Source organism: Chryseobacterium sp. MDT2-18 (assembly GCF_030815285.1).
Classification (GTDB): domain Bacteria; phylum Bacteroidota; class Bacteroidia; order Flavobacteriales; family Weeksellaceae; genus Kaistella; species Kaistella salivictor.
Genome location: NZ_JAUSWQ010000001.1, coordinates 115343 through 346028, shown reverse-complemented (window position 1 = coordinate 346028; position 230686 = coordinate 115343). Strand labels below are relative to the sequence as shown.

Below are 230686 nucleotides of genomic sequence, written 5' to 3'. Positions count from 1 at the left end.
ATATCTTTTGCAGAAATCAGTCCACAAATAAAAGCTGCTGCTGCAAATGCAGTCACTTCAAAGAACATCTGTAAGGCAGTTGGCAATCCCAGTTTGACTAACTTGCGGAACATTTTCTTTTGAAAAAGTTTTGTTTTTAAGGTGAAATCCTTCATATACCTTTTGGTCATAGGATTCTTTTTCATTACGAAAAACAGGAAAACCACCATGAAAACTCTGGCGATAAAAGAGGCGTATGCAGAACCATCTACCCCCAGAGAATCCATACCGACTCCTTTAATAAAAATGTAATTCAGAACAATGTTGATGACATTAGCAATAATGGTTGCTTTGGTAACGCCTATGGTAAAACTCAATCCTTCGGAAACTTCACGCATCGTTTGAAAGGCCATAAACGGCAGAATACTGATAATGGTTATCCGTAAATAACTTTCCGTATCCGGAATGATATTCGCAGGCTGATCAAGATGGTACAACAAAGGCAAAGCAAAGAGCATCAGAATAACTAAAACCAACCCAATAAACATATTCACCACAAAACCATGACGAAAAATACGGTTGATCATGTGGTGATCATTTTGAGACTGCGCTTCTGCAACCAATGGCGGAATGGCCAGTGAAAAACCTAGTGCTAATACAAAAACCGAGAAAAACACACCATTGGCCAGCGATACTGAAGCCAGAGCATCTGCACCAAGAAGTTTTCCAACCATTATATTATCAAAAAGTTGCACAGAAACCTGTCCTACTTGCGTAATCATTACGGGAAGTGCTAACTGAAATAATCTTTTGGTGTGTACGGGATTTAAAATTTGCATAATATATAAAAAAATCTGCGGCAAATTTACTGCAAACTTTCTAGATATATTTTTATTTAAAGGATTTTGTTTGTAATATGAATGAGAGTTAAACTGGATCAGACAAAAATTTTATTCAAATAAACCGCATTTTTTATTCCGGCGGTTCCGTAAGTATTATTAAAAAAGATAAATGAAGTTCCATTAAATTTTCGAACCTCCGCCGCCAAATTACTCAGTTCTGATTCTGAATATTCAGATTTAAACATTTCAGGAATCCCGTGAAGACGGTAATACGCAAAATCGTCATTATTAATCATAAAATCATCCGGAATATCTTTGGGGATAGAAACGCCGGAAAAAACGATCTTATTTTTATTTAAAGTTTCAAAAACTTCGGTATTCCACCAGGATGCGTGTCGGAATTCTACAACATTCAGGTACTTTTTATCAACCGTATCGATTACCTTTTCCAGATGCTCTTTGCTGTATTTAAAAGATGGCGGCAGCTGAAAAAGAAAACCCGCTAATTTCTCCTGTAAACCTGATGAAATATGATTGCAGAATTCTTGGGTGTCAGTTTTCGTTTCGGTCAGTTTTTTAAGGTGCGAAATAAATCTTGGGATTTTGATGAAAAATTTAAAATCATCTCCAGTCTCAGCAAACCATTTTTCCAAGGTTTTCAAAGTAGGTTTTCTGTAAAAAGTAGAATTAATTTCGACTGCTTTCAAATGCTTTGAATAAAAACTTAAATATTCTTTTGAAGGCAATTCTTCCGGATAGAAAAATCCTTTCCAAAGTCTTTCACTAAACCCTGAACACCCGATATATACTTTATTATTCATTTTCAATTAAACCTTTAGTTAATCCTTCCCATTGAATTTTGCTGCCAATTAACATTCCACCAACTGAAACTATTTTATTGCGGATCTTTTCTGAGATCGACTTATCTTTTGAATTAGGAACTTCATTTCTCGCATAGATTTCGGCCGAGATTTCTTTTCCGCTTCTTTTAATAATGAAATTGGAGGTTGCCGATGAATCTAAAAAATGAGTGATTTTATTGCTGCTGCTTGTGGGGTCTGAACTGGGACGAACTCTCAGATAAACAGCTTCATAATCCTCAAAAACTTCCTCTTCATATACTTCAATTTTTACCCAGTCGAGTCCGCCATCATTTCTGTTGGGAAGCAGCGGCACTTTGATGCTGATATAATTACCGACCTGTGGATGACCTAAAATTAGATTACCGTTTTCGTCACGAAGAGAAAATTCTGCCTTTTCCTGTCCTGCAAAAAGTTCCCAGGAATTGATATCCAGAAATCTTTTTTTAACTTTTTTAAAATGGATTCGGGTCGATTCCTTATTATCAAAACTAATCTTTGAAACTGCTTCACTTTCTACGCCGATAATTTGTTCAGGGATTTTATTTTTCATCACAGAAAATTTAGAATTGCTTTTACTCCTTTTTTATTTATCCTAAAAAAAGCATCTAATGTGCCAAAAACTATTAAAAAAAATAAAAAAACCAAAATACAATCGGTATTTTGGTTTTTTTATTAAGAATATCCTTATTTTAATAATAAGAAAGTCAGATTTTATTTTCTCACAAAACTAGCAACATCTTCTGCATTAATCGGGTTTGATCCTAAAATGATCAAACGCTCAACTACATTTCTCAGTTCCCGGATATTTCCTGTCCAACTGAAATTCTCCAAAGCTTTAATTGCTTTATCATCAAAGGTTTTCAAAGCGGTACCATGTTCATCAGAAATAATTTTGGCAAAATGTTTCACCAAAAGTTTGATATCGTCTTTTCTTTCATCCAGAGAGGGAACATAAATTTCGATCACTGAAAGTCGGTGATAAAGATCTTCCCGGAATTTTCCGGCTTTAATTTCCTCCTGCATATTTTTATTGGTGGCCGCCAGAACTCTTACATCTACTTTAATTTCTTTATCGCTGCCGACAGGTGAGACCTTACTTTCCTGTAAGGCACGAAGAACTTTTGCCTGGGCAATGAGTGACATATCGCCAATCTCATCCAGAAAAATAGTACCATTATTGGCTAATTCAAATTTTCCCTGTTTGTCTTTTATTGCTCCTGTAAAACTGCCTTTAACATGCCCAAAAAGCTCTGACTCAATAAGTTCTGATGGGATTGCCGCACAGTTTACTTCAATCATAGGCCCTTTGCTTCGGTCACTTTGTGCATGAATTGCGTGAGCTACCAATTCTTTTCCCGCACCATTGGGTCCTGTAATTAAAACTCTGGCATCTGAGGCCGCTACTTTTTCAATCATATCCTGAATTTTCTTCAACGCAGGAGATTCGCCAATCATCTGATACTTTTTATTAACTTTTTTCTTTAAAGTTGTATTTTCTATTTTTAAATGCTGATTTGTTTTCTGCAGAATTCTTTTGTCCAAAGCGTTTCTAACACTTGTAATCAGCCGGTTGATATCGATAGGTTTTGAAATAAAATCATACGCACCGTCTTTAAGACAATCTACCGCAGTATCGATATCGGCATGCCCTGAGATCATGACGAAAGTCGTATCCGGTTTTATTTGAAGTGCCTGTTTCAAAAGTTCGGTACCTGAAACTTTAGGCATTTTAATGTCAGAAACCACCAAAGCGAAATCTTCCTTCTCTATTTGTTTTAAGCCTTCTAAGCCATCTTCAGCGATAATGAATTCGTAGTCAGGTAATTCATCTGACAGAATGCTGTGTAGAACGCCGGAAATGGATTTTTCATCTTCAACAATTAAGATTTTTTGCATTATAAAAATTTATGGATTGAGTAAAAAGTATTATATGAATTTTGATTTTATCTTAGCAATAATCGTACCTAAGAGAAATTTAAAGATATTCTCTGGATCCGAAAATTGCGGAGCCAATACGGACAGAATTAGCACCGCATTTAATAGCGAGAGGGTAGTCGTCACTCATTCCCATCGATAACGTATCGAGTTTCTGCTGCGACGAAAGTTGGTCGAAAAGATGTTTTAAGAAGGTAAACTCTTTCCTGACCTGGTTTTTATTTTCTGTAAATGTCGCCATTCCCATTAACCCGGAAATAATAATATTCGGAAATTTCCCATTGAGATAATCCAAATACAATTCTTTGGTTTCGTGGACTTCTAAACCGTATTTGGTGTCTTCCTCGGCAATTTTTACCTGGAGGAGCACTTTGATTTTCCGGTGGTTTTTTTCTGCCTGTTTATCAATTTCCACCAAAAGCTTCTCAGAATCAACACTTTGAATCATATCGATAAAGGGTGCAATATATTTGACTTTATTGGTTTGCAAATGGCCGATCAAATGCCACTGTATATCCTGCGGAAGTTGCGGATGTTTTTCGATCAGTTCCTGTACTTTGTTTTCGCCAAAAACCCTTTGTCCTAAATCGTAAACTTCCCGGATCATTTCTTTCGGATGAGTCTTAGACACTGCGACGAGCTGAACGTTATCCGGTAAACCGGTTTTTATTTTTTGGTAACTCTCGGCAATGGGAGAAAATTTTTGCATTCGTTTATTAATTTAAGGTTCAATTCTTCAAAGAAATGAGTTCCGAAATTTAAGGAAATTATCCTTTATTAACAAAAGAGGGGAAGTTTCGGAAAAATAATTTAAAAAAACTACCGGATTGGGTGTTTTCACCCACCAGTTTCAACTAATATACTTTAAATTTGTTACTATTAAAACATATTTAGCAATGAGTGAATTAGAAAAACATTTGATTCCAAAGGAAGAAAGTGATCTGTTGGCAACAGAATACGACAAAACCAATTATGCAGCCATTAATGCAAAACGATCACCTGAAAAACCGGATTCTAAGTATTATACTTATGATTTAGAAATTTTACAGGAGTATATTAATATGATCCGTGAAGGCATGGAAAAAAGGGGCATTAAAAACAAAGGAATCAGAATCACTTTAGGAAAATATCCCGAAGATCAATTTGACCCACGGTTAAATCCACTTTACAAAGGCTATCAAACCATATTCTTTTCCGCAGAAGATATGGATGCCGCTAAAGAAAATTCGGAAAAAGTTTCTAATCCGGAGGATTTACCGGGTTTAAATTTCGGACAACTCTATCCTCCTTATTAAAATGATTGAATGGAACAGAGATGTAGCAAGTGTAATCCAAATTTCACTGGTAGTGATTTTTTTTATACTGTTACTAACGAAAAAAAATAAACTTGGTAAAGGCATTATTTATTTTATGATCGCCGGTGGAATAGTAGCATGCCTGGATACTTTTAATTTTACGATGCATATTTTTACGAACCAATTTAATAGTATCCCTATTTATACCGTAGGAGTTAATTTCGGTGTATTTTTACTGTTCTTTTTATATTTCCGCCGTATCTTAGAGTTAGAAAAATCCAAAAAAATAAACTTGATTATTATAATAATCTTTATCGCAAGTTATATATCATTTGCAGTTTTTTCTGAAAACTTCTTTAATAAATTCCCTTTTAAATTTTATTTTATTGAAGTCATTCTCCTGACGGTTAATATTTTTTTGGTTTTGCGTGAAACCTTTAATTCAGATAAAATTCTTAATATCAAATCTTATTACCCGTTTTGGGCTTGTATCGGGCTGATGTCCATTTACTTAGGAGTAGCTCCTTTACTAATAATAAGCAATACTGCGATACAACTGATGAATATCAATATTTTTTTCATAATTTTATTCATTGTGAATGTTATCGGGTATTCTATTTTGATAATGGGAATCTTTTTTGCAAAAAATATTAATATTAAAAAGTGAATCTTACAGAAACTGATTTTCTGCTTACTATTACCACTTTTATCATTTTAATTGTAATTTTAATGATGGTTTTAGTGTATGGGATTTTCATCAAAAAAAAATCTGAACTTCTTTTATCTCAACAAAGAAAAGAAGCTCTTTTTGAACAGGAATTGGCAATTTCCCAGGTAGAAATTAAAGAACAAACCTTAAATTATATAGGACAGGAACTTCATGATGATTTGGGACAAAAGCTATCCGTGGCAAGACTGATGACCAACAAACTCGCCCGTGCCGACGAAGAAGAAAAAACAAACATTGCTCATGAAATTAATCTTTTGATTGGCGAATGTATTCAGGACATCAGAAACTTGTCTAAAGTATTTATCAGTAAACAAGTAAGGCATTTTGGATTTGTTGAATCATTAGAAAGAGAAATTTCCAGAATCGAACGGCTTGATTTGCTGGAAGTAGAGTACGTGATCAATAATCACGAATTGGAAATTAATTCTGATCATGCTTTAATTCTGTTCCGAATTATACAGGAGTCGATCAACAATGTGATAAAGCATGCCCGGTCAAATAAAGTTTTGATAAAAGTTGACGATCATCCCAATTTCACTGAAATTAATATTAATGATTACGGGGTAGGATTTAATGCAGAACATAGAAATGATGGAAGTGGATTAGAAAATATAAAGAATCGTGCAAAACTAATCGATGCCACTTTTAAGATTAATTCTACAGAAAATCTGGGAACCGAAATTACCATCACCTACAAGAAACCCACACCATGGAAAGAATAAAAATAGCAATCGTAGATGACCACAAATTAGTTTCCAAGGCCATTGAAAACATGATTTCATTTAATCCAAAATTTGAAGTGGTAATGAATTGCTTTAATGGCGAAGATTTTCTGAAACAGCTCGACCACCGGAAAACACTTCCTGAAGTAGTCTTAATGGACATCAATATGCCCCGGAAAAACGGTATCGAAACAACCCTGGAACTTACTAAAAATTATCCCGACCTAAAGGTGATTGCTTTAACGATGGAAGATAATGAAAGCACTATTATAAGCATGTTGAAAGCAGGAGCAAAAGGGTATTTGCTCAAAGATATGTCGCCTGATATTCTTTTTGATGCTATAAACATCGTTCATGAAAAAGGAATTTTCTATACCGATATCGTAACCCAAAGTCTTCTGAAAATAAAAACCGAAGAAAAGATAAATCAAGAAATAAACAGTTCGTTAAAGGACCGCGAGGTAGAATTTATTAAATTGGCCTGCTCTGAACTCACCTATAAGGAAATTGCAGAGCAAATGTGTGTGAGCCCACGAACTGTAGACGGATACAGAGACTCAATCTTCGCAAAACTGAACGTAAAAACCAGAGTAGGAATTGTGCTTTTTGCCATCAAACATCATATGTGTTAAAATAGGGTGATTTCACCCTTTTATTTACTATAACTAAAGTTTACTTTTGTACGACCAAAACACAAATGGTAAAAAAAACATTAAGCCGATTATTATTTAATCGGTTTTTTGTTGTTTTGAATTGAAGTCTTCAACATTCAAATCGTTTTCCAATGAATTATATTATATTATGATTTATGGTTTCTGTTTTTTTAACCATTCAATGAAATAAATTTTACACACTACTTTCCGATAAATTCCAAATTTCCTGAACACAGCTGATTTCTTTTTTGATTTGATTTATTTTTTTAAATTTTTAAAATAATGAATCAGCAAAATGCTGCTATTTTTAATGAGAATAAAATCTTCTTTAAATTTGTAAAAGAAAAATCAAAGTCAATGTCAAAATTAGAAGAACAGTTCCATTTTAGGAAAGCAGTTTCAGATGATAAAGAAACAATCTGGAAAATCCTGCAACAAGCCATTGAAAGGCGGAAAAATGACGGAAGCACCCAATGGCAAGACGGCTATCCTAATCCGGAAACAATAGAAAATGATATTCAAAAGAATTACGGATTTGTCTTAACCTCGGATCATGACATTCTGGGATATGCAGCAGTGATTTCCGACACCGAACCTGCTTACGAAAGTATCGAAGGAAAATGGCTGTCTGATGGAAAATACATCGTAGTTCACCGTGTCGCAGTTTCCACGGAATCTGCAGGAAGAGGAATTGCCACCCACATTTTTAAAGAAATTGAAAAATTTGCCCTTTCACAGAATATTTTGAGTATTAAAGTAGATACTAACTTCGATAATTATCCGATGCTGAAAATTTTAGAGAAACTGGGTTACCAATATTGTGGTGAAGTTTATTTTCGGAACGCTGCCCGAAAAGCATTTGAAAAATTGCTGGATTTGCAGCCATAAATTATCTAAGATTCTTTAAAATCAGTCGCCGAATAAGTGTTAAATCACTAAATTTGTATTCAATCAAAAATTTAATAAAAATGTCAAAAAAAGCCATTTTAGCGATACTCGACGGTTGGGGAATAGGACTGGATCCCAAAGTTTCTGCCATTGCTCAGGCCCATACTCCCTTTATCGATTCCTGTTATGAAAAATTCCCGCATACTACGCTGGAAGCGAGTGGGATTGCTGTAGGATTGCCTTTCGGACAAATGGGAAACTCTGAAGTTGGGCACATGAACTTAGGAGCCGGAAGAGTTGTTTACCAAAATTTGGTAAAACTCAATATGGCGGTTGAAAATGCTACTTTAGGAAAGGAAAATACGATCACCAGAGCGTTTGAATATGCTTTAGAAAATAATAAAAATGTTCATTTCATAGGTTTGGTTTCAGATGGTGGGGTACATTCCCATATTAATCATTTGAAAGGTTTGCTCACCGCTGCTCACGAATTTGGTTTAGACAAAAACGTTTACGTTCATGCCTTTACTGATGGCCGGGATTGCGACCCACATTCAGGAAAAGGTTTTATACAGGAACTCCTGGATCATATGAAAGCCAGCACCGGACAGTTGGCAACGGTTGTTGGAAGATATTACGCCATGGACCGTGATAAAAGATGGGAACGTGTAAAATTGGCTTACGACGCAATGGTCAATGGAATAGGCGAACCGACCAGAGATGTTCTGGAAGCGATCGAAAACTCTTATAACCAGGAGATTACCGATGAGTTTTTGAAACCAATTATTTGTCTGAAAGACAACAGTTTACCAGTTGCCAAGATTGAAAATGATGATGTCGTATTTTGCTTTAATTTCAGAACAGACCGTGGTCGGGAAATTACAGAAGTTCTTTCACAAAAGGAGTTTCCTGAATATGGAATGCATCCGTTGAATCTGTATTATGTCACGATGACTAACTATGATAAAAAGTATACAAATGTTCATGTAGTTTTCGACGAAGAAGTTTTACACGAAACGATGGGTGAAGTCTTAGAAAAAAATGGCAGAACCCAAATCCGTGTTGCAGAAACAGAAAAATATCCTCATGTAACCTTTTTCTTTTCCGGTGGAAGAGAAGCAGAATTCGTCGGAGAAAGCCGGTTGTTGTGTCCAAGCCCTAAAGATGTTCCTACTTATGACTTTAAACCGGAAATGTCTGCGTACGATATTACCGAAAAAATACTTCCAAAAATTGAACAGGAATCGGCAGATTTTATCTGTTTAAATTTCGCCAACACCGATATGGTTGGCCATACCGGCATTTTTTCCGCCGCAGTTAAAGCCGCGGAAGTTGTAGATGAGTGCATTTCGAAAGTTGCAACTACCGCTTATGAACATGGTTATGCCGTTTTTATCCTCGCAGACCACGGGAATTCAGATGTAATGCTGAACGCTGATGGAAGTCCTAATACGCAGCATTCAACAAACTTAGTCCCTTTAATCGTTATGGATAAAGACAGAAACTGGAATTTAAAACCCGGGAAATTAGGTGATGTCGCACCATCAATTCTGAAAGTGATGGGAATTGAAATTCCTCCTATAATGACCGGAGAAGTATTAGTAAGTTAAAAAAGCTTCAAATTGACTATTGAAATGACAGATATTTCATTTGTTTTTTCTGTTAATTATGCAGTAGATAATATTTTTAAATTATATTTGCCTAATATATAAAAGAGTGAAGATGTATAATAAAATGATGAGATTAGAAGTAATGAGAACTTTAGGCAAAAATGTCGACGAGTTTATTGACTCCTATCTAACTCCAGTAGAAAAAATATGGCAACCCACTGATTTTTTGCCGGATCCGTCTGCAGATAGTTTTAAATATGATGTTGAAGAACTGCAAACTTATGCACAGGAAATGGGTTACGATCTTTTTGTAACTTTAATAGGTGATTGTATTACCGAAGAGGCATTGCCTAGTTATGAGTCGTGGATTATGGGGATTGACGGCGTAAACCAGGAAGAAAGAACCGGATGGTCACAATGGGTAAGAAGCTGGACCGCAGAAGAAAACCGCCACGGCGATCTGCTCAATAAATATTTATACTTATGCGGCCGTGTAAATATGCGCGAAGTTGAAATCACGACGCAATATTTGATTCAGGACGGTTTTGATATCGGAACGACGATGGATCCATACCGCAATTTTGTTTATACCAGTTTTCAAGAAACGGCGACTAATATTTCCCACAGAAGAGTAGGATCCTTGGCAAAACAAAGCGGAAACACAAAACTTTCCAGAATGTGTGGGGTGATTGCTGCTGATGAAGCGCGACATGCAAAAGCGTACAAACATTTTGTGACCAAAATTCTCGAACTCGATCCTTCAGAAATGATGTTGGCTTTCGAAGATATGATGCGAAAAAAAATAGTAATGCCTGCCCATTTAATGCGCGAATCCGGTCAGAAAGCTGGCGAACTTTGGGGACATTTCTCAGATGCAGCACAGCGCGCCATGGTTTATACAGGACAGGATTACATCAATATTTTATCAGAACTTCTGGAAGACTGGAAAATCGAACATATTACCGGATTGACGGAATCTGCGGAAAAAGCACAGGAATATTTAATGAAACTGCCGGGAAGATTACAAAGAATCACCGACAGAATTTCAACGCCTGATCAGGAATATCAATTCAAATGGATTAAATCGTAGATTTCATTCATGTCAATTATATTGCCAATTAAGTGAATCACTTCTTTGGCTTTTTTATTTTTATAAAGAATCCACTAATCGATGCGAACATCTTTTCAACGTGCTAAATTTATTATCTTTGCACCATTGAAATTTAGAAAAAAATGAAAAACAGTAAAAAACTTGCTATCGATTTTGACGGTACAATCGTAGATGATGGATATCCCGGAATTGGAAAAACAAAAACTTTTGCTTTTGAAACCCTAAAAAAACTACAGTCAGAAGGTTACAGACTGATTCTCTGGACTTATCGGCATGGCAAAACTTTGGAGGAAGCAGTTGAGTTTTGCAAAAAAAATGGCGTTGAGTTTTATGCGGTTAATTCAAGTTTTGAAGGCGAAATTTTCGATCATGAAAATGCGTCCCGAAAAATTGATGCCGACCTTTTCATCGACGACCGGAACCTTGGTGGATTCCCAGGTTGGGGCGAAATCTACAATATCATTAACGAAAGAATCGAATTCCGTGTAGATGGCAAAGAAGTCCTGGCTTATTCGAAAATAAAAAAAGATAAAAAGAAAGGATTGTTCTGGTAAATTATAATTAAAGTTTACATTTTTCTTTCTCTAACTTTTAAGATATTACAATACATTGATACAGTTAAAAACAATAGAAGAACTTCGCTTAATGCGGGAAAGTGCCCAACTGGTTTCCAAAACTCTGGGCATGCTGGCTAAAGAAATTAAACCAGGCGTAACTACTTTGCATCTTGATAATTTAGGGGGCCAATTTATTCGCGATCACGGCGGAGAGCCTGCTTTTTTAGGAATGTACGGTTTCCCGAAAAATTTATGTATTTCCCCAAATGCTGAAGTAGTACACGGGATACCAAATGAAAAACCTTTACTTGAAGGAGATATTTTATCAGTAGATTGTGGCGTTTTTATGAACGGCTTTTATGGTGATCACGCTTACTCATTTGAAGTAGGAGAGGTTGCACCTGAAATTAAACAACTTCTCAAAATCACCAAAGAATCCCTTTACAAAGGGATTGAACAATGCGTTCGCGGAAAAAGAGTAGGAGATATTTCCAACGCAATTCAAACCTATTGCGAAGCTCATGGTTACGGAGTTGTCCGTGAATTAGTCGGGCACGGTCTAGGCCGTAAAATGCACGAGGATCCGCAAGTTCCCAATTATGGTAAAAAAGGAAGCGGTAAAGTTTTAAAAGACGGAATCGCTCTTGCCATCGAACCTATGGTTAATTTAGGTACTGAAAAAGTAAAATTCCATGATGACGGCTGGACGGTAACTTCACTCGATATGTCGCCATCAGCTCATTTCGAACACGATGTTTGTATTATCGGCGGAAAACCGGTTTTATTGTCGACCTACAAATATATTTATGAAGCTTTAGGAATTATAAGTGATGAAGAAAAACCATTTACAATGGATTTTTAATGAAAAAAATCACTAAATTTCTTTTAAATAAGATACCAAGACCAATGCTTATTAATTTAAGCATTTTTCTTCGGCCTGTCATTTATTTATTTTTTAAAGGAACAAAATTCACCGATCCGATCGACGGGAAATCGTACCGGAAATTCCTTCCGTATGGTTACGGTAAGCAAAGAGAAAATGCTTTGTCACCGGGAACATTAAGTTTGGAGCGTCACCGGCAAATGTGGCTGTATCTTCAAAATGAAACCGATTTTTTTACTGAAAATTACAAAGTTCTTCACATTGCACCGGAGCAGGAATTTCTGAGAAAATTCAAAAAAATGAAGAATCTGAATTATACTTCTGCCGACTTATATTCGCCGATTGTCGATGTAAAAGCAGATATTCTGGATTTACCTTTTGAAGATGAAAGTTACGATATCGTCTTTTGCAATCATGTTTTAGAACATATCGGGGACGATCAAAAAGCAATGAGCGAATTATATCGGGTCATGAAAAAAGGCGGTTGGGGAATTTTTCAGGTTCCGATGAAGAATTCTTTAGAAAAAACGTACGAAGATTTTTCAATCACAGATCCGAAAGAAAGACAAAAACATTTTGGCCAGTACGACCATGTTCGCTGGTACGGAATGGATTATTTCGACCGACTGAAAAAAGCGGGTTTTGACGTTGATATCAACTTTTACTCGAAGAAATTTTCCAATGAAGACCGCAGAAGATATGGTTTGACAGAAAATGAGATTTTGCCGGTCGTTTTTAAAAAATAACTGAAAAGTAATTGGAATGGGAAAACAGTATTTAATCCATTTATTAAAGTCGATTCCTCTGTTACCGGTAATTTATTTTCAGGGAAAAAAAATAAGGAAGCAAATACCGCTTCTCCCCGAAGCAAAAGATCCCGAAGGTTTTGTCAATATCAACGCCGACAAAAATTTAAAGATTTTATTTATTGGTGAAAGTTCGATTGCCGGTGTAGGATCAGATTTTCACAAAAACAGCTTTGCCGGGCATTTCTCCAGAGCATTCAGTGCTTTAGTTCAATGTAATATAGAATGGAAAGTGTATGCTAAAACTGGCTATAACGTAGAAAAAATTCACCAAAAAATTGTTCCGCAGATCAGGGAAATTACTTGCGATTTAATCGTTATCGGAATTGGCGGCAATGATACTTTTGAATTGACTCAACCCAAAAAATGGACTAAAAACATTCAGTTTCTCATCGAAAATTTACAGAATAAATTTCCTGAAACTCCGATTTTATTTCCGCATTTACCAACTATTGAAACATTTCCCGCATTTACAAAACAAATGAAATCGGTGTTGGGAAATCACAAAGATTTATTGGCGGATTACCTTAATATGCAAGTTTTAAAAAACCAAAACGTTTATTTTCCGACCAGGAAAATAAACGTGCAGGAATGGTTGGGAAAAATGAAAGAAGATCAAACGATTGCAGATTTTTTCAGTGACGGAATTCATCCGTCTGAACTGACTTATGAATTATGGGCGAATGACTGTGTACAATTCTTATCAGATTCAAAAATAGATTTTCATTAAATTTCAGAGAGACTTTTCAAAGCTTTCAACATATCAATTCCTTTTCCTAAAACCGGTTTAAACAAATCGCCATTCTTTTTAATACGCTCCAAAGCATTATGAATATTGAAATCGGTGGGTTTTAAACCAAACTTCAGTTCTTCCCAAAGTAAAGGTATTGAGACCGGTGCGAAAGGTTTTGGACGAACGCTGTAAACACTCGCTAACGTCTGACCGGTGCGGTTTTGCAGATAATCCAGATAAATTTTATTCTTATCCCGTTTTTTCAAATTCCTCTCTAAAGTAGTTAAATCGGGTAGTTTTTGCTGCACTTTCTGCATTAAAAGATGGGCGAAATTTTTCACCAGTTCGACCTCATACTGAGCAGCCATGGGAATGAAAATATGAATTCCCGAACTTCCGGAAGTTTTACAAAAGCCTTTAATTTTTGCTAAATCCAAAATCTCCTTTACATACAAAGCAGTTTCAATAACCTGGTCAAAAGTGTTTTTCTCTGACGGATCCAAATCCAGAGCCAGCCAGGTTGGTTTATCCAAATCTGTTACCGTAGAATTCCAGGGATTCAAATCGATACAACCTAAATTATTTAAATAAGCCAAATCATCTGCTGCATTGCAGATTAAATATTCAATGTTTTTTTCATTCGATTCCGAAAAGATTGAAACTTTCTCAATCCAGTCAGGCGCGTCGTTTCCGGCATCTTTGTGATAAAAACTTAAACCGCCGATTCCGTTCGGAAAACGGTTCAGTGATTGCGGACGGTTTTTTAAATGGGGTAAAATATATTTCGCTATAGATTGGTAATACGCAATAACTTCTCCTTTCGTAATGCCACTTTCCGGGAAATAGATTTTGTTTTGATTGGTCAGAGTAACGGCTTTCGTCATCTTCGTTTTCACTTTTGTTGAATCTCTTTGAACTTTGGTTTCATTAATTTCAATTTTTAATGAAGATGAATTCTCAATCTCTTCTTCTTTTTCATTCATTAAATCCTCCTTGTCTTTATCACTGCGAAGTCCCAGATAAACGGGATGTCGGAAAATTCCATCTTGTGTTTTTTCGGTATATTTTATTTCACAAACCAATTCCGGTTTCAGCCAGGTCGCTGGAGCGTTGGTTTTTGGAACTTCTTCAAACGGACAGTTTTCGATCATTAACGGTTTAAACAATTCATGCAAAGAATCTAAAATTTTATCAGAAAAACCTGTCCCGGCATGACCGCAATATTTTAATTGACCATCGGTAAAAGTTCCCAGAATCAGCGCACCGAAATTCTTCCGGGCACCGTTCGGTTCTGTAAATCCACAAATTAGAACATCTTCTGTATTCTGTAATTTTATTTTCAGCCAGTCTGACGAACGAACACCTTCCGAATAAATACTGTCTGCTTTTTTTGCAATCATTCCTTCTAATTCCATCTTTTTGATTTGCTCAAAAAAATCAATTCCATTTTCGGGAATATGCTCACAATATTTAACGACATCATTTTCTGTTAAAGCATCTTTCAGCAATTCTTTGCGTTGAACTAAAGTTAAATTTTCAGTGGAATGCCCATTGAGCCAAAGCAAATCGAAAATCTGATATGTCATCGCCAAATCCGGATTTTCTCCTATTTTTTGTAAGATTTGAAAATCAGGTTTTCCTTCTTTATTAAAAGCAACGATTTCACCGTCTAAAACCATCTGATGATTTTGATGATCTAAAGCGTTAACTATTTTCGAAAATTTATCAGAATAGGAGAGTCCGTTCCGGGAATAAAATTGAATTACAGATTCCCTTAAATCAGCTACAGCACGGTAACCATCCCATTTAATTTCGAAAACCCAATCTTTATTGTCAAAGGCTTTTTCTCCCGTTTGCGCCAACATGGGTTTAATAAAATCTTTCAATTTTTTTTCACCAATCAGTGAAGGCGTATAATTTTTGAATGTTTTCGGGTCTTTATTTGGGATCTTTATTTTTTTTTTCCTGGACGGTTTTCTTCGCGTAACGTAACTTTTGATTTTTCAGGAACGTGCTCTTCAGCGTCATATTCCTCCAATCCGAATTGATCTTTGTGTTTAATTAACAGCCAGGCATTTGGATCTTTGGAATTTTTCATCTTTACTAAAGCAAATTCTCCTTTTAATTTTTTACCGTGAAGAATAAATTTTAAGGAATTTTGATGCAGTTCGTGGCGCATGATCAAGTCATCAGATTTTCCTTCTACTTTTTCTAAAGGCTCGTAAGTGCCCGAATCCCATATTTCAACTTCGCCTGCACCATAATTTCCTTCGGGAATAGTTCCTTCAAAATCGTGGTAAGAAAAAGGATGGTCTTCGGTCATCATCGCCAGTCTTTTATCCTCGGGATTCAGCGAAGGTCCTTTCGGAACAGCCCAACTTTTCAAAACACCGTCCATTTCCAAACGGAAATCATAATGCAATCTGGACGCAGAATGCCGTTGGATCACGAAAATCAGTTTGTTGTCTGATTTCTTTTCTTTTCCTTCCGGTTCGGGAGTTTCGTTGAATTTCCGCTTTTTATTGTATTCTTCGAGTGGCATCATCAGGAGACTTTTTTATTCTTTTTTGAATTTTCTAAACTGGCTTTTAACTGCGCCATTAAATCGACAACTTTTCCGCTGTCTTCAGCTTGTTCCTCAATTTTCTTAACTTTTCCGCCTTTTGCTTTTTGTTTAATAATTTTCATTAAATCTTCAGCATAAGTGTCTTTAAAAGCAGTGGGTTCAAACTTTTCAGAGTTTTGTTCGATCAGCGAAACTGCCATTTTTAATTCTCCTTCTTTTGGGCTTTTCTGATCCGGAATTTTTAAATCTTTATAATCTCGAATTTCCTGGGCAAATCTCAATCTGTTAATAATAAGAACTTTGTCGTCATAAGGGCGAATCATTCCGAAAATTTCTTTGTCCCGCATTACAAAGGTACCGATTCCTGCCATTTTCGTTTTTTGAAGTGCTTTTAATAAAAGGTTATAAGCATTCTCCGCATTTTTCTGCGGTTCCAGAAAATAGGGAACTTCGAAAAAAACAGAATCGATTTCTGCTTCTTTTACAAATTGTTCAATAGAGAAAATTCTAGTTTTCTCGGGACTTGCCGCAGTATAATCCCCGGCATCCAGGACAATGTATTTGTCTTCTAACAGATATCCTTTGACGATATTTTCCCATTTTACCTCTTTACCGGTTTTCTCGTTGACGCGTTTAAACTTGATATTTGAGAAATCACTTTTATCCAGCATATCCAAATCCAGATTGCTGTCTTCTACTGCAGAATACATTTTCACTGGAATATTTACCAGTCCAAATCCAATTGCTCCGTTCCAGATTGATCTCATAATAAATAATTTAAGATTTTGGATAATGAAATAATTATGCCTTTTGAAAAACGAAAAATATAGTTTGGTCATTCTCGTGATTTTAAATCAAAGAATAAAATAAACACCCACCAAAATTCATTAACTTTGCCCTTACTTTAAAATTTTTATACTTTGAGCACGCATAAAGCAGGATTCGTAAATATCGTAGGAAAACCCAACGCCGGAAAATCGACACTTCTTAATCAATTGATGGGAGAGAAGTTAGCGATTGTAACGCAGAAAGCACAAACCACGAGACACCGTATTTTCGGAATATATAATGAAGAGGATTTACAGATTGTTTTTTCTGATACACCCGGAGTTTTGGATCCAAAATACGGCCTTCAGGAAAAAATGATGGATTTTGTAAAGGATTCCTTACAGGATGCAGATGTTTTTCTATTCATTATTGATATTACTGATAAAACAGAGCACAGCGAATTTTTGGTTGAAAAACTGAATAAAATTCCGGTTCCTGTTTTGATCTTGGTGAATAAAATCGATGCTTCCAATCAAACCGATCTCGAAAAAATAATGGAATTTTGGCACGAACAGATTCCAAAAGCAGAGATTTTACCGATTTCCGCTCTAACTGGGTTTAATACTGAAGTGATTTTGCCTAAATTAAAATCGATGCTTCCCGAAAATCCGCCGTATTATGGCAAAGATCTATATACCGATAAACCGGAAAGGTTCTTTGTGAACGAAGCCATTCGGGAAAAAATTCTTTTGAATTATGAAAAAGAAATTCCTTATTCCGTAGAAGTGGTAACCGAGCAGTTCAAAGAGACCGATGGAATGATCTTCATAGATTCAGTGATTTACGTAGAACGCGACACGCAGAAAGGAATCATCATCGGGCATAAAGGCGACGCCATTAAAAAAGTGGGAACGGAAGCGAGAATCGATTTGGAGAAATTCTTTTCTAAAAAAATTCACCTTACTTTATTTGTTAAAGTAAAAAAAGACTGGAGAAAAAATGACAGAGATTTGAAAAATTTTGGTTACCGATAGCGAATTGGATTAAAATTTTGTATTTTAGATGTTTTTATTAATTTTATTATCTAATTATATTAAATGAATTATTTTTCTTCGACCAGAGACATTCCAGCAATCAATAATATCATCATGTTGTTGGTAAGGATATTTGTAGCAATCGCCATGATTATTCTGCATGGACTACCCAAATTGGAAAAATTTCTGGCAGGGGGTGAAATTCAGTTTTATAACTTTTTGGGTATCGGATCAAGTGCTACATTAATTCTGGCCATCCTGCTGGAACTGATTTGTTCTTTTTTAATAATGATTGGGCTTTTCACGCGCGCAGCAAGTTTATTACTGATGTTGGTGATGGCTATTGCAGCTTTCGGAGTTCATTTTTCTGATCCTTTTACGGTAAAAGAAAGCAGTCTTTTATTCCTTTCTATCTTTGCACTCATTTTTACTTTCGGACCACGGAAATTTTCGATCGACAATATGATTTCTCAGCGGAGAGAATCGAGATGGTAAATAGTCAATAAAAAATACAAAACCACCATTTAACATTTATGTTTTGGTGGTTTTGTGTTTTATATAGGTGCATATTTGGTTAAAAGATTAATAATCGATACTTTTGAAAAAAAGAGTATTTATGAAAAAACGACTTACGGCAATTGCTTTACTTTTTGTAGTTTTTGCAAGTGCCCAGGAAAACATTACGTATCAAAAACCTTCTGCGGAAATTATGCAGTTAGCAGATTTCGAGCGTGCACCTTCTGTTTTTATGGACAGTAAAAGAGAACAGATGATTTTCTCTTATCGGGACACTTACAAATCCCTGGACGATTTGAGTCAGGATGAAATGAAACTGGCAGGATTAAGAGTGAATCCCATCACCAACATTTCGAGTACGATGACTTATGTGAACAATCTGAAAACACGTAAGCTAAAAGATAAAACGGAAGCACAGGTAAAAGGTTTGCCAGCGAACGCAAGAATCGCATATCTTTCTTTTTCACCAGACGAGAAGAAACTGGCTTTTACCAATACCACAAAAAATGCGGTTGAATTGTGGATTTTAGATCTTGCGACAAATACCGCAAAAAAGATTTCAAACCAACCCCTGAATGCAAACTTAGGAAATCCTTATGTATGGATGTCGGATTCACAAAACCTTTTGGTTAAACAAATTCCAAGCAATAGAAATGCATTAATCGATGAGAAACAGAATCTGCCAACCGGGCCTACGGTTTCTAATTCAGACGGGAAAGTTTCGCAAAACAGAACCTACCAGGATTTATTAAAAAATCCACAGGATGAAGCCAACTTCGAAACGCTGGCCAAATCTGATTTGGTAAAGATTTCTGTTAATGGAGATCAGCAGAAATTTAAAGATGCAGATATTTACACCTCTGTTAATTTCTCACCGGATGGGAACTATTTAATGCTGACAACGATTCAAAAACCGTATTCTTATATTGTTCCATTGAGCCGATTCCCAATGACTTCTACCGTTTATGACAAAAACGGAAATGTAGTAAAAGTAGTCAATGAAACTCCTTTGAATGAAATTATGCCGAAAGGTTTTTCATCGGTAAGAACTGGTAAAAGAAATATCAGCTGGAGAGCTGACCAACCATCAACATTGGTTTTTGCAGAAGCTTTAGACGGCGGTGATCAGGCAAAAAAAGTGGATTACCGGGATGAGCTTTTTGTTTGGGAAGCGCCATTTAACACCACCCCCCCAAAATCGTTCTTCAAAACCCAGCAGAGATTCAGTGGTATCGATTGGTCAAATGGTAATATCGCTGTGGTTTCTGACAACTGGTATGATACCCGAAACTCTAAAACTTATCTTATTAATCTAAAAGATAATTCATCTAAAATAATTGATGACAGAAATTATCAGGATGTTTACAGTGATCCCGGAAGTTTCGCTGAAACCAAAAATCAATTCGGCAGAAATGTAATTGATGTAAAAAATAATAAGGCCAATCTTATCGGATCAGGTTTTACCAAAGCTGGTCAGTTTCCTTTCATTGATGAACTGGATCTGGGAAAAATGTCTAAAAAGAGGGTTTATACTTCAAAATTAACCAAGTCGAAAGAAAGCATCGTTGATATTTTAGATGCCAAAAACGGTCAGGTTTTAGTAGTAGAACAGTCGCCAAGTCAATATCCAAACTATTTTGTAAGAAACATTAAAAACGGTAAAGCAACTGCCGTTACTCATTTTGCCAATCCTTTTGAAAGCATTAAAAATGTATATAAAGAGGTAATTACCTACAAAAGAAATGATGGAGTAGAGTTGACCGGGACGCTTTATTTACCGGCAAACTATGACCGGAAAAACCATACAGAAAAATTGCCGCTTTTAATCTGGGCTTATCCCAGAGAATATGTGAGCAAAGATACTGCGGGACAAAATACCCAGAATCCAAATGATTTTACATTCCCAAGTTATGGCTCATTTATTTATTGGGTGACCAAAGGTTATGCGGTTTTAGATGACGCTTCTTTCCCGATTATTGGTGAAGGAAAAGCGGAACCTAACGATACATTTATTACGCAACTGGTTGCAGATGGTAGAGCAGCGATTGATGCCGTTGACAAATTAGGATATATCGACAGAACGAAAGTTGCTGTTGGCGGGCATTCTTACGGAGCGTTTATGACGGCCAATCTTTTGACCCATTCCAAAGATTATGCTTGTGGAATTGCAAGAAGTGGCGCTTATAACAGAACTTTGACACCATTTGGTTTCCAGAGCGAACAGAGAAATTACTGGGATGTACCCGAAATTTATAATACCATGTCGCCATTCATGCAAGCCGATAAGATGAAAACGCCTTTATTGCTTATTCATGGTGAAGCCGACAATAATCCGGGAACATTTACTTTGCAGACGGAAAGATATTTCCAGGCTTTGAAAAACTTAGGAGCGCCAGTAAGAATGGTTCTTTTACCGAAAGAATCTCATGGATACGCTGCCAAGGAAAATGTTTTGCATACGTTGTGGGAACAGGATCAGTTCTTAGAAAAATGTTTGAAAAACAAATAATATCGAAAAGAGTCTTCCAATTTGGGAGGCTCTTTTTTTATTCTATTTGAAAATTTACGGAAATGTTTCGTAGGGATTAAAAACATTTTATATAAGAATATCTTTTTTTTCGAGCTTAGAACTAGAGATTGATCAATTCCTTAAAATAAACGAAAATAGTGATTCCGGTGTTTTTACTTTATTACATGTTTGATTTTTACAAATGTTATTTAAATAAAGATTCCGAGATATCATAATCTAGCTCAATAAACAAATACAATTTAACATAATATAAATTATAGGACATTTTATAAATCTTCATAATATCTTTTGTGCGGCCATTAAGGCGATTTTCCAACATATTTTTAGAATTCGTATTTTTAATAAATCCGAGCTCATCCCAAATGAAATTATACAGCCGATTCTCAGCGGTTAGAGAATTTCGAAGTAATTTTCATTTTTAATAACGAAACACTTCGGAGAATATTTAAATTTTTACAACTTTAATAAAAAAAAAAAATAGTTAATAAAAATTTAGAAAAATAAAGTTAAAATTTTGATAAGTTGGTTTTTCTTTTAATTGTAAAATTAATATTTAGTATAATCATCTCGATTCCGGTGAATGACCAAGGTGACATCTGAATAAAAGAGAAATCCAGTTAAATTAGTAAATAATGGGTATAAATAGTAATTATAAACTTCTTCTTCCTGATGATCTGTTATTATGTTCAGATTGAACTTGAATTTAACATAATATATTCACTTTAAATTAAAATTACTAAATTTATACCTAACAATTAATTAGAAAAATATCCTATGAAAAATCTATTTCTTTCTGCGCTTATGATGTTCACTATGTTAAGTTGCGAAAAAAAAACTGCTGATGTCGTAACTACTCACGAAACTCAAGATTCTTTGACTGTTATTCCCGAAACCAATGAACCTATCGAGTCCTCTACCCTACAAACCTGCTATATGACGGCAACTGGGAAGGATTCGCTCTTTGTTTCTCTGGAAGATAATCTGGGTACTATTACGGGAAAAATGCACTATAAAAATTTCGAAAAGGACAGTTCCATCGGTGACATTGTTGGTAATCAAAATGGGGATACTTTAAAACTGGTTTACACTTTTGAAGCGGAAGGAAAAACTTCTGACCGCGAAATCTATTTTCTTAAAAAAGAAGGAAATATCATCGAAGGAATCGGCGAGCAGAAAACAGACGGAAACAAATCGAATTATGTAAATCCTGCAAAACTTAGATATGAAGGATCTATTTTGAAGCCCGTAGACTGCACCGGTTTTGATAAAAAATTTAAAACGAAATAACGTTCGACTGAGTAATTTTTCGTTTTCCTGAAAATAGTTTAAAAGTCCTCCTTCTGAAATACCATGATTTAGACCTTTGGTCACTTCGTGACAAAGAGCCTGCATATATCGTTTCGTGACTAAAGAATAAGGGAATAAATTTATAATACAGTTAAAACGATAAATTTTCGGTAAATATTTCCTTAAAATTTTAAAATATCCTAAATTAGGACAAACTTAAATAATATGTCATACTATCCACTGAATTCCATTCCAGATTATTACGGAATTGACAGTTTACTTACTGAGGAACACTTACTTATCCGCCAATCTGTTCGCGATTGGGTGGAGAGTTTTGTAATGCCCAAAATTGATGAGGCAGCACAAAATCATACCGATATTCCAAACCTTATGAAAGAATTAGGGAAAATCGGAGCACTCGGTCCTTATATTCCGGAAGAATATGGCGGTTCCGGTTTAGATCAAATTTCCTACGGAATCATAATGCAGGAGCTTGAAAGAGGAGATTCTGCGGTTCGTTCAGCCGCTTCTGTTCAAAGTTCTTTGGTCATGTTTCCAATTAATGAATATGGTTCTGAGGAACAAAAAAAGAAATTTCTTCCGCAATTGGCCAATGGGGAAATGATTGGCGCTTTCGGGCTAACAGAACCCAATCACGGTTCCGATCCCAGTTCAATGGAAACTTATTTCGTAGACAAAGGTGATCATTATTTATTAAACGGCGCAAAAATGTGGATTACCAACGCGCCACTCTGTGATATCGCTGTAGTATGGGCAAAAAATGAAGAAGGAAAAGTTCAGGGTTTAATTGTAGAAAGAGGTTTTGAAGGATTTACCACTCCGGAAACCCATAATAAATGGTCGCTCCGGGCATCGAAAACCGGAGAACTGGTTTTTGATAATGTGAAGGTTCCCAAAGAAAATATATTTCCGAAAGTCACTGGTTTGAAAGGACCTTTATCCTGTTTAAATTCTGCACGGTACGGAATTTCCTGGGGGGTAATCGGCGCAGCCATCGACTGTTACTGCACGGCAGTTCAGTATTCAAAAGAAAGAACACAATTTGGAAAACCAATTGCAGGATTTCAATTACAACAGAAAAAGTTAGCCGAATTCTTAACCGAAATTACCAAAGCACAATTGCTTTGTCTTCAGTTAGGAAATTTAAAAAATGCTCATAAAGCAACGCCGGCACAGATTTCAATGGCGAAAAGAAACAACGTGAAAATGGCAATCGACATTGCCAGAGAATCCCGACAGATTCTTGGCGGAATGGGAATTATGGGAGAATTCCCGATGATGCGTCATGCAGCGAATTTAGAATCCGTCATCACTTACGAAGGAACCCACGATATTCATTTGCTGATCACCGGCATGGATATTACCGGAATTAACGCTTTCGGATAAAATAAAAAACCTTCAAGATTTTAAAAATTGAAGGTTTTTTTTTACCAACTGGTTTTCACTTCTTCTACAAAATCATTTTCGGGATTCAGAATTTCTGCAATCACGTTTTTAATCCAATTCATAGGACTTACCAATGATTGATTCGAAATCTCTTCCTCTCCATAAATCTGTAAATTCTGAATGCCCTTATTCGCTTCTGCGAAACTCCAGATTCCGCATTCTACAAAATTATCGGGATATTTTTTCTCATTTAAAACCGCATAAGCATAAATACATAACTGCATTGCCTGTTTGAAATCATCTCTAAAAAACAACTGTTCGAGTTTTTCTGCTTCCTCTTCTTTTTTGGCTTCCTTAATGAGAAGATTTTTGGTTTTAGCGGTTTTGTAATCGATAATTCTTAACTTTCCGTTCAGTCGGTCGATTCGGTCGATAAATCCGTAAAAAGAAACTTTATCCGTTTTTTCTTCGTTTAAATAATAATCGATATTTTCAAAATTTCCTTCGACACTTAAAATTTCTAACGTATTTCCGTCCGCAATTAATTTTTTATCGACCTCCAAAATCGTCCGCACTACCCTTTCAGCAATTGATTTATGAATATAATTCATTCCTTTTTCATAGAAATCGGTCTGATGATTTAATTTAATAATCGCCTGATTCATTACTTCAAGTAATTGTTGATTTGAAAATTCTAAATCATTAGCAGCTAAAATTTTACCTAAATTTCTCTCATAAATAATTTGTAATGCATAATGCACGAGATTACCGTAACTTCTTTGGGAAAGTTCTTCTTCCATTTCGCTGGTTTCGCGGGTTCCCAAAATTTTGGTCAGATAAAAATCAACTGGATTATAAATAAATGAGGTAAGATGCGACGGTGAAACTCTCTTTTTCCATTCCTCTAATTTTTGAAGGACCGAAGAAGATTTTTCAATCTGAATCAACTGTTTGTTAATCGGCTCAGACGAATTTTCAATGATTATATTTTCAATTTGATGATGTTGATCTTCAATTTCTATCTGGGTAATAAAACGGCTTTTTTCACCCGTATTTACGCCGGAACTTAACGCATTAAAAAGCAGATGAACATTCTGAGAATCCTGTAACAACCGGTAAAAATGATACGCATAAATACTGTCATTTTCTAAAAAAGTATGCATATGAAAATGTTGGCGAACATCGAAAGGGAGATAGGTGTTTTGAGAATTTCCAAGAGGGAGTTTTCCTTCGTTGGTAGAAAGCAGAATAATATTTTCAAAATTCAATAACCGGGTTTCCAAAAGTCCCATTACCTGCAGTCCTTGAAGTGGTTCTCCCTGAAAATCAATCGTTTCCGAACTCACCAGTTGATTAATTAAAACTTCCAGTGTTTCCATTTTTATTTCAAATGAATAAGGCGAAAGTTGATTTTTAATAATTTTAAAACTTTTCTCGAAATGGGAAATATTTTCATACAAAATATCATCTAAATCCCTGAACTTTAATTGATAACAATACGCAATTAATTCATCGATGAACTGATTGACCGAACTTGGTTTTTCAAATAAATTAAAATAGGAAAGTTCTGATAAAAATTCTTTAAACTGCTTTTTGGAAATATAAACGATATTTCTTTCTTCAATTTTTGCTTTAAAATCCAAAATGATCTGCTGATCAATTTCTTCATTCGGAAGTTCTTCCAAAACCGATAAAACATCATTGTAATAATAAGAAGAATCTTTTTTCTCCAGCTGTTTTTGCAGGTAAAAAAGCTGTTTCATGGCATTGCTGAAACCAAGATTTTTCAGCGGGAATCCCATCGTAATATTCAGATGTTGTACGCTGCTCATGGCATCTAAACAAGTTGGAAGCAGATTTTCATCCAATAAAACAACGGCGGTTTTTGATAAATTTTCATCGTTGATTTCCGCGAAAATTTCCGGCAAAACTTTCGCCTGCGTTATATTTCCCGAAACTTCGTACACTTTGATATTTTTCGGCTGTGCAAAATCATTTTCAATCCAGTTGAAATTTCTGCTTTCATTAAATTCCTTCCAGGTTTTGATGATTCTTAAAAACTTTCCGGCTTCCTGTCTTTCATCATTGATATAATATTCATCTGCCTGAAAAAAACATTGCGCTTTATCCCACTGCATCAGGTTTCTTACTAATTTTTCTTCTACCGGTGTAAATGCATTAAAGCCACAAAAGACAAATTTACCTTCTGTTTTTTGCGCATATTCTTTAATTTTATTTTTGGCCGTTTCGTGAATCATTCCTGAAGTTGCCCAATTTTTTTCGTTAAGCTTTTGCTTTAATAATGGTAAAAACAAATTCATTTTTTGCCAGAAATTAAGGAACTTCCGTAAAGACCCGTCTTCGCGAACTTCTAAATTTTCAGACCAATTTTTTATCTGTTCATCATCAAACATATATTCTAAAACCGCTTTGTCGGAATCCGAAAATTTCAGAATATCATCCCAATCTTTTACAATGGTCGGAAACCATTTCAAGAAATTCGCAAAATCTTCAGACGGCTGAACCTGCCGATACACTCCAAAAGAAAAAAGCCACAAAGCGATTCCCTGAACCGGTTGTTTGTCTGCAATTTCTTTAATCAAATCTTCGATTGTAAAAAAGTTCGGCAACATTCCCGAATAGTGTTTTTCTTTCAGTATTTTTTTGATGAAAACCACAGGTCTTTTACCGGGAAGAATAATATTAAATGCCGACAAATCAACATTTTGTGTTAAAAGTTCGGTAATGATTTTATTTAAAAATTTCATGAATGGTGTTCTTAATGGTATCTTTACTCTAATTGGAGTTAAGAAAATGAAAAATAAGGAAAATCCGACAAAAAAGCATCAAGAAATTAAATTCTTAATGCTTTTTATTAAAACGGTCGAGAATCGATGAGCCGAATTTATTTAACTTTAATGGTTTTTTCAATCCAGATATTTTCTCCGGCGGCATTCTTACCGTTCCAAAATTTGAAAACGTAATTTACGGGTTGTTGCGGTTGCAAATTAATTTGTTCAATACGAATACTTCTTCATTACAAGTGGCTTTAGTTTGATATTTTTAAAGTTTAAACTCCAGCTTTACATTAAAAAATCTTCCTGTCAAACGTACGGGAACCGGATAATTGTAACCGGAGTTCACATCATTTACCCATTGGTTTGCAACGGTATTGCTGATGTTGAAGGCATTGAAAATCTGAACACCCAACGTCAATTCTTTGAAATTGCCCCAGAAACCGCCATTTACTTTATTATCTTTTTGGTCGATGAAAACTTTAGATAAACCAATATCCACTCTTTTGTAAGAAGGCAAAGTTCTTTGATATTTGTAAGGTGCTTCGAAATCCGGTTTTCCGTTTTGATCCAGAGAAATAGGTGTTCCGGATGGAAGTCCGTTGGCGTAAACCAAAGTTAAGTTGACTCTCATCGACGGGAACTTCGGCATATAATCCTGGTAAAACATCGAGAATCTGAAACGGGGATCCGTTGGCCTTGGAATATAACCTCTGCCATCAATATTTTCGTAAACTCTGGAATAACTCGCAGAAACCCAGGAATCAATACCCGGAACAAATTCACCGAATAATCTGGTATCAATACCGTAAGCATAACCTTCTGAATTATTTAAGCCGGAATATCTGATTCTGACATTGTCTAAATAATAAGGAATCAGATGATCCATTTTCTTATAATACAATTCAGTCGTTAATTTAAACGGGCGTTCAGACATGTTAAATTCGTAATCGTTTTTTAAAATCACCTGCATCGAACGTTGTGACTTTATATTTGGATTAAAGTTACCATCAACATCTTTAATCTCTTTATAGAAAGGCGCCTGGTAATAAACTCCTCCGGAAACGGTGAACAGCATATCCATATCCCAGTTTGGTTTAATGGCAATTTGTCCACGTGGAGAAATAATCGTTTCATCATTAAAATCCCAGTGAGAAGCACGAATTCCGGCGTTCACGAAAATGCGGTTTTCACCCCAGTAGAATTTTCTGGAATATTGCGCATAACCGGAAAGTCGCGTTGGTTCAATATGATTCGCACCGGAAATGCTGTACCGCAAACGAAGTTGAGACGGATCCAAAGTTTCGGGATCTACATGAGTCCTCGGCGTGCTGTAACCCAATGAATCAACCAATTGCCATTCGTTCGTAAAGTCTCTTAAATTTTCTTTTTCGAATTTCAAACCGACTTCAAAATCAGTATTAACGTCCGGTGAAAATTTCGCTTTCAATTGTGTGCCGTATGTTTTCACCAATAAATCATTTCGGGCATGATCGATTTGACCACCGACATCGTAAGAAGCAACCGGCGCACCAGAAACAGGATCAAAAGTCTGCAACATATAAGCAGAAGCAATCGAATAATATTCTCTCTCCCGGTTTTGGTAGGCGAAATTATCTAAGGTAAAAGCCCATTTTTTATTGGGTTTAAAATTAATGGAAGCCGTTCCCATAATGTTCTTGTACTTATCGTCTTCTTTACCATTGTAGAAAACGCTCAGCTTCAAAGGCATCTGCAAAGTTCCGAAATCAACTTCCTTTACTTTGGGAATCATTTCGTAATCATTTTTACTCCAGTAACCGATGAAGGAAAATCCCCATTTATCATTTAATTTATAATTGATATACGTCTGGAAATCCATGTACTGTGGATTGAAATCGGTGTCTTCATTCAAAGTATTCAAAACCAAATTGGTATTTCTATACCTTCCTGAAATCATGGCAGACAATTTTTTATCCTTTGATGCAAAACCGGTCGTAAGTCTTCCTCCAATTAAACTCGCTTCACCGGAAAGTTCAAATTTCGTGGGTTGACGGTAATAAATATTTAAAGCAGAAGACATTTTATCTCCGTATTTTGCCTCGAATCCACCGGCAGAAAAGTTAATGGCCTGAACCATATCCGGATTAATAATACTGAGTCCCTCCTGCAAAGAATTTCGGATTAAAAACGGGCGGTAAATTTCAATATCATTAATGTAAATCAGGTTTTCATCGTAATTTCCACCTCTTACCATATATTGTGACGAAAGTTCGGTGTTTGAATTTACGGAAGGTAAAGTTTTCAAAAGTCCTTCTACACCGCCGGAAAGTGAAGCCACTTGCTGTGCTTCCTTTGAAGAAATTTCTATCGAAGTTAAATCCGTGATTTTTGGTTTCCCTTTTTTCTGAAATACCACTTCCTGAATTTCGGTTTCCCGCTCGGCTTTTACAAACAAAACATTGACGTTTTGAACTTTTGGATTGATTTCAATATTTTTATTAAAACCTCTGAAACTTGCTTTTTGAACGGATAAAGACTGCTCAGAATCTGCAATGGGAATTTTTACAAAACCATTATTATCGGTCGTAAAATTCTGATTGTTATAAGAAATATAGGCTTCAGAAACTGGTTTGCCATTTTCGTCCAGAACTTTAATGTTTATTTGCGAATAAGCGCAAACCGGCATTACCAGTAATAGGAATAGAATTTTTTTCAAGGTAAAACATTTAGATTTTAAAGATAACAAAAAATTACAGAATGGCTTCCCGGACGCGTGTTAATTTCTGTAGTAATTCCTCGAGTTTATCGAGACGTAGCATATTTGCGCCGTCAGAAAGTGCAACACTTGGATCGGGATGTGTTTCAATGAAAAGTCCGTCTGCGCCAACTGCGATTCCTGCTTTTGCAATGGTTTCAATTAACTCGGGTCTTCCGCCGGTGACGCCGGAACTTTGATTCGGTTGTTGTAATGAATGGGTGACATCTAAAATCACGGGAGCGTAATTTCTCATCGTTGGAATTCCTCTGAAATCAACGACTAAATCGGTATAGCCAAAAGAATTTCCTCTTTCAATAATTGCTGTTTTTGGATTCCCCGAATCGTTTACTTTCTGTACCGCAAACTGCATGGATTCTGGAGAAAGGAACTGTCCTTTTTTCAGACTTACACATTTTCCTGTTTTTGCGGCGGCGATTAATAAGTCGGTCTGACGAACTAAAAAGGCTGGGATTTGCAAAACATCAACATATTGTGCTGCCAAAGCTGCATGGTCATTTTCATGAATATCGGTCGTGGTTGGAATATTGAAAGTTTCTCCTACTTTTCTGAGGATTTCCAAAGATTTTTCTTCACCGATTGTGGTGAAAGAATCTACTCTGCTTCGGTTTGCTTTTTTGAAACTTCCTTTGAAAATATATGGAATCTCATATTTATTGGTCATTTCCACAATTTTCTCAGCGATATTCAAAGCCATTTCTTCACCTTCAATAATGCAGGGACCTGCAATCAGGAAAAAGTTTTTAGAATTTTTGTGATGGATGTTATCTAAGTATTGAATCATTGATTTCTGGTTAAAATTAAAGTTGAATTAAAGATAACAAAAATACGGATTTTTTTGAGCAAATGATTTTTATGTTTGGAAAGTTAAAACACTTTAAACACAAATGACACTGATGCAAAAAATAAATTTTAATTATACTGGAACTTCTTTACTATTTTTTCAATCGTATTCAAATTCCTGGAAGTCATTTTTTCTTTCATGGATTTTTTGCCTAAAATTTTTCCGAAGTTGGAATCTAAAGTATATCCTTTCGAAATTTGCCAGTAAAAAGTTTGATCGACAATTGCTCCTTTTTCGTTCTCGGATTTTATAGAATCATTGAACTCTTGTAAAAGCAAATCTTCAACACCTTCTATTCCGATAAAAATATAAATGTGGGAATCGTCGGATTTTGCAAATGGATTCTGAACAAAAATTTCATCGACTTCTTTTTCGGTTTTAAGGAAAAGAAAAGCTTCATAATGGAAATAGTCTGACAGCGCTTTTTCTAAAATTATTTTTAATTCAGACCGGTTGATGGCGGATGAAAACAAAATATTTCCCGTGGCTAAAACGGAAGATACTTCTTTCATTCCGACCTCAGAAAATATTTTGCAGACTTCTGCCATTTTCATGGAAGTTCCGTTAACATTCACTCCTCGGAGAAAAGCGCAATATCTCAATTGATTAATTTTAAAGTTGCGCGAGGAATTTTTCTTTCATTTCCTCCGGCAAAAAGGAATATTGAAAGGAATTGCGGACCAACTGTTTTACCTGTTCCAATGATAAATCGAGCGCCTCGATACAGCTGATGTAATTTTGCGTAAGATATCCGCCGAAATATGCGGGATCGTCAGAATTTACGGTTACCTGTAAACCTAAATCCAACATCTTTTTTAACGGATGATTTTTGATGTCATCTACATTTCTAAGTGCGGTATTCGACAGCGGACAAACCGTTAAAGCCATTTTCTCTTCAACGAGCCTTTCCACCAATTTTGGGTCTGTCAGACAATTGTTTCCGTGATCGATTCTGGCGACTTTTAATAAATCCAATGCTTCGTAAATGTATTCTGCCGGACCTTCTTCACCTGCATGCGCAACAGGAATATAACCTTCTTTCACTGAAGCTTCAAAAACTTTCCGGAATTTGGAAGGTGGATTTCCTTTTTCTGAAGAATCCAGACCGACGGATTTTATGAGGTGTCTGAACGGAAGCGATTGCTGCAGTGTTTCGAAGGCATCTTCTTCGGATAAATGGCGCAGATAACTCATTATCAATAAAGAAGAAATCCCGTATTGTCTTTCTGCATCTTCTCTGGCGCGCTGGATTCCATTAATAACGGTGGAAAATGCCACGCCTCTTTTGGTATGGGTTTGCGGATCGAACATGATTTCGGTATGCACGATATTTTCTTCGGCGCAATGTTTAAAATAAGCCATCGTCAAATCATAAAAATCCTGTTCGTGGATGAGAACATTTGCTCCGGCATAATAAATATCCAGGAAATCCTGTAAGTTCCCAAATTGGTAAGCTTTCTTTAATTCTTCAATACTTTCGTAAGGAATTTCTATCTTATTTCTCTGCGCGATTTCAAACATTAATTCCGGTTCGAAACTGCCTTCAATGTGAAGATGTAATTCTGCTTTCGGAACTTTTTTGATATATTCTAATGCGTTCATTTTCAAAATAATTTTAGGGATAAGATTCCGTTTATTGGGTCGCTTTCATAACGGCAGCGGTAATTTGCGCTTCTTTTTCTTTGGCATAAGTGGAATCGTACGGTTTCATCAGATCAAACAAATACGTATAAAATGGAGTGATTTTCTGTACTTTTTCCGATTCATTATAGGCTTTTTCTTTACCCATAATCTGCAGATCTTTAACAAAATTATTGAATTTTTTATCGATAGGTTCAATTGATTTTACCAAATAATCATATCCTTTTTCTTTTTGACCGATTTTAGTATAAGCGTCTGAAACTGCTCCGACGACCAGGGAATATTCCATCGGCTTGGTTCTCATCTGCCGGCTGACAAAACGCTGTTCTTTATCTGACAAATTGGTGTAATAATCATATTCTGTAAAGATTCCTTTTTTCAGCTCTTCAGCTAAAGCCAATCCTTTTTGTTCCTGTCCGGCAACGATATATCCGTAAACCATCGAACTTAATGAACGCGGATCATTGTATTTCGCCACCGGAATTTCTCTGGACGCCAAATCCAATATCTCTACTGCTTTTGCTTTTTGTCCGGAAAGTGCCAACGCTTCTGCTGCACGGCTGGCGGAACTTCTATAACTCACAATATTCTGGGTACAGGTTTCATCAAAATGAACTTTCAAATTCTTGAAATTACCCCATTTGTAATTTTTAACAATGTTGTAAAGAGAGTTGGCATCTACTCTGCCCATTTCGCCGTCTTCCCGTTCCATTGTTTTAATTGGCACCAACCGGTAACTGAATCCGTCGTACTGTAAGTAATCCCCTAAAAAGAAAAGATTTTCCGGATCGTAAATTCCGCCTGAAGAGAAATTAATCGGACGTTTCCAGTCGAAGTTTGCTAAGATATCCATCAACAGCAAATTGTTTTTGAACATGCTGGTTTTCTTGTAATCGATGGTAATCTGATCAACCGCCTGCCCTAAATCTTTCTGCTCTATCGTTCCGGCTTTTAAAGCATTTGCTTTGTTTACGGGTAAAATGAATTTTGAAACCGGCAGGAAATTAAATTTCTCAAATTTAGCTTCACCGAAAATCATTTTTAAAATTTCATCTTTATCGTCAGATTTCATTTTAATAAAGTTGACGGCTTCTTTTAAAGACATCGAATCTTGGGTCAGATATTTTCTGAACTCAGGGAAAACGTCATCCGGTGCACCTTGCTCTTTCATATTGGCAAAGATATTTTCCCAGTCTTTTTTGTTCATCAAAAAGATCTGATCATTCGTGCCGTCCCGGTAATCTTCATGCGTAAATACTGAAGGAACCGGCATTGAATTGTAGGTTCTTCTCTTCACCTGATCGATATTCCAGGGCGTTGAAAGCAAAGTGAAATTCACTACTTTCACATCATCCCGAAGTCCGGAAGTTTCCTGCATTCCCCAAATCGGATAAGTGTCATTGTCTCCATAAACAAAGAGAATATCATTTTTCGGTAACGATTTTAAAGTCGAATAGGCGTAGTCATAAGCGGAATACCGCTGACTTCTGTCGTGTACATTGTAATTCTGGAAGCCCATCATCAGAGGAATTCCCATTAAAATAACGCCGGCACCGATATTTAAAGCATTAGATTTTACTTTTTCCTGCAAATACCAAAGTAGGGCTCCAGCTCCCAGTCCGATCCAAATTGCAAAAGCATAGAAAGAACCCACCATCGCATAATCTCTTTCGCGAACTTCAAAAGGTTTCACACCGGTATAGAAAATAATTCCGACGCTGGTAATAATAAATAAGGACAGGATCGCATAGAATCTGCCGAAATCACGGTTCAGTTGGAAAAAGAAACCAATTAATCCCAAAATAAGCGGTAAGAAGAAGAATCCAACAGTACTTTCATTTTTGAATTTTGCAGGCATCTGGCTTTGGTCACCATACATGGCATTATCGATGAATGGAATCCCGGAAATCCAGTTTCCACGGTTATTTTCCATATTTCCTTCGAGGTCATTTTGTCTTCCGACGAAGTTCCACATGAGATATCTTACAAAATAATATCCGTTTTGGAAGGTGAAGAAATAATTTAAATTTTGTCCTAAAGAAGGCCTTTGCACATTGATTAAATTATAAGGTTTTACCTGTAAATAATCTGCAGCTTTGATACTTCCATCTTCGTACTTTTTTCTTAAATCATCAAAAATTTTGTGCGCTTCCGGATTGTCTGCCACATCTTCATTTCCATAATTAAAGGTGAAATCGGGCGCCCCGTACATGGAGATATAGTTTTCCATCACTGTTTTATCTTCATTGAACATCCGTGGTAAAAAACTCACCTGATCCGGACTGAATACATAATTAAAACGCTCTCCTACCTTTCGGTACGTTCCGGTTTTTTCATCCTTTTCGTAAGCATCTCCCGTTTTTTTTGTTTTAAAGCTTCCGTCTTCATTTTTCTGAATTCCGTTCGCATCCAAATAAGCCGTATAATTTTGACCGTAAGAAGTTGGCCAGTCACCATATTGCTCCCGGTTATAATAATCAAGCATGCCGATTGCGGTGTCAGGATCATTCAGATTCATTGGTGGATTTGCATTGGCTCTGATTGGAATAACCATCCAACATGAAAAACCGATCATCATATAAATTACAGAAAGAACGATGGTCTGATAAAGGCTTTTCTTTGCTTTTCGGGCGTATTTAAGAGCGAAAACGAAAATTGATATTAAAATAATAAAGGCAACAATGGTTCCTGAGTGGAAGGGAAGACCGATTCCATTTACTGCGAAAATCTCTAACTTACCGAACAAAGTCATGATTAAAGGGAAGATTCCTTTAAATACCGTTGCCAGAATAAACAGCGTTATTACATTAGCCCAAAGGAAACTTTTCCAGCTAAATTCATAATTCCGGGCATAGTAAATAAAGCAAACCGCTGGAATCACAAGCATACACATCATGTGAACTCCTACTGATAAACCGGTTACAAAGAATATTAAAATAATCCAACGTTCATTATCAGTTTCTAAATACTCATTTTCCCATTTCGTTATTAACCATAACAAAAGTGCGATAAACATTGATGCCATCGAATAAACTTCTCCTTCTACAGCAGAAAACCAGAACGTATCTGAAAAGGTAAAACACAGGGCGCCGATCACTCCGGCAAACAGAATGGATATTTCCTGATGTTTTGTAATATCATTAAAATCTTTGTGTAGCAATCTTCGAACAAGATGCGTAATGGTCCAAAAGAGGAACAGTATTGTAAATGCGCTGAATAAAGCAGACATTGCATTGATAACAACCGAATAATGTTCACCGTTACCAAAAGCAAATACTGCAAAAACGGCCCCAACCAATTGGAAAAGTGCTGCTCCGGGAGCGTGGGTTACTTCCAGCTTTACCGCTGAAGAAATATACTCGCCACAGTCCCAGAAACTGAAATTCGGTTCGATGGTTGATAAATAAGTAAAAAATGCAATGCCGAATACTACCCATCCTAATAGCGTATTCCACTGTTTAAAAGACCAATTTTTCATATTAAATTTTCAATATTGCGAAAATAAGGTTTTTAACTTATTATCCATTGATTTTAACAAAATTTAAGCAATTGGCTTGATTTTTGAAAAATTGCAGATCGCAGAATTATAGATTATTAAAGTGATATTTCTCATACATTGAAATACAAACATGGGTTTTAATTGTTGACTTATTAATTTTTTAGTATTTTTGCACACGGTTTTAATAGACTAAAATGACTAAATAATGACTAATGTTCACGATAACATTCTGGGCTTAATTGGGAATACTCCTTTGGTGAAACTAAATGAAGTTACAAAAGAGATTCCCGCCACAGTATATGCTAAATTAGAATCTTTTAATCCCGGCCATTCTACAAAGGACAGAATTGCAATTCATATCATTGAAGCTGCTGAGAGAAAAGGCTTGTTAAAACCCGGTTCAACCGTGGTAGAAACAACTTCCGGAAATACCGGTTTCTCAATTGCCATGGTTTGTATTATCAAAGGCTATCATTGTATTCTTGCCGTAAGTGATAAAACAAAGAAAGAAAAAATCGCCTATCTGAAAGCTTTGGGTGCGACGGTTTATATTTGCCCCGCAAATGTAGCGGCAGATGATCCCAGATCTTATTACGAAGTTGCGAAAAGAGTAGCTTCTGAAACGCCCAATTCTATATATATCAATCAGTACTTTAACGAGTTAAATATTGACGCACATTACCGGACAACTGGTCCCGAAATTTGGGAACAGACAGAAGGTAAAATTACTCACCTGATTGCCTGTACAGGAACTGGAGGAACTTTATCAGGTTCTGCAAAATTTTTAAAGGAAAAAAATCCTGCCATTAAAGTGATTGGCGTTGATGCATCGGGATCTATTCTGAAAAGTTATCATGAAACCGGCGAAATTCATAAAGAAGATATTCATCCTTACCAGATAGAGGGAATGGGGAAAAACCTGATCCCATCTGCTTTATTATTTGACAAGATCGATGAATTCGTTCGCGTAAATGATGAAATGGCGGCTTACAGAACCCGCGAGATTGCTTTGAAGGAAGCGATTATGGGCGGTTATACTACAGGCGCAGTGACACAGGGACTTTTGCAGTATGCAAATTCTCATGAATTCACAAAAGATGATTTAGTGGTGGTCATATTCCCCGATCACGGTTCCAGATATATCACTAAAGTCTACAGCGACGAATGGATGGCAGAACAGGGATTCGTTAATAATGGAGTCCATAATTATGACGAAGTTTACAAAACAGAACTGATAAAATAATAAAAAACCAAAAATAGCGAATAAACCTTTTTGTAGTAAGCAAAAGGTTTTTTTAGTTTAATTTAATTAACTTTGAGTATTTAAAAACAATAAAATAATAATGAAAGATATTTTTGATCGCCTTAGAGAAAACCCAGGTCCCTTAGGACAATTTGCAGATTACGCCGAGGGTTATTTTGTTTTCCCAAAACTAGAAGGTCCGATCGGCCCAAGAATGAAATTTCAAGGAAGAGAAGTCATTTTTTGGAGCGCTAATGATTACTTAGGTCTTTGTAACCATCCAGAAGTTTTAGAAGCTGATGCTAAAGCTGCCGCTGAATACGGAATGTTTTATCCGATGGGAGCGAGAGCAATGTCTGGTGAAACAGATCAACATCAACAATTAGAAAGAGAATTAGCAGAATTCGTAGAAAAGGAATCTGCCTATTTATTAAATTTCGGTTATCAGGGAATGGTTTCTACCATTGATGCTTTAGTCGGTAGACATGATGTGATCGTATATGATGCAGATTCACATGCTTGTATCGTTGATGGAGTACGTCTTCACATGGGTAAAAGCTTTACTTATAAGCATAATGATATCGCGAGTTTAGAAAAAAATCTTGTCAGAGCAACTAAAGTGGCACAGGAGCAAGGCGGTGGAATTTTAGTGATTACTGAAGGTGTTTTCGGAATGCGCGGAATGCAGGGAAAAATCAAAGAAATCTGTGATTTAAAATCAAAATTCGATTTCCGGTTATTGGTTGATGATGCGCACGGATTTGGAACTTTAGGAAAAACAGGTGCCGGTGCCGGTGAAGAACAGGGTTGCCAAGATCAGATCGATGTGTACTTCTCTACTTTTGCTAAATCAATGGCAGGTTTCGGAGCATTTATCGCAGCAGATAAAGATATCATCAGAATTCTAAAATATAATTTACGGTCACAGGTTTTTGCAAAATCTTTAACAATGCCAATGGTTATCGGAGGTTTGAAAAGATTGGACTTATTACGCTCAAGACCGGAAATCAAAGCAAAGCTTTGGGAAAACGTTCGTAAATTACAAAATGGTTTACTGGAAAGAGGATTCAATCTGGGAGGATCTAATACCTGTGTAACTCCAGTGATGATGGAAGGTTCAACGGTAGAAGCTACCCTACTTTCCAGAGATTTACGCGAGAATTTCGGGATTTTCACTTCTGTCGTAATTTATCCGGTGATTCCAAAAGGAATGATTTTATTAAGATTAATTCCAACCGCTTCCCATACCGATTCAGAAATTAATGAAACACTGGCGGCATTTGAAGCGATTCATGAGAAATTAGTTTCGGGCTTTTACAAAGAGCAGGAGCAAAAACTGTTGGAGGAAAAACAACTTCAATTTAAAGAATCATAAAATTTTTCAAAATATATTTTTATATAGACCGTTTGAAAAATTCAGGCGGTTTTTTATGATATACCCATTACAAACATGAGTCAAGTTATAATTACCAAGCAGGATTTTAATAAAATCCACAGATCGATTACTGACGCTAAAGCGAAGAACAGCATCAAAAAAGAAGAAGCCGAGAAACTACTCGCAGAACTGAAATCTGCAAAAATTGTAGAACAGGACAAAATTGAACCCGATGTTGTAACGATGAATTCTATTGTGAAAATTCACTTTCAGAATAATAAAACGACCATGGAATTTCAACTGGTTTATCCCGCTGATGCCAATATTAAGGAACGTAAAATCTCCATCTTTTCGTCGGTTGCTTCGGCATTGATCGGCTACCGTGTTGGTGACGAAATCGACTGGCTGATTCCGTCCGGAATGACCAAAATTGTTATTGATGAAGTAATTTATCAGCCAGAATCTGCCGGAGATTTTGATTTGTAATTGATATTAAAAATTAATGAACTAAAAAACCGTTAGAATGATCTGGCGGTTTTTTCAAAATAAAATCAATGGCCGTAATTCCAAAGATTTAAAATAAATTTGCAAAAAGAAAACGCTTGAAAGATCTGCTCCTCATCACTCCACCTTTTACCCAACTCAATACTCCTTATCCGGCGACCGCTTATATTAAAGGGTTTTTGAATACTAAAAATATTTCAAGTTATCAGATTGATCTGGGAATCGAAGTGATCTTAGAACTGTTTTCAAAAAGAGGAATTCAAAAAATATTCGGGGAAAATATCGATCTGGTCAACACCTCTGAAAATTCAAAACGGATTTTTGCTTTACGCGAAGAATATATGAAGACCATCGATCAGGTCGTTCTTTTTCTGCAGAATCATAATCCTACTTTAGCGAGACAAATCTGCAGCATGAATTTTCTGCCCGAAGCGTCCCGTTTCAATCAGTTGGACGACATGGAATTTGCTTTCGGAAATATGGGTTTGCAGGATAAAGCAAAACATCTGGCGACTTTATATCTGGAAGATATTTCAGATTATATCGTTGAAAATATCGATGCAGATTTCGGTTTCAGCAGATATGCCGAACGTATTGGGCAAAGCGCCAATTCCTTTGATGAACTTTATTTAAAGTTAAATGCTCCTCCAACTTTTACCGATGAATTTACCTTAAAATTATTAAAGGAGAAAATAGATTTCGTTCAGCCAAAACTGGTCTGTTTTTCCGTTCCGTTTCCCGGGAATTTATACGCCGCGTTCAGGTCTGCAAAATTCATTAAAGAAAATTATCCCGGACTGAAAACGGTCATGGGCGGCGGTTTTCCGAACACCGAATTAAGAGAATTAAAAGATCCGCGCGTCTTTGAATTTTTGGATTATATCACTTTAGATGATGGCGAATTACCGATTGAACTGGTTTTCGAAAATGTAATTTCAAACAAAGAAATTTCTGAGGGGGAATTCAAAAGAACTTTCATCTTAAAAAATCAGGAAGTAAAATATAAAAGCAATACGGCGAGATCAGATTATAAACAGGCTCTTATAGGAACGCCGGATTATACCGATTTACTTTTAGACCAGTATATTTCCGTTATAGAAATCGCCAATCCGATGCACAGTTTATGGAGCGACGGCCGGTGGAATAAACTCACCATGGCGCACGGTTGCTATTGGGGGAAATGTACTTTTTGCGATATTTCTTTAGATTATATTAAAATTTACGAACCCATTTCCGCTAAAATTTTGGTAGATAGAATGGAAGAATTGATTGCCCAAACAGGTGAATCAGGTTTTCATTTTGTGGACGAAGCCGCACCACCAGCTTTGATGAGAGAAGTTGCTCTAGAAATTTTACGCCGGAATTTAGTCGTGACTTGGTGGACGAATATCCGGTTTGAAAAAAGCTTTAGTAAAGATTTATGTTTTTTATTAAAAACTTCAGGTTTGGTAGCAGTTTCCGGCGGATTAGAAGTGGCAAGTGATCGATTATTAAAATTAATTGACAAAGGCGTCTCTGTAGATCAGGTCGCAAAAGTTACGCGGAATTTCACTGAAGCCGGAATTATGGTTCACTCCTATTTAATGTACGGATTTCCGACGCAAACGGTTCAGGAAACGGTGGATTCTTTAGAAATGGTGCGCCAGCTTTTTGAAATGGGAATTGTGCAAAGCGGCTTCTGGCACCAGTTTGCAATGACTGCACACTCGCCTATCGGAAATAATCCCGAAGAGTTTGGCGTAAAACCTTTAAATAAGGAAATACTTTTTGCCCACAACGATATCGATTTCACCGATGAAACCGGAATTGATCACAGTAAATTTAGTTTTGGTTTAAAGAAATCCTTACTCAATTATATGCACGGAATTAATTTTGACCTTCCGCTTAAAGATTGGTTTGATTTTAAAATTCCCAAAACAACCATTCATCCCGATTATATTCACGACTGTCTTTTGGAAGAAGAAAATTTTATTTTTAAAGGAAATTCAAAATTAATTTTTCTGGATAAAAATGCGAATGTCGAGAACTTCGTGAAAAAAACAAGAGCAGGTTCTTTTGAATATACTCGACTGACTTTTCATTTGAAAACCAATATTGTAAAAATAGAACTGGAAAAGGAAATAGCAGACTGGCTGATGAAAAATTTTGATGAAAATTCTACAGAGAATCCTAAAAAAATAACGCTTCAACAACTCAAGAGTCAGTTTGAAGAATCCTTTGAAGATTTCGAATTATTCTGGTTTTCAAAACCAATTCAACAATTAAAGGAAAACGGAGTTATTCTGAGTTTATAATTTTTTACACTGTTCAAAATATTTATTTAAAATTTAAACCGACTCAACATTAAAAAAGTTTATTTTTACTAAAGAAATACTTGATCAAAGTTCAAGTATTCAAATTTAAATGAACGAATATGAATTTCGCTGAAGATCTTTTCTTTAATAAAATAGCAAAAATCACCTTGCTTTTTTGGTTGATGAAAATTGTGGCCACAACACTAGGCGAAACTTTAGGAGATTTTATTGCTCAGACGCTCGATTTAGGATATCTTTTCGGAATTGCAATCACACTCGTTTTCTTTTTATTTACCCTCTACTTACAACTTTCATCGAAAAAATTTATTCCTGCTTTTTTCTGGCTGGTGATTATTGGCACAACGACTTTAGGTACAGAAATTTCAGATTTTATCGACCGCAGTTTGCATTTAGGTTATGCTGTCGGAAGTTTGGTTCTGGTCACTTTTTTAATGCTCACTCTTTATTTTTGGTATAAAAAATACCGGAATCTTGAAGTCTATCCTATATTCGAAAAACAAAAGGAAATCTTTTTTTGGGTTGCAGTACTATTTTCTAACAGTTTAGGAACCGCTTTCGGTGACTATTTAAATGATGGGTTAGGATTCAGTTATCTTCTGGGCGCGTTGATTACTCTTGCCGTTATTCTCGTGGTGGTTGTTCTGCATTCTTACACCAAAATTAACCACATCCTTTTATTTTGGATCGCCTTTGTTTTTACCCGGCCGTTTGGTGCCACCTTTGGTGATTTTTTAACCAAACCTCTCGCTAAGGGCGGGTTAGATTTAGGAACTTTAAATGCTTCTTTCGTTTCAATCATCATTATGGTTGCTTTAATAATTGTAGCTCACCGACAAGAAAAAATAGGAAATTAACTGATCTGGAAAAATTTGTCAAAAATTCACAAATTAAAATTTAACCGGAAATACATTGTCATTCTTGTTACAAAATCTGAAATATTAATTAGTTGAAATGATAATAAAAATCCCGTCTTTTTTTCAAAGACGGGATTTTATTTATTTAAAAAGGATTTTTATTCAGCCAGAATAATTCCTTTATTATTGCTGAATTCTACCACTCCACTTTTCATCGTAAAAGAAAATACACTTTCTTTTTCATTTTCTCTGATGAAATGATGACTGTATTCCTCCTTGATTTCATTCGTGAACACTTTGATTTTCCCTGAATTTAAGGAAGTAACAATAGCGGCGTGATCTTTCATGATATGGAATTCTCCACTTTTTCCGGGAAGCAAAACCGATTTCACTTCACCTTCAAAAATCACGAATTCCGGAGTTAAAATTTTTATATTCATATCTTTTAGACTTAAAGAGTAAAGAGAAAAGAAAAAAGAGAAATCTTTACTCTTTTTTCTTTATTCTATTTTCTAATTATGCGTTTTCCGCTAACATTTTTTCACCTGCTTCGATTGCTTCTTCAATCGTCCCTTTAAGGTTAAAAGCAGCTTCAGGTAAATGATCTAACTCACCGTCGATGATCATGTTAAATCCTTTGATGGTATCTTTGATGTCTACCAATACTCCTTTCAGACCGGTAAACTGTTCTGCCACGTGGAAAGGCTGAGATAAGAATCTCTGTACTTTTCTGGCACGGTATACTGATAATTTATCTTCTTCTGAAAGTTCTTCCATTCCAAGAATCGCGATGATATCCTGTAATGCTTTGTATTTTTGAAGAATTTCTTTTACTCTTTGAGCACAGTCGTAATGTTCGTTTCCTAAGATTTCAGAAGTTAAAATTCTGGAAGTAGAAGCCAATGGATCTACAGCCGGATAAATACCTAATGAAGCAATCTTTCTATCCAATACGGTAGTTGCATCCAAGTGGGCAAATGTTGTTGCCGGCGCCGGGTCAGTTAAATCATCCGCAGGAACGTAGATTGCCTGTACAGAAGTAATTGAACCGTTTTTAGTAGAAGTAATACGCTCCTGCATCGCCCCCATTTCAGAAGCCAAAGTTGGTTGGTAACCTACTGCAGACGGCATTCTTCCCAAAAGCGCTGATACCTCAGAACCTGCCTGTGTAAAACGGAAAATATTATCAACGAAGAATAAGATATCTCTACCTTGTCCTGTTCCGTCTCCATCTCTAAAACTTTCAGCGATGGTCAGCCCGGATAAAGCAACTCTCGCTCTTGCTCCAGGTGGCTCATTCATCTGACCGAAAACAAAAGTAGCTTTCGAATCTTTCATCGCTTCCAGATCGATTTTTGATAAATCCCATCCTCCATTTTCCATAGAGTGCATGAATTCATCCCCGTATTTGATAATGCCGGATTCCAGCATCTCTCTCAAAAGGTCGTTTCCTTCTCTGGTTCTTTCACCTACACCGGCAAAAACCGAAAGTCCACCGTGACCTTTCGCAATATTGTTAATTAATTCCTGGATCAATACTGTTTTACCAACACCTGCTCCACCGAACAAACCGATTTTTCCCCCTTTAGAATAAGGCTCTACCAAATCGATTACTTTAATTCCTGTAAAAAGCACTTCTGCTGAAGTGGTAAGCTGGTCAAATTTTGGTGCATCTCTGTGAATCGGCAGTCCGTTTTCTTTAGAAACCTGTGCGATACCGTCGATTGCATCTCCAACTACATTAAATAATCTGCCATATACCGCTTCACCCGTTGGCATGGTGATTTGTTTTCCTTGTGAAATTACTTCCTGACCTCTTTGAAGTCCGTCTGTTGCATCCATTGCGATACATCTTACAGAATCTTCACCAATATGTTGTTCTACTTCAAGTATCACTTTGTTACCGTCTGTTTTTGTAATTTCCAATGCATCATAGATGCTTGGAAGTTCTGCCGCATCTGTAAAAATTACGTCGATTACTGGACCGATAATTTGAGAAATTTTTCCTTTAAGTTGGTTTGCCATTGCTTATTTTTTTCTTGAGTGCAAATATAATGAATATTCGCACATTTGCAATTGGTTTAAAAGAAGATTTTTGTCATATTTGCACAAACTTATTATAAGCCCATTTTTAGGGCAATTATTTCACTATATTCAAGAATTTCAGTTGATAATTACAGAAAATTTCACCGGTTCGGTTTCCCAAAATCCTTTGGCACTTTCTATTGGGATGTTTGATGGTGTTCACTTGGGACATCAGAGTATTATAAAGAAACTTAATGCCATTTCTGAAAAGAAAAACCTGGAATCTGCCATTCTTACTTTTTGGCCGCATCCAAGAACTGTTTTTAGCCCAAATGATGATTTGAAATTGTTGAACACCATTGATGAAAAAAAATATCTGCTGGAGAAAAACGGATTACAACATTTGTTTTTAAAAGAATTTGATGACGAGTTCAGAAATTTAACCGGCGAAGAATTCGTGAAACAGATTCTCGTTGATAAACTTCGGGTGAAACATTTGATTATCGGCTACGATCATACTTTTGGAAAGAACAGAAGTGGCGATTTTTCTTTGTTAAAAAAATTGGGACCGGAATTCGGTTTTGAAGTGGAACAGGTAGAAGCCGTAAATTATAAAGATTTCAATATAAGTTCCACCCAAATTAGAAATGCTTTATCAAAAGGCAATATTATTGCTGCCAATGAAATGCTCGGTTATCATTATTCGCTGTCGGGAACCGTTGTTCACGGTAAAAAAATCGGTAGAACAATTGGTTATCCAACCGCAAATATTGAAGTTGACGTGCTTAAACTTTTACCAAAAAAAGGAGCGTATATTGTCGAAGTGTTTGTAAAAAATCGTCATTATAAAGGAATGTTGAGTATCGGAACCAATCCTACCGTTAATGGAAATTCACTTTCTGTGGAAGTATATATTTTAGATTTTAATGAAGATATTTACGGCCAGAGCATCTCTGTCAACTTTCGGGAATTTCTGCATGACGAAATCAAATTTAAAAATTTGGAGAAACTGGTTGAAAGATTAGATGAAGATAAGCGATTGACAGCAGATTTTCAGTTTTAATTTTGCCACGAATTCTCAAATTTGATTTATAATATATATGAGAAGCTAATATTTTTTTATCAATCCTAATGTGTGAAATATAATTTTCTAACCAGAATCGATATTTTTTCGGTTCCGTCTGGATTAAAAGATACAATTGCCCGATGCTCTAATTCAAACATGAGGGAATTTTCATCTAATACGTTTATTTTTTGTGAAGCAAAAAAAATGAATCTAAATTTAGTCAAATTAGTTTTCACAATAGTTTCATTATTATCAAAATTCCAATTACCATTAACTTTATCTATTAAAGCAGGATTCAAATAATTTACAGTTAAATCAACATTAAATTTAATTGATTCAACACCCTTATTTGTTTCGTCTTTTATCTGATTTTCTAAAATATTATTATAATAATACGAATCTTCATAATAATCTTTCTTCCATTCAGAAGACGTTAAAAGATCAGTTTTTGTAACTTCTTGAATACTTTTTTCTCTATCGCAACCGAATAATAATGATAATATCAATAAAAAACTCACTAATTTCATAAATTATTTTAAAACAACAAATGTATTGTTTTTTTCACAAAAATCAATTCGATTGTTTATTAATAAACGCTTCCCTCATTTTCTTTGTTAAAGAATTTAAAATTAGATCATATGAATGATCGATTAATTCAAAAATCAAATCCTTTTTTAAACCGTCACAAACCACCGAATTCCAATGGGTTTTATTCATGTGATAAGCCCCGGTAATTTGCGGATGTTTTTCGCGAAGTTCTGCGCTCCATTCCGGATCGGCTTTTAAAGAAATACTGAGCGGTTGTTTTTCCAGAGGAATTAAAGCAAACATTTTCCCAGCCACTTTCAGCACCAAAGTTTCAGAATTAAAAGGAAATGTTTCTTCTACTCCTTTTTTGAGCTGGCAATAAGTTAAAATTTCGGTGATATCCATATTATAATATAAGTAATGGGTAATAAGTAATTATCAATAGGTAATAATGATTAATAATAATCGTTTTAACATTATAAAATTAATAAATTTGTGTGAGAAATTAATAATTGCTCATTACTTATTATTCATTACTCATCAAAAATTATGAAAGCATTAATCATCGGCGCTACCGGCGCGACAGGAAAAGATTTAGTTCATCAGTTGCTGCAGGATTCTGATTTTAAAGAAATTGATGTATTTGTAAGAAAACCATTGACCATCAATGATTCAAAATTAAAAACGCACGTCGTTGATTTTGAAAAACCTGAGGAATGGAAAGATCTGGTAAAAGGCGATGTTGCATTTTCCTGTCTAGGTACGACTTTGAAGGCTGCCGGGAGTAAGGAAGCTCAGAAAAAAGTAGATGTGGATTACCAATATAACTTCGCTAAAAGTGCAAAGGAAAATGAAGTGGAAGATTTCATTTTGGTTTCTGCCTACGGTGCAAGTGCGACCTCAAAAATGTTCTATTCTCAGCTAAAAGGGGAGTTGGAAGAAAAGATAAAAAAGTTGCATTTCAACAAAGTCACCATTTTTCAGCCGGGAATGCTGGAGCGGAAAAGTTCTGACCGGTTTGGTGAAGTTGCGGGCGCGAAAGTAATTAAATTCATCAACAAATTCGGTCTGTTAAAAAGCCAAAAACCTTTGCCAACCGATGTTCTTGCTCACGCAATGATTAATGCATCAAAAATAAAATCGAACGGTTATTCCAAAATTAAATTAGGAAGTATTTTCAGTTTTGCGAACAAACATAATTGATTTTTCAGTAACAGTCATTATTTTTTTAATGCAAAGACGCAAAGTTTAATTAATAATGCCCCATAAAATTACGGTCGCAAAGGCGTTTCACTTCGCAAATGGTGTCTTAAATGTTTGAGACTGAAATCTTAAGGATCTTAATTTCTTATTAATTGAAAAATTTGTGAATCACCTATTCATCAGTGTTTTAAAAAAAAACAAAAGCCGTTTCATAAATCTTGAAACGGCTTTTAATATTATATTTAAAAAAGATTAGATTTTCATAATCTCGCCTTCTTTCACTTTGAAGTGATCGTCGCACATTTTGATATATTTGTCGGTAAGAATCTGGATTTTTGCTTCTTCGTCTTTAATTAAATCTTCAGAAACTCCGTCTAATTTCCGAAGTTCTTTCATTCCATCCTGGCGTGCATTTCTTACGGTGATTTTGGTAGCTTCCGCTTCGGATTTCGCCTGTTTTGACAATTCGCGTCTTCTTTCTTCCGTCAATGGCGGAACATTCAATATGATATTATCTCCGTTATTCGATGGTGCAAATCCCAGATTTGAATTGATAATCGCTTTTTCGATGGCTCCAATAGCCGTTCTGTCCCAAGGCTGAATTGAAATCGTCATCGCATCAGGAATCATCACATTGGCAACTTGGCTCAGGGGAGTTGGCGCGCCGTAATATTCTACCATAACGTCTTGCACCATGGTTGTAGAAGCACGGCCGGCTCTAATCTTCTGAAAAGCATGTTCCAAATGTTTAATGGCCGCATCCATTTCCTGCTTGACCATGCCTGCAATAAGTTCTAATTCTTCCATTATATCTTAAATTTCTGTTTTACTAATTAAAATGAAGCACTCAAAAATAGTATTATTTTTTTATAAATTCACTAAAGTCCCGATAGTTTCTCCCTGAACTACTTTTAATAGATTTCCTTCTTTATTCATATCAAAAACAATAATGGGCAAATTATTTTCTCTACTCAATGTGAAAGCGGTCATATCCATTACTTTTAAATCTTTCTCGTATACTTCACTGTAAGTTAATGAATGAAATTTTACCGCATCAGAATTTTTTTCAGGATCAGAATCATAAATCCCATCGACTCTTGTTCCTTTTAAGATCACATCTGCATCAATTTCGATCGCACGCAAAGTTGCTGCGGTATCGGTCGTGAAATAAGGATTGCCCGTACCGGCTCCGAAAATGACCACTCTTCCTTTTTCTAAATGACGAACTGCTTTTCTTTTGATAAACGGTTCTGCAACTTTATCCATTTCAATGGCACTTTGCAAACGGGTAAAAATTCCTGCATCTTCCAACGCGCCCTGTAGAGCCATACCGTTGATCACAGTGGCCAGCATTCCCATATAATCACCCTGAACCCTATCCATTCCTGTAGCGGCACCGGCAAGACCTCTAAATATATTTCCGCCACCGATGACGATTGCCACCTGACAACCGATATCGACTACTTTTTTTATTTCAGCGGCATATTCTTTCAGTCGGTCATTATCGATTCCGTACTGGCGGTTTCCCATCAGGGCCTCGCCACTTAATTTTAGAAGAATTCGTTCGTATTTCATTTTTTACTTTTTTATTACTTTTTTACGGTGCAAATATAAGGAAACGCAAATAATTTCGTTAATAGAATTATATTTACACCGAAATTATTTTTGAAAAGCACTTAATTAAATTATTTTTGCATCTTTATAACACATTTTGAGAAAAATTACCGCTGTTTCAGCTTTATTAATTACTAGCTTATTATCTGCTCAGGAAGGCACGAATGTGTATCCTTTTCTGAATATACCCGGATCTGCCAGACAGGCAGCTTTGGGCGGTGACGCCGTTTCGGTCCGTGATTTTGATGTGAGTTTCGCCGCAATCAATCCCGGATTGATGAATTTGAACCAAGACCAAATGGTTTCCATTAACTATGCTTCTTATCTCGCCGGCTCACAATATGGAACCATCAGTTTTGTAAAAGATTTAGAAGAAGGTCATCTCATTGGGTTTAATGCCCGATATATGGATTACGGCAAAATGCCTAGAACGGATGAAAGTGCAGAAATCAATGGCCAGTTTGGCGCGATGGATGCTTCACTGGGACTTTCCTACGCGTACCAGTTTGATGAAGACTTTACTATTGCCGGCGGTGCTAATTTTGTCACTTCAAAAATCGACAGTTATACCTCGATGGCTGTTGTCGGGACGGCGGGAATTACTTATCATAACACCCAGAGCCGGGAAACCTTGGCTTTGGTATTCCGGAATTTTGGCTATCAGTTCAAATCATTTAGTGGTCTTCGTGAGGATGTGGCTTTTCGGGTGGATTTAGGATATACCAGAATTTTAGATGAATTTCCCTTGGCGTTTACCATCACGGCTCATGATTTGCAAAAACTCAACATTTCACAGGATTTCAATAATAATGGTCAGGAAATTAACTGGAGCCGCAAAGTCGCCGATCATTTTTCTTTAGGCGCTGAACTTTTTCCCGAACAGGCTTTTAATATCCGGTTCGGTTATAACGTAAGACGCGGAAATGAACTGGCCGTGTTGGATCAAAGAAGTTTTGCCGGCTTGTCCGCAGGTTTTGGCATAAAGATTTCGAGTTTCAGGTTCGATTATGCTCATATTAGATATCATAATGCTTCTAATGTGAATATGTTTGGAGTAACGCTCGATTTAATCGAAGTTTCGGGGAACAGGAGATAAAGATTTTCTTTCATTAGAGCGTGTTTAAAGATTAAATTAAGAAAAAGTTTATTGGGATATTCATATGGAAAAATAGCATAAAAAAACTGACTATCAGTTCTTAATATTTATTATTTCTCGTAACTTCTTGGTTGTTCACAGTAACCTTTGGAAAAATCACCGCGGTGAAAATAATAAATCACCGCGGTGAAATTTAGAAAAGACCGCGGTGTTTCTTAATTTTAGGTTTTAAAAAATAACTTGATATACCTGCAAAATTTATTACCACTACACATTAAATGAACTCATCAGGGAAAACTCTGAAAATAGGGTCAAATTATCCGCCATAAAGTTTTTATTGAATAAATTTAAACAGGTTCTAAAAACACCATTAATTGTTGCCCAGCAAACAGAACAGTACTGATTTATTTTTTTTCTCGGAAAATTTTCAGGAAATTTGCCTTATGAGAAAACCTGTAATTGCTATCGACGGCTACTCTTCTACCGGCAAAAGTTCGATTTCTAAAATCATTGCTCAAAAACTCGGTTTGGTGCATTTGGATACCGGAGCGCTCTACCGTGGAATTACTTATTTTGCTTTAAAAAACTGTTTAAACGCCAATGGTGAAATAAACTTGCCGGAACTCTTTAACAGGTTAAATGAAATAGAACTCGAATTTAAACCAATCGATCGTGAACTGGTGATATTCCTTAATGGCAATGATATTTCGACAGATATCCGGACCAATGAAATCTCTCAAAATGTAAGCTTAATTGCCAGTCAAAAAGAAGTACGTGATTTTCTGCTCGATGCTCAAAGAGAAATGGCAGAAAAAGGTGGCGTCATTATGGACGGCCGCGATATCGGAACTGTTATTTTACCCACAGCTGATTTTAAATTCTTTCTCACAGCCAGTGTCGACGAACGGACCAAAAGACGTTTTTTGGAGCTGCAAAGTTTAGGCATCGAAACGGATGAAAATACCGTGCGTGAAAATTTAATCTCCAGAGATAAAACAGACAGCGAAAGAGAAGTTGCCCCATTAAGAAAAGCAGATGATGCGATCACCATCGATAATTCAGATTTTACAAAAAATGAGACCGTAGATTTAATTTTATCCTATCTAAAGGACTTTTAACAAAATTTTAAGATAACATTTTATTTCTTTGGTATATTAATTGTAACTTTAGAAGAGATGGAGAAATCCAACGTAAGATTTATTAACTATTAAAAAAATTAACTAAGATGTCAAAAAAAGGAAATAATGCAGCAAGTGTATTAGCAGGTTTATTAGCTGGAGCAGCAGCAGGTGTTGTTCTGGGAATGCTTTATGCTCCGGAAGAAGGTGCAGAAACAAGAAAAAAAATCAAGAGCAAAGCAAATGATTTAAAAGATCAGGCAGTTGATCAGTACAGTAAGGTTTCTGAGAAAGCAAAAGAACAGTATGAAGACGTATCGGGAAAAGTGAAAGATCAGTATGATACGATCTCATCTCAACTGAAAGAAACTGCTGACAAAGTAGTATCTTCCGTAAAAGAAGGCTACGATAAGTACAAAGATGAAGCAGTTGCTAAAACCAAAGAGGTTGTAGGTGATGTAGAAAACGAATTAGACGGAATGAAATCGTAATAAGATATCAGATTATTCCTAAAAATAAAAAGGAACTTTAGATAAGTTCCTTTTTTTGTAACTTTAAAAAAAATATTATGGTTGACATTGTAAAAGAATTCGCCTCAAAAAAAATAGATCTGCTTAAAATGGAGATGACGGAAAAATCTTCGCTCACGGTAGGTACTTTAACTTATCTTGTTTTAGCATCGGTTGCGGCTCTGTTCTTCATCATTCTCTTTAATATTGGTTTGGGTTTACTGATTGGTTTCTGGTTAGGTAATTACGCCTACGGAATTCTGATAATGGCCGGGTTTTATTTACTGATTTTAATCATCACTTTTGCAGTCCGAAATACCATTAGAAATAAGGTGGCCGATAAAATTATTAAATTTATAAATTCCTAAAGATGAGCACGAAATACAACAGCTTAGAAGAACTCCGAAGAAAGAAAGCACTTCTGAAAAAAGAGGTTTCTGAGTTAGAAGATCTTCTAACCTTCGACAATGCCAAAGAAAGTCTCAGCGCTTTAACTAATGGTTTTACAGATAAATATCTGCAGGAAAACAAATCGACGGACGGCGAAACCAAGATTTCTTTGAATACCAATGAAATTGTAAGGGAGATTTCCGGGAGTATAAAAGATTCAATTCTAAACAAAAATGCGGTGTACGGCTTTGCAAAAAGCGATGCGGGAATGAGTATTGTTGAAAATGCAATGAAATTAGGAGCGGTAAGTTTTGTAGGAAATTATGCGCGGAAAAATCTTTATAATAAAAGCTGGAAGAAAAAGATGATCGGTTTAGCGCTTATTTATCTGGCGCCAATCGCACTTCGCTTTATCCGTAAAAAATTAGAAGATTATCAAAAAAGTAAAACAACTTCCAGTTTCGAACAGTTGATATAAAAAATACAGAGTCGGTTTTCCGGCTTTTATTTTTTTGCGAAAATCTGACCCAGGATAATCCCGGCAGACATTGCTACATTCAAACTTTCGGTAGACTGCGATTTTCCAAAGCGCGGAATTGTTATTTTGTCTGTCAACAGAGTCTCAATTTCCGGTCTGATTCCGTTTCCTTCATTGCCGAGAACTAAATTAAATTGGGCCGGGAACTGATAGTCATAAAAATCAGTGCCATCCATATCCGTTCCGATGATGGGTTGTTTATTTTCAGAAAGATAATTTTCTAAATCCCGGTAAACGATATTTACCCGAAGAAAAGATCCCATACTTGCCTGAATAACCTTGGGATTATAAAAATCCGCAGTATCCTCACTACAGATGATTTGTGAAATCCCAAACCAGTCCGCCAGCCGGATAATCGTTCCCAAGTTGCCGGGATCCTGAATTCCGTCTAAAATTAATTGAATGCCTGTTTGCTCCAACAACATTTCTTCCTTAAGTTCGCAGACCGCCACTGAATCTTTAGGATGTTGCAGGAAACTTATTTTCTGCAATTCATTTGGTGAAATTTCTGTAGCAGCGAGATTGACAGCTGATAATTCAGCAGGGTTTACCGAAAAAATTTCATTGATTCTGAACTTTGAAGTTGGTATTTCTTTAAGCGTTTTATTACCCTCAACCAAAAACAAATTGTATTTTTGTCTGAACTTCTTTTTATCAAGAGACTGTAAAATCTTTTTTTTATGAGCCGTAAGCATTTTTCAAAATATTTTCAAAAGTATTACTTATTTTTTTCATCTGCAATCACAATTGTTTTTTTGTATGCCTGCAGTACAACAAAAAAAGTTCCTGATGGTGAGTATCTTTTGACCAAAAATAATTTCAGATATGAAGATGGGAAAGTGCACGATGATGAAATTGAAAGTCATGTGAGTCAAAAACCCAATAAAAAGCAACTTTTTATCTTGCCAATTGGATTGTGGATGTACAATGCAACCAATCCTAAATACGATTCTATTCTTGCGGAATACATGACTTACCCCAATGAAATGAGGGATCAGAAACTTCGGGATTCCCTTTTTGTGAAATACAAACATCCGGAATTTGTTGGAAAACGGCTTTTTTATGAGAGATTTTTACAGAATATTGGACAGCCTCCCGTCATTTTAGATCAGGGAAAAACGGAACAGAGCGCGACCTCAGTCCGTAAATTCTTAGTGTATAAAGGATATTGGGATACCGATGTAAAGTTCACCCTAGATTTAGATTCAGCAGCAAAAAAAGCACAGGTTAATTATTTAATTACCCATAAAGATCCAACCTATATCAGCGATTATTACTATAATATTCCGGATCCCGCCATTAAAAATATTTATGAGCAACATCTTGCTAAAAGTTTGGTTCGGGGAAAAAAGATATTGGATCAGTCGGTTTTAGAGAAAGAAGTCAAAAGGATTAACGATTTGATGAAGGACTACGGTTATTACAAATTCAATAATACTAATGAAGAAATCTACTTTACAGCAGATACGTTACAAAGCAGAAAGAATGTTCCGCTGACCATGGATATTCATAAAGATTCTATAGATTCGCGTTATAAGCTTACAACCATCGGAAATGTGAAGGTTCATCTTCTGGAAAAACTATCGGATTCGGCAGATACGGTCAAAGATTCATTATTAAGAATTAATTTTTATAAGCTTGATGATCAGTATAAAACAATGTCCTTGTGGAGACCGATTATTTTGCGGCCCGGAGAAGTATATGATCAGAGAAATTTGGATTTAACGAAGAGGAATATCGCGGCGATGAATAATTTCAGTATTATTAAATATGATGAGATTCTGCGCAAGTCCAGCGACAGTATTTTAGATGTAAACTATTTTCTGGCACCATTGCCAAAGTATGATTTAAAAGTGGCGACCGATATCAATTATTCTCAAATTTTAAACTTTGGAGTTTCCCCTTCAATTGATCTTACAAGCCGTAATGTTTTCGGAGGTGCTGAAAACCTGACAACAAGTCTTTCCGGGATTTTCGGTTCTGTGACCAATTCTAAAAATACAAGCCAACGAACCCTCGCGTATGAAATTCTGGCACAAACTTCGTTGAGTTTCCCGAGGTTACTGCTTCCTTTTAAAACCTGGAAATTAGTTCCCAAAAAGTACTCTCCTACTTCATCGATTGTTTTAGGAGCTTCGGTTCAGGATAATATAGGATTAGGAAGAATTGGCTTTAACGCAGGTCTGAACTACTTTGCCAATGCCAATGATATTGTTTCTCACCGGCTTTCTATTTTTAATACCCAACTAAGTTTAACCCGAAATAAAGACCGGTATTATGATTTCTTTCCACAGGATGCAGAAGTCCGCAACCAAATGTTTAAAATTTATTCTCCTGCTTTATACCAGGATTTCGTTGCAGGAAGTATAAGTTCTGATGATTTTTCAACCATGATCGTAGATGATAAAAGCTTTCAGGAATCCTTAACCGGTGATAACCTTTCCTCATTAAATAATTTCCTGCAGTCTTTGATCAATAAAGACCGTCAAACGCAGGATATTCTTATTTCTTCGGTAATTTATAATTTTATTTATAATGAAATCGGAAAGAAAGACCGCCCTAATCCGTTCTATTTTAATGGTAAATTTGAAATCGCCGGAAATATTTTCAGTGCATTCAACAGCGGCCGAAAAGACGATGGAATAGTCTCTGGCCCCTCCAGAACCATTTTCAAAATCCCCTATTCCCAGTTTGTGAAATTTGATTTTGATGTCAGAAAATATTTCACCTTTAATAATGAAAAACAAACACTCGCATTAAGACAGTTTATCGGCATCGGAATTCCCTACGGTAATTCTTCGACAATGCCATTTGTAAGATCTTATTTTAATGGTGGTTCCAATGATATTCGCGCCTGGCGCGTGTACGGAGGTTTGGGTCCTGCTGATTCTCAACTGGATGAAAGGGTCCGTTCTTACGTAATGGACAATATAAAACTGACCACCAATATTGAGTACAGGATGCCATTTACAGACATGTTTGAAGGCGCCGCCTTCGTAGATGCAGGAAATATCTGGAGTTTAAAAGACAGCGGATTTGGTGACCAGTTTAAGTTTAACAAATTCATTTCTCAGATGGGAGTCGGAACCGGAGTTGGTCTGAGGATTAATATCGCCTATATTACTTTGCGGTTAGATGCGGCATACAAAGTCTACGATCCCAATCAGCCTGTGGGCGACCGATGGGTTTTTGGAAGTACGTGGAAACCGGTGGTTAATTTTGCTTTCGGTTATCCTTTTTAAGAACCTGTTTAAGTTTATTTTAAAAACAATAAAGGCCAAAAGCGATATTTTTTTAAGTCTTTCAAAAGATCAAAAAGAAAGCGTACTAAAAAGTTGCCGTTTTTTACCTTTTGTAGATTTTCCGTTTAGATTTAAACCTATAAAATAAGGAGCAAAAACCTTCTGGTTTTCACTCCTTATTTCTATTTTCTGACCATTTCTGAGACGGTCTTTTTCTAAGAACTTTAAATTTTTTTTAAAACCCGAAAAGGCAATCTTTTTATCACTTTTAAACAGGCTTGAAGTACACATTAACTATTCAAGATCGAAAAGATCACCGATCGTTCCTTCTTCTGGAATTTCCTCATCCGTAAGATTTTCGCTATTATCAGTTTCTTCTTCTTCCTCTTTAATAACTTCTTCTTCCGGTTCGGGAATGATGATATTAATGGATTTCACTTTGTCTTTAATAAACTGATTTCCGATCGCTTTAATACCTTTTACCGAGATGAATTCATCAATATTAACGGTTTCAGGCTCTTTATCTTTGCCTTTCTCTTTGGCAAAAATAATTTCGGCCGTCGCATTATTGGCAATCAGGACATTTTCTACAAATGATTTCGGATGATCAGACGGCATGAAATTCTGAACGTTCGCCGTATTCTCGAGCAGGAATCTTTTAATAAAATAAATCTGTTTTTCACCATCAAAATAAATACAGGTAATTGGTTGCTCTGGTCTCCATTTTTCGAGGACCAAATATTCATCATCGAAACGGTTACCTAATTCGAAACTCACCAACTTGGCTTCCCCATGAGAATTGATAATTACTATTTTGTCATCGCCTTTGAAAGTTCCCAGTAAAGTTCCGCGCGCATCGGCATTTAATCGACGGACCGTATCATCAAACCAGATTTTTCTCGGTGCCAAAGTTGAGTGACCCTCTTCTTTTAAATCAACCTTTTTGACAATATATTTGGTGACCACATTGCCTTTGGAATCACGGCCTTTTATCGCCAGATCTGAGAAATCAATATCGATTTTGTTTTTTCTTACCCGCGCATTTGGTTTTAATAAAACGGTTACTTTCTCGGCTTCACCATTAGGATTTGCTGAGAAGTACAGCATTTCGGATCCTTTTTTATCCGAAGCCAATTTGTAATCGGTATTTCTGGTAACGCCGGTCACAGAAAAACGTTTCATATAATAGGGGCCGTCTTTTCCTTCCCGGTAAATCATATTGTAAACCGTTCTTTTATCGTTCTTTTTCCAGATGGCAACGTGTTGAATATTCTTACCGATAAATGTTTTGGCTTCCACTTTCACCACCCGCATCGTGCCATCTTTCTGGAAGGTAATAATATCGTCGATATCCGAACAGTCGAATAAATACTGATCTTTTTTCAGTGAAGTTCCGATAAATCCTTCTTCAAAATTGGCATAGAATTTCTCGTTGGCCACCGCAACTTTCGTCGCATCAATCGTATCAAAAATTCTGAGTTCAGTTTTCCGCACTCTTCCTTTTCCGTATTTTTTCTGAATATTTGAATAATAGTCAATCGCGTACGGGATCAGATGTTCAAGATTATATTTTACCTGCTCGATTTTCCCTTCAAGGGCTTTAATATTTTCTTTGAATTTATCTAAATCGAAACGCGAAATTCTTTTAATTCTAATTTCGGTTAATCTTAAAATATCTTCTTCGGTTACCGCTCTTAATAAATGAGTGGTATGAGGTTTCAGCCCTTTGTCGATGGTCGCAATGACTTCGTCCCAGGATTTAACCTCCTCGATATCGTGGTAAATTCTGTTCTCAATAAAAATTCTTTCCAACGAAGAAAAATGCCAGTTTTCCTGCAGTTCATGCAATTCGATCTGCAGTTCTTTTTTAAGCAGAGAAACCGTGTGATCTGTATTCTGTCTGAGGATTTCAGACACATTCAGGAACATCGGTTTGTCGCCGACAATTACGCAGGCATTCGGTGAAATCGGAATTTCGCAATCGGTAAAAGCGTATAAGGCATCGATCGTTTTATCAGGCGAAACATCATTGGTCAGAAAAATATTGATTTCAACTTCGTCGGAAGTATTGTCTTCAATTTTCTTGATTTTTATCTTGCCTTTTTCATTGGCTTTAATGATGGAATCAATTAAATCGCTGGTGTTTTTACCAAAAGGAAGTTCATTAATGCAAAGCGTATTTTTATCTTTCTGAATAATCCGGGCTCTGGCACGGATTCTTCCGCCACGTTCGCCGTCATTATAATTTGAAACATCGAGCATTCCACCCGTTATAAAATCCGGAAAAATCTGAAATTTCTTCCCTTTTAAGTGAGCGATAGAAGCATCAATTAATTCGTTGAAATTATGAGGCATAATCTTGGTAGAAAGTCCTACACCAATTCCCTCGACTCCCTGTGCGAGAAGCAGTGGAAACTTTACCGGCAGGTCAATGGGTTCGTTATTTCTGCCGTCGTAGGATTTAGCCCATTCTGTGGTTTTCGGGTTGAAGACCACTTCCAAAGCGAAAGGCGTAAGTCTTGCTTCAATATATCTGGCTGCTGCCGCAGAATCTCCGGTGAAGATATTTCCCCAGTTTCCCTGCGTATCAATCAACAATTCTTTCTGCCCAATTTGAACCATTGCATCGGTAATCGACGCATCGCCGTGTGGGTGGTACTTCATCGTATTTCCTACGACATTGGCAACTTTGTTATATCTGCCGTCTTCCAACTCACGCATGGAGTGCATGATTCTTCTTTGAACCGGTTTGAAACCATCAAAAATAGAAGGAATCGCACGATCCAAAATAACGTATGATGCATAATCGAGAAACCAGTCCTTGTACAGACCGGAAACTTTTCTCAGGGATTCTTCCCGGTGATTTTCTTGCTCTTCCATCAACTAATATCTTCTCTCTTTTGTTCTTTATTATTTCTAATGACTTTGCTGAGAGAAATTTTTAAGTCATTTAATTCTTTCCTGGTCAGATACGAAATATCATATTTAAGAACAATATTTCCTTTCTTACTATTGATTGTAATGTACAATCTTTTCAAAATAAAAATATTAATAATATCGTACGCTAAAAGTTTATATTTTGGAAACTCGTCGCTGAGACTTTTATTTAAAAATAAAACAACATTGCTGTTTTTAAAATTTAAAGCTTCCCCATCACTGTCATATTCAAAAATTTGCCTTCCTCTCCAATAAAATATCAATACTGTCACTACCGGAACGATAATGAGCAAATATTGCATTGATCCTAAGTAATCGTAAATAAAATATTCTAATAAAAAAGCCGTTGCTCCAAAAACAGAAATGATGAATACCAATGTACTCAGGAACCTAAAATAGCCCGCTTTGTTTTTATTATTTAATCTCATTCTCCTTAATTAATTTCCGGTTCAGCTTCTGCCAACATTTCTTTTTTATCAATATCGGGATCTTCTACGACGAGATTTTCCAGAATAAATAACTGGCGGTCCGGCGTGTTTTTACCCATATAAAACTCCAGTAAATGATCTATGGTCTGGTCTTTCCCAATAACGACCGGTTCCAACCGGATATCTTTCCCGATAAAATGCTTAAACTCATCCGGAGAGATTTCCCCAAGTCCTTTGAATCGGGTGATTTCTGGGCTTTTACCCAATTCCTGCAGGGCTTTTACCCTTTCAGGTTCTGAATAACAATATCTGGTTTCTTTTTTATTTCGCACCCTGAACAGTGGCGTTTGCAGAATATAAAGATGTCCGTTTTTAATTAAATCCGGGAAAAACTGAAGGAAGAAAGTAATCATCAGCAAACGGATGTGCATCCCGTCGACATCGGCATCGGTGGCGATGATCACGTGATTGTACCGGAGATCTTCCAAAGAGTCTTCAATATTTAAAGCGGCCTGCAGATAGTTGAATTCTTCATTTTCATACACGACCCGTTTCGTCAAACCATAACAGTTCAGCGGTTTACCTTTCAACGAAAAAACGGCCTGCGTTTCTACATCGCGCGATTTGGTAATCGAGCCGGAAGCAGAATCTCCCTCGGTGATGAAGATCATGGTTTCTGCCTTTCTCAATGCTTTTTGGTCGTTGTAATGCTGTCTGCAATCCCGGAGTTTTTTGTTGTGCAAAGAAACTTTTTTCGCTCTTTCTCTCGCTAATTTCTGAATGCCCGAAAGTTCTTTCCTTTCTCTTTCAGAAATGATGATTTTGCGGTGAATCGCTTCCGCAATTTCCTGGTTTTGATGAAGGAAATTATCGAGTTTATTTTTTAAGAAATTGGTAATAAAAGATCTTACCGTTTCTTTTCCCGGCTCAATTTCGTTGGATCCTAATTTTGTTTTCGTCTGGGATTCGAAAACAGGTTCAATGACTTTAATGGCAACGGCAGCAATAATCGATTTCCGAATATCGGCAGCCTCAAAGTTTTTATTAAAATATTCTCGGATTGTTTTCACATAGGCTTCCCGGAAGGCATTTAAGTGCGTTCCACCTTGCGTCGTATTTTGTCCGTTGACAAAAGAAAAATAAGTTTCAGATTGTGATTTATCCGAATGCGTAATGGCAACTTCAATATCTTCATCTTTCAAATGAACGATCGGGTAGATAATTTCGCCCTCAATTTCTTCATTCAATAAATCTTTCAGCCCGTTTTCTGAGAAATACGTTTCGCCATTAAAAACTATTTTTAAACCCGGATTCAGGTAGCAATAGTTTTTGAGCATTTTCTCGATATATTCCTTGCGAAATTTGAAATGAGTGAATATCGTAGTATCCGGCACAAAAGTGATTTCAGTTCCGTTTCTGTCTGTAGAATCTGCCTCCGGAAAATCGTCCGTAATAAGTCCTTTTGAAAACTGGGCAATTTTCATTTTTCCGTCGCGGACGGATTTTACTTTGAAAAACTCTGAAAGCGCATTGACGGCCTTGGTTCCTACTCCATTTAAACCGACTGATTTTTTAAAAGCTTTCGAATCGTACTTTCCACCAGTATTCATTTTAGAAACGGCGTCAACTACCTTTCCTAAAGGAATCCCACGGCCATAATCACGGATCACGGCTTTGCCGTCATCGATTTTTATTTCGATTCTTTTTCCGGATTTCATCACGAATTCATCGATCGAGTTATCGATGATTTCTTTGAGCAAAATATAGATTCCGTCGTCAGCCGAAGAACCATCGCCCAATTTACCGATATACATTCCCGGTCGCAGTCGGATATGCTCTTGCCAATCTAGGGTTCTGATATTGTCTTCGGAATAATTGACCGTATTGTTTTCGCTCATATTTTTTAGAAAGTACTTTAAAATTCAGTAACTCACAAAAATAGCGAAAGGAAATTGATTTCTAAAATTTTGTGGAAAAGTTTTCGGTAACTGTCCAGTATTAATGATCATAAAAGTTAAATTCCCGGTTAAGAATTCCCGTTTTCACTTTAAAAAAGGTTCACCCATTTCTCAAAAGCCAGCATATAATCTCTCAGAAAAGTCTCTGTTTTTTCGATGACTGTTTTTCCATCTTCCCGTAATAATTCATGAACTTTTCCGATATAAGCTTCCGGTTGCTGCATCATCGGAATATCCAGGAAAACAACGGCTTGACGAATATTATGATTCGAGCCAAGACCACCTGTAGCACCCGGAGAAACAGTTACTACCGCACCTGATTTTCCTTTCCAGGCACTTTTTCCGGGCGGCCGCGAACCGACATCAATGGCGTTTTTCAAACCTCCGGGAATCGTCCGGTTGTATTCCGGAGAAACGAAAAGTACAGCATCTGAATTTTGAATGATTTCACGGAAATCAGTCCATTCTTTAGGTGGATTTGTATCTAAATCTTCATTATAAAGTGGCAAATTACCGATTTCCACCATTTCCATTTTTAAAGTTTTGGGAGCAAGGCGAATCAGTTCATTGGCGATTTTTCTGTTGAATGATTCTTTTCTCAAGCTGCCCACTAAAACTGCGATTTTCTTTTCCATCATTTTAATTTTAATTAAAGTTACACATTCGAAACAGGTTGAAGTTTTACAAATTAATCTTACAAAAATTTAATCATTCCGACAAAACTGGAACAAAAAAAAGCGAACCAAAGTTCGCTTCATAATATATTTTTAAAGAATAATCTTATTCAAAAAATGCTTTACACATTGAATCTAAAATTCATCATATCGCCATCCTGAACGATGTATTCTTTTCCTTCTACAGATAGTTTTCCGGCTTCTTTTACTTTGGCTTCGGATCCGAAATTAATGAAGTCTTCATACTTGATTACTTCTGCACGGATGAATCCTTTTTCGAAATCGGTGTGAATTACTCCAGCTGCCTGTGGTGCGGTCCAGCCTTTTCCTATAGTCCAGGCACGAACTTCTTTTACACCGGCGGTGAAATAAGTCTGCAACTGTAATAAATCGTAGGCTTTTCTGATCAACCTGTTGACACCAGGTTCCGTTAAACCCAATTCATCCAGAAACATTTCTCTTTCTTCGAAGGTATCCAGTTCATTGATGTCTGCTTCGATCTGAGCGGCCAAAACGACAACTTCTGCATTTTCTTTTTTGGCCATTTCTTCGATTTTTGCAATCCATTCGTTTCCGTTTTTAATGGAATTTTCATCGACATTACAAACATAAAGAACCGGTTTATTGGTCAACAGCTGAACTTCGGAAATGATTGAAGTAGAAAAATCATCCATTGCAAATTCACGCGCATTGTTGCCTTCCTCCACAAATTTCTGAAGATTAAGGAGCGTTTCGTAGGTCATCACATCATCCTTTTTACCGGACTTGATGAATTTTTTCGCTTTCTCAACTGCTTTTGCCAGGGTTTCAATATCTTTCAACTGAAGTTCGATATCGATAATTTCTTTATCACGGATTGGATCTACGGTTCCTTCAACATGAATAATATTTCCGTCTTCGAAACATCTTAAAACGTGAATAATCGCTTCACATTCTCTGATATTTGCCAGGAATTTATTTCCCAAACCTTCGCCTTTGCTTGCTCCTTTTACCAAACCTGCGATATCTACGATTTCTACTACGGCCGGTAAAACTCTTTCAGGTTTTACTAATTTTTCCAGTTCAAACAAACGCTCATCTGGCACAGAAACCGTACCAATATTGGGTTCGATGGTACAGAAAGGGTAATTGGCAGACTGCGCTTTGGCATTGCTCAAACAGTTAAAAAGGGTTGATTTACCTACATTGGGCAAACCTACGATTCCACATTTCATATCTTTAGTTCAAAGTTTAAAATTCAGGGTTTAAAGTCGTCCTTAAACCTATTAAATTGCGAGTTGGCAAAGATAAAGATTTTGAGTGAGTTATAGAATAAAAAAATCTGCTATTAACACAGCAGATTTTAATACTATCTTAAAAATTTTAAGTGACCATAATTTTTTTAAACCACCAAAGTCACAAAAGTGTTTAATTAAAGAAAAATCATTTTAAAGTTGGTGAAAAATCATTTTAAATTTCACATAAGTTCTGAAAGTAAATATTTTGAATTTTGTGTTCTGCCTATTATTCATAGTGAAAACTAATTTTTTTGTGACTATTGAATGGAAATTTAACCTTTCAAATTGTCGTAAGATTATGGGTTTTCAGAAGTGGCATTTCTGGCCAGTTCTGCTTCGTCCGGAACTTTTCCCAAATCTTTATCCAGGTTGAAAAGTGATTCATCGGTAGCGCGGTCGCCACCGGCAATTTTTAATTTGTCGATCAGATCCATCGCCAACGTTTCTTCTTCAATCTGTTCCTGTACAAACCACTGCAGGAAATTCCAGGTTGCCCAGTCTTTTTCTTCAAAAGCCATATTCACAAGATGATAGATTTTTTCGGTGTTATCCACTTCATGTTTAAAAACCTGATTGAAACATTCACTCAGTGTTGAAGGATCTTTATCTGGCGCTTTTATACCAGTTACAGTAGGTTTTCCACCTCTGTTTAAAATGTACTGCATGAATTTAACCGCATGATTTCTTTCCTCTAAAGAATGGCGAAACAGAAAATTCCCGATTCCGCCATATCCTTTATCGGTTGCCCAGATCCCATACGATAAATAGGTGTGAGACTGCAACAGTTCTACATTCATTTGGGTGCTCAGCGCTTCTTCCAGTGTTGAAGAAAGTCTTTTAGTGTCCATAATTTAAATTTTAATGATTGCGTATAGTTTAGCAATAATAATTCCTTTGTATAAATGTTCGATCATTTTAAGCTTTTTTTAACAGATCAGGCTTCAGATTTTTGAATCATTATTAAAGAAAGGTTGTTTTTAATATGAATTCAAAAATAATAACATTGACAATCAATCAAATACGTAAATATTGAATTTATCACTATAAAAATAGTTGTATAGTTAAAATTAAATTCTACATTTGTATCACTAAACAAATAGTGATATGCAGATTTCTCAATTAACAAAAGCCGAAGAGCAGGTGATGCACTACCTTTGGGATTTGGAAAAAGCTTTTCTTAAAGACATGCTCGAGCAGTTTCCGGAACCCAAACCGCACACCAATACCGTCTCTACCATTTTGAAGGTTTTAAAAGAAAAAGACTTCGTCGATTACAAAGTTTTCGGGAGACAACATGAATATTTCCCGTTGATTTCCAAAGAAAAATACAGCGGAAAATCGATGAAAAGCCTGGTGAAAAATTATTTTGAAGGTTCTTATAAAAACGCCGTTTCTTTTCTGGTGGAGAAAAACCAAATGAGCGTTGAAGACCTCGAAATGTTACTCGATGAACTTAAAAACAAAGAATGATGGAAGCGCTTTTTTTCTATTTCGGGAAAGTCATTTTATGTTCCGGTGTAACATTTCTGTACTATCGGTTGTTTCTTAAAGACAGGACTTTTCATCATTACAACCGGTTTTATTTGCTCGCCGCGGTGCTGATCAGTATGTTACTGCCTTTACTGAAAGTGAGTTATTTTACACTTGAAGTAAACAGCAATATGTATTTGTTAATTAATAGTTTACAAAATTTAAGTTCACCTAATAATTCAAACGATGATTTCAATTATTCTCAAATTTGCGCTTTTCTTATTGGACTGGTTACTTTCTTTTTTCTAACGAAATTAACGGTTGGACTGGTTAAAATTCACCTTTTAAAAAAGAAATACAACAAAGAAAATTTTGAAGGTATCAGCTTTTATCAGACCGATTTGGTGGAAGCTCCATTCTCCTATTTCAAAAATTTATTCTGGAAAAACTCGATTGCCATTCAGTCGGATTTAGGAAGACAAATTCTAAAGCACGAAATGGTTCACATCGAGCAAAGACATTCCTGGGACAAAATTTTTATAGAAATCACTACTGCCCTCTTCTGGTTTAATCCTTTCATTTATTTGATTAAAAAAGAAATCAATTTAATACACGAATATCTGGCTGATAAAAAGGCCGTAAAAAATTCGGACACAAAAGCATTTGCGCAGATGCTTTTAGCAAGTCACTTTTCCGGAAAAGAGTTTCCTGCCACGAGTCCTTTCTTAAGTTCTAACCTCAAAAAAAGATTAACAATGCTAAAAAAATCAAAAACAAAATACAGTTATGCGCGGCGGATTCTGGCGTTGCCTTTATTGTTTACGCTCGCATTTATGTATTTGGTGAATGCGAAAAATAAAGAGATTAGGACGACAAATCAGGAAATAACTGATTATGTCTCCACTCTTAAAAAAGATACCATTCCGCCGCCTCCACCTCCGCCGGCGCCCGTTAATGAAGAGCCACCCGGCCTTCGGGAATTAGAAAAACAGCTTCAGATTAAAGAGAAAGAACTGAAGCCGATGAACGAGGCAATCACTAAAAAAAGCGAAGAAGCGCAAAAACTCAGTGCAGAAATGCAGTTTAAAAGTAAGGAGTTAGAAAAACTGGCAAAGAACAACGATTTTAACAGCCCCAAATTCAAAAAGCTCGAAAAAGAAATGAATGCACTGGGGAACAAAATGAATCTGATATTCGAAAGCGAAGACTTCAAAAATTCCATGAAAAACCTGGATTTCAATCACGCAGAAATGGATAAACTCCATTCCAAGATTGATCAATACTACAATTCTGATGAGTTTAAACTCAAAATAAAAGACGCTGAAGCGCGCGCAAAAGAAGCAGAAAAACTGGTGAATTCTCCTGCATTTAAAAAGAAAATTGCAGCAGCAGAAAAACAGGCTTTACAGGCTGAGAAAAAAATAAATTCTCCGGAGTTTAAAAAAAGAATTGAAGAAGCCGAAAAACGTGCGAACGAAGCAGCAGATAAAGCAGTGAATTCAGTAGAATTCAAAAAGAGAATTCAGGAGGCTGAAGAAACCGCAAAGCTGGCTGCCGAAAACGGAAATTCAAAAATTATCATTTTGAACAGCAATGGAAAAAACGCGAATTCAGATGCTGATAACATTAAAATTTTCATTGACGGAAAACCTGTAACCAAATTAGAAATGGAGAATTTATCTCCAGACCGCATCGAGAAAATGGAAGTGAATAAAAAAGGTTACAACGGCACTAAATCCGGAGAAATCCATATCACCACAAAGAAATAACTCATCACAAATTGCCAAAGCTCTTTTAAACTTTGGCAATTTTTTTAACTATAAAAAATCATCAATGAAAAAATATCTCCCCCTCTTTCTATTAGCCTGCAACTTCTTTTTTGCTCAAAACCAACGGTTCAGTTATGAATATCAGTTCGTAAAAGACTCCTTAAATAAACAGGACATCACCAAAGAACTGATGAATCTGGATATCTCCAAAGACGGCTCCAGTTTTTACAGCCGGGACGTGCATATTTCAGATTCTACCATGAATGCTTATTTTGAAAGACAAATCAAAAATACAGGTTCCATGAATGTTGATACGAAGATGATGTCGCAGCGGAAAGGAAGCGTGAGATACAAAATCTTTAAAAAATATCCTGATTTTAAAATAGCTGCATCCATCAACATCGGAATGGATTCTTATCAAGTTTCTGATGACCGGAAAATGGTCTGGACTATTTTGCCTGATCAACAAAAAATCGGTGAATTCAATGCGCAAAAAGCGACTACAGACTTTGCCGGAAGAAAATGGGTGGCGTGGTTTTCTGCGGAATTGCCTTTTCAGGACGGCCCTTACAAATTTCACGGTTTACCGGGATTAATTGTAAAACTTGAAGATCTCACCAAAACACATCAGTTTGAGTTAATCGGCATTTCGAAGTTTACGCCTGTCACTGAAAAAGTTTCCGAATTTACAGTGAAAAAGAAGGAAATTGAAATCAATCAGAAGCAGTACAGAAAAATCTATTTAGAAGACCGGAATGATCCTGCCAAAGCAATTAAGCAGGCATTAGCCAATGGAGCAGTTTTTCAGTTGACCGATCAGAACGGAAACAGTATCGCTCCGGCAGAAATGATTAAAAACAAAGAGCAAGGTGCAAAAGCAAAAAACGCAAAAGACAATAACCTGCTCGAACTCGATCTGCTGAAATAAACTATTAAAATTCCTGACAATTTTCATCTTTAGAAAAAGGAAAATTTCCTTAACTTTAATGTATTAAAAAATTAAATATTTAAAGTCATGGAAAATCACAACCTTACCCACGAATTCCCTGAACTGGAAGATAAAATCAATGTGCTTAAGCTGAATGATGAAACCTTCAAAAAAATGTACGTGAATTATGAAGAAGTAAATGCCCTCATTCAGCATTACGAAGAAGGCGAGCAGAATCATACGACCGACGAACATTTAACAGAATTACGCAAAAAAAGAGTTCATTTAAAAGATGATGTGTACTCTTATTTAAAACAGAATTAAAATTTGGCGACCTACTCATTTATTTCAAAGCGGCTTGAAAAGGCCGCTTTTATTGTTGTATTTTCCGAATAATTAGCTTGATATAAAGGTGTTTTCAAGCTTATTATTAAACTTTCTATAAATTTTAACATAATTTTTTATTAAATTAAACAACTTATAAAAGAAATTGACGAAAAAAGATTACTTTTGCACCGTCAAAAAACGAATATGCAAAACATTAGAAATATCGCAATTATTGCGCACGTTGACCACGGTAAAACGACTTTGGTTGACAAAATCATCCACGCAACCAGTGTTTTCCGCGAAAATCAGGCAGATTCAGGTGATCTGATCATGGACAACAATGACTTGGAACGTGAAAGAGGAATTACGATTTTATCGAAAAACATTTCGGTAATGTACAAAGGCACCAAAATTAATGTAATTGATACGCCTGGTCACGCCGATTTCGGTGGTGAAGTTGAAAGAGTTCTGAAAATGGCCGATGGAGTTTTACTTTTAGTAGATGCTTTTGAAGGGCCGATGCCTCAGACCCGTTTCGTATTGCACAAAGCATTGGAATTAGGTTTGAAGCCGATTGTAGTAATCAACAAAGTTGACAAACCAAACTGTCGTCCTGATGAAGTTCACGATAAAGTTTTTGATTTGTTCTTCAACTTAGAAGCGACAGAAGAGCAGCTGGATTTCCCAACTTTCTATGGTTCGTCCAAACAGGGTTGGTTCAACACGAGCTTAGAGCCTGCAGAAGACATTACTCCCCTATTAGACGGAATTATCCAATATGTACCAGAACCGGAAACTTTCGAAGGAAGCCTGCAAATGCAGATTACTTCACTGGATTTCTCTTCTTTCTTAGGGAGAATCGCTATCGGAAAGATCAGAAGAAATTCTATTAAAGAAGGTCAAACAATTGGTTTGGCGCAGGAAGACGGTAAAGTGATCAGAGGTAAAGTAAAAGAATTATACGTTTTCGAAGGTTTAGGTAAAAAGAAAGTTCAGGAAGTTCAGGCCGGAGACATCTGTGCGATTGTTGGATTTGATAAATTCCAGATCGGAGATTCATTCGTGGATCTTGAAAATCCGGAACCATTGCCAAGAACTGCGATTGACGAGCCGACTTTGAACATGACCTTCTCTATCAACAACTCTCCTTTCTTCGGAAAAGATGGTAAATATGTAACTTCAAATCACCTGAAAGAAAGGTTGTATAAGGAGTTAGAGAAAAACTTAGCTCTAAAAGTTGAACCTACTGACGATGCTAATACATTCCTGGTATTCGGTCGTGGTATTCTTCACCTTTCTGTTCTGATCGAAACGATGAGAAGAGAAGGTTATGAAATGACCATTGGTCAGCCACAGGTAATCATCAGAGAAATCGACGGTGTTAAATGTGAACCTTATGAATCAATGGTCGTTGATGTACCGGACGAATATTCATCAAAAGTAATCGATCTTGCGACTCAAAGAAAAGGTGATCTGCACATCATGGAAACCAAAGGGGAAATGCAGCACATGGAATTCGAAATTCCTTCAAGAGGATTGATCGGACTGCGTTCTCAAATGTTGACTGCAACTGCCGGTGAAGCAATTATGGCACACCGTTTTACAGACTATAAACCATTCAAAGGATCCATTCCCGGAAGATCCGTTGGAGTATTGATCAGTAAAGGTCAGGGACCTGCAACTGAATATTCTATCGCGAAACTTCAGGACAGAGGTAAGTTCTTTGTTGATCCGGGTGAAGAAATTTACGAAGGAATGATCATCGGTGAGCAAAACAAACCGGGAGATTTAGTAGTAAACATCGTTGAAGCAAAACAGTTGAACAACATGCGTGCTTCAGGAAAAGATAAAGACGGTAACATCGCTCCAAAACAATTATTCTCTCTGGAAGAATGTATGGAATACATCCAGGGTGACGAAGCGATTGAGGTAACTCCAAACTTCATCAGAATGCGTAAAAAAATCCTTTCTGAAAACGAAAGAAAACGTATTGAAAGAGGCGCAAAAGGATAATCACTTCAAAATATAGAAAAGCCCCAGTTTTATTGGGGCTTTTTTTTGTTTTATAATCTAACATGAGTAAATGAAATAATGATGCAACGCAGCAATATCAGGTATTTCATCATAATAGAATCTCCAAAATGGCTTCAAATATCTCTCAGGATCTCCTTCCTGCCTAAAATGCTGATCTCTTTTAGTGAAATGAAGAATGAACAGCGTTCATCATTCCCTGAGTTGACCAGGTTCCCGAAACGATCATACGTCTGATGGTGTATAATGGATCTGCAGGATCTCTTTTGGTAGATAATATATAAGCCATTTTATAATCACTCTTTTTTATTTCATCGATGGCCGCGGTATTCCATAATCCATACGGATAAGCAAAATCGGTTACCGGTTTACCGGTGATTTCCTCCAGTTGAGCCTTTGGTTTGACCAATTGTATATTCCAGTCGTCTCCAGCGTATTTAGTGACCCTATGATGATCCCAGGTATGTGCTCCGATAACATGCCCGTCGTCCGATAAACTTTTGATTTGTTCTTTAGTCATATATCCGGGACGGTTAACAGAAACGGTCATGATAAAAAACACGCCTTTGAAACCGTATTTTTTCATTTCGGCTGCGCCAATACTGAACTGTGCTCCCCTCGTATCATCAAAGGTAATCATGATGGGTTTTTCTGGTAACGGACCGTCAAAAACTAAATAGTTATATAGCTGTTCAGGTAAAACGGTTTGGTATCCGGCATCGGCCAAAGCTTTCATCTGTTCCGCAAAGGCAGCAGGTTTTACGGTATACACTTTTGTGTTTTCACCCGCACTGGCGCTGAAATCCTTAATATTATGATAGCATAAAACCGGCACTTCTTTCCTCGAAAGAACAGTCGCCACAGCGGCCCTGACTTTTTTTGGCGCTGTGATTTTTGCGGGAGTGGCAATGAGTGGTGTCCCGGCAGTTATTTTAGCAGGTTCCGGCTGACAGCCGATCCATAAAAACAACGCGACAAAAACGGAATTAAGAACATTTTTCATCAGTCAAAAATTAAATTATTGGTACTGGATGTAAATCGGTATCGGCGTGAATTTCATTAATTCTTCGGGAGTATACAATTTCAGATCATTTTTATAAAATAACTTGAAACCGGTAAACTGCACAGGTTCTCTGTAAATATAACTCACATAAGAGTCTTTTTTTAAACTTTTACTTCCAAAACCATCCATATTCATGATAATCTGGACTTCGGGAACGGTTTTGATTTCTTTATAATTTTTCACCATTCCCTGCGTAAACCGGTGAACCACCAGTATTTTTGGAGGCAACTTGTTTTTGCGTACGATGTCTGCTAAGATATCAATGGCATCATTAATATCTGCGGCATTAAAATACCCAATTTTGGAACCTGGCCGTTCACCGTTTTTCATCGAAAATTCAGGATCTATTCCAAGATGTACATTGGGCATAGAAAGGTATGGTTCCAGTTCTGTAACTTCCGCTTTCACGGAGCTGTGTCCCACCTGAATATCCAAAAACACCAATGCATTGATGGGTTTTGCCCAATTGATCACCGTGTCAATCTGGTGAAAGGGCATCCGCAGGCGGTGCATATTATTTTTTCCCGGTTCACCCTGAGCTGTCACCGCAATGTAGTGCAAAGCAGGAATTGTTATCACCGTAGAATCTACAGCTTGCCATTGAGCTACTTCGCCCTCCAGTTTCGCCAGCATTTCTTTTCGGGGCAGTTCCCCTAAGATTCCCATTCTTGTTGAATATAAATTTCCGTAAAAAGCAACAATTCTATGGTAAGGCAATAACGCTCCGGACAAAGGATAAGGCGCTTTTACAGGCCATTTTCCGGAAGGGTCACTGTTGCTTAATGCGCGTATTCTTTTATTGAAATCCACCGTATCAATGGTGCTCACTGTTTTTTTCTCTACGGAATCCATTTTTACGGTTTCCGGTTTCTTTATTCCCTTTACCGTTTCGACCGATTGGCCACCATTGCAGGCTACAGTATTTAAAAACAATAAAGTGAGTGTGAAAAATGCAAGGGTGTCGCGATAGGTTTTCCTTGTAAAAATATCAAACCAGTCAACAACAGTAGCTGTTACAAAATGTGGTTTTTCCTGATCCCTGATGACATAGCCAGTTTTCATGAGTTGTGTTTTATCAAAGGTAGTGATTTTTAGAAGGCTGAGAGTCAGGATATTTTGTGCAGCGGGCAGGAGATTTTGCCAGCGAGTGAATAACTCCCTAAGGTTACCAACATGCTGACAAAAAGCTACCGAAGGTTCCGTTCAACGGGCTTTCATTTCTTGCAGACAAAACGAAAGCTTATTTATTGTACACAGTATTTTTTAATATTCTTTTAATCGAACTTTACGAGTGTTTTTTTAGTTTCTATAGTAAACTTAACTTTTCTATCAATCGAACCGCCGTTAGTATAATAGCCGACAACCGTATGTTCTTTTTCGCCATTAGCACCGATAAAGTCTAAAACATAACCACCATCAGATTTATTATTTTTCATTGATAGAAAACCCGACATGGTTTCCTCAGGTTTAATTTTATCAAAATCTAAAGTTATTAGTTTTTCAGTTGTGTAAAATTGCACACCTATAACTGAAAGTTTTGAGTTGTTTTCTATTTCAACAATAATTCCGTTTTCTATTAATGGAGAACAAGAATTTGATAAGATCAATAAAAGTATAAATTTAATTTTATTCAAAGCATTTTCGTATTATGTCCTTGTTAATATTGTGTACAACTCGTTATATAACAAAATCATATAAAGTCATAAAAAACCGGTGCATTTTTATGACTAAAGTGATACTTTATTATTAAACCAAATATAGCAAAGTATTTGCATTTTCGCGCTGCCCCCTGCTGCCGCACGAACAATGTCATTAAGTTAGTGTGTTAAATAATTGAATAACAGGTATTTATATTTGTTTTTTTAGAGAATATTTTTGCATATTTATCTGATAATCAAATAGTTATTTAGTTTTATGAAAAAAAACACCTCTGTTTATTTTTGATATTTTAAAGAGCGAAATTTGTAATCCAGAGCTTATTGAAAAGTACAAAGTGTCAAAAAAACACTTTAGAACTGAAAGAAATATATAGTTTGTTTTCAGGTTTTAGGTGTTTAATTTTACTAATCTATCAATTATTTTTGTTTAAATTTTCATAGGAATATATGATTTCCGCGATCTTTTTTGGCTTCAAATTATATTTAAGTGAAAGCGAATCTATAATATCAGTTTCGTCATTTAGGAAATTGTCTATGACTAATTTTTTATAATCATATAAAATTAGTCGGGTTGAATCAATAGGCAGATCATTCAAATGCGACGTTACAGCTATTTCGTTCTGTCTTAATTTCAAAATAAACGCATGTACATCTTCTTCGATTTTAACTGAATCTTTTGTTATATTTACTTCTTCAGATTTAGCTTTTTCACAGCAACAAAGGAATAATATTGTTGGCATAATAAATATTTCATAATTCAATAGATTGATTTGGTATTTTAGTTTTAAATGCCACCTTCCGGCTCTGAAAGCAGGACGGGAAATTGTGCTTCCCCAAGATGCACGGAGTGCTGAGTTAAGACTGGATGCTTTTACGGTAAATCCGCTCAGCAGAACCATCAATCTTAACCTGATCAGTTCCCACACCGCGGATCTTTCTATTTTCCAGGCCAATCTCCCTACCGTTTGGAAATTCGGGATCCCTGATGATTCTGCGTGGCTGGTGGTGACGGGCACCCTTATTTTTAAATCGGCAACGCCTCTAAATACCGCCGCTGTTCACGGCAGTTCCACCTACCTTTTCGCAAAATCTGTATAGACGCAGGCATTGCGTTTCTACAGATTTGAAAACGCAATGTATTGCGCCTCTAAACATAATTTAAAACTATGGATTTGAGAACGCAACGCATTACGTCTCTACCAACTAAACACAATTTAAACCTATGGATCATTTTAATAATAAATACCGCATTTCATCTGCCCGTTTACAAAGCTGGGATTACGGCCAGGCAGGTTTCTATTTCATTACCATCTGTACCCACGACAGAGCCGATTTCTTTGGCAAAATAACCGAAGGCAAAATGCAGTTGTCGGATCTTGGCAAGATTACAGAACGGGAATGGTTGAAAACATTTGAATTGCGCCCCGATATGAATCTATTCATGGGTGAATTTGTCGTGATGCCCAATCATTTTCACGCCATCATCGGTATTGGGGAAAATGAATATAATATGAAACGGGAATCGGGGGATGGCGATGGGAATGGGAATGGTAACGGTAACGGTAACGGTAACGGTAACGGGGATTGTAGAGACGCAATGCATTGCGTCTCTACGGTGGTAGTGAATCCCATTGGCGTGGTGAATCCCATTGCCACGGTGGATCCCACAAATATCCCCATTACCGCCAAAAACCAATTCGGCCCACAATCCAAAAATCTGGCATCTATTATTCGCGGGTTTAAATCATCTGTCACCGTTGCAGCGTGTCAGATAAATCCTGATTTTTAATGGCAACCGCGATTTCATGATCACATTATCCGCAATGAGGGAGAATTTGAAAGGATTTCCCAATACATTATCAATAATCCCGAAAAATGGGATAATTATCAATTTAAAAATAGAGACGTAATGCATTGCGTCTCTGCGGGAATAACTGCTGCGTCTCTGCGGGAATAACTGCGTCTCTGCGGGAATGAATGAAACCGTTTTACGTCTTTATGGGCGTTGTAATTATAGACGCAATGTTTTGCGTCTTAAAAGACGCAAAACATTCTGTTTTAAAAGGAGACGCAAAACATTGCGTCTCTGCGTACTATTTTAATTTATGAAAACCCTGCATACAATAACGCCGATTTTTCAGTTCTTATAATAATAGTATTTTTGTCCCATGAATATCCGAAACTTACAATATACCGTACTGGTTGCAACAGCAATTTTCATCAATTCCTGTTCTACCCAAAAACCTGCGAAACAGGTGGCTAAAAAACCGGTGACCACCACCAAACCTTTGCCTCCGAAACCCGTCACACCGCTGCCGGATCCCGAGAAAAAAATCAGCCTCGACCTTCCGGAAGTGAACCGCGAATTCCGTGCTGCCTGGATTGCGACCGTCGCGAATATCAACTGGCCTTCAAAAAATAATCTGACAACGCAACAGCAAAAAGACGAAGCCATCAAAATTCTGGATTTACTGAAAAATGCTAATTTCAATGCCGTTATTTTTCAGGCAAGGCCTTCCGCAGATGCGATGTATAAAAGCGATCTGGAGCCCTGGTCTTATTTCCTGACCGGTTCCATTGGTAAAGCTCCGATGCCTTTTTATGATCCGTTAGAATTCTGGATCACAGAAGCTCATAAAAGAGGAATGGAATTGCATGTCTGGTTGAATCCCTACCGCGCTCACCACACCACAGGCGGGCCGATTACCGAAGAATCACTGATTAAGAAAATGCCTGACCAAATCGTCAAACTCCGCAACGGGATGTACTGGATGGATCCGTCTGACGGGAAAACCCAGGATCATGCTTCAAAAGTGATTAAGGATCTCGTAAAACGCTATGATATCGATGCAGTCCACATCGACGATTATTTTTATCCGTATAGAGAATACAATGGCGGGAAAGATTTTCCGGACAACAAAAGCTGGAACCATTACCTGAAGCAAGGCGGAAACCTTTCGCGGGCAGACTGGCGAAGAGCAAACGTGAATAAATTCATCAAAAGAATTCATGATGAAATCAAAGCCGAAAAAAGTTATGTGCAGTTTGGAATCAGTCCTTTTGGAATCTGGAAACCCGGTTTTCCGGAAGGAATCAAAGGTTCTTCCCAATACGACGAATTATACGCCGATGCCAAATTATGGCTGAACCAAGGGTGGCTGGATTATTTCTCGCCCCAACTCTACTGGAAAAATGACGGCCCCCAAAGTTTCCCTGCGCTGCTGAAATGGTGGGAAAGTGAGAACACCCAGAAACGTCATCTTTATCCGGGTTTGAACACGATTGGGCTCAATGGCGTAAGTGACCGTCCGGCAGAGATCGTTTCGCAAATTAACCTGACACGCCAGATTTTAAAAAACAGTTCGGGAACGGTACATTACAGCGTCGATGGATTATCAAAAAATGTGGACATGTTCAACGCTGTAAAAAACGCCTATCAAACGCAGGCCTTGATTCCGAGAACACCCTGGATCAAAGCAAAACCTTTGGATAAACCCAATTTGTCTGTTGAAAACAACGGCAATTCTGTAAGTATTAAATGGAATGCTTTGGATGCTGCGAATGTTTTCCAATGGATTCTGTATGTGAAAAACGGAGACACCTGGGAAACTGAAATCTTAGAAAAAGATATCGTTTCCAGGAATTTACCTTTAAATAAAAATGGCAAAAAACTGAATACGGTTGCACTGAAATCGGTGGACCGGCTAGGAAATGAAAGTGACTATGACTCGAAAAAACTGTAGCAGAAAAAGCAGAGGATTTTAGCTAAGAAAAACGATAATGAATTTGAATATCAAAATCTAAAAACTACAAAGGAGTCACAAAGGCTTAATTCAGAAATCACTAAGAAAAGCACAAAAGTAAAATCTATAGATTTTACTTTTGTGCTTTTCTGAAAGTTGGACTTTAAAATTTTCCAGCTATTTATCTTTTGTGACTTTTATGGTTAAAAAATCAAACTTCCTCTTTCTTCATCTTTGATGATATTCAGCGAAACCGGCATTTTTTCTTTCAGTTCTTCAACGTGGGAAATAATGCCGACAATTCTGTTTTCTTTTTGCAAATTGGTCAGGGTTTCAAAAACAACATTCACCGATTCCAGATCCTGAGTTCCGAAACCTTCATCGATAAAGAAGAAATTCTTTTTCGCCTGCGCATTCGCCTGAACACTTTCTGCCAAAGCCAAAGCCAGACTTAGAGAAACCTGAAAAGATTGTCCGCCAGACAAGGTTTTTACACTTCGGCTTCTGCCTTCATTCAGAAAATCCACGATTTCAAAATCATTATTTTCATTCAGTTGAAGACTCAGTTGATTTCGGGTCATCCGGTGAAAACGAATATTCGCATGATCGCACAATTGTCTTAAATAAATGGAAGAAACATATTGCACAAAACCCGCTCCTTTAAAGAGATTCGTCATTATTTTCAGATGATCTGCACGCTTTTGAAGTTTCGCTAATTCTTTTAAAAGATCTTCTTTTTTCTTAAATTCTTTTTCAAGTCTGTCGATTTCCGAACTTAGTTTTACCACATTATCATTTGCGGTTTTCAATTCATTTTCACCCGTTTTAAAATGAGTTTCCAAAGCAGCAAACTGCGATTCGTCAAAAGAAAAACCTTTTAATTTTAGTGATAATTCTTCCACTCCATTTTTCAGAGTTTCAAAATCAATTCTAAATTTCTGGATCTGATTTCTATTATTTTGAACATTGATTTCCTGCGCTAAAATGGTTTCAACTTCTTCTAAATTATTAAATTGATAATCTGTTAAGTATTGAATTAAAACAGTCCTGTTTTCTGAAATTTCTTTTTCCAATTCCGCAATTCGTTTTCCCAATTGTTCGGAAACCGCTTTCTGCTCAGCAAACTTTGGCGAAAGTTCTTTTTCCTGTTGAATTAAATTTTGGTATTCGTGTTCGGTTTTCAGATTTGATTTTGAGAGATTCTGAAAACGCTCTTCCACCTCCTCCACAGATTTCTTGCTGAATTCTTCCCAAAATAAATTCTTCAAATTTGACTGATTGGTTTTGAATTTCGTTTCAACTTCGTTTTCTTTTAATTTGAAATCTTCTAACGCTTTATTGAGTTTATCCAGGCTTTCACGCTCTTTTTCCAGTTTATTCTGCTCTTGAGAAATCTCCTGGCTTAGTGTTTCAATTTGTTTTTCGAGGTCAAAAGACTGTTGTCGTTTCAGTTCAAAATCAGGTTCATTTTCAGCATTAAATTCCTTCCAGATAAAAATATTTTGAAGGGTATCAACTTCCGTTTTTATGTGATCAAAAGCTTCTTTTTCTGTTTTTAACTGGCTTTCAAAGAATTTCTTTTTCGCCAGAATTTTTTCAATTTCCGAACTTGTCTGTTGCAGTTCTTTCTGCTGGTTTTCAATCGCAATAATTTGCTCAGCAACTGCAGAAAGTTCACTTTTCACATCTTCAAATTCAACAATATCCGGATGCTCCAAAGCGCCACAAAGCGGACAGGATTCTCCGTCGTGCAGTTCATTGGCAAAATGCGCCAGTTGCTGCTGAACTTCCAGTTGATTTCTTTTTTCTGAAAGACTTTTTTTCTGAGTTTCTAAAGTATCATTCTTTAGTTTAAAATCATTTTTAAAAGTTTCAACATCAATAGTAAATGGTTTCAATTCCTCAAAAATTTTCTGAATTTCTAAATTTAAATCATCTGCTTTCTTGAGTTGGGCTTGAAGAATTTCCGTTAAATTTCTCTTTTTTGAAAACCAGTTTCCGACATTTAATAATAGTTGAGCATCCAATCTTTGCGATTTCAAAAGCTCTGAATTTTTCACCAAAACATCAATTTTCTCTTTAATGTTTTTTTGATTTTCAGCAACCTCTTTTACTTTTTCAGAACCTTTTTCAGTTCGGTTTTTCAGGATTTTAATTTCGTCTGAAAACTGCAGCATTTGCAGGATTAAACGCAGATCATTTTCCTTAATTTTAGACTGTTCCAGACCTTCATATTGAGGCAAAATCGCTTCAATATCTTTTTTTAATAAATTAAATTTAGCTTCTGTTTTTGCTAAAACTTCACTTTGAATTCCTTTCTCTTTTTGTTTGAAATCAATTTCTTTCTGAAGTTTATTTTTCTCATTAAGTAAAGGATTGAACAATTTGAAAATCTGATCAAACCGTTCCGTTTGTTTCTCCAATAAATCAATATCTGTTTTTCCAAGCGAAAGTTTTTTAAAGCTTTCCTGCTTCTCATTTAAAAGTTCAAAATCTGTTTTCAGATTCTTTTGAAGCTGGTATTTTTTATCAATTTCACTGAATTCTTTTTTTACGTCATCAAACTTTTTCTGAAGCAAGGTTAAATCTTCTTTCTGAGCAGCAATCTGTTCTTCATTTATTTCTTCAAAACCTTTCAGCTGGCCTTCTAACTGATCCAGTTCAGATTTGTTTTTCGCATTCAGACCGGAAACATTATTCTGCAGATCGAACCGATACAGATTGAAAATCTCTTTCATCATATTGGTTCTGTCGGTCGCGCCCAGTTCCAGAAACTCTTTGAACTGGCCTTGCGGAATAATAATCGTGCGTTTGAAATTCGCATACGTAAGATTGATTATTTTTTCCGGATTTACATGTTCCAAAGGTTCCCACCGGTTTTCTTTCCATTCATAAAAAACAACATTCGACGGTTTCACATCGTCAAAGTTTTTAGAATTCCGTTTAAATTCTCTGGTCGCACGAAATTTCTTATTTTCAAAATTAAAGAAATCAAATTCAATAAAAGACCGGTTTGATTTCAGATTCATCATATTGTAGGCCCGCTTATCTCTTGCATTCAGCCGTTCTGTTTCGCCGTATAAAGCAAACGAAATCGCTTCCAAAATGGATGATTTTCCGGAACCGACCGCTCCGAAAATTCCGAAAAGACCGGATTCTGTAAGGTTTTTAAAATCAATGGTTTGTCTTTCCTGATAAGAATATAAACCTTCGAGTGTGAGTTGAACAGGAATCATGAATTAAGGATTTAAAATTTCATTAAACAAATTAAGAAGGTCTTCATTAGCCTGTTGGCCATTGTTTTTAGATTTAAAATAATCCTGAAACAAAGACTGAATATCCTGATCGAGATTGATTTCATGTAAATTATTTACAGCAAATTCCTGATTTTTAACTTTCGGAATCAGATGAACAATTCCACCATGCGACTGATAAATCTGTTTGCGCTCTTCGGCTTTCAGAAAAGTTTCGCTTTCCAGTGTCAATTCTACCAGAGTATTTGGATTCTCGGTCAGCCAGTCGATTGTCTTTTCAACGGAATCAAAGGTTTTCCGAAACAAAGGTTTTCCGTTTTTCAAAGCAATTTTCTCAAATGAAACCGCCTGATTCGGTTGGGCTTCTATAATCGAAATATATTTGGTCTGCCCTGCTTCACTGAAACTGTAGCACAGAGGCGACGACGAATAAACGACCGGTTTTTCCGGCGTTCCGATATTTTGAAAACCGTGGAGATGTCCCAAAGCGGTATATTGAATCTGCGGAGGAATGGTTTCTGAAAAAATCAAATCTGCGTTTCCGATTTTAATCGGTTTTTCACCGTCGGGTTCTTCCAGAATCGCGGCTCCTTTTTTATTCATATACAAATGAGCCATCAAAAGATTGACTCCTTTTTCATCGCAGAATTCATCGGTAATCCTTGCCCAGTTTTCCGCTAAAACCTGATTAAGCGCCTGTTCTTTATTTTCACCAAAATATTCTTTTAACCGGACTTCATTGGCGTAAGGCGTATGCAAAATCCGGATTGGAAAATCAAAACCGTTTAATTTTAATTCTAAGAAACCTTGGGCAGAATTGGTTATTTTAAAATTTTCGAGTTCAAAAGGATGAACTTCAGCATTGGGATGCCCAATGAGAATAATACCACATTCGCGTGCTAGAGGATTGGGAGCATCGATCAAATTGGGAGCATCGTGATTTCCCGATATGGCGATAACAGGACGTTTCCCATTTAATGATAACCGTTTCAAAGTTTTATAGAAGAGTTCGATGGCTTCAACTCCTGGATTAAAATTATCAAACAAATCGCCGGCAACCAGAACCAGATCTACTTTCTGCTCATCGGCGATTTCTATGATTTCATTCAAAACTAAAACCTGTTCTTCCAGACGCGAAAAGCGGTCTAACCGTTTACCCAAATGCCAATCGGCGGTATGCAGAATTTTCATGATCCAAATGTAAGGAAGAATTTTAAAACAGGATTAATTCCATAAGTTCACCAGACTTGAAAAATGGATCATCGGAAAGGATCCCACGTCATTTAGAGTATTTAAATTCCTATTTTTTTAAAGGTACTCAGAAAACTTTTAAAATCCCCGAAAAGAGCACCTGTCGGTGACAATTGCCCACAAAAAAAAGAGAACCAATTTCTTGATTCTCTTTACTTAGTAGCGGAGACACGACTCGAACGTGCGACCTCCGGGTTATGAGCCCGACGAGCTACCTACTGCTCTACCCCGCGTTATTGTGGTGCAAATATACAACTATTATCTAAACTTCCAAATTTTATCTGAAAAAACTTTTATTCATCTATTTTTAGTAAATTTGTATATGGCAAAAATTCTAAAAATATATCCCGATAATCCTCAGGAAAACCTTCTTGATCAGGTCGTCCGTACGTTGAAAAATGGTGGATTGATTATTTATCCTTCCGACACTGTTTACGCGTTGGGTTGCAATATTTTTGATATCCGTGCAATGGAAAAGTTGGCTCAGATCAAAAAAATCAAGTTGGAAAAAGCCCATTTTTCAATCATCTGTAACGATTTAAGTCACCTGTCCGAATTTTCGCGACCGATTGATACCAGTACTTTCCGGTATTTAAAGAATAATGTTCCCGGACCGTTTACTTTTATTTTAGAAGCCAACAAAAATTTACCCCTTGCTTACAAAGGCAATAAGACAGTCGGAATCCGCGTGCCTGACCATATCATCCCGCAGCTGATTGTTCAGAAATTAGGCCACCCGATTGCCTCTACTTCGATTAAAGATGATGATGAAGTGATCGAGTATTCTACGGATCCCGAACTGATTGCAGAAAAATATGATCATTTGGTAGATATCGTTATCGATTCAGGTTATGGTGATAATGTGGCCTCTACCATTGTAGATCTCACCACTGGCGAACCTGAAATTCTCCGTCAGGGAAAAGGAGTTTTTTAGTTTTATTCTACTTTTCTCCAAGGTTTCCTTCTGGATTTTTCGATAAAAATTCTAGACAGGAAACTGGAATCCGCTGTATTTCCAACTGCAACATTATTATATTATTTCAGAACATGAAAATCATTACATCGCCGGCAAAACTCATGAACATAGAAAATTCAAGTGAATTTCTAAAACCAACGCAACCGCATTTCATTGAAGAGGCCGACTTTATACAACAAACTTTAAAACAGAAATCTCCCCAATATTTATCAGAGCTCATGGAGATTTCTTCAAAACTGGCTGATGAAAACTGGGAGAGAAATCAAAACTGGAAAGCCCAACCGTCTTCAAAAGAATCTGCACCAGCTTTAATGGCTTTCAGCGGCGAAGTTTACCGCGGTTTGGATGCCAAATCGCTGGACGAAAAATCAGTTAAATATCTTCAGAAAAATTACAGAATACTTTCCGGTTTATATGGTTTGCTGAAACCTTCGGATAAAGTAATGCTTTACCGTCTGGAAATGGGTCGGAAATTTGAGTTCGACCAATACAAAAACCTCTATGAATTCTGGAAAGACAAAGTTACAGAGCAACTTAACAATGGATTAAAATCAAAAGATTTTGTTCTGAATTTAGCGAGTAAAGAATATTTCAAAGTCATTGATAAAACAAAATTAAAAGCACCGATTATCGATTTTGATTTCTATGAATATAAAGAGGGAAAACTAAAAACCATCGTGGTTTACACCAAACATGCAAGAGGTTTAGTCACTAGATATTGTGCTCAGAATGAGGTGAAAACATTGGATGAAGTAAAAGGTTTCAACCTCGAAAACTACCGGATTGATGAAAAGTTATCCACCGAAACCAAACTTGTTTTTACAAGATAAGATGAAATAAAAGAGTGCTTGTAATAACACTGTCATTTTTAAACATTAAGAAATGAAGAGTAATTAAGATTTCCTTTTGGAAATTGAACTGGAGTTTAAATTTTCTTTGCTAAAATAAGAGTCTTTATACCATAATCACTTAAATAATAATACTTTATAATATCTTTGTACTGAAAATAATAAGTATTAATTAGAAATAAAAAAAATGAATTACCATACCAGAAAATGGATCAAACCAGAAGATTTAAATCCTAATCATACTTTATTCGGTGGCCGGCTCCTGCAGTGGATCGACGAAGAAGCAGCATTATATGCGATTGTACAGCTCGAAACGCCGCGGTGCGTCACCAAATATATTTCTGAAATTAATTTTGTGAGCTCAGCAAAACAAGGCGATATTATTGAAATCGGGATTGAAGCCATTGATTTTGGGAATACCAGTATCACTTTAAGGTGCGAAGTCCGCAATGTGATGACACGCCAAACTATTATTACCATTGATAAAATCATATTTGTTGGAGTGAATATGGAAGGAAAACCGACAAAGCACGGGAAAACAAAAATTGAATTTATTGCCGACCGGTTAAAAAATAAAGATGAAGATCAATATTAAAAATATGGTTTGTGACCGCTGTATCTCGGCGGTTAATACCCTATTTGTGGAGTTGAAAATCCCGGTTTCCAATCTGGAACTGGGCGAAATCGAAACGGTAAATTTACTTTCGCAGGCAGAATTGAAAATCCTGAATGAACATCTCAAAAAACAGGGTTTCGAGATTCTGGAAAATGCGGTAAAAACTCAGACCGAACACATAAAGAAAATCATTATTCTTAAAATCGCTGACTTAGACATTGATGAGGATTTTACTTTGTCAAAATTCATCAGTGCACATTTTGCAAAGGATTACAGTTTGCTTTCAAAGACTTTTTCAACGCATGAAAATGTCACTTTGGAACAATATTTTATTCTGCAAAAAATTGAAAAAGCCAAAGAACTTCTCTTATACAACGAATTTACACTGACTGAAATTTCCCAAAAATTAGGATACAAAAGTGTTCAGTATCTTTCTGCTCAGTTTAAAAACTGCACAGGATTCAATCCTACTTCCTTTAAAAAACTGAAATCTAAAAACCGGATCGCTCTCGATCAGGTTTAATTTTCATTCCTCAAACGAGAGATTAAACAAAAGGGACTAAAAACCGGATTAAATTAAAGAAAAAGAAGGCAGTACTTTTAATAAATACAATTCTTTGAATATTAGTTTGCTCAAAATTATTTTCTAATTTTTATATTTATGAATCAGAACTAAGATTTATTGAGGGAACAGTGCGGTTTTAATGCATTTTGCCCTGAGCAGAATGAACTTATTCTAAATTTCATAACAAACTTCCTTATCTTTATAACAGCTTTAGAAAAAAAAGCCGGAAAATTGTAAATAAAATTTAAAATGTCTCCATCAAACATACCTCCGTCCGAAAGGATTTCACCAAGTTCCGTTTATTATTGCCCCATGGAATGCGAAGGCGAAAAAGTGTATTTTACACCGGGAAAACGTTGCCCAGTGTGCAATATGTATCTGGTTCCCATCGAAGAAAGAGCTGATTATCAAAACAAACCACAGACTTTTTCAAAAACAAATCTGCCTGAAAATTTCGAAAATAAAATCGGGGAATATTTTTGTCCGATGTTCTGCGAAAGCGATAAAACTTATGCCTCTGATACAGGCTGCTCGGTTTGCCACATGCATCTCGAAGAAATCACGCAGGATTTGGTAAATGCGTCATCCCATCATCATCCTCATAGCGGTGAAAAAAAAGCAGCACCAGTGATCGATCAGGTAAATAACGCAGGAAAATATTACTGTCCAATGTTTTGCGAAGGCGACAAAGTTTATGACTCCAATGTCGGTTGCCCGGTTTGTGGAATGGATCTGGTGAAAATTCCGGAAAAAGGAGAAAAAACTTCCGGTGATGGCACTTACAAACTTCTAAAAAACAAATTTCTGATTTCCTTAATTTTTACCATTCCGGTATTTATTTTATCGATGGGAGGAATGTGGTTTGAATTTCCTTTTTCTAATAAGGTACAGGGAATTTTAGAACTTTTACTATCAATTCCTGTGATTTTTTACGCGGGTTGGTTCTTATTAAAAAGAGGCTGGATTTCCTTTAAAACCTGGAATCTCAATATGTTCTCGCTGATCGCGTTAGGCGCAGCAGCCGCATTTTTATTCAGTCTGGTCGCTTTAGTATTCCCGGAAATTTTACCGCACGAAATTACCCATGGCGGAAAAATACCGCTTTACTTCGAGTCCGTTTCTGTTATATTGACTCTGGTGATTATGGGACAAATGCTCGAAGCCAGAGCGCATCAGAAAACCGGAAAAGCGATCGAGGAATTAATGAACCTTTCTCCTGATGAAGCGAATTTAATCATTAATAATGTTGAGAAGAAAGTTCCGCTTTCTGAAGTTCAAATTGGAAATATATTACGGGTAAAACCGGGAGAAAAAATTCCGGTTGACGGAAAAATAACTGAAGGGAATTCGAATGTGGACGAAAGCATGATTACGGGCGAACCGATTCCGGTAGAGAAAACTTCGGGGATGATGGTGACTTCCGGGACGATCAACGGAAACGGCAGCTTTTTGATGAAAGCCGAAAAAGTGGGCGAACAGACTTTGCTTTCGCAAATCATCAAGATGGTGAATGACGCCACCAAAAGCAAGGCTCCGATACAGAAATTAGCCGATAAAATATCGAAAATTTTTGTTCCTACCGTTATCGGAATATCCATCTTGACTTTTATTTTCTGGCGGATTTTTGGCGGAGAAAATGCCCTGATTTATGCTTTGGTCAACGCTGTTGCTGTTTTAATTGTGGCTTGTCCATGCGCGTTAGGATTGGCAACGCCGATGTCTTTAACGGTTGGAATTGCAAAAGGAGCGAAAAACGGAATCCTTATTAAGAACGCTGAAGCCCTTGAACAAATGCATAAAGTAAACGTTTTAATTACCGACAAGACAGGTACTTTAACAGAAGGAAAGCCAAAACTGGATGAAGTAATTGCTGCAGAAAATAATGATCAGAATTTGGTTTTAAAATTAGCGGCTTCCTTGAATCAGAATTCTGAACATCCACTTTCGAATGCAGTTTTAAATGAATTTAAAAAAGAGAATCAGGATTTTGAAAAGGTAGAAAACTTTAAAAACATTTCCGGGAAAGGTGTAAAAGGAATGATTAAAGGTGAAACTGTTTTACTTGGGAATTCTGCTCTTTTAAAACAGTTTAATATTGAAATTCCAGAATCTTTACAGCAAAAAATTCAGGAAAATGAAGATCAGGCGAAAACCATTTCTTTCTTAGCAAAAGGAAATCAGGTGTTGGGAATCCTCAGCTTTTCAGATAATATTAAAGAAAGTTCGAAACGCGCTATTCAGTATCTGCAAAAGAATAATGTAGAAGTGATAATGATGACCGGCGATAACGAACATACTGCAAAAGCCGTTGCTCATGAATTGGGGATTGCAAAATATTTCGCAAACTGTCTTCCGCATGATAAATTAGCAGAAATTAAACGGCTCCAGAACGAAGGGAAAATTGTAGCAATGACCGGTGATGGAATTAATGATGCACCAGCTTTAGCACAATCAAACGTAGGGATTGCAATGGGAACCGGAACCGATGTTGCCATTGAAAGTGCTCAGGTTACTTTATTGAAAGGTGATATTCTGGGCGTTGCAAAAGCAAAAATCTTAAGTGAAAAATTATTGAAAAACATCAGAGAGAATTTGTTCTTTGCCTTTGTGTACAATACGCTGGGAATTCCTGTGGCAGCGGGACTGCTCTACCCTATTTTCGGAATTCTGATGAGTCCGATGATTGCGGCGGCCGCAATGAGTTTCAGTTCGGTTTCGGTGATTTTAAATTCGTTGCGGTTGAATAATACCAACTTGAAAATCGACTAATATCATTCACCAAAAAGCCTTATTCCTATAAATGTTTTCTACTAATTTCTGAAAGAAATCTTAATAATTTCAACTTTTTAATTGAAACTCAACGCTTAAGTTGTCCATTAATATTCCTTAAAATTTTTGGGATTTTTAAGATTTGTGGCTGAATAAAAAGTGATTTATTTCAGAAAGATTTAGAACTTTCTTTCAATAACGTAATCGAGCATTAAGTGTAATGATTTCTTGGCTTCCGACTCGGGGAAACCGGCCAAAATATCTTTTGCTTTTTGCTGATATTCTTTCATTTTGCCTACCGCATAATCCAGACCGCCGGATTTTTTTACAAATTCAATGAGTTCTTTAACTCTTTTCTGGTCGTTATTGTAGCGTTTTATCGTGGTGAAAAAATACTTACGGTCTTTTTCGCTGGCAATTTTTAAAGCATGAATTAAGGGCAAAGTCATCTTCTGCTCTTTGATGTCGATTCCGACAGGTTTTCCGATAATCGTAGTCGTCAGATAATCGAACAGATCATCTTTGATCTGAAAAGCCATTCCGGTATGGGTGCCGAATTCCATCATTTTTTTGGCTAAAGTTTCATCACTGCTTGCAGAAAGTACACCGATTTCGCAACAAGCCGCAATGAGGGTCGCCGTTTTTTGGCGGATAATTTCGTAATACACCTCTTCGGTAATATCAAGTTTCCGGGCTTTCTCGAGTTGTAATAATTCACCTTCCGCCATTTCGCGAATCGTTCTGGAAATTACTGCAAGTAAATCGAAATCTTTATGATCTGTAGAAAGTAAAACCGCTTTGGATAATAAATAATCCCCGACTAAAACCGCAATCTTATTTTTCCACAACGCATTGATTGAAAAGAAATTACGGCGTTTGAAACTTTCATCAACCACATCATCATGCACCAAAGTTGCGGTATGAATCAACTCGATCATAGACGCGCCACGGAAAGATTTTTCATTCACTTCACCTACTAATTTCGCACAGAGAAATACAAACATCGGGCGCATCTGTTTCCCTTTGGTCGTCACGATAAATCGGGTAACTTTATCCAAAAGTGCCACATTGCTCTGCATCGATTCATAAAACTTCTGTTCAAAAAGTTTCATCTCTGCATTAATCGGTTTTTTTATTTCTTCTACGATGTTCGCCACAAATGATTGATAAAGGATTAGAATTTATGAATAGGCACAAAGATAATTATAAATAAAGAATATGTCAGAATTTATTGGGGCATTCAGATTGATTTATTTCAGCTTTTCAAAAGGAATAAAGTATAAGTACGGTTTTACTTTAAAAACAGGTAAATTAAATTCCTCACCGGAAATATAAATTCCTTTTTCATCAACTGCAATTCCTTCGATCTGTCCGATGCTTAAAGAACTTCCCAGGTAATATTTCTTTGGTTTTTCTTTAAAGAAAATTCCGGGTTCGGCTTCATTGAAAACAGAAAGAAACACTTCGGCTTTTTTGGTATACCCTACCAGATATAATTTGTTCTCAAAATAAGCTGCATCTGTAACAACGTAACCTGTTGAAAACGTTTCTGTTTTTTGTGCAGGCTGACTCTCTGCAATAGCGGGATCAATGGTGTAATGTGTCGTAGATTTTGAAACCCATTCTTTAGTGAAAATGTGAATTTTTCCGTTTAAAAAAATCATGGCTTCTGCATCGAAATCATTGTTTGTATTTTTCGGGGTGAAATCTTTCTGTTCGGGATAATAGAAGGAAATCTCCTGAGCGTTGATAGTGCTTGAAGCGCTAACAGCGCTGTCAAAAGGAATTTTATAAATCACTAAATCTTTCCTGGAACCGACATTGTTACCGAAATCACCAATGTACAAGTTGGCAGAATCTGAGGCAATTGCTTCCCAGTCTTTATTAATTAAATTGGTTTTAAAAACATTCTTGATTTTCCCTGAATTTCTGTCAATTTCGAAAATTTCTGAACTGTTTCCGCTATCGCTGATGGTGAAAAGACGGTTGTTGAAAAAATCCAAGCCAGAGTTTTCTTTCAGGGAATCGCCGAAAACTGCTGTTTTGTAGCGGTTAATTTTGAACCAATTATAATCCTGCTGAGCAGAAAAACTCAGTGAACACAATATCGAAAGTACAACAAAAAACTTATTCATTTACTATTTTTACTTATTCAGAGGCTGTTTACATTGTTTAAAAAACCACAGCATTCACATTGCTTTGATGTGTTCATCCACTTTTTCTTTTTAATAAAAGGAATCTGATTTTAATGAAATCATAAAGCAATCCGCCAATTAAAATTACGGACCCGAGAATTAAAGATTGGATGCCAAAATGCTCGAATAAAACGCCGCCCGAAACGCCTCCTACAAAGAACATGAAGATGATAGTAACCCTTAATTTTATAGATTTCAGTAATCTGCGTTTGTGGAATTGATCTTTATAAAAAAACAACTGAGAAAATTCGATGCCCATATCGGTAAAAAGTCCGGTTAAGTGAGTCGTGCGGACAATCGATTTCGATATGCTGGTCACCAACGAGTTCTGCATTCCCATGGCAAAAAGCAAGCTGTAAGCGATGACATCGGGATTTGTCTTTATCAGATAATTTCCCGTGAATGCAATGATTGTAAGTATGAACGCTTCGGTAATAATGGGGAAAACATAGGTTTCATTTTCCCTGATTCTGGAATAGATTTCGACCGTAAAATTGGCAAAAAAAGCACCGGAGAAAAAGGAGAAAACAAACAGCGCGACATGAAAGGCATTTTCGAAATTGAGTTTGAAAACTTCATCGACAAAAAAGGCGAAATGCCCTGTCACATTGGTGGTTAATTTCTGAACGGAGAAAAAGCCTACCACATTCACCAGGCCCGCCACAAAAGAAAGGAGCGAAGCGATTCCAAGGTTATGTCTGGGAGTTCTGGTTTTGCCGATGTGCGAAAACATTACTCACTGCTTTTATTGGCGAGTTGTCCGCAAGCTGCATCGATATCGCCGCCGCGGCTTCTGCGGATCATCACGGTAATCCCTGCTTTTTCTAACTGCCGAACGTAATTGTCTTCCGCTGCTTTATTGCACTGGTCATATTTTCCGTCTCCGATTGGGTTATATTGAATTAAGTTGACTTTGCTTGGAATTTGTTTGCAATATCTAATTAATGCTTTGATATCTTCGTCCTGATCATTGATTCCTTTCCAGACGCAGTATTCGAAAGTAATAACGTTTCCTGTTTTTTCGTACCAATATTTTAGGGAATCCATAATATCGGTTAAAGGGAATTTATCAGAAAAAGGCATGATTTCGTTCCTTTTTTTCTCAATAGCGGAATGTAAAGAAAGCGCCAATTTAACGCGAATATCTTCATCAGCCAACATTTTGATCATCTTCGGTATTCCGGAGGTTGAAACGGTAATCCGTCGTGGTGACATTCCCATTCCTTCAGGTTCCGTGATTTTTCGGATGGATTCTACAACGTTTTTGTAATTCATCATCGGCTCGCCCATTCCCATAAACACGATATTTGAAAGTGGCCGGCCAAAATATAATTTACTTTGTCTGTCGATCAACGCCACCTGATCAACGATTTCTGCAACTTCCAGATTCCGCATTCTTTTGAGTTTTGCGGTGGCGCAAAACTCGCAGTTCAGCGAACAGCCAACTTGTGAAGAAACGCAGGCTGTAGTTCTTGTTTCAGTCGGGATCAGAACAGATTCTACCAAAAGGCCGTCGTGTAATTTCACGCCGTTTTTAATGGTTCCGTCTTTCGACCTTTGAAGTTGATCTACCGAAATCGGATTGATGATGTATTCCTGTGAAATACGGTCTCTCAGATCTTTCGAAAGATTCGTCATCTCATCGACCGAATGCATGTTTTTGCTCCAAAGCCAGTCATAGACCTGCTTTGCACGAAAAGGTTTCTCGCCTAAAGAGACGAAATATTCCTGTAACTGATCGAGCGATAAAGTTCGGATGTCTTTCATAATTTGATATAAGAGCCAAGTAAAAAGTAAAAAGAGCCAAGTTTTACAATTGAATGTTCACTATGGCTCTGATATTACTTGGATTTGTTTTTCTAAGCCCTATAAGTAGCCGATTTATAACTTTGTGTTATTTACTATTGCTCCAAAGATGTTTTTTAGTTCAGTACTTTCTACTAATAATTTATTTAATTCTTCATTTTCCACTTCGTCGAGTGCTTTAATCACTCTGAGCCAATAATAAGATTCTCTTGTCTCTCGTAAAGAAATTTTAACTTTATTTTTAAAATCTGCTTTTGAAGATCCAGCCTGAGATTCTTCATAATTAGCACCAAGTGAAGTTGAAGATTTTCCCAATTGAAATCGTATTAATCGATATTCTGGATCATTTGGAAGTTTCCTTAAAAATTTCAGACAATGAATTCCAAACCAAAAGGTTCTCTCTAGTAAATCATTCTTTTTCATGATAAAAAATTTTGATTTACTAAAGATAACCTTTCTAAATTATATTAAAACTCAAGCATTTTACCTGGTTCTTTTTACTTTTTACTTGGCTCTTTTAATTTCTTAGATGATCAGCATCGCGTCACCGTAAGAATAAAATTTATATTTGTGCTTGATGGCTTCTTCGTAAGCATGCATCAGGAAATCTTTTCCTGCGAATGCTGCAACCATCATCATTAATGTAGATTTTGGCGTGTGGAAATTGGTAATCATGCAGTTGGCTACACCGAAATCGTGCGGCGGGAAAATAAATTTATTCGTCCAGCCGTGGTAAGGTCCGATTTTTTTGTTGGAAGAAACTGAAGTTTCAATCGTTCTCATCGTCGTGGTTCCAACGGCGCAAACTCTTCTGCCTTCTGCCACTGCTTTGTTGATGATGTCTGCGTTTTCCTGAGTGATAATCGCTTCCTCTGACTCCATTTTGTGTTTCGATAAATCTTCAACTTCAATAGGATTGAAGGTACCTAAACCAACGTGGAGCGTAATTTCTGCAAAATCAATTCCCTTGATTTCCAGTCTTTTCATCAAATGTTTAGAAAAGTGTAAACCTGCGGTTGGCGCTGCTACTGCACCTTCGTGTTTTGCATAAATCGTTTGGTAACGTTCAGCATCTTCAGGTTCTACTTCTCTTTTGAAGTATTTAGGAAGAGGAGTTTCGCCCAGTTCTTTTAATTTTGCACGGAATTCTTCGTAAGAACCATCGTATAAAAATCGCAAAGTTCTTCCTCTGGAAGTGGTGTTGTCTATAACTTCAGCAACCAAGCCTTCATCTTCGGTAAAGAATAATTTATTACCGATTCTGATTTTACGGGCCGGATCTACCAATACGTCCCAAACGCGGGTTTCTTTATCCAGTTCTCTTAATAAGAAAACTTCGATTTTAGCTCCGGTTTTTTCTTTATTTCCGTATAATCTTGCTGGGAAAACTTTGGTATTATTAAAGATAAAAAGGTCGTGTTCGTCGAAATAATCTACGACATCTTTAAATAATTTATGTTCAATGGTTTGAGTAGCACGGTTAAGAACCATGAGTTTTGCCTCGTCTCTGTGTTCTGATGGATGTTCTGCCAAAAGCTCTTCTGGCAAGTCAAAGTTAAAATGGGATGTTTTCATCTTTTTAAATTACGGTTTAAAAATTAGATCCGAAAAACAAAAATTTTCGGAATGCAAATATACGACATTGAAAAGGCAAAGTCAAGTATATGACGGTTTTAAAAACATTCTTGCTCTATTATGGCTATTAATGTTCTATTAATATCAATAATTAAAATTTTAAAGTGGATATAATAGTCAAGGAATTAAAGGGCTAGAATTTTAATTTTTTAGGAATCGTAATTTTTAGGTCCACATTTTTGTATTCCTTTAAATTAGTTTGACAAATATTATTGTTAAATTTTTCTTTACTTTCTGCTACGATGTAATTTCCGATTTTAGAAAGGTCATAAGTGCTGTCAGACCAATGAAGCCAGTCTGAACGGTATAATTGAATCAAATTTTTATTGGCCTTTTTTAGAGTAAGTTCCTTCTCAACCCTTGGTTTTTTTGCTCGTTTTGAAGCGTAAATTTTCAAAGAAATGATTTTTGGAGAATCAGCTGAGATTTCAGAAAATTCGTACCGGTAATTTTCATGTTTAATGATATTTTGCAACTTAGAAGTATTGACATATAAAAATTGGAATTGAATTTCGTTCCCAACTTTAGATTCTACTACTGAAAAGTGATGGGCTAAATTCCTTTCATGGTCATAAAGTGTTGCCGTAAAATCTGAATCACTCTTTCTTAACTTTAAATAATAAGAGAAATCATCTGAATTGTTATAACTAACAAACTCATTAGACCGTTTATTTTGAAGATTCGTACTCATATATTTGGTAAGAAAATCGAATTGGTAAGTTTGAGCAAAACCGAAACTGCCCATCATCAGTAACAGTAAAATAGAAATTTTTCTCATAACATGATTTTATTAGGTACCAGTACTCCATTTTATCTTTAAATGAAAATTATCAGTCAGAACAAATATAGAAATTTTGCATTGAAAAATGATGAATGGAATGATAAATGCAACGCTCCAGAAAAATCAAAATTTATTATTATGAAAAAATTATCATTGCTCACCGGAATACTGGTGCTGTTTTTCACAACAAGTTGTCGGGATATTGTGAATTCGGTTTTAGATGTCTTACCACCATTTGATGTTCCTTTTGGGGCAACAGTAGACGTTCCGTTTGCAGCTGTGAATACAGCAACATATACAAGAACTCCGGAAATCCCGATGAATATTGATTTAAATGCGAAAATTAAAGAGAATAACCCCAATTTTTCCATCAATAATCTGAAATCGGTAAAGCTCAATACATTGAGTCTGGATTACGTAAGTTCCCAAGGAGGCAACAAACTGGATGTCATCAAAAATGCCAGAATCTACGTAAAATCTCATAATCAAGCGGAACGGTTAATTGCCACCGCGTATAATAATACCAATCCAAACACGATTTCCTTTACTTTGGAAGATGCAGAGATTTTAGAATATTTCCGAACCAGCCAAAATTATTTAATCATCGAGATTCAGGCAAGCAGGATTACGGCAGATCAAATCAAAATGAAAATGAATGCAGGCTTTAAAATAAAAGTTCAGCTTTAGTGAATTTTTAAATTTGTGCTGAGTCTTTAAGCGACACATAACCTTCAAATATTTTCATTTGAAACAGTTTTCGGTAGAAGAAAAATATTGAATTTTCGTTCTACCGTAAATTGTTTTTTATTTAAACAAATGATAAATTTAAAGCACAAGCTTTATTTCATGCTTTCACTCATTTTTATGGCCGCTTATAAAAAGGTCGTCAAATAAAAATAGACAAATGAAAACATTTGTCTATTAAATTTTTGAAACAATTTGTGGATTAACCACCAAATTTATTTGCGTAATCTTTCTGCGAAGCCTGAATCACCTTTTTCGCATGTTCTGCACCGTAAACTTCGTGGATGGTACATTTTGGAGGCTCATCCGGAAGGTTTTTGTAGGTAAGGAAATAATGCATTAAACGCTTTACTTCTGCCTGAGGCAATTCGGTAATGTCTCTGAAATGACCAAAAGCGTGATCCCCTTTCATTACGGCAACAATTTTGTCATCGGCCTCGCCTTTATCAATCATTTTAAAACCACCGATCGGCAACGCTTCCATAAGCATTCCCCCGGAGTGGATATTGTGAGAGCTCAGTACACAAATATCCAAAGGATCTAAATCACCTGTGGAAACGTTTTCTGCACCGCTTTCAAGGGCAAGTTTCAGTACTTCATCATGACAGTAAGTTCTTGGAATGAATCCATATAAAGCAGGAATAATATTGGAGAATTGCTGCGGACGGTCAACTTTTAAATAACCACTCTGTTTGTCGATTTCATATTTAATGGTATCACTTGGTACAATTTCCACAAAGACATTGACAACATTTGGCGCTTCATCTCCAACAGGAATCCCGTGCCATGGATGTGCTTTAAAATTCGGTATCATTATTTTATTTTAATTTATAATTAAATTTTCTTTTCTCAGGTCTTCAATACAGGTTGAAATATAATCCTCTCCGTTCATATAATTCATCAAAAAAACTGTTTTGTAATCCTGAAGTGTACTTTCATTGCTCAGATTTTCATAGGTTTTATGGAGCAAATGCAGTATATTATTTTTACAGTTTACGACTTTATTCCAGGAGTTTTTAGTTAAATAAAGCTGTTGAGAGGCATTATAATCGAATTCTTCGTTAATGGTTTTTTCAATCAAAAACAGGTATTCGTGCGCTGCTAAATTCTCATCAAATTTGGTTACTAAATTAGCCGGCTTTATTCTTTCCAGAAAAAGGGTAATTCTTTCATACGCATGAATTCTCTGCTCCGATTGTCCTTTCACGGTTAAAAAATTAAGTTCCTGTTTTTTGAATTTGATATAGCTGTACACAAACTGTCTGGTATATATCAAAAAAGGAACTGCAATCAATAACGCAAATGCATAGGGAAAATAAGGCGATTCTATCATTGGTTTTTTCTACGGTGCAAAATTAGTGATAATTCTGTATTTCTTCCATAAATTTTTCAATAAAGTAATCCTGGTATTGGTCAAAAGTGGATATTGGTAAGAAACAGCGCCAAATCTTTCGTTAAACTTTGCCACATTCTCAACATCACTGCCCATAAAATCGAAATCTTTGCCTTCAATGAACTCCTGCAGACACTGGTCAATCATAATCGAGGGAAAATTAGGATTAATCAGGGGGTATCCATTAATAAACAGACTCAGATACCGCCGATTTTTCCCTTCATATAAATAAACAAAAGATTGAATGTCTTTTTTTAACTCGAGAATTCTAAGATGACCAATGTTTTTTCGCAATAGTTCACCGAATATTTTGAAATAAGCATGCTTGTCTTTCTCCTTATTTGTCCCTTTTATATTTTTCAAAAAGAACTCTTTATCCTCCTTCCCGTCCCCATCTTTTTTAAAATGAATATTCCCAGCCAAATCACCGATGATCCGTACATTTCTTCTCCGGTGACTGCTGTAATTTTTCTTAGCAGTTTGATAGCTTTCTTTCTTTAAAAGATATGAAGTTTTCTTTTGTACAGATCTGTTAAACTGATTATCCCCATTAAAAGCATAAATCAAAACCAGAAAATTATCCGCTAAAAAATCATAAAACTGCTCATTGATTTCAGGATGATCTGCTTTAGAAAAAACGCCTAACTGCTGACAGGTTTTTGGCATCAGAATAAAAGTAAATCCAAATTTGCGAACGTAAGAAACCGGCATTACCGCTTCATAATCTCCATAAACCAAAAGAAACCATTGGCGCTTCGATACCGTATCTAAAAATTGCCTGTCCGCAAAATCTGCATTTTGAGAGGCATTTTCCAAACAGTTTTGGTATTTTTGAAAATCAATTTCGTTATACTTCAGTTTTTTAATCATAATAAATTTTCGTCTGCAAAACTTAAATAAGAGTTTTGCGCAATAATCAAATGATCCAGCAACTGGATATTTAATATTTTGCCTGCTTCTGCGATTTGTTTGGTAATTCGTAAATCTTCTGAACTGGGTTTCAGATTCCCCGATGGATGGTTATGAGCGATAACAATTCCGGTGGCAAGATGTTCAAAAGCTGTTTTAAAAAGAATTCTGATATCGACTACCGACTGATTAATTCCTCCGGAAGACAATCTACCTTTGCCTACAATTCTGTTATTCTGATTGAGATAAATTGCCCAAAATTCTTCTGTATGCAGATCTGACAAATACGGAAGTAAGACTTTATAACTTTCGCTGCTACTGCTGATTTGCATTTTTTCAGGAACCTCCTGCGCGGCTCTTCTTCTGCCAATTTCCAGCGCAGTGGCGATTGAAATGGCTTTGGCTTCTCCTATTCCTTTAAATTTCATTAAATCAGAAATTTGTAAAAGTGACAAATTATGCCAGTTATTCCCCACCGAACTTAAAATTTTTCTTCCCAATTCTACGGCCGAATCTTCTCTGTTTCCGCTTCCCATAATGATGGCCAACAACTCTGCATCCGAAAGTGCATTTTTACCTTTTAGTAAAAACTTCTCTCTCGGCCGGTCGTCTTCTGCAAGAAATTTAATAGACATTTCAAAAGGATTTTCAGAATTAACTTTTAAATTTAAGCAAAATAAACCGATTGCGATTTTCTTACAAAAAGATCTTAATAAATAATCTGTCCGTCTTTCATTACCAATTTGCGGTCGGTTGTATCTGCAAGATGTATGTTATGGGTTACAATGACAAAGGTTTGATTATACTTGTCCCGTAAATCGAAGAATAGCTGATGTAAATCGTCAGCATTTTTAGAGTCTAAATTTCCGGTTGGTTCATCAGCGAAAATAATCTTAGGAGAATTTATCAACGCTCTTGCTACCGCCGTTCTCTGCGCTTCGCCACCCGACATTTGATTCGGTTTATGGTGAATTCTGTGGGCAATATTCAAATCTTCAAAAAGGGAATAGGCCTTATCTATCGATTCCTTCTCGTTTTTACCGGCTATTTTCGTTGGTAACAAAACATTTTCCAAGGCTGAAAACTCAGGTAAAAGCTGATGAAACTGAAAGACGAACCCAATATTTTCATTTCTGAATTTCGACAGTTGCCGGTCACTCATATTAATGAAAGACTGTCCTGCCAGTTCGATTTGGGTGTCAAAATGTTTAATATTAGTGGGTTTATCAAGGGTTCCCAAAATCTGTAGTAACGTTGATTTTCCGGCACCGGATTCGCCGACAATGGAAACAACTTCGCCTTCTAAAATGTGAACATCAACTCCTTTCAACACTTCTAAATCACCGTAGGACTTATGAATATTACGCGCTTTAATCATGGTTTCAAAAATAGTGAATTTGCTTTAATTTATTGCAAATTTCCCGCAGTTTTAGAATTAAAAAACCTTTCAACATAAATGATGAAAGGTTTATATTAAAATAGAGTCAATTTTGCCTTAGAGAAGTAAGGATAAAGGTTGTTCCAAATACGTTCTTAATGTCTGTAAAAACTGTGCTCCTGTCGCACCGTCAACTACTCTATGGTCACATGCCAAAGAAAGTTTCATGGTATTTCCTACCACGATTTGACCGTTTTTCACAACTGGTTTTTCAACAATCGCTCCTACAGAAAGAATTGCGGAATTCGGTTGGTTGATAATCGAGGTAAAAGTTTCGATACCAAACATTCCCAAATTAGAAACGGAGAAAGTAGAACCTTCCATTTCATTGGCTTTCAAACCTTTAGATTTTGCTCTTCCTGCCATATCTTTTACGCCGGCAGAAATTTGATTGTAATTCATCTGATCTGCATTTTTCAGCACAGGAACCACTAATCCATCAGGAATTGCCACAGCAACACCTACGTTGATATTTCCGTGATGAATGATTTTATCTTCTTTCCAGGTAGAATTCACCTGAGGATGTTTTCTTAAAGCCATCGCTGTCGCTTTGATTACCATATCATTAAATGAAATCTTGGTATCCGGTAAAGAATTGATTTCTTTTCTGGCTTCAATCGCTTTATCCATATTGATTTCAACAATCAGATAATAATGAGGCGCCGTAAATTTACTCTCAGAAAGACGTTTTGCAATAATGTTTCTAACCTGCGAATTTGGAGTTTCAGAATCTTCACCCTGAACGAAATTCATAGCAACCTGCGCCGGAGCAGCCACTGCTGCCGAAGCTGAAACTTCCTGTTTAGCTGATGTTGCACTAGGCTGATAATTCTCAATATCTTTTTTTACAATTCTACCGTTTTCACCTGTTCCTTTCAAAGAATGAACATCAATTCCTTTGTCTTCAGCCATTTTTTTAGCTAAAGGAGAAATGGCCAGTCTTTCGGTAGAAGAATTTGCAACGGTTTGTGCGGATGTATTTTCTGAAACGGAAGCATTTTCTGAAGTTTTTTCAGCGGCAGGTTTTGAGTCTGCTTTTTTTGCGCCACCGGAAGTTAAACCGGAAACATCTGTTCCTGCAGGTCCGATAATCGCTAAAACAGTATCAACCGGACTTGCTTCACCTTCGCCAACGCTGGTGTAAAGTAAAGTTCCATTCACTTCTGATTCGAAATCCTGAACGGCTTTATCGGTTTCAATTTCTGCTAAAACATCACCTTCTTTTACAGTATCGCCCACTTTGAAATGCCATTTTGCCACTTTTCCTTCCGTCATTGTATCAGAAAGCCTTGGCATTGTGATTACTTCAACACCGGCAGGAATTTCTTTGGTGCCTGTAGACTGCGTTTCTGTGGATGGTTGTTCGTCTGTTTTCTTTGCTTCCGTTTTTTCTGGAACTGCGGTCTCTGTTTTTTCGCCAGTTAACGCAGAAATATCTTCACCTGGATTTCCTATAATAGCCAATACGGAATCAACAGGTGATGAGCCACCTTCTTCTGTACCGATAAATAATAATGTCCCGTTAAATTCTGATTCGAAATCCTGTACGGCTTTGTCAGTTTCGATTTCGGCCAAGATATCACCTTCTTTTACTGCATCTCCTACTTTCTTGTGCCATTTCGCCACTTTACCGTCCGTCATCGTATCTGAAAGACGGGGCATTGTAATCACTTCTGCCATAATATTCTGTTATTTTAGATTCAATAGATGAAATCTGACTTTAATAAAAATCAGATTTCAAATGAATTATTTTTAGTTATTTTCTAATTTATTGATGAAAGGATAATCTTCCTGCGCATAAACGTAATCGTAAACTTTATCCAAATCCGGATAAGGAGAATTTTCCATAAAGTCGACACATTCTTCAACGAAATCTTTGGATTTATCATCCATCGCCATCAGTTCGTCTTCAGTAGCCCAGTTATTATCTAAGATTCTTTTCTTAACGATTTCGATAGGGTCTTCTTTTTTATACTCCGCAACTTCTTCTTTGCTTCTGTAAGGTTCTGCGTCAGACATAGAGTGTCCTCTGAAACGATAAGTTCTCGCTTCGATGAATGTAGGCCCGTCTCCTCTTCTTGCTCTTTCGATTGCCTCAAAAGCTGCCTCAGCCACTTTCTCAGGATCCATTGCATCTACCGCAAGGCAAGGCATTTCGTAACCTAATCCTAATTTATAGATATCTTCGTGATTGGCAGTTCTTTTTACAGAAGTTCCCATTGCATATCCATTATTCTCAACGACAAAAACCACTGGAAGTTTCCAGTTCATCGCCATGTTGAAGGTTTCATGAAGAGATCCCTGTCTTGCAGCTCCATCTCCGAAGAAACAGATATTTACCGCTTTTCTGTCAAAGTATTTATCGCCAAAAGCAATTCCTGCTCCTAATGGAATCTGTCCGCCTACAATTCCGTGGCCACCATAAAAACGGTGTTCTTTGCTGAAAATGTGCATAGATCCACCCATTCCGCCAGAAGTTCCTGTAGCTTTCCCACAAAGTTCTGCCAAAATTCTTTTCGGATCTACCCCCATCGCCATTGGATGAATGTGACAACGATACGCTGTAATCATGCTGTCTTTGGATAGATCCATCGCATGCGTAAAACCAGCTGGTATTGCTTCCTGACCGTTATATAAATGTAAAAATCCTCTGATTTTTTGTTTTAGATAAAGAGAACGGCATTTGTCTTCAAACCTTCTCCACATTGTCATTTCTTCGTACCACTTAAGGTACACCTCTTTCGAAAATTCTTTCATGTGATAACTATTGCTTTTTTATAACAGCATGCAACCGCTCGGTTTCATGTTTGTTGGAAATATTCAGCAAAAATAATAAAAAACTTTGTCTTTATTGGTAGCATAAGAAAACATTGTTCTGATTTTAGTCATTAAAAAATATTACTTTTGAAAGAATAATACAATTTATGTTAAAAACTCCTTCATCTGTCCTGGTAAAAATCTCAAAATATCTCTCGGATTTTTTCAATCCTATGAATTCTCTAATCATCTATTTCATTTTATACAGTGTTCAGAATTTTTCCATGAAAGAAACACTATCTCATTTTTTACCGATTTTATTAATAATGGTTATTCCTGTTTCATTCTGGATTTTCTATCATGTAAAAACAAAAAAATATACAGACAGGGATGTCTCGGACCGCAAACAAAGAACAGGACTTTACTTTTTTCTTGCAGGAAGCATAATTGCTTATCTAACCTTTGTCTATTGGCAATTCTCACGAGTTGATTTTGTTCTGTTATTTCTTTTGATATTATTAATCGTAATGCAGGTAAGCAATTATTTCATCAAAAGTTCGATGCACACTGCTATTAATATATTTGTGGCTGCTTTGATGTTTACCTTGAATCCTTTTTATGGATTTGTCTGGCTTGCAATTTCTACCGCCGTTGCATACAGCAGAATCATTTTAAAAAGACATAGCCGCGCAGAAGTCCTCAGTGGCGCGGTTATCGCGAGTATCGTTTCTTTTATTTACCTTTATACACAAATTCAACTTCAATAATATATTATGAAAATAAGTCATTTGACTCCCGGAGAAGAAATTTTAATGAATGTTTTGTGGCGGCTTGATTCGGCTTATATGCGCGAGATTATTGAGCAATATCCTGAACCAAAACCGCACCCCAATACCATTTCAACTTTTCTAAAAATATTGGTTGAAAAAGAATTTCTGACTACGCACAAACACGGGCGTGTTTTTCAATATACGGTGGCGATTCCTTTTGATGACTATAAAAAGTATTTACTGAAGATTTTCCTTGAAGATTATTTTAATAATTCCCCTTCCGAACTTGTAAAATTATTACGTGAAGAGCATCTTTTAAAGGATTCCGATTTAAAGCGGTTTTTCGAAATAAAAGAGACCGAAATCTCTAAACAGGAGAAAGATGAGAGTTCAGAACTCAGTGAATTTCTCAATGAGATTACCGCTCCGAAAAAGAAGAAAAAGAAAAAAGAAAAAGACGATAAAAAGAAAAAGAAGAATAAATAGCGATATCAAACAGCTTTAATTACAGTCTTCATTCTTAAACTTTAAATTAAAAATCTAAGATGGTTGAAAAATTAAAAGAAGTTTTCGGGAAAACCGGCGCAGTAATTCGGGAATATCCAATGGTTTTGGTCATGGCTCTGATCGCCGCAGCTTCAGCGATCTTTTATAATAGCAATGATTATAGCCGGCAGGATTCATTTGTCTACTTAAAATCTGGATTGGTTGCGTCATTAGGAATTTCGCTAATGTTTGCTTTGAAAATGCTTTCACAACGAATCGGGAAAGAACTTCTGCTGCAGGTATCAGGAATTCTCTTTCTGATCATTTTTTATTTTCTTCTGCCACCAGGTGAAAAGCAATTTACAGAAGTGTATGCTTTCTTACTCCTGCCCACCTTTTTATTATCACATCTTTTAGTTTCCTTCATTGCGTTTATCGGAAAAAACCGCGAACTTAATTTTTGGCAGTACAATAAAAATCTCTTTATCAACTTATTCCTTACCGTCGTATTTACAGGGATTTTAACAGCTGGAATTATGCTTGCAATTTTAGCAGTAGACCATCTCTTTGATTTTAATTTTAACAGCCGTTACTATTCCTATACTTTCAGTTTTTTAACTATTTTCGGGAGTTGTTTTATTTTTCTCTTATTTAATGAAAAAGGACTGTTTTATTTAGAGAAAAATGGTGATTATCCTGTGATTCTGAAGTTTTTCACGCAGTATGTTTTAGTTCCACTGCTTCTTATTTATGTGGTCATTCTTTATTTTTATTCCGCAAAAATCCTTATTAACTGGGAATTACCGAGAGGTTGGGTTTCCTATTTGATCCTCGCCTATTCCGTAGTCGGAATTTTAGCAATCCTTTTGGTGCATCCATTGAAGGAAGATTCCACCAAATCGTGGGTCAGAATTTTTTCTAAAATTTTCTATTACGCATTGGCACCATTGATTGTCCTTTTGTTTATTGCGATATTTACGAGGATTTTAGAATACGGCTACACCGAACCGAGATATTTCGTTTTGTTGCTCGCTATTTGGCTCACAGCGGTTGTTTTTTATTTTATTTTCATTCGTAAACAAACCATCAAATTTGTACCTGTCAGTTTATTTGCATTCGGATTATTTTCTTTGACATTCCCCTATCTGAATACTTTTTCTGTAGCCAAAAGAAGTCAGAAAAGCGAATTGATGAAAACCTTAACTGAAAATAATTTACTGGAAAATGGAAAGATCAATTTCAATAAAAAAGTTTCTGACAGTTTGGTAATAGAGCTTTCCGACAAATTTGAATTTCTGGCCAGAAGAAATGAAGAAGAATTCTTGTTGCCGCTCCTTCAGAAAAAAGATCAGGCGCAACTTGTAAAAACAACTGATGACGGTAATTTCAATGAAGTTAGAAATATTACGCGCGATCAGTTCAAAAATGTGACTTATAACCTTTCGGATAAAAAAATAAATCCTGTTTCACAAAATATCACTTTAATTGCAAAAGACTTTAATGCCGATCTCACCGGTTACCATTATCTCTTCAAAGCGTATAATTACAAAGACAATTTCTTTGAATTCGATCATAATATTGTTGAATTAAAGATGCCGGTAAGCCAGTTCAAATCCGAATTATTTCTAGTTTTCAATAATCAGAAAGTTAATCTGGTTCCAGATTTGCAAAAACTGTTTGCGAATTTCCCGAACGATGGAGAAATAAAAGTTAATCAACTTTTTATCACCAAGAAAATCGGGAATTATGAATTTAAAATAATGTTTGACACATTGATTTTAATAAAATCTGCGGGCAAAGAACCCCAATTTCTTATCAATTCGGAATCTGTTTTAATTTTAATTAAAGGCAATTAGGTTTTTTATATTTAAAAAAGACCTGTGATTTGTAATGAGCCCTGTTTGCGAAAGGTTCCCCAAAGGGCAAGAAGCTGCAAATTTCATTAATTATAATATAGAACAAATATTTAAAAGGGATTGTTTTCAGGTAAGAAATCCAACTTTCAAACACAAAAAAAAGCGACTTTTTTAAAAAAAGTCGCTTAAATTATTCAGGTAAAATCTTACCAGTTAGAACCGCCACTACGACCTCCGCCGCTGTATCCGCTTCCACCACCACGATTTCCACCTCCGTAACCACCACCGCCTGAACGGTTGTTGTCAAAGCTTCTTCTTGGTTTGTCTTCTCTTGGCTTAGCTTCAGAAATGTTAAGTTCTTTACCATCCAATTCTTTTCCGTTTAGAGCTTCGATAGCATTCTTGCCATCTTCATCGCTCATTTCTACGAAACCGAAACCTCTTGATCTACCGGTTTCTCTGTCAGTGATAATTTTGGCAGACGATACGTCACCAAATTCTGAAAATAAATCTTGCAACGACTGTTCTTGGGTTGCATAGTTAATGTTTGAAACAAAAATGTTCATCTTAAAAAAAAATTAATTATTAATACTGTTGAAATTATAAATGAAACTCAATGAATGCGATGAACAATGATTGACTTCGGATATAAAAACGAGTGCAAGTTACAATTATAATTTAAACCTGCAAGTTTTTTGTAAAATATTTCACATTATTTCTTTTCCGTTTTTGGCCTGTAAGAGTTTAAACCAATCTTCGTGTTCCAATTTGATACGTAAACTTTCGTGAAGTTTTTTAATATTTTCCCAACGTGAAGTACCGATAACAGGAATAATATTGGCAGGATGTTTTAAAATGAACGCGAGAAGAATCTGATTTTCTTCAGCAGCATATTTTTGGCAAAGTTGCCCGAGTACTTTTTTAATTCTTTCGTTCGCCTCAGATTTTTCTGTGAAATAATTCCCCAAAACTGACCAGCCCATTGGCTGAAGCTTCTTAAGCATCATTTGATCCAAAGTTCCATCGAAAAAGGAATGGGTGTGATTGAGCGAAATTTCCACCTGGTTCGTAATCAAAGGAAAAACATCATTGATCAAATCAAATTGAGACGGTGAAAAATTAGATACTCCGAAATGCCGGACTTTTTTCTGTTCACGCAAAATCGCAAAACTCTCACCGATTTCAGCTGGATTCATCAATGGTGACGGCCTGTGAAGAAGCAATAAATCCAGATAATCGGTTTTTAAATTTTTTAAACTCTGATCGACGGATTTTAAAATATGTTCCTGCGAATAATTATAGGATTTCACTGTATAATTTCGGTTAGAACAAGGCATTTCGATCCCGCATTTTGAAATAAACTGCACCTCTTCCCTCTTCACATTCATTTCTGCAAAAGCATCACCGAAGAGTTTTTCAGTTGTGTAGTCTCCATAAATATCTGCATGATCGAAAGTATAAAGCTTTTCATCAAGAGAAATTTCAATGAGTTTCTGCACTTCTTTTTGGGAATGATTGGCTCCCCAAATTCCCCAGCGCATCGTTCCTATAATAATTGGTGAAAAATTCATTGTATATATATAATTTTCTCAAAAATAAAAATTTATATTTCAATTTTACTATTTAAAATTCTCAACTGTGTGTATTTGTAAAAATCATTTATGTTTGCCTCTACTTTCGATAATTGTATTTTTTTTATTTTTCTCCGAATAAATTTCAATGCTCACAAATCTGTCTTTATGGTCAAAATCTGTGAATGGTTTTTATTTTTGATCAGAAATCTTGATTTTCATCCTGCCCGCGACCCAGCTTGAGCGGAGCTCTTTTTGTGGAACATCGTGGAACAAAAAAGCGGGAGCGGAAGATGGAAATGGTCGCCCTAAAAAAGAATATAAGATTTATTTAGAAATTTTTGTAACCTTTTGCTCTCTGAGATCGTATAATATAATGCAGTCCTAAAGTGGACCTTATTTTATATGAGACAATTAAAAATTACCAAACAGGTTACCAACAGAGAAACCGCCTCTCTCGACAAGTATTTGCAGGAGATTGGAAAAGTTGATTTGATTACAGCCGACGAAGAAGTTGAATTGGCACAAAAAATACGCGCCGGAGACAGAGTGGCACTTGAAAAACTGATTAAAGCCAACCTTAGATTCGTGGTATCTGTTTCTAAACAATACCAAAACCAGGGACTTTCTCTACCCGATTTAATTAACGAAGGGAATCTAGGTCTGATGAAAGCTGCGAAAAGGTATGATGAAACAAGAGGTTTTAAATTTATCTCTTATGCAGTTTGGTGGATCCGTCAGTCGATTTTACAGGCTTTGGCAGAACAGTCTAGAATTGTAAGATTGCCATTGAATAAAATCGGATCGATTAACAAGATCAACAAAGCCTACGCGCATTTGGAGCAGGAAAACGAAAGACCACCATCTCCAGAGGAATTAGCGGAAGTTTTGGACATGAGCGAAGACGACATCAAAGAATCGATGAAAAACTCCGGAAGACACCTGTCGATGGATGCACCGTTGGTTGAAGGTGAAGATTCTAACTTATACGACGTTTTGCGTTCCGGGGAATCCCCAAGTCCGGATAAAGACTTGATGTTGGAATCTCTTCAGATTGAAATCGAAAGAGCGTTGCAAACCTTGACGCCAAGAGAAGCTGATTTGGTTCGTTTGTATTTCGGACTGAACGGAAAACATCCGATGACTTTGGAAGAAATCGGTGAAACTTTTGACCTTACGAGAGAAAGAGTTCGTCAGATTAAAGAAAAAGCGATTAAAAGATTGAAACACAATACGAGAAGTAAGATTTTAAAATCGTATTTAGGGAAATAATTATTCTATTAAAATTTTCAATAAATTAGAGCAGGTTTTTAAAAAGCCTGCTTTTTTTTTTTATATCTTATGAAAGTTATTAGAAAATTTACGTTCGTCTCTAATTTAGAATATGTTCATTCAATTTTAAATGAGCAAAATATTCTGCATTCTATCGATTTGGAAAATTTAAGTATTTCCTCAGATGAAATTGAAAGAAACAAAATATTGCAGATTATTGAAGACTTGAAATTAGATGAAAATGAAGTTGAGATCGATCCATATATTTTGCAGGGTTATGAAGAGTGGGATAAAAATATGTATAACTTAGGACATTACACCGGGGGAAAGGTGCCATCTTTTACAAATGATACTAATAACTATTTAATGTATGGACTTATAACTTTAGTTTCAGGGCTTGCTTGTTTAATTGAAATTTTAAATAGTGAAAATTTCTCCAGAACTTTTTTTTGGGTTGTTGTTATTATAATTTTAGGAATTTCTGGCTCAATATTTTATCAATACTACAAATTCAAAAAATTGAAATAAAATTAAAAAGGAACTCCAGGCGTAGTCATGGTTGGAATTTCTTCCGACCATGACTGCTCCAGGCGAGTTCCTTTTTTTATGAAGTTTTGAAATTTTTACGGGCCAGTTCTTTTCGGACTCTGCTCAAACTTTCCGGTGTAATGCCGAGATATGATGCAACCATCCATTGTGGGACGCGCAGTAAAATATTGGGATACATCTTGATAAAACTCATGTACCGTTCTTCGGCGGTATCTGCCAAAAGTGAATTTACCCGATTCTGTAAATTCCGGATGTGTTTCTGCAGAAGCATATCATTATTTTCGGCAGTTTGTGGATATTTCTCAATCATATTGGTGAAGAAATCATTAGTCAAAACAAAAACCTCTGAATCTTCAACTGCTTCAATATAATATTTTGATTTCTCATTAAAATTAAGCGAGCTGCGGTCAGAAATCAGCCAGTTTTCCGGCGCAAACTGTATGATATGTTCTTTTCCGTTCCGGTCGAGCGAGTACATTCTAAGCAATCCCTTTTCTACAAAAAAAGTATCCGAACACACTTCTCCTTCATGGAGCAGAAATTCGTTTTTGGCCACTTTTTTCAGCGTGTAAAAACTGCTGCATCCCGAAATTGCTTCTACAGGAACTTCAAGGATTTCAGATAAATAATTATTGATATTTTGAATAGCATCCATAACTAGCCTTTAAATAAGATTAACGGAAATACTTTGATGAGAAGCGTTTTTCACTGCCTTTCCATTTTCTAAAACAATCATTTGCGGACTTTGATGTGTGACGCCTAAATCTTCAGCCATTTTGTTAGAAATCGGCCGGTATGAAATTAAATCCAAGAAATAATATACTGCATCATTTTCTGCACCAGCTACTTCATTTTCAAAATTTTTCAGAACCATTTTACTGATATGACACCTCGTGGAATGTTTAAACACAACCACTTTCTTTTCAAAGGACTGATCGATAGCTTTTTGCAGATCTTCTTCGGATTCAATTGCATTCCAAAAGGATGGCGATGATTTTTGTGGCTCATCACTGCCAAATATTTTATTAAAAAAACTCATATTTTATCGTGTTTTAAAAACCAATATACTCAGTTTTGTTTTACCAGTTGTTTTCTAATTTCAAATTATTAATATGCGCAAAATGATGGTCACAATGCCAGGCACAAAACGCCAGATTTTCTTTTAAAGTGATATCGCGGTTTTGATCCGGATGATGAAATGTACTCTCATATTCTTTGTTGGTCAGTGATTTCAGTTCATACACCCATCTTTTATGAATTCCCTTCAGCATTTGAAAAGCGGGTTTTACATCGATGCTGAAACTGTCCTGCAACTCTGCCCACTGTTGTTCATTATACGTTTTTATCGTAGGATTATCTTCAGTTAAAGCGAGTTTAAAGCGCGTATAACTGTTCATGCTGCTGTCCGATAAGTGATTAATCAGCTGGCGAATCGTCCAACCTCCGGTGCGGTATTGGGTATCCAGTTGATCTGTGTCCCAGTTTTGAACCAGGTTTTTCAGTCTTGCTGGAAAATCTTTTAGTGTTTTAATATGCAGGTCAATATCTTGATCTGTAATTTTTTGAGATTCCTCAAATTTCCCGATCGGATATTTTTTAAATTCTGAATTGTCCATATTATCTGCGTTTTTTGCCGATTTGGCCTGTCATTCAATTTGGCTGAACTTTTGCGTTTTACTTTGTAAATTTACTACAAAATAAGTTGAATGCAATACAACTTAAAAAAATAAGAATATGAAAAAAGCCCTGATTATCGTTGATGTACAGAATGATTTTTGCGAAGGTGGCGCACTTGCGGTTCCGAAAGCCAATGAAATTATACCCTATATTAATCTGCTGATGCAGGATAATGATTATGACCAGATCGTGCTCACTCAAGATTGGCACCCCGCTGATCATAAAAGTTTTGCTTCCAACAACGGAAAAAAAATTGGCGACACGATTATTCTTAACGGGATTCCACAGTTTATGTGGCCGGATCACTGTGTTCAAGGAACTTTTGGTGCAGAATTTCATCCAGATTTAAACCGTGACAAAGTGACGCACATCATTCAGAAAGGAACCAATGCAGAGTTTGACAGTTACAGCGGATTTCAGGATAACAACCATTTTAGCAAAACTGGTTTAGATGATTTTTTGAAATACCACGATATTCAGCTTCTTGAAATCGTAGGTTTAGCCTTGGATTATTGTGTGAAATATACGTGTTTAGATGCCGCAAAATTAGGGTATGTCACCTGTTTGCATTTCAATGGAACACGTGCAGTCAATGTAAAACCGGAAAGCGGCAGAGACGCCATTTTTGAAATGCTGCAAAATACAGTAACGATTTTAGGGTAAAATAATACACTTTAAAAAACGGCAACTTCTCATTTTTAATGGGAAGTTTTTTTGTTCGTTTATTTCATTATAAAATTTTATTTTTAGCAAAAATTATACTTTGAAAAAAATCATCCTGTTTTCGCTGTTTTTCGTCATCTCCTCTTGTGTTTCCGTAAAAAAGTACAATGCGAAATCAGCGATTCCTGTTTCTGCTGAAAACTTAAGAAAAGATGTTGATTTCACTCAACATAAACTTGAAGAACTTCACCCAAAACTGTATTGGTATATTTCTAAGAAAGATCTTGATTATCAATTTGACAGTTTGAAAATGACGATTCAGAAACCATTGAAGCCGAATGAGTTTTATGAAAAACTCGCGCCCGTTATCGCCAAAATTAAAGAAGGACACCTGAGATTATATCCATATGACAAACGACTGACCAAAAAAGAAATCAAAAACCTTAAAAATCAAAAAGGTTTATTAAGCCGCTATAATTTCGTGATTGATCGTGACAGAATCTTTGTTAAAGATAATCCTGCAAAAATCCCAAATATGAATGTGGGAACGGAAATTTTAAAAATTAAAGATATTCCGGTAAAAGATTTACTCAAAAAATACAAACCAATCGTGAACAGTGACGGCGATAATACAACGTTTCAAAAATATTCGATGGCGCGAAGATGGCCTTCTTTTTTCACCGCCGAATATGGGATTTTAGACAGTGTGAAAATTGAAACGACCTATCAGAATGAATTAAAAACCTTTTATATCCATCGGGAAAAAATCTCCAGAGAAGAAAAGAAAAAGACGGAGCAGGAAAATAAAAAACTGACAAAAAGCGAAACCGGAAAAACAAAAGATTATAATATTGTCACCAAAAGTTTCAACCGTGATTTACAGTTTCCAACCAAAGATTCTACCATTGCATACATGAAAATCAAAACCTTTTCAGGAACTTTTTCACGTAAATTTTATAAACAGAGTTTTGCAGCATTAAAGAAATCACCGGCGAAATATTTAATTTTAGATGTCCGGGATAATCTCGGCGGTTCTTTATCTGAAATTAATAATTTATATTCCTACCTCGTTTCTGAAGAGTTTAAATTCATTGATGATATGGAAGTAACCTCTCGTACATCAATGTTTCATGCGAATTATTTCACCGAAATCCCGACACTAGCCCAACCGTTAGCTGCAGTAACGTATCCGGTTTATTTGCTGGGCACCGCTTTGTCTGTTAAAAAGAAAGACGATAAATTTTATCTGAAAAACAACGGCATTTTCGCTCTTAAAAAACCGAAAAAAAACCACTTCAACGGAAAGATTTATGTTCTGATTAATGGAAGCAGTTTCTCGGCCTCATCAATAATTTCCTCAAAATTAAAAGATGCAAAAAGAGCTTTCCTGGTAGGTGAAGAAACCGGCGGCGCCAATGACGGGACAGTTGCCGGGAGATATTCTACCGAAAAATTACCGCACTCCAAATTAAAATTGCCCGTTGGACTGATGCTTGTTCAGCCCAATATTCAATTTACAGAAACAAAAAAAGGCGTTCTTCCTGACTACGAAATCATCCCTACTTTACAGCAGGTTTTACAGAAAAAAGACGTCCAGTTAGAATGGATTATGGATCAGATAAAAAAGAATGAAGGCAATCACTAAGATTCTGCAAGTTCTTTAACTGCATTCAATGCGCGGGGAAAACTGTTGGAAAAATAGGTAACATATTCTTCTTCGGTATGGATGTTCACCGTTAATTTGGTGCCCTGCTCCGTTTCATATAAATCATAGTATTCAATAGAGTTTTCAGAGAAGGTTTTGCCCTGCGAAATCCCGTCGAGCACCAGTCCAAAATGCAGAAAATGCATGGATTGAAAAGGAATTAACTTTTCCACTACTGCAAAAAGGCCGTGTTGTCCCGGCGACAAAAAACGAATATCATTACCCTCCAGAAGTTCACCTTCATAGTAGGAACCCGGTATAAAGACGGCAGTCCATTTACGGTAATTCTGATCACTCCAGAGCGCATCCCAAACCTTTTCGCGGGAAGCACTGATCTCGATGGTAAACTCTAATTTTTTCATGATGCATTCAATTTATAAATTCAGAGATAAGTTTTTAGATTTTGCAGATAAGCTCTCTAAAATCCCAACAAATAAAAATAATTATTTCCCCGATAAGGTTGCGAAGAAAATTCCGAAAAATTTCATCAAAAATAAAACCAAAAAAAACAGATAGTAAATTTCGTGATTACCATCAGAGTCTTTTTAAGTTTGTTTTAAAATAATAATCCTCATAAAAGCGATATTTTTTTAAGTTTTTCAAAAGATAAAAAAAGAAACTCTGACATTGACGCCTGATTTAATACAATTAAACCACTTGAAATTTTCGCTAAATAAAAGAGACTCACAAAAATTGTGAGTCTCTTTTAAAAACAATAGGAATTTATTAATTGTAATGTTCCACTCCTAAAATTTCTATTTTTTTATCACCATCCTCGAATGGCCAGGTGATAATATCACCAACTTTATTTCCGACGATTGCCAGTCCTATCGGCGATAAAATGGAATATTTTCCTTTTTTTATTTTTGCTCTGTCCGTCTGGACAAATAGATATTTCTGTTCTTCGTTGGTCGAAACATCTTTTACTTTCACTTCACAATTCACCGTTACGACATCGTCTGGCAAATCTTTTCGCAGAACCTGTTTGGCAACTTTTAACTGATCTAAAAGAATCTGTTCTTCCTGTTGAGTTGTTCTTTTTCTTCTTAAATGATCTTTGATCAAATCGTAAACTCCAGTGGTTAAAACTATATTTTCGGACATAATGCTTTATTTTAAAAGTGAGTTGAAGAATACCTGGGGTCAGATTCAGTAAAAAATGCAAGCACAAAAATTGTGTTTGTATTTTTATAAAAAAGTATTCAAAATTATTGAGTATTTAATAAAAGTAAACGACCCTGTCCTGAATCTTGACAGGGTGGATTAAATGAACTCTTTAGAATTTTTCAGAAATTTGTCATCATGCAGATACGACAAAAACAACCACTTTGAATCATCGAAAGTATTCGTTAAAGGAAAGTACGAAGGTTTTCTTTTTGCCAGCATAGTTTCAAATATAGCAAATTTATATGACAATTCCAAAAATAAGTGATATATAGACGCTTTTGAGAGTATTGATTTTAATGAAAAAAAGATTTTTAACTTTATTGCAAATACATCAGTCTCTCCTATTTTTCATTAGAAGAAATGACCTGTTGGACGAAAATCAAAAATTTTCTACATTCCATGAATTAATGCTCTGGATTTGTGTGAATCTTAACACAAAATCGGATGTCGAAAATCGGCGTAAAATTTAATCCGGACACTTCTTGATTTTTTTTCTTTACTCACAAAATAAATTTAGTAGGTTGGTGTCATTTGTAGATTTAAATGTTAATTTTAACTTAAATTTGCCAAATGCCTATTGAAATATTATTTAAAAATGAACATTGTGAATGGATTGATGTAGAAAGTCCAACAAAAGAGGATTTGACTTTTCTGCATGAGCGTTACGATATTAATTCACTTCTTTTAGAAGATACGATCGATGCGAATCACCTGCCGAAATTTGAACAGGACGGAAATGTTAATTTTTTCCTTATGCGGGAAAATACCCAACTGGAAAGATCGAATTTGAATACCATCAGTGATATTTCTACCAAACTGGGAATTTTTTTATTTGATCATGTCATCATTACGATTCACCGGCTGAAGAACAGAAGCGTATACGAATTAAAAAAAGAAATCGTACTGCCGCAGAACGAACATATCGCCCGGGATGAAATCGCACTGAATTTAGCTTTAAAAGTGATGAAGTCGTACGATGACGAATCGACAAATCTGCTGGAAATCATGGATCAGATCGAAAGCGAAGTTTTCCTTAAAACGACCAATCAATCTAATCATATCCGCCGGCTGTACCGGTTGAAAAGAAAGTCGGGTTTGAATACCAGAATTCTTAATATTTCTACCGTTTGGGTTGAAAAATTTAAAGTGCTTCAGCTCGATGATACTGTCGTAACCGATTTAAAAGACAAGCACAAAGACGTCATCGCAGACTTCGAACATCTGAATGCGCAGGTTACCAGTTTAATTTCCATGTTTCTGGCGATGAGCGATCAAAAGGCGAATCAGGTAATGAAAGTGCTTGCCATTTATTCGATGTACTTTTTTCCAATTACTTTTATTGCGGGAATTTATGGAATGAACTTCGTTTTCATGCCGGAACTTAACGTGAAATACGGTTATTATTTCACTCTTGGACTGATGGGAATTATTTCCCTTATTACTTTTGTATATGTTCGGAAAAAGGGTTGGTAAATTTCAGACAAAAAGGCAAGAGATCGCTTCGCTGATGGATAATAGATAAACGAATAGGTAAGAAAAGGAATTCTGCGTAAGTGCATTTCAATAAATAAAATAAATCCCAACTTTTCAGCTGGGATTTATTATTAAATAAAACTTATCCGGTTTAAAAATTTAAAATACGGACATCAATTCTTCTGTTTTGTGCTTTGCATTCATCGGTATCATTTTCGGCACAAACCGGATGTTGAGAGCCATAACCTTCTGCCTGTACTCTGTCTGCTGCAATTCCCATTTCTAATAATTTGAGTTTTGCGGCCTGGGCACGTAAGTTCGATAACTTAAGATTGGCTTCTTCGGTGCCGGTATTATCGGTATAACCTCCTAATTTCACTTTCGCGGTAGGGAACGCATTTAGAATTTCAGCTAAATTATTGAGCTGCTGCTCTGAACCTGGTTTTAAATCGCTGCTTCCTGTCCGGAAGTGTAGATTTTCGATCGTAAACCACTTTGTATTGTCTAAAGCTTTTTGGTCTTTAGACTGAAGCGCATTATACAAAGAAAGCAACTGGCTGTTTTGCCCCACACCGATTGATTTGTCAGTTAATTTAATTTCCTGAAGATTTCCGGTATCGTAAACGTAATCACCTTCTTCATTAAGTGTTCCTGTAGCTATTCCCGGAGCAATCTCCGTAACGCCATGTACCGCAGCTGCTGATGCCGTGATTCCTGACATTTTCTGTAAAGATTCTAATTTAGCCCTTCTGTTTTCGATAATTTTATCTTTGTGTAGAACCGCTAAAGTTGGAGCAATAACCAAAGAAATAATCGACATTAATTTAATTAAAATATTCATTGACGGACCGGAAGTATCTTTAAAAGGATCTCCTACTGTATCACCGGTAACCGATGCTTTGTGCGCATCAGAACCTTTGTAATGCATATCGCCATTAATTTCAACTCCTTTCTCAAAAGATTTTTTGGCATTATCCCAAGCTCCGCCGGCATTATTTTGAAACATTCCCATCAATACTCCCGAAACCGTAGCTCCCGCTAAGAATCCTCCCAAAACTTCCGGACCAAAAATAAAGCCCATCACTAAAGGAGCTACAAGAGCAATCCCTCCCGGAAGCATCATTTTTTTAAGGGAAGCATCCGTAGAAATGGCGACACATTTTTCGTATTCAGGAACCGCTTTTCCTTCTAAAATTCCGGGGATCTCGCGGAACTGTCTTCGGACTTCTTCTACCATTGCCATCGCTGCAGTACCTACCGCTCTGATCGCTAAAGAGGAGAAGATAAACGGAATCATGGCTCCCACAAATAACCCTGCTAATACGTCGGCTCTGTAAATATCAATTCCGTCAATCCCTGCGATACCCACGAAGGCCGCAAATAGGGCTAATGCCGTTAAAGCAGCAGAAGCGATTGCAAAACCTTTTCCGGTCGCTGCAGTTGTATTACCAACGGCATCTAATATATCTGTTCTTTCACGAACTTCTTTGGGCAGTTCGCTCATTTCTGCAATTCCACCTGCGTTATCTGCAATAGGACCGAAAGCATCAATTGCCAACTGCATCGCGGTAGTCGCCATCATTCCTGCTGCTGCAATTGCAACACCGTATAATCCTGCACAAAGATAAGATCCGTAAATACCTCCTGCCAATACGAGAATCGGTAATAATGTAGATTCCATACCAACTGCAAGACCTCCAATGATATTGGTCGCATGTCCGGTAGATGACTGTTTGATAATACTTTTAACGGGTTTTTTACCCATCGCGGTGTAATATTCAGTGATAATACTCATTAAAGTTCCCACGACTAATCCAACGATAATAGCACCAAAAACGCCCATTTTGGTAAACTCATGACCTCTTAAAGTCATGGTTTCGGGCATTAAATAATTCACCAAAAAGTAAGATGAAACAGCAGTTAACACTATACTTCCCCAGTTCCCCAGGTTCAAAGCGTTCTGTACCGGAGTAATATCTAAACTCGTTGTTTCGCCGATTTTAACAAATAAAGTACCGATCATAGAATAAATAATTCCGGTTCCTGCGATTAACATGGGTAAAAGAATGGGAGCAAAACCTCCAAAAGCGTCTACCGATAAAGTTTCTCTACCCAAAACCATAGTGGCCAATACTGTTGCAACATAAGATCCGAATAAATCGGCGCCCATTCCTGCAACGTCTCCTACATTATCTCCTACATTATCAGCAATCGTGGCCGGATTTCTTGGATCATCTTCCGGAATACCTGCTTCTACTTTGCCCACTAAGTCAGCACCAACATCAGCTGCTTTGGTATAAATACCACCACCAACTCTTGCGAAAAGGGCAATAGATTCTGCACCGAGAGAAAAACCGGTCAGAATTTCGATTGTTCTTTCCATCTCATGGGAATCTACCCCAGCACCGGGTGCAAATATTTGTTTGATAATAATGTACAATCCTCCTAAACCTAAAACGGCTAAACCAGCAACGCCCATTCCCATTACAGAACCTCCGGTAAAGGACACTTTTAATGCTTTAGACAAAGAAGTTTTTGCCGCTTCTGCAGTTCTTACGTTGGCTTTGGTCGCAATTTTCATTCCGATAAAGCCAGCCAGCGCAGAAAGAATCGCCCCTAAAACGAATGAGATACCGATGCTCCAGTGAGAATTGGTACTTGAGGCACCCATTACGGCCAATAAAATTGCAACAACTACGACGAAATAGGCCATCACCTTGTATTCCGCTTTCAGGAAGGCCATGGCTCCATCAGAAATATAACCGCTGATTTCTTTCATACGGTCGTTTCCTGCATTTTGCTTACTTACCCAGGCGCTCTGAATAAAAGTGTAGATTAAGGCAATAATACCAAATATTGGTACGAGATAAAATAATAAATCCATAAAGTACTTTTTGATGTTAATTTGATTAATGTTAAATATTTGTTAATTAAAACATTACTCGAAAATACACTTTTTTTTTGAACTTTGAGTTGTTTTTCATAAAATAGAGATCTAGTCTTTTGATCGGTGTTAGTCTCATTTTGAAAAAAATCAGCATGTTGAAATTTTATTCACTTAAATAGTTTTCTGGACGCCTTTATTATCTGGCCATTGCTATCTTGTCATTCTCCTGAGAAAGCACTAATTGGAGATTAAATCCCTTAATGATCTTGTATGCAACATTATTAAGGCGAAATAGCTTAGCGGAATTTGGTATTGGCATGGCTGGCTGGAAAAGAAAAAAGGACTAACCGTAGAAGTTAGCCCTTATCGTAAAATATATCGTCGCTCAGCAGTTCTTTTGGGATTATAAAACTTTACACTAAACTATTTTTTTAATAGATAAAACATCGTTATCAAAAATTTATAAAATTTTTGTCATCCTTCTATCAGAACGGAATTTTACAACGTTTCTTTCAACCATTCAAAAAATTCTCTCTGCCACACCAAACCGTTTTGCGGATGCAGAACCCAGTGGTTTTCATTGGGGAAATAAAGGAATTTCGCTTTCAAACCTTGCAGTTTAGCAGCCTGGAAAGCTTCCTGACCTTGCTCATAAGGAACTCTGTAATCAATTCCTCCCTGAATAATCATCATTGGTTTATTCCATTTATTCACAAAGTTCGAAGGATTGAATTCAGTGTATGATTTCGGAACCGGATTGTCATAAGGAGAACCTCCTAAATCCCATTTCGCGAAAAACAATTCTTCGGTGGTTAAGTACCAGGATTTCATATCGAAAAGACCGTCATGAGCAATGAAAGTTTTAAAACGGTTTTCGTGGATTCCTGCCAGCATCATGGCGCTGTATCCGCCGTAACTCGCTCCCACTACTCCCATTCTGTCACCATCAACGTAAGGTAATGTTTTGGCAAAATCAGCAGCTGCCAAATAATCCTGCATTACCTGTCCGCCCCAATCTTTAGAGATGTCTTCATTCCATTTTGTACCCCAGCCCGGCATTCCTCTTCGGTTTGGTGCAACCACGATATAATCGTTGGCGGCCATCAAAGCAAAATTCCACCGTACGCTGAAAGTCTGTGTCAAAGCAGATTGCGGTCCACCCTGGCAATATAATAAAGTTGGATATTTCTTATTCGCATCGAAGTTTGGCGGATAAATAAACCATACGCCCATTTCTTTTCCGTCGGTGGTTTTCACCATTTTCAGTTCAGTTCTGGAAGGTGTAATGCTTTCATAATTCTTCTTATTCACTTCCGTTACCTGTTTCATCGATCCGTTTTTCACATCTACGGAAAATAAATCGGGATTGTGATTCATGTCGTTTCTGGAAATCAGTAACGAATTTTTCTGTTGCGCAAAAATATCATTCAAATCAAAATCACCTTTGGTAATCTGCTGAATTTTAGAGTTTTTCGGATTTAATGAAAACAACTGCTTGGTTCCTTTCCAGGCTGTTGTAAAATAAATTTCTTTAGAATTGGTTGCCCAGAAAACAGAACCGGTGATGCTTTCATCCCAATCTTTGGTAAGATTAGTGGTTTCCCCCGATTTCCAGTTCATGATTTTTAAATCATTTTTGTCGGCTTCATAGCCATCTCTTGCCATAGACATCCAGTATAAATACTTTCCGTCTGGTGAAAACTTCGGCGAAACGTCATATCCTTTATTAGTTTCGGTAAGGTTTTTTAAAGTTCCTGTAGCCAAATCGTAAGCGAAAATATCGGTATTTGTGGAAAATGCATACTCAGCGCCGCTCAATGGTTTGGTCACATACAACAGTTGTGCAGAATCTGGTGTCCAAATAAAATCCTCCGTTCCACCAGAAGGTCTTTGCGGAGAATCCCAAGGTTTCCCTTCCAATAAATCTTTGGCTTTATCAGCGGTTTCTGTAACATTAACTACAAAAACATGATTGTATTTTCCTTCATTAAAATAATCCCAGTGACGGTGATTCAAGTCGGTGTAAATATGAGCGGTAGATTTTGGAGTATCAGCATATTTATCTTTTCCCAATAATTTTTCTACCAAAACTTCTTTACTGAAAGCCACTTTTTTGCCATCGGGAGAAATCACGATATTATCTGCTTTTCCGACAGTGTAAAATTCTGTCCAGGTTTTTCCTGCATCTTTAGAAAGATAAATTTTCTCTTCTTCCTGAGCGTAAATTCCGTTGGCATCCCATTGAATTAAAGATTTTTTCCCTAAATCCAGTGCGGTTGCTTCACCATTTTTGATTGTAAAGAAAAAGTTTTTCTTATTGTTTTTCTCGGTTTTCAAATCGGTTTTTCCGATACTGTAAATCAGTGAATTCTGATCCGGCGAAACGGCAGAGACTCCGATTTTATTCAGGGTCCACAATATTTCGGGCGTCATCACATTTTGCGCGTTCATGAGGAACGGTGCCGCCAGAGCAACAAGGGTGTGTTTTATTTTCATTTTTAAAATTAAATTTTTTAGATATATAAAAGGTTTAAAAATCGGTAATTTTCTTTAAACTAATCATCGAAAATTAGGCGCTTACAAATATAGAAAATTCAGGAAGAAAGCAACTGCTAAACCATTTCGCTCATTCTCCGGTGAACTTCCTGAAGAAAATTATCAGGATTTTCGGGACTGATCATATAAATTTTTCCGGATTTTAAAATCATCTTTACTTTTTTATGAATATTGGTAACATACCACACATCGCGACCATTAAAATATCCAAAATAACCGAACAAACCGCCGACTCCGAAAGTTCTCAGATTTAATCCGGTTTTTTCAATTTTATCTGCTGTCTTGATTTCGTTGATATTAATAATCACCGCTCCGAATAAATTTCTAATTAAAATTTGATCATCCGATATTGCAATTCTTTTCGGTACCAAGCCGTAAGAAATCACAATAACCGAAATCAGTAAAATTGTCAAAACCACAGAAACGACAGGTTTTGGCGGTTGCATAAAAAATGAACTTAATGCCAATAAAGGGAGAAGCACGAGAAGAATCAATGTAAATATTTTCGTTCGGTCATCCATTTTTGCAGTAACGAATTCTTTCATAACTGTACTTTTTAAAAGTTAAGTAAATTATTAGCCGGCGTATAATCCATGAAAATTCCACCGTCGATTTTTACCGATTTCAGTTTTTGATTTACTTCGATTTGCGTGGTAAAAGATCCGTTGTTTTTCCATACTTCCGGCGTAAAATGTTTTACAGAAACTTTTCCATCCTGACCAGTAATTTCTACATCGAACGGAATGGCAAATCCGCCTGCATTTTCAACCGTCAAATTCAGATTTTTACCGGAAATAACTGCTGAATTAATTTTTAAATCGATATAATTATTGCTGAAAAACCAGTTGTTCCAAAACCAATTCAGATTTTGTCCGCTGCCTTCATTCATGCTGTAAAAGAAATCCCACGGCGTCGGATGTTTTCCTTTCCAGATGTTCATGTAATAATGCAGCGTTTTTTTGAACAGCTCGTCGCCCAGTAGATTTTTCAAAGACAGATAGGCAAAAGCCGGTTTGATATAAGCGTTGCTTCCGTAGCCCATCCCAGACAGTTGGCTGCTCATCGAAATAATCGGCTGATCCTGCTCCGTTGACGGATCATTAATGTATTTTTTCACCCGGAAATCGGTGAACATTTTATCATTAAAAGCTTTTCCGTTTTCAGCTTCACCAATCAGATATTCGAAAGCCGTCACCCAACCTTCATCCATAAAAGCGTATCGTGTTTCGTTGGTTCCCATCATAAAAGGGAAATACGTATGGGCAATCTCATGATCCACCGTTTGGCGGGAGTCAGCAAAATCATCAGGAATCGCAGTATCATTCACCATCATAGGATATTCCATATCGGCAAATCCCTGAAAACCGGTCATGGTAGGGAAAGGATATTCTATTCCCGGCCAGTTTTCAGAAAACCATTTGATGCTGTATCTTTCCCATTCCACATATTTTTCAAAATCAGCCGTTCCCGCATTATAAGTTGCCTGCGTGCTCACTCTTTTCGATTTCAGCTGAACACTTGAAGCATCCCAGACGTAAGTGGAACTTAAGCCAAACGTAAAATCGGTAATGTTTTCAGCCTTAAATTTCCAGGTATTAAATGGATTCTGTTTGGTTACTTTTTGTTTTTGGATTTCGTCTTTCGTGGCAACATGAATAACCTGATTGGATTTTAATGAATATTTAAATTTCTTTAAAATTCCCGACTGCAGAACTTCTTCCGGATTCTGCAAAACTCCCGTCGCATAAACCACGAAATTTTTTGGAACCGTAACGGCAACTTCATAATTATTAAAGTCATTATAAAATTCATTTCGGCCGTTATGGGCCAATTTATCCCAACCATTATAATCATCGTAGACCGAAATTCTCGGATAGGCATACGCACAGAAAAACGTGGTTTCATCGATTTGCCCTTCTCTTCCACTCTCTTTTGATAACGGAAACTCCCATTCTATTTTAATGGTATTTTTGGAGTTTGGCAACAAAGATTTATTTAATTTTAAATCATAGAATGTTTCCCAGTCTTGAGAATTTACTTTGTAATTTTCACCATTGACAGAAAGCGATTTTATTTTTAAACCTTCACTTAAAAAATCAGGTGAAGCTTTAGCCGCTCTGGGCGAAGTCGGTTTATGGACATTATTCACAAATCTGATCACCACCGATTTCAATTCATCAGGAGAATTATTTGAATAAATAATCGTCTCATTTCCGGAAACGATTTTAGTTGTTGGATTTACATTGAAATCAATCGTATAATTTCCCGAATTTTGCCAATAATTTTCGCCGGGTTTCCCATCCGACGCCCGGGTTTTATTTTCATAAGCTTTGGCAATGTTCCGCGGAATATATAATTGCTGAGCGAAAATCTGCACAGAGAAAAACAGCAGCAATAAAGAAGTAAGAGTGGTACGCATTAATTTTTATTTTAAAATTACTAAATCTGATGAACATTTTTCAATCATCGGTTTCCCGTTGTTAATGAAAGTGCATCATCCGCTATGAATTAAAAAGCGGTTCAAACATAATTGAAACCGCTATGACATTTTCTTTTTTTTAATAAATTATTTATCGGACGTAATAATTCCATTTAATAATGAAGTAATTAAGGACAAAGCGATACTGAAAATAAAGGCCCACCAAAATCCGTCAATGGCCATTCCGTCTACAAATTTCGCAGCCAGTAAAACCACCAGAGCATTAATGACCAAAGAGAAAAAACCTAACGTAAGAATGGTTAAAGGCAATCCTAAAATCTTCAAAACAGGTGTAACAATCAAGTTAAGGACTCCTAAGATCAAAGCGAAAATTACGGCAGATCCAAAGCTATCAATATGAACTCCACCTAAAATTTTCGTTAATAAAAAAGCGACAATCGCAGTCACTAATAATCGGATAATTAAATTCATAATCTATTTTTTTATAAAATTAAAAAATTAAAGCGAGTAAGCAAGAACTTCGCCGGTATTTTATTTTATCCCATGAACAGACAGTTCCTTAGAATAAATTTTATTATCTTCATCGCAAAAATTATATTCAATGAAGAACTATGCTAAATTATTGATGGTTTCTACGGTTTTTGCTGTGGGTTTAAACGCTCAAACCAAAGACCAAATGGTAAAATCTATTATGGATGAAACCTATCAAAACTCTCAACTCGAAACCCTTGCGTATGAATTGATGGACGACATTGGGCCAAGACTGGTGGGAAGTCCAAAAATGCAGCAGGCACATGACTGGGCCGTAAAACGTTTTCAGAACTGGGGAATCGATGCCCAAAACGAAAAATGGGGCGAATGGAAATCCTGGGAAAGAGGACCATCATCCATAGAAATGGTTGCTCCTTATGCGAAATCAATCGAAGGAATGCAGTTGGCTTTCAGTCCTGCAACTTCTGCTAAAGGCTTAACCGCCGATGTGGTGATGTTGCCCATGTTTAAGAACAAAGAAGAATTTGCCGCCTGGCTGCCAAAAGTAAAAGGAAAACTGGTGATGGTTTCCCAATACCAGCCAACGGGAAGACCTGAAAATAACTGGAAAGAATTTGCAACGCCGGAATCTTTTGAGAAAATGAAAAAAGAATCCGCTGAAGCTTCTGAAGAGTGGAGAAAATCAATTGCTGCGACAGGAGAAACCTCCAGAACGTTAAATGAAAAATTAGAAAAAGCCGGTGCAGCCGGAATCGTCTCTTCGTATTGGTCCAGAGGATTTGGAGTGAATAAAATTTTCGCTGCCGGGACGAAAACCATTCCTGTGGTTGATATTTCTTTAGAAGATTATGGACAGTTATACCGCATGATTCAGCACGGAAAAACGCCTAAACTGAAAATTAACGCTCACTCGAAAGACAGAGGAACTGCTCCAACTTTCAATACAGTTGCTGTTATCAAAGGTTCTGAGAAACCAGAGGAATATGTGATTCTTTCGGCGCACTTTGATTCCTGGGATGGCGGAACCGGCGCTACCGATAATGGCACCGGAACCATCACCATGATGGAAGTTGCCAGAATTCTAAAAAAATATTATCCAAATCCAAAGAGAACCATTGTGGTTGGACTTTGGGGAAGTGAGGAACAGGGCTTAAATGGTTCACGCGGTTATGTCTGGGCACATAAAGACCAAATGCCAAATGTTCAGGCGGTTTTCAACCAGGATAACGGAACGGGAAGAATCGCCAATATCAGCGGGCAGGGATTTTTGAATTCGTATGATTATATCGGAAGATGGTTAAGCGCCGTTCCGAAAGAATTAACCAAAGGAATCGAAACTTCTTTCCCAGGATTCCCGGGTGGTGGAGGTTCTGACCACGCTTCATTTATTGCAGCCGGCGTACCCGCATTTATGTTGAGTTCATTAAACTGGAGTTATGGAAATTACACCTGGCATACCAACAGAGACACCTACGATAAAATCGTTTTCGATGATCTTAAAAGTAATGTTGCGACGATCGCGATTTTAACTTATATGGCGAGTGAAGATCCGGAAAAGGCTTCATCGGAAAGAATAAAAATGCCAATCAATCCAAGAACCGGTGAACCTATGAAATGGCCGGAAGTAAAAGAACCAACCCGTAAAGGAGGTTTCGATTAAATGTAAATCTTACCAAAAATAACCTGTAATAAGCCGGTAATTTCTAACGTTCAGCGTGAAGATTTTGCCGGCTTTTTTGGATTATTGAACCGGAATTTAATGATGCTTTAGCCTTTAAAATGGAGGAACAGACAGTGAATTTTAATCTAGTTTTAAGAATGGTTAAATTTTTGATGGGAAATATTTATGAAAAATCAAAATTATCAAAATCACAAAAAATTCTATCCGCCACATCATTTCATCTATCTTCCTCTTGTTTTTATTCTACAAATTATTGGAATCTGGAAAATTTTTAACGATGAGCAAAACCAATTAATCTGGATTTTATTTTCAGCCGTTATTTTTCTAATTCTTTATTTAGCATTAATGATCCGGCAGCATTACGCATTGGGAAATCAGGACCGTATTATACGGTTAGAGTTTAAGCTAAGGTATTTTGAACTTTTCGGTAAAAGCGCGGATGAAGCAGAATCTAAACTTTCTTTTGATCAGATTGCCGCTTTGCGCTTTGCCTACGATGACGAATTTAAAATTTTGCTAGATAAAGCGCTTCAACAAAATATTTCTGGTGACGAAATCAAAAAATCAATCCACAACTGGAAACCTGATCACCATAGAGTTTAAATAAAAAAATAATAATTAAATTATCATTAATAAACCTTAAAAAATAAAATTATGAAAAAGTTTACATTTCTTACTCTGGCTGTTTTTGCTTTATTGAGTTTAACCGGTTGCGACGCGATCGGCACCATTTTCAAAGCCGGAATGTGGTGGGCATTTTTCCTGGTTGCATTGGTAATCGGTTTAATCGTTTGGTTATTTAGCAGAGGGAAAAATTAAACAGGATGAAAACCGAAAATCCTTCTTTAGAACTTATCACTAAAATAAGTCCTTCAAAAATGGTGAAAATCATGAAGGATCCGGAGAAATCTGCAACTGCAGTAAATTTAGTTTACACCAGCGACAGTGAAAATCAAGGAATCGCACGCCGAAAAAGAGGAGATAAATTCATTTATTTTATTGGCGGTGAAAAGATTAAAGACAAAGAAGAGATTCAGCGGATTAATCAATTGGCGATTCCTCCCGCCTGGGAAAACGTATGGATCTGCGCGTTGCAAAACGGCCATTTACAGGCCACAGGTCTGGATGCTAAAAAACGCAAACAGTACCGCTACCATCCCATTTGGAATGCCTTACGGAATCATACGAAGTTTTACAGAATGCTGCACTTTGGCGAAGTTTTGCCCGATATCCGACTGCAGTTAGAAAAAGATTTGAATCACCGCACCTTAGACAGGCGCAAAGTTTTGGCGTTGGTGGTAAGTCTCATGGAACGGACCAATATTAGAATCGGCAATGCGATTTATGAAAAACTGTATGGATCTTTTGGCTTAACGACTTTGAAAGATAAACATGTAGCGATTAACGGTCAAAAAATAAAATTCTCTTTTAAAGGTAAAAAAGGCATTTACCACGATATCGATTTAAAGAATGCCAAATTAGCAAAAGCCGTAAAAACCTGCCGTGATATTCCCGGAAAAGAACTCTTTCAGTTTTATGACGAGGATGGAAAACGGCACGCCATAGAAAGTGGAATGGTCAATGATTATATTAAAGAAATCAGTGGCGAAGATTTCACCGCAAAAGATTTCCGGACGTGGTCTGGCACGGTGAATGCGTTAATTGCCTTTAAAGAAATTGAAGCTCAGGAAATTGATGGTAATCAAAAATCCAAAATAAAACGGGCCATCGATCTGGTAGCCGCCGAACTGGGAAATACCGGCACTGTTTGCCGAAAATACTATATTCATCCACTGATCATTAATCTTTACGAAAACGATTCTATTGAAAAATATTTAAGAGAACTGGATGAAATAGAAATTGATGACGGAAAATCCGGTTTGACGAAAGAAGAACAGATTGTGATGAAAATTCTAAAAAACGAAAAACCGTAATCATGCCAGAAGGTCCCTCCATTGTTGTTTTTAAGAAACGACTTCAAAGATTTGAAGGTGAAACCGTGACCGAAAGCGGTGGCTACAACAATCCTTTCGCCGACTCAATTTCCGGCAGAAAAGTGGTTTCGGTTGAAACCTATGGAAAATACCTTTTACTCGATTTCAAAGACTTTTTAATCACTGTTCATTTTGGATTATTTGGAAGCTTTTTGATTAATGAATCCAAGAAAGTCAATACAAGTTTTTCGCTTTTTTTCGGGGAAGACCACATCAATTTTTATGTGGTGAAAATTAAGAAACTCCAAAAAGATCACGCGTTTGATCAGGAACTAAATGTATTTTCAAAAAAATACAAATTAGAAAAAACGAAAAAATTTTTGCTCGAAAAATATGGCGACAAGAGAATTGGAGATGTACTTTTAAATCAGGACGTGTTTCCAGGTTTAGGAAATATTATCCGCAATGAAGTTTTATTCCTAAGTAAGATTCATCCTGAAAGTACGGTGGAAAAAATTCCTTCGAAAAAAATGAAAGAATTACTTCAAACAATTAAAGAATTTTCCAAAGCTTCCGTAGAATTAATTGAGCAAAAAATATGGAAATCCTCAAGTTCAGTTTACAAGAAAAAAGGATGGGAAGACCAAGAAGTTTTAGAATATGTCGCTCCGAAAATTAAACGAAAAACCTACGTGGTTGAAAAAGTGCAGAAAATCTATTGATTTTTTAGTTTAGAAATAGTATGAATTCCCTTTAATTGAAGGGATTTTTTTATTTATTAGAACATCAGTTTTATAGGCTGTTGAAAAATTAAATAAAGAAAAAGTTTATGGGATATTCATATTGAAAAACATAAAAAATTGATTGTCAGTTTAGTAACTTATTGGTTACTGGGCTAATAAAATTATGATGAAAAATTTACTCTACAAACAAAAAGCTCTTATTATACTCCTTATTTTTTACAGTAACCTATGGAAAAATCACCGCGGTGAAAATAATAAATCACCGCGGTGAAATTTAAAAAAGACCGCGGTGTTTGTGATTTTAGGTTTTAAAAAACAATTTAAACAGGCTCTTAATATTGAAAATTTTATCTGTGACTAAACCAATTTTTGAAAAAGAAATATCTTTTTGAGTTATATTTGTTAAATTTTCATAACCATTCCTAAAATGTGTTAAGAATATTAAAATATACTTCAACAAAAACTTTATATGAAGAAACTTTATCTTTTTTTATTTCTTGGATTATTCTCGGCTTTGTACGCTCAAACAAAAATTTCGGACACCACCAATTATCTGCGGAATGGAATGTTTGAAAATGCAAAAGGGAAAATAATTACGGATCATTCAGAAAAAATTCAGTTTCTCAAAGAAAGGAATCGGAAAATTCAGTTGGAGCAATCTCATCTGCAAAAAGGAAGTTCGACCGCTGTAGAAATGTGTACCAATGGTGGTTTTGAACAAGTTGAAACTATTAATGGTAAAAATTTTATCAAAAATTTTCTTTTTAATATTGGTGACCCCCCCGGACCGACCCAATGTAAATCTCTTTCTAACAGTGCTGTAAACAGTATACCACAGTATAATCCGGGCAATAGTAATTTGATGGCGAGTTCGGTTCCGGCAAATCTGTTTGATCGATATATGGGAGATCTTAAAGCATTCGACCAATATGCGCTCAAAATAAATTACGAAAATTCCGGAACATACGGTTCAATTGTTCAGGGACAAAGGTTTAAAACAAATAATGAAAATTTTTTAAAATTTAATTACAAAGCCGTTCTACAATCCGTTTATGACGATAGCCACCGGGATAATCAACCATTTTTTAAGGCAAGAATTATTAATAAAAACAAAGTGGTGGTTAGTGAGTTTTGTTTAGTCGGTGACGAGAAGAACTGCATTTTCACTAAAGTTTCTGATGGCGGATCATGGTATGTTACTTTGTACACTGAGAAATGGCAATCCGGTATTTTGGATATTTCTTCGATTCCCAATAATGAAGAATTCACTGTAGAATTTATGGCTTCCCGTTGTGGTTTAGGCGGGCATTTCGGATATGCTTATGTAGATGATATTTGTCTTTTACAATCCAACGAAAGCTTTGTTGGTTCGGTCACTTTGGATCCTTTGTACGCAGTTTGTCCGACACTTCCGGTGACGGTTTGCGGGAATTATACTTTACCAAATTCAGGAGGAGTTACCTCAACTTTAAAAAAATTAACCTTAAAGGTTTATGATGAAAATGGGTCGGTTGTTCATACGACCACTACAACTTCTTCGCTGGATCCGATCACAAAAAAATTCTGCTTCACGCTTTTACCTCAGAACTTTCCCAATATTTCTACGGGCAATTACAATGTTGGCGTTACAGCAGATTTTGATGTGGGAACTTCCAGTGGTGGTAATGGTTGCGGAAGTAGTGGAAATACACAGGTATTTGCCTCGGCAAGTGATCCAGATGCGAATGATGGCTGGGACATCAGTTTTTTGAACTGTTCTTCGGGTTGCAATATTCAGGTAAATACTGCAAAAATTTCAAAATGTGATGCGAATCACGATGGAAAAGAAGATTTTAATTTAACCGATTTTAATGCACAGGTTGTTAATTCTACAACTGGCTTTACTTTCAATTATTTTAAGGATTATAATTCCGCCTTTAATAATACGGGCGCCATTACCAATTTCACGGCGTACAATTCCTCTTCTGCGGTAATTTATGTGCGGGTTTCGCAGAGTGCAGGATGCCATAAAATTATTCCGGCAAATTTAGAAGTTAGAAATCCCACTGCTACTATTTCCGGGATTTTAAATGTTTGTTCCGGAAGTACAGAATTAAAAGCCTCAGCAGGTTCCACTTATTTATGGAGTACTGGAGAAACTAGCCAAAATATCATCGTAACATCAATTGGCGTTTATTCAGTTACCGTTACCGACAGTTTTGAATGTTTCAGCATGGCAACCGTAAGTATTGAACCAAGTCAGACTGCGGTGACCCCGACCTTAGAAATAACCCAGCCTTCTTGTTTTGTTTCATCGGGAACGATAAAAGTCACCTCGGCGGCGTCGGAATATAGTTTTGATAATGGAGTAACCTGGGGAACAAATCCCATTAAATCTAATCTTTATCCGGGTGATTATTCTATTATGATTAAAACGGTGAAAGGTTGTACTTCGTACGCACAGAAGGTTACTATTAAAGCTTCACTTTTACCTTATCCATATTATGATGCTACGCAGCCTAAATTCTGCGGTGACACGGGAAGCATTACGATCACTTCTCCTGCGGCGAATTATAGTTATGACAACGGGGTGACCTGGGTCAATAATTCTACGATGGATAATTTAGCTCCTGGGCTTTATACGATTCGGACAAAAGATGCATCCGGATGTATTTCTAATCCGCAAGGAGTTGTTATTTCCAGCGACACTTTAGGAGATCCCGATTTTACGGTTATAAATCCAGCGTGTACTGTTTCCGGAAAAATAACCATCAATACTTCCGCAGATTTCTATACTTTCGATGGTGGCCAAACCTGGGGTACGACCAATGTTTTAGATAATATTTTTACTGGAAATTTCTCCATTGGAATTAAAAACAGTCTGGGATGTACTTCTTATTTGGAGAGTGTTTATCTGCAGAGTTTTCAGACCATGTATCCCATCTATGAAACCATTCAACCCACCTGTGGTGAAAATGGAACAATCTATATTGTAACAGAAGCAGATTTTTACAGTTTTGATAATGGCGTCACCTGGACGACGAGTAATATGAAGGATTTACCTGCCGGAACCTACATTATCAAGTTAAAAACTGCCGCAGGTTGTATTTCCAGAGAAACTTCCGTTTATTTATATGAACCTCGAATAGACCAACCTTATGTTTCGGTTGTTCAGCCAACTTGTGGCGCTGATGGATCGATCAGTATTAATACCGTTTCAGATTTTTATAGTTTTGATAATGGCGCAACCTGGGTAACGACTCCTACTAAAACATTACCCGCCGGGAGTTACCAAATCAAAGTTAAAAACAGTATTGGCTGTATGTCTAATCCGCAATACATTTCTCTGTATCCGCCTAAAATTGAAACTCCTGAGGTGACTATCATACAACCAACCTGTACTACAAAAGGAACGATTACGATAACAACACCATCCAGTTTTTATAGTATTGATGGTGGAAAAACCTGGGTGACCTCTAATGTTTTCAGTAATCTTACCGGCAACAGCTATAATGTGATGATTAAAAATAGCCAAAATTGTGTATCTGAAACTAAGTATGTTTATTTTAATCAAATTTATCTTCCTGAGCCTACCTATACAGCGGTAAGCCCAAGTTGTGGGAATATCGGAAATATCACTTTTACTTCTACCGCAGATCAGTACAGTATTGATGGTTATAACTGGAGTACCAACCCTGTTTTCAATAATCTGAGTGCTGGTTATTATTATTTAATGGTGAAAAACAGTGCGGATTGTAGGTCAAACAGTATTTCAGTTTATTTGAACACTACCAATCTCGCAAGTCCAACCGTGAATGTAGTACAGCCAACTTGTGGTACAAGTGGCAGTATCACGGTAACTTCGCCGGGCACTTCATTCAGTTTTAATGGCGGCAGTACTTGGAGCACGTCGCCGGTTTTAAATAATTTATCATCGGGGTATTACTATGTAATGGTAAAAGATGGGAATTGTTCTTCTACAACAACCTATGTAAATATCCAACAGTTCTATTTACCTAATCCAACTTATACTTTTACAAACCCAACCTGTGGCGTTGGAGGCACGATTTCTATAACGACTCCCGCGTCACAATACAGCATCAATGGTGGGCAAACGTGGAGCACTTCACCGAATTTCACCAATCTTGCTGATGGAAATTACAACATTATGGTTCAAAATGCAGCGGGTTGTAAATCATCAAACTACGTTTCTTCTTTAAATTTACAGAAATTCTATCTTCCAAAACCAAATGTTTCGGTGGTTCAACCCACATGTACGGTGAAAGGAAGTATTAAGATTACCACCGTAGCCTCAGAATACAGTTTTGATGGTGGCCAAACCTGGAGCACTGTTAATGAAAAAACAAACCTGAACTCAGGCTATTACAATATTGTGATTAAAAACGCACAGGGTTGTACTTCAAATCCTTATGAAATGAATGTTTCGATTACTACTTTCTATTTACCGCGACCTTTACTAAAAGTTGTGCAACCAAGCTGCGGAAACAATGGAAGTATAACGGTAGTCTCTCAAGCTGCACAATATTCCTTTGACAATGGAACAACTTGGGTAACAAATCCTTCCTTACTTAATCCTACCCCTGGGTATTATTATATTTTAATAAAAAATTCTGCAGGATGCATTTCACAAGCAGCTACCGCTTCAGTCAATCAATTTTACCTTGCACAACCAATTGTTACTATAATTCAGCCAACCTGTTCAGTACCGAAAGGTTCGATTTATATAAATACTATTGCAGATTTATACAGTTTTGATAATGGAGCAACCTGGACAACAAATCCCGTAAAAACGAATCTCAATTCAGGAAATTACAATCTGTTAATTAAAAATGCAGCCGGGTGCATTTCGCAACGAGCTTATGTGAATATTTACAACGCCCCGGCACTTCCGCCAACACCTGTTTTTACTGTTACACAGCCAACAGCATGTGATGCAACGGACGGAAGCATTACCATTACAACGCCCGGCAAAAGTTTTAGTTTTAATGATGGCGCATCCTGGAGTACTGATCCGGTAAAGAAAAATATTGGATCAGGAACTTATATTTTGAAAATTAAAACCAATTCTTCCTCTTGCGAATCGGTTTCTGTACCGGTAACGTTAGATTCGGGAATAAATATTGCTGCGCCAGCGGTCTCCGTAGTTCAACCGACTTGCAGTGTTTCTACTGGTTCCATTACCGTAACTACCACTGCTGCAACCTATAGTTTTGATGATGGTTTGACTTTCATTTATGCCAACACCAAAAGTGATTTACTTCCTGGAACTTATAAGATAAAAATTAAAAATGCTGCTGGCTGTATTTCTTATGCGGCATCAGCAACGGTTACTACTCCTGCTCCATTGCCAAGTCCTAATTCAGCCATAACTCAACCGGATTGCTTTGTATCACTAGGTTCTATAAAAATAACCACAGCGGCTGCAGAGTATAGTTTTGATAATGGTCTTACTTATGGTTCTTCAGACACCAAATCTAATTTAAGCCCCGGAACTTATAATTTGATGATTAAAGATCGTTTCGGGTGTATTTCTTTTGCTGGAATTGCCACCATCAATCAGCAGCCTGTAACTCCATCTGCACCTCAAGTTTCGGTAACACAGTCTTCTGGCTGTACCAATGCTTTTGGAACGGTTGCCATCATTTCTGCGGCTGCTTATTATAGTTTTGATGATGGAGCGACTTGGGTCATCAATTCATCGTCTAATTTAAGTCCCGGAACTTATAAAATTAAAATCAAACTAACTGCAAGCGGTTGCAGTTCTCCATCGACGACAGCTACGATTGATCCGCCAGGGAATGCACCCACTCTCCCATTATTTACCGTTACTCAACCAACTTCATGTATAAATCCTTATGGAACAATTGCGATTACTTCCACGGAAAATCAGTATAGTTTTGATGGTGGAATTTCTTATTCTTCTGCCTCAACTTCCAGTTTACTGTCACCGGGAACTTATGTACTTAAAGTGAAAAATAGTGCTGGATGTGAATCTGGAGGAGTCCCCGTAACAATCAATATTCCGGCAGATACTCCAAAAAAACCAACGGCAAATATTATTCAAATTGATTGTGCCAATCGTTTTGCACAGATTACAATTAATGAAAATGCTGCACAATACAGCATTGATGATGGTTTAACTTGGCAAAACTCAAATGTTTTTCCTGCATTATTGCCTCATTCATATTCTCTTAAAATTAAAAACAGTTTAGGTTGTGTTTCTGTTTCTACCCCGGTTGTAGTGAATACATTTATCAATCCTACACCGAAACCTTTGGTTAATAGTATTCAGGATTTTTGTCTACAGCAAAATGCTACCGTCGGAAATATTTCTGCAACTGGAAGTGGTTTACTGTGGTACAATTCGGCGACGGCGACTACTTCATTAGCCTTAAATCAACCTTTAATTAATGGAAATACTTACTTTGTAACGCAAACTATAAATTCCTGTGAAAGCGAGCGTGCTTTGGTCAAAATTAATATAATTACGACACCGCCTCCGACTGCAAATCATTTACAGGAATTCTGTATCAGTCAGGCTGCAACGGTATCAAATCTTATGGTTACCGGTTCCCAAATCAAATGGTACAGCAGTAATTCTGGAAATACAGTTTTACCAAACAATACAAAATTACAAGATGGTGTTGCTTATTTCGCCTCTCAGACGGAAAAAGGTTGTGAAAGCATGCAAAGAGTTTCCGTCACGGTCTCTTTGGTTACGACTAATATTCCAGCGACTGATTTTGCGGCTGCCGCTTTTTGCTCTGATGAAGATGGAACGAAGAAAACCGATTTGACGAGCTACCAATCAAATGTAGTTTCAAATTCGCAAAGTTATACCTATGAATTTTTTGATCAGAATGATAATTTGATATCCGATTTTAAAAATTATACCTTAAAAACTGGCCAAAATATCGTTTTTGTAAAAGTAAATTCTGCTGCTGGTTGTTCCGCTAAAGTAACTTTAACAATTAAATTAAATGCTGCTCCAGTGGTAAATGTTCCGTCAAGTGCGGAATATTGCCCAGAAAACACCGTGAAATTAGATGCCGGAAATCAGCCAGCATCAAGTTCTTTTACGTGGACTTTTAATGGAAATCCATACAGCAATCAGCAAATTATCAATGTGAAAGAAAGTGGGATTTATAAAATTACAGTAACCAATAATTTAGGATGCAGCACTTCAAAATCGGTGGTGGTTAAGAAAGTTGGTTTACCAATGATTACCGATATAAAAATCGAAAACAATACGGTACAGATTTTCGCAACAGGTATAGGGATTTTGGAATATTCGATTGATGGTATTTTCTGGCAAACCTCAAATCTATTTTACAATCTACCAAATGGAAATCATATTGCTTTTGTAAGAAGTGGTTTACAAACTTGCGCAATCACAGAACGTTTCTTTACTATTTTTAAAATTGTGAATGTTTTTTCACCTGATTATGATGGAATTAATGATGAGTGGAAAATTGAAGGCATCGAAAACTATCCAGGATCCAAAATAAAGGTAATCGACCGTTTTGGAACTGTGGTTCTGGAAAAAACCGTAAATGGTATTTTCTCCTGGAATGGCGAATATTTAAGTAGAAAATTACCAACCGGAAATTATTGGTATCAAATTATTCTAACCGACAATCGAATTCTGTCGGGATATGTAATGATTAAAAATCGAAATTAAGAACGGTTAAAAATCCTTCAATACCACATTGAAGGATTTTTTTTGTCTTATTTTAAAAACGAACTGTAGTTTCTAAAAAAAAAGGTACTAAAAGTGATCCAACTCGATCCAGACAGGAACATGATCACTGGTTTTTTCCCAACCGCGAACTGCCTTATGTACGCCACCACTTTTCAGATGAGGTGCGATGGCCGGAGAAAGCAGAAAATGATCAATCCGCATTCCGGCGTTTCTTTCGTAGGCTTTTCTAAAATAATCGTAAAAAGTATAAATGGTTTCTTCCGGATAGATTTGTCGCAAAGCATCGGTCCAGCCCTGGGCAATCAAACTCTGGAAAGCTGCCCGGACTTCGGGTAAAAAAAGAGCATCTTTAATATATTTTTCCGGTTTATATACGTCGCTCTCGGTAGGAATGATATTAAAATCTCCCAGGATGATCACCGGTTTCCCGGAACTGATTAAAAGCTCGGCTTGCGCATCGAGTCTTTCCAGCCACTTTAATTTATAATCAAATTTTTCACCGGGCACGGGATTTCCATTAGGGACGTAAACGCATACAACCGTTAAACCGTTCAGCTTTACTTCTAAATATCGGCTTTGTTCATCAGTTTCATCGCCCGGCAATGTCGTTCTGATAACCGTAGGTTTCTCGGATTTGGTTAAGATTGCCACGCCGTTCCAGCTTTTTTGTCCGACCCAAACCGCGTGGTAACCTGCTTCTAAGATTGCTTCTTCGGGAAATTTTTCCTGAGGTGCTTTCAGTTCCTGCAAACAGACGATATCAGGGTTTTCTTCGCTCAGCCATTGCAGAAGTACCGGCAACCTGCCATTAATTCCATTGACGTTATAAGTTGCAATTTTCATACTGAATATTTTATTCAAAAATATTAATAATATCTGGTCAGAACTATAATCTTATAAATACAGGAAACTCAATTTAAATATTTTTTAAAAATAATTTCAGATTCTTTTTTCATTAAGATTAAAACTTCTCTTTACCAGTTTGTAGATTTCGAACCACATTACAGAAATAACCGCTGCTGCTGTCGCCGTTAAAAGTTGCTCTACATTCAGTGAAGTCAGTTTAAAGAACAGGGAAACCGGATCGAAATAAAGCATGACCATTAAAACAATTAAGGTTGCTAAAGTAATATAAATCAAAAGATTATTTTTATTTCTGAAACTTTCAAATACCGTATAGTAGAAAGACCGGTTGGCGAAACTCAACAGAATATTGGCGAAAATTAACGTCGTAAAAACCATCGTTCTGGTCGTATCTTCATCACCTCCATTTCTGTAGGTTAATTGATAGATGAACAGGACTCCGGCGGTAATCATTAATCCCTGAACAATACTGATCATTAATTCACGCCAGGTGAGAAAGGTCTCTGAGATCGGCCGGGGCTTTTGCGTCATCGCATTTTTTTCCATCGGTTCATTTTCATAAACGATCGAGCAGGTTGGCCCCATCACCAGTTCCAGGAATATCACGTGAACCGGCGAAAAAATCTGCGGAAAAGCCCACCCCAAAAATAAGGGCAACGAAACGGTAAGAATAATCGGAATATGAATCGAAATAATATACTGAACTGCTTTTTTGATATTGCTGTAAATTCTTCTTCCTGCAGCGACTGCGGTCACCAATTTTCCCAGATCATCATTGGTCAAAATCACTGCGGCAGCGGCTTTTGCGATCTCTGTTCCCTTTTCCCCCATCGCGACTCCGATGTGCGCGGCTTTCAGGGCAGGACCATCATTGACGCCATCGCCGAGCATTACCACCACTTCATTATTCCTTTTCAAAGCATTGATTACCCTGAGTTTTGCTTCAGGAAACATTCGGGTAAACAACACTTTTTCATCCACCACTTTCATCAACTCTTCTTCGCTGAGATGACTTATTTCGTCACCGTTTACCGGATTTGAAATTCCCGTAATTTCTGCCTGTAAAGCAATGCTTTTGGTCGTTTGGGCATTATCTCCCGTAATCACTTTTATTTTAATTCCGGCCGCATCAAATTTTTTGAAAACTTCGTTGATTCCTTTTTTGGGAGGATCATAGAAAACGACCATTCCCAGAAATTCAAACGGAATATCCTGTTGTCTCTGCGGAAAATCATTTCCCTGAAAGTTGGATTTGGCAACGCCAAGAATTCGGTAACCTTGTTTTCCAAAAGTTTCAATTTCAGTTTTGATTTTTATCTGCTCTTCACCGGTAAGTTGACAGACCTTGATGATGGCTTCAGGAGCGCCTTTCGCGGCAATAATCCGTTCCCCTTTTTCATTTTCAAAAAGATGGGTCATCATCGGCGGTTTCCCACCCAACGGATATTCATGAAACATTTTAAACACTGAACGAAGATCATCTTTTATGGTTTCGCCATACACTTGATGAAGCGATTTTTCCATCGGATCAAAAGGTACCGGTTCGCTGCTCCACATCGCGTATTGAATGAGTTCTGCAATCGATTTTTCACTGAAATGATGTTCATCAAAAACCTGATCAGTTTTAAAATCATATATGGCTTTCAAATGCATTGAGTTCTCGGTAATTGTTCCCGTTTTATCGGTGCAGATTACGGTGGCACTGCCCAAAGTTTCTACAATACTACTTTTCTTAATAATGATGCCTTCCCGCATTAATTTCCAGGCTCCGAGCGCCATAAAAGTGGTAAAAGCAACCGGTATTTCTTCAGGTAAAATTGACATTGCCAACGTCAAACCGTTTAATAAAGAATCTACAATATTTCGAGTATGGTAATAATTAACGGCGCAAACTAAAATGAAAACGGCGAACCCAATAATCGCCATATATTTGAGAAACTGTTCTATTTGATTTTGCAGCGGTGATTTTTCCTCTTTGATAGATAAAATAGATTCTCCAATCTTACCGAGCTTTGTTTCCTTTCCTATATGTTCTACCTGGAAAACGGCCAATCCGGAAACGGTTAAGGTTCCGTTATAAACCTGTCGGTCTTCGGAACTGTTATCTTTAAAAACAGAAAAACTTTCTCCAGTGAGCGAGGATTCATTGACGGAAAAATCATTGCTGTGCACGATTTTTCCATCCGCATTAATCATCCTGCCTTCATCGGTAATGCACAAATCCCCGACTGCAATTTCATGCGTAGGGATTTCTACAATCTTACAATTTCTGATGACGCGGCTTAAAGGTTCATTGAGTTTTTCTAATTCCTCTAACGCTTTTTTACTTCTGTTATCCTGATAAAAAGAAATTCCGGAAACCAATATAATTGCAGCCAACATAAAAAGCGCTTCTCCGTAATTCCCGACGGCCAGATAAATTACTGCGATGATAATCAACAGAATCAACATCGGTTCGCGCAGAATATTGAGAAGCAATTTCAACCAACTGCTTTTCTCAATTTGTTTCAGTTGATTAAAACCAAATTTCTGATGAGAATACTGAACTTCTTCATCAGTTAGACCTTTTAAATGTTCGGGAATATGAAATGACATCCGGTGAATATTTCTTAACTAAAGATAAGAAAAGTATTCCTCAATTTCCAGAAGTTTCCCGAAAATAAAAAAGGAAAGAAAAACTCAATTTTCTTTCCTTTTAACTTTTATTAAAAACGATGTGCGTTATGGATAAGGTGCGATTGCAACTTCTAAACCGTCGATTTCTGAAGTGATATGAATCTGGCAACCCAAGCGGCTGTTATCCTGAACATGAAATGCTTCACTCAACATCGCATCTTCTTCAGCCCCCATTTCGGTTAATTTATCTGAACCATCTACGATGTAAACCTGGCAGGAAGCACACATTGCCATACCGCCGCAAACTCCGATGGTTCCTTCATCCGCCAATTCGTAGGACCGAATGACTTCCATCAAATTCATCGACATATCAGTGGGTGCGACCACTTCATGTAAATCTCCGTTTCGGTCAGTAATTTTTATGGTAATATCTTGCATTGTATTCTACTTGGTTCTTTGTTAATCGATTTTCATCACTACCGCTTTCTCTGCTTCTTTACGGCTACCGTCGAAACCATCGATTCCACTTACGGTCGTGTATTTCAAAACGAATTTTTTCCCCGGATTCAGCATGTTGTAAATACTTTGACACATCAAAGTCGCTTCATGAAAACCACATAAAATCAACTTCAGTTTTCCGGGATACGTATTGATATCACCAATCGCGTAAACCCCCGGAATATTGGTTTGATAATCCAATGCATTATTTACTTTGATTGCATTTTTTTCAATTTCCAATCCCCAGTTTCCTAAGTCTCCTAATTTTGGTGTTAATCCGAACAGTGGAATAAAGTAATCCGTTTCGATATCAAAGGTCTCCCCTTCTTTTATCACGGTAATCGCGTTCAATTTGCCCTCTCCTTTTAAGCCGATCACTTCTGCGGGAGTCATCATGTGGATTTTCCCCTGATTTTTTAAAGCCTGAACTTTTTCTACAGAATCCAAAGCTCCCCGGAATTCATTTCTACGGTGAATCAAGGTAACTTCACTTGCGATATCTGCAAGGAAAATACTCCAGTCTAAGGCAGAATCGCCACCTCCTGCGATGACTACTTTTTTATTTCTAAAATGTTCAGGTTCTTTAATGAAATATTCAACGCCATTTTCTTCGTAATCAGCCAGATTTTCCAGCGCAGGTTTTCTAGGTTCAAAAGTTCCTAAACCTCCCGCAATAGCCACTGCTTTAGCATGATGAACGGTGCCTTTATTGGTGATTACTTCAAATGTTCCGTCTTCTAATTTGGTTAAAGTCTGTGCGGTTTCTCCCAAAGTAAATCCCGGTTGAAACTGCTTGGTCTGCTCCATTAAATTATCAACTAAATCACCAGCGTTTATAGAAGGAAATCCCGGAATATCGAAAATAGGTTTTTTCGGATACAATTCTGTCAGTTGACCACCAGGCTGCGGAAGAGCGTCGATGAGATGACATTTCAACTTTAATAAACCTGCCTCAAAAACAGTAAAAAGTCCGGTTGGGCCAGCTCCAATTATCAATATATCTGTAGTAATCATTAATTAAAAATTAGGTAATAAGAGCACAAATTTACAAAAATTAAAAGAATGTTGAAGACGCGTTTTATGATTTATGTCATAACCAAATCCAGTCCGGTCAAAGTTTTATCTTTGTGGCAAATTATTTGCAAAAGGAAACCCATGAAAAAGATTTTAGTATTATTTGGACTTTTATTCCTCACGCTCGGCAATGCACAGAAACTTCAGAACATCATGTCTGGCGAGGTTTTACGTTACAGGATTCACTATGGAATTTTGAATGCGGGAACCGCGAGTTTAACGACTTTAAAAACGACATACAAAGGACAACCTCATTATTACGTTAAAGGTTATGGCAAAACAACCGGTGCGGTACGGGCCTTTTTTAAAGTAGAAGATAATTACGAAAGTTTTATCAACTATAACACGGGCTTACCAAGTTTTTATGTGAGAGACGTACAAGAAGGCAATTATACCCAACATTATGAAACCGTTTTTAACCATAATAATCAAACCCTGCTTTTGACAGATAAAGAAAAAAACACCACGCAATCTTTAAAATCAGTTTCTGGAATTCAAGATATGCTGTCGGCTTTTTATTACTTGCGAAGCCTGGACGATAGCGAGCTGAAAGTCGGAAGTGTAAAAAAACTCAATGTTTGGATTGATGATGAAATGTTTCCTTTTCAGTTAAAAGTAGTGGGAGCAGAAAATATCAAAACAAAATTCGGCTGGATCCGCAGTCTGAAAATCGTTCCACAGGTCATCAGCGGAAGGGTTTTTAAGGATAAAGAAGGGGTGACGCTTTGGGTAAGCAACGACAGAAACCATATTCCGCTTGCCATCAAAGCAGAATTAGCGGTTGGCTCTCTGAAAGCTGATATCGATTCTTTCTCGAATGTAAAATATCCGCTCAATTTTTCGAATTAAATACAGGAGATTTTCTCTGTGAATTAAATAAACGAATTGTGGTTCGTTTATTTTTTTTGACTTTTTTTTAAAACGCATGTAACATTATCCCACTTTCCGTTGTCTTATTTCTAAACTATTAAATGAAACTTATATTCGCCGCATTCCTGCTTTTATTTTCTGTCACCAATATCTATTCCCAAAAGGCAGAAAAAGACAGCATCTCCAGAAAGAAAATTACGCTCATCAAAATAAACGATGCCCCAAAAATCGATGGAATTCTGGATGATGAAGTCTGGAAAAATGCTCCTGTTGCAGAACATTTTATCGAGAGAAATCCTGCGAACGGAAAACCCGAATCGCCGGATTTCAAAACAACCGTAAAAGTTCTTTATGATGACACCGGAATTTATTTTGGTGCAACGATGATCGATCCTCATCCGGAGAATATTCAAAAACAACTGGCAGAACGCGACGATATTGGAAATGATGATGTTTTCGGAATTACCATTAATGGCTATGATGACCATCAGCAAGCGGTTTTATTCTTCGTGCAGGCTTCAGGCGTGCAGGCTGACGCAAAAATAATGTCCACCGCCAACGATGATTTTTCCTGGAATGCCGTGTGGTTTTCGGCCGTTAAGATTACTGAAAACGGATGGACTGTTGAAATCAAAATTCCTTATTCAGAACTGCGTTTTCCGAAGAAGGAGATCCAAACCTGGGGAATAAATTTTATCCGGATGATCCAAAAAACAAGACAAAATTTAACCTGGAATTTCGTGGATAACAAAAAGGCAACTTATTTAATGTACGACGGGATTTTAGAAGGAATCCAGAATATTCAGCCTCCTTTAAGATTGTCACTGACTCCTTATTTTTCTACTTATTTTAATCATTTTAACGGAAAGTCCACGGCCAACTTTAATGGCGGAATGGATATTAAATACGGAATTAATGATGCATTTACCTTTGACATGACTTTGATTCCAGATTTCGGACAAACCAGTTTTGACAATTCTATTTTAAATTTAGGTCCATTTGAGCAGCAGTTTGAAGAGCAACGTTCATTTTTCACTGAAGGAACAGAACTTTTCAACAAAGGAAATCTTTTTTATTCCCGTAGAATCGGTGGCCAGCCTTCTGTTTATCCCGAAACTTCAGTTGACGAAAAAGTCACAGAATATCCTTCTAAAGTGAAATTATTTAATGCTTTCAAGATTTCAGGACGAACAAATAAAGGATTGGGAATCGGATTTTTCAACGGAATCACTGAAAAAATGGAAGCCCAGATCCTGAATGAAAAAACCGGTGAAACCCGAAACGAAGTCGTGGAACCATGGACAAATTATAATGTTTTGGTGCTGGATCAAAGATTTCATGAGAATTCTTCCGTAACCTTAGTCAACACCAATGTTGTTCGGGACGGCAATTTCCGCGATGCCAATTCTACGGCTTTCCTGTGGAATATCAATGATAAAAAGAATATCTACAATTATTTTGGAGCCCTCAAAGGAAGTTGGGTGATGGATGACGGGACGAAATTCGGTTCGAGAGGGCAGGTTGGTTTTGCCAAAAATTCCGGAAAAAACAGATTTAGTTTTGATGGTAATTATGTAACTAAAAATTGGGACATCAATGATTTAGGGTTTTCCACTTCCACCAACTTCGCGAATTACAATTCTTATTACGGTTATCGAATTCTGGAACCGACCAAGAAATTCAATAATATTTATCTTAATTTTAATGTTAATTATTACCACCGGTTAGCGCCGTATTTATTTACCAATTTGGTCATCAACCACAATAATCAGTTTACGAATAAGAATTTCAGAAGCTACGGCGGCGGTTTTGAATTGACGCCCTTTGGCGAAAATGACATCTACGAACCTCGGACAGCAGGACGTTTTTCTAAAAAACCATCCTATTTGAATACCTGGATTTGGACCGAAAGTGACAGCCGAAAAAAGTTTCAGTATAATGTAAATTTTGATTATTACGCTTATAATGAAACAGGGAGAAATCTTGTAAATCTTTCGTTTTATTTAAGATATCGTTTCTCTGATCAATTTAACACAATCTGGAGGTTCAATCCTTCTTTCAGCAATAATGAAACGGGTTTTGCCGGAAAAGAAGGTACCGAAATTTACATGGGAAAAAGACAGCGCAATACGTATGAAAACAGTTTGACTTCCCAATATACGTTCAACGAAAAAATGTCGCTTTCATTAGCGTTTCGCCACTATTACTCAGATGTTACCTATAAAAGTTTCTTTACGTTGAATGAGGACGGGACTTTAACACCAACCAGTCAATTTAATAAAAATCTGAATGGAACTTATAATTCCTGGAATGTAGATTTGCGCTATTCATGGTGGTTTGCACCGGGAAGTCAACTTACTTTGATGTACAGGAATGCCGTTGACGATTATTTGGAAATTTCGAGAATGAAGTTTAAAGACAATTTCAACACTTTATTTAATGAGCCGATGGTCAATAATATTTCTTTGAAATTAACCTATTACCTCGATTACAATCAGGCAAAACACTGGTTTAAAAAGAAAGATTAATACACTTACCTGCCCTTTTAAAAACGAAAAACTTCCAAATTATTCCGGAAGTTTTTCTATTTTATTTAAAGCCGATTCAGAGAGGAATCAACTTCGTTTTTTTATCATTAAAGGCTTTTAAACTGCTCCAACATTCTTTTATCATTTTCAAAGAACATTCTGATGTCGCTCATTTGATACATCAACATCGCGATTCTTTCGATTCCCATTCCGAAAGCGTAACCGGAATATTTATCGGCATCGATATTCACATTTGCCAGAACGGCAGGATCTACCATTCCGCAACCCATGATTTCTAACCAACCTGTTCCTTTGGTGATTCTATAATCGGTTTCAGAATTTAAGCCCCAATAAACATCTACTTCTGCACTTGGCTCTGTAAATGGAAAATAAGAAGGTCTCAGTCTGATTTTCGATTTCCCGAAAAGTTCTGTGGTGAAGTACTGAATGGTTTGCTTTAAATCAGCAAAACTTACGTTCTGGTCAATATATAAACCTTCGATCTGATGAAAAATACAGTGTGAACGGGAAGAAATCGCTTCATTTCTGAAAACCCGGCCCGGAGATAAAATTCTCATCGGCGGTTGATTTTCTTCCATATAACGGATTTGCACCGAAGAAGTATGTGTTCTCAACAGTAAATCCGGATTGGTTTCGATGAAAAAAGTGTCCTGCATATCTCTCGCCGGGTGGTATTCCGGAAGATTCAATGCGGTAAAATTATGCCAGTCGTCTTCAATTTCCGGTCCGTCTGCAACAGCAAAACCAATCGATCTGAAGATTTCGATAATTCTGTTTTTTACCAGATTAATGGGATGACGGGTTCCTAATTCCGACGGGAAACCCGGTTTGGTTAAATCATCTTTTTCAAAAAGAATGGTAGAAGTCGTGGCATTCTTTAAACCTTCCAGCTTTGCTTCTACAGCTTGTTTCAGCGTATTGATCTTTTGTCCGAATTCTTTTTTCTGTTCATTTGGAACTTCTTTGAACTGCGCCAAAATATCATTGATAATTCCTTTCTTACCACTGAATTTGATTCGGAACTGCTCAATTTCATCTTTATTCGCTGAACTGAAATTTCCTACTTCAACCAATAAGTCCTCAATCTTTTCTAACATTTGATTTTAATATAAGTGAGTGCAAAAATACGATTTTTCGTTTAAAATCAGGTAGCGGTTTTAGACTAAAATTTTAAATTGCAGAATCTACAAGCCACGAATTCACCAATATGTTGAAATTTGTGGGAAATTTTTGAAAAATTCATCAAGGTTTGGAGTGTTATAATTTCCGAAGAAAATCTTAATTTACTTCATTGCTTAACTAGAAATTAATGGTGAAAGTTCTTTTTTAACCACAAAGTCACAAAGTTTTTTTTTCCTAATTTTTTTCAAAGATCATCAAGGTTTGGAGTATTGCAATTTCCAAAGGAAATCTTCATGATCTCAGTTCCTTAATGAATTGCTTATGTTTCATTATAAAGAATATTTTAATTTTAAAATATTCCAAAGCTTTTGTGACTTTGTGGTTTAAGAATCTACTTCTCCATAAATTCTAAAAACTGCTCGATCGCTTTTTTACGGTGGCTGATTTTATTTTTATCTTCCGCTTTCATTTCAGCAAAAGTAATTTCGTAATTATCCGGAATAAAAATCGGGTCATAACCAAACCCTTTTTCACCACGAACTTCTTTGGTTAAATTGCCATAAACCCTGCCTTCAAAATAGTTTGTGCCGGTTTCATCAACCAAACACATTACCGTTACGAAATAGGCTTTTCGGTTTTTCTGGTCTTTCATTTCCTCTAAAACTTTCGCCATATTTTTAGCAAAGTCGTGATTTCCGGCATAACGTGCAGAGTAAATTCCGGGTCTTCCATCCAAGGATTCAACGACTAAACCAGAATCATCTCCCAAACTTGGTTTCCCAGTTTTGTTAAAACAATATTGAGCTTTAATTAAAGCATTCGCGTGAAAAGTATCTCCGTCTTCCACAATTTCGTCATGAATATCATAATCGGTAAGCGAAGTCACGGTAAAATTTTCACCTAATATCTGTTGAATTTCTTCTTTTTTGTGTGCATTGTGCGTTGCGATAAGGATTTCCTTTTTCATAAATAATGGATAATGAGCGGTGAGTAATATAAAGACCTGAATTTAAATTTTTAAAGCCGGTTAATTCTCTTTGTAATGAATACGGTATTTTTTAGTAAACAGAAAATAAAAGGTCGAAAAAAGTACGATTCCGACAGCCAAAATCAGCCATTCTGAAACTTTAAAAGTATCGGCGAAACTTTCTGTTTTATTATAAAAAATTAAAATAGAAGAAATTAAGTTATTGAAAGCGTGCAAAAGAATCGGTAAAAGCAACGATTTTGTTTTATCATAAACCAAACCTAAAACACATCCCAACAAAACCGCCCCTACAAATTGCCAGGGATTCATATGAACCAATCCGAAAACTACGGCAGAAATAATAATTGCCGTTTTGGGTTTCAATCCTTTATTAATGAGCCCTTTCTGTATTATTCCGCGGAAAATTATTTCTTCGAATATCGGTGCCATAATGACCGCAAGGATAATCAAGGTGGCTTTGTCATTGCTCATCTGATCCATTAATCTCGAAAAATATTCATAATACCCGCCAAAGAAAGGTCCCGTAGTAGGAATTTGCGAGGTTATAAATTCAGCAATAAACATCATTCCGAGCATCATGGGAAAAATCAAAAGATAGGTCACCAAATTAGTCCGTGAAAAATTGAAATCCAGTTTTTTTCCCGTGCTTGGCCGACATACAAAATAATCAAAGGCGAAAATCGCCGATAAAAATCCCGCTGCGTTGGTCAGTAATAAGTAATAATCTTGGTACTGCATATTGACATTAAAAACGAACATCGATATGACATTTAACATTGACATAAAGAAACTTCCTGCCAAAAATCCACCCACCAAAGCAAGAACTCCTCTACCATCAAAAATGAATTTTTTCCAAACCGGTTTTTCTTCCATGAATTTTTTATTTGGGCAAAGATAAATCTTTAAATAAAAACCTTTGAGGTTCGTCTGTTTATTTCTGTTCAAAAAATTCCAACTGCGTAAAAAGAATTCCGCATTTTCATTTTCGGTAAAAAAAAGCGATTTTTGCAGTCTCAAATTTAATTATGTCAGATTTACTCAAAGAAATAGGGAAAAGAAAAACCTTCGGAATTATCGCTCACCCCGATGCCGGAAAAACGACACTTACAGAAAAGCTCTTGCTTTTTGGAGGTGCAATTCAGGAAGCCGGTGCGGTAAAATCGAATAAAATTAAGAAAGGAGCGACGTCCGATTTCATGGAGATCGAAAGACAGAGAGGGATTTCCGTGGCAACTTCCGTCTTGGCATTTGAATACAAAGGTCACAAAATCAATATTTTAGACACGCCAGGTCACAAGGATTTTGCGGAAGACACGTACCGAACTTTAACCGCGGTGGATTCTGTAATCGTCGTTATCGACGTTGCAAAAGGAGTTGAGGAACAAACTGAAAAATTGGTTCAGGTATGTAGAATGCGGAATATTCCGATAATTGTTTTCATTAATAAATTAGACCGCGAAGGAAAAGACGCTTTCGATCTGTTGGATGAAGTGGAGCAAAAATTAGGTTTAACTGTAGTTCCACTTTCTTTACCGATTGGTATGGGAGGGGATTTTAAGGGGATTTATAATATCTGGGAACATAATATTCAATTGTTTTTAGAAGAGAAAAAACAAAGAGTTGGTGAAGCAATCAAGTTTGATGACATCAATGATACAAAAATCGATGAAGCGATTGGCGAAAAAGCCGCGGCGACTTTAAGGGAAGAATTAGAACTGATTCAGGAAGTTTATCCTGAGTTTAACCGTGAAGATTATATGAACGGCGATCTGCAGCCGGTTTTCTTCGGTTCTGCTTTGAATAATTTTGGAGTCCGTGAATTGTTGGATGCTTTTATCGAGATTGCACCAAATCCTCAACCAAAAGAAAGCGATACAAGAATCGTGAGACCTGAGGAAAAAGATTTCACCGGATTTATCTTTAAGATTCACGCCAATATGGATCCGAAACACCGTGACAGATTGGCTTTCGTGAAAATCGTTTCCGGTACTTTTAAAAGAAATGAAAATTATCTTTTGGTAAGAGAAAATAAAAAAATGAAATTCTCTTCTCCGAATGCGTTTTTCGCAGATAAAAAAGAAGTGGTTGACGAAAGTTTCCCGGGAGATATCGTGGGACTTCACGATACCGGAAATTTCAGGATTGGTGATACTTTGACCGGTGGTGAAAAAATGAGTTTCAAAGGAATTCCGAACTTTTCACCGGAACATTTCAGATACATTAATAATGATGATCCGTTAAAAGCGAAACAATTGGCCAAAGGAATCGACCAGCTGATGGACGAAGGTGTGGCGCAGCTGTTCACGCTGGACATGAATAACCGGAAAATTATCGGAACGGTTGGTGCGCTTCAGTATGAAGTTATTCAGTACCGTCTGGAACATGAATATGGTGCGAAATGTACGTATGAACCTCTTTCCATTCACAAAGCTTGTTGGATTGAGGCCGATGAAAAATCGGAAGAATTCAAGGAATTTGCGCGTTTGAAACAGCGGTTTATGTGCAGGGATAAATACGGACAACGCGTATTTTTAGCCGATTCTTCTTTTACGATTCACATGACGCAGGAGAAATTCCCGAACGTGAAACTGCATTTCATCAGTGAATTTAAGCAGGATTAATTTGTAAACTTCTTGTAAATTAATTTGCAAAATACAGATACACAGTCACTTCATTCATTGGAGTGACTTTTTCTATTTTTAAAGGAATGCTATTTGATTACCTTGCACCGATTAAAATTTAAAAATCAAAATGAAAAAAATAGTTGCCAGCTTCATTCTTTTGTGTGCTTTAAGTTCTTGCAGTAAGCAGGAATTTCAACAGACCACAGATTCATTTAAAAGAGCCGACAGTCTTTTTACAAAGGCCAACAAAGGTTTAAAAACCCTGGACTCCATTTCGAAAAGAGTTAATGATTCTGATGGAATTGCTAAGAAAGTCCTGATTCCACAAATCGAAAAACAGACCAAAAGAATAGACAGCACGCTGAAATCCGGCAGGTGGAAAATGGATTCTATCAATAAAAGTATCTCAGAAATTACAAAAAATGTAAAAGTTGGAACAGACGTTGCGAAAACTTTAGATTCTGCAAATAAAGCGCTTCAAAATGGTGAAAACGCAATTTCAGTTTTAAGCAAAACGGCTGATAAAATTCTGAAAAGAACCCAAACCCAAAAAGCTGCTCCGCCATCAAAAACTGAAAATCAAAATTCAGAAAACAACCAAAAAAACACGGTTGTAATTCCGCCAAGAGGAGATAAATATCCTTTGGTAAAAACGGCGATATTGGAAATTCAGGTGGATAATATTTCTGAGGCAAAATCAGTTTTAAAACAGAAAATCCGGGAAAGCAATGCCGATCTGATTTCTGAAAAATTAAGTCAAAAAGAAGGATTTGAACGGGAATATATTACGGCGAAAGTTCCGCTGTATAATTTCGATAATTTGGTTGCTAATCTATCCAATGGACTTGGAGAATTAAGATCGAAATCTATGGAAAGTGAAGGAACCGATTATGTTTCCAGCCAAATGTGCGACATCGAAATCACTTTAGTTAAGAAAGAATTAACTGCATCAAATCAATTAGTTGAGAATAAATCCAATGAAAATTCTGATTCATTTGGCTCAAAATCTTCTTCAGCATTTATGAGCGGTTTTAAAGTTTTGGGAGAGATTATGATTGCCATTCTACCCTTTTGGCCGGTCTTTATTATTGCCGGTTTAATTTTCTATTTTGTGAGACGAAATAAAAAAAATAAGGAAATAAAATTTTTAGAAAATCAAGGTAGTAATTCTGTTCAGAAAACAGAAACAACTACTCCATCGGAAACTGTGAAAAACGAGAATAAAGAAGATTCTGGTGAACCGGATTACTCGAAATATTTGCCGAAGAATTAAGATCTCACAAATAAGTTTCGGATGAAGCCGATTGGAATTTAAAAATAAAGAACGGGCTAATGCCCGTTCCAATTGATATTTAAATTTAGTGCAAAATTAATTTATTCTTCACTCAAAGCGTACACCGCAAAACTTGCCAGCCAGTGATCGCCGCCATAATTCCCCTGAAAAAGCATTGGCAAAGCGTTGGATAAGAACTTATCTGATGTTGTAGCAAACTGTTTTTTAAGCGGATGATTTTCGGGTAAAGATTTCGAAATTCCTTTCATCGTCCAGGCTCTGGAGAATGAGAGTCCGACCAAATGAACGGTTTGGAAATCATTAATATCACTGATGATGGGGATTTCAGAAATATTGGCAATACTTTTTTTATCATAGAAACCATTGAACCATTTTACAAATTCTTTTTGTGGAAGAATTCTCCGCATCAGATCTGCAATTTCAAGACTTGGTGAAAAGAAATCACTTCCGTCCGGTTCAAGATACGCCGGCGTTTTATGGTCTTTTAAATAAAAGTATTTTGCTTTTTCCATCAATTGATTTTCGAAAATTCTGTCGCTGGATGTTCTTGCCCAATCAAGTGCAAACGCCATAGCAAAGGCAGAATTGGGATGAACTCCGGTTCGGTTCGGGTACGTTTGTTTGGGCAGATAATTTTTCCAAAGTCTAAGAATTTCATCGGTCAACGGTTTTAAATTCTGATGCCAGATCTTTGCCTGCGGATGATCCCAGGTCATGAGTTCTTCGTCTAATTTCAATAACCAAGCCCAGCCATAAGTCCTTTCAAAGTTGGCAGAAATCTCGTATTTTGTGAAATAGGCGGCTTCTTCTTTAATTTTTTCCGGTTGAAAAGACGCTTCTACAATTTCAATAATTTCTTTTTTATTGGCCAAATCCGGTTTAGATTTTAGCAAGCGAACCAACATCCAATGTCCATGAACAGACGAATGCCAATCAAAACAACCATAAAAACTCGGGTGTAAGGCGGCTGGAGTTAATATTGCTTCCTTTTCATTATTAATGATATGCGCCGTTTTATTGGGATATTCCTGATTGATGCATTTCAATGGCTTTTCGGCCAGTTTCATCGCAATATCATCTGTGAATTTTGGCAGGTGTTGAGCGTTCACACTGAAACTGAACAATACTGCAATTGGAAAAAGTATTTTCATTTTTCTTTAATTAAAATTGCTCTTTTAGAAATTCAGCTTTCCGTTGGTCATTAAATAATAGAAAATTCCGGCTGCGACAAATAAAACCAAATAAACAATCACCAATATTTTCTGTTTTTTAAGGGCTGACAAAGCCAACAAGCCCAGAATTCCAGTCAGCAGAACGATTAATTTCTGTACAGGCTCCTGGATGAACATCGACCCGGCGATTAATGCCAGAGACAAAAAATGAAAAATCCTTTCCTTCTTTAATATAAATTCTTTCATTTTCTAAAAATAAGAAATCCTTTCAGATTGCCGAAAGGATTTTCTCTTTATTTCATGTTGACCACTTTATCAACAATATATTTCGTGTTTCCACGCCATGGGATTACACCATTGTATTCTTTGTAATGCAAGTCGAACTGCTTTCCGCTGTTTTCTTCAAGTTGTTTAAAGATGGCTTCATTTTCCACAGAAAACTCGAATTCATAACTGGTTAAAGCACCGGTTTTGCCGCGGCCGAAACCTTCCTGAATCAGTTTTCCTTCGTAGGTTTTAAAAATATAGCCTTTCTTATTCGCATAGTTAAGATAACCGGATTTTACTCCTTCAGCGAAAACGAAAAAATATTTATACCATACAAAACTTCCTAACACAAGCAGAACGGCAATGACAATGATCCAGATTTTCTTCATAGCGTGTATTTTTACGATTAACTGTTTTTAGCGATGCTTCTGGAAATTACAATTCTTTGAATCTCAGAAGTTCCCTCATAAATTTGGGTAATTTTCGCATCTCGCATCATTCTTTCTACGTGATATTCTTTCACATAACCATAACCACCATGGATTTGAACTGCTTCGATAGTAGTATCCATCGCAACCTGTGACGAATATAATTTTGCCATTGCACCGATTTCAGAAATATCTTTTCCTTCATCTTTTTCTACAGCAGCTTTGAAACACAACATTCTGGCTGCCGTAATCGACGTTGCCATGTCGGCTAATTTAAAGGCAATCGCCTGGTGATTGATAATTTCAGTTTTAAATGCTTTTCTGGTTTTGGCATATTTCAAAGCCAGTTCATAAGCGCCAGAAGCGATTCCTAAAGCTTGAGAAGCGATCCCGATTCTACCACCATTTAATACTGCCATTGCGAAATTGAATCCGAAACCGTCTTCACCGATTCTGTTTTCTTTCGGTACTTTCACATCTGTAAATAATAAAGAATGGGTATCACTTCCGCGGATTCCCAACTTATCTTCTTTCGGTCCGATTTCAAAACCTGGCCATCCTTTTTCTACGATAAAAGCATTGATTCCTTTGTGTTTTTTTTCAGGATCGGTTTGTGCAATAACGATATAATACGTTGCTGTACCACCGTTGGTAATCCAGTTTTTAGTACCGTTCAGGATATAATGATCACCTTTGTCGACCGCAGTTGTTTGCTGAGAAGTTGCATCTGAACCCGCTTCTGGCTCAGACAGGGCAAAAGCTCCGATCACTTCACCACTTGCAAGCGGTTTCAGGTATTTCATTTTCTGCTCTTCGTTGCAATATTTTTCTAATCCTGCGCACACCAATGAATTGTTAACGGACATTACTACCGCTGCAGATGCATCTACTTTTGCGATTTCTTCCATAGCCAGAACATAGGAAACGCTGTCCATTCCTGCACCGCCGTATTTAGGATCCACCATCATTCCAAGTAATCCCAATTCTCCCATTTTCTTTACCTGTTCGTGCGGAAACTTCTGTGCGTTGTCTCTTTCTATAACTCCTGGTAAAAGCTCAGTTTGTGCAAAATCTCTTGCCGCCTGCTGAATCATCAACTGTTCTTCAGATAAATTAAAATTCATAAAGTTTAAAAATTGTTTGGTGGTAAAAATACAATATTTCTAAAACTTAAAAAATTAAATTAATACTTAGTTTCAATTAGGCATTGTGGGGTTAAATAAAAATGATATTTTTACATTAATTCAATATTATATTTAAATTAAATAATAGTATTCATCAAATAAAACTATCATATGTTAATAAAAAGAACTTTTGATTTCGCGCACAATGCATTGGAAAAGTATTCAAGAGAAGATATGTTCGTTACCAAGTATAATGGTAAATGGGAAAAAACATCGACCAGGGAATTTATTGCTTTAGGGAATAAAGTTTCACGGGGCTTACTGAAACTGGGAATTAAACCCGGCGATAAAATAGCCCTTATTACCACGGCGACCAGAACGGAATGGGCGGTAATGGATTTAGGAATCTCTCAAATTGGAGCCGTATCTGTGCCTGTTTATCCCAGTATTTCTCCGGATGATTATAATTTCATCTTTAATAATGCGGATGTAAAATACTGTTTTGTATCGGATATCGACTTGTATGAGAAAGTGATGAAAATTAGAGACAATGTACCTACTTTGCAGGGAGTTTTTAGTTTTGATGAAATCAATGGTGCCCCAAACTGGCGGGAAATTATCGATCTGGGAAGCGATGAAGCCACACAAAGTGAAGTGGAAGACATTTCTAAATCGATTAATACCGAAGATTTGGCAACGATTATTTACACTTCTGGAACCACCGGAAAACCCAAAGGCGTAATGCTTTCTCACCTTAATATTGTATCGAATGTACTGGGCTCTAATCCGAGAATCCCAAGAGTGAAAGGACTGGAATTCAGTGATATAAAAATTCTGAGTTTCCTTCCTATCTGTCACATTTTCGAACGGATGCTTTTTTATCTGTATCAATATAATGGCTATGCAATTTATTTCGCAGAAAGCATTGAGAAAATGGGCGATAACATCAAGGAAGTTCAACCGCACATTATGTCGGTAGTCCCAAGATTGATTGAAAAAGTGTATGATAAAATTTATGATAAAGGAACCAGTGCCGGCGGCCTAAAATCTCAAATATTCCTTTGGGCATTAGGCGTAAACAAAGCGAAAGAAAAAATAGGAAAACCCTCCGGATTAAAGGAAATCATCGCTGACAAACTGGTCTTTTCTAAATGGAGAGAAGGTTTGGGTGGCAACATCATCACGCTTGTTTCCGGATCTGCAGCTTTATCGGCAAGACTGAATAAGATGTTTCAAAATGCCGGAATTCCCATTTTGGAAGGTTATGGTTTAACGGAAACTTCGCCGGTGATTTCGGTGAACAGTTTCGGGAAAATTAAAGTGGGAACCGTGGGTCATCCGCTCGACAATGTGCAGGTAAAAATTCAGGAAGATGGGGAGATTACCGTAAAAGGCCCGTCTGTTTTTAAAGGTTATTTTAAAAATGAGGAAATGACCAAAGAAGCATTTACCGATGAAGGTTTCTTTAAAACAGGAGATATCGGTCATATTGATGAAGAAGGTTATCTGCATATAACCGACCGTAAAAAAGAAATGTTTAAAACTTCGGGCGGGAAATACATTGCCCCGCAGGTGATTGAAAATTTAGCGAAAGCATCGAAATTCATTGAGCAAATAATGGTCGTTGGTGACGGAGAAAAAATGCCGTGTGCTTTTGTTCAGCCAGACTTTAACTTCATTAAAAACTGGGCAGAAAGAAAAGGACTCAATATTGGAACGACTCCTGCAGAAATGGTAAAAAGTCCTGAGTTAATTGCCAGAATAGGAAAAGAAATCACTTATCTGAACACCAAATTAGGAAATTGGGAACAGATTAAAAAATTCGAGCTCACCCCGGAAGTATGGTCTATCGAATTAGGACTGCTCACTCCTACTCTCAAACTGAAAAGAAAAGCAATCAAAGAAAGATATCTCAAACTGTATAACAAAATGTACGGACATCAGGAATAATTATGATGAGAAAAAGGAAAGCACGGTTTTTAACTGTGCTTTTTTTAATATAAATTTAGACACTTTTTGTACCATTAAAAACACATGCCATGAAAAAATTCCCCGCTTTACTTTTATTGATGGTTTTTACAGCCAATTCTTTTGCACAAGATCATGAGATTAAACTCTACAAAAGCATTTTAACGAAGGGAGATTCTTTGAGCAAAGTAAAATTTGATAAAACAACGATTTTTAAAGCCACCAAAAATCTCGATAAAAAACATCCTTCCCAATATTTCGACCAGATGGCAATTTATCTGAGCAAAGAGAAATTCAATGAAGCCTCTTTTCTGTTTTATCTCGGCCAAATGCGGTACAGATATTATAATGCAGCCAATCCCAAATACCAGCTGGGAAATGATGGGGCATTATTCGCTTCTTTGAAGGCGGTTTTAGGAGAGCCGATAGATCTGTATATAAAAAATGATGTCAATAATTATATCGAAATTCTAAAACTGGCCAAAAATTATTTTGCTGAAAATGATTACCGTTTTTTTTCCAAAAAGAAATCCGAGCAAAAATACAGGGACCAAATTAAAAACATGGACGATCTTATTCTTTCTTTAGAAACCGACCGTTCAACTTTTGTTGAAAAATGGATCAAAGACCGCGCTGATTACAAAGCACTATTTAAGGAAGAATAAAATTATTTCAGAACAGGAAAATCACAATAGCTGCTTGGCGATTAACTTAAACTGGAAGCCTGTCACCACATTTAAAATCTTATTTTTTCAAATTATCTGAATACAAGCGCATATCTCTGAAAGAGATAATGTTACAACTTCTCGTTTCGCTCTCTTTTATTTCATAACTTTGAGAAAAGCAAAATACTTCTGAATGATCATTCAAAAATTTTGCATGCTTGACAATTGAAAATTTGATCAAAAAAACATTATTTGAAATTGAAAAGCTTTTTTAAAGGCCTCAAAAGAATACTTTTACAGATCTTCGCTGTTATTCGGCAAAATAATTTTCATTAAAAGATTGCTATACATTCCAGGCTTCAAACTTTTATCGGTATCATTAAAAACATCAATATTATGGAAAAAGATATTTTTAAAGTAAAAAAAACCCTGCACACCAAAGAAGGGAATTACACTTACTACAGTCTCACCGAGTTGCAAAATAAAGGATATGATATCGAAAAATTACCTTTTTCAATTCGGATTCTTTTAGAAAATGCGATCCGCAATTACGATGGCTTTTCGGTCACCGAAGAAAATATTAAAACTTTATTAAACTGGACGCCTAAAGGAACAGACAAAGATATTCCGTTTAAACCGGCGCGCGTTTTAATGCAGGATTTTACCGGAGTTCCTGCCGTGGTAGATATTGCAGCGCTTCGGGCTGAAGTGGCACGGAAAGGTAAAAATCCGGAAGCCATCAATCCACTTGTTCCTGTCGATTTGGTCATCGATCACTCGGTACAGGTCGATTATTTCGGAACCGAAGAATCCTATTCGCGTAATATGGAGGAAGAATACAAGCGCAATAAAGAACGCTATCAGTTTCTAAAATGGGCCCAGAATTCTTTTGACAACTTTAGTGTTGTTCCGCCGGGAATGGGAATTTGCCACCAAATTAATCTGGAGTATTTCTCGAAAGGAGTCATCGAAAGAAACGGAGAAATTTTCCCCGATACTTTGGTCGGAACCGACAGTCACACGCCCATGGTGAACGGTATTGGTGTCGTCGCCTGGGGCGTTGGCGGAATCGAAGCTGAAGCAGCCATTCTTGGGCAGCCACTTTATTTTATTATGCCCGAAGTCATTGGTTTGAAATTAACAGGAAAACTTCCTTTAGGTTCCACAGCAACAGATTTGGTCTTAACGATTGCCAATCTGCTTCGGAAATTTGGAGTTGTTGGCAAGTTTGTAGAAGTTTTCGGTTCCGGTCTGGCTAATCTTTCTGTTCCGGACAGAGCCACGATCGGAAATATGTCTCCCGAATTTGGATGTACTATTACCTATTTTCCGATTGATGATAAAACACTGGAGTATATGCGCAAAAGCAACCGCTCCGAAACACAGATTTCATTGGTAGAAAATTATTGCAAAACCAATATGCTGTGGCGGGAAAATGAAGATAAAATAAACTATACCGATGTCTTAGAACTTGATCTTTCTACTGTTGAACCTACCGTCGCAGGACCAAAAAGACCACAGGATAAAATTCTTTTAAAAGACTTTAAAAATAAGTTTATTGATCTGCTCCACAGTTCTTTTAACCGAACATATATTTCCCAGGAAAACCGTGAGATCGAAAAATCCATTACACGGTTTGACAACGAAGGTGGTGACCTGCCAGTTCCCAAAGCGGAAACAAAACCATTAAATGATGAAATAGAAGCAAAAGAAACGGATGGACTTCAAACCGTCTGGATCACGCGCGGTCAGGAAAAATTCATGCTTTCTGACGGTGCTGTTACGATAGCCGCCATTACTTCATGTACCAATACTTCCAATCCTTTTGTAATGATAGGTGCCGGATTAGTCGCCCGAAAAGCAAGAGAACACGGCATTAACGTAAAACCCTGGGTAAAAACTTCGCTGGCTCCAGGCTCAAAAGTAGTGACCGATTATCTTGAAAAAGCAGATTTAATGAAAGATTTGGAAGCGCTTGATTTTCATTTGGTTGGATATGGCTGCACTTCATGCATTGGTAATTCAGGACCGCTGGCTCCCAAGATTGCAAAAGCGGTCGACGATTACAACTTGATAGTGACTTCTGTACTTTCAGGCAACAGAAATTTTGAAGCGAGGATTCATCCGCAGGTAAAAATGAATTTCCTGATGTCGCCGATGTTGGTGGTCGCTTATGCGATTGCCGGCCGTGTAGACATTGATTTAACTACCGAACCTATCAGTTATGATTCTAATCAGGAACCTGTTTATCTTAAAGACATTTGGCCTACTGATGATGAAATCAATGAGATCTTAAACCGTGTATTATCGCCGTCTGATTTTGCAAAAAACTATGATGAGATTTTCGATGGCAATGAAATCTGGCGAAACCTGCAAGTTCCCACCGGGAAACTTTATGATTGGGATAAAGATTCCACTTACATTAAAGAAATTCCGTTTTTTCACGATATTTCAGCACAGACAGAACCTTTGCAAGATATTCAAAATGCCAGAGTCCTTTTGGTATTGGGCGACAGTGTAACTACGGATCATATTTCACCGGCCGGTGCCTTCAGTGAGACTTCTGCGGCGGGCAAATACCTATTGAGCAAAGGGGTGCAGAAAGAAAACTTCAATTCGTACGGATCCCGCCGTGGAAATGATGAAGTGATGGTACGCGGTACTTTTGCCAATGTCAGGATCAAAAATAAATTAGCACAGAAGGAAGGTGGTTTCACCTCGTACTTACCCACTGGCGAAGAAATGTCGGTTTATGAAGCTTCCGTTAAATACAAAGAAGAGCAAACTCCTTTATTGGTTTTGGCAGGAAAAGAATACGGCAGCGGATCCTCTCGGGACTGGGCAGCGAAAGGCACTTTTCTGTTAGGCATAAAAGCAGTATTGGCAGAAAGTTATGAGCGCATTCACAGAAGTAATTTAGTAGGATTGGGCGTATTACCATTACAATATAAAGAAGGTGATACCGCTGAAAACCTAGGACTTACAGGAACGGAAATCTTTTCTATCATAGGAATTGCAAATGACATTAAACCTTTAAAAGAAATTGAAATAACAGCTAAAACAGAAAATGGCAGCGAAATTAAATTCATGGTCATCGCCCGTTTGGATTCCCTTATCGAGATTGAATATTACCGGAATGGCGGAATTTTACAATATGTTTTGCGACAGTTTTTGGAGAAATAAAAAGTTTTAACCACAAAAGTCACAAAAGTTTTCAGCATTATTAAAGTAAAAATCATGCTTTATAAAAGTTAACAAAACGGGTGACAAAAAATAAAATCTGTAATTTTTCAACCACAAAACAGTCAAAAGAAAAATGTAAAAACAATTATTCAAAAGGATAAAAATAATAAAACTTAGATTCTATCAAAGCTTCTAAATAACTTATTAATTCTGTCACGGGCTTGCAAAAAATTAATCACAACCACTTCAATATTATATCCGTTTACAAACGGATATTTTCATATATTTGATTATCAAATGATTCACATGGAAAACTGTCTGGAATGTGGCGACACCGTTATCGGAAGAAGCGATAAAAAATTCTGCAACGACGGCTGCAGGAATGCCTACAATAATAAGCACAACAAAGATTCGTCAAATCTGATGCGCAACATCAATAATAAACTGCGCAAAAACCACCGTGTTCTTTCTGAACAGAAATTCATTGAAGGAAAAGCAAAAACGACGCGTAACAAATTAATTTCCGAAGGTTTTGATTTCGAATATTTCACGAGTCTGAAAATCTATAAAAACGGTGCAGAATACAGATTCGTTTATGATATCGGATATAAGTTGTTAGAAGAAGAATGGATATTGCTCGTAAGGAAAGAATAATTTATATTTGAGCATAATTTATTTGATGAAAAAGAAAACTGAGTGCGATACTTACAAATTCCTGAAAGACGAAAGTCAATAAGATACCGAAAAGCTATACATTGAAAAATGCAGAAAATAATTACATGTTTCGAATCCTATCGTCGCGATAATAAAAAGAGCAGAAATTTCTGCTCTTTTTTTATCTTTAAAAGTGACTGTATAATTTAGTCCTCTGTAATCAATCGAATTTTATCTTCCAAAATTTCAATTTTTTTATCGCGGTACAAACCGCCGATGGCTTTTTTGAAATTCTTCTTGCTCATTTGCAATTCGTCCTTAATTTCCTCCGGTGTAGATTTATCTGACAGATAAATTAAACCATAATTCAGTTCCAGTTTATCAAGGATAATTTTCTGGAATTCGTCAATATTTTCATAACCTTCCGGCTGCAGAGAAACATCTATTTTCCCATCTTCGCGAATCGTTTTTATATAACCAATTTCTTCAGATAAAGGGAACAATTTTTTATAAACATCTGACGTATAAATCAAGCCGACATATTCTTTATTAATAATCACATTCCAGCCCAGTTCACTTTCTCCGGCAATAATCAGATTCACTTTTTCACCTCTTTGAAAAGGCAGATTTTCATAATGTGGATTCTTTTTATATCTGGTCGTTCCGGTAATTAAACCTAAAACATCATCGACATAAACCTGAACCAAATAACGTTTACCTTCCAGAATTTTTGCGCGCTGCTGTTTATACGGAACAAATAAATCTTTGATAATTCCCCAATCCATAAAAGCGCCGGCTGGTAAACTTTGTACACAGGTCATCACGGCAAACTCTCCTACTTCGGCATTGGCTTTTTCAGTGGTTGCTTTTAATTTGTCATCATCCTGATACACGAAAACTTCCATTTCATCACCAACTTCAGCATCTTCAGAGGCGAAAATTTTTGGCAGAAAAGCTCTTTCTCCGTTTTCATCTTCCAGAAATAATCCGGAATAGTTTTTTTCTGCGATTTTTAAAAGTTGAGTTTTGCCGATGTTCATAATGAAAGGTAACTAAAAGTAAATATTTATAAGGTGCAAAGATAAGGTATTTTGAAGGTTTACAAATTAAATGATACTCAAATTCTAAAGCGATCAAATTTATTTCTCAGAATAAACTGCGGAAACATTTTTTGCCAACGTTTTGAAACGGATACCGTTTTCCTGCAAAACGGTGATCGTTCGATGTCCTGTTTTACTGAGATGTAAATCCTGAACTGTTCCGGATTTTCCTTTGTGTGTTCCGCCTATAACTTGGCAAAAAACCCCATTTTTTAATTGGCTTTTCTCGTCGTCCACTTTTTTTTATTTTCATTAAAAATACAAAAAAAAAGAGAAGCCAAAACTTATCTAAGCGGCTTAAATACTCTAAATTATTTTGCTGCGAATGCACGAATTTGTTTAAAAATATTTCTATGCTGCCTTTATACTTGTACAAAATTTCATATAAATTTTTTCGTTTTTTTAAATGCGATAATCTTAAGATATTAAAAAATACTTCGTGAATTAGTGGTTTTAAAAACTTTCAAACAAAAAAAGAGAAGCCGAAACTTCTCTTTAATATTATAAGTTAATCCAAACCGCCGGAAATATTTTTACTTTATTAATCCTTGGGCTCTTTTTACTACTTGGCTCTTAAAAATGAATCGCTCTTTTCCCTGTAGCATCCAGCGCTGCTTCTTTCATCGCTTCCGCATACGTCGGGTGTGCGTGAGACATTCTCGAAATATCTTCTGCACTTGCCCGGTATTCCATTGCTACCACTGCTTCTGCGATCAAATCTGCAGCTCTCGCTCCGATCATGTGAACGCCAAGAATTTCATCTGTTTTTTCGTCAGCGATCACTTTGATGAAACCATCAATATCGCCGGAAGCCCGGCTTCTTCCCAAAGCTCTCATCGGGAAATTACCAATTTTAACGGCAATACCTTCCGCTTTCAACTGCTCTTCTGTTTTGCCAACAGCAGCAACTTCCGGCCAGGTATAAACAACACCCGGAATCAAATTATAATTGATATGTGGTTTTTGTCCGGCGATCAATTCAGCAACCAAAGTTCCTTCTTCAGAAGCTTTGTGCGCCAACATTGCACCTTGTACAACATCACCGATGGCGTAAATATTCGATACATTGGTTTGTAAATGTCCGTTCACTTTTACTCTTCCTCTTTCGTCCAAATCAACACCAGCTTTTTCAACAGCAAGTCCGTCTGTATATGGTTTTCTACCCACCGCAACCAAAACGTAATCGCCCTCGAAAACTACTTCATCGCCTTTTTTATCTTTCGCCGTTACTTTTACCGTATCTCCGTTTCTTTCAACAGACTGAACTCCGGTAGAAAGGTTGAATTTCATTCCTTGCTTTCTCAACACTTTGTTCAGTTCTTTTGATAAAGCACCATCCATGGTCGGAATAATTTTATCCATATATTCCACCACCGTCACATCAGAACCGAGTCTTTTATAAACAGAACCCAATTCCAAACCGATTACTCCACCACCGATTACGATAAGATGTTTCGGAATTTCTTTCAAATTTAAAGCTTCCGTAGAAGTAATAATTCTTTCTTTATCTAAAGTGATAAAAGGAAGCGAACTTGGTTTAGAACCCGTCGCAATAATGGTATATTTTGAATCAATGGTTTCTGAAGAACCATCACTTTTAGTCACTTTAATCTGAGTCGCCGATTCGAAACTTCCAACGCCTTCGAAAACAGTGATCTTGTTTTTATCCATCAAAAACTGAATTCCTTTGGTCGTTTGTTCCACCACTTCATTCTTACGAGCCACCATTCTAGTGAGGTCTGCCACAGGATCATTAATGATAATTCCGTGATTGGCGAAATTGTGTTTTGCGTTTTCGAAATGTTCAGAACTGTCCAAGAGTGCTTTACTCGGAATACAACCCACGTTCAGGCAAGTACCGCCCATAGTTGGATATTTCTCGATAATTGCTGTTTTGAAACCTAACTGCGCGCAACGGATTGCAGCAACATAACCACCAGGACCGGAACCGATTACGGTAACATCGAATTGACTCATATTTATCTTTTTATGATTTAATTAAAAGTAGAGGCAAATTTACGATTTCTAATACAAAGACACAAAGATTTTCCATGAAGTTCAGAAAACTGATTTCGTGTTCTTTGTGATTTCCTTTTCGTATTTGTGGTTAAAAATTTTACAGAGAAGTTAAACCAATTTTCCGGTTCAATCCCACTTCAAAAAGTCGGAATAAGGTTGAGAGCTGCATATTTTCCTTGCCGTTTTCAATTTTCAAAATATAACTTTTATTCCTGCCTGTTTTTCGCTGCAAGCTGTCCTGAGTCATGTTAGGCTCTTTCCGAACTTGTTTTAACATTTAATGATAATAAACATTTACATTTTCTTCATCTTCTACAATCCCGCTACCCTACAAGACTGGGGAATTTTTCCGCCAACAATTGCACAAAACCTCACTCCATTTTTTGAGTTTTTCATTTTAAATTCTTAAATTTGAAATGCGTAACAAATTGATTTACAATTACAATCATTAAATTTAATCCGATTTTTTAAGATAAAAAAAATGAGCAGCCAAACCGGATATGCTGCACTATTACAGTTTAACTGTTCTTAACTAAAAAATAATTGATAAGAAATGAAATAAATGTGGAGACCAGAAACCACTTAAAAAAAACGGGGCAAATTCCGAAAAGCCAAATGATTTGGAAACAACAACGCAAAAACAAAATGACATGAAAAAAAACAATTTTAAAGTTTGGGCATTAATTGTAGCAGGCTTTTCACTTTTTTATAATGCATCATGCTCAAAAGCTAAACAAGATTCAAGTGATGAGAATGCTAAGGTGACTCTTAAACCTGAAGATGTTGTGAAACGAGGCAAATATCTGGTGACAACTATGGGCTGCAATGATTGTCATTCTCCCAAAAAAATGGGTGCGAACGGTCCCGAAATTATCCCGGAATTAATGTTATCGGGTTTTCCTGCTGACCGGCCAATTGTGAAATTTGTTGACCCTATGATTAAACAGGGATTTGGAATGTTCTATCCTGACCTTACGGCTGCTGCAGGACCATGGGGAGTTTCTTTTGCCGGCAACCTAACTCCTGACGAAACGGGTATCGGAAACTGGACAGAAGAACAATTCAAAAAGGCAATCACTGAAGGTAAGTTTAAAGGAGTGGACGGCGAGCGGATGCTTTTACCACCGATGCCGTGGACAAATTATACCATTTTGACAAATGAGGATATTCATGCGATTTTTATGTACTTAAAAAACATTAAACCCGTTAGAAACGTAGTACCTCCACCAATACCACCAGACAAAATGTAATGCAAGTTCATTTTTATTAATTGAAAAAAAAGACGCAAAAATTGCGTCTTTTCATTTTTGTAGAAATATAGTTTTACCCGCACTTACTATTCCCACAATTCTTGCAAGTCAAACAACCTTCCAGTTAGTTACTTGGTTGGAACAACAGTTATTTTATAAAAAAGTCAAACCAATTCGCCTATTCAATCCCACTTCAAAAAGTCGAAATAAGGTAGAGAGTTGTATATTTCCTTTCCCATTTTCAATTTTCGAAATGTAACTTTTTTTTGTACCTGTTTTTTCGGCCAATTGTTCCTGGGTCATGTTTGCTTCTTTACGTGCTTGCTTCAACATTTCGCTGATAATAAACATTTGAGCCTTTTCTTCATACTCCACTCTGCTTTCAGTTCCAAGTTTTCCGTGCTCTAAATCGATGAGTTGGTCAAAAGTTTTGATGTCTTTATATTGGTCCATTATTAATCTTTTTTTTTCTCAAAATATTCATTTTTCAATCTTACCGCTTTGTCCAGTTCTTGCTGCGGAGTTTTCTGTGATTTCTTTTGAAACGCATTGAACAGAATGACTAAATTTCCTTTATCAAAACAACAGAATATCCTGTAAATGTTAGACTGATATTCAATTCTGATTTCATAAAGTCCATCTGTTCCAGACAAATGTTTCAAAAATTTTTCAGGAACTCTCTAGACCTGCTTAATGAGCTCAAGGACATTTTTAATTTTAGATTTTACCTTTTCATCCTGAACTTTATAAAAGTCCAAAAAATGATTTTGGTAAAATTCTATTATCCTACTCATTGTACAAAGTTAACGCTAAAGATAACTTTATGCAAATTATGAAAGAAAATTATTATCGAACGTACATGAACTTAGAAGAAATTAAAAACTAACCTTTTTACTTCTAGTTTAATTAAAAGGTCCAAAAAAAATCTATATTTGAGAATTAATTTATCATCACGCATTTCCAAAAATAAATCCCTGATTTGCTAAACTTTAAATTTAAAACAGAACAAATCAATATGAAAAATCTAACATTTCTTCTGCTGCTTATTTTCATTGGTTGTAATTCAATTCAAAAAATATCAACTTCAGAACGAGAAAAAATAATTTCTGAATTGGAATATATAATGCATATTGATCAAAAATATGCAGGAATTCCATCAGAAGAATTAGATAATAGATTTGGTCGTGAAAAAGCGTGGAAAATTTTTGAATCTAAAAGAGACAGCGTTGGGATTGACAACCAAAATAGAATAAAAATTCTATTTAATAAATTTGGCTATTTAGGATTTAAAGAGGTTGGCAAGGAAAACGCGAATAATTTCTGGATTACAATTCAGCATGCTGACAATGATGTCGAATTTCAGAAAAAAATGCTAAAGGCTCTAAGAAATGAAATCAAAAAAAATAATGCCTCGCGAAGCAATTATGCGATGCTGGAAGACCGGATTTCTGTTAATACAAATAAAAAACAAAGATTTGGATCACAGGTAACATATAATGAATTTGGACAAGCGATTCCGAAAAATGGTTTAATCGATAGTGTAAATATTGAAAAACTGCGCAATGGATACGGTTTGGAAAATTTCAAAGTTTATTACAACAGAATGACAATAAATCATTTTAGAATGAATAAAGAATATTTGCAAAAGCAAGGAATATCTGAACCTAAGCTTTATGAATAAATGCAAATAATTGTTTTCCCGGAAGTAATCAGATCAATAAAAAAGACGCAAAAATTGCGTCTTTTCATTTTTATAGAAACATAGTTTTACCCACACTTACTATTCCCACAATTCTTGCAAGTCAAGCAACCTTCCTGATAAACCACCTGATCTGAACCACAGTTAGAACATCTTCCGCCGGCTTCAGTTCCATCTGGGATATACCGTTTCAAAGCTCGTGCAACTCCTGCTTTCCAGTTGTTGATCGATTCCGAATCGAGTTCTAAATGGTTGATTAATTCCACCGCATTTTCAATCGGCATTCCGTGGCGCAAAGTTCCGGAAATCAATTTCGCATAATTCCAGAATTCGGGTTTGAACTTGTGCGAAAGCCCTTCAATCGTCGTTTTATAACCACGGAGATTTTTGAACTGAAAATCATAGCGCGATTTTCCGTTTTCGTCCTGGTTTTTAATAATCACTCCTTCATTCACCCACCGTGGAAGCATAATGCCTTCTTCATCGTCTGCCAAACCGGTGAAAATCTCATAAGGTTTGCCTTCAATTAAACCAACAAAAGCGATCCATTTTTCTTTATTATTTTGAAAACGAACGACATCTGCCTGTAAAACATGCGGCCTTTTGGTAGGAAAAACAGAAGTAATCATTTCGTTTTTGTCCTCTTTTTTATCGTCCGCCGAAATGAGAACTCCGGAACGGGAACCGTCGCGATAAACTGTAACTCCTTTGCAGCCTACTTCCCAAGCTTTTATATACAGCTGATTCACCAGTTCTTCGGTCGCATCATTCGGAATATTAATCGTCACAGAAATCGAATGATCAACCCATTTCTGAATCGAGCCCTGCATTTCTACTTTGCTCAACCAATCCACATCATTCGAAGTGGCTTTGTAATAAGGCGATTTTTCAATAATTTTATTCAATTCATCTTGAGAATAATTTGTTTCGGTGTCGATCCCCTGAATTTCCATCCATTCTTTAAAACGGTGGTGGAAAACCAAATATTCTTCCCAGGAATCACCGACTTCATCCACAAAATCCACGCGGATATCCTGATCATTTGGATTTACTTTTCTACGTCTTTTATACACCGGAAGGAAAACAGGTTCAATTCCCGAAGTGGTTTGCGACATCAGCGAAGTGCTTCCTGTGGGTGCAATTGTCAACAACGCAATATTTCTTCTGCCAAATTTCACCAAATCTTCATATAATTTTGGATCAGCTTCTTTTAACCTTAAAATAAATGGATTTTTCTCTTCTCTTTTGGCATCATAAATTGCAAAAGCTCCTCTTTCTTTCGCCATTTCCACCGATGAACGGTAAGCCGCCAACGCCAGCGTTTTGTGAACTAAAGTCGAAAATTCATTCCCTTTTTTGCTTCCGTACTGAATATTTAAGGCTGCGAGCATATCGCCTTCTGCAGTGATCCCGACTCCTGTTCTTCTGCCTTCCATTGTTTTTTGCCGGATTTTTAACCAAAGATGTTTCTCGGTGAATTTAATTTCTTCACTTTCCGGATCGGCTTCGATTTTTGCAAGAATGGTATCGATTTTTTCAATTTCCAGATCGATGATATCATCCATCATTCTTTGCGCGTAACCCACATGTTCTTTAAATAAATCAAAATTAAATTTCGCGTTTTTCGTAAACGGATTTTCAACGTAAGAGAAAAGATTCACCGCCAACAACCGGCAAGAATCGTAAGGACACAAAGGAATTTCACCACAAGGATTCGTGGAAACGGTTTCGTAGCCGAGATCAGCATAGCAATCCGGCAAAGATTCTTTAATAATTGTATCCCAAAAAAGAATTCCAGGTTCTGCCGATTTCCAGGCGTTATGAATAATTTTATTCCACAAATCAGTCGCTTTTATTTCCTTTTTAAATTTCGGATTTTGGCTATGAATTGGATATTTTTGAATGTAATTTTCTTTATTAACAACAGCTTTCATAAAGTCATCATCGATTCTCACCGAAATATTGGCACCCGTAATTTTTCCCTGCTCGAGTTTGGCATTGACAAAATCCTCAGAATCCGGATGATTGATAGAAACCGAAAGCATCAACGCTCCTCTTCTGCCGTCCTGTGCCACTTCCCGCGTCGAGTTAGAATATCTTTCCATAAACGGAACCAAACCGGTGGAAGTTAAAGCCGAATTTTTTACGGGAGAACCTTTCGGACGAATATTGGAAAGATCGTGACCAACTCCACCGCGGCGTTTCATCAGCTGAACCTGCTCTTCATCAATTTTCATAATGCTTCCGTAAGAATCACTTTGCGTTCCACTACCGATGACAAAACAATTTGAAAGCGACGCAATCTGAAAATCATTTCCGATTCCCGTCATCGGACTTCCCTGTGGAATAATATATTTGAATTTTTTAATGAGGTCAAAGACTTTTTCTTCAGAAAGTGGATTTGGATATTTCGCTTCGACTCTTGCGATTTCAGAGGCAATCCGATGATGCATATCAACTGGATTTTGTTCGTAAATATTACTGTCTGAATCTTTCAGCGCATATTTACTTACCCAAACCTTAGCCGCCAGATCATCTCCGTCAAAATATTTTAAAGAAGATTGATAAGCTTCATCATACGTATAAATTTTTGATTTTTTTGCTAAAACTGCTGCTTCCATAATTTTCGTTTTTAATGAAATAAATATACAACAGTATCTTTTAATAAAAAAAAGTTCGCAAATAATTTAATTTAAGAGACTGATAATCAAAATAATAAATATTTTAAAATGTTAAAAAGTTAACTAAAACAAAAAAGTTCTTTGTGATTTAAATCATAAAAAAAGTAAATACAATCATACTTTGAGATAACAAACACTTCAGCCTTGCATGAAAGGGTTATTCCTTTAATTTTCCTATTCTCAAAAAAACATCTTCGTATTTCTTTAAAATAAAATCTTTTGCAAAACGGGAAGCGATTGAATTTTTAATGGCAACTTTATCGTGACTTTCTTTTAAAATATCGAGGATTTTCTCAGCGAACTTCTGATGATTGTCGATATTGCAAATTTCACCATTAATTTTGGGCTGAATGATTTCGGTAATTCCACCCGGACAATTATTCGCCAGGGAATAAGTTCCGCATGCTCCGGCTTCTAACAAAACATTTGGAAAACCTTCATAACGGGAGGAAAGAACGAATAAATCTGCAAATATTAAAAATTGATACGGATTTTTTTGCTGCCCGTGAAAAATTACATTTTCCAGATCTAAATCCTTTTTCATTTGATGCAGAAATTCTTTATCCCGTCCATCTCCTAAAATATGAAGCAGCAATTTTTCATTTTTTAAGTGAAAGAATACTTTCAGCAAATTATCGAAACCCTTTCTGGGAGACAGATTTCCGATGGCTACAATATTTTTAAAATCTGATGAATAGGATTCGGGTTTCTCCAAACCTTGCAACTTTTCATTAATAAAATCAAAATCGACCGGATTGTTTATTTTAATCAATTTCTCTTTTTTGATTTTAAAATTTTCAATCAGATCATTTTGCATATCATCGCTTTGACAAATAATCTTGTGATAATTATTGTAAAATTTATAGAAAAAACGGATTTCTTTTCTGGTGACATGTTGCGAAACAACATTGGTTTCTCTGGCAATGAATTTAGTTTTCGGGAAAAATTTAATAAAAAAAGCCAAATACGCATTCACTTCGCCAAAACCGCTGAACACAATATCGGGTTTTCTATTGCGTATTTCCTTTAAAATAGGCTTCAGAGAATGACGGATTCTGGGCGTTTTGGTATCGACAATCTCCACATCGTCTTTTAAAAATTCGAGATAACCACCTTCTTTTCTTAACAGAAGAATTTTCGGTTCAAACGTTGAACGCGGCAAATGATTTGCAATCGTAGTGACAATCCGTTCGGCACCGCCCATTTCGAGATCAGGGAGAATAAATAGAATGGAGATTTTCTTCATACTTTGTTTTTCAGAACGCTGACCAGGTTTAAAACTTTGACTTGGTTAATTGCTATTTTACAACAATTCCGGAAAGTCCTGCGAATGGTTGTTCAAAATATGGTTGATGATGAACCGATTGTCTTTTTCATCAAAGAAAATATACCAAAAAGTTTTATTGTTGGCTTTATATCTGAGATATTTCCTGCCAAATTTTTGGAAAGGTCCGGGAGAATTTTTAGTTATAGGTTTATCAATGTTTTGATCAATAAAATCAACAATCTTCATTGTATATTCTACTGCAGAGTTTCTAAAACCAAAATATTTAAAATCATAGAGCAAATCGACTAATTCCGTTAATGTTTCTTCTGCAGAATCAGCATAAATAATTATTTCTCCCAAGGTAAAGAATCGATATGTTGAATAATTCTTCTTCGAAATTCTTTAGAAGTCATCCCCCGCTCAAACCGTTCATCAAAATCGTCTTTCACAGTGTACTCTGACTGCGCATCAGAAAAGGATAAAGCGGTTTGATCAGCGTTTTTCAACTCCAATAATGATTGGATGCTTTCCAAATCATCAAGGTTTTTAATCCACTCGATTAATTCCTTTTTTATTTCAATAATTGGATTTTCCATCACTCAAATTTTAGTTCGCTACATCAGAAATAAATTTAATCCGTAACATTCTCACTTCTTCATCACTCAACTCATCACCGAATTCCGCCAAAAGAACTTTCATACTGTCGCTTTCGCTGTCACCCATAAATTCCATAAATTCCTCGACGATATCTTCATCAAAATTTTCATCAATATAATAATCAATATTCAATTTTGTGCCTTGATAAACAATCCGTTCCATTTCTTTCAACAGCTCATCCATTGAAATATTTTTCGCTTTGGCGATGTCTTCTAAATCGATTTTTTTATCGGTACTCTGAATAATAAAAACTTTGTGACTGGATTTATTGGCCACGGTTTTCATGACCATATCCTGCGTTCTTTCTATCTCGTTTTCTTCAACATACTTTTTAATAAAGTCTGCAAATTCTTTTCCGTACTTTTTAGCTTTCCCTTCGCCAACTCCATACACCTTTCCGATTTCTTCAATATTAATAGGATATTGAACAGTCATATCTTCTAAACTCGGATCCATAAAAACCGTGTATGGCGGAATACCATATTTCTTGGCCACCGATTTCCGCAGATCTTTTAACTGACCAAAAAGAACCTGATCCAGACTGCCACCTGCCTGGGTTTGAACTTTGTCGGAATCTGCTTTGGTCTGTTCCAGATTATATTCGCGGTCTTCAGCGATAAAAAATTCGGTATCCGATTTTGAAGAAAGTGTTTTGTTTCCTTTTTCAGTTAATTTTAAAACACCGTAAGTTTCAATATCCTTTTGCAGGAAATTTTGCACGGTCGCTTGTCTGATAATCGATTTCCAGAAATTTTCCGTTTCTTTTTTGCCGATACCAAAATATTTATTGGTTTCTAATTTATAAGATTTGGTCACGGGATTTTCTTTACCAACGATGACCGAGATAAGATCTTTTGTCTTGAATTTCTCTTCCAGTTCTTTTACTAAATTAAGAACCAGTTTCAATTCTTTTGATGCGTCTTTTAATTTTGGAGGATTCACAGAATTGTCACACATTAATGCACCGTCACCGCTAACGGGATCAAACTGTTCACCAAAATAACAGAGGATATATTGCCTTCTGCTCATTGAAGTTTCTACGTAACCTACTACTTCATTTAAAAGTTGCAGGCCAATTTCGCGTTCTGAAACCGGTTTCTGAGCCAGAAATTTTTCTAATTTTTCGATGTCTTTCGGATCATAAAATGCGAGGCAATGTCCTTCTCCGCCATCACGCCCTGCCCGACCGGTTTCCTGATAATAACTTTCCAGAGATTTTGGGATGTCATAATGAATCACAAAACGAACATCCGGTTTGTCTATTCCCATTCCAAACGCGATGGTTGCCACAATAATATCGCAATCTTCCATCAGAAATTTATCCTGATTCATCACTCTTGTTTTCTGATCCAGACCGGCGTGATAGGGCAATGCATTAATCCCGTTAACCTGAAGAACCTGTGCGAATTCTTCTACTTTTCTCCGGCTTAAACAATAAACAATGCCTGACTTTCCTTTATGAGAATTAATGAATTTTACGATTTCCCGATCGATATTCACTTTTGGTCTTACTTCATAAAAAAGATTCGGCCTGTTGAAACTCTCTTTGAAAACCTTAGCATTGCTCATTCCCAAAGTTTTCTGAATATCATCCTGCACTTTCGGCGTTGCCGTTGCAGTTAAAGCAATTACCGGCACATCTGCAATTTTATCGATGATGGTTTTCAGGTTTCTATATTCCGGCCGGAAATCATGTCCCCATTCTGAAATACAGTGAGCTTCATCAATAGCGACAAATGAGATTTTAACATCGCGCAGAAATTCCTGATATTCTTCTTTAATTAAAGATTCTGGAGCAACATACAGTAATTTGGTGACGCCCGATTTGATATCATCGAAAACCTGTTTGGTCTGGGTTTTATTGAGTGAGGAATTGAGCACGTGTGCTATTCCTTCCACAGAAGAAAGCCCGTTGATCGCATCTACCTGATTTTTCATCAGGGCTATTAATGGTGAAACAACAATCGCAGTTCCGTCCGAAATCAATGCCGGTAGTTGATAGCAGAGTGATTTTCCTCCGCCGGTAGGCATTAAAACAAAAACATCGTCTCCCTGCATCAGGGTTTTTATAATTTCTTCTTGTTGACCTTTAAATTTTGAGAAACCGAAATATTTCTTTAATTCCTTAGATAATTCGGTAGTTGGTGTATTCATCTTTTAAATTGACATTTTTTTGAGCAGCGTTTGTTTGTAGAATATCTTCATCTTCACTCTGCCTGAAAATTTGGATTTTAGGTTATGTTCTAATATTTCTTTCCTAAATTTGCATATTAATCAAAGTTAAATAATTATTATCACATTAAAAAAAAATGATATTTAATTTTAAATAAATTAACATTTAATATTTTTGTATTTTATAGAAATCCCACCTCTTTATTATTGAATTCTACCCGATAATTTTGATTAAAGTGGTGATGATCTTTAAATAAATGATGCACCCATTTTATGAATAACCAAGAAATACTTCAGCTCGCAAAAAATGCGCTGTCGATTGAAATTGCTGAGCTTGAACTTCTTAAAAACCGTCTGGACGGGCAGTTTCTAAAAGCCGTAGAAATTATTAATTCTGCAAAAGGCAAACTCATTATTGTAGGAATCGGAAAATCTGCACATGTGGGAAATAAGATGGTTGCGACCCTGAACTCCACCGGAACTCCCTCACAATTTTTACATGCTTCGGAAGCAATCCATGGTGATTTGGGTGTGATTCAAAAAACGGATGTCGTTTTATGTATTTCAAATTCGGGGAACTCTCCTGAAATCGTAAAACTCGCGCCTTTCCTAAAGCAATATTCTTCAAGTCTTATCGGAATGACCGGGAATTTAAAAAGCAAACTCGCTGAATTTTCTGATGTTATTCTCAACACATTTGTTGAAAAAGAAGCCTGTCCTATTAAGCTGGCACCCACAAGCTCTACAATAGTTCAAATGGCGCTGGGAGATGCTTTAGCGGTTTGTTTAATGGAGCTCAATGGTTTTAAAGAATCTGATTTTGCTAAATTCCATCCGGGTGGAAGTTTAGGAAAAAACCTTACAGCCAAAGTAGACCAGTTCCTGTCACCACAAAAACCGCACGTTTCAGAGGAAGCCAGTTTACGGGACATCATCATTTCCGTGAGCAGTTCGAAACATGGGATTACCGTAGTAACCAACGGGGATGATATCACCGGAGTTATTACCGATGGTGATTTGCGCAGAATGCTCATGAGCGAACAGGATTTATCGAAGTTCATCGCTAAAGAAATCATGAGTAAAAATCCGAAAAGCATCGATAAAAATGCTTTGGCAAAAGAAGCCATGCAAATTTTAAAAGACAAAAACATCGGCCAGTTAATTGTGACCGAAAACGGAAAATATTTTGGAATTATCGACATCCACAAATTACTGGATGAAGGAATTAACTAAAATCAATATTTCAATTCAGTACAGCGCCTACAAGTCGGCCGTGCATTTTTGACTCCTTACAAAGTCAATTAAATTAAACATTATTCGCTAATAATTAATTAATTTCGCACCTTCAAAAGAATTAGTTGTTATAAAATACACCATTATAAAACCTTAAAACAAAAATTTTCGTGAGCGAGAAAAAAGAAATGTCTTTTTGGGGACACATCGGAGAATTGAGAGCACACTTGATTCGCGCAATGATTGCGGTTGTAGTTTGTGCGGTCGTAGTTGGTTTTAATGTTAACTGGATTATGGATCACATTTTCTTCGGGCCTACAAGAAACGATTTTTTAACTTTCCGCGTGGTCAATCATTTTTCCCGCGAAATTGTCGGTCATGACAGCATCACGCTTCCCGCCCATTTTGCGGTACAACAAAAACAGCTTTTTCAGCAGTTTAATGTAATGATGGCGGTTTCTATCTTTGGAGGTATCGTTACCGCATTTCCCTATCTAGTGTGGGAGTTGTGGCGGTTTATTTCTCCGGCCCTGCATCCGAACGAACGAAAAAATTCGGTGTGGTTGATTAATTTTGTCTGGATTCTTTTTCTGACCGGAATTCTTTGTGGTTATTTTTTAATTCTTCCCTTTGCAATTAATTTTGGACTGTTGTTTAAAGTTTCAGATTCTATCACCCAACTTTTTGATTTGAGTGATTACGCAACTCTTTTCCTTCAAATTGTTTTGGGAATGGGAATTGTTTTTTTATTCCCCGTCATCGTGTATTTCCTCACTTCTATCGGAATTCTTACACCGAAATTCATGCGGACTTACCGTCGTCATGCCATTGTTTTGATTATGGTAGTGGCCGCGGTTATAACGCCGGCAGATGTTTTGAGTATGATGATGGCTGCATTGCCACTCCTTTTATTGTACGAATTCAGTATTATAATGAGTGCTTATACCTTTAAAAAAATAGAAAAAAGAAAGCTTGAAGAAGAAAAAGCAAGAATATAATCAATAGCTAAAAATAAAAAAACACGCTTCTTGGCGTGTTTTGTATTTTAAAAAAGAAGCGTTAATTCTCAACAAAATCCTTCAGACTTTTTCCGATAATTTCGTTCCAGCCATTTTCGAAACTTTCTTTCTGAAAATCTTTTCCAAGGTGGTCAAAGTTTTCTAAACCCTTGTGAGTAAGCGTTACCAAAGTTCCGCCTTCGTTTTCCTGAAGTTTCCATTTAACAATCGATTTATCTTTTGAAAATTCCGGATAGGTCCAGGTGTACTTTAATTTTTCATTTGGAATAATTTCTAAAATTTCTCCATGATGATGAAATTTCCGTTCTTCACCAGGTTCATAAAAGTTGAACTCATTGTGAACTTCCAAATCAAAATCGGGAATATCAAAATACCATTCTTTCATCTGCGCTTTATCGGTTATGGCTTTCCAAACCTTTTCAGCAGGGGCATTTACCCTTTGTTGAACAAGTACAATCTCATGCATAATTTTTGTTTTTTTGATTGTAATAAAGTTAGTATAATTTTCAGCAGAAAGAAAAAATATTCCTATGATATTTCGCATTCATCATTTTAAACTAAATTTGAACCCTATTTTAAAGTAAAATATTTTCTGAACCGTTCATCTCTATAACAACTTTTTTATAAAACTACTTTGGAGCTATTTAAAAATATGATGATTGCAGTACTGCTTATAGCAATCGTTTTCACCGCTGACCTTTTCCTTTTTATGCAACATCCTAAATTCGGGAAAGCGCCGACTGGAAAACGTTTGGAAAGAATAAAAAAATCCCGTCATTATCAAAAGGGAAAATTCGACAATATTAATTTTACACCGCAACTTGCAGAAGACGCTTCAATTCCGGGAGTGATGTTCCGCTTTTTATTCGGCAAGAACAAGAATTTAATCCCGAAGGAAAAATTTAATTTTGAAAAAACCGATTTGAAAAATTTGAATCCAAATGAAAATATTTATGTTTGGATGGGACATTCTTCTTATTTCATACAGATTGACGGCAAAAAAATCCTTGTGGATCCCGTTTTCAGTGGAAATGCGTCTCCGGTAAAGTTTGCCGCAAAAGCCTTTTCCGGAACCGATTTATACGCGGCAGAAGATATCCCAGAATTAGATTATTTAATCATTACGCACGATCACTGGGATCATCTGGATTATGAAACCGTGAAAAAGCTCAATCCAAAAGCAAAACAGGTTATTACAGGACTAGGAACCGGCGAACATTTGGAATATTGGAATTATGATCCTAAAAAAATTATCGAACTCGATTGGGGCGAAAATTTTGATTTGGGAAACGGGTTTAAAGTTTATGCAGAGACAGCACGGCATTTTTCAGGACGTGGTTTTAAGCGGAACCAAGCCATTTGGGCGAGTTTTATCTTTGAAACTCCGGAAAGAAAAATCTATATCGGCGGCGATTCTGGATTTGATAATCACTTTGAAAAAATTGGCAACAAATATGGTGGTTTTGACTTGGCTATTCTTGAAAATGGCCAGTATAACAAAGACTGGCGCTATATTCACATGATGCCGGAAGAATTTTTGGTGGCTGCTAAAAATTTAAAAGCAAAAAGAATAACCCCAGTTCACAATTCAAAATTCACACTTGCCCTGCACGACTGGAAAGAACCTTTGCAAAAAATAACGGCGCTCAATGAAAAAGAAAACTTACGCCTGATTACTCCTAAGATTGGGGGAAAAACCGTTTGGCAAAATGACTCCACCGTTTATGAAAAATGGTGGGAATCCTACAAGTAGAATCACCAGAAATCTGTATTCCCAATTTTATCGCAGAATAAAGTTCTTTTGCTGTCGTAAAATTGACTAATTTAGAGTAATCAAACCCTATAAACTTTCTTTAAAAATGATAAAAAAACTGCAAATCGCCAATGGTTTCTTTCTGATTTTCACCATTATCTTTAATTATCTGAGCAATACCGGAATATTTAATGGAAAGACAATCGCCAATGTTTCTGATCAATACCACAATTTTTTTACTCCGGCAGGTTATGCTTTTTCAATTTGGGGATTTATTTATCTGCTTTTAATTGGTTTCGTTTTTTACACGGGCAGAAGTTTATTTAATCCTGCAAAAAATGAAGCGAATGGCTTTGTAGCAAAGATCGGTTGGTGGTTTGTTGTTTCCTGTATTGCCAACTGTGCCTGGATTGTCACCTGGCTTTACGGTTTCACGGGATTATCTGTAATTGTTCTGTTGGTCACCTTTATTTCGCTTTTAATCATTGTATTGGAAGCCTCAAATTACCATTCAAACGTTGGCGAAAAATGGCTCATCAATTTTCCTTTTCAAATTTATTCGGGCTGGGTAAGTGTCGCTCTAATCGCGGCTACAGCAGCTTGGTTAAAAAAAACCGAATGGAACGGTTTCGGAATTTCGGAAGTGAACTGGACTATTATTTTAATCATTACCGCGTCTTTAATTCACCTTTTTATGACGTGGAAAAAGAATGCACCGGTTTTCGCTTTTGTGGCAGTCTGGGCTTTAATTGCAATTGCGGTGGCAAATAAAAATGAAAGTCAGCAGATTTATTTCGCAGCATTGACGGCAGCAGGAATTCTTTTTGTAAGCAGTTGTTTCAAAATTATTAAAGGAAGTTTAAATAAAGTTAGATGAAAGGAAAATCATTTTAAAGAAGTCAGGATTTGCATTTCCCGAAGTCTTTTTAATTTTCTTAAATTTACACTCATTAAAAATAAAGAATGAAAAACGCCTATATTATCGATGGGACAAGATCGGCCATCGGAAATTTTAAAGGAAGCTTAGCCGCTGTGAGAACTGACGATCTGATGGCTTCTGTACTAAAAAGTTTAATCGAAAAAAATCCGGATTTACCATTAGATAAAATCGATGATGTTATCATCGGTTGCGCTAATCAAGCGGGTGAAGATAATCGTAATGTTGCCAGAATGGCTTTACTTTTAGCAGGATTTCCGGTGAATGTTCCGGGCGAAACGGTGAACAGATTGTGTGCCTCGGGAATGAGTTCGATTGTTCAGGCGATGCGTGCGATCCGTTCCGGCGAAGGTGATCTTTTTATTGCGGGCGGTGTTGAAGGAATGTCGAGAGCTCCTTACGTTCTTTCCAAAGCGGAATCTGCTTTTGGAACCGATTCTAAAATGTATGATTCGAGTTTTGGCTGGCGTTTCATCAATCCAAAAATGGAGAAAATGTACGGAATTGATGCGATGGGAAAAACCGCAGAAAATTTAGCGGAAATGTTTGAAATTTCACGTGAGCAACAGGATGAATTTGCCTTAAATTCTCAGATGAAAGCCAAAAAAGCGCAGGAAAGCGGAAGATTGGCAGAAGAAATTTCTGACCTTAAAATTCCACAACGAAAAGGAGATCCGGTTGTCATTAATAAAGATGAATTCATTAAACCGAACTCTACTTTAGAAATTTTAGCGAAACTAAGACCGGCTTTTTTAAAGGAAAACGGAACGGTGACCGCGGGAAATGCTTCAGGTTTAAATGACGGAGCTGCTGCCGTGATTATTGCTTCAGATGATGCGGTGAAAAATTACAGTTTAAAACCTTTGGCTAAAATCTTAAGTTCTGCCGTGGTTGGCGTTGAACCCAGAATTATGGGAATCGGTCCGGTTGAAGCAACTAAACTGGCTTTGAAAAGAGCAAATCTTACTTTAGACCAAATCGATATTATTGAATTGAATGAAGCTTTTGCCGCGCAAAGTATTGCGTGTCTGAAAGAACTCGGAATCGCCAATGATGATGCAAGAGTCAACGTAAACGGTGGCGCAATTGCACTTGGTCATCCACTCGGAATGAGCGGAACGAGAATCACGTATTCTGCCGCTTTGGAATTACAAAAAACAGGAAAGAAATATGCGTTGGCGACAATGTGCATCGGCGTCGGACAAGGTTATGCCGTAATTCTGGAAAATGTAAATATCTAAATTTTATCCATTTTATTTAAAAACCCTTTCAGTCTTTAAAAGGCTGAAAGGGTTTTTCGCTTTGTATTAAAGAGGAACAGTAGGGATTTTTTCTACTAATATTTCCTTCCCGCTTTTGTCGTAATAAGTACACGTCATTTTTTGTAAATCTACAATCCAGCAATCGATTCCATTTTCTGCGCAATCTTGGCAAAATGTTTGGAAATTGGTTCCGCCATTTTGATGCAATTTTAATCGTTCGAGAAATTTTTCTGCATTGGTATTTTCAGAAATTAGAAGATCGTGTGTAGCTTCTGAGGTGATACTTTCCTTTTCATCATCGAAGTAATCGGTGTGACCATCTGTAACGAAAGTGATAAAATTTACAACTCCCAATAATTTTAATTGCCGAATTAAAACCGGAAATATATTTCCACTCTCTGTTTGGGCTTCGTGGATTTGTTCTGATGTAAATTTCATTGTTTGTAAGTTTTAAAAAGAAAAACTGAACTTCATTCTAGCCCCGATTGCAGCGGCATCCTTTTGCGGAACGAAGTGCAGCAAAAGATAGAGCGGAAAGCGGGACAGGTTTTGTAAGAAGCTAAAATCCTGTTGCTTCAAAAAAAATTAATGCGCCTGAACTTTGGAAGGATCATCATAGTTCACCATCCAATTAATACCAAACTTGTCGGTCCACATTCCGAAATAAGCGCCCCAAAAAGTATAGTTGAGCGGCATAGTAACTACTCCACCTTCAGAAAGTCCGTTGAAAATTCGGTCGGCTTCTTCTTTGGAATCGGTGTTGATGGAAAGCGAAATATTATTCCCGATTTTATGATCGTGAATTCCTGGCATCGTGTCACTACCCATCAAAATGGTTTCCGCAGAAATAGGCAGCGTCATGTGCATGATTCTGTTTTTTACATCATCTGACATTGCGGGCATTCCTTCCTGTGGCGGCATATCGCCAAATCTTCCGACCATCGGAAAATCACCACCGAAAACGGATTTATAAAAATTGAATGCTTCTTCGCAAGTTCCGTCGAAAGTTAAATACGCGTTAATTGTTGCCATGATATTGTTTTTAAATTATTGATTTTTCCAGTTCGTCGGGTACTCTAAATTGCCGTCATAACTTTTCCAGTTGCCAATAAACTCGATAAATTGATTTTCAATTTTCTCGGTTTTTTTATTCCACATAAAGGTATAAATAAATTTTCCTTTTAAAATCCCGGAATGTTTTCCCGTGCCTTCTTCGGCCAATTCATATTCGCCGAAAATCGAACTTCGTTTTTGAGCGTCTTTATATTTGGTGATTTTCAGTTTACCTTCGAATTTGGTATTCGTTTTTTCTACTAAAGAAAATCCAGAAACAAAATATTCCTGATCATTTTTTTTATCCTGTTCCGAAATATTAATTTTCACCTTCATCGGAATTTTTTCCGCAGTGATGGTTCCTAAATAAGGCTCAGAATTGTTCATCCAAACGCTGGAGATATCGGGCATTTGGGCAGTAATAAAACCGCTTATTAAAAGCAAAGTGAGTAAAATTTTTTTCATGGTTGTGTTTTTAAAATTAAATAATTAGGCACCGAACTGATCCAAATGATGATTTAAATGTTTCGCAAACATATTGTTCCATTCCTGAGCCTTGAGTTTCCCGAAAGAAAATGATTCTTTTCCGTCAAAAGATTCCCGCCCTAACTGCTGTGTTTTCTGAATAAAGCCGATCAACCGTTTTTTTTCAGAATCAAAATCTTTGCTTTCTTTAATTATAAATTGTGGTGCAGTCGGAGAATTCTGAGAATAGGATTTTTCGCCTACCACTTTCGGTTTTACAAATCTTTTTAAAATAAATTTCGCAATTCCGCCCGATGCTTTATGTTTTTGCGGTTCATACACCATTTCATAAGTTACATTGCAATGCGCCAACATTTGATCCACGGACATTTTGCCCCATTTCGCTTTTGAATCTGGAGAAAGCTTGTTGATTCTGTCGATGTAATTCTGCGCTTCTTTCGCATTAAAAATATCTTGCATAGTTTAGTTTTATCAAACAAAAATAGAATTATTTTAAGGAATATTTACGATTTAAATTTCACTTCTGATTCTGCTCAGCGTTTCCTGTGAAATCCCGAGATAAGAAGCGATCATTCCCAAAGGGGCACGAAGGATAATGTTGGGGTTTTCCTCCAAAAGCTGCGCGTATTTCTCTTTCGCCGTCATGTGTTGAAGCGAACTGATCCGTTTCGACATCTGAGCCATTAAATTCCCCAAAAGAAACCGGCTGAAATTCGCCGAGGTCAAAGAAACTGAACACAGTTCTTCCAACTTTTTATAATCACAAAAGGTAACCGTACTTTCTTCCAAAGTTTCGATATTATAAATCGAGGGAACATTATTGAAAATCGTGTCGATGCTGCCGAATGATTTTCCCTCTGAATAAAAATTGGTGGTGATGTCTTTTCCTTTTTCAAAATAATACGTTCGCGCGAGACCATTTTCCATGTAATAAACATTTCGGTTATGAGTATTTTGATGGCTTAACAGTTCGCCTTTTGCGAAAATTCTGGTCTGCGTTTCATTGCGAAAAAAATCTTCGGTAACGGCGTCTGGTTTTATATATTTTGAAATTTGGTCGAGCAGTTTCACTTCGTATAGTTTTCACAAAAATAAAGAAAGAATATGGTAAAAAGACAGAGATTTTATATTAATCATCCCTAGTAAATGAAGCAAAATCTGCAGCCCGGCTTGAGTGAAACTCTTTTTATGCAACGAAACGGAATAAAAAAGCGGGAATCTCGTCCTTAAAGACGAGCGAAATGTCTGCCAAAAATAAAAAAGAACGTCTGTACTACAGCCCAGACGTCCTCAACAAACAAACAGTATGAAAACTGTTATTACTTTAAGTCAAAATTATTCCTCGGAAGAAATTAATTCCGATAACTCGTCTTTTTCAATATTTTGCGAGATTTTATATTTTTTAAAAAGGAAATGAATTTTAATTTTCAGGGCGATCCAACCTAAAATAAAATACACCCAACCTAAAATAAAGAGATGAACTAAATATTTTTTGGTTAAAACATCAGAACCATTTTGTACGACCATAATTTTCAACGCTTCCAGATAAGGAGTCAGCGGAATAATCGCCGTAAAACTTTTGATGAACGCAGGCATCGCATAAGTTGGCCACGTAAATCCACTGATGATAAACGCGGGAGATGCGATGACCATTAAAACTTGCGTTGCTTTCAGCGCATCCGGTACCAGAATACTGACGAGAACGCCTAGATTGGTTGCCGCCACTACAAAAACTGCGGTGATTAAAAAGAAATTCCAAACATTGTCGGGTACCGGAATTCTAAAATATAAACTGCACAGATAGAAAAACAAAATATTGAAATTCGCGAAAATCCAGATGGGCAGACATTTAATCGCCATGACGAAAACCGCATATTTTTCTTTTCCGGCAAAATCTTTTAGGAAAGATTCTCTTTTAAATTCTTCGGAAAAAGTTACCGCCATTGCGAGTAAAATCACCTGCTGTAAAACGACCGCCATCATTGCCGGCCACATAAAAACCAGATAATTACTCGTGGTGTTGAAGAGCGTAATATAGTTCGCTTTGAAAGGTTCATATTGGGTTTTCGCCAAATCTGCATTCATTCCTTTTTTCTCCAACGCTTTAATTTCGGCTCCCGCAGAAAAGGTTCCTAAAGTCAACTGAATGGCTTTGGTGGCAAAATTCGCCGTCAAAACATTTGAAGTGTTCACGTAAACATTCACCTCCGGATATTTTTTCTGAAGCATCATCGCTTCGAAACGTTCCGGAATGATGATTACCGCGGCAGCTTCTGTTTTGATGGTTTCGTCTTTCAGGTTTGCGGGTTCGTTGATATAATTTAATATGTTCAACGCTTTGCTGTCCTGCAGCATTTCTACCACCTGATTGGATAACGGCGTGTTGTCGTGATTCACCACGATGACGGGAATATTTTCTACTTTCCCGGATTTGTAGGTGAAACCGATGAGCAAAGCGTAAAAAACCGGTGCTAAAAAGAAAACGGAAAGCATCGTTCTGTTGGTGAAAAACAGGTGGAATTCCCTTTTCAATAAATATCTGATTTGTTTCATTTTCTGCGATTTAATTTAATTTTTGAATTACTTTAAAGTCACATTTGAATTCACCAAAATATCTTTCGCCGCCTGCTGATTTTCCGGCACCACTTTGATTTCGTAAATCGCTTCTTCCGGTTCATAATCCGGGAAAGCGGTGGTGATATCAGCGTATTTCGCCAGTTGTTTTATGGCGACAATTTTTCCCATAAATTCTTTTTTATTATAATTAACGAACATTTTCACGGTCATTCCTTTCTGATATTTCGCAATTTTAGACTCCGGAATGGTAAATCTGAAATAAGAAGTGTCGGGAATATAACCTGTGAAAAGCGGATAACCTGCGGTCGCCAATTCTCCTTTGTTGAGAGCGATGGTTTCGATTTCCATATCATTGGTGGCGATGATATACTTTTCGGAATACGCCACATTGGCTTCCTGCAAAGCACCTCGTGCCTGACTTTCCTGTCCCTGCGCCATTTCTATTTTTTCAAAACGGGTTCCTGATTCCACATCGTGAAGTTCCGCATTTACGGCATCCAACTGCGCTTTTGCTCCTTGATATTTTGCGTAATATTCATCGTAATTTTGAGGCGAAAGCAAACTGTCGCGGTACATATTTTTTGCCCGGTTAAAAGATTTCTGTGCATACTGAAACTGTTCATGCAAACCTTTTTGTTTGGCTCTTAACTGACGGAGCTGATCGGCTGTCGCACCGTTTTGAGCCATTTGAACCTGCGCTCTTGCAGCGGAAGTTGCACCTTTTGCCTGCGCAATTTTTGCAGAAACTTCGGGAACGTCTAGAATTGCGAGCGTATCACCCACTTTTACGGTTTGTCCTTCTTCCACTTTAATGGTTAAAATCCTTCCTGATAATTTTGGAGCAAAAGAAATAATTTCTTTTTTAGTTTTGCCCACAATTTCCCTTTCCGGTTTTGATTCTTTACAGCCCGAAAGTGCCAGCACACTTACCAAAGCCAAAGACGTTAATACAGTATTTTTCATTTTGATTGGTTGTTTGTTATGATTGGTTTCTAAAGAGAGTCTAAATGTTTCAACCGCAAAAGAGGCAAAAGTTTTATTTTAATGGAGGTATTTCAACAGTTTGCAAAATGTAAATACCGTAAATGTCTCAATTTTTGCAGACTTTTGAAAATCTTACTTCATTTGTCTTTTGTCTCTTTTGCGGTTAAAAGTTAAAGGTTTTGGATCTGCAAATTCTGAGTGGATTTCATCAGTTCGATTGCACTTCTTCTTTGGTTAAAAATTGCGGTTTGTAATTCCAGTTCCGCATTCTCCAAATCGTTTTCTGCATCAATTAAAGCGGAGGAAGTTTTGGTTCCGTACCGGAATTCTTTTTCCACCTGTTCTAAACCTTCTTTTGCAATTTCGCGGGACTTTTCTTTTAGCTTAATTTGAGCATTAGCAATCGTATAATTGGTTTGATTGTTAGCTAAATTAAGATTCAATTTCTTGGAAGCGTCACGTTTTTTATTTTCTAAAATTTCCTTTTCTATTTTCGCTTTTTCCACCAGATGTTTTCCTTCATTACCATCAAAAACATCCCATTTAAATCCAATTCCCGCCTGAAATAATGGAAAAACACTTGTATTCGCAGGATTCAGATCGAGTTTCTTTCCTGTGTTCGGCAACAATTCTTTGGAAGTCGAAATGTTACTATTGAACAGACCGAAATAACTCAGTGAAGTTTGCGCCTGAACCTTCGGAACCCACCATCTTTCCTCAGCTTTAATTTTATAATCGGTGGCCTTGATACCGTGATTCAAAGCCTGGATTTCTACTCTATTTTCAATATTCTGATCGAGAACTTCGTAGGAAATTGTTTGTAATTGCGGTTGAATTAAAGCAATTCTTTCTCTTTCGATTCCGGTTAATATTTCGATCTGGGTAATCAAAAGTTCTTTTTTTCCTTCGTACTCTACTAATTTCGAATCCAAAGTTGCTTGCGCCAGTTCAATTTTTTTTCGGTCGTACGGCGTAATCAATCCGTAACCTAAAGCTTTATCGGCGGTTTTTCTGTTGATGTCCAAACGTTTTTTTGCTTCATCTAAAACTTTTTTGGATTCTTGCACCAAAGCCATTTGATCATAGGCTTTTGAAACTTCGGTGATGATTTCATCCCGGCTTTTTTGCATCAATAAATTTTCAGAAATATTTTTTTCTCTGTTGGCTTCTTTCAGATATTTCACTTTCCCGCCGGAATAGAGAAGAACGCTCGCTTCAGCTTTTGCTAAAGCAGAAAGTCCCGAAATATTAAGGTTATTGTCGAGCTGACCTTCTGGAATTACAGCGCCCGGAAAAACTCCTGGAATGGGAGGAATACCAATTTCCGGAGATTTTAAATGAGCACTTGCGTACAGATAACCAGCTTTCCCCGAGATATCAACTTTCGGAAGAAAAACATCTTTCAATTTTTGATCATCCAGTTTGGTGTATTTATTTTCGAGGGTTTGTTGTGTTAAACTTCCGTCATTAACCAAAGCACTGTCAATCAGTTCCTGTAAAGTTGGTGCCTGTTGGGCGGAAAAAACCAGCGGAAAAAAGAGCAGCAATTTGCCCAGATTATTTTTAAAGGTTTTCATTTTCTCTATTTGTTTGTTTGATGGTACAAAGTTGCGGAGAATAGAAATCAAATCCTTTGACATTTGTCAAAAAATGAATTTTCCTTATGAATTTGAGGAGATAAATATTGACTTATCCACACCAACAATTCATAAATAAATTTACGAAAAAATATGTGGTTGAATTTTTCGGATAAAGCAAAAAATCCGCTTCAAAACTTGAAGCGGATCTCTTTAAAAGTTTTAACAAAAATTTTAAAACTTTGTCAAAGTTGATTATTCGGTAATTGTAACTTTCGTTCCTTTCGTATGCGCATTCATTTGCGGTGCATAATAATTCTGCAACGTCGTCATTCCGTTACTAAACGTTCCCGATGCATTGCAGATGTAATCATACTCGAAAACGTATTTCCCTTTCTTCATATTTTCGATGTAGAAGTTTGTGGACGCATCTTTCGTGGATTGATAATAACCCAAGCCATTTTTCCATTCATACCCGGAAATCACGTTTGAAGGTTCAAATCCTGCAGCACGCATATCTTTTAAATGAATGAATTGCATGTTTCGGTCGGTGTTTAAAATCATTCTTACCGTGACTTTATCGCCGATTTTTAATGGCGAATTTTCCGCAATTTTCACCAATTCTTCACCGTTTACGGTTTTCACTTTTTTGTACAATTCTTTCACGATTGAAAGATAAGATTCCGAAGATTTTATTTTATCCAAATCTTCATAATACTGCCAGAATAAGCCACCCTGAACAATTCCTGCACCAGGTTTCGTAATCGTAACGGTTCCTAATTTTTTGTCGATATTTTCATTTTTAATCGTCGATTTCACGTAACCTGTTGCTTTTGTATCCGGATTGGTGAGTTCTTTTCCGCCCCAAGCAATGGTGGCTTTATCACTGTCACTTGAAGTCCATGATTTCCCTGAATTTAAAATAGTGAAAATCACTTCTGCCGTTCCGCGCGAACTTCCCCAGGAATTAACTTCTTTTTGAGTGATGAGCCAAATTTTCATTTCTTCAATAAAATTCGTATCGTTTGGCGTGAGTTTATTAAATGCTTCCAAAGCTCCTGCGTGATTCACGGTTTTGGAATTATACCAACCCCAGTTATCGAGATTCTGTTTCCAGTAAATCCCCTGCGTTTCCGATTCTGTGGAAGTTTCTTTTAAATAAGTCAGGATTTTTTTTGACAGATCTTTCACTCCGTAATCATCAAATAACAGCGCCAAACGGTGCAATCCAAAGAATGTGAAATCGGTTATTTTTTCTGTTTTCGCTTTAGCAATAACTGCATTTTTCAACGCTTTCCCTTTTACATTTAAAGGATATTCTTTTTCCCAATAATTTCGGGTGTCCAAATAATCAAGAACGTAATTATTCACCACGTCTTTTCTTTCAATTGGTCCATATTTATTGACTTCAGAATCAACATAATTAATGAGTTTCGAAACCATTTCTTTCTCTTCCTTAGATTGATAATCTGCCACGTTTCCTTTCAGCCATTCATTAATTTTCCCTAAAGATTTAAGAATATAAAGCGAGTTATAATACGAACTCGGATAACCTTGATACCAGGAAAATCCACCATCCGGATTTTGCAGTTTCTGCAATTCGCTCCAATCTTCATTAATGGAATTCCGCATATTATTAGCATCGAACAAACGTGCTAACTTCTCCATTTGTTCGGTTTCATTTTTACTTTCTAAAACCCACGGCGTTTCTTCCAAAAGCAATTGTTTCAGTTCCTGATTTTTATCCAGATTAGATTTCAATAAACCTTTCGACTGATATTCTTCAAATACAGTTTTCAGTTTCGGATTGGCTTTAAAAATTTCGGAAGCCAAAACGTCTGCAAACCATTTGTTAAAAACTACATCCGCAGAATTGTTCGCGTCGTTTTTCAAACTTGGTAAAGCGAACATAATCTCCCAAATCGGATTGGTCGTTAATTCCAAAGTATTTGAAAAATTGATGGCTGTTGTCGAAGTGTTTTTTACCAAATTTTCTAAGACAAAAGTTTTCGTCTGACCTTCTTTTACAAAAATCGGAACAGCATCGGTAACCAACATTCTGTTTGGCAAAATGGCGATTGCTTTTTGTTCACCATCGGAAAAATCACCCGCTTTTGCGACAATTTTAAATAAAATGGAAGAAACGTTATTTGGAACTTTCACGGTCCAGTTCACTACAGAATTTCCGTTTTCAGTTAAATTAAATGATTTTTGAGTTTCCTTTAAATTAAATTGAGAAGAAATATCTTCATTCGTAAACGCATCTAAAATCTGAAGCTGCGCTACTCCACTTAATTTTTTTTCTACTAAACTCGACAATTTCGATTGCAAATTCAGTTCATCACCTTCACGCAAAAAACGTGGATAATTTGGCGTTACCGAAAACTCCTTCTGCGTAACCACCGATTTTTCCAAAGTTGCCGAGCGCGCATCTTTAGTATGTGCCAAAAACATCAGTTTCCATTGTGTTAATGCTTCCGGAGATGTAAATTCAAAGGTGATATTTCCGTCTTTATCGGTTAATAAATTGGGGTAGAAAAATGCTGTTTCATTGAGGTTTTGACGGACTGGAATTTTATCTAAGTTTTGCTTTCCTTCATCGATTTTTTTCCTTGGTCTAACTGGCTGGCCATTAATTTTAATAATGTATCCATCAGCGTCTACTTCTTCAACATCAGTATAAACTTGAGTTGTTGAAATTTTTGCACCATCCTCACTTATAACAGAATCTGACATCACCTCCTTTTTGGCTGCTTTCGTTGGAGAAGGAACCACACTGTATAAAAAATTTCCATAAATTCCACCATCAAACCAATTAAATTCAGGGACATTTACATTTTTAGTTTTCAAATAAGGAACTCTTTTACTGTAATTTTTCTGTAACAAACTTTCATTAATATCATAGGAATTCATGATGAAATACTGCTGATATAATTTCTGCCACGAGAAAGAATTGCCAGCAAACTGATCCAAAGATTTATCGTACATATTGGCTAAAACTTCAGCGTTGATTTTCTCTTTATCCTCGCCTAAAACTTTTACCGTCCATTTTTCTTTTTGTCCGGGTTGTAGTTTATCGCGGAAAGTGACGGTTTCGATACGCAATGGTTTTTTGTCGGAAGCAATACTTAAATTGATGTTTTCCGTTTTTACGTCATTAAAAGCAACCAACTGAAACTGAACATTAATCTGATCGATACTTTGATTTTTCGGAAAAGAAACTTCATATTCCAAAACGCCGTTCTTCAGTTTTTTCTCTTCCGTTACAGTTTCTCCGTTTCCGTTTTGCAGATAAATTTTTACCAAAGCATCAGGAATTGCCGAATAAACATAAATTTTCGCTTTTTCATTTCTCTGATATTCGGTCTTTGAATTGATGACTTTCAGGAAAGGTTTCTGTGAATCGCTCAGGAATCTTTTATCATAAACTGCGAATGTTTTTTCTGTTTTAATGGTGTCTTTTCCTTCGATGTTGAAGAGTTCGAGTTTGTAATTTCCGGCACCTAATTTCCCTAAATCAAGAGATTCTTCACTTCGTTTTTCTCCGTTTAGAATGACAGCTTGTGTTTTACATTCCTTTTCTTCCTTCGAGAAATAATCGTGCGGGAATTTTTGAATGAATTCTGCTTTCGAAAACTTCGGCAGATCCTGAATTTGATTTTCAAAATTGGTCCGGAAAATTCTTTCTTTCGGCTGCATTTTCGACAATTTTACCTGATAAGATTTCTTGATATTCTGATCGTTGTAATTTTTGGTTTCTACCTTAATTTTAATGGGTTCATCGGTGAAACTATCTTTAATATCATCGGTTTTGATGTAATGAGAAACCGAGGCTACTTTTACATTTTCCGTCGCAGATTGTGTTTCACCATTAATATCCGTGACCGAAGCATTGATTTGATAATTGTCAATCTGAATTCCTTCTAGAGTTTCATCTTTTTTCAAATCAATTTTAATAATAAATTCTCCTTTATCATTGGTTTTGACTTCGCCTAAAATGGAATTTTCGTTATCATTTCCCCGCGGATACCACCAAAAATATCTCCAGCGGATATTCTGTTTTTTGATTTCATAATTAACGGTTGAATTGCTTAAAGCCACGCCGGAAAACATCATCGCTTTTCCTTTCAGTTCAATAGTTTCGCCGTATTTATATTCCGATTTTATGGGTTCGAAAGTCACTTCAAATTTCGGCCGTTTGTATTCTTCAACCTGAAAATATTTGGTCGCATCATCATCTAAATCATCAGAATCAACTTCTAATGAAAACTGACCGTTGAGTTTTCCGTTCGGCAAAGTGAAACTTCCGTTATACGAACCGAATTCATTGGTCGTAAAAGTCTGGGAAGAAATTTCCTGACCATTCGCATCGTTCAATGTTATTTTCTGTTTGATTCCAACTGCGACAGATTCTTTATCCATCAACAGTTTGGTGTTAATTACTTTGAAATAAACGATTTGTCCCGGGCGATAAATTCCCCGATCGATAAAAATTTGGGCAAGATTTTTCTCTTCTATTTTTTTTGGTTCATTATAATATTGATTTCCATAAACCTGCATTAAATTATAATCATTCGAAGAAGGTTGCTGCACCAAATAGTAGCGGTAATACTGATTATCTTTAGAAACCGGAAATCTAAAAAGCGCAGACTGATCCGTTTTTACACTAAAAGAATTGGCTTTGTTATCGTTGGTAAATTCAAAAATTTTCAGATTTTCGTTCGAAACCGATTTCCCGTTTTCGCGGTTTACAAGTTGTAGTTGATTGTCAATACTTTTACGGTCATCTTTTTTGTTAAAAATAATTCGTGAATTCGTGGCGATAAAATAGAAATTCTCCTGAATCGCGTTTTCCACCACATATTCTGCAAGATAAATTCCGGACGGAAGCGGTTTTATTTCCAGAGAAGTTTTGTGATTCTTATAATCTTTCAAATCCTGTAAATCAAAAGTTTCTTTCCGAACCAAGGTTTTCTTCACTGCCGGAAAACGGGTTTTATCATATGAGTTTGCCACATATTTCAGAAAATTCTGCGGGTCATCTTTAACTTCATAAATATTTAAAGAAAATTTTGAAACGTTTTTCGCATCCGCAACCAAATGAATCGGCAAATTTGCCTGCGTATGTTTTTCGTAATTTAAAGTTAAACTTGGCTGCAAAATACTGTTTTCGCGGTTGATAATACTGTTCAGAAATTTAGAATTCGGATATTCTTGCTTCGTATTTTTAATTAAAGCCAGCGCTTCTGCATATTTTTGTTCATTCATTAACTGATCAATAATTTCGGTATTAATCAATACTTTATAATCACCTTCCGTTGAAGATTTAACGAGGTTTTGAAGTTGCTGTAATTTATCTTTACATTTTGAAAAACCACAATCGTCATTTAATTTCTGGTGCTGAAAATAAAGTTTTGCATTCCCAGTATTTTTCTGAATGAGTTCTGAATATAAATCTGAAATTTTCGATTGATTGACTTTCAGTTCATTGGGCGTGAACAACTGAGAATTGTTGTAGAACTTGATTTCGTTCATCGCATTCCAGTCAAACAAAGTTGGGAAATAGTCCAGATTTTCTGTTTCATCAAAAATTTCTTTGTATTTCGACATTTTCACTTTTTGAAGTTCAACTTTTTTCGTTTCTAAGTTTTGAAAATGTTGGGTTAAATAATTTTTAAAATCCAGTTTCGACCAGGTTTCAATCTGGGTAAAATCCTGATTATTCAAATTGGTTCTCTGATTGATCCGCCATTGATTCTGATTGTAATAATCCGTAAAAAACGCTCCAAGTAAAACCTGATATAATAATTGATCACCGCCTTTTAACTTCGTTTGCAAACCATCAATTTTGGTGAAAAATTTGCCCGAAGAATCATTTTTCGCATCATCGGAAGTTTGATTAACGATGCTGAATTCTGCTTTTAGCGAACGGATGAGTTGAACCGCATTCTCTTCTTTCATGGCGTGACTTTGAATTTCTAAAATTAAAGGAAGATTCGATTTAAACTTTCCGGTTTTGTAATTTTCGGCCACTTTCTTCCACTGGAGGTCATAATATTTCTGTGCGAAAATTCCGTTGAAAGCAAATAGCAGAACGAGGAGTGCGAAAATTTTATTTTTCATAGATTTGTTTACTTATTTAAAAACTTCAGCGTTTTTGAAACACCTGAAGGCGATTTTTATGAACAGTTTAAATTTACTAAAAAAATACCTTATCGACAGTCAACTGTATGTTTCTTTGATGGGGACTTTTTTTGCTGTATTTTTTATGTTGGAGGAGAATATTATCAAAATACCGACCATTGCATTAATTTTCATCACTTACTTCAGCGGCTATCTCTACACAAAATACCAAAACACAGGAAAACTTTTTTACAGAATCCTGATTTTCAACGTGATATCCGGAATTATTTCGGCCGTTTTAATTCTGTACAATCACAATGAAAACAGGTTGATTAAATGGGCCATCATCGTAGTTCTAGGGCTTTTATACGACAGTACCTTTCTGAAATTTTTTGTCCGGAAAATCCCTTTATTCAAAATATTTTATGTGGGTCTGACCTGGGCATTAATCAATTCCTGGCTGATTTTGCCGGAATTTAACCGAGAAATTTTCTGGATTAGCTGGCTCTTTATTACTGCGCTGGTTTTGCCATTTGATATCCGGGATGTCAACTCTGATACGATTGTAACTTTCCCACGATTAATCGGCATTCAAAACACAAAACACTTTGCTTATATTTTGATTTTTATCAGTGTAATGATTGCCATCTTTTCCTTAAAAACTGAGTTTTCTTTTGCCTTTTTTTTAACCTCGATTATAACTTACCTTCTGATTTATTTTTCGGAGAACTCAAACAAAGAAACCTACTTTTCTTTTTGGGTAGAGAGTTGTAGTGGAATTCCTTTCCTATTTATTATATTAAAACATCTTCTAAATTGATGTTCCTTTCTGCTTAAAAAAATCAACTTTCTTATAAGGCATTTAAAAAGATCCGGCACCGATATTCCCCATTTCGTGAATTTCGAAAACTAAAACTCAACGCTCTTTTTTGAAAGCATTCTGAAATGAAATTTTTACCTTTACAGAAATATTGAGTGATGGAAAATTTTGAATTTCTAAAAAGTAAATTAATCAGAACAATCAGTGAAAGTTCTGACCGAAATTTGATTTTAAAATTGTGGGAATTGATCACTGCTGAGAATGTAACATCCGTCACTGAAACTCAATCAATCTATGAATCCGAAAAACCAATGACCGAAGAAGAAGTAGAAGAATATTTCCGGGAAGAAGAAATTGTTTTGCCAGAGGCGGTTTTGAAAATGATTGAAAAAGGATTAGATGACGTGAAAAACGGAAGAGTGATCGATAATGAAGAGGTTGAAAAATATTTTGAAGAATGGCTAGAAGATTAAAGTGGGCTATTTCTGCCAAAATGCAGCGGAAGGAAATTCTAAGATACTGGACTGAAAGAAATAAATCCAAATATTCAAGAAAGCTCAATAATCTCTTCAACAGATATGCATTATTAATTCTTGAATACCCTGAAATTGGCATCAAAATTAAGAACACCGATTGTAGAAAACGATTAATTAAAGATTTTTATTTTATATATAAAATTTCAACCAATCAAATTGAAATCATCACCATTTGGGATACCAGACAACCCTGAAAAACTCGAAAACATTTTAGGATTATGATTATTAAAAAATTATCCCTTATCAACTTTAAAAACCATCCCGAACGAAATTTTGAATTTTCAGCACAAATTAACTGTTTTGTGGGAAATAACGGCGCGGGAAAAACCAATATTCTGGATAGCCTTTATTATTTGTCGATGGCAAAAAGCTTTCTGGGAAACAAGGATCTTAATAATATTAAAACGGACGAAGATTTCTTCACCATCGAAGGAGCGATTGATGATGGCGAAAAAGAAAACATCATCAAAATTCAACAGCCGAAAGAGGCTAAAAAAATCATTAAAAAAAATGATAAAACCTACGATCGGATGTCAGATCACATCGGATTTTTGCCTAGTGTAATCATTTCTCCCTACGATTCCAATCTGATTTCAGATTCGGGCGAAAGCCGCCGGAAGTTTTTAGATTCAATGATTTCGCAGACCGATTCTGATTATCTTTTTAACCTAATTCAATATCAAAAAACGGTTCAGCAGAGAAATGCATTATTAAAAGATTTTGCGAAAAACAGATATTTCGATTTTGACAGTCTGGAAATTTACAATGAACCTTTAATAAAATTCGGAACCAAAATCTTCGAAAAAAGAAGGGAATTCACCGATTCGATTGTGCCTTTAATTCAGAATTATTACGACATCATTTCTAAAGGAAAAGAAAAAATTACGGTCATTTATGAATCGGATTTAAGCGACCAAACCTTCGGCACTTTACTTCAACAAAATTTAGAAAAAGACAGAATCCTGACTTATACCTCCAAAGGAATCCACAAAGATGATCTCCTTTTTGAAATGAACGGAACATCGATGAAGAAAACTGCAAGTCAGGGACAACAGAAATCTTTTTTGATTGCACTCAAACTTTCGCAAATGAACCGCATTAAAGAACTGACCGGAAAAACACCGATTCTTTTGTTGGATGATATTTTCGATAAACTTGATGACACCAGAGTTTCACAATTGATCGAACTCGTCAATCAGGAACATTTCGGACAAATTTTCATTACCGATACAAGCAGAGAAAGAACGGAAAATGTGGTGAAGAGAATTAATGAAGAAAGTAAAATCTTTGAATTGTGAAAAAGAAAAAAAGAGAATTTCAATCCTCAGAACTCGTGAAATCATTCGCAAGACTTTACGGTTTCGAAAATAAATTGCTGGCTTTTGAAGTCAAGGATTTTTTGCATGAATATCTGAACGACGCTCTTTTCAGTGAAATAGAGTCTGTTAATTTAAACAGGAAAATTTTAGAAATCAGAATAAAATCGCCTTTGCTGAAAAATGATTTCAGAATGCGGAAAACCTTTTATTTAAAGAAGTTTAAGGAGAAATTCGGTGAGGAACATTTTATTGATCTTCTGGTTTTGTAATCACGGTATTATCCACCATTTCTTTGGTACTGGTATCCAATTCTGAACGGATTGGCAAAAAGAAACGCAGTGGATTTTTCATAAAATACCTGAATATTTCACGGTAAATTTCTTTTACTTCACCAAAATTCACCTTTCTGGAGCGGAATGCCAATATCATCGACAAGCCGAAACTCACGGCAAAATTAAAAAATCCGATCAGAAATACGGTTACAAAAGAAATCCAAAACGTTGCACTGCTTACTGAGAAATCAGCGCCGTACAGTCCTAAAGCGAAATTTCCGGAAGCGAAAGTGATATGCCGGATATCTAAATCTAAACCGAAGAAAAGACCGATAGGACCGGTAATTCCAAGGAAAATACCAAACCAGAAATTAGAAATAATTCCCGCCCAATTTTTCGCGTAATACTCAGAAAGCCCTTTTGCCGTATTTTTCCCGACAAAATAATTAAGGAAAGGGTTTTTTTCTATTCTCTTTGGAATATGATAAAACACAGAACTGTTCCCAACATTACCGGAAATAATCCCGGAAATAAATAAGAAAAATCCGGCGATACACGCATGGAAAATAGCTTTCGACTGCACGGGATCCAAATCTCTCAATAAGGTAGCCGATTTTTCTACTGCAAAATTCTGTTTAAAAATAACATCCATTCCGTAAATAATCGCAAGTGCAATCGGGAAAGCCAGCAAAACATTTCCTACAAAAGCGATAAACTGCGAGCGAAATAATCTGGAAACCAAATGCGCAAAATCCACATAATTTTTACGTGTATTTTCTCCTTCAGAAAGCACTTTTGCCATTGTAGCAGCCGTCATTGCAGGCTGTTTCGTGGCCAGTGTATAATTCATCAGATAAATCATGATGAATCCCATCGCATAATTAAACGCATAGTAAAACGCATGCGAAAAATCACTTCCCGGAATATAACCGTATAAGAGTTTCAAAACACAAAGCGCTCCCACAATGACGCCGCCGCCACTTGCACGCCAAAACATGCTCATATAATCTTTGGACGTAGAGGTAATATAGTGAGAACCGGTTTCTGCGGTATGATTGGTAATCAGGTGAGATTTCAGTCTTGTACTGTCTGAAATTAATTCCCGTAGATTATTTTTATGAGATTTATATTCTAATATCTTAAAAAACAATCTTTTAGAATTCTTTAAAACGTCTTCTTCTTTGTCAAAAATCATCACCGAAAGAATGTCTGACATTCGCTCCAACTGTTGTCTAATCTTCATCAAAGACTGATTGATTTTCCCCGAAATACCGTATTTGGAAGAGTTTTTAAAAGCGAGCGCCACGAAATCCAGGCATTGCTGCATCAGCACTTTAATCTGTTTATAATTGACATCTTTTGAAGTCAATATAAAATCCGGATTCTCTTTATAGCTTAGGTTTAACAGATCAATTTCATTTTGCATTGCCAAAAACGGATTGTCAAAATTTCGATATTCAGGTGCCATATTCATCACCTGCACATCCAATGCATTCCCGATAATACGCCAGCAAAGTATGTTTAATGAAAAGAGCAATTCATTTTTCACACTGCGTTTCAAAATATACCGATCGACCTTCAGCAATCTGAAAATCTCATCTAAACTCTCTTTCTGCAGGTTCCTAAAAAACGCTAAATCAACTTTCGGGCGAACAGAAACCGTATCTACCAAATACCAAATTGTTTCTTCATTCTCCACACTCGGCAAAATTTTATCGAGAAGTCTTTTCTTCAGTTCAGGATAAAAAGCGTTTTCTGACAAGATATTAGCTTCGGTCAGCGAAAGGTTAAATGGTTTGCCTTCAAACAAATTGCGGATATAATATCCCAAATTTTCGGTAACTTCATAATTTTCACGCAGAAAATCCAAAACCTCATGAAAATCCTCTGAACGAATACTTGTAAGTAATTCAATGAGGGGATCCAACGATTTGGTCTCATTTTTAAAACTGAAATATTTGGTCAGAACAGTACTGAAACCTTCTCTATGTCGAAAAATAACTCCCATAATCTCCGTAAAGATAAATTATTTAAGCGTAATGTTATTCATTTGGCGCATAATCCTATTGTGCTTTTTATTGAGATAAGGAGATGGATTTTTGGGATCGTATTTTTGAGGATTTGGTAAAATAGTAGCAATCCAGGCTGCTTCACTTTTGGTTAAATCCCGGGCACTTTTATTAAAGTAATATTTTGAGGCAGCTTCAACTCCAAACACGCCACGTCCCATCTCGATCGAATTCAGGTATCTTTCCAGAATAACATCTTTCCCCCAAACCAATTCGATGATAAAGGTGTACACGGCTTCCAAACCTTTTCTAATCCAGCTTCTACCCTGCCACAGGAAAACATTTTTTGCCGTCTGCTGGGAAATGGTACTTCCTCCGCGAATCTTTTTCCCCTTTTGATTATGCTGCATCGCTTTCTCAATGGCCTGATAATCGAAACCGTTATGATCAAAAAATCTTTGATCTTCTGCCGCAATCACTGCCTTTTTTACATTATCACCCATTTCACCGTAAGAAATATAATCTCTTTTCAGTTTTCCAAATTCTACCAAACCACCGATTTGAGTAAAAGTAATGGGCGGATTAAAAAATTTACCCCAGACAATAAACAGAATATTGGCCAGGATAATGATATAAATAAGTTTTTTAATTTTCTTCCACATAAACGCTGAATGACTAATTTTTAAAGATGCAAAAATAGAAATAATATTTACTTCAGCTCCCTTAAATACGTTAATTGATAATTTGGCAACAATTCAGGATGAAAAATTTTGATATAATCTTTGAGCACCAAATCGGCCCTCACCACTCCGCTTTCGAAGTAATCATTTGATTTCCCGACTTCTCTGCCATTAACTGTGTAGAGTTTGCCGTCATTAAAAACCGGAAGTTTGGTGTAATTTGGATTGATTTGAAGGAGTTCTTTTTTATTGACGTGATTCCCAATATTCACCCAATATTCAGCTTTTTGAGCTTTTGCAAAAACTTCCTCAAAACTCATCGGGATTGCTTTTGAATCTAAACTGCCAGCATTAATATAAGTTGCATTGGCATCAGAGATAAATTGAGCTAAATTAGATTTCCCGCCCGGTAAAAACCATTGGTTGCCATACATTTCATTGGCCAAAACCACCGGCTTATTCACCGATTTTTTCGCTACCGTTTTCAAAGAATCATACCTTTTTTCGATGATTTCAAAATGAGCAACAGCCTTCTTTTCCCGGTTAAAGAGTTTCCCAAACAACACTAAATATTTCGATTTTTCTAAAGGATTCTGTTCTAAATATTCATCCAAGAAAATAATTTCGATTCCGTTTTTCTTAATCAAATCATAGGTATTCTCAAAACTTGCGATGTAATTGGTGAAAATAACGTCAGGTTTTAAAGCGATAATTTTCTCTAAATTATATTTCTGCTCATTTCCGACATTTTGAATTTTTCCATCGCTAATCATTTGTTGAACTTTTTTCGAATAGACATATTCCGGACTGGAAATTCCGATGATATTTTGTTCTGAATTAAGTTCTGTAAAATAACCAACCAAACTTGCATTCAACAGAATCACCTTTTTAAAAGGAAGTTTAGCCATGGGAACAGTATAATCGAATTTCCCTGATTTCAGATGAAAAACATTGCCTTCATCTTTAAACTGAACATTTTCAGAGATGATTTGCCAGTCGTTCAGTTTTGCAGAACTTTCTTTTTTGCAGGCTAAAAAAAGAAAAAGTGTAAAAATTGTAAAAAAAGTCGCTTTCATTATTTGAAAAGAATAAAAAAGTGTTATATTTGCAGACCTAAAAAAAGGCCTCGTGGCGCAACTGAATAGCGCACCTGATTACGGCTCAGGAGGTTACAGGTTTGAATCCTGTCGAGGTCACTAAAACCTAGCATTTCGCTAGGTTTTTTTTATTTCTCTAACAGTAAAGAAACCCACTCTTCTCTTTGTAATTTCTTTTTCAAAGTCAGTTTCTGTTCATTACAAACCTCCAGAATATCATCTACATCGAAGAAACATAGTCCGGAAAGCAATAACTGTCCGCCATTATTTAAAACCGCAACATAAGTTGGAATATCTGAAATCAAAATATTTCTGTTGATGTTGGCTAAAATAATATCGAAATTTTCGCTTCCTAAATTATCGGCAGTTCCTTGAGAAATTTCAAGCTCTACGTTATTTCGTGCAGCGTTTTCAATGGAATTTTCAACTGACCATTCATCGATATCTATTGCTACGGTTTTTCCGGCACCCTGCTGTTTGGCGAAAATCGCTAAAACGGAAGTTCCGCAACCCATATCCAAAACGGTTTTGTTTTTGAAATCCATGTCGAGCATTTGCTGAATCATCAAATAAGTTGTCGCGTGATGTCCGGTTCCGAAAGACATTTTTGGCTGAATGATAATTTCGTGCGGCAAGTTTTGGTTCTCATGAAATTCGGCACGAATAGAAACCTTGTTTTCAACGTTGATCGGAGAAAAGTTTTTTTCCCATTCTTCATTCCAGTTGATATTCGGCATCTCCTGAAAAGTGTAGGAAATTGCAATTTCTGGATTTTGAAGTAAATGAACTTCTTTCAGTTCTTCTTCTTTGAAAAGTTCTGTTTGAATGTAGGCTAAAATCCCGTCGTGTTCTTCAGTAAAACTGTCGAAACCGATTTCGATGAGTTCTGCCATCAAAATCTCGTTCCAAGGTTGAAGTGGCTCAATTTTAAAATTAAATTCTAAGTAATTTTGCATGAATATCTTTTTGCAAAAATAGGGATTTTATGTAAGAACCCTTTCAGCGTTTTTTCAATTGAAAATAAGATTATCAAAGGACGAAACGCTGAAAGGGTTTTGTTTTAAAAAAAATAATTTCTTTAAAAATGTTTCGGAAATGCATCTTCGGGTTTTTGGCGGAAAACGTTGAGTAAAATCCACGATTTCAGAAAACCATAACCGTAGGAGAACATTTGGATATATGTAGAAATAATCGCCATTGCGGCAATGCTGATGTTTCTGGTTTTGTATAAAGCGTGGAAGAAAACGATGAACGTGTAGAGTCCGTAAAAACCTAAAATCAGTCCTTTTTGGAAGAAAAAATACTCGATAAATCCGAGGAAATATCCCAGTAAAAAAAGCGATGGAAAGGCAAAGGAAATCTTGGTGTATTTCGGATGGCGCTGATTGAGAATCGGGCGCGCACAACCAAATTGATAGACTTGTTTGGAGAACTTTCCAAAGTCGACACGGCGTTTATGATAAACACCAATATCGTCGAAAAACGCTGTCGTGAAGCCGTTCTCCCAAAGTCGCATTGAAAGATCCGGATCTTCACCAATGCGCATTTCGGAAAAACCACCAACCTTTTCAAAAGCCGATTTCCGAACGCCCATATTGAAACTTCGGGGTTGAAATTTAGTTACCGACTTCTTACTGCCACGAATTCCGCCCGTTGTGAAAACGGAAGTCATGGAATAGGAAATGGCTTTTTGCATCAGATTAAAGCCTTTGTGGGCTTTGTCTGCGCCACCAAAAGCATCGCACGGAATTTCGGAAATATTCTTTTTTATATTTTGAATATAATCGGTTTCGACAATCACATCGGAATCAACGAAAACGAGCCAATCGTTTTTGGCTCTTCTTGCTCCGTAATTCCGTGATAATCCCGGACCGGAATTTTCTTTCCGGAAAAACTCAATTTTTAAACTTTCATTGAACAATTCGGCAGTCGGACGCAAATTAATCAACGAACCGTCATCAACAATGATTACTTCAAAATCTTTATCGGTTTGGTGGGATAAAGAATTGAGAAGTTCGAAAAGTTCGTCTTTCCGGTTATAGATAGCGATGATGATGGAGATTGACTGCATAGTTTATTTAACCACAAAAGGCACAAAAGTCTTATTTCTAAAAATTCTTAAAAAATTCAAAAAAGTAAAAATGGAATTGATTAACTGTCTCCTTCTCTCCCTTCCAATTTATGAATTTTCTTCGTCCCTTCATACATTTCATACTGCATAAAACGGCATTCCAGTTTTCCGTTAAACAGTTTAATTTTACGCGAAGGCCGCAATCCTACTCTTTTCAATGAATCTAAATCGGAAGAAATTAACCAAGCCAAAGTATTTGGATAGTTTTTCTTAAAGGTATCTCCAATTTTAGCATAAAACTCGTCATCATTAATTACTATTCTTTCATCATAAGGCGGATTGAAAACCATCATTAATGGAAATAATTCTTTTTTAGATTCAAAGAAATCCTGATGTTTTACTTCGATAACATCCTCCATTTCGGCAGATTCGATATTGATTCTCGCAGCGTGAAGCATATCCGAATCGATATCGTAACCGATAATTTTTCCAGTGAATTCTTTTACACGATTAAGACGGACTTCTTTAATTGTTTTGAATAATTCTTCGTCATAATTCAACCAGTTTTGAAAACCGAATCTTCTACGGAAAGTCTGCGCCGGTAAATCCATAGCAATCATGGCGGCTTCAATTAATAAGGTTCCCGAACCACACATTGGATCCAGGAAATTTCCTTTTCCGTCCCAACCTGCTAATTGTAACATTCCTGAAGCAAGCACTTCATTCAATGGCGCTTCTCCCTGTTCTTTTCGGTAACCTCTTTTAAATAAAGGATCGCCGGAAGAATCCAACGAAATTGTCACCAATTCTCGGTCAATATGAAGATGTATTTTGACATCTGGATTTTGCGTATCAACGCTTGGTCTTTTGTTGTATTTAAATTTAAAGAAATCTACAATCGCATCTTTCATTTTTTGAGCCATGAACTGAGAATGCGAGAATCTTTCTGAATAAATCGTAGTGTCAATTGCAAAAGTCTGATCAACCGTCATATATTCATCCCACGGAAAATCGAACAATTTATCATAGAAACGGTTTTCGTCCCACGCTTTGAAAGTGAGCACGGGAACTAAGATTTTCAAGGCCGTTCTTGCTGAATAATTTATTTTGTAAAGAAAGCCCAAATCTCCTTCGACATTCACCGCACGGTTTTTTACTTCGACATTTGTTCCGCCGAGTTTTCTGATTTCTTCTGCTAAAATTTCTTCGAGGCCGAAAAACGTTTTAATCTGTATTTTTAAATTTTCTGTATCCATATAGTGATGACCAACAATTTGTTGAATTATTTAAGGTGAATTGAGTTTATTATTAAAGGTTCATTTAAAATGACCTATTGCTGTTTTTGAAATTTTTTAAAATATTTGTCAAAAGAAATCTTTTTACAACTTCTCGTTTTGCAATTGCAAATTTAGTTATTTTTGCAGAATGGCATGGTTTGAAACTTGGTTTGATACTCCTTATTATCACATTCTTTATAAAGACAGAGATTTTGCAGAAGCAGAAAACTTCATCACTCTACTAATCAGTAACTTAAATATTCCGAAAGATTCGAAAATTATTGATCTCGCTTGTGGAAAAGGACGACATTCGGTTTTTTTGAACAAAATGGGTTACGAAGTTTTAGGTTTAGATTTATCTCCGCAGAGCATTGAACACAATAAACAGTTCGAAAATTCGGATTTGAAATTTGAAGTTCATGATATGCGCGCAGAAATTTTTCCTGAATTATCAGTAGAAAAAGCAGATGCTGTTTTGAATCTTTTTACGAGTTTCGGTTATTTCGAAGATGAAAATGATGACAGGAAAGTTTTTCAATCAATCTCCAATATTTTGAAAGACGGCGGTTATTTTGTTCTGGATTTCCTGAATGCGAAATGGGTCGAAAATACTTTAATTAAAGAAGATCAAACAACTAAAGAAGGCATTGATTTTACAATTAAAAAGAAAATTGAAGACCAACACGTCATCAAAGATATCTTTTTTAAAGATCAGGGAAAGGATTATCATTTTTTCGAAAAAGTAAAACTGCACACTTTGGAAGAAATCAACAGTTATGCTCTGGAGTTTGGTTTTGAACGGGTTCAGATTTTCGGTGATTATCATCTGAATGAATTTAATTTGGAAAGTTCTCCGCGATGCATTAATGTTTTTAAAAAGAAAAGTCACGACTAAAATTGAATTATGATTATTATTTTATTAATTCTCAGTGTTTTAATTGGAGTTTTTCTGGGAAAATTTTTCGGAGACCGGGAAAAATTCGCCAAAAATCTTTTGATTGTAAGCGCCGGATTTTTAATCACCATTTGTTTAAACGAGGTTTTTCCGGAAGTCTATTCGGGCGAACATCACAATATCGGACTTTGGGTTATTGGAGGCGTTTTGCTCCAGATGTTATTGGAAAATCTGACCAAAGGTTTTGAACACGGTCACTTTCATGATCATTCCGAAGGAAAAAACATTCTTCCTGTCGCTTTAATGGTTGGACTTTTTATTCATGCATTTTTAGAAGGAATTCCTTTGGCTAATGAAGAGGTGGTCTTGAGTCCTTATTTAACAGGGATTTTGGTTCATAATATTCCGATTTCATTTATTTTGGGCGCATTTTTGGTGAAGAATAAAAAATTCTCGGCTTCGGCTTTTTTGATTATTTCGATTTTCGCGCTGGCATCGCCTTTAGGTTTGCTTTTAGGCAAATATTTTAATCCAAATCTTGAAGTGTATTTTCTGGCTTTGGTAGGCGGAATATTTCTTCATATTTCGTCGGTTATTATTTTCGAAAGCAATAAGAATCACAATGTCGACTGGAAGAAAATTGGTTTTGTAACATTAGGTGTTTTGCTAGCAATGACCAGTCACCTTTTCCATAATCATTAAATTGTAAAGCAAAAAAAGACTCCAAATTAATTCGGAGTCTTTTTTATTTTTAAATTGTTTTTCAATTAGAATTTCCAACCGAGCGTTATAAAGAAATTATCTCTCTTATTTTTTACGTTTGAAACAATTGCTGCATCGGTTTCTACAACATTCTCGTTAGAAAAATATCCCGTATTATTTGAAGCATAACCTCTTAATAAAGGACTTTTATATTCTGAACTCAAATTTTGATAAGCCGCATCAATATAGAACGATTTAAAATCATAACCTATTCCTGCTCCAACTGTAGATCTTTTCCCTACAATTAAATTGTCATAAGAATTATTTCCTACAGTTCCATTATCTGAAAACGCTGAAATACTCACGGAATCAAAAGGACTTGTGGCAAAACCGTATCCTCCTCTTAAACGGAAAGCCTGAATTCTGTACTCTGCTCCTACTTTTACTTCAGATAAAGTTTTAGAATGGTCACTGAAGAAGTTATTCAATTCAGTTTCAGCATTTCCATAGACTTTATATTTTGGCTTTGTCAAACCTAAACTATAATCTACGTTGATTGCAAAACTTTTACTAGGAACAAAAGCTGCACTTAAAGTAGCCTTCATTGGCGTAGAAAGATTTCTGTCCTCGGAATAAGTTCCGTCTGTTGGGTTTTCATATTCTGTATAGACTCTGGCAATACTCCACCAGGTTGGTGTTTCTAAAGCCGCTCCTAATCTGAACTGTGGATTTATTTTTCCAATAATCCCTACGGAAGCAGAAAAACCATTAGAGGTTTCAGAAAATGGGGTGTATTGTTTGTTGTAAATACTGCTGGTATTATTTGTGCTGGAATCAAATGCAGCGGAATCGTATTGGTCAATAACTGCACTGTGAAAATTTAAGCCTGCACCAACATAAATCCTGTTGTCATAATTTCCGCCAGCTGCAACGCTCATTTTCGAAAGGTCGCCATATCGGTTGTAGGCATGACCTACAAATGCAATATTATCAACTAATTGATTATCGCTGTTATAAAGATTGAAATTCACTTTGTTGTTTCCCGGCGTTTCAGAATAATCCTCAATTGACTGGTTGGAATAATTGACTCCAATATTCACAAACTTCCATGGAGAAGAGCCATCAATTTTTAATGCCATAACACCTCCCACATTTCCAAGGTCAGTGCGGTTCACTTTATAATCGATTGATTTTCCTGCTAATGAAGTGGTGTTCTTACTGTTTTGAATAGCTAAAGTTCCTGACATTTCACTTGCGATACTCACTCCAATTCCGGCCGGATTCGAGTGTAATACCGAAAAATCTCCACCTAAAGCTCCCATAGATCCGGCCATTGCATTGTATTTTGCTGTTCCGTTTAAAGACGAATTAGAATAAATTTCTGCCGTATTCCTAAGGGTGGAAATATCCTGGGCATTCACAAAATATGCTGCGGAAATCCCCAAAATTATAAAAGACTTTTTAATCATTTTTTAAAATATGCTTGAATTAAATATTATCGTCTGAAACCTCCTGAAGATCTTGTAGACCCAGAACTCGAACTGGATGATCCGCTGCTGAATCCGCCACCTGAAGTCCCGGATCTGAAACCACCACCATTAGAATTATTTCTGCTTGGCTGGTTATAAGTAGGTGCTTCCTGTCTCGGCGTATTATTTTGTCTCGGTGTTGAATTCGGTTGAGGCGAAGTTCTATATCTTGGTTGACTGTTATTTTGTTCCGAATTATACCGTGTATTATTCTGCGGTGTATTAAATCTCGGATTATCATTTCTAAAACCTGAACTTTGATTACTGTTCTGCCTTACCGCAGAATTACCGTTTCTAAATCCAGAACCGTCCGAGCCACTTCTTTTATAATTAAATCGGGGTGCGTTATAACTGTTGTACCCACCATATCCGTATGGCGAATAGTATCCGTAAGGACTGTAACCGTAATAAGGATTATAGTAGCCGTAATAAGGATTGTAATATCCGGAGAAAGGACTGTAGCCGAATCTCCACGGATTATAATAACCGCCAAATCCCCAAGGAGATCCAAATCCAAAGCCCATCCCAAATCCGGAATAAAATCCGTAAGGATATCCCCAGTCCGTATAATAGGTCTCGGTTCCGGTGAAATTCCCCCAATCGGAATTCATGGAATCTTGCCAACTTTGATTTCTATTTTCGGAATTCAGATATTTGTTTTGGTTGTCAGTTTGCTGATAGTCATAATAATTCCCCACTTGATTTCCGTTGTTCATCACAATTCCCTCTGGAATGGTATCTTTATTAGGGTCGTAATATACGCCATCGGTCTCACTATAACCACCCATTGTCGTACCACAAGAGGCTAAAATAAAACTGCCGAATATTGCTAAAACCGCTTTAGATTTCAGCAATCCAATTGAATTTTTATAAGTAATTTTTTTCATGATAAGGTGAAAAAGTTTTAATTTGATTTATATTTGCAAATTACACCAAAATTGTACCAATTATTGAGTAAAAATTTTGAGTAAAAATAGGCTTTTTAAATTAGATAATAAAAGCGAGTACTAGTTAAATTAAAAGATAAAATATAATGGCAAAAATTACTTCGAGAGCTGAAGATTATAGCAAATGGTATAATGAATTGGTTGTACAGGCTGATTTGGCAGAAAATTCCGGAGTCCGTGGCTGTATGGTTATTAAGCCTTATGGTTATGCAATTTGGGAAAAAATGCGGGATGAACTTGACAAAAAATTCAAAGAAACTGGTCATCAGAATGCCTATTTTCCTCTTTTTATTCCGAAGAGTTATTTCGAAGCCGAAGAACAGAATGCAGAAGGATTTGCAAAAGAATGTGCAGTTGTAACCCATTACCGTCTGAAAACAGATCCTGATAATCCTAAGAAATTAATTGTCGATCCTGAGGCAAAATTAGAAGAAGAACTCATTGTCCGTCCAACATCCGAAGCTATTATCTGGAATACCTATAAAAAATGGATTCAGTCTTACCGTGATTTACCAATTTTAATTAATCAATGGGCTAATGTGGTTCGGTGGGAAATGAGAACACGTTTCTTCTTGCGGACCGCAGAATTTCTTTGGCAGGAAGGACATACCGCGCATGCGACCAAAGAAGAAGCCATTGAAGAAACTGAAAAAATGATCCATGTATATTCAGACTTCGTAGAAAATTTCATGGGCATTCCTGTGATTAGAGGAATTAAAACCGCTTCAGAAAGATTTGCAGGTGCAGATGAAACTTATTGTATAGAAGCTTTGATGCAAGACGGAAAAGCTCTTCAGGCAGGAACATCTCACTTTTTAGGTCAAAATTTCGGTAAAGCATTTGATGTAAAATTCACCAATAAAGAAGGAAAAATCGAACATGCCTGGGGAACTTCCTGGGGAACTTCTACCCGATTAATCGGTGGTTTGATTATGACCCATTCTGATGATTTAGGATTGGTACTTCCTCCAAGTTTAGCACCAATTCAGGTGGTAATTGTTCCTATCTTTAAAGGGGAAGAACAATTAAACCAAATTAATGAAGTCGCATTTGAAATTCAGGAAAAATTAAAAGCCAAAGGCATTTCTGTGAAATACGATAACCGAACCGATAACAAACCGGGTTGGAAATTTGCAGAATATGAACTGAAAGGAGTACCTATCCGTATTGCAATGGGTGCCCGGGATTTACAAAATAAGACGGTAGAAATAGCGCGTAGAGATAATTTAACTAAAGAAACACAACCTTTAGAAAACATTGAGTTTTATATCGAGGAATTATTAAAAACAATCCAAAAAGATATTTTCTCTAAAGCATTAAATTATAGAGATTCGCACATCACGAAAGTGAATTCTTACGATGAATTTAAAAAAGTGCTCGAAGAAAAAGGTGGATTTATTTCTGCGCACTGGGACGGTACGGCTGAAGAAGAGGAGCAAATTAAAAACGAAACAAAAGCCACAATCCGTTGTATTCCTTTAAATAATGAATTGGAAGATGGCATCTCTTTAATTACCGGAAAACCTTCCAAACAAAGAGTGATTTTCGCAAAATCCTACTAGTTAGCCATAAAGTAAGCTGAATATTTTGAAATGTTAATGTTTTAATAAATTAGTTAATAGATAAGTTTTTGGACTAAACTTTGCATATATTTAAACAATTAACCTTAAAAATTAAACTATTATGGCATTAAACATTATTGATCTTATTAAAGGACAATTAGGTCCGGCGTTGATTTCGCAAGCTGCCTCTCAATATGGAGAAAGCGAATCAGGAATTTCGAAAGCGATTAGCGGGTTACTTCCAGCGGTAGTTGGTGGTATGGCTAATAATGCAGAAAAGCCAACGGTTCTTGATGCAATTACCGGCGCTGCCGGCAGTGGCATGCTTAGCAATTTATTAGGTGGAACATCAAACAATTCTTTAATTACAACAGTACTAACCGCGATTTTTGGAGATAAAACTGCAGGTGTTGTGAATGCCATATCAACTTATTCCGGCGTCAGTAATTCAACATCCTCTTCTTTACTGAATATGGTCACAGGAGCGACTTTAGGTTCTGTTGGGAAATATGCGGCAGACAACAATATCGGCGCATCTGGGATTACCAGTTTACTGAATGACCAAAAAGGAATCGTTTCTTCATTACTTCCCGCTGGCCTTTCTTTAGCCTCATTAGGGATCGGAAATATTTTCGATGAACATGAAGCAGAAACCGTAAAAGTAACTTCTTATGATCAACCCAAAGTAGAAGTTAACAGAGGCGGAAATACTAATTCCCATCCGGCGCCTAGCGATAGTAACAATGAAGGAGGATCTGTCTGGAAATGGTTATTGCCTCTTGTATTACTGGCTTTAGCAGCTTGGTTCCTTTGGAAACAATATGGTAAGAAACCCGAGCCTGCCACTGAAACTACGGAAATCTCAACTATAGATTCATCAATGTCTACCGCTAAGGACACCGCAGTTGTAATGACACCCGCAAAAGAAGTTACAGACATCGACTTAAACGGAAAAATGATTAAAGGTTATGCCAACGGAATGGAAGCATCAATGATCAGTTTCTTAAAATCTGACGGTTATAAAAACGCGGCAGATGATGCAGCATTGAAAGATACCTGGTATAATTTTGATAATGTAAATTTCAAAATTAATTCAGCTACTGAACTGGAACCAGGATCAGAAGGCCAAATTAAAAACCTGGCAGAAATCTTAAAAGCCTATCCTGACACTAAAATAAAAGTTGGCGGTTACACCGATATCACTGGTGATGCTGTACAAAACAAAGAGCTTTCTCAAAAAAGAGCAGACTTTATTAAAGCTGAATTAGCTAAATTAGGTGTAGGCTCTCAGGTGATAGAAGCAAAAGGTTACGGAAGCGAATTCGCTAAAGTTCCCGCTACTGCTTCTAACGATGAAAGAGCTGTTGACAGAAAAATGGCCGTGCGATTCACAAAGTAATACTTTAAAATCATATCATACAAATCCCGAAATTTTTTTTCGGGATTTTTTCTTTTTTATAAGTGATGCTAGAATTTATTTAATTATTTTTGTTAGGCCAATCTAACAATAGTGAAGAATCTAAAAACCCCTTGGAGAAGAGAAAAGCACTCCAATTCTTTACCCGAAGTTTTTTCTTCTATCAATATTCCAAAAGACGCGGGCTTTTGGAAGAAACTCTTTGCGTTCGCTGGGCCGGGACTGATGATTGCCGTGGGCTACATGGATCCCGGAAACTGGGCTACAGATATTGCAGGAGGTGCAAAGTTTGGATATACTCTACTTTCCGTGGTTTTAATTTCAAATCTTTTTGCCATGGTTTTACAGCATTTATCAGTAAAATTAGGAGTTGTTGCAGAACGCGATTTGGCGCAAGCTTGTCGGGATCATTTCAATCCTACCACCAATTTTATTCTGTGGGTACTCTGCGAGATTGCCGTCGCTGCCTGTGATTTGGCAGAAGTTATCGGGTCGGCAATTGCATTAAATTTACTTTTCGGAATTCCTCTAACTTGGGGAGTTGCCATCACCATTGCAGATGTTTTCATTATTCTTTTCCTTCAGGCAAAAGGTTTTCGTGTTATTGAAAGCATTATTGCAGGTTTAACTTTTGTTATTTTGGCAAGTTTTGCTTACGAAATCATTTTAAGTAAGCCCGATATTTTCCCGCTTCTTGCAGGATTGGTCCCTCAGAAAGAAGTGATCGCCAATCCGTCAATGCTGTATATCGCGATCGGAATTTTGGGAGCTACTGTAATGCCACACAATCTATACCTGCATAGCAGTATCGTGCAAACCAGAAATTACAAAAGAAACGACGACGGAAAAAAAGAAGCGATAAAATTTGCCACCATTGACAGTACAGTTTCTTTATTCATCGCATTTTTCATTAATGCAGCGATACTTATTGTCGCCGCTGCAACTTTCCACACCACCGGAAATCACGACATTGCCGATATTCATGATGCTCACCAAATGCTGGCACCCATTCTTGGGACCAGTTTTGCCAGTATCTTCTTTGCTATTGCATTATTAGCATCAGGTCAAAATTCCACTTTAACAGGAACACTGGCCGGACAAATTGTAATGGAAGGCTTTCTCAACATCCGTTTAAAACCCTGGTTAAGAAGATTAATCACCCGCTCGATTGCGGTAATTCCTGCTTTAATAGTAACAATATTATATGGCGAGAAAGGAACTACTGATTTATTGGTTTTAAGCCAGGTCATCTTATCGATGCAATTGAGTTTCGCAGTTATTCCACTGATCATGTTTACCAATTCTAAATTAAAAATGGGCGCATTTGTAAACAAACCATGGCTTCAGGTTTTAGTTTGGATTATCTCGGGAACAATTCTCACTCTTAATATTATTCTGCTCTATCAGACATTTACTGAAATGTAACTGCATTATTTTCTTATAAATCTGCCGAAATGTCCTAAAGTCTTTTTTGGCAAAATCTTTGTGAAACGTTCGGTATAAAATTTAACATTATGTCAGACAACAAAGATATTTACGAAGAAAACTTAAATCCGCAAGACGATCTTACTCCAAACACTTCAGAAGAAACAACTGAAAGCGTGACAGCAGAGCCGTCTTCAGAAGACCTTTTGGCAGAAGAAAGAGACCGTTATATCAGACTTTTTGCAGAATTCGAAAATTACAAGAAGAGAACATCCAAAGAAAAAATGGAATTCTTTCAATATGCCAATCAGGATATGATGATTTCTATGCTGGATGTTTTAGATGATTTCGAACGTGCCTTAAAAGAAATTGCCAAAAATGGCAATGAAGCAGATTTGAAAGGCGTAGAACTTATCTATCAAAAATTTAAAAATAAATTGTCTGATAAAGGGCTGAAGCCTATGACCGTAAATGTTGGTGACGATTTTAATGTTGATTTCCATGAAGCAATTACGCAAATCCCAGCTCCTTCTGCTGAATTAAAAGGTAAAATTGTAGATATCATTGAAACGGGTTATCAACTGTCTGATAAAGTGATCAGATTTGCTAAAGTCGTTACCGGAAACTAAACTTTAAACAGTCAAATTGTGCAGTTAAGCTTATGAAGTGCTGATATTTCAGCCTTGGAAAATTGTTTTGCAAAAAAAGCGCGAACCCTTGCGAAAAGACAAAAGAATAAGCTGCCCAAATAAAATATATTAAAATATTTTCAGTCTTTATCTGAAGATTATTCACTCATCATTATTATGTCTAAAAGAGATTATTACGAAATTCTGGAAGTATCTAAAAGTGCTTCTCCAGAGGAAATAAAAAAAGCCTACCGCAAAATGGCCATTAAATTTCACCCGGATAAAAACCCAGGTGATAAAGCCGCGGAAGAAAAATTTAAAGAAGCTGCAGAAGCGTACGAGGTTTTGAGCGACGGCAATAAAAAAGCACGTTATGACCAGTATGGTCACGCCGGAATGAACGGTGGCGGCGGATTTGGCGGCGGCGGCTTCGGTGGCGGAATGAATATGGACGATATTTTCTCCCAGTTCGGTGATATTTTCGGTGGACATTTTGGCGGTGGCGGTGGTCAGCAAAGACAACAGCTTCGCGGAAGCAATCTGAGAGTAAGAATTAAACTGAACCTCGAGGAAATGGTTAATGGTACGCAGAAAACCATTAAAGTTAAAAAAATGAAGCTAGCCCCCGGTGCGACTTCTAAAACCTGCCCTACCTGCCACGGATCTGGCGTACAGATGAAAGTGATGAACACCATGTTCGGACAAATGCAAACACAAACGCATTGTGGAACTTGTCAGGGCATTGGTAAAATTGCCGATAAAATACCAGCAGGAGCTAACTCACAAGGCTTGATCAAGGAGGATGAAGAAGTAACCATTAATATTCCGGCAGGAGCAAGAGAAGGCATTCAGCTGAATGTTCGCGGAAAAGGAAACGACGCACCATTCGGTGGAACTCCCGGAGATTTATTGGTCGTTGTAGAGGAAGAAGTTGATGCACACATCAAAAGAGAAGGCGATAATCTTCATCAGGAATTATACATTTCTTTTGCAGAAGCGGCTTTGGGAACTCATAAAGAAATTCCGACCGTTGGTGGAAAAGTTAAAATAAAAGTGGATGCAGGAACACAGTCCGGAAAAATATTAAGACTTTCTAAAAAAGGCTTACCAAGCATCGACAGTTACGGGACAGGCGATATGTTTGTTCACATCAATGTCTGGACTCCACAAAATTTATCGAAAGAACAAAAAGATTTCTTCGAAAAGCAGTTGGCAAACGGCGATATGGTCGCTGAACCATCAGGAAAAGAAAAGACATTTTTCGAAAAAGTTAGAGACTTATTCGATTAAAATAAAAAAAGAGATTTCGAAAGAGATCTCTTTTTTTATTGAATGAAAAAGAAACAAAAACTTTAGAGCCTGTTTAATATTGTTTTAAACCACGAAGTCATAAAAGCTATTTCCTTTTTTAGGTTTTTCAAAAGATGAAAAAAAAAAAGAGTTCTAAAATATTATTTTTTATCCTCTTTTGGCGGCTTTTCTTTTTAATTTTTTTTCGGCTTTGTGGTTTAAATATTTTTTATCATTTTTATACAGGCTCATTTTCTAAAAACTTTCAAAAGTTTATAAAAGATACAAAATCTGGACTTTTTCTTTTTTAATGATTTTTGACCACATTGATCTGCGGTAAGAAATCCCGCAAAACCGTTCGGAATCTGCCTAAAATTCACTACTTTTGTGCTTAATTTTAAAATTAAAAATCAAATATAATGGCAGAAAAATCAAAAATTGTCTACACTTTGACAGACGAGGCGCCAATGTTGGCTACTCATTCTTTTTTACCTGTTGTACAAGCGTTTACTAAAACTGCAGATATCGAAATTGTACCCAAAGACATTTCACTTGCCGGAAGAATCCTGGCGAATTTTCCGGAGTATCTGAAAGACGATCAAAAAGTAGAAGATGCCTTGGCTGAGCTCGGTCAACTGGCAACCACTCCGGAAGCCAATATTATCAAACTTCCGAATATTTCCGCCTCAGTTCCTCAGTTAGATGAAGCGATTGCCGAATTACAGAAACATGGTTTTGCCTTACCTAATTATCCCGCGGAACCGAAAACTGCAGAAGAAGAAACCATTAAAAACAAATATGCTAAAGTTCTTGGCAGTGCTGTAAATCCTGTTCTTAGAGAAGGAAACTCCGACCGGAGAGCACCGAAAGCGGTGAAGAATTATGCCAAAGCAAATCCTCACAAAATGGGAGTTTGGTCAGCAGATTCTAAAACTACCGTAGCAAATATGAAGAGTGGCGATTTTTATGGTACTGAAAAATCAGTGACGATAGAAAATGACGCTCAATATAAAATAGAATTCTTCGGAAATGACGGTTCTGTAAAAGAACTGAAAGGATTATCTCCTTTGAAAGCCGGAGAAATTATCGATTCTTCTGTGATGAGTCTTTCTGCACTGAAAGGTTTTGTTGCCGATGCCATGGCAGAAGCGAAAGCTGCAAATGTGCTGCTCTCAGGACATCTGAAAGCGACGATGATGAAGATTTCTGATCCTATTATTTTTGGAGCTATTGTAGAAACGTATTTCAAAGATGTTTTCGAAAAATATAAAGATACTTTCAAACAATTAGATATTAATCCAAACTTCGGATTGGCAACGCTTTTTGAAAAAATCTCCGGCAATGAAAAAGAAGCTGAAATCAAAGCAGATATTGCAAAAACCATTGAAAACGGACCGAGAATCGCGATGGTAAATTCCGACAAAGGAATCACCAACTTCCACGTTTCTTCTGATATTATTGTTGATGCCTCTATGGCTGCACTTATCAGAGGCGGCGGTAAAATGTGGAATGCAGAAGGAAAAGAAGAAGACACGGTTGCGATGATCCCGGACAGATGTTATGCCGGATTTTACCAAGCTGCAATTGATGATATGAAGAAAAACGGCGCACTGGATCCACGAACAATGGGTTCTGTTCCCAACGTTGGATTAATGGCGCAAAAAGCTGAAGAATACGGTTCTCACGATAAAACTTTCCAACTTTCTGCCGCCGGAACTGTCAAAGTTTCTGATGCTGCCGGAAACGTTTATATGGAACAACCTGTTCAGGCTGGAGACGTTTTCAGAATGTGCCAGGCGAAAGATGCACCCATTCAGGATTGGGTGAAATTGGCCGTCAACAGAGCCAGATTGTCAGACACTCCTGCTGTTTTCTGGTTAGATAACCAAAGAGCACATGACCGTGAAATGATAAAGAAAGTAGAGAAATACCTGAAAGATTATGACACCAACGGTCTTGATATCCGGATTATGAATATCGAAGATGCGATGGCTTTCACTTTAGAAAGAATCAGAAAAGGGCTAGATACGATTTCAGTTTCAGGCAATGTATTGAGAGACTATTTAACGGATCTTTTCCCGATTTTAGAATTAGGAACTTCGGCAAAAATGCTTTCTATCGTTCCTTTAATGAATGGCGGTGGTCTTTTCGAAACCGGAGCCGGTGGTTCTGCACCGAAACATATCCAGCAATTTATTCAGGAAGGTTATTTGCGTTGGGATTCTTTAGGAGAATTCATGGCATTACAGGCGAGTTTAGAACATTTAGCCCAAACCCAAAACAACCAGAAAGCCCAGATTCTGGCAGATGCTTTGGATATCGCCAATGAGAAGTTTTTGGCTAATGACAAGTCACCCTCAAGAAAAGTAGGTTCTATCGACAACAGAGGCTCACACTTCTATCTGGCAATGTATTGGGCAGAAGCATTGGCTTCTCAGACGAAGAACGCTGATATGGCTGCTATTTTCGCTCCTGTGGCTAAAGCGATGCACGATCAGGAATCAAAAATTAATGATGAGTTAATTGGTGCACAGGGAAAACCTCAGAATATCGGTGGATATTACCAGCCAAATTCAGAGAAAACGGATGCAGCGATGAGACCTTCAACAACTTTGAATACCATCATTGATGGAATTTAATTAGTGATCTTCGCTAAATAAATTTTATATAAATTTAAAACACTCTCCAAATTTGGGGAGTGTTTTTCTTTTTAAATTTCAGAAAAATATGATACCCACAACTTTCTTAATAATATAAGCATTCCTCATCAAATTCCTCAGTAATTTATTAATTTTAAATATCACCGTTATTCAATAAATCCTCGTTTCCGTTCAGATTTAAAAAATGTAAAAAAAGCTTTTCTTTAAAATAAAAAAAACTACATTAAAAGTAAAACCCCTTTCTGTACAAAGCAAAAAGGGGTTTTGTTATCTTAAATTTCTTTAATTTTAATTAAAAAAATTATAGCATTTTCAGGTTATTCACTTCCAAATCAGTTAAGATTCTCCAGTGACCACGTTTGATGTTTTTCTTGGTTAATCCGGCGAACAATACACGGTCAAGTAATTCAACTTCGTATCCTAACTTCTGGAAAATACGACGTACTACTCTATTCCAGCCAATGCTCAATTCGATTCCGATTTCATTTTTCGGTTTTCCTTCGATATAAGAAATGCTGTCAACTTCGGCAATTCCTTCTTCCAAACGGATTCCCTCCTGAATCATATTTAAATCTGCTCTGTCTAATTTCCGATCCAAAGTCACGTGATAGATTTTCTTCATGGCAAAAGATGGATGCGTCAGTTTCTTCGTCATGTGACCATCGTTGGTGAGCAGGATTACTCCTGTCGTAGAACGGTCTAATCTTCCCACCGGGAACAATCGGTAAGGGGATGCATTGGCTACCAAATCCAACACCGTTTTTCTGGCTTTGTCATCTTTGGTGGTAGAAATATATCCTTTTGGCTTATTCAATAAAACGTAAACCGGTTTCTCTGGCGTAATTCCCTGTCCGTCGAAAACCACTCTGTCGGTTTTCTGAACCTGGTAACCCATTTCTGTTACTGGCTTTCCGTTCACTTCTACCAAACCTTGCATGATTAAATCATCAGCTTCTCTACGGGAACAAATTCCTGAATTCGCGATGTATTTATTTAAACGGATTGATTCTTTTGGAGTTTCTTTGGCTAATTTATCAAACCTTCTTTTTTGTACAAACGAACGCGTTTTCTCCGCTTCATCAACTGGTACGAAAGGTTTTTTGTAAGGCTTTTTAACGCCGGATTTCGCAGGACCTTTTTCGAATTTACTGCTGCTGTCAAAAGATTTTCCTATTCTTTTTCCCATTTTTCGGGAAGCCGGTTTATCGAAAGTTTTCTCGTAAGATTTCGCTTCCGACTGAGACATCAGTCTTGGTTCTCTCGGTGCTTTTGCTTCTTTCGGCTCTTTTCTTTCTACGGGTTTTTCAGTTCGCGGACGGGCAGATTTTGTTCCTCGTGGTTTTGGGGAACTTCCTGAATTAGAAATTTTGCTGATGCGTGGCTTCTTATTACCATTACTGTCTCTGCTCATGTTCTGAAAAATTTATCTGCAAAGATAAGGTATTTTTTGTTTGTTTAAATAAGACTGTGCAATAAGATAAAATTTAACATTTGCAATCTTAAGAAAATTTAATATAAAAAATAAGACCGTTGCTCAGAGATTATTAAAAAAACTTCAGTTTTAAATAAAGTAATGCTGATGAATTCCGTTGGCCAACATGGAAATAATGCCCACAAAAATCCAGATTCGAAGCATATTCAAATTGACAAACTTCGAATATTTGGTTTTATTTAAAGCTAAAAATACGGAGATGATTTGAATAAAAATACTCGCTGCAAAATAATAACTCATAATACTGTGCAAGCCCATTTTCCAGATAATCAATCCGGAAGAAATCTGCGCGACAATTAATAGCGTTACTATAAAAGCACCTGAAGTAGAAGAACTGAAATAATTGGGAATGGTAGTGTAACCAAAAACTTTGTCTGCATTTTTGGTTAAAGTATCTTTTATAACATCAATAATTAAAAGCATCAGGAAAATAAAAACAGACATCAAAAAGATCTGGACTGAAAAAGTTTTATAATAAAACAACATTCCAAAAAAAGGATATAACGATAAACTTACAAAAGTTAAATTATTAATAATCAATAACTTACTAAGTTTATGACTGTAAAACCACATTAGAAACTGGTAGATCAGAAAGAAAAAGAAAACCCGCACCGAAATCATTCCCGCAATTCCCAGCGAAAACAGATTGAGGATGATGTAGGCATAAAGAAAATACTTCTGCTTAAGAAAATTTTGAATTCTTGTCCGGAACGGTTTGGTCACCTGATCTTTTTCGCGGTCGTAAAACTGATTGATAATTCCTCCTGCCAAAATACTTAAAACGCAGCAAAAAATAATGCTGTGGACTTTAAAATCAAAGACAAAATTCCGCAAACTTTCTTCCTGATTAAAGAGAAAAAAAGTAGAAACATATAAAGCAAAAGTAAGCAGTAAAGCCACGAAAACCCGCGCGCCCATCAAAAAGGCAATGAATTGAGAAAACCGATAAAGTAAGGGATTTTTCATGGAACGTAAAGTCACAAACTGCTTAATTAAAATGGAATTCAGACCGGTGGTTTTCGACTTTTACGAAAAATCTAGAACCTGTAAATAACTTCTTTGTGGAAACCTTCCAGCATTTTTTCTGCTTTTTTATAGTCTTTGGTAAACCCCAAAATATAACCGCCGCCGCCGCTTCCGCAAAGCTTTAGGTAATAGGCATTGGTATCCAACCCTTTTTTCCAGGCATTATAAATACTTTCGGGAATCATTGGTTTGAAATGTTCGTAAGCCCAGACAGAAAGACTCTTTAGGTTTCTAAAAAGTGGAGTCATTTCTTTTTTCAGGAAAGCATCAATACAGGCATTGTTGTAGCGGATGAATTCTTCTTTCATCGTTTTGCGGAAACCTTCCGTTTTCATTTTTTCAAAGAAGATCTGAACCATCGGTCCAGTTTCGCCAGTCATCCCGGAATCGATTAAGAAGATCGCTCCTTTCCCTTCATGACTTGCCGGAATAGCAACTTTATCCACGCTTTCTTTGCTTTCGATAAGAATCGGCAGATTCATATAACAGATCAGCGGATCAATTCCTGAACTTTTTCCATGGAAATAACTTTCCATTTGACCGAAAATAGTACGGAGATTCATAAGTTGATCTTTAGAAACCTGTTCCGGCTGATAACTTTTTATCGAATATTTTTCAAAAATAGCGGCAACTAAAGCCCCTGAACTTCCTACCCCATATCCTTGCGGAATATTGGAATCGAAGAACAATCCTTTTTTGATATCCTTTTTAAACTTAGAAATATTGAGTTGAAAAACCTCTGGAAGTTCTAAATCTTTTAAATAATCAGAATATTTCAGCAGCGAATCATTTGATTCTTTATCAAAATCGCTTTTTAAATCAGAAAATTTTAATGTTCCTTTATAAAAACTATAGGGTAAAGTAAGTCCCTGCGAATCTTCGATAATACCGTATTCGCCGAACAAAAGAATCTTTGCGTAAAATAAAGGGTTGGTCATATTTTAATTTAATCCATTGATTTACAGTTGCAAATGTACGTAATTTTAATTTAACAACTCTGCAAAAATAAGCAATTATTAAGCTAAAATTACAAAAGCAATACCAATCTGAAACTGCTATTTTTCTTTCCCCATTTTTACTTTCAAAAACCGGATTAATACCAGTCCTACAAAGAAAAAGGCCGACATCGATAAAGCGGAATATCTCATATTATGGTATTTTTCAATGATGGTTGCAAAAATGAATGTCCCAATAATGATAGCTATTTTTTCCAATACATCATAAAAACTAAAGAAGGTCGTATTATCCATACTATTTTCCGGCAATAGCTTTGAGTAGGTAGAACGCGACATTGCCTGCAAACCACCCATTACCAAACCTATAATTCCGGCTATTACGTAGAACTGGATTTCTACATTTGGATTTTCTTTGTTGAGGAAATATGCTGATAAACAGGCTACAATCCAAAGTACAATTGCAATCGAAATTACATTCTTATTCCCAATTTTGCGGGATAAGCGTGAGAAAACAACTGCTCCGATAATCGCTTCAATCTGAATTAATAATAAAGTCATAATTAATTTATCCTGTTCCAGATTGATTTCGCTCTTCCCAAAAAGTGTCGCCATCAAGAAAATGGTTTGCATTCCAACGCTGTAAAAGAAGAAACTCGACAGGAAAAATTTCAAATTTCTGTCCTTAAATAAAACCCGGCCAACTTTAAATAATTCCCTAAAGCTTTGCTTAGCAATATCAAGGTAAAAGTGAAGATTATCATTTAAAACCACCCAAATTCCCCCTTGTTCTTCATGTTTTTCAAAAATATTTTTATAATTCAACAGCACCAAATCTTTTGGTAATTGTTCTTTAATATTACCAAATTGGGGCAAATGCTTGAAAGTGTACTGGGAAAAACCAAACCACCACGCTCCTGTTAGCAGAAAAGAAATTCGGGTATAAATTTTCGCCTGCTCCGCATCTTTAGCAAAAACCTGAATGAGCAACAAACAAATTACCACTAAAACAACAGAACCTAAATAGCCATATACATACCCTTTTGCAGAAAGTGCATCCTGCTTATCGGGAGTTGCAATATCCGGCAAAAAAGAATTATAGAAGACTAAACTCCCCCAGAATCCTACACTGGCCGTAATGCTGAATAATAAGCCCAGAAATACATTTTGCATTCCCGTAAACATCGCTAAACCCATACAGGAAGTGGCTCCCAAATAACAAAAAAATTGCAGAAATGATTTTTTGTTCCCAATCGTATCTGCCAACGATGACAAAAATGGTGACAGCAAAACTACAATCAGAAATGAAATGGTCAAAGAATATCCGTAAATCGCATCTGGCTGATACTCTTTTCCGAAAATCTTAATCATGTGCCGAACAGGAACTTTAATCCACTGTCCGGTTTCTTGCACGTACTCGCTTTTCTCAGAGGCCGTGGTAAGAATCGAATAATAAATCGGGAAAATAGTCGATGTAATGACCAATGAATAAACAGAATTTGCCCAATCATACAAAGCCCAGGCTTTCATGATCTTTGGATTATTCTTGATATTTGGAGTTTGTAGAGATTCGTTTTCCGACATTTTTTTAATTTATTAAACAAAAGTAACAAAACCATTAAGAATCTGCTGAAAAAATAAACAGTTATTCTTAATGGTTTGATTGAAAGACTATTAAATATTCTATAAGTTTTCGATAACAATGGCCGAAGCTCCGCCGCCGCCGTTGCAAATCGCCGCTGCACCGTACTTGCCGTTGTTTTGTTTCAAAACATTAATTAAAGTAACAATAATTCTGGAACCTGAACTTCCAAGCGGGTGACCTAAGGAAACCGCTCCACCGTTCACATTCACTTTAGAACTGTCAAGACCCAAAATTTTATTATTTGCTAAACCCACAACCGCAAACGCTTCATTAAATTCAAAAAAGTCGATATCTGAAATTTCTAAATTGGCTTTTTTCAACGCGATAGGAAGTGCTTTTGAAGGTGCCGTTGTAAACCATTCCGGAGCCTGCGCCGCATCAGCATAAGAAATAATTTTTGCTAAAGGTTTTAATCCTAATTCTTCCATTTTTTCTTTGGACATCAAAACCAAGGCAGATGCTCCGTCATTTAAAGTGGACGCGTTTGCTGCAGTTACCGTTCCATTTTCTCTTTGGAAAACGGTTGGCAAAGTCCCGATTCTGTCGAAGTTTACTGATTTATATTCTTCATCTTCAGAAAAAATAATTGGATCCCCTTTTCTCTGTGGAATTTCAACGGAAACAACTTCGTCTTTAAATTTACCTTCGCTATAGGCTTTTGCCGAACGTTTGTAAGATTCAATTGCGAACTGATCCTGATCTTCTCTCGTAATTCCATATTCGGCTGCACATTTTTCTGCACAGACTCCCATGTGAACTTTATTGTAAACATCCGTTAAACCGTCGAGCACCATTCCGTCCAACATCTTAACATCGCCTAATTTAGTAGCATTTCTTGCATTGTAATAATGTGGAACTGAAGACATATTTTCCATTCCACCTGCAACGATTACGTCCTGGTCACCTGCTTTGATGGACTGTGCAGCCATCATCACGGCTTTCATTCCTGAGGCACATACTTTATTGACGGTTGTGGCGGGAGTTTCATTGGATAAACCTGCTCCCATTAATGCCTGACGAGCGGGTGCCTGGCCTTCTCCGGCCTGCAGAACATTTCCCATATATACTTCCTGAACGTGTCTCGGGTCAAGATTTATTTTGTCTAAAGCACCTTTAATTGCAGTTGAACCTAATTTTGTAGCCGGAACTGAGGCCAAACTTCCCAAGAAACTTCCCATTGGAGTTCTCACTGCTGATACGATGAATACTTCTTTCATTATGTAGAATTTATATTTATTTTAAGTACGCCAAATTACAAAAAAAAACACACTTTGAAAAAGTGTGTTTGGTATTTTAAAAATTAGTGCGTTAGGTCGGCAATAACTTCCGGATCGTGCTTATGTTTAAACATTATGGCAAATAATATCGTAATTACTAAGGCATAACCTGCGAAAACAAGCCAGATTTCCTGCCACATTTTATCACCATTTTCGAGCGTGAAATATTGTTGGATTAACCAACCGCTTAACAGACTTCCACCAATTGCACCGAAACCATTAGTCATCATCATAAACAGACCTTGTGCAGATGAACGGATTTTATAATCAGTTGTTGTTTCCACGAAAAGAGAACCTGATATATTGAAAAAGTCAAATGCCATCCCATAAACGATACAGGAAAGAATGATCAATCCTAAACCAAAACCTTCCGGTCCGCCATAAGCGAAAAATCCGAAACGTAAAACCCACGCAAACATCGATAATAGCATCACATTTTTAATTCCGTATCTCTTTAAAAAGAAAGGAATTGCCAAAATAAATAACGTTTCTGAAATCTGCGAAATTGACATGATCAACGTGGAACGTTTTACGACAAAACTGTCAGCATATGCCGGGATTTTCCCAAAATCTGATAAGTAGGTATCGCCGTACATATTGGTCAACTGCAGCGCCGCACCCAGAAACATTGAGAATAAAAAGAACAACGCCATCTTGTAATCTTTAAGTAAAGAAAACGCATTAAGTCCTAATTTTTCTGATAAAGTAGCATTGGCAGGAATTAAATTCTGCGGCGGACACTTTGGCAACGTGAATGCATAAATCCCTAAAATAAAAGCCACAACAGCCGCAATATAAAACTGAGTTCCTGAATCTTTATTTCCTGTAAGATTGGTAATCCACATGGCTACAATAAATCCGATGGTTCCCCAGACACGAATCGGTGGGAAAACCTTTACAACATCGTAATTATTATTTTTCAGAATGTAATAAGCGATAGAATTCGACAGAGAAATCGTCGGCATATAAAACATCATCGCGATGAGCATGATCCAAAAGAAATTTTCAGGAGTCGAGATAGAAGGCAAGAATACGAGAATAATCCCGTAAAGAATATGCAGGATACCGTACAGTTTTTCTGCATTTACCCACCTGTCAGCGATGATTCCTACAAGAGCAGGCATTATAAGAGAAGCAATTCCTAAAGTCGCAAAAACTTTTCCAAATTCCTGACCACCCCAGTGTTTTGTTCCGAACCAGTATACGCCAATAGTAATCAGCCACGCTCCCCAAACAAAAAACTGCAGGAATGACAGAACGGTTAGTCTTAATTTTAAATTCATAATATTATTAAAATTTTAGTCGATTTTATTTTTTCTACGTTTTATTTCTTCCTGAATTTCTAAAGCTGCATCGAAATCTTCGTCTTTCACAGCATCTTCCAGCAGTTTATTGAGTTCTTCTGAACTGAGTGCGGCCAAATTTCCTTCTGGCTCCGGTTGCTGATCTGCATCAGTTTCTTTTGAAGGCGCATCGAGTTCCAGTAAAATACCTGCTTCATTTAAAACCTGTTGTGTGGTATAAATAGGTGCATCAAAACGGACAGCCATTGCTACAGCATCAGAAGTTCTTGCATCTAAGATAAGCTCCTCTTCCGTCGTCTTATTTTTAAAATTGATATTAGAGAAAAATACGCCATCAATAATTTGATAAATAATGACGGAAGTGATCTCAAAATGAGTGGCCAAAACGAATTTGGAAAATAAATCGTGCGTAAGGGGCCGCGGTGGATGAATATCTTTTTCTAGACCTAATGAAATAGACTGTGCTTCGAAATTACCGATTACAACCGGCAGTTTGACATTGCTTTCCTCATGTTCCAAAAGCAGGGCATAAGCGCCAGATTGCGTTTGGCTGTAGGAAATTCCGCGAATGGTTAATTTTTTATAATCCATGAGACAAATATAAATGAAATTTTCACATTATGAGTTTTGATCCGTCTTTTTTGTTAAAAAATAAAACAAAAATCATGAGTAATTTACAAAAAAAAAGTCCAAAATAAATTCTGGACTTAAGTTGATATTCAAAAAAGGGATTTATCCTTTCAAGGCTTTAATTTTCTCAGTTAATTGCGGTATGATCTGGAATGCATCTCCTACGACTCCATAATCCGCAGATTTAAAGAAAGGAGCTTCGGGATCGCTGTTGATAACCACAATTGTTTTAGAAGAATTCACTCCTGCCAAATGCTGAATTGCACCGGAAATTCCGACCGCGATATATAAGTTGGGCGAAATTGCTTTACCGGTTTGTCCCACGTGTTCAGAATGTGGTCTCCAGCCGATATCAGATACCGGTTTTGAACAGGCGGTGGCGGCACCTAAAAGATTGGCCAGGTCTTCAATCATTCCCCAGTTTTCGGGACCTTTCATTCCACGACCGGCAGAAACTACGATTTCCGCTTCTTTCAAATCCAGCTTTCCTGAACTCTGTTCGTGAGAAATTACCTTGGTATCTTCATTTACTACCGATAAATTTTTCACTTCTTCTGAACCTGAAACTGCATTTTCTTTAATACCGAAAGCATTTTGAGAGACAGTTACAATAACTCCAGCCGCGTCTGCCTTAGCGTGCATCATTCCTTTTCCGGAAAAGGCTCTTCTTTTGACCTGGAAAGGAAAAAGGCTTTCTGGAGTTTCCAAAGCGTTGGTAATCAGAGAATAACTCTTCATAATTGCCAACATCGGTGCAACAGATGAAGCGTCAGTGGTGTGTGGGAATACGATAATATTTCCGTCTGCAACTTCGTTTACCGCCTGTGCATAAGCTTTCGCACTGAAACCTTTTAAACCTTCATCTTTAATATTAAGGACTTTATCTGCTCCGTATTTATATAATAAATCTGAAGAATCTGTAGGATTGATGGAAATCGCGGTAACGGTTTCTCCATCTTTATCAGCGATTGCTTTTGCATAAGAAACTGCCTCGAATGCTGCTTTTTTATAGATTCCGTTTATATTTTCTGCATATACGTATATTGCCATGATTGATTTTGTTTAAAGGTTAGAATTAAATTACTTTCGCTTCTTCGTGAAGTAATCTTACCAGTTCATCAAGGTTGTCGGGAGCCACCATTTTCACTGCTGCTCTCGCCGGCACAGCATCAAACGAAACTGCGTCCACTTTTACTTCATTATTAGCCGGTTCATGAACGGTTAAAGGTTTTGATCTGGCAGACATAATTCCACGCATATTCGGGATAATTAAATCTTTCTCATCAACCAATCCTTTTTGACCCGCGATCACCGCCGGAAGTTTTACCGAAATTGTTTCTTTACCGCCTTCAATTTCTCTTACTGCAGTGGCTTCAGCACCGCTCACTTCCAGGCCAACACAGGCATTTACGAAAGGTTGATTTAATAACTGAGCTACCATTCCCGGAACCGCTCCACCATTATAATCGATAGATTCTTTTCCACAGAAAATCAAATCGTAACCACCACTTTGCGCGATATTTGCGATTTCTTTTGCAACAGAATAGCTGTCTTTTGGTTCAATATTTATTCTGATGGCATCATTTGCGCCGATGGCCAAAGATTTTCTAATCACCGGTTCAGTAGTGGAATCACCTACATTTATTACCGTAACGGTTGCTCCTGCCGATTCCTGCAACTTGATTGCTTTGGTTAATCCAAATTCATCTAAAGGATTAATCACCCACTGAATTCCATTTTTGTCAAAAGCAGACTTGTCTGCTGTAAAATTAATTTTGGAGGTAGTATCTGGAACACTACTGATACAAACTAATATTTTCATGTGCTAATATTTATTGTTTTACTGTTGGCTAAGATAAAAAATTATTTACTATGCATGCATAGTATTTTAGAAAAAATTTATATTTGATACATAATTTAACCCTTTGGTTTTAAAGGTCTAATCTCAATCTTGCTTGGTAAGGTGCGCGGATTCATTTTCAGAATATCCATGACAAGCTCACCAATATCTTTTGGCTGTATTTTCCAGGCATCTTTTTCTGAAGGCTGATTTCCATTAAAATGAGTGGAAACTGAGCCCGGCATGATGGTAGAAACTTTAATATTATATTTTCTTAAATCCATCATTGCTGCCTGTGTAAAGCCCACTGCACCAAATTTCGAGGCGTTATAACCGGAACCGTTTTCGAAAAAATTGGTTCCTGCTAAACTCGAAATAGTGATGAAATACCCTTCTGTTTTTTTAAGCTCTTCAACCGATGCTTTCAAAGTGTGAAAAATTCCGGAAAGATTAGTATCAATCATGGACGACCATTCTTCAACAGACAGTTCATCTACGGGTTTAAAAATTCCAACGCCCGCATTTGCAATGACGTAATCAATTTTTCCGAATTTTCTGGTAATTTCGACAACTGCATTTTTTTCGTCTTCAAAGTTTTTCACATCTGACCCAATCCCAAAAACAGGTGCTTCCATGGTCGATAACTGTTCTGCAACTTCTATCGCATCCTCTTTTCTACGTCCGGAAATTGCAACGGTGATTCCATGTTTATGGAGTACTTCTGCGATCCCCAAGCCGATTCCCTTTGTTCCGCCGGTGATATATGCTACTTTATTTTTCATGATGTATTATTTGCTTAAAGATAAAAAAAACGTCCCAATTACGGGACGCTCTTCTACCTATTTTTAAAATAACTTATTCCTTAATAAATTTCAGAGACTGAATTCCTTTTTCGGTTTCAAACTTAATCACGTAAATACCTTTTGCAAGGTTTCTCACATCTAACTTATTGTCAACCACTTGCGGAAAATTAGCTTTTCTTCCTGATGCATCGAAAATCTGTACAGATTTTACTTTCTCAGTGAAGTTTATATAATCTGAGGTTGGGTTTGGATAGACACGAATTCCACTATTAATTGAAGAATCTGAAGCACCGAGCATTGTCTGCGTAACCAACACATCATCCATTAGGAAGATATTTTGATCGAAAGAATCAAAATGTCTAAATACTAATTTAATTGTTTTTCCGGCCAAAGTTGATAAATCTGCTGTTACTGTAACTGCTTCTGCAGAAGTTAAAGTATTTTCAATAAGTGGTGTTTCTGATCCCGTGAATACTGCGGTAGATAGTATCGCATATATTGCATAATGATCATCAAAATAATCTTCATCTACTGATCCAACTTTTACACTAAAGTTTAATGTCCCGCCCGTCGGAAGTACAATATCTGGAGATATTAATAAATTGTCCGGTGACAATGGTCCTTCTGTACTGCTCCAAGAACGCGAACCTGCTACTTGCCCTACGGCAAAGCCGTTAAGAGGCGTAGTGAGATTAAATATGCCCCAGTTATTTCCATCACCATCTCTGTCTGCAACACTCCAACCAGCTGCTGATGAGAAATCTGCCGAAAATATTGTTGTTTGTGCAGAAATTAACGAAGTAAGAGCTAAAGCTCCAATTAGTAAAAGTTTTTTCATAATATAAATTTTTAATTATTTACGAATATATAATTTTTCTTACGAATAATAAAAACTTTTTGAATAATTCTTAAAATAACTGCAAACTAAATACTGTTTACAATTTAACAAATACCTCTAATGTTTTTAAAACTTATATCAATATTATTAATTTAAATCTGATAATATGACTAATAAGCAAACAAAATGCATAAATCACCTATCTGCCAAATATACATTCATTTTTATGAGTTAAATAATTCGGAATTAAACTCAGGCAAATAAAAAGCATCTTCCGGAAAGGAAGATGCGCAAAAAGATTTCTTGCTCACTAATGCTATTTAGTATAATTCTCAAAGAACAACGGAATACTTTCAATTCCTTTATAGAAATTAAACAAGCCGTAATGCTCATTTGGCGAGTGAATCGCATCGGAATCTAAACCAAATCCCATCAACACGGATTTTGCTCCCAGAACCTGTTCGAACATCGCAGTGATAGGAATACTTCCACCACTTCTGTACGGAAGAACTTCTTTTCCGAAAGCTGTTTCCATGGCTGTTTTCGCCGCTCTGAATTCTTTGGTATCACTTGGCAAAACATAAGGCATCCCGCCGTGGTGCGGATTTACTTTAACTTTAACATTGGCTGGCGCAATTTTTTCAAAATATTTTGTGAATTTTTCCGTGATTTCTTCCGGCGTTTGATAAGGAACCAATCTCATTGAAATTTTAGCAAAAGCTTTCGAAGGAATAACTGTTTTCGCACCTTCACCGGTATACCCGCCCCAAATTCCGTTGCAGTCTAAGGTCGGACGTATCGAAGTTCTTTCTAAAGTCGTATACCCTTTCTCCCCTTCTACTCCATTCAAACCGATTGATTTTTTGAAATGTTCCTGATCGTCTTTTAACTTGTTCATTTCAGCTCTTTCTTCATCAGAAACAGTTTCTACATTATCGTAAAACCCGTCAATGGTGATATGTCCGTTTTCATCAATTAAATTGGCAATCATTCTCGACAGAACGTGAATCGGATTGGGAACCGCTCCTCCGTAAAGACCGGAGTGTAAATCCCTATTTGGGCCTTCCACTTCAACTTCTACATAACTTAAACCTCTCAAACCGGTGGTTACCGTTGGTTGTTCGTTGGAATAAATATGGGTATCGGAAATTAAAATAACATCACACGCTAATTTTTCTTTATTTTCATTCACAAAATCCTCCAGACTTTTTGAGCCGACTTCCTCTTCGCCTTCAAAAATAAATTTCACGTTACATGGCAAAGTATCGGTTTTCATCATTGCTTCAAAAGCTTTGATGTGCATGAAAAACTGACCTTTATCATCGGCAGAACCTCGTGCGAAAATGGCACCTTCAGGGTGAATTTCAGTTTTTTCAATATAAGGTTCAAACGGTGGTTTGGTCCACAACTCCAGTGGATCTGGCGGCTGTACATCGTAATGGCCGTAAACCAAAACCGTTGGTAAATTTTTATCGAGGAATTTCTGACCAAAAACAATAGGATATCCTTTGGTCGCACAAACTTCTACATCATCTGCTCCGGCATCTTTCAAGAATTTGGCCACTTCATCAGCACATTTCAGAACTTCCTCTTTATAAGCAGGATCCGCACTGATAGAAGCTATTTTTAACAATTCAAAAAGTTCGTCAACATAACGCTGTTTATTTTCCTGAATGTAATTTAAGGTTTCTTGCATTTTATTTTAATTAAAATTATTGAATATCGAACTTTGTAAAAATAAAAAAAATGTCCCGCCGAAGCAAGACATTTTCTAATATGTTTTAAATACTTATTTCTTCTCCGCAGAATCAGCACTGTCTTTTTTAACGGTAACTGCCGGCTGAACTGTAACTTTCGTACTGTCTGAAGTCATCATTTCGGCAGCTTTTTTAGCGTCTGCCGCCTGCACCGCCGCTGTTGCTTCATCGCTCATCACATCATCGCTGTATCTTTCGACACCGTCCTGCATTTTCAAAACTCCTTTATTTCCTCCTGCCGGAACTTTTTTACAACTGATGGCGAAACCTGCGATTGCAACGACTAAAATAATTTTTTTCATATCTACTTGATGATAATTAGGAATTTTTAAAATTTTCAATGCCCCAAAAGTAAGAAATATTAATATTTACCACAAGGTTTTCGATGAATTCTAAACACTTCTTAAAATAATTTTATTTTTCTGGGTTTGAGTAAAAATTAAATAGCCGGTTCCACCATCCTTAATTTTATACTTCTTCTTGATTTCATCTGGTGTTAATGGATAATTCTTTGAAATAATATTGAATTTTTCTCCTTTCTTAATTTCTTTAGAATCAATGATTTCAACCTTTAAAATTCTGCCCGGGAAACTTTCCACCAATTCATCGGAAGTATAAAAATGCGTATTGGGATGAAGTTTTTTTAAAGCAAATTTTTCCGAAACACTATTAAAACCACCCGATTTCAACACGGCATTATTGGGAATATATAAATACTGAAGGGGTTCTGAATATTCTGAAACTGCAGATCGCTCTTCTTTATAATGAAACGAAAACACATTTTCTTCACTTTCAAGATTGATTGCAGTAATCCTGGTTTCCTCTTTTTCTTTATTTGAATTAATGAAAACCAGCAATTCCTTCACTTCATTTCTCACTGCGATAATCTGAATTTCGGCAATATTCTTTATCACCGAAACCAAATAAGAAACATCGATAAGTGGAGAAAGTTTAATGATAATCTGATCAGAAATTTTCAACAATTCATCTTGAATTTCCAGAAGATTGGGAGACAAATCTTCGAGTAGGAATTTTTTGTTTTTTTCGGAATCTCGTCTGGCAGGATCGAGATAAATCAAATCAAATTTTTCTTTATTTTCAGCCAAAAAATGTTCTAAATTTTCATTAATAAAGTCTGCTTTTCTCCCGAAAATCCCCCAGTTATGTTTTACAATTTCCAATAATTCAGAATTCTGCTCGACCAATGTAACTTCTTCAAAATTTTTGGATAAAAAATAAGCGTCAATTCCAAAGCCTGAAGTCAAATCAACAAAACTTTTTCCACTTAAATTTTTAGCTTTAAATTCAGCAGTTGCCTGCGAAGAAGCCTGTTCCAGATTTAAGTTGGGCGGGAAAATAATTCCGTCTTTCAATAAGTAAGGAAACTTTTTCTGAGCCACTTTTTTGCCTTTGATCTGCTGCACTATTTCCTGCATCGAAACTTCCGGAAAAGGCGATTTTTTCAATAACAAAGAATGCAAATCCGTTTTTAGATTTGCATTGATAAATTCCTGAACTTTTGCGTCTAATATTTTATGTCCCACGTATTTAATTTAAAATTAAATGCCACGAATGCACGAATTAATTTAATATCGGAATCTGTAACCAGGTACAATTTGAAACCATAAATAATTCGTTTATTTGTAGCAATCTATAAAACAATTCTTTTATAATTCAGTTTTTCTTCGCCAAAATTCACAATCAAAGCTAATCTGTTTTCAGAAACTTTTAAGTAATTGATAGCCTGAGACAAATCAACATCAGCAATTTCTTTTTTCCCTTTAATTTCTAAAATAATTTTATCAAAAACAACAAAATCGGCGTAAAACAGATGCGGCAAAACAATTCCCTTGTAAACAACCTCATATTTTTTTTCCCTCACATAATCAATTCCTGCATTCCTAAACTCAATTTCCAGCGCGTCTTTATAAACTATTTCTGAAAAACCAAAACCTAAATAATTATGGATTTCCATGCAGATTCCAATAATTTCGTATGATTCTTCTTTATTAATAATTGCCATAAAACTGATTTTAGAAGCCAAATTAGTGAATTCGTGGCAAAAAACTATTCAAACATTTCTGCCAGACGAACTGCTTTAATTTCACCTGACGAATACATTTCTGCCGCAGATTTCGTCTTCTCTAATTTCGGATAAAGATTAACGCCGATAATTTTAATTTTCCCTTCTTCTACCCAATTCTGTTCTTTAATTGCTTGCTCAAAAATTTGTTTTTGAATCGAACCATTTTTCAAAAGCTCACAATAACCGCCATCATTTTCAATTTGCAGGAACATATGCCAGGATTTTTCCGCGAATTGCTGCGTTAAATTTTCGATATAATAACTCCCGTTTCCTGCGTCTTCAAAAACATTGATAATGCTTTCATAGGCTAAAACAATTTGTTGTTTAAATGAAATTTCCTCGGAAACCGAATCGGATTTTTCTAACTGATAATCATTACTGAAAACTGCATCTGCTCCGCCAATCATCGCCGCAGAAAGCTCCAATGTGGAACGGATCAGATTATTTTCAGCATCGTTTTTGGATTTATTCCGCAAAGATGTTTCCGCAAAAATATAGGGAATTTCATCTAAATCAAATTCTTTTGAAAATTGATTGAAAAGCAATTTAAGTGCTCTGATTTTAGCAATTTCAAAGAAATAGTTTCCACCAACAGCGACTCTAAAAATAATTTTATTTAAAATTTGCAAACCGAAAATCTCTGTCAGTTCTGTTGTTTTTGCCAGCGCGATTGCCAGTTGCTGAACGATTGTGGCACCTGCATTTTGATGCAGAGAAACATTAATGCAAATATTTCTCTCGAAATCTTTTGCTAGAAGTTCTTTCACCAGTTGCTGATTTAATCCGCCCTTTTGATCGTCAGAAAACACATCGATTAATGAAAAATAACGGTTGCTCTCCTCCAGGGAAATATGTTCTGCCAAATCTTTATTGTTAACAAAAATCACTTTCTCCTGAAGGTTTTCGACATTATCATTTAAAAGAAAAGCGAAAATATTTTCCTCTGAACTTTCGTGGTAAGGGGAAACAAGATGGGTAGATTCTTCCACTTTCGGAAGATTGCTTAACGGTTTCGCGACAGAATCGTAATAAGGCTTAACGGTAATTCCCTCGAGGTTTTCTTTGGATAAAATCTCATAGATATTTTCTGTTTTCAGTTGTTTCTGAACAACAGATTCCCAGTCTTGAAGTGAAGTTTTTTTAAACATATTTTTGATGGTTTCAAAAGTTGGTTTTTATCTAATGAGTTATCTGTTAACTGCTTTCGTACTGTCTACAACCAAAATAAAAATTTCTTCATTTGGTTTTTTCATGAAATAATTTTCGCGGGCATATTTCTCTTTTTCTTCTTTATCATTCATCAATTTTTTATAAAACTCGTCATTTTTATGATATTCTCTTTGATAATATGCGAGCTGACTTTCGTAGCGGCTCACTTCACCATTCAGTTCATTGATGACTAAAAAAGAAGTACTGTCAAAGAAAATCATCCACACCAAAAAAAGAAAAACAGTCACGAAATATTTATTCACAAAATATTTCCGGATGAATTTTAACTTTGCCGATTTCGGTTTGATTTCTTTAATTAAGTCTTCCATTTTAATGTGTTTTTTTCAGCGTATTATTGATGACAGTAGAGAGAAAGTCGATGGCAACGGTATTTTGTCTCATATTGGGAATAATTAAATCCGCTTCATTTTTCGACGGTTCTATAAATTCCTGATGCATGGGTTTCAATGTGGTTTGATACCGGTGCAAAACCTCCTGCAAATCGCGGCCCCGTTCCTGCGTATCACGACGGATTCTGCGGATCAGTCTTTCATCGGAATCGGCATGTACAAAGACTTTCAGATTATATTCTTTTAAAAGTTCAGAATTGGTCAATACCAAAATCCCCTCTACAATCAAAACATTTCTGGGATCGATAGACACATGATCTCCCGTTCTGGAATGTGTTACAAAGGAATACAAAGGCTGCTCAATCGTTTCCCCGTTTTTCAGTGCTTTTACATGTTTGATAAGCAGATCAAAATCGATGGATTTGGGATGGTCATAATTCAAAACCTCTCTTTCCGACAGGGTAAGATTCGGATTATCATGGTAATAATTATCCTGAGAGAGCACATTCACTCCTTCGATATTCAGTTGTTGAAGAATTTTATTGACTACAGTTGTTTTTCCTGATCCGGTTCCTCCTGCAATTCCGATTACGAGCATATTTTTTGTTTTTACAAATATAAGATTTTGCCGTAAATTACTTTGCTAAAACTGTATCTAAATTATGACCGCACTGCATTTATACTTTTCGCTCGATATTGAGAAGGTAATAAATCACCGCAACCACGCGTGCTATAAATTCCCGGGACTGATTCCTGTAATAACTGTTATTGGTCAAAACATCCTGTGCATCAAAGCCAAGCGCATTCATTCCGCTGTTTCTGGCGTAGAATAAAGCACGCAGATTATGAAAACCCTGGGAAACAATAATGACCTCTTTTTGATGATAAACCTCCATGCAGTTTTTAATGCTGGTTTGGGTTTTATAACCTTTCGGATCTTCAGTGATAATATTTTCCGGGACACCTTCCTGATAAATCAGGTAATTTTTCATGGCCGCAGGTTCATCATAACCTTTGCTTTTTTCGCCGCTTACAATGATTTTTTTTATTTTTCCGTGATGGTACAGAAGTGCGGTTGCATCCATCCTCGCTGTAAAATAAGGATTGGAAACTCCGGATTTCATTCTCGGAGAAGTTCCTAAAACAAGCGCCGTTTCTCTGGGTGGGATTTTCGATATTTTGGTGTAGGTTTTTCCATTCGTTACCGCAAAAACCCAGATATTAGCCAAAAACATAAGTAAAACCCCAATTTCAATGAGGTTAAAAAATGATTTTAATATGTCTAATAATTTCTTCAAAATAGCTACATCAAGTCAAAATTAACTTTAATATTTTTACTTAAAACGATGGACATGCAGGCGAGTATTTTTCCAGATGCTTCCTCTTTTTCGGTCAGATATTCATTTTCTAAAAGCTCAACCTGGCCTTCTTCTAAAACACATTCACAACTGCCGCAAATCCCTGATTTACAGGAATAGGGAACCGGGAATTTCTGAATCAGCAATTGCTGCAACAGCCGCATTTTATTATCTTTTAAAGTCGTTTTATATTCTTTGTTAAAAAGTTTAAAACCGACCTCAATATTTTCCAGTAAAGGAAACTCTTTTTCGACCGGATAAATATCTTCATTAAATTCTTCAAAAAGTTCAAAATGAATATTTTTCTTGCGAATACCGTGTCTGTAACAGGCATTGGCAACCGACTTTATCATTTCGCCTTTGCCACAGATCAGCACTTCATCTACGGCATCCCAAATCGTACTCTCTTCATCGGTATCATCCAACTGCAAAATCTGATTGATAATCAAAGCGACTTTTTTCTCATTCAGCCGTCC

The 230686-nt window shown here is 36.5% G+C and carries 205 protein-coding genes and 2 tRNA genes (2 of these 207 cut by a window edge); 87 read left to right on the top strand and 120 right to left on the bottom strand.

Translation table 11 applies throughout. The features are described 5' to 3' along the window. The 5 genes from QF004_RS01565 to QF004_RS01545 form a co-directional block, all read right to left on the bottom strand. On the bottom strand, nt 1-818 hold the 5' portion of the coding sequence (locus QF004_RS01565; protein ID WP_307422072.1) for an MATE family efflux transporter. It extends 547 nt beyond the left edge of the window; 818 of the gene's 1365 nt are visible here — the first part of the coding sequence; the start codon lies at nt 816-818; its stop codon lies beyond the left edge, outside the window. Between the two features lie 98 nt (nt 819-916). Continuing rightward, nucleotides 917-1642 carry a DUF72 domain-containing protein gene (locus QF004_RS01560; protein ID WP_307422070.1) on the bottom strand — a complete coding sequence of 242 codons (726 nt, stop codon included), beginning with the start codon at nt 1640-1642 and terminating at the stop codon, nt 917-919. Next, complete coding sequence (locus tag QF004_RS01555) at nt 1635-2234, bottom strand: hypothetical protein (RefSeq protein WP_307422069.1); 600 nt, start codon at nt 2232-2234, stop codon at nt 1635-1637. Before QF004_RS01555 ends, QF004_RS01560 begins: the two co-directional genes overlap by 8 nt. A gap of 161 nt (nt 2235-2395) precedes the next feature. Continuing rightward, a complete protein-coding gene (locus QF004_RS01550; protein WP_133440590.1) occupies nt 2396-3580 on the bottom strand; it encodes a sigma-54 dependent transcriptional regulator in 1185 nt (394 codons plus the stop codon). 79 nt (nt 3581-3659) lie between these two features. Beyond that, entirely contained in the window at nt 3660-4328 is a 669-nt protein-coding gene (locus QF004_RS01545) for a YggS family pyridoxal phosphate-dependent enzyme (protein WP_307422066.1), read from the bottom strand. 187 nt (nt 4329-4515) lie between these two features. Between QF004_RS01545 and QF004_RS01540 the strand changes: the two genes are divergently transcribed. The 11 genes from QF004_RS01540 (at nt 4516) to QF004_RS01490 (ending at nt 13604) form a co-directional block, all read left to right on the top strand. Then, a complete protein-coding gene (locus QF004_RS01540; protein ID WP_133440588.1) occupies nt 4516-4914 on the top strand; it encodes a hypothetical protein in 399 nt (132 codons plus the stop codon). Between the two features lies 1 nt (nt 4915). Beyond that, nucleotides 4916-5581, top strand: coding sequence for a hypothetical protein (locus QF004_RS01535; protein WP_307422064.1), 666 nt, complete (start codon nt 4916-4918; stop codon nt 5579-5581). Continuing rightward, complete coding sequence (locus QF004_RS01530; RefSeq protein WP_133440586.1) at nt 5578-6366, top strand: sensor histidine kinase; 789 nt, start codon at nt 5578-5580, stop codon at nt 6364-6366. Before QF004_RS01535 ends, QF004_RS01530 begins: the two co-directional genes overlap by 4 nt. Further along, the gene (locus QF004_RS01525; protein WP_133440585.1) at nt 6354-6998 is read left to right on the top strand and encodes a response regulator transcription factor; all 645 of its coding nucleotides are present in this window, start codon (nt 6354-6356) and stop codon (nt 6996-6998) included. Before QF004_RS01530 ends, QF004_RS01525 begins: the two co-directional genes overlap by 13 nt. A gap of 378 nt (nt 6999-7376) precedes the next feature. Further along, nucleotides 7377-7907: a GNAT family N-acetyltransferase gene (locus tag QF004_RS01520; RefSeq protein ID WP_307422059.1), complete on the top strand. Its 531-nt coding sequence runs from the start codon at nt 7377-7379 to the stop codon at nt 7905-7907. Between the two features lie 80 nt (nt 7908-7987). Further along, nucleotides 7988-9517, top strand: a complete 1530-nt coding sequence (gene gpmI, locus QF004_RS01515) for a 2,3-bisphosphoglycerate-independent phosphoglycerate mutase (protein WP_307422057.1) — start codon at nt 7988-7990, stop codon at nt 9515-9517. Between the two features lie 112 nt (nt 9518-9629). After that, a complete protein-coding gene (locus QF004_RS01510; RefSeq protein ID WP_133440582.1) occupies nt 9630-10607 on the top strand; it encodes an acyl-ACP desaturase in 978 nt (325 codons plus the stop codon). Between the two features lie 143 nt (nt 10608-10750). Next, nucleotides 10751-11182 carry a BT0820 family HAD-type phosphatase gene (locus tag QF004_RS01505; protein ID WP_133440581.1) on the top strand — a complete coding sequence of 144 codons (432 nt, stop codon included), beginning with the start codon at nt 10751-10753 and terminating at the stop codon, nt 11180-11182. A 55-nt stretch (nt 11183-11237) separates the two neighbouring features. After that, nucleotides 11238-12047: a type I methionyl aminopeptidase gene (map, locus tag QF004_RS01500; protein WP_133440580.1), complete on the top strand. Its 810-nt coding sequence runs from the start codon at nt 11238-11240 to the stop codon at nt 12045-12047. Beyond that, nucleotides 12047-12814: a class I SAM-dependent methyltransferase gene (locus QF004_RS01495; RefSeq protein WP_133440579.1), complete on the top strand. Its 768-nt coding sequence runs from the start codon at nt 12047-12049 to the stop codon at nt 12812-12814. The genes map and QF004_RS01495 overlap by 1 nt, the downstream gene beginning before the upstream one ends. A gap of 16 nt (nt 12815-12830) precedes the next feature. Next, nucleotides 12831-13604, top strand: coding sequence for an SGNH/GDSL hydrolase family protein (locus QF004_RS01490; protein WP_307422052.1), 774 nt, complete (start codon nt 12831-12833; stop codon nt 13602-13604). On the opposite strand, the gene ligD is transcribed toward QF004_RS01490, so the two are convergent. The 3 genes from ligD to QF004_RS01475 form a co-directional block, all read right to left on the bottom strand. Continuing rightward, the gene (gene ligD, locus QF004_RS01485; RefSeq protein WP_307422050.1) at nt 13601-15493 is read right to left on the bottom strand and encodes a DNA ligase D; all 1893 of its coding nucleotides are present in this window, start codon (nt 15491-15493) and stop codon (nt 13601-13603) included. The two genes, QF004_RS01490 and ligD, sit on opposite strands and share 4 nt — an antisense overlap. A 65-nt stretch (nt 15494-15558) precedes the next feature. Beyond that, nucleotides 15559-16152, bottom strand: a complete 594-nt coding sequence (locus QF004_RS01480) for a DNA polymerase ligase N-terminal domain-containing protein (protein ID WP_246012359.1) — start codon at nt 16150-16152, stop codon at nt 15559-15561. Further along, nucleotides 16152-16940, bottom strand: a complete 789-nt coding sequence (locus tag QF004_RS01475; RefSeq protein WP_307422047.1) for a Ku protein — start codon at nt 16938-16940, stop codon at nt 16152-16154. Before QF004_RS01475 ends, QF004_RS01480 begins: the two co-directional genes overlap by 1 nt. 153 nt (nt 16941-17093) lie before the next feature. On the opposite strand from QF004_RS01475, the gene era reads away from it, so the two are divergent. The 5 genes from era (at nt 17094) to QF004_RS01450 (ending at nt 23715) form a co-directional block, all read left to right on the top strand. Further along, nucleotides 17094-17975 carry a GTPase Era gene (gene era, locus QF004_RS01470; RefSeq protein WP_133440576.1) on the top strand — a complete coding sequence of 294 codons (882 nt, stop codon included), beginning with the start codon at nt 17094-17096 and terminating at the stop codon, nt 17973-17975. 63 nt (nt 17976-18038) lie between these two features. Next, nucleotides 18039-18470 carry a DoxX family protein gene (locus QF004_RS01465; protein ID WP_133440575.1) on the top strand — a complete coding sequence of 144 codons (432 nt, stop codon included), beginning with the start codon at nt 18039-18041 and terminating at the stop codon, nt 18468-18470. A gap of 121 nt (nt 18471-18591) precedes the next feature. After that, nucleotides 18592-21000, top strand: a complete 2409-nt coding sequence (locus QF004_RS01460) for a S9 family peptidase (RefSeq protein ID WP_307422045.1) — start codon at nt 18592-18594, stop codon at nt 20998-21000. Between the two features lie 795 nt (nt 21001-21795). Next, complete coding sequence (locus tag QF004_RS01455) at nt 21796-22308, top strand: hypothetical protein (protein ID WP_307422043.1); 513 nt, start codon at nt 21796-21798, stop codon at nt 22306-22308. A gap of 225 nt (nt 22309-22533) precedes the next feature. Further along, a complete protein-coding gene (locus QF004_RS01450; protein ID WP_133440572.1) occupies nt 22534-23715 on the top strand; it encodes an acyl-CoA dehydrogenase family protein in 1182 nt (393 codons plus the stop codon). A gap of 41 nt (nt 23716-23756) precedes the next feature. Here QF004_RS01450 and QF004_RS01445 read toward each other — a convergent pair whose 3' ends face one another. The 6 genes from QF004_RS01445 to QF004_RS01420 form a co-directional block, all read right to left on the bottom strand. Beyond that, entirely contained in the window at nt 23757-26483 is a 2727-nt protein-coding gene (locus tag QF004_RS01445) for a PD-(D/E)XK nuclease family protein (RefSeq protein WP_307422041.1), read from the bottom strand. A gap of 295 nt (nt 26484-26778) precedes the next feature. Beyond that, nucleotides 26779-29208, bottom strand: coding sequence for a TonB-dependent siderophore receptor (locus QF004_RS01440; protein WP_307422040.1), 2430 nt, complete (start codon nt 29206-29208; stop codon nt 26779-26781). 34 nt (nt 29209-29242) lie between these two features. Then, a complete protein-coding gene (gene kdsA / locus QF004_RS01435) occupies nt 29243-30052 on the bottom strand; it encodes a 3-deoxy-8-phosphooctulonate synthase (RefSeq protein WP_133440570.1) in 810 nt (269 codons plus the stop codon). A 128-nt stretch (nt 30053-30180) separates the two neighbouring features. Next, a complete protein-coding gene (locus QF004_RS01430; protein ID WP_307422037.1) occupies nt 30181-30714 on the bottom strand; it encodes a DUF1697 domain-containing protein in 534 nt (177 codons plus the stop codon). Nucleotides 30715-30724: 10 nt separating this feature from the next. Continuing rightward, a complete protein-coding gene (locus QF004_RS01425; RefSeq protein WP_307422035.1) occupies nt 30725-31714 on the bottom strand; it encodes an adenosine deaminase in 990 nt (329 codons plus the stop codon). 31 nt (nt 31715-31745) lie between these two features. Further along, entirely contained in the window at nt 31746-35231 is a 3486-nt protein-coding gene (locus QF004_RS01420; RefSeq protein ID WP_307422033.1) for a DUF2723 domain-containing protein, read from the bottom strand. 226 nt (nt 35232-35457) lie between these two features. On the opposite strand from QF004_RS01420, the gene QF004_RS01415 reads away from it, so the two are divergent. From QF004_RS01415 to QF004_RS01395, 5 genes are all read left to right on the top strand, one after another. Next, nucleotides 35458-36495 carry a PLP-dependent cysteine synthase family protein gene (locus QF004_RS01415; RefSeq protein WP_307422031.1) on the top strand — a complete coding sequence of 346 codons (1038 nt, stop codon included), beginning with the start codon at nt 35458-35460 and terminating at the stop codon, nt 36493-36495. 100 nt (nt 36496-36595) lie between these two features. Next, nucleotides 36596-37870, top strand: coding sequence for an aminotransferase class I/II-fold pyridoxal phosphate-dependent enzyme (locus QF004_RS01410; RefSeq protein ID WP_307422029.1), 1275 nt, complete (start codon nt 36596-36598; stop codon nt 37868-37870). 75 nt (nt 37871-37945) lie between these two features. After that, a complete protein-coding gene (gene rnk, locus QF004_RS01405) occupies nt 37946-38356 on the top strand; it encodes a nucleoside diphosphate kinase regulator (RefSeq protein WP_133440564.1) in 411 nt (136 codons plus the stop codon). A 116-nt stretch (nt 38357-38472) separates the two neighbouring features. Continuing rightward, a complete protein-coding gene (locus QF004_RS01400) occupies nt 38473-40668 on the top strand; it encodes a radical SAM protein (RefSeq protein WP_307422027.1) in 2196 nt (731 codons plus the stop codon). A 119-nt stretch (nt 40669-40787) separates the two neighbouring features. After that, complete coding sequence (locus tag QF004_RS01395; protein ID WP_307422025.1) at nt 40788-41543, top strand: hypothetical protein; 756 nt, start codon at nt 40788-40790, stop codon at nt 41541-41543. A 158-nt stretch (nt 41544-41701) separates the two neighbouring features. Here the strand turns inward: QF004_RS01395 and QF004_RS01390 are convergent, their stop codons facing one another. Both QF004_RS01390 and atpD read right to left on the bottom strand, forming a co-directional pair. Beyond that, nucleotides 41702-41983 (bottom strand): F0F1 ATP synthase subunit epsilon, encoded by a 282-nt coding sequence (locus QF004_RS01390; protein WP_133440561.1) that lies wholly within the window; start codon nt 41981-41983, stop codon nt 41702-41704. A gap of 76 nt (nt 41984-42059) precedes the next feature. Then, nucleotides 42060-43568 (bottom strand): F0F1 ATP synthase subunit beta, encoded by a 1509-nt coding sequence (gene atpD / locus QF004_RS01385; RefSeq protein WP_133440560.1) that lies wholly within the window; start codon nt 43566-43568, stop codon nt 42060-42062. Nucleotides 43569-43710: 142 nt separating this feature from the next. Between atpD and QF004_RS01380 the strand changes: the two genes are divergently transcribed. Further along, complete coding sequence (locus QF004_RS01380; RefSeq protein WP_307422021.1) at nt 43711-44631, top strand: bifunctional riboflavin kinase/FAD synthetase; 921 nt, start codon at nt 43711-43713, stop codon at nt 44629-44631. A gap of 65 nt (nt 44632-44696) precedes the next feature. On the opposite strand, the gene QF004_RS01375 is transcribed toward QF004_RS01380, so the two are convergent. Continuing rightward, a complete protein-coding gene (locus tag QF004_RS01375; RefSeq protein WP_307422020.1) occupies nt 44697-45161 on the bottom strand; it encodes a hypothetical protein in 465 nt (154 codons plus the stop codon). 43 nt (nt 45162-45204) lie between these two features. Beyond that, nucleotides 45205-45567, bottom strand: a complete 363-nt coding sequence (locus tag QF004_RS01370; RefSeq protein ID WP_133440557.1) for an MmcQ/YjbR family DNA-binding protein — start codon at nt 45565-45567, stop codon at nt 45205-45207. 144 nt (nt 45568-45711) lie between these two features. Here QF004_RS01370 and QF004_RS01365 point away from each other — a divergent pair, with 144 nt between their 5' ends. Beyond that, complete coding sequence (locus QF004_RS01365; RefSeq protein WP_307422018.1) at nt 45712-46365, top strand: NAD(P)H-binding protein; 654 nt, start codon at nt 45712-45714, stop codon at nt 46363-46365. A 252-nt stretch (nt 46366-46617) separates the two neighbouring features. Here QF004_RS01365 and frr read toward each other — a convergent pair whose 3' ends face one another. Beyond that, complete coding sequence (gene frr / locus QF004_RS01360) at nt 46618-47172, bottom strand: ribosome recycling factor (RefSeq protein WP_133440555.1); 555 nt, start codon at nt 47170-47172, stop codon at nt 46618-46620. Between the two features lie 60 nt (nt 47173-47232). Then, nucleotides 47233-47940, bottom strand: coding sequence for a UMP kinase (gene pyrH, locus QF004_RS01355; protein ID WP_133440554.1), 708 nt, complete (start codon nt 47938-47940; stop codon nt 47233-47235). A gap of 136 nt (nt 47941-48076) precedes the next feature. Here pyrH and porQ point away from each other — a divergent pair, with 136 nt between their 5' ends. The 5 genes from porQ (at nt 48077) to QF004_RS01330 (ending at nt 51570) form a co-directional block, all read left to right on the top strand. Beyond that, nucleotides 48077-49075, top strand: a complete 999-nt coding sequence (gene porQ / locus QF004_RS01350; protein WP_307422017.1) for a type IX secretion system protein PorQ — start codon at nt 48077-48079, stop codon at nt 49073-49075. A 443-nt stretch (nt 49076-49518) separates the two neighbouring features. Next, nucleotides 49519-50193 carry a (d)CMP kinase gene (gene cmk / locus QF004_RS01345; RefSeq protein ID WP_307422015.1) on the top strand — a complete coding sequence of 225 codons (675 nt, stop codon included), beginning with the start codon at nt 49519-49521 and terminating at the stop codon, nt 50191-50193. A gap of 107 nt (nt 50194-50300) precedes the next feature. Next, nucleotides 50301-50684, top strand: a complete 384-nt coding sequence (locus QF004_RS01340; RefSeq protein ID WP_133440551.1) for a YtxH domain-containing protein — start codon at nt 50301-50303, stop codon at nt 50682-50684. A gap of 77 nt (nt 50685-50761) precedes the next feature. Continuing rightward, nucleotides 50762-51070 carry a phage holin family protein gene (locus tag QF004_RS01335; protein ID WP_307422014.1) on the top strand — a complete coding sequence of 103 codons (309 nt, stop codon included), beginning with the start codon at nt 50762-50764 and terminating at the stop codon, nt 51068-51070. A 2-nt stretch (nt 51071-51072) separates the two neighbouring features. Continuing rightward, complete coding sequence (locus QF004_RS01330; RefSeq protein WP_133440549.1) at nt 51073-51570, top strand: phosphoribosyl-ATP pyrophosphatase; 498 nt, start codon at nt 51073-51075, stop codon at nt 51568-51570. 26 nt (nt 51571-51596) lie between these two features. Here QF004_RS01330 and QF004_RS01325 read toward each other — a convergent pair whose 3' ends face one another. Then, nucleotides 51597-52325, bottom strand: a complete 729-nt coding sequence (locus QF004_RS01325) for an RNA methyltransferase (protein WP_133440548.1) — start codon at nt 52323-52325, stop codon at nt 51597-51599. Here QF004_RS01325 and QF004_RS01320 point away from each other — a divergent pair. Beyond that, nucleotides 52311-54872, top strand: coding sequence for a BamA/TamA family outer membrane protein (locus QF004_RS01320; RefSeq protein WP_307422012.1), 2562 nt, complete (start codon nt 52311-52313; stop codon nt 54870-54872). The two genes, QF004_RS01325 and QF004_RS01320, sit on opposite strands and share 15 nt — an antisense overlap. A gap of 294 nt (nt 54873-55166) precedes the next feature. Here the strand turns inward: QF004_RS01320 and QF004_RS01315 are convergent, their stop codons facing one another. From QF004_RS01315 to QF004_RS01290, 6 genes are all read right to left on the bottom strand, one after another. Continuing rightward, the gene (locus QF004_RS01315) at nt 55167-57752 is read right to left on the bottom strand and encodes a DNA gyrase/topoisomerase IV subunit A (protein WP_307422010.1); all 2586 of its coding nucleotides are present in this window, start codon (nt 57750-57752) and stop codon (nt 55167-55169) included. Next, nucleotides 57752-58237, bottom strand: coding sequence for a hypothetical protein (locus tag QF004_RS01310; RefSeq protein WP_307422008.1), 486 nt, complete (start codon nt 58235-58237; stop codon nt 57752-57754). The genes QF004_RS01315 and QF004_RS01310 overlap by 1 nt, the downstream gene beginning before the upstream one ends. 5 nt (nt 58238-58242) lie before the next feature. After that, nucleotides 58243-60135 (bottom strand): DNA topoisomerase IV subunit B, encoded by a 1893-nt coding sequence (locus QF004_RS01305; RefSeq protein ID WP_307422006.1) that lies wholly within the window; start codon nt 60133-60135, stop codon nt 58243-58245. Nucleotides 60136-60284: 149 nt separating this feature from the next. Beyond that, complete coding sequence (locus QF004_RS01300) at nt 60285-60833, bottom strand: NADPH-dependent FMN reductase (protein ID WP_307422005.1); 549 nt, start codon at nt 60831-60833, stop codon at nt 60285-60287. A 158-nt stretch (nt 60834-60991) separates the two neighbouring features. Continuing rightward, the gene (gene ychF, locus QF004_RS01295) at nt 60992-62083 is read right to left on the bottom strand and encodes a redox-regulated ATPase YchF (RefSeq protein ID WP_307422003.1); all 1092 of its coding nucleotides are present in this window, start codon (nt 62081-62083) and stop codon (nt 60992-60994) included. 359 nt (nt 62084-62442) lie between these two features. Next, complete coding sequence (locus QF004_RS01290; protein ID WP_307422001.1) at nt 62443-62994, bottom strand: ferritin; 552 nt, start codon at nt 62992-62994, stop codon at nt 62443-62445. 256 nt (nt 62995-63250) lie between these two features. Here QF004_RS01290 and QF004_RS01285 point away from each other — a divergent pair, with 256 nt between their 5' ends. The 5 genes from QF004_RS01285 to typA all read left to right on the top strand — a co-directional run bounded on the left by QF004_RS01285 (nt 63251) and on the right by typA (nt 68653). Next, complete coding sequence (locus QF004_RS01285; RefSeq protein ID WP_133440540.1) at nt 63251-63616, top strand: BlaI/MecI/CopY family transcriptional regulator; 366 nt, start codon at nt 63251-63253, stop codon at nt 63614-63616. Further along, the gene (locus QF004_RS01280; RefSeq protein ID WP_307421999.1) at nt 63613-65385 is read left to right on the top strand and encodes a M56 family metallopeptidase; all 1773 of its coding nucleotides are present in this window, start codon (nt 63613-63615) and stop codon (nt 65383-65385) included. The genes QF004_RS01285 and QF004_RS01280 overlap by 4 nt, the downstream gene beginning before the upstream one ends. A gap of 64 nt (nt 65386-65449) precedes the next feature. Then, on the top strand, nt 65450-66313 hold the full coding sequence (locus QF004_RS01275; RefSeq protein ID WP_307421997.1) for a GLPGLI family protein: 864 nt from the start codon (nt 65450-65452) through the stop codon (nt 66311-66313). Nucleotides 66314-66400: 87 nt separating this feature from the next. Beyond that, a complete protein-coding gene (locus QF004_RS01270; protein WP_133440538.1) occupies nt 66401-66637 on the top strand; it encodes a YdcH family protein in 237 nt (78 codons plus the stop codon). A 207-nt stretch (nt 66638-66844) separates the two neighbouring features. After that, nucleotides 66845-68653 carry a translational GTPase TypA gene (typA, locus tag QF004_RS01265; RefSeq protein ID WP_307421994.1) on the top strand — a complete coding sequence of 603 codons (1809 nt, stop codon included), beginning with the start codon at nt 66845-66847 and terminating at the stop codon, nt 68651-68653. A gap of 181 nt (nt 68654-68834) precedes the next feature. On the opposite strand, the gene QF004_RS01260 is transcribed toward typA, so the two are convergent. From QF004_RS01260 to QF004_RS01245, 4 genes are all read right to left on the bottom strand, one after another. Then, entirely contained in the window at nt 68835-69674 is an 840-nt protein-coding gene (locus QF004_RS01260) for a polysaccharide deacetylase family protein (RefSeq protein ID WP_307421992.1), read from the bottom strand. A gap of 15 nt (nt 69675-69689) precedes the next feature. After that, the gene (locus QF004_RS01255; protein WP_307421991.1) at nt 69690-70796 is read right to left on the bottom strand and encodes a hypothetical protein; all 1107 of its coding nucleotides are present in this window, start codon (nt 70794-70796) and stop codon (nt 69690-69692) included. A gap of 212 nt (nt 70797-71008) precedes the next feature. Beyond that, nucleotides 71009-71368 (bottom strand): hypothetical protein, encoded by a 360-nt coding sequence (locus QF004_RS01250; RefSeq protein WP_307421990.1) that lies wholly within the window; start codon nt 71366-71368, stop codon nt 71009-71011. Nucleotides 71369-71805: 437 nt separating this feature from the next. Then, nucleotides 71806-72132 (bottom strand): hypothetical protein, encoded by a 327-nt coding sequence (locus tag QF004_RS01245; protein WP_307421989.1) that lies wholly within the window; start codon nt 72130-72132, stop codon nt 71806-71808. 25 nt (nt 72133-72157) lie between these two features. Here QF004_RS01245 and QF004_RS01240 point away from each other — a divergent pair, with 25 nt between their 5' ends. The 3 genes from QF004_RS01240 (at nt 72158) to QF004_RS01230 (ending at nt 75135) form a co-directional block, all read left to right on the top strand. Continuing rightward, nucleotides 72158-72490: a hypothetical protein gene (locus tag QF004_RS01240; RefSeq protein ID WP_307421987.1), complete on the top strand. Its 333-nt coding sequence runs from the start codon at nt 72158-72160 to the stop codon at nt 72488-72490. A gap of 124 nt (nt 72491-72614) precedes the next feature. Next, nucleotides 72615-73181 carry a transposase gene (locus tag QF004_RS01235; protein ID WP_307421986.1) on the top strand — a complete coding sequence of 189 codons (567 nt, stop codon included), beginning with the start codon at nt 72615-72617 and terminating at the stop codon, nt 73179-73181. A 379-nt stretch (nt 73182-73560) separates the two neighbouring features. Next, nucleotides 73561-75135: a glycoside hydrolase family 10 protein gene (locus QF004_RS01230; protein ID WP_307421984.1), complete on the top strand. Its 1575-nt coding sequence runs from the start codon at nt 73561-73563 to the stop codon at nt 75133-75135. 203 nt (nt 75136-75338) lie between these two features. Here the strand turns inward: QF004_RS01230 and QF004_RS01225 are convergent, their stop codons facing one another. The 3 genes from QF004_RS01225 to QF004_RS01215 form a co-directional block, all read right to left on the bottom strand. Further along, nucleotides 75339-78371 (bottom strand): AAA family ATPase, encoded by a 3033-nt coding sequence (locus tag QF004_RS01225; protein ID WP_307421982.1) that lies wholly within the window; start codon nt 78369-78371, stop codon nt 75339-75341. Nucleotides 78372-78374: 3 nt separating this feature from the next. Then, entirely contained in the window at nt 78375-79580 is a 1206-nt protein-coding gene (locus QF004_RS01220) for an exonuclease subunit SbcD (RefSeq protein WP_307421980.1), read from the bottom strand. Nucleotides 79581-79800: 220 nt separating this feature from the next. Beyond that, nucleotides 79801-79873: transfer RNA gene (locus QF004_RS01215), tRNA-Met, on the bottom strand. Nucleotides 79874-79962: 89 nt separating this feature from the next. Between QF004_RS01215 and QF004_RS01210 the strand changes: the two genes are divergently transcribed. The 5 genes from QF004_RS01210 to QF004_RS01190 all read left to right on the top strand — a co-directional run bounded on the left by QF004_RS01210 (nt 79963) and on the right by QF004_RS01190 (nt 85414). Further along, a complete protein-coding gene (locus QF004_RS01210) occupies nt 79963-80574 on the top strand; it encodes an L-threonylcarbamoyladenylate synthase (protein ID WP_133440528.1) in 612 nt (203 codons plus the stop codon). A 113-nt stretch (nt 80575-80687) separates the two neighbouring features. Then, the gene (yaaA, locus tag QF004_RS01205; RefSeq protein ID WP_307421977.1) at nt 80688-81446 is read left to right on the top strand and encodes a peroxide stress protein YaaA; all 759 of its coding nucleotides are present in this window, start codon (nt 80688-80690) and stop codon (nt 81444-81446) included. A gap of 205 nt (nt 81447-81651) precedes the next feature. After that, nucleotides 81652-82059, top strand: coding sequence for an acyl-CoA thioesterase (locus QF004_RS01200; protein ID WP_307421975.1), 408 nt, complete (start codon nt 81652-81654; stop codon nt 82057-82059). Beyond that, complete coding sequence (locus QF004_RS01195; protein WP_307421973.1) at nt 82043-82603, top strand: AraC family transcriptional regulator; 561 nt, start codon at nt 82043-82045, stop codon at nt 82601-82603. Before QF004_RS01200 ends, QF004_RS01195 begins: the two co-directional genes overlap by 17 nt. 291 nt (nt 82604-82894) lie before the next feature. Further along, nucleotides 82895-85414 carry a copper-translocating P-type ATPase gene (locus QF004_RS01190; protein ID WP_307421972.1) on the top strand — a complete coding sequence of 840 codons (2520 nt, stop codon included), beginning with the start codon at nt 82895-82897 and terminating at the stop codon, nt 85412-85414. A gap of 179 nt (nt 85415-85593) precedes the next feature. On the opposite strand, the gene QF004_RS01185 is transcribed toward QF004_RS01190, so the two are convergent. From QF004_RS01185 to QF004_RS01155, 7 genes are all read right to left on the bottom strand, one after another. Then, the gene (locus QF004_RS01185) at nt 85594-86571 is read right to left on the bottom strand and encodes a polyprenyl synthetase family protein (protein WP_133440523.1); all 978 of its coding nucleotides are present in this window, start codon (nt 86569-86571) and stop codon (nt 85594-85596) included. Nucleotides 86572-86664: 93 nt separating this feature from the next. Next, nucleotides 86665-87549, bottom strand: a complete 885-nt coding sequence (locus QF004_RS01180) for a hypothetical protein (RefSeq protein WP_307421969.1) — start codon at nt 87547-87549, stop codon at nt 86665-86667. Nucleotides 87550-87622: 73 nt separating this feature from the next. Continuing rightward, on the bottom strand, nt 87623-88342 hold the full coding sequence (locus tag QF004_RS01175) for a YoaK family protein (RefSeq protein WP_133440521.1): 720 nt from the start codon (nt 88340-88342) through the stop codon (nt 87623-87625). Next, a complete protein-coding gene (rlmN, locus tag QF004_RS01170) occupies nt 88342-89376 on the bottom strand; it encodes a 23S rRNA (adenine(2503)-C(2))-methyltransferase RlmN (protein WP_307421968.1) in 1035 nt (344 codons plus the stop codon). The genes QF004_RS01175 and rlmN overlap by 1 nt, the downstream gene beginning before the upstream one ends. Before the next feature lie 114 nt (nt 89377-89490). Beyond that, nucleotides 89491-89838 (bottom strand): four helix bundle protein, encoded by a 348-nt coding sequence (locus tag QF004_RS01165; protein WP_307421965.1) that lies wholly within the window; start codon nt 89836-89838, stop codon nt 89491-89493. A gap of 102 nt (nt 89839-89940) precedes the next feature. Then, nucleotides 89941-90990: a tRNA preQ1(34) S-adenosylmethionine ribosyltransferase-isomerase QueA gene (queA, locus tag QF004_RS01160; protein WP_133440519.1), complete on the bottom strand. Its 1050-nt coding sequence runs from the start codon at nt 90988-90990 to the stop codon at nt 89941-89943. 193 nt (nt 90991-91183) lie between these two features. After that, nucleotides 91184-91828: a hypothetical protein gene (locus QF004_RS01155; RefSeq protein ID WP_307421964.1), complete on the bottom strand. Its 645-nt coding sequence runs from the start codon at nt 91826-91828 to the stop codon at nt 91184-91186. Between the two features lie 141 nt (nt 91829-91969). Here QF004_RS01155 and QF004_RS01150 point away from each other — a divergent pair, with 141 nt between their 5' ends. Beyond that, nucleotides 91970-92518: a hypothetical protein gene (locus QF004_RS01150; RefSeq protein WP_307421962.1), complete on the top strand. Its 549-nt coding sequence runs from the start codon at nt 91970-91972 to the stop codon at nt 92516-92518. 259 nt (nt 92519-92777) lie between these two features. Here the strand turns inward: QF004_RS01150 and QF004_RS01145 are convergent, their stop codons facing one another. From QF004_RS01145 to pdhA, 7 genes are all read right to left on the bottom strand, one after another. Beyond that, on the bottom strand, nt 92778-93389 hold the full coding sequence (locus tag QF004_RS01145; protein WP_307421961.1) for an inorganic pyrophosphatase: 612 nt from the start codon (nt 93387-93389) through the stop codon (nt 92778-92780). Nucleotides 93390-93398: 9 nt separating this feature from the next. Continuing rightward, nucleotides 93399-93908: a hypothetical protein gene (locus QF004_RS01140; RefSeq protein WP_307421959.1), complete on the bottom strand. Its 510-nt coding sequence runs from the start codon at nt 93906-93908 to the stop codon at nt 93399-93401. 9 nt (nt 93909-93917) lie between these two features. Further along, nucleotides 93918-94838 carry a hypothetical protein gene (locus tag QF004_RS01135; RefSeq protein ID WP_307421957.1) on the bottom strand — a complete coding sequence of 307 codons (921 nt, stop codon included), beginning with the start codon at nt 94836-94838 and terminating at the stop codon, nt 93918-93920. Beyond that, on the bottom strand, nt 94835-95512 hold the full coding sequence (gene radC, locus QF004_RS01130; protein WP_133440511.1) for a DNA repair protein RadC: 678 nt from the start codon (nt 95510-95512) through the stop codon (nt 94835-94837). Before radC ends, QF004_RS01135 begins: the two co-directional genes overlap by 4 nt. Nucleotides 95513-95586: 74 nt before the next feature. Next, complete coding sequence (locus QF004_RS01125) at nt 95587-96255, bottom strand: ABC transporter ATP-binding protein (protein WP_133440510.1); 669 nt, start codon at nt 96253-96255, stop codon at nt 95587-95589. 117 nt (nt 96256-96372) lie between these two features. Next, nucleotides 96373-97995: a 2-oxo acid dehydrogenase subunit E2 gene (locus QF004_RS01120; RefSeq protein WP_307421954.1), complete on the bottom strand. Its 1623-nt coding sequence runs from the start codon at nt 97993-97995 to the stop codon at nt 96373-96375. Nucleotides 97996-98067: 72 nt separating this feature from the next. Further along, complete coding sequence (gene pdhA / locus QF004_RS01115; protein WP_133440508.1) at nt 98068-99072, bottom strand: pyruvate dehydrogenase (acetyl-transferring) E1 component subunit alpha; 1005 nt, start codon at nt 99070-99072, stop codon at nt 98068-98070. A 284-nt stretch (nt 99073-99356) separates the two neighbouring features. On the opposite strand from pdhA, the gene QF004_RS01110 reads away from it, so the two are divergent. Genes QF004_RS01110 through QF004_RS01100 form a run of 3 tightly spaced genes read left to right on the top strand, consistent with a single transcriptional unit; the run spans nt 99357 to nt 102184 of the window. Further along, nucleotides 99357-99839: an ABC transporter permease gene (locus QF004_RS01110; RefSeq protein ID WP_307421953.1), complete on the top strand. Its 483-nt coding sequence runs from the start codon at nt 99357-99359 to the stop codon at nt 99837-99839. Between the two features lie 6 nt (nt 99840-99845). Continuing rightward, nucleotides 99846-100328 (top strand): BlaI/MecI/CopY family transcriptional regulator, encoded by a 483-nt coding sequence (locus tag QF004_RS01105; RefSeq protein WP_307421951.1) that lies wholly within the window; start codon nt 99846-99848, stop codon nt 100326-100328. 59 nt (nt 100329-100387) lie between these two features. Then, nucleotides 100388-102184: a DUF4153 domain-containing protein gene (locus QF004_RS01100; protein ID WP_307421949.1), complete on the top strand. Its 1797-nt coding sequence runs from the start codon at nt 100388-100390 to the stop codon at nt 102182-102184. 206 nt (nt 102185-102390) lie between these two features. On the opposite strand, the gene QF004_RS01095 is transcribed toward QF004_RS01100, so the two are convergent. Further along, complete coding sequence (locus QF004_RS01095; protein ID WP_125022269.1) at nt 102391-102750, bottom strand: RNA-binding protein; 360 nt, start codon at nt 102748-102750, stop codon at nt 102391-102393. Between the two features lie 141 nt (nt 102751-102891). Then, nucleotides 102892-103755: an aldo/keto reductase family oxidoreductase gene (locus QF004_RS01090; RefSeq protein ID WP_133440504.1), complete on the bottom strand. Its 864-nt coding sequence runs from the start codon at nt 103753-103755 to the stop codon at nt 102892-102894. 405 nt (nt 103756-104160) lie between these two features. Between QF004_RS01090 and QF004_RS01085 the strand changes: the two genes are divergently transcribed. Continuing rightward, the gene (locus QF004_RS01085) at nt 104161-105027 is read left to right on the top strand and encodes an RNA polymerase sigma factor RpoD/SigA (RefSeq protein ID WP_039344711.1); all 867 of its coding nucleotides are present in this window, start codon (nt 104161-104163) and stop codon (nt 105025-105027) included. A 69-nt stretch (nt 105028-105096) separates the two neighbouring features. Further along, complete coding sequence (locus QF004_RS01080) at nt 105097-105555, top strand: hypothetical protein (protein WP_307421945.1); 459 nt, start codon at nt 105097-105099, stop codon at nt 105553-105555. Between the two features lie 76 nt (nt 105556-105631). Here the strand turns inward: QF004_RS01080 and QF004_RS01075 are convergent, their stop codons facing one another. Genes QF004_RS01075 through QF004_RS01065 form a run of 3 tightly spaced genes read right to left on the bottom strand, consistent with a single transcriptional unit; the run spans nt 105632 to nt 107192 of the window. Further along, entirely contained in the window at nt 105632-106222 is a 591-nt protein-coding gene (locus QF004_RS01075) for a Crp/Fnr family transcriptional regulator (RefSeq protein ID WP_133441115.1), read from the bottom strand. 18 nt (nt 106223-106240) lie between these two features. Beyond that, nucleotides 106241-106615 carry a bacillithiol system redox-active protein YtxJ gene (ytxJ, locus tag QF004_RS01070; protein WP_133440503.1) on the bottom strand — a complete coding sequence of 125 codons (375 nt, stop codon included), beginning with the start codon at nt 106613-106615 and terminating at the stop codon, nt 106241-106243. A 40-nt stretch (nt 106616-106655) separates the two neighbouring features. Beyond that, nucleotides 106656-107192 (bottom strand): YfiT family bacillithiol transferase, encoded by a 537-nt coding sequence (locus tag QF004_RS01065; RefSeq protein ID WP_307421943.1) that lies wholly within the window; start codon nt 107190-107192, stop codon nt 106656-106658. Nucleotides 107193-107310: 118 nt separating this feature from the next. Between QF004_RS01065 and pncA the strand changes: the two genes are divergently transcribed. Both pncA and QF004_RS01055 read left to right on the top strand, forming a co-directional pair. Then, nucleotides 107311-107916, top strand: coding sequence for a bifunctional nicotinamidase/pyrazinamidase (gene pncA / locus QF004_RS01060; RefSeq protein ID WP_307421941.1), 606 nt, complete (start codon nt 107311-107313; stop codon nt 107914-107916). A gap of 100 nt (nt 107917-108016) precedes the next feature. Further along, nucleotides 108017-109561, top strand: coding sequence for a S41 family peptidase (locus tag QF004_RS01055; RefSeq protein ID WP_307421939.1), 1545 nt, complete (start codon nt 108017-108019; stop codon nt 109559-109561). On the opposite strand, the gene QF004_RS01050 is transcribed toward QF004_RS01055, so the two are convergent. After that, a complete protein-coding gene (locus QF004_RS01050) occupies nt 109558-109983 on the bottom strand; it encodes an SRPBCC domain-containing protein (RefSeq protein ID WP_307421937.1) in 426 nt (141 codons plus the stop codon). The genes QF004_RS01055 and QF004_RS01050 overlap by 4 nt on opposite strands. Here QF004_RS01050 and QF004_RS01045 point away from each other — a divergent pair. After that, entirely contained in the window at nt 109982-110137 is a 156-nt protein-coding gene (locus tag QF004_RS01045) for a hypothetical protein (RefSeq protein ID WP_165983218.1), read from the top strand. The two genes, QF004_RS01050 and QF004_RS01045, sit on opposite strands and share 2 nt — an antisense overlap. Before the next feature lie 210 nt (nt 110138-110347). Here the strand turns inward: QF004_RS01045 and QF004_RS01040 are convergent, their stop codons facing one another. Beyond that, entirely contained in the window at nt 110348-110725 is a 378-nt protein-coding gene (locus QF004_RS01040; protein WP_133440498.1) for a GreA/GreB family elongation factor, read from the bottom strand. A 633-nt stretch (nt 110726-111358) separates the two neighbouring features. On the opposite strand from QF004_RS01040, the gene QF004_RS01035 reads away from it, so the two are divergent. Next, nucleotides 111359-112261: a CorA family divalent cation transporter gene (locus tag QF004_RS01035; protein ID WP_307421935.1), complete on the top strand. Its 903-nt coding sequence runs from the start codon at nt 111359-111361 to the stop codon at nt 112259-112261. Nucleotides 112262-112412: 151 nt separating this feature from the next. Here the strand turns inward: QF004_RS01035 and QF004_RS01030 are convergent, their stop codons facing one another. The 5 genes from QF004_RS01030 to QF004_RS01010 all read right to left on the bottom strand — a co-directional run bounded on the left by QF004_RS01030 (nt 112413) and on the right by QF004_RS01010 (nt 120615). Further along, nucleotides 112413-115145: a sodium-translocating pyrophosphatase gene (locus QF004_RS01030; protein ID WP_307421933.1), complete on the bottom strand. Its 2733-nt coding sequence runs from the start codon at nt 115143-115145 to the stop codon at nt 112413-112415. Between the two features lie 501 nt (nt 115146-115646). After that, complete coding sequence (locus QF004_RS01025) at nt 115647-117644, bottom strand: S9 family peptidase (RefSeq protein ID WP_307421931.1); 1998 nt, start codon at nt 117642-117644, stop codon at nt 115647-115649. A gap of 116 nt (nt 117645-117760) precedes the next feature. Further along, entirely contained in the window at nt 117761-118249 is a 489-nt protein-coding gene (locus QF004_RS01020; RefSeq protein WP_307421930.1) for a PH domain-containing protein, read from the bottom strand. Nucleotides 118250-118260: 11 nt separating this feature from the next. Beyond that, nucleotides 118261-120123, bottom strand: coding sequence for a M1 family metallopeptidase (locus QF004_RS01015; protein WP_307421928.1), 1863 nt, complete (start codon nt 120121-120123; stop codon nt 118261-118263). 147 nt (nt 120124-120270) lie between these two features. Further along, nucleotides 120271-120615 carry a phage holin family protein gene (locus tag QF004_RS01010; RefSeq protein WP_307421926.1) on the bottom strand — a complete coding sequence of 115 codons (345 nt, stop codon included), beginning with the start codon at nt 120613-120615 and terminating at the stop codon, nt 120271-120273. Nucleotides 120616-120745: 130 nt separating this feature from the next. Here QF004_RS01010 and QF004_RS01005 point away from each other — a divergent pair, with 130 nt between their 5' ends. The 6 genes from QF004_RS01005 (at nt 120746) to QF004_RS00980 (ending at nt 132675) form a co-directional block, all read left to right on the top strand. Beyond that, nucleotides 120746-122296 (top strand): M20/M25/M40 family metallo-hydrolase, encoded by a 1551-nt coding sequence (locus tag QF004_RS01005; protein ID WP_133440491.1) that lies wholly within the window; start codon nt 120746-120748, stop codon nt 122294-122296. A 186-nt stretch (nt 122297-122482) separates the two neighbouring features. Next, complete coding sequence (locus QF004_RS01000; RefSeq protein ID WP_133440490.1) at nt 122483-122920, top strand: DUF6526 family protein; 438 nt, start codon at nt 122483-122485, stop codon at nt 122918-122920. A gap of 51 nt (nt 122921-122971) precedes the next feature. Continuing rightward, entirely contained in the window at nt 122972-123136 is a 165-nt protein-coding gene (locus QF004_RS00995) for a phosphatidate cytidylyltransferase (RefSeq protein ID WP_133440489.1), read from the top strand. Between the two features lie 5 nt (nt 123137-123141). Then, nucleotides 123142-124251, top strand: coding sequence for a DNA topoisomerase IB (locus QF004_RS00990; protein WP_133440488.1), 1110 nt, complete (start codon nt 123142-123144; stop codon nt 124249-124251). A 2-nt stretch (nt 124252-124253) separates the two neighbouring features. After that, nucleotides 124254-124973 (top strand): DNA-formamidopyrimidine glycosylase family protein, encoded by a 720-nt coding sequence (locus tag QF004_RS00985; RefSeq protein ID WP_307421922.1) that lies wholly within the window; start codon nt 124254-124256, stop codon nt 124971-124973. Between the two features lie 490 nt (nt 124974-125463). Further along, a complete protein-coding gene (locus tag QF004_RS00980; protein WP_307421921.1) occupies nt 125464-132675 on the top strand; it encodes a T9SS type B sorting domain-containing protein in 7212 nt (2403 codons plus the stop codon). 87 nt (nt 132676-132762) lie between these two features. On the opposite strand, the gene xth is transcribed toward QF004_RS00980, so the two are convergent. From xth to QF004_RS00960, 4 genes are all read right to left on the bottom strand, one after another. Then, entirely contained in the window at nt 132763-133539 is a 777-nt protein-coding gene (xth, locus tag QF004_RS00975) for an exodeoxyribonuclease III (RefSeq protein ID WP_307421919.1), read from the bottom strand. 96 nt (nt 133540-133635) lie between these two features. After that, nucleotides 133636-136155 carry a cation-translocating P-type ATPase gene (locus tag QF004_RS00970; RefSeq protein WP_307421918.1) on the bottom strand — a complete coding sequence of 840 codons (2520 nt, stop codon included), beginning with the start codon at nt 136153-136155 and terminating at the stop codon, nt 133636-133638. Between the two features lie 126 nt (nt 136156-136281). Next, the gene (locus QF004_RS00965; protein WP_307421916.1) at nt 136282-136614 is read right to left on the bottom strand and encodes a 2Fe-2S iron-sulfur cluster-binding protein; all 333 of its coding nucleotides are present in this window, start codon (nt 136612-136614) and stop codon (nt 136282-136284) included. 21 nt (nt 136615-136635) lie between these two features. Continuing rightward, complete coding sequence (locus QF004_RS00960; RefSeq protein WP_307421914.1) at nt 136636-137688, bottom strand: NAD(P)/FAD-dependent oxidoreductase; 1053 nt, start codon at nt 137686-137688, stop codon at nt 136636-136638. Nucleotides 137689-137829: 141 nt separating this feature from the next. Between QF004_RS00960 and QF004_RS00955 the strand changes: the two genes are divergently transcribed. Next, a complete protein-coding gene (locus tag QF004_RS00955) occupies nt 137830-138597 on the top strand; it encodes a DUF3108 domain-containing protein (RefSeq protein ID WP_133440481.1) in 768 nt (255 codons plus the stop codon). Nucleotides 138598-138719: 122 nt separating this feature from the next. After that, nucleotides 138720-141146 (top strand): DUF5916 domain-containing protein, encoded by a 2427-nt coding sequence (locus QF004_RS00950; protein WP_307421911.1) that lies wholly within the window; start codon nt 138720-138722, stop codon nt 141144-141146. Nucleotides 141147-141253: 107 nt separating this feature from the next. Here QF004_RS00950 and pheS read toward each other — a convergent pair whose 3' ends face one another. From pheS to QF004_RS00935, 3 genes are all read right to left on the bottom strand, one after another. Then, nucleotides 141254-142264, bottom strand: a complete 1011-nt coding sequence (gene pheS, locus QF004_RS00945; RefSeq protein ID WP_133440479.1) for a phenylalanine--tRNA ligase subunit alpha — start codon at nt 142262-142264, stop codon at nt 141254-141256. A 416-nt stretch (nt 142265-142680) separates the two neighbouring features. Continuing rightward, nucleotides 142681-143256, bottom strand: coding sequence for an RdgB/HAM1 family non-canonical purine NTP pyrophosphatase (gene rdgB / locus QF004_RS00940; protein WP_307421909.1), 576 nt, complete (start codon nt 143254-143256; stop codon nt 142681-142683). 60 nt (nt 143257-143316) lie between these two features. After that, nucleotides 143317-144150, bottom strand: a complete 834-nt coding sequence (locus tag QF004_RS00935) for a CPBP family intramembrane glutamic endopeptidase (protein ID WP_307421907.1) — start codon at nt 144148-144150, stop codon at nt 143317-143319. A gap of 152 nt (nt 144151-144302) precedes the next feature. On the opposite strand from QF004_RS00935, the gene QF004_RS00930 reads away from it, so the two are divergent. Both QF004_RS00930 and QF004_RS00925 read left to right on the top strand, forming a co-directional pair. Continuing rightward, nucleotides 144303-145898, top strand: a complete 1596-nt coding sequence (locus tag QF004_RS00930; RefSeq protein ID WP_307421905.1) for a peptide chain release factor 3 — start codon at nt 144303-144305, stop codon at nt 145896-145898. 130 nt (nt 145899-146028) lie between these two features. Further along, nucleotides 146029-147174, top strand: coding sequence for a DUF4349 domain-containing protein (locus tag QF004_RS00925; protein WP_307421903.1), 1146 nt, complete (start codon nt 146029-146031; stop codon nt 147172-147174). A 101-nt stretch (nt 147175-147275) separates the two neighbouring features. Here QF004_RS00925 and QF004_RS00920 read toward each other — a convergent pair whose 3' ends face one another. Genes QF004_RS00920 through QF004_RS00905 form a run of 4 tightly spaced genes read right to left on the bottom strand, consistent with a single transcriptional unit; the run spans nt 147276 to nt 150186 of the window. After that, nucleotides 147276-148346, bottom strand: coding sequence for a DUF2891 domain-containing protein (locus QF004_RS00920; protein ID WP_307421901.1), 1071 nt, complete (start codon nt 148344-148346; stop codon nt 147276-147278). A gap of 24 nt (nt 148347-148370) precedes the next feature. Continuing rightward, nucleotides 148371-148613: a hypothetical protein gene (locus tag QF004_RS00915; RefSeq protein ID WP_133440473.1), complete on the bottom strand. Its 243-nt coding sequence runs from the start codon at nt 148611-148613 to the stop codon at nt 148371-148373. Between the two features lie 47 nt (nt 148614-148660). Further along, a complete protein-coding gene (locus QF004_RS00910) occupies nt 148661-149023 on the bottom strand; it encodes a hypothetical protein (RefSeq protein ID WP_133440472.1) in 363 nt (120 codons plus the stop codon). 17 nt (nt 149024-149040) lie between these two features. Next, the gene (locus tag QF004_RS00905; protein ID WP_133440471.1) at nt 149041-150186 is read right to left on the bottom strand and encodes an acyl-CoA dehydrogenase; all 1146 of its coding nucleotides are present in this window, start codon (nt 150184-150186) and stop codon (nt 149041-149043) included. 171 nt (nt 150187-150357) lie between these two features. Here QF004_RS00905 and QF004_RS00900 point away from each other — a divergent pair, with 171 nt between their 5' ends. The 4 genes from QF004_RS00900 (at nt 150358) to QF004_RS00885 (ending at nt 156656) form a co-directional block, all read left to right on the top strand. After that, nucleotides 150358-152136, top strand: a complete 1779-nt coding sequence (locus QF004_RS00900; RefSeq protein WP_307421899.1) for a long-chain fatty acid--CoA ligase — start codon at nt 150358-150360, stop codon at nt 152134-152136. A gap of 89 nt (nt 152137-152225) precedes the next feature. Beyond that, nucleotides 152226-152819, top strand: coding sequence for a hypothetical protein (locus QF004_RS00895; RefSeq protein WP_307421898.1), 594 nt, complete (start codon nt 152226-152228; stop codon nt 152817-152819). 396 nt (nt 152820-153215) lie between these two features. After that, nucleotides 153216-156002: an aconitate hydratase AcnA gene (gene acnA, locus QF004_RS00890; RefSeq protein ID WP_307421896.1), complete on the top strand. Its 2787-nt coding sequence runs from the start codon at nt 153216-153218 to the stop codon at nt 156000-156002. A gap of 306 nt (nt 156003-156308) precedes the next feature. Then, nucleotides 156309-156656: a hypothetical protein gene (locus QF004_RS00885; RefSeq protein WP_307421894.1), complete on the top strand. Its 348-nt coding sequence runs from the start codon at nt 156309-156311 to the stop codon at nt 156654-156656. A 206-nt stretch (nt 156657-156862) separates the two neighbouring features. Here QF004_RS00885 and QF004_RS00880 read toward each other — a convergent pair whose 3' ends face one another. The 4 genes from QF004_RS00880 to QF004_RS00865 form a co-directional block, all read right to left on the bottom strand. Then, complete coding sequence (locus QF004_RS00880) at nt 156863-157696, bottom strand: S1 RNA-binding domain-containing protein (RefSeq protein WP_307421892.1); 834 nt, start codon at nt 157694-157696, stop codon at nt 156863-156865. A 99-nt stretch (nt 157697-157795) separates the two neighbouring features. Next, nucleotides 157796-157993: an RNA-binding protein gene (locus QF004_RS00875; RefSeq protein ID WP_133440465.1), complete on the bottom strand. Its 198-nt coding sequence runs from the start codon at nt 157991-157993 to the stop codon at nt 157796-157798. A gap of 336 nt (nt 157994-158329) precedes the next feature. Further along, nucleotides 158330-159733, bottom strand: coding sequence for a dihydrolipoyl dehydrogenase (gene lpdA, locus QF004_RS00870; protein ID WP_307421890.1), 1404 nt, complete (start codon nt 159731-159733; stop codon nt 158330-158332). A 139-nt stretch (nt 159734-159872) separates the two neighbouring features. Next, the gene (locus QF004_RS00865) at nt 159873-160052 is read right to left on the bottom strand and encodes a helix-turn-helix domain-containing protein (RefSeq protein ID WP_221343576.1); all 180 of its coding nucleotides are present in this window, start codon (nt 160050-160052) and stop codon (nt 159873-159875) included. 343 nt (nt 160053-160395) lie between these two features. Between QF004_RS00865 and QF004_RS00860 the strand changes: the two genes are divergently transcribed. Beyond that, entirely contained in the window at nt 160396-161025 is a 630-nt protein-coding gene (locus tag QF004_RS00860; protein ID WP_307421887.1) for a c-type cytochrome, read from the top strand. 153 nt (nt 161026-161178) lie between these two features. On the opposite strand, the gene QF004_RS00855 is transcribed toward QF004_RS00860, so the two are convergent. Together QF004_RS00855 and QF004_RS00850 are read right to left on the bottom strand one after the other, a co-directional pair. Beyond that, nucleotides 161179-161478: a helix-turn-helix domain-containing protein gene (locus tag QF004_RS00855; RefSeq protein ID WP_133440461.1), complete on the bottom strand. Its 300-nt coding sequence runs from the start codon at nt 161476-161478 to the stop codon at nt 161179-161181. Nucleotides 161479-161480: 2 nt separating this feature from the next. Continuing rightward, nucleotides 161481-161687 (bottom strand): type II toxin-antitoxin system RelE/ParE family toxin, encoded by a 207-nt coding sequence (locus QF004_RS00850; protein WP_307421885.1) that lies wholly within the window; start codon nt 161685-161687, stop codon nt 161481-161483. A gap of 353 nt (nt 161688-162040) precedes the next feature. On the opposite strand from QF004_RS00850, the gene QF004_RS00845 reads away from it, so the two are divergent. Then, nucleotides 162041-162706: a DUF6624 domain-containing protein gene (locus QF004_RS00845; protein WP_307421883.1), complete on the top strand. Its 666-nt coding sequence runs from the start codon at nt 162041-162043 to the stop codon at nt 162704-162706. 86 nt (nt 162707-162792) lie between these two features. On the opposite strand, the gene QF004_RS00840 is transcribed toward QF004_RS00845, so the two are convergent. From QF004_RS00840 to recQ, 5 genes are all read right to left on the bottom strand, one after another. After that, nucleotides 162793-165345 (bottom strand): adenosylcobalamin-dependent ribonucleoside-diphosphate reductase, encoded by a 2553-nt coding sequence (locus QF004_RS00840; protein ID WP_133440458.1) that lies wholly within the window; start codon nt 165343-165345, stop codon nt 162793-162795. A 217-nt stretch (nt 165346-165562) separates the two neighbouring features. Beyond that, nucleotides 165563-166651 carry a glycosyltransferase gene (locus QF004_RS00835; protein WP_307421882.1) on the bottom strand — a complete coding sequence of 363 codons (1089 nt, stop codon included), beginning with the start codon at nt 166649-166651 and terminating at the stop codon, nt 165563-165565. Between the two features lie 57 nt (nt 166652-166708). Beyond that, nucleotides 166709-167032 carry a hypothetical protein gene (locus QF004_RS00830; protein ID WP_307421880.1) on the bottom strand — a complete coding sequence of 108 codons (324 nt, stop codon included), beginning with the start codon at nt 167030-167032 and terminating at the stop codon, nt 166709-166711. Next, nucleotides 167020-167268 carry a hypothetical protein gene (locus tag QF004_RS00825; RefSeq protein WP_133440455.1) on the bottom strand — a complete coding sequence of 83 codons (249 nt, stop codon included), beginning with the start codon at nt 167266-167268 and terminating at the stop codon, nt 167020-167022. The genes QF004_RS00830 and QF004_RS00825 overlap by 13 nt, the downstream gene beginning before the upstream one ends. Nucleotides 167269-167278: 10 nt before the next feature. Beyond that, nucleotides 167279-169483: a DNA helicase RecQ gene (recQ, locus tag QF004_RS00820; RefSeq protein WP_307421878.1), complete on the bottom strand. Its 2205-nt coding sequence runs from the start codon at nt 169481-169483 to the stop codon at nt 167279-167281. A gap of 291 nt (nt 169484-169774) precedes the next feature. On the opposite strand from recQ, the gene QF004_RS00815 reads away from it, so the two are divergent. Together QF004_RS00815 and tatC are read left to right on the top strand one after the other, a co-directional pair. Further along, a complete protein-coding gene (locus tag QF004_RS00815) occupies nt 169775-170734 on the top strand; it encodes an SIS domain-containing protein (RefSeq protein WP_307421877.1) in 960 nt (319 codons plus the stop codon). 170 nt (nt 170735-170904) lie between these two features. Beyond that, a complete protein-coding gene (gene tatC / locus QF004_RS00810; protein ID WP_307421875.1) occupies nt 170905-171732 on the top strand; it encodes a twin-arginine translocase subunit TatC in 828 nt (275 codons plus the stop codon). Nucleotides 171733-171793: 61 nt separating this feature from the next. On the opposite strand, the gene QF004_RS00805 is transcribed toward tatC, so the two are convergent. Continuing rightward, a complete protein-coding gene (locus QF004_RS00805) occupies nt 171794-172219 on the bottom strand; it encodes an SRPBCC domain-containing protein (RefSeq protein ID WP_307421873.1) in 426 nt (141 codons plus the stop codon). A 186-nt stretch (nt 172220-172405) separates the two neighbouring features. On the opposite strand from QF004_RS00805, the gene QF004_RS00800 reads away from it, so the two are divergent. From QF004_RS00800 to pcaF, 3 genes are all read left to right on the top strand, one after another. Then, complete coding sequence (locus tag QF004_RS00800) at nt 172406-173506, top strand: MBL fold metallo-hydrolase (RefSeq protein WP_307421871.1); 1101 nt, start codon at nt 172406-172408, stop codon at nt 173504-173506. Nucleotides 173507-173612: 106 nt separating this feature from the next. Next, nucleotides 173613-174383, top strand: coding sequence for a tryptophan-rich sensory protein (locus QF004_RS00795; RefSeq protein WP_307421869.1), 771 nt, complete (start codon nt 173613-173615; stop codon nt 174381-174383). 86 nt (nt 174384-174469) lie between these two features. After that, on the top strand, nt 174470-175684 hold the full coding sequence (gene pcaF / locus QF004_RS00790) for a 3-oxoadipyl-CoA thiolase (RefSeq protein ID WP_307421867.1): 1215 nt from the start codon (nt 174470-174472) through the stop codon (nt 175682-175684). A 66-nt stretch (nt 175685-175750) separates the two neighbouring features. On the opposite strand, the gene QF004_RS00785 is transcribed toward pcaF, so the two are convergent. The 9 genes from QF004_RS00785 to QF004_RS00745 all read right to left on the bottom strand — a co-directional run bounded on the left by QF004_RS00785 (nt 175751) and on the right by QF004_RS00745 (nt 188505). Continuing rightward, a complete protein-coding gene (locus tag QF004_RS00785) occupies nt 175751-176143 on the bottom strand; it encodes a DUF1398 domain-containing protein (protein WP_133440449.1) in 393 nt (130 codons plus the stop codon). A gap of 147 nt (nt 176144-176290) precedes the next feature. Next, nucleotides 176291-176737 (bottom strand): VOC family protein, encoded by a 447-nt coding sequence (locus QF004_RS00780; protein WP_307421865.1) that lies wholly within the window; start codon nt 176735-176737, stop codon nt 176291-176293. A gap of 15 nt (nt 176738-176752) precedes the next feature. Then, nucleotides 176753-177223, bottom strand: a complete 471-nt coding sequence (locus tag QF004_RS00775) for a hypothetical protein (protein ID WP_307421863.1) — start codon at nt 177221-177223, stop codon at nt 176753-176755. A 24-nt stretch (nt 177224-177247) separates the two neighbouring features. Then, nucleotides 177248-177703, bottom strand: a complete 456-nt coding sequence (locus QF004_RS00770) for a DUF1569 domain-containing protein (RefSeq protein WP_307421862.1) — start codon at nt 177701-177703, stop codon at nt 177248-177250. A gap of 51 nt (nt 177704-177754) precedes the next feature. Next, nucleotides 177755-178315, bottom strand: coding sequence for a Crp/Fnr family transcriptional regulator (locus QF004_RS00765; protein WP_133440445.1), 561 nt, complete (start codon nt 178313-178315; stop codon nt 177755-177757). Nucleotides 178316-178579: 264 nt separating this feature from the next. After that, nucleotides 178580-179797, bottom strand: a complete 1218-nt coding sequence (locus QF004_RS00760; protein WP_307421860.1) for an ABC transporter permease — start codon at nt 179795-179797, stop codon at nt 178580-178582. 27 nt (nt 179798-179824) lie between these two features. Beyond that, nucleotides 179825-180784, bottom strand: a complete 960-nt coding sequence (locus tag QF004_RS00755) for an HlyD family secretion protein (RefSeq protein WP_307421858.1) — start codon at nt 180782-180784, stop codon at nt 179825-179827. 191 nt (nt 180785-180975) lie between these two features. Next, nucleotides 180976-182382, bottom strand: a complete 1407-nt coding sequence (locus QF004_RS00750; RefSeq protein WP_307421856.1) for a TolC family protein — start codon at nt 182380-182382, stop codon at nt 180976-180978. A 255-nt stretch (nt 182383-182637) separates the two neighbouring features. Continuing rightward, complete coding sequence (locus tag QF004_RS00745) at nt 182638-188505, bottom strand: alpha-2-macroglobulin (protein WP_307421855.1); 5868 nt, start codon at nt 188503-188505, stop codon at nt 182638-182640. A gap of 34 nt (nt 188506-188539) precedes the next feature. Here QF004_RS00745 and QF004_RS00740 point away from each other — a divergent pair, with 34 nt between their 5' ends. The 5 genes from QF004_RS00740 to QF004_RS00720 all read left to right on the top strand — a co-directional run bounded on the left by QF004_RS00740 (nt 188540) and on the right by QF004_RS00720 (nt 191449). Then, nucleotides 188540-189325, top strand: a complete 786-nt coding sequence (locus tag QF004_RS00740; RefSeq protein ID WP_307421853.1) for a hypothetical protein — start codon at nt 188540-188542, stop codon at nt 189323-189325. Nucleotides 189326-189483: 158 nt separating this feature from the next. Further along, on the top strand, nt 189484-189798 hold the full coding sequence (locus tag QF004_RS00735; RefSeq protein ID WP_307421851.1) for a hypothetical protein: 315 nt from the start codon (nt 189484-189486) through the stop codon (nt 189796-189798). Further along, nucleotides 189783-190055 (top strand): type II toxin-antitoxin system RelE/ParE family toxin, encoded by a 273-nt coding sequence (locus QF004_RS00730; protein ID WP_307421849.1) that lies wholly within the window; start codon nt 189783-189785, stop codon nt 190053-190055. The genes QF004_RS00735 and QF004_RS00730 overlap by 16 nt, the downstream gene beginning before the upstream one ends. A 24-nt stretch (nt 190056-190079) precedes the next feature. After that, complete coding sequence (locus QF004_RS00725; RefSeq protein WP_307421848.1) at nt 190080-191159, top strand: DNA replication/repair protein RecF; 1080 nt, start codon at nt 190080-190082, stop codon at nt 191157-191159. Beyond that, on the top strand, nt 191153-191449 hold the full coding sequence (locus QF004_RS00720; RefSeq protein WP_307422168.1) for a hypothetical protein: 297 nt from the start codon (nt 191153-191155) through the stop codon (nt 191447-191449). The genes QF004_RS00725 and QF004_RS00720 overlap by 7 nt, the downstream gene beginning before the upstream one ends. Here QF004_RS00720 and QF004_RS00715 read toward each other — a convergent pair. Genes QF004_RS00715 through QF004_RS00705 form a run of 3 tightly spaced genes read right to left on the bottom strand, consistent with a single transcriptional unit; the run spans nt 191427 to nt 195217 of the window. Beyond that, the gene (locus QF004_RS00715; RefSeq protein WP_307421846.1) at nt 191427-193460 is read right to left on the bottom strand and encodes a recombinase; all 2034 of its coding nucleotides are present in this window, start codon (nt 193458-193460) and stop codon (nt 191427-191429) included. The genes QF004_RS00720 and QF004_RS00715 overlap by 23 nt on opposite strands. 18 nt (nt 193461-193478) lie before the next feature. Continuing rightward, a complete protein-coding gene (mtgA, locus tag QF004_RS00710) occupies nt 193479-194123 on the bottom strand; it encodes a monofunctional biosynthetic peptidoglycan transglycosylase (protein WP_133440434.1) in 645 nt (214 codons plus the stop codon). Nucleotides 194124-194170: 47 nt separating this feature from the next. Further along, entirely contained in the window at nt 194171-195217 is a 1047-nt protein-coding gene (locus QF004_RS00705; RefSeq protein ID WP_307421844.1) for an ABC transporter substrate-binding protein, read from the bottom strand. 46 nt (nt 195218-195263) lie between these two features. On the opposite strand from QF004_RS00705, the gene QF004_RS00700 reads away from it, so the two are divergent. After that, nucleotides 195264-195337 (top strand) — tRNA-Arg (locus QF004_RS00700). Nucleotides 195338-195366: 29 nt separating this feature from the next. Here QF004_RS00700 and prmA read toward each other — a convergent pair. From prmA to QF004_RS00685, 3 genes are all read right to left on the bottom strand, one after another. Continuing rightward, entirely contained in the window at nt 195367-196194 is an 828-nt protein-coding gene (prmA, locus tag QF004_RS00695) for a 50S ribosomal protein L11 methyltransferase (protein ID WP_133440432.1), read from the bottom strand. A 122-nt stretch (nt 196195-196316) separates the two neighbouring features. Continuing rightward, the gene (locus tag QF004_RS00690; RefSeq protein WP_307421842.1) at nt 196317-197309 is read right to left on the bottom strand and encodes a glycosyltransferase family 2 protein; all 993 of its coding nucleotides are present in this window, start codon (nt 197307-197309) and stop codon (nt 196317-196319) included. Between the two features lie 80 nt (nt 197310-197389). Further along, complete coding sequence (locus QF004_RS00685) at nt 197390-198565, bottom strand: class I SAM-dependent RNA methyltransferase (RefSeq protein ID WP_133440430.1); 1176 nt, start codon at nt 198563-198565, stop codon at nt 197390-197392. 169 nt (nt 198566-198734) lie between these two features. Here QF004_RS00685 and QF004_RS00680 point away from each other — a divergent pair, with 169 nt between their 5' ends. After that, entirely contained in the window at nt 198735-199481 is a 747-nt protein-coding gene (locus QF004_RS00680) for a bifunctional 2-polyprenyl-6-hydroxyphenol methylase/3-demethylubiquinol 3-O-methyltransferase UbiG (RefSeq protein ID WP_307421840.1), read from the top strand. Nucleotides 199482-199490: 9 nt separating this feature from the next. After that, on the top strand, nt 199491-200183 hold the full coding sequence (locus tag QF004_RS00675) for a ZIP family metal transporter (RefSeq protein WP_307421838.1): 693 nt from the start codon (nt 199491-199493) through the stop codon (nt 200181-200183). Between the two features lie 65 nt (nt 200184-200248). Here QF004_RS00675 and QF004_RS00670 read toward each other — a convergent pair whose 3' ends face one another. Together QF004_RS00670 and QF004_RS00665 are read right to left on the bottom strand one after the other, a co-directional pair. Beyond that, nucleotides 200249-201652: an OmpP1/FadL family transporter gene (locus QF004_RS00670; RefSeq protein WP_307421837.1), complete on the bottom strand. Its 1404-nt coding sequence runs from the start codon at nt 201650-201652 to the stop codon at nt 200249-200251. 26 nt (nt 201653-201678) lie between these two features. Then, entirely contained in the window at nt 201679-202599 is a 921-nt protein-coding gene (locus QF004_RS00665) for a prolyl-tRNA synthetase (RefSeq protein WP_307421835.1), read from the bottom strand. A gap of 146 nt (nt 202600-202745) precedes the next feature. Here QF004_RS00665 and proS point away from each other — a divergent pair, with 146 nt between their 5' ends. The 6 genes from proS (at nt 202746) to QF004_RS00635 (ending at nt 211621) form a co-directional block, all read left to right on the top strand. Next, nucleotides 202746-204221, top strand: coding sequence for a proline--tRNA ligase (proS, locus tag QF004_RS00660; protein WP_307421833.1), 1476 nt, complete (start codon nt 202746-202748; stop codon nt 204219-204221). Between the two features lie 121 nt (nt 204222-204342). Next, on the top strand, nt 204343-205620 hold the full coding sequence (locus QF004_RS00655; RefSeq protein ID WP_307421831.1) for an OmpA family protein: 1278 nt from the start codon (nt 204343-204345) through the stop codon (nt 205618-205620). A gap of 111 nt (nt 205621-205731) precedes the next feature. Then, complete coding sequence (locus QF004_RS00650) at nt 205732-207063, top strand: Nramp family divalent metal transporter (RefSeq protein ID WP_373456853.1); 1332 nt, start codon at nt 205732-205734, stop codon at nt 207061-207063. A gap of 89 nt (nt 207064-207152) precedes the next feature. Further along, a complete protein-coding gene (locus QF004_RS00645; RefSeq protein ID WP_133440422.1) occupies nt 207153-207692 on the top strand; it encodes a nucleotide exchange factor GrpE in 540 nt (179 codons plus the stop codon). A 177-nt stretch (nt 207693-207869) separates the two neighbouring features. Then, nucleotides 207870-208982: a molecular chaperone DnaJ gene (gene dnaJ / locus QF004_RS00640; protein WP_133440421.1), complete on the top strand. Its 1113-nt coding sequence runs from the start codon at nt 207870-207872 to the stop codon at nt 208980-208982. Between the two features lie 419 nt (nt 208983-209401). Continuing rightward, nucleotides 209402-211621, top strand: coding sequence for an NADP-dependent isocitrate dehydrogenase (locus QF004_RS00635; RefSeq protein WP_307421829.1), 2220 nt, complete (start codon nt 209402-209404; stop codon nt 211619-211621). Between the two features lie 322 nt (nt 211622-211943). On the opposite strand, the gene QF004_RS00630 is transcribed toward QF004_RS00635, so the two are convergent. The 20 genes from QF004_RS00630 to QF004_RS00535 form a co-directional block, all read right to left on the bottom strand. Continuing rightward, entirely contained in the window at nt 211944-213053 is a 1110-nt protein-coding gene (locus QF004_RS00630; RefSeq protein WP_307421827.1) for a pseudouridine synthase, read from the bottom strand. A 150-nt stretch (nt 213054-213203) separates the two neighbouring features. After that, on the bottom strand, nt 213204-214100 hold the full coding sequence (locus tag QF004_RS00625) for a UbiA family prenyltransferase (protein WP_307421826.1): 897 nt from the start codon (nt 214098-214100) through the stop codon (nt 213204-213206). 71 nt (nt 214101-214171) lie between these two features. Continuing rightward, nucleotides 214172-215098 carry a mevalonate kinase gene (locus QF004_RS00620; protein ID WP_133440418.1) on the bottom strand — a complete coding sequence of 309 codons (927 nt, stop codon included), beginning with the start codon at nt 215096-215098 and terminating at the stop codon, nt 214172-214174. A gap of 117 nt (nt 215099-215215) precedes the next feature. Then, the gene (locus tag QF004_RS00615) at nt 215216-216697 is read right to left on the bottom strand and encodes an MFS transporter (protein ID WP_133440417.1); all 1482 of its coding nucleotides are present in this window, start codon (nt 216695-216697) and stop codon (nt 215216-215218) included. 99 nt (nt 216698-216796) lie between these two features. Further along, a complete protein-coding gene (locus tag QF004_RS00610; RefSeq protein WP_307421822.1) occupies nt 216797-217975 on the bottom strand; it encodes an acetyl-CoA C-acyltransferase in 1179 nt (392 codons plus the stop codon). Between the two features lie 83 nt (nt 217976-218058). Then, on the bottom strand, nt 218059-219318 hold the full coding sequence (locus QF004_RS00605) for a nucleoside permease (protein WP_307421820.1): 1260 nt from the start codon (nt 219316-219318) through the stop codon (nt 218059-218061). Between the two features lie 15 nt (nt 219319-219333). Continuing rightward, a complete protein-coding gene (locus QF004_RS00600; protein ID WP_133440414.1) occupies nt 219334-219930 on the bottom strand; it encodes a bifunctional nuclease family protein in 597 nt (198 codons plus the stop codon). Nucleotides 219931-220071: 141 nt separating this feature from the next. Then, nucleotides 220072-221019, bottom strand: coding sequence for an electron transfer flavoprotein subunit alpha/FixB family protein (locus tag QF004_RS00595; RefSeq protein WP_307421817.1), 948 nt, complete (start codon nt 221017-221019; stop codon nt 220072-220074). 25 nt (nt 221020-221044) lie between these two features. Further along, nucleotides 221045-221791: an electron transfer flavoprotein subunit beta/FixA family protein gene (locus QF004_RS00590; protein WP_307421816.1), complete on the bottom strand. Its 747-nt coding sequence runs from the start codon at nt 221789-221791 to the stop codon at nt 221045-221047. Nucleotides 221792-221886: 95 nt separating this feature from the next. Further along, nucleotides 221887-222591 carry an SDR family oxidoreductase gene (locus QF004_RS00585; protein ID WP_307421813.1) on the bottom strand — a complete coding sequence of 235 codons (705 nt, stop codon included), beginning with the start codon at nt 222589-222591 and terminating at the stop codon, nt 221887-221889. A gap of 73 nt (nt 222592-222664) precedes the next feature. After that, entirely contained in the window at nt 222665-223450 is a 786-nt protein-coding gene (locus tag QF004_RS00580) for a T9SS-dependent choice-of-anchor J family protein (protein ID WP_133440410.1), read from the bottom strand. A gap of 316 nt (nt 223451-223766) precedes the next feature. Continuing rightward, nucleotides 223767-225146: a dipeptidase gene (locus QF004_RS00575; protein WP_307421811.1), complete on the bottom strand. Its 1380-nt coding sequence runs from the start codon at nt 225144-225146 to the stop codon at nt 223767-223769. Between the two features lie 93 nt (nt 225147-225239). Continuing rightward, complete coding sequence (locus tag QF004_RS00570; RefSeq protein WP_307421809.1) at nt 225240-225509, bottom strand: hypothetical protein; 270 nt, start codon at nt 225507-225509, stop codon at nt 225240-225242. 90 nt (nt 225510-225599) lie between these two features. Then, entirely contained in the window at nt 225600-226751 is a 1152-nt protein-coding gene (locus QF004_RS00565; RefSeq protein ID WP_307421808.1) for a class I SAM-dependent methyltransferase, read from the bottom strand. A gap of 107 nt (nt 226752-226858) precedes the next feature. Beyond that, entirely contained in the window at nt 226859-227230 is a 372-nt protein-coding gene (locus QF004_RS00560) for a GxxExxY protein (RefSeq protein WP_307421806.1), read from the bottom strand. Between the two features lie 44 nt (nt 227231-227274). Further along, nucleotides 227275-228441 (bottom strand): methylmalonyl-CoA mutase family protein, encoded by a 1167-nt coding sequence (locus QF004_RS00555; RefSeq protein ID WP_307421804.1) that lies wholly within the window; start codon nt 228439-228441, stop codon nt 227275-227277. A 39-nt stretch (nt 228442-228480) separates the two neighbouring features. Beyond that, the gene (locus tag QF004_RS00550) at nt 228481-228831 is read right to left on the bottom strand and encodes a septum formation initiator family protein (protein WP_133440405.1); all 351 of its coding nucleotides are present in this window, start codon (nt 228829-228831) and stop codon (nt 228481-228483) included. A 1-nt stretch (nt 228832) separates the two neighbouring features. Then, nucleotides 228833-229450, bottom strand: coding sequence for a uridine kinase (udk, locus tag QF004_RS00545; protein ID WP_133440404.1), 618 nt, complete (start codon nt 229448-229450; stop codon nt 228833-228835). A 79-nt stretch (nt 229451-229529) separates the two neighbouring features. Next, nucleotides 229530-230087: a vancomycin high temperature exclusion protein gene (locus QF004_RS00540; protein WP_307421800.1), complete on the bottom strand. Its 558-nt coding sequence runs from the start codon at nt 230085-230087 to the stop codon at nt 229530-229532. A gap of 68 nt (nt 230088-230155) precedes the next feature. Continuing rightward, nucleotides 230156-230686 carry the 3' end of a ferredoxin--NADP reductase gene (locus tag QF004_RS00535; protein ID WP_133440403.1) on the bottom strand. Its footprint extends 594 nt past the window's final position, so only the last 531 of its 1125 coding nucleotides appear in the window; the start codon falls outside the window, past its right edge — the gene reads right to left on this strand; it ends in the stop codon at nt 230156-230158.

Bases quoted from the DNA above. Each gene is read 5' to 3' on its own strand.
- QF004_RS01560 (WP_307422070.1), bottom strand. From the start codon at position 1,642: ATGAATAATAAAGTATATATCGGGTGTTCAGGGTTTAGTGAAAGACTT.
- QF004_RS01555 (WP_307422069.1), bottom strand. From the start codon at position 2,234: ATGAAAAATAAAATCCCTGAACAAATTATCGGCGTAGAAAGTGAAGCA.
- QF004_RS01550 (WP_133440590.1), bottom strand. From the start codon at position 3,580: ATGCAAAAAATCTTAATTGTTGAAGATGAAAAATCCATTTCCGGCGTT.
- QF004_RS01545 (WP_307422066.1), bottom strand. From the start codon at position 4,328: ATGCAAAAATTTTCTCCCATTGCCGAGAGTTACCAAAAAATAAAAACC.
- QF004_RS01540 (WP_133440588.1), top strand. From the start codon at position 4,516: ATGAGTGAATTAGAAAAACATTTGATTCCAAAGGAAGAAAGTGATCTG.
- QF004_RS01535 (WP_307422064.1), top strand. From the start codon at position 4,916: ATGATTGAATGGAACAGAGATGTAGCAAGTGTAATCCAAATTTCACTG.
- QF004_RS01525 (WP_133440585.1), top strand. From the start codon at position 6,354: ATGGAAAGAATAAAAATAGCAATCGTAGATGACCACAAATTAGTTTCC.
- QF004_RS01520 (WP_307422059.1), top strand. From the start codon at position 7,377: ATGTCAAAATTAGAAGAACAGTTCCATTTTAGGAAAGCAGTTTCAGAT.
- gpmI (WP_307422057.1), top strand. From the start codon at position 7,988: ATGTCAAAAAAAGCCATTTTAGCGATACTCGACGGTTGGGGAATAGGA.
- QF004_RS01510 (WP_133440582.1), top strand. From the start codon at position 9,630: ATGTATAATAAAATGATGAGATTAGAAGTAATGAGAACTTTAGGCAAA.
- QF004_RS01505 (WP_133440581.1), top strand. From the start codon at position 10,751: ATGAAAAACAGTAAAAAACTTGCTATCGATTTTGACGGTACAATCGTA.
- QF004_RS01495 (WP_133440579.1), top strand. From the start codon at position 12,047: ATGAAAAAAATCACTAAATTTCTTTTAAATAAGATACCAAGACCAATG.
- QF004_RS01490 (WP_307422052.1), top strand. From the start codon at position 12,831: ATGGGAAAACAGTATTTAATCCATTTATTAAAGTCGATTCCTCTGTTA.
- QF004_RS01480 (WP_246012359.1), bottom strand. From the start codon at position 16,152: ATGATGCCACTCGAAGAATACAATAAAAAGCGGAAATTCAACGAAACT.
- QF004_RS01475 (WP_307422047.1), bottom strand. From the start codon at position 16,940: ATGAGATCAATCTGGAACGGAGCAATTGGATTTGGACTGGTAAATATT.
- QF004_RS01465 (WP_133440575.1), top strand. From the start codon at position 18,039: ATGAATTATTTTTCTTCGACCAGAGACATTCCAGCAATCAATAATATC.
- QF004_RS01460 (WP_307422045.1), top strand. From the start codon at position 18,592: ATGAAAAAACGACTTACGGCAATTGCTTTACTTTTTGTAGTTTTTGCA.
- QF004_RS01455 (WP_307422043.1), top strand. From the start codon at position 21,796: ATGAAAAATCTATTTCTTTCTGCGCTTATGATGTTCACTATGTTAAGT.
- QF004_RS01450 (WP_133440572.1), top strand. From the start codon at position 22,534: ATGTCATACTATCCACTGAATTCCATTCCAGATTATTACGGAATTGAC.
- QF004_RS01445 (WP_307422041.1), bottom strand. From the start codon at position 26,483: ATGAAATTTTTAAATAAAATCATTACCGAACTTTTAACACAAAATGTT.
- kdsA (WP_133440570.1), bottom strand. From the start codon at position 30,052: ATGATTCAATACTTAGATAACATCCATCACAAAAATTCTAAAAACTTT.
- QF004_RS01425 (WP_307422035.1), bottom strand. From the start codon at position 31,714: ATGAACGCATTAGAATATATCAAAAAAGTTCCGAAAGCAGAATTACAT.
- QF004_RS01420 (WP_307422033.1), bottom strand. From the start codon at position 35,231: ATGAAAAATTGGTCTTTTAAACAGTGGAATACGCTATTAGGATGGGTA.
- QF004_RS01415 (WP_307422031.1), top strand. From the start codon at position 35,458: ATGACTAATGTTCACGATAACATTCTGGGCTTAATTGGGAATACTCCT.
- QF004_RS01410 (WP_307422029.1), top strand. From the start codon at position 36,596: ATGAAAGATATTTTTGATCGCCTTAGAGAAAACCCAGGTCCCTTAGGA.
- rnk (WP_133440564.1), top strand. From the start codon at position 37,946: ATGAGTCAAGTTATAATTACCAAGCAGGATTTTAATAAAATCCACAGA.
- QF004_RS01395 (WP_307422025.1), top strand. From the start codon at position 40,788: ATGAATTTCGCTGAAGATCTTTTCTTTAATAAAATAGCAAAAATCACC.
- QF004_RS01390 (WP_133440561.1), bottom strand. From the start codon at position 41,983: ATGAATATAAAAATTTTAACTCCGGAATTCGTGATTTTTGAAGGTGAA.
- atpD (WP_133440560.1), bottom strand. From the start codon at position 43,568: ATGGCAAACCAACTTAAAGGAAAAATTTCTCAAATTATCGGTCCAGTA.
- QF004_RS01375 (WP_307422020.1), bottom strand. From the start codon at position 45,161: ATGAAATTAGTGAGTTTTTTATTGATATTATCATTATTATTCGGTTGC.
- QF004_RS01370 (WP_133440557.1), bottom strand. From the start codon at position 45,567: ATGGATATCACCGAAATTTTAACTTATTGCCAGCTCAAAAAAGGAGTA.
- QF004_RS01365 (WP_307422018.1), top strand. From the start codon at position 45,712: ATGAAAGCATTAATCATCGGCGCTACCGGCGCGACAGGAAAAGATTTA.
- frr (WP_133440555.1), bottom strand. From the start codon at position 47,172: ATGGAAGAATTAGAACTTATTGCAGGCATGGTCAAGCAGGAAATGGAT.
- pyrH (WP_133440554.1), bottom strand. From the start codon at position 47,940: ATGAAATACGAACGAATTCTTCTAAAATTAAGTGGCGAGGCCCTGATG.
- cmk (WP_307422015.1), top strand. From the start codon at position 49,519: ATGAGAAAACCTGTAATTGCTATCGACGGCTACTCTTCTACCGGCAAA.
- QF004_RS01340 (WP_133440551.1), top strand. From the start codon at position 50,301: ATGTCAAAAAAAGGAAATAATGCAGCAAGTGTATTAGCAGGTTTATTA.
- QF004_RS01335 (WP_307422014.1), top strand. From the start codon at position 50,762: ATGGTTGACATTGTAAAAGAATTCGCCTCAAAAAAAATAGATCTGCTT.
- QF004_RS01330 (WP_133440549.1), top strand. From the start codon at position 51,073: ATGAGCACGAAATACAACAGCTTAGAAGAACTCCGAAGAAAGAAAGCA.
- QF004_RS01320 (WP_307422012.1), top strand. From the start codon at position 52,311: ATGAGCCGTAAGCATTTTTCAAAATATTTTCAAAAGTATTACTTATTT.
- QF004_RS01325 (WP_133440548.1), bottom strand. From the start codon at position 52,325: ATGCTTACGGCTCATAAAAAAAAGATTTTACAGTCTCTTGATAAAAAG.
- QF004_RS01315 (WP_307422010.1), bottom strand. From the start codon at position 57,752: ATGGAAGAGCAAGAAAATCACCGGGAAGAATCCCTGAGAAAAGTTTCC.
- QF004_RS01310 (WP_307422008.1), bottom strand. From the start codon at position 58,237: ATGAGATTAAATAATAAAAACAAAGCGGGCTATTTTAGGTTCCTGAGT.
- QF004_RS01305 (WP_307422006.1), bottom strand. From the start codon at position 60,135: ATGAGCGAAAACAATACGGTCAATTATTCCGAAGACAATATCAGAACC.
- QF004_RS01300 (WP_307422005.1), bottom strand. From the start codon at position 60,833: ATGATGGAAAAGAAAATCGCAGTTTTAGTGGGCAGCTTGAGAAAAGAA.
- ychF (WP_307422003.1), bottom strand. From the start codon at position 62,083: ATGAAATGTGGAATCGTAGGTTTGCCCAATGTAGGTAAATCAACCCTT.
- QF004_RS01290 (WP_307422001.1), bottom strand. From the start codon at position 62,994: ATGGACACTAAAAGACTTTCTTCAACACTGGAAGAAGCGCTGAGCACC.
- QF004_RS01285 (WP_133440540.1), top strand. From the start codon at position 63,251: ATGCAGATTTCTCAATTAACAAAAGCCGAAGAGCAGGTGATGCACTAC.
- QF004_RS01280 (WP_307421999.1), top strand. From the start codon at position 63,613: ATGATGGAAGCGCTTTTTTTCTATTTCGGGAAAGTCATTTTATGTTCC.
- QF004_RS01275 (WP_307421997.1), top strand. From the start codon at position 65,450: ATGAAAAAATATCTCCCCCTCTTTCTATTAGCCTGCAACTTCTTTTTT.
- QF004_RS01270 (WP_133440538.1), top strand. From the start codon at position 66,401: ATGGAAAATCACAACCTTACCCACGAATTCCCTGAACTGGAAGATAAA.
- typA (WP_307421994.1), top strand. From the start codon at position 66,845: ATGCAAAACATTAGAAATATCGCAATTATTGCGCACGTTGACCACGGT.
- QF004_RS01260 (WP_307421992.1), bottom strand. From the start codon at position 69,674: ATGAAAAATGTTCTTAATTCCGTTTTTGTCGCGTTGTTTTTATGGATC.
- QF004_RS01255 (WP_307421991.1), bottom strand. From the start codon at position 70,796: ATGAAAACTGGCTATGTCATCAGGGATCAGGAAAAACCACATTTTGTA.
- QF004_RS01245 (WP_307421989.1), bottom strand. From the start codon at position 72,132: ATGCCAACAATATTATTCCTTTGTTGCTGTGAAAAAGCTAAATCTGAA.
- QF004_RS01235 (WP_307421986.1), top strand. From the start codon at position 72,615: ATGGATCATTTTAATAATAAATACCGCATTTCATCTGCCCGTTTACAA.
- QF004_RS01230 (WP_307421984.1), top strand. From the start codon at position 73,561: ATGAATATCCGAAACTTACAATATACCGTACTGGTTGCAACAGCAATT.
- QF004_RS01225 (WP_307421982.1), bottom strand. From the start codon at position 78,371: ATGATTCCTGTTCAACTCACACTCGAAGGTTTATATTCTTATCAGGAA.
- QF004_RS01220 (WP_307421980.1), bottom strand. From the start codon at position 79,580: ATGAAAATTCTGCATACCGCCGATTGGCATTTGGGTAAACGGTTAGAC.
- QF004_RS01210 (WP_133440528.1), top strand. From the start codon at position 79,963: ATGGCAAAAATTCTAAAAATATATCCCGATAATCCTCAGGAAAACCTT.
- yaaA (WP_307421977.1), top strand. From the start codon at position 80,688: ATGAAAATCATTACATCGCCGGCAAAACTCATGAACATAGAAAATTCA.
- QF004_RS01200 (WP_307421975.1), top strand. From the start codon at position 81,652: ATGAATTACCATACCAGAAAATGGATCAAACCAGAAGATTTAAATCCT.
- QF004_RS01195 (WP_307421973.1), top strand. From the start codon at position 82,043: ATGAAGATCAATATTAAAAATATGGTTTGTGACCGCTGTATCTCGGCG.
- QF004_RS01190 (WP_307421972.1), top strand. From the start codon at position 82,895: ATGTCTCCATCAAACATACCTCCGTCCGAAAGGATTTCACCAAGTTCC.
- QF004_RS01180 (WP_307421969.1), bottom strand. From the start codon at position 87,549: ATGAATAAGTTTTTTGTTGTACTTTCGATATTGTGTTCACTGAGTTTT.
- QF004_RS01175 (WP_133440521.1), bottom strand. From the start codon at position 88,342: ATGTTTTCGCACATCGGCAAAACCAGAACTCCCAGACATAACCTTGGA.
- rlmN (WP_307421968.1), bottom strand. From the start codon at position 89,376: ATGAAAGACATCCGAACTTTATCGCTCGATCAGTTACAGGAATATTTC.
- QF004_RS01165 (WP_307421965.1), bottom strand. From the start codon at position 89,838: ATGAAAAAGAATGATTTACTAGAGAGAACCTTTTGGTTTGGAATTCAT.
- queA (WP_133440519.1), bottom strand. From the start codon at position 90,990: ATGAAAACATCCCATTTTAACTTTGACTTGCCAGAAGAGCTTTTGGCA.
- QF004_RS01155 (WP_307421964.1), bottom strand. From the start codon at position 91,828: ATGAGAAAAATTTCTATTTTACTGTTACTGATGATGGGCAGTTTCGGT.
- QF004_RS01150 (WP_307421962.1), top strand. From the start codon at position 91,970: ATGAAAAAATTATCATTGCTCACCGGAATACTGGTGCTGTTTTTCACA.
- QF004_RS01145 (WP_307421961.1), bottom strand. From the start codon at position 93,389: ATGATACCGAATTTTAAAGCACATCCATGGCACGGGATTCCTGTTGGA.
- QF004_RS01140 (WP_307421959.1), bottom strand. From the start codon at position 93,908: ATGATAGAATCGCCTTATTTTCCCTATGCATTTGCGTTATTGATTGCA.
- QF004_RS01135 (WP_307421957.1), bottom strand. From the start codon at position 94,838: ATGATTAAAAAACTGAAGTATAACGAAATTGATTTTCAAAAATACCAA.
- radC (WP_133440511.1), bottom strand. From the start codon at position 95,512: ATGTCTATTAAATTTCTTGCAGAAGACGACCGGCCGAGAGAGAAGTTT.
- QF004_RS01125 (WP_133440510.1), bottom strand. From the start codon at position 96,255: ATGATTAAAGCGCGTAATATTCATAAGTCCTACGGTGATTTAGAAGTG.
- QF004_RS01120 (WP_307421954.1), bottom strand. From the start codon at position 97,995: ATGGCAGAAGTGATTACAATGCCCCGTCTTTCAGATACGATGACGGAC.
- pdhA (WP_133440508.1), bottom strand. From the start codon at position 99,072: ATGAAAGAATTTTCGAAAGAGGTGTACCTTAAGTGGTACGAAGAAATG.
- QF004_RS01110 (WP_307421953.1), top strand. From the start codon at position 99,357: ATGAAAGAAACACTATCTCATTTTTTACCGATTTTATTAATAATGGTT.
- QF004_RS01105 (WP_307421951.1), top strand. From the start codon at position 99,846: ATGAAAATAAGTCATTTGACTCCCGGAGAAGAAATTTTAATGAATGTT.
- QF004_RS01100 (WP_307421949.1), top strand. From the start codon at position 100,388: ATGGTTGAAAAATTAAAAGAAGTTTTCGGGAAAACCGGCGCAGTAATT.
- QF004_RS01095 (WP_125022269.1), bottom strand. From the start codon at position 102,750: ATGAACATTTTTGTTTCAAACATTAACTATGCAACCCAAGAACAGTCG.
- QF004_RS01090 (WP_133440504.1), bottom strand. From the start codon at position 103,755: ATGAATTTTTCACCAATTATTATAGGAACGATGCGCTGGGGAATTTGG.
- QF004_RS01085 (WP_039344711.1), top strand. From the start codon at position 104,161: ATGAGACAATTAAAAATTACCAAACAGGTTACCAACAGAGAAACCGCC.
- QF004_RS01080 (WP_307421945.1), top strand. From the start codon at position 105,097: ATGAAAGTTATTAGAAAATTTACGTTCGTCTCTAATTTAGAATATGTT.
- ytxJ (WP_133440503.1), bottom strand. From the start codon at position 106,615: ATGAGTTTTTTTAATAAAATATTTGGCAGTGATGAGCCACAAAAATCA.
- QF004_RS01065 (WP_307421943.1), bottom strand. From the start codon at position 107,192: ATGGACAATTCAGAATTTAAAAAATATCCGATCGGGAAATTTGAGGAA.
- pncA (WP_307421941.1), top strand. From the start codon at position 107,311: ATGAAAAAAGCCCTGATTATCGTTGATGTACAGAATGATTTTTGCGAA.
- QF004_RS01045 (WP_165983218.1), top strand. From the start codon at position 109,982: ATGATGCATTCAATTTATAAATTCAGAGATAAGTTTTTAGATTTTGCA.
- QF004_RS01050 (WP_307421937.1), bottom strand. From the start codon at position 109,983: ATGAAAAAATTAGAGTTTACCATCGAGATCAGTGCTTCCCGCGAAAAG.
- QF004_RS01040 (WP_133440498.1), bottom strand. From the start codon at position 110,725: ATGTCCGAAAATATAGTTTTAACCACTGGAGTTTACGATTTGATCAAA.
- QF004_RS01035 (WP_307421935.1), top strand. From the start codon at position 111,359: ATGCCTATTGAAATATTATTTAAAAATGAACATTGTGAATGGATTGAT.
- QF004_RS01030 (WP_307421933.1), bottom strand. From the start codon at position 115,145: ATGGATTTATTATTTTATCTCGTACCAATATTTGGTATTATTGCCTTA.
- QF004_RS01025 (WP_307421931.1), bottom strand. From the start codon at position 117,644: ATGAAAATAAAACACACCCTTGTTGCTCTGGCGGCACCGTTCCTCATG.
- QF004_RS01020 (WP_307421930.1), bottom strand. From the start codon at position 118,249: ATGAAAGAATTCGTTACTGCAAAAATGGATGACCGAACGAAAATATTT.
- QF004_RS01015 (WP_307421928.1), bottom strand. From the start codon at position 120,123: ATGCGTACCACTCTTACTTCTTTATTGCTGCTGTTTTTCTCTGTGCAG.
- QF004_RS01010 (WP_307421926.1), bottom strand. From the start codon at position 120,615: ATGAATTTAATTATCCGATTATTAGTGACTGCGATTGTCGCTTTTTTA.
- QF004_RS01005 (WP_133440491.1), top strand. From the start codon at position 120,746: ATGAAGAACTATGCTAAATTATTGATGGTTTCTACGGTTTTTGCTGTG.
- QF004_RS01000 (WP_133440490.1), top strand. From the start codon at position 122,483: ATGAAAAATCAAAATTATCAAAATCACAAAAAATTCTATCCGCCACAT.
- QF004_RS00995 (WP_133440489.1), top strand. From the start codon at position 122,972: ATGAAAAAGTTTACATTTCTTACTCTGGCTGTTTTTGCTTTATTGAGT.
- QF004_RS00990 (WP_133440488.1), top strand. From the start codon at position 123,142: ATGAAAACCGAAAATCCTTCTTTAGAACTTATCACTAAAATAAGTCCT.
- QF004_RS00985 (WP_307421922.1), top strand. From the start codon at position 124,254: ATGCCAGAAGGTCCCTCCATTGTTGTTTTTAAGAAACGACTTCAAAGA.
- QF004_RS00980 (WP_307421921.1), top strand. From the start codon at position 125,464: ATGAAGAAACTTTATCTTTTTTTATTTCTTGGATTATTCTCGGCTTTG.
- xth (WP_307421919.1), bottom strand. From the start codon at position 133,539: ATGAAAATTGCAACTTATAACGTCAATGGAATTAATGGCAGGTTGCCG.
- QF004_RS00970 (WP_307421918.1), bottom strand. From the start codon at position 136,155: ATGTCATTTCATATTCCCGAACATTTAAAAGGTCTAACTGATGAAGAA.
- QF004_RS00965 (WP_307421916.1), bottom strand. From the start codon at position 136,614: ATGCAAGATATTACCATAAAAATTACTGACCGAAACGGAGATTTACAT.
- QF004_RS00960 (WP_307421914.1), bottom strand. From the start codon at position 137,688: ATGATTACTACAGATATATTGATAATTGGAGCTGGCCCAACCGGACTT.
- QF004_RS00955 (WP_133440481.1), top strand. From the start codon at position 137,830: ATGAAAAAGATTTTAGTATTATTTGGACTTTTATTCCTCACGCTCGGC.
- QF004_RS00950 (WP_307421911.1), top strand. From the start codon at position 138,720: ATGAAACTTATATTCGCCGCATTCCTGCTTTTATTTTCTGTCACCAAT.
- pheS (WP_133440479.1), bottom strand. From the start codon at position 142,264: ATGTTAGAAAAGATTGAGGACTTATTGGTTGAAGTAGGAAATTTCAGT.
- rdgB (WP_307421909.1), bottom strand. From the start codon at position 143,256: ATGAAAAAGGAAATCCTTATCGCAACGCACAATGCACACAAAAAAGAA.
- QF004_RS00935 (WP_307421907.1), bottom strand. From the start codon at position 144,150: ATGGAAGAAAAACCGGTTTGGAAAAAATTCATTTTTGATGGTAGAGGA.
- QF004_RS00930 (WP_307421905.1), top strand. From the start codon at position 144,303: ATGTCAGATTTACTCAAAGAAATAGGGAAAAGAAAAACCTTCGGAATT.
- QF004_RS00925 (WP_307421903.1), top strand. From the start codon at position 146,029: ATGAAAAAAATAGTTGCCAGCTTCATTCTTTTGTGTGCTTTAAGTTCT.
- QF004_RS00920 (WP_307421901.1), bottom strand. From the start codon at position 148,346: ATGAAAATACTTTTTCCAATTGCAGTATTGTTCAGTTTCAGTGTGAAC.
- QF004_RS00915 (WP_133440473.1), bottom strand. From the start codon at position 148,613: ATGAAAGAATTTATATTAAAGAAGGAAAGGATTTTTCATTTTTTGTCT.
- QF004_RS00910 (WP_133440472.1), bottom strand. From the start codon at position 149,023: ATGAAGAAAATCTGGATCATTGTCATTGCCGTTCTGCTTGTGTTAGGA.
- QF004_RS00905 (WP_133440471.1), bottom strand. From the start codon at position 150,186: ATGAATTTTAATTTATCTGAAGAACAGTTGATGATTCAGCAGGCGGCA.
- QF004_RS00900 (WP_307421899.1), top strand. From the start codon at position 150,358: ATGTTAATAAAAAGAACTTTTGATTTCGCGCACAATGCATTGGAAAAG.
- QF004_RS00895 (WP_307421898.1), top strand. From the start codon at position 152,226: ATGAAAAAATTCCCCGCTTTACTTTTATTGATGGTTTTTACAGCCAAT.
- acnA (WP_307421896.1), top strand. From the start codon at position 153,216: ATGGAAAAAGATATTTTTAAAGTAAAAAAAACCCTGCACACCAAAGAA.
- QF004_RS00885 (WP_307421894.1), top strand. From the start codon at position 156,309: ATGGAAAACTGTCTGGAATGTGGCGACACCGTTATCGGAAGAAGCGAT.
- QF004_RS00880 (WP_307421892.1), bottom strand. From the start codon at position 157,696: ATGAACATCGGCAAAACTCAACTTTTAAAAATCGCAGAAAAAAACTAT.
- lpdA (WP_307421890.1), bottom strand. From the start codon at position 159,733: ATGAGTCAATTCGATGTTACCGTAATCGGTTCCGGTCCTGGTGGTTAT.
- QF004_RS00865 (WP_221343576.1), bottom strand. From the start codon at position 160,052: ATGTTAAAACAAGTTCGGAAAGAGCCTAACATGACTCAGGACAGCTTG.
- QF004_RS00855 (WP_133440461.1), bottom strand. From the start codon at position 161,478: ATGGACCAATATAAAGACATCAAAACTTTTGACCAACTCATCGATTTA.
- QF004_RS00845 (WP_307421883.1), top strand. From the start codon at position 162,041: ATGAAAAATCTAACATTTCTTCTGCTGCTTATTTTCATTGGTTGTAAT.
- QF004_RS00840 (WP_133440458.1), bottom strand. From the start codon at position 165,345: ATGGAAGCAGCAGTTTTAGCAAAAAAATCAAAAATTTATACGTATGAT.
- QF004_RS00835 (WP_307421882.1), bottom strand. From the start codon at position 166,651: ATGAAGAAAATCTCCATTCTATTTATTCTCCCTGATCTCGAAATGGGC.
- QF004_RS00825 (WP_133440455.1), bottom strand. From the start codon at position 167,268: ATGGAAAATCCAATTATTGAAATAAAAAAGGAATTAATCGAGTGGATT.
- recQ (WP_307421878.1), bottom strand. From the start codon at position 169,483: ATGAATACACCAACTACCGAATTATCTAAGGAATTAAAGAAATATTTC.
- QF004_RS00815 (WP_307421877.1), top strand. From the start codon at position 169,775: ATGAATAACCAAGAAATACTTCAGCTCGCAAAAAATGCGCTGTCGATT.
- QF004_RS00805 (WP_307421873.1), bottom strand. From the start codon at position 172,219: ATGCATGAGATTGTACTTGTTCAACAAAGGGTAAATGCCCCTGCTGAA.
- QF004_RS00800 (WP_307421871.1), top strand. From the start codon at position 172,406: ATGATGATTGCAGTACTGCTTATAGCAATCGTTTTCACCGCTGACCTT.
- QF004_RS00795 (WP_307421869.1), top strand. From the start codon at position 173,613: ATGATAAAAAAACTGCAAATCGCCAATGGTTTCTTTCTGATTTTCACC.
- pcaF (WP_307421867.1), top strand. From the start codon at position 174,470: ATGAAAAACGCCTATATTATCGATGGGACAAGATCGGCCATCGGAAAT.
- QF004_RS00785 (WP_133440449.1), bottom strand. From the start codon at position 176,143: ATGAAATTTACATCAGAACAAATCCACGAAGCCCAAACAGAGAGTGGA.
- QF004_RS00780 (WP_307421865.1), bottom strand. From the start codon at position 176,737: ATGGCAACAATTAACGCGTATTTAACTTTCGACGGAACTTGCGAAGAA.
- QF004_RS00775 (WP_307421863.1), bottom strand. From the start codon at position 177,223: ATGAAAAAAATTTTACTCACTTTGCTTTTAATAAGCGGTTTTATTACT.
- QF004_RS00770 (WP_307421862.1), bottom strand. From the start codon at position 177,703: ATGCAAGATATTTTTAATGCGAAAGAAGCGCAGAATTACATCGACAGA.
- QF004_RS00760 (WP_307421860.1), bottom strand. From the start codon at position 179,797: ATGAAACAAATCAGATATTTATTGAAAAGGGAATTCCACCTGTTTTTC.
- QF004_RS00755 (WP_307421858.1), bottom strand. From the start codon at position 180,784: ATGAAAAATACTGTATTAACGTCTTTGGCTTTGGTAAGTGTGCTGGCA.
- QF004_RS00750 (WP_307421856.1), bottom strand. From the start codon at position 182,382: ATGAAAACCTTTAAAAATAATCTGGGCAAATTGCTGCTCTTTTTTCCG.
- QF004_RS00745 (WP_307421855.1), bottom strand. From the start codon at position 188,505: ATGAAAAATAAAATTTTCGCACTCCTCGTTCTGCTATTTGCTTTCAAC.
- QF004_RS00735 (WP_307421851.1), top strand. From the start codon at position 189,484: ATGGAAAATTTTGAATTTCTAAAAAGTAAATTAATCAGAACAATCAGT.
- QF004_RS00730 (WP_307421849.1), top strand. From the start codon at position 189,783: ATGGCTAGAAGATTAAAGTGGGCTATTTCTGCCAAAATGCAGCGGAAG.
- QF004_RS00725 (WP_307421848.1), top strand. From the start codon at position 190,080: ATGATTATTAAAAAATTATCCCTTATCAACTTTAAAAACCATCCCGAA.
- QF004_RS00715 (WP_307421846.1), bottom strand. From the start codon at position 193,460: ATGGGAGTTATTTTTCGACATAGAGAAGGTTTCAGTACTGTTCTGACC.
- mtgA (WP_133440434.1), bottom strand. From the start codon at position 194,123: ATGTGGAAGAAAATTAAAAAACTTATTTATATCATTATCCTGGCCAAT.
- QF004_RS00705 (WP_307421844.1), bottom strand. From the start codon at position 195,217: ATGAAAGCGACTTTTTTTACAATTTTTACACTTTTTCTTTTTTTAGCC.
- prmA (WP_133440432.1), bottom strand. From the start codon at position 196,194: ATGCAAAATTACTTAGAATTTAATTTTAAAATTGAGCCACTTCAACCT.
- QF004_RS00690 (WP_307421842.1), bottom strand. From the start codon at position 197,309: ATGCAGTCAATCTCCATCATCATCGCTATCTATAACCGGAAAGACGAA.
- QF004_RS00685 (WP_133440430.1), bottom strand. From the start codon at position 198,565: ATGGATACAGAAAATTTAAAAATACAGATTAAAACGTTTTTCGGCCTC.
- QF004_RS00680 (WP_307421840.1), top strand. From the start codon at position 198,735: ATGGCATGGTTTGAAACTTGGTTTGATACTCCTTATTATCACATTCTT.
- QF004_RS00675 (WP_307421838.1), top strand. From the start codon at position 199,491: ATGATTATTATTTTATTAATTCTCAGTGTTTTAATTGGAGTTTTTCTG.
- QF004_RS00670 (WP_307421837.1), bottom strand. From the start codon at position 201,652: ATGATTAAAAAGTCTTTTATAATTTTGGGGATTTCCGCAGCATATTTT.
- QF004_RS00665 (WP_307421835.1), bottom strand. From the start codon at position 202,599: ATGAAAAAAATTACTTATAAAAATTCAATTGGATTGCTGAAATCTAAA.
- proS (WP_307421833.1), top strand. From the start codon at position 202,746: ATGGCAAAAATTACTTCGAGAGCTGAAGATTATAGCAAATGGTATAAT.
- QF004_RS00655 (WP_307421831.1), top strand. From the start codon at position 204,343: ATGGCATTAAACATTATTGATCTTATTAAAGGACAATTAGGTCCGGCG.
- QF004_RS00645 (WP_133440422.1), top strand. From the start codon at position 207,153: ATGTCAGACAACAAAGATATTTACGAAGAAAACTTAAATCCGCAAGAC.
- dnaJ (WP_133440421.1), top strand. From the start codon at position 207,870: ATGTCTAAAAGAGATTATTACGAAATTCTGGAAGTATCTAAAAGTGCT.
- QF004_RS00635 (WP_307421829.1), top strand. From the start codon at position 209,402: ATGGCAGAAAAATCAAAAATTGTCTACACTTTGACAGACGAGGCGCCA.
- QF004_RS00630 (WP_307421827.1), bottom strand. From the start codon at position 213,053: ATGAGCAGAGACAGTAATGGTAATAAGAAGCCACGCATCAGCAAAATT.
- QF004_RS00625 (WP_307421826.1), bottom strand. From the start codon at position 214,100: ATGAAAAATCCCTTACTTTATCGGTTTTCTCAATTCATTGCCTTTTTG.
- QF004_RS00620 (WP_133440418.1), bottom strand. From the start codon at position 215,098: ATGACCAACCCTTTATTTTACGCAAAGATTCTTTTGTTCGGCGAATAC.
- QF004_RS00615 (WP_133440417.1), bottom strand. From the start codon at position 216,697: ATGTCGGAAAACGAATCTCTACAAACTCCAAATATCAAGAATAATCCA.
- QF004_RS00610 (WP_307421822.1), bottom strand. From the start codon at position 217,975: ATGAAAGAAGTATTCATCGTATCAGCAGTGAGAACTCCAATGGGAAGT.
- QF004_RS00605 (WP_307421820.1), bottom strand. From the start codon at position 219,318: ATGAATTTAAAATTAAGACTAACCGTTCTGTCATTCCTGCAGTTTTTT.
- QF004_RS00600 (WP_133440414.1), bottom strand. From the start codon at position 219,930: ATGGATTATAAAAAATTAACCATTCGCGGAATTTCCTACAGCCAAACG.
- QF004_RS00595 (WP_307421817.1), bottom strand. From the start codon at position 221,019: ATGGCAATATACGTATATGCAGAAAATATAAACGGAATCTATAAAAAA.
- QF004_RS00590 (WP_307421816.1), bottom strand. From the start codon at position 221,791: ATGAAAATATTAGTTTGTATCAGTAGTGTTCCAGATACTACCTCCAAA.
- QF004_RS00585 (WP_307421813.1), bottom strand. From the start codon at position 222,591: ATGAAAAATAAAGTAGCATATATCACCGGCGGAACAAAGGGAATCGGC.
- QF004_RS00580 (WP_133440410.1), bottom strand. From the start codon at position 223,450: ATGAAAAAACTTTTACTAATTGGAGCTTTAGCTCTTACTTCGTTAATT.
- QF004_RS00575 (WP_307421811.1), bottom strand. From the start codon at position 225,146: ATGCAAGAAACCTTAAATTACATTCAGGAAAATAAACAGCGTTATGTT.
- QF004_RS00570 (WP_307421809.1), bottom strand. From the start codon at position 225,509: ATGAAAAAAATTATTTTAGTCGTTGCAATCGCAGGTTTCGCCATCAGT.
- QF004_RS00560 (WP_307421806.1), bottom strand. From the start codon at position 227,230: ATGGCAATTATTAATAAAGAAGAATCATACGAAATTATTGGAATCTGC.
- QF004_RS00555 (WP_307421804.1), bottom strand. From the start codon at position 228,441: ATGTTTAAAAAAACTTCACTTCAAGACTGGGAATCTGTTGTTCAGAAA.
- QF004_RS00550 (WP_133440405.1), bottom strand. From the start codon at position 228,831: ATGGAAGACTTAATTAAAGAAATCAAACCGAAATCGGCAAAGTTAAAA.
- udk (WP_133440404.1), bottom strand. From the start codon at position 229,450: ATGCTCGTAATCGGAATTGCAGGAGGAACCGGATCAGGAAAAACAACT.
- QF004_RS00540 (WP_307421800.1), bottom strand. From the start codon at position 230,087: ATGTTTTTGGCTAATATCTGGGTTTTTGCGGTAACGAATGGAAAAACC.